Source organism: Streptomyces sp. NPDC096012, assembly GCF_040426375.1.
Classification (GTDB): domain Bacteria; phylum Actinomycetota; class Actinomycetes; order Streptomycetales; family Streptomycetaceae; genus Streptomyces.
Genome location: NZ_JBEOTD010000001.1, coordinates 320,625 through 501,163, shown reverse-complemented (window position 1 = coordinate 501,163; position 180,539 = coordinate 320,625). Strand labels below are relative to the sequence as shown.

Sequence of the window (180,539 nt, the reverse complement as noted above, 5' to 3'; positions counted from 1 at the left end):
CGGCGGTCAGGCGGTCAGGCGGTCAGGCGGTCAGGCGGTCAGGCGGTCAGGCGGTCAGGCGGTCAGGCGGTCAGGCGGTCAGGCGGTCAGGCGGTCATCGTGACTCCCCCACACGCGCGTGGGGGACACGATCCGCTCTCTCCTAGCCGAATCCACCCAGTCTCGGCCGGACCTGCTTACTCTCGCGCGGGTGCCCCCACTCCCGGCCGGGTGCGATCCCTCCCGGCCGGGCCCGCTCACTCCCGGCCGGTGTTCGTCACAGCAGCCCGTCCCACCGGCCGGGTCCGCTCACTCCCGGCCGATGTTCGTCACAGCAGCCCGTCCCACCGGCCGGGCCCGCTCACTCCCGGCCGATGTTCGTCACAGCAGCCCGTCCCACATCTGCTCCAGCAGCACCGACCACCAGCTCTCCGGAGAGCCGAGCGCAGCCGGGTCCAGGGAGGCCAGCTGCGCCTGGAAGTCGACCGTCCAGCGGCCCGCCTGCTCCTGGTTCAGGCCGTGCCGCAGACGCCACATCCGGCCCAGCAGGGCCAGGCACCGCGCGAACTCCGGCAGCCCGCTGTTCACGAACTGCGGGGGCACCGGGGCACCGCCCGGCCCCGCCTCCACCGGCACGGCCACGATGTTCGCCGTGCCGTACTGCACACAGATCGCCTTGCCGAAGTCGCTGCCCATGACGAGGTACGACCCGGCGTCCGACGCCGGCTGCACCCCGCGCTCGGCCGCCAGCTCCGCCAGCGTCGGCACCGGACGTCCCGGCTGTGCCTGCGCCCAGAAGAACGGGCCCATGTCCAGCGGCAACCCGGCCACGACGAGCATGTGCGCCACGACCGGCGGCACACCCTGGCGTGACACCGCCTGCTGCTCGAACCGGAAGACACCCGGCCCGAACGCCGCCGCCAGCTCCTGCGCGATCGCCTCCGGCGGGTTCGCCGGTGCGGCCTGCACCGGCGGCAGCGGCGCCCGCACCGGCGCCGGCCGCGCGGGACCGTCCGCCACCTGGTGCAACTCACCCTGGTGCGCCAGCAACTGATGCATGCCCTGCTGCCGGCTCGCGTGGTCCGTGCCGTACGGCGCGATGCTCGTGATCCGCGCCTGCGGCCACTGCTCCCGGATCATCCGGGCGCAGTAGGCACCCGGCAGCTCGCACGACTCCAGCTCGGTGTGCAGCTCCAGCACCTGCTCCGGCGGCACGTTCATCCCGCGCAGTTCGTGGAAGATCTGCCACTCCGGGTGCGGCATGCCCGGGGCCGAACGCCGGATCAGCTGCTGCTCCGAACCGTCCTGCGCGCGATAGCGCAGCACCGCCTGGTAGCCGGGGCCGACCGTCGGCTGCCCCTGCTGCGGATACCCGTACGCGGGAGGCGGTCCGGGCACCTGCGCACCCGGGGGCGGCATGGCACCCGGCGGCGGCATGGCACCCGGCGGCATGGGCTGCGGGGCACCCGGGGGCATCGGGTGCGCGGCACCCGGAGCACCCGGCGGCATGCCAGGGGCGCCCGGCATCCCGAGTGCGCCGGGAGCGGGCGGCGGCGGAGCCCCCGGGCCGGCCACGGGGGGCGCGGCCAGCACGGTCTCGGCATGATGCACCGCACCATGCGCACCACCGTGAGGCCCCGGGACACCGGGAGCGCCGGGGGACTGTGGCGCGGCAGGCGCGAACGGGGCGTTCGGGGTTCCAGGAGGACCGGGCGGGTTGGGCACACCCGGGGCGTTCGGAGTTCCGGGGGGACCGGGCGGGTTCGGCGCAGCCGGGGCCCCCGGGCCGCCCTGTGCGCCCGGTACTCCCGCGGCACCCGGGGGCTGCGGCGCGCCACCGCCCAACTGGCCGGGGGTCGCGAGCACCGTGGCCGCGTGGTGCACATGGCCCGCAGGGGGGCCACCCGGAGCACCCGGAGCACCCGGAGCACCCGGAGCACCCGGAGCACCCGGAGGAGCAACGGGCGGAGAGGGGGCGCCCGGCGGGTTCGGCACGCCCGGTCCCGGTGTACCGTCCGCGCCGGCCGGGCCGGCGGGCGCTCCCGCCCCGAGCAGCCCCTCGGGTCCCTCGGGTTCGAGCGCCGACACAAGCTGCGTCGGCACGTACCCACCCGCGGGTGCACCCGGTGCGGGCGGGGTCGCCGCACTGCCCGGGCGTGCGCCCGGCGTACCCGGGGCGCCCGGCGGGGGAGGCGGCGCGCCCGCGCCACCGCGCGCCTTCTTCGGCGGCGGCGCCGCCTTGCTCGTCGCCGCATCCGCTATGTCACCGGCGTTCGGCGCGAGATGCCGCTGCGCCGTACCCGGCCCCGCCGGGGGCTGCGGCACGTTCGGCGTACCGCCCGGCCCGCCCGGCATCTGCGGGTAGCCGTACCCAGGAGCGCCCTGCGGCGCGCCGGAACCCTGGGGATACCCGTACGGCGGCGCGCCCGGGAACGGCGGCGGCGTGCTTCCTTGCGGCGTGCCAGGCGTGCCGGGCGTGCCGGGCGCAGCGTGGGGCGCGTACGGCATGCCCTGCGCGGAAGGCTGGTGGGGCGGGCCCGGCGGGGGCGTACCCGGGACCGCCGGTCCCTGCGGGTAGCCGTACGGCGGCGCACCCGGCCCAGGCGGAGGCGTGCCGCCCTGTGTGACGCCCGGCGGAGGCGTGCCGCCGTGCGTGGCGCTCGGTGCGCCGGGGGCACCGAGGGCGCCGGGTGCGGCGGGCACGCCGGGCTGGTGTGCGGCGCCGGGCGCGCCCGGCGCACCGCCGAAGGCGGGCGAACCGCTCTGGGAGCCGGGCGCCGAGTAGTCCTGCGCTCCCGGCACGTTCGACGCGTCGAGCGCCGGTGCGACCGCGGTCGGCGGCAGTTGGCTGCCCCCCGGGATCAGCGCGGTCTTCGCGTCCGGCGCGGCCGCCGGCGGCCGAGGGCCCTGGTCGTCCGGGTAGCTCAACGGCGGCGCGAACACCGTCGCCGGCAACGGCACGGAACGGTCCTCCTCGCCGGCGCCCGCATTCGTGTCCGTACCCGCCCAAGGCGTGGCACCGGCAGGCACATCCACCGGAGCAGACGGCCCCGGCACCTGCGGACCGCCGGGCTCTCCGTACGCCCCCGCCGCGCCCGGACCGGCCGGCACACCGGGACCGGCGGGCGCACCGGAACCGGCGGACGCACCCGAACCGGCGGACGCACCGGAACCGGCAGAGGCACCGGAACCGGCGGACGCACCCGAACCGGCAGAGGCACCGGAACCGGCGGACGCACCCGAACCGGCAGAGGCACCGGAACCGGCGGACGCACCCGGCCGGCGGTCCTCCAGGCCCAGCTTGTCCGCCGCCTCCTGCAGCCACTCCGGAGGAGACAGCAGGAACGACGTCTGGTTCAGGTCGACACGGGAGGCGGCGGCCGCCGGCACCGCGTCCTCGGGCTCGCCGGCACGCCCGTACTGCTCCTCGTACCGCCGGATCACCTCACCCACCGGCAGCGCCGGCCACAGCGTGGCCTCCCCGCTGTCCCGGGCGATGACCAGCCGCTGGCCGCCCGCGTCCGAGCGCGGGCCCTCCGCACGGTCCTCGCCCCACACCACGAATCCCAGGTCGAACTCCCGCACCCGCACCTCACGGTGCTGGTAGCCGGGGACGTCGCCGTTGATCCACTCCTCGGCGCGCTCCTGCGCCTGCGCGTAGGTCACCATCGCCTGCAGCTCACTCCCCTACCGGGCCGGAAGACGCCGAGCCGGAAGACACCGGGACGACACGGGCGAAACCGCCGTCCACCATCAGATTCGCCACCGTCTCCAACTCCGGTGGACTACCGGCCAGCCGCGACAGGAACACGTCGAAGTCGTCACCGCACGGCAGCAGCAGACGTTCCACCCGCTCCGCGGGCGACCAGGACGGATCCACGTCGCGCACGTCGTCGTACGCGCAGAACCACACCGAACCGATCCGCTCGCCCTTCACCTTCACCGCGAGCAGACCACCCTGTACGAAGGTGACGCCCAGGTAGTCCTTCGTCAGGTGGTCGCGCAGGCACTTGTTGACGTACACCAGGTCGTTGACCGCGGCCTCGTCGCGCACCGTGAAGAACGGCTGGTCCAGCAACAGGCCCAGTTCGGCGGCGAGTGCCGTGCCCACCGGCGCGCAGCCGCCCGCCGCCTTCAGGAACGAGCGGTAGGCGCCGGGGAGCCGGTAGCCGAGGTCCTCCTCGACGCCCTGCACCTGCGCCTCGGTCACCGCCACACCCGACTTCGGCAGCACGAAATGCGCCGGACGGGTCTCCTGCAGCGGGCGCGTCCCCCGCTTGGCGTGGTCCACCGGCGCCGTCGCCACGCCACCGTGGTGCCGCAGCAACGCCTTCACCTCGACCGGGACCAACTCCAGCCGCCGCGTGCCCGCCACGTGGTGCCACGTCCAGCCGTGCGGCGTCGCCACGTTCGCCACCGTGTCCCACAGCTCGTGCCCCGACGCCGCCGACGCGGCGTTCGCCGAGACGAAGTCCGTCAGCCGCAGCTCGTCGACGCCGAAGCCCTCCGGCGGTTCGGCGATCTCCGCCGCCACGCGCGCGTACGGCGAGAAATCCGGGTATCCGTGCTCGTCGACCCGTACCCCTCTCGGGTGACGTGCCGCCCGGACCGGATCGGGAAAGTGCACGACCTGCCCGGCGTAGGCCGCGTTCGGCGGCGCGGCATGTCCCCCGGCCTGGCCGCTGGGCGGTGCCCCCAGCCCGAGCCGACCTGTCGTCATGGCGGTTGCCCCCTGAGGCGTTCTCTCGGGCCTGAACGGCGGTGTCGATCGCGGATGGCGACAGCCTATGCGGTACACGAACCCCGGTCACCGGCCCACCGCGTCCCTCCGTGCACCGCCCGTCCGCTTCTGTGACCAGCCGTCACCCCATCGTCACGACACGCCCAGCCCCGGGCGTGTCGCGCCGCCCCAGCTTCCCCACCAGGCAGGGCATTTGGCACCCTGTGTTCCTTCGGGGGACACCCGGGGAGGGAGGAGCGATCATGAACGCCTTGCAGACCGGAGGTACGCAGGCGCGGGCCGGCGACCCTCGCATCGACTGGAGCGGCACCGAGACACCCGCCGCCCCCACCCTGCGTCACCGCCGCGACGGCATCCTGCCCACCGTCGCCGCGGCCCTCTCCGTCCGCGGCGCCACCCTCACCGGCACCGCCGCCCGCGGCGAGGAACCCCCTTCCCTGCACCCCCTCGTCCAGGACTTCCTCGACACCCTCGGCAGCGCCCAGCGCGACCGCTTCACCGGCCGGTGCGCCGAGACGATCCTGATCTCCCGCCAGGTCGCCGCCGCCGACGCCACCCGCAGCAAGCGCGCCGCCCGCAAGCCCATGACCAACGGCGAGGCCCGCAGGGCCCTCAAGCACGCCAAACTCACCACCCGCCGCATACGCGAAGCCGGCGACCCCCGCCATGGCAGCTTCGCCAGCCCCTGCCGGGCCTGCACCGCCCTCAGCGCCCACTTCGGCGTCCGCATCGTCGACCCCACGGCAACCGACGGCTGAGCGCACCCGTCGATCCCGACAAACCCCGCACCACCCACGCCGGTACGACGAACGAAGGGCCGATGCACCCCGACCGCACCTCCACCACGCGCTTCTCCGTACCCGTCGACGCCGCTCTGCGCGCCGCCGGGTGGCAACCCGGGCGCTGGGACATAAAGCAGGCCGAGATCTGGGCGGACACCCTGCGCGAGCACACCTCACCCGCCGGGCACCGGCACACCGTCTTCCCCGCGGCCGTCGAGGCCTGGGCGGAGTTCGGCGGCCTCGCGATCGCCCCCACGGGCCCCGGGCGCCAGGTCGCTCCCGCCACCCTCCACCTGGACCCGCTGCACGGACTGCACCACGCCCGCACCCTCGGCGACCTCGGGCGCGCCCTCGGCACCGACCTCAGCCCCCTGGGCGAGGAGACCGACACCACGGCGCTCCTCGCCGTCGACGCCGAGGGCCGCGTCTACGCGCTCGACCACACCGGCGACTGGTACGTCGGCCCCGACATCGACCACGCCCTGTCCACCCTCATCACCGGCATAGAGCCCGTACGCCTGACGGCAGGCTGACCCCGGGCGCGTCACGGCAGGCGGATCCCGGGGGGCCTCACAACAGGCCGATCCCTGGCGCGTCACAGCAGGCCGATCCCGGGGGCCCGACAACAGGCCGATGCCGGGCGCGTCACGGCAGGCGAATCCCGGGGGCCTCACAACGGGCCGATCCCGGGGCCTCGCGGCAGGGCCGGTCCCGGCCGTCCGAAACGGACGCCCACCCGGCCGACCCGCCGCACGCGCGAGCCCGCACGCCACGGCCACCCCGTGCACCTCAGGGCGAGCCGGTCCCGGCCGTCCGAGAGGCCGTTCACACCGGGCACGCCTCCGCGGCGACGGGTCGCGGAACCGCCCCGCCCGCTCCCCGCGCCCCGCTACCGCGCCGGGATCACCGCCGAGACCCGGAAGCCGCCCGAGTCCGTCGGTCCCGACACGAACACCCCGCCCAGCGCCAGGACCCGCTCGCGCATGCCCACCAGGCCGTTCCCGCCCGAGGGCAGCCGCGCCGCCGCGGCCGAGGCGGGCTCCGGCGGCGGCTCGTTCTCCACCTGCATCGCGATCTCCGACACCCGGTGCGCCAGCCGCACATGCGTCTTCGCGCCCGCCGCGTGCTTGTGGACGTTCGTCAACGCCTCCTGCACCACCCGGTACGCCGTCTGCTCGATCCCCGCCGCATACGTCCGCACCTCCCCGTCCACCGAGAGATCCACGGCCATCCCCGCCGCCGCCGACTGCCCGATCAGCTCGTCCAGCTCCGACAGGCACGGCCCCTCCGCGGCACCGTCCTCACCGGCCGCCCGGGAGGCCGCGGCCGCGGCCGCCTCGCCCACCGCCGCCAGCGGCAGCGCGGCGGCGCGCCGGCCCGCGTCCTCCCCCGCCCGCAGCACCCCGAGCATCTCCCGCAACTCGGTCAGCGCCTGCCGGCCCATGTCCCCCACGAGCGCGGCGTTCTTCACCGCCTTCTCCGGATCCTTGCGCGCCACCGCCTGCAGGGCCGCCGCGTGCACCACCATCAGGCTCACCCGGTGCGCGACGACGTCGTGCATCTCCCGCGCGATCCGGGTCCGCTCCTCGTTGCGCGCCCACTCGGCGCGCTCCTCCGCCCGCTCCGCGAGCAGCTGGAGCTCGCGCTCCAGGGAGTCCGCCCGCTCCCGCAGACTCTCCATCAACCGCCGCCGCGCGCCCACGTACAGGCCCAGCAGCACCGGTGGGGCCGTCAGCCCCAGCGACGTCGTGACCGCCGCGAACGGCACGAACCAGTCGCCGAGCGTCAGATCGCCCCGCGCCATGTCCTGCCGCACCCGTACGAACGTCACGATCATCGTGCCCAGCAACGACATCCCGGCCAGCGCGCCGATGATCCGCCGTGGCAGTTCGCACGCCGCGAGCGTGTAGAGGCCGACGACGCCCATCAGGAAACCCATCTGGGCCGGCGTGATCGCGATCGCCACCAGCACGACGGCGATGGGCCACTTGCGCCGCACCAGCAGCATCGAGCCGGCGATCAGACCGAACACGATCCCCACCGGCACCGGGACGCCCGCGTCCCGGGCGAACGGAATCCCCTCCGCGCCGCACTCGGCGGCCGACACCAGCGCCAGGCCGCCGTCGAGCACCGCGCTGCGCCACCTCCCCCACCACCAGGGGCCGGTCAGGCCCCTGGTGTGGTGGTTTTCCCCCGTCGTGGTCATGTGTCCAGCCTACGGGCGAGGCGTGCGGCTTTTCCGGTGACTTTCCCCTACCTCCACACACGGCACGGCGCGCGGGAACGGCCTCGAACGCGGCCTCGCCACCGGCCGCGTGGTGATCAAAGTCCCGCAAGGGCGCCCACTCGTACCGTCGCATCGAGGGCTGGTGGTACGGCATAGTAGGTGCCGCGACCTCAGCGGAGTGGACAAATGTCCGCTTGGGAAGCCTATATGGTCCCCTGTGGTGTAATCGGCAACACGGGTCACTTTGGATGATTTGTTCCAGGTTCGAGTCCTGGCAGGGGAGCCACCCACCCACCGGGTCCTGACATCACGGTCAGGGCCCGCACTCGTTCCCCCTCCCGCCCCCTCCGCTCCACCCCGGTATCCTGCGGCTGTCACCCCCACCCATCCAGAGCCGAAGGGCAACCCCGTGAGCGCCATCCGCCCGGCAGCCGTCGTCGTTCTCGCAGCGGGTGAGGGCACCCGTATGAAGTCGGCCACACCCAAGGTCCTGCATCAGATCTGCGGCCGTTCCCTGGTCGGCCATGTGCTGGCCGCCGCGCGCGAGTTGGACCCCGCGCAGCTGGTCGTCGTCGTGGGCCACGCCCGTGAGCAGGTCACCGCGCACCTGACCGAGATCGACCCGGACGTGCGCACGGCCGTGCAGGCGAAGCAGAACGGGACCGGGCACGCCGTGCGCATGGGTCTCGAGGAGCTGGGCGGCCCGGTGGACGGCACCGTCGTGGTCGTCTGCGGGGACACCCCCCTCCTCACCGCCGACACGCTCGAGCGGCTCGCCCGCACGCACCACGCGGACGGCAACGCCGTGACCGTGCTCACCGCCGAGGTGCCGGACGCCACCGGTTACGGCCGCATCGTGCGGGACGACGCGACCGGCGCCGTGACCGCGATCGTCGAGCACAAGGACGCCACCGACGCCCAGCGGTCGATCCGCGAGATCAACAGCGGGGTGTTCGCCTTCGACGGGCAGTTGCTGTCGGACGCCCTGAAGAAGGTGCGGACGGACAACAGCCAGGGCGAGGAGTACCTCACGGACGTGCTCGGCATCCTGCGGGAGGCCGGGCACCGGGTGGGGGCGTCCGTCGCCGCCGACCACCGGGAGATCGCCGGGATCAACAACCGGGTGCAGCTCGCCGAGGCGCGCCGCACGCTCAACGACCGGCTGCTGACCCGGGCCATGCTGGACGGGGTCACCGTGGTCGACCCGGCCACCACCTGGGTCGACGTGACGGTCACCTTCGAGCGGGACGCGCTCGTGCACCCGGGCACGCAGCTGACCGGGACCACGCATCTCGGTGAGGGCGCGGAGGTCGGCCCCAACAGCCGGCTGAAGGACACCCACGTGGGCGCGGGGGCGCGGGTGGACACCACCGTGTCCGAGGGGGCCTTCGTGGGGCCCGGGGCGACCGTGGGGCCGTACGCCTACCTGCGGCCGGGGACGCGGCTGGGCGCCAAGGGCAAGATCGGCACGTACGTCGAGACGAAGAACGCGCGGATCGGCGAGGGGACGAAGGTTCCGCACCTGTCCTACGTCGGCGACGCGACGATCGGCGAGTACACGAACATCGGCGCGGCGAGCGTGTTCGTGAACTACGACGGTGAGAACAAGCACCACACCACCATCGGGTCGCACTGCAAGACGGGCTCGGACAACATGTTTGTGGCTCCTGTCACGGTCGGGGACGGCGCGTACACCGCCGCCGGGTCCGTGATCACGAAGGACGTGCCGCCCGGTTCCCTGGCCGTGGCCCGTGGCCAGCAGCGGAATATCGAGGGCTGGGTGGCACGCAAGCGCCCCGGCAGCGCGTCGGCGAAGGCGGCCGAGGCGGTGTCCCGGCGGGGCGAGGACGAGGACTGACCGGAAACGGGTCCGCCAAACACGGCGTACCGTGATAAGTGCACATCCGCACGAGTGCACCCCCGCATCCTTACCAGCTGATACGGCCTCTCACGCCCAGCCGAGAGGTCCGAGCGGCCGGCTGGCTGACACAACCTCTGAGGAGACAGTGCTGTGACCGGGATCAAGACGACCGGCGAGAAGAAGATGATGTTCTTCTCCGGCCGCGCCCACCCCGAGCTTGCCGAGGAGGTCGCCCAGCAGCTGGGTGTCGGGGTCGTCCCGACGAAGGCCTTCGACTTCGCGAACGGTGAGATCTACGTTCGCTACCAGGAGTCGGCACGCGGTGCGGACTGCTTCCTGATCCAGAGCCACACGGCTCCGATCAACAAGTGGATCATGGAGCAGCTCATCATGATCGACGCGCTGAAGCGCGCGTCGGCTCGTTCCATCACGGTGATCGTGCCGTTCTACGGTTACGCGCGACAGGACAAGAAGCACCGGGGGCGTGAACCGATCTCGGCGCGCCTGATCGCGGACATGATGAAGACGGCGGGTGCGAACCGCATCCTGACGGTGGATCTGCACACGGACCAGATCCAGGGCTTCTTCGACGGTCCGGTGGACCACCTGTTCGCGCTGCCGCTGCTGGCGGACTACGTGGGCCGCAAGGTGGACCGGAACAAGCTGACGGTCGTGTCGCCGGACGCGGGCCGGGTGCGGGTGGCGGACCGCTGGTGCGACCGGCTCGGTGCGCCGCTGGCGATCGTGCACAAGCGGCGCGACAAGGACGTGGCCAACCAGGTGACCGTCCACGAGGTCGTCGGTGAGGTCAAGGGCCGGGTGTGCGTCCTGGTCGACGACATGATCGACACCGGTGGGACCATCTGCGCCGCCGCCGACGCGCTGTTCGCGCACGGCGCCGAGGACGTCATCGTGACGGCCACGCACGGCGTGCTGTCGGGTCCGGCCGCGGACCGCCTGAAGAACTCCCGGGTGAGCGAGTTCGTGCTCACGAACACGCTGCCGACGCCGGCGGAGCTGGGCCGGGACCTGGACAAGATCACGGTGCTGTCGATCGCTCCGACGATCGCGAGCGCGGTGCGCGAGGTCTTCGAAGACGGCTCGGTGACCAGCCTCTTCGACGAGCAGTGAGGTTTCTGCACGTCCTTCGGCCCGCCCGTCCGGCGGGCTAACTGAAGATCCTTTTGGGAACGGCCTCCCTTGCCGAGTAGACTGCTGCAGTTGCTCGGCGAGGGAGGCCGTACTCCGTCGGAAGACGGGATGCGGCGGTCCGTTATCGACGCGCTCTTCGTAGCAGGCCGTTCGTGGCCGGGTGACCAGGTCCGTACGAATTCCTACGAGGAGTGATCAACATGTCCGAGGTCAAGCTCAGCGCCGAGAGCCGCACCGAGTTCGGCAAGGGTGCCGCCCGCCGCATCCGCCGTGCCAGCAAGGTCCCGGGTGTCCTCTACGGTCACGGCTCCGAGCCGCTGCACCTGACCCTGCCGGGCCACGAGCTGCTGCTCGCCCTGCGTACGCCGAACGTCCTCATCGCCCTGGACATCGACGGCAAGACCAACGAGCTGGCGATCCCGAAGTCCGTGCAGCGCGACCCGATCAAGGGCTTCCTGGAGCACGTCGACCTGCTGCTGGTCAAGCGCGGCGAGAAGGTCACGGTCGAGATCCCCGTGCACACCGAGGGCGAGCTGGCCGCGGGTGGCAACCTGCTCGAGCACGTGCTGAACGCGCTGCCCGTCGAGGCCGAGGCCACGCACATCCCCGAGGCCGTCACCGTCTCCGTCGAGGGCCTGGAGGCCGGTGCCTCCATCCACGCCAAGGACATCACCCTGCCGAGCGGCGTCTCCCTGGCCGTCGAGGAGGACGCCGTCGTCCTGCAGGTCCTGGCCGCGCAGGCCGAGGAGACCGAGGGCGAAGAGGCCGTCGAGAGCGAAGAGCCCGCCGAGGCCTGAGCCCGGCCGGCGGTTCGGCCGTAGCGGCGGGTCCCTGTGCACAGGGCGCCCGGCACCGCCGCGGCCGTGCCCGCCCCGTCCCCGCGCTCGGCTCCGCCCGCGCCGGGGGTGCCCCATCGCCGTCGCGGACCGAATGGCCGCGGCGGTAGCCGTATCGCTCCAGCCGCTGCTTCCCTTGGGGGAGCAGCGGCTGTTGCACGTGAGGAGACATGGACGTGACCACCCCCGCCAGTGGCCCCTGGCTCGTCGTCGGGCTCGGTAATCCCGGGCCGGAGTACGCCATGAACCGGCACAACGTCGGTTTCATGGTGGCCGATCTGCTCGCGGCGCGGATCGGGGGGAAGTTCAAGCGGGCGGGCAAGGCGCAGGCACAGGTGCTGGAGGGGCGGATCGGTCCCGCCGGCCCGGCCAGCCGCCGGGTGATCCTCGCCAAGCCGATGTCGTACATGAACCTGTCCGGCGGCCCGGTGAACGCGCTGAAGGACTTCTACAAGGTGCCCTTGGCGAACGTGGTCGCGATCCACGACGAGCTGGACATCGACTACGGCACGCTGCGGCTGAAGCTGGGCGGCGGCGACAACGGGCACAACGGCCTGAAGTCGATGACGAAGGCGATGGGGCCGGACTATCACCGGGTGCGGTTCGGGATCGGGCGGCCGCCGGGGCGGATGCAGGTGGCCGACTTCGTGCTGAAGGACTTCGCGTCGGCCGAGCGCAAGGAGCTGGACTACTTCGTGGACCGTGCGGCCGACGCGGTGGAGTGTCTGGTGACGGAGGGCCTGGAGCGGGCGCAGAGCACGTACAACTCGTGACTTGTACGGCTATGCCGCGCGGGTGAGTTGACCGCCCGTCCGGGTATGGCCAATGATCCCGGCCATGCCTGCCACAGCCAGCTCCGCCCGTCCGGCGTCCGTGTCCGCGTTGCGGTTCGGGCGCGTCGCGGCGATGGGTACGGTCACCGTGCTGATCCTGTTCGCCGGGGTGTGGGGTTCCTGGGGGACCGCGCAGCACGTGATGCTGACCAAGGGGCGGGAGACCGGCACGGTCGAGGTCACGCACTGCGCCGGGCGGACGTGCACCGGGCCGTTCACTCCGACGTCCGCCGGATCACCGCCACGCGCGCGTGTCGAACTCGTGAAGTCCCTCGCGGTGCGCTCGGGTCGGACGTACGACGTCGTCCTGAAGCCCGGCAGCGCGGACGCGGTGCGTTCGGGGCCGGCGGGGATCCTGTACGCCTGGCTGCCGCTGGGCGGGGCGCTGCTGCTGGCCTCCGTGGTGGTCGCGGGCGGGATGCGGCTGGCCCGGCCGGGCTGGGTGCTCGGCCTGGCGGGACTGGGCCTGCTGACGGCGGCCTTCGTGGCCCTGCAGTGACCGCGACCGCTTGCGCTGCGGTGACCGGGCCCCGAGGCGACCGCGTCCCGAGGTGACCGGTTTCCGAGGCGACCGGTTTCCGAGGTGACCGGTTCCGAAGTGACCGCGTCCCGAAGTGATCACTTCCCGGTATAAGGGTGCCCCCGGGGTCTCGTACGACCCCGGGGGCACCCTGGTGTGTGCGGGGGGCGTCAGCCGGTGTTGCGCAGGCCGGCGGCGACGCCGTTGACGGTGAGGAGCAGGGCCCGCGCGAGCAGCGGGTCGGGGTCCTCGCCCGCGGCGGCCTCCTCACGCTGGCGCTTGAGCAGGGCCACCTGGAGGTAGGAGATCGGATCCAGGTAGGCGTCGCGGATGGCGAAGGTCTGCCTGAGGACCGGCTGGGCGTCGAGGAGTTCACTCTCGCCGGTGACGCGCAGGACCTCGCGGACGGTCAGCTCGTGCTCGGCCTTGATGGTGTCGAAGACGTGCTTGAGTTCGTCGGGGACGAGGGTGTCGACGTAGTGCTGGGCGATGCGCAGGTCGGTCTTCGCGAGGGTCATCTCGACGTTGGAGATGAAGTTGCGGAAGAAGTGCCACTGCTCGTGCATCTCGTCGAGCACGGTGTCGAGGCCGGCCTCGCGCAGGGCCTTGAGGCCGGAGCCGACGCCGAACCAGCCGGGGACGATCTGCCGGGACTGGGTCCAGCCGAACACCCATGGGATGGCGCGCAGGCCGTCGAGCGAGACGCCCGAGCCGGGGCGGCGGGAGGGCCGCGAGCCCAGGTGCAGGTCGGCGAGCTGGTCGACCGGGGTGGAGGCGAGGAAGTACGTCGGCAGGTCCGGGTCCTCGACCAGGCGCCGGTAGGCGTCGTGGGCGGCGTCGGAGACGACGTCCATGGCGGCGTCCCAGCGGGCCAGCGCCTCGTCGGACTGGCGCGGGGCGGTGTGCAGGGCGGAGGCCTGCAGGGTGGCCGCGACGGTCAGTTCCAGGTTCTCCCGGGCGAGGGAGGGGATGAGGTACTTGTCGGAGATGACCTCGCCCTGCTCGGTCACCTTGATCTCGCCCTCCAGGGTGCCCCAGGGCTGGGCGAGGATGGCGTCGTGCGAGGGGCCGCCGCCACGGCCGACGGTGCCGCCGCGGCCGTGGAAGAGGCGCAGGCGGACGCCGTAGCGGTGGGCGACGTCGCGCAGCCGGCGCTGGGCCCGGTGGATCTCCCACTGGCTGGTGGTGATGCCGCCGAACTTGGAGGAGTCGGAGTAGCCCAGCATGACCTCCTGGACGTCGCCGCGCAGCGCGACCAGGCGCCGGTAGGACGGGTCGGAGAGCATGTCCTCCAGGATCGTGTCGGCGGCGCGCAGCTCGTCGGTGGTCTCCAGGAGCGGCACGATGCCGATCTTCGCCCAGCCGGCGTGCAGGTCGACGAGGCCGGCCTCGCGGGCGAGGACGGCGGCGGCGAAGACGTCGTCGGCGCCCTGGCACATGGAGATGATGTAGGACTCGATGACCTCGGGGCCGAAGACAGCCAGGGCCTTCTTCACGGTCTCGAAGACGCCGAGGGTCTTGGCGCCGGCCGCGTCGACGGGGGCCGGGCTGGAGGCGAGCGGACGGCGCGAGCGCAGCTCCTTGGCGAGGAGCTTGGCCCGGTACTCGCGGGGCATGTCGGCGTAGCGCCAGGACTCCTCGCCCAGCCGGTCGAAGAGCTGGCCGAGCGCGTGGTGGTGGGCGTCGGCGTGCTCGCGGACATCCATGGTGGCGAGCTGGAGGCCGAAGGCGGCCAGGGTGCGGATGGTGCGGGCGAGGCGGCCGTCGGCGAAGAGCCCGCCGCGGTGCTCGCGCAGGGAGGTCTGGATGATTCTCAGGTCCGCCAGCAGCTCGCCGGTGCCCAGGTAGTCGCGGCCCTCTTCGTGCGCGGTGCCCTTGGCGAGGCGCTGCTTGGTGTTCTCCAGCTTCTGCCGGATGCAGGTGGCCTTGAGCCGGTAGGGCTCCTCGGCGTTGAGGCGCTTGTAGCGGGGGCTGATCTCGGGCAGCCGGTCGAGGTCGTCCTGGAGGGACCGCAGGAGTTCCTCGGTGGCGCCGGCGTAGCGGATGGAGTTGGAGAGCAGGCCGCGCAGCTCGTCGATCGTCTGCAGGGCGTCGTTGATGCCGTGCTCGTGCTGGAGGATCAGGACGTCCCAGGTCACCTGGGGGGTGACGTTGGGGTTGCCGTCGCGGTCGCCGCCGATCCAGGTGCCGAAGGTGAGGGGGCGGGTGTCGTCGGGGAGCTTGACGCCGACGCGCTCCAGTTCCGCCGTCAGGTCCTCGAGGACGTCGCCGACGGCGTCGGCGTGCAACTCGTCGAGGTAGTAGATGGCGTTGCGGGCCTCGTCGGCGGGCTCGGGGCGGACGACGCGCAGCTCGTCGGTCTGCCAGACGAGGTCGATGTTCTCGGCGAGGCGGACGTCGTGGCGGCGGCGGTCGGAGTCGAGCACCGGGGTGTCCAGGAGCGCGGCGATGCGCCGGAGCTTGTTCAGGACCGACCGGCGCGCGGCCTCGGTGGGGTGCGCGGTGAACACCGGGCGGACGTTCAGATGGCGCACCGTCTGCTTCAGGTGCTCGGGATCGGCGTCCTTCAGCCGGTCGGCGGTACGGGCGAGCAGCCCGCCCTCGGCCGCGCGCCGGGCGCGCAGCTCGCGACCGCGGTGCACCTGCTCGGTGATGTTGGCCAGGTGGAAGTAGGTGGAGAAGGCGCGGACCAGCTTGGCCGCGGTCTCCAGTTCGGTGCCGCGCAGCAACTCGGCGGCGGCCTCGCCGTCCTCGCGGGTGAGGCGGCGGACCTTCTCGACCAGGTCGAGGAGCTCGGGGCCCTCCTGCCGGACAAGGGTCTCTCCCAGGAGATCACCCAGGCGGCGGATGTCGGCGCGCAGCTCGCTGCCGGTCGTGGTGGTCTGGTCGTCGGCACTGCTCACAGGTGCGGCTCCTTGCAGTGTGGAGGCTCGTCTGGGAGGGGTACCCGTCCGTCTGGCACACGGCGGGCGCCGCATACGGGCCGGAGCGTCCGGGAAGAAACATCAGCGGACCGCGCTGTCCGACCGGTTCCAAGGATAGGTGCCCATGTGGACGCGCTGGCTCTGGGGCTCTTGCCGCCGCACGACACGCTGCCATACTTACGACTCCGTAGGTTACGGGACCGTAGGGAAGTACGGTCGAGTCCCGCCCGGTCCCGCGACACACACCCGTCTCGACCCTCGACCCCACAGGGGACGCGCATGACCTCAAGTTCCGACGTGATCGAAGAAGCCCGTAAGGCCGACGACACCTCCCCCTCCGCCACGCTGGGCGGCGAGCAGAAGCGTTCGATCGAGCAACTCACTCTGCTCCTGTTCATCATCGTGCCGTTCGTGGCACTCGTGGCGGCCGTGCCGCTGGCCTGGGGCTGGGGGGTGAGCTGGCTCGACATGGGCCTGCTGGTCTTCTTCTACTACCTCGGATGCCACGGCATCACCATCGGCTTCCACCGGTACTTCACCCACGGTTCGTTCAAGGCCAGGCGGCCGCTGCGGATCGCGCTCGCGATCATGGGGTCCATGGCGGTCGAGGGCCCCCTGGTGCGCTGGGTGGCCGACCACCGCAAGCACCACAAGTTCTCCGACGCCGAGGGCGACCCCCACTCGCCGTGGCGGTTCGGGGAGACGCTCCCGGCGCTGATGAAGGGCCTGTGGTGGGCTCACATCGGCTGGATGTTCGACGAGGAGCAGACCTCGCAGGAGAAGTACGCGCCGGACCTGATCAAGGACAGGGCGATGCGGGCGATCTCCCGCCAGTTCGTGCTGTGGACGGCCCTGTCGCTGGCGCTGCCCGCGGTGATCGGCGGTCTGGTGACGATGTCCTGGTGGGGCGCGTTCACCGGGTTCTTCTGGGGTTCCCTCGTCCGGGTGGCGCTGCTGCATCACGTCACGTGGTCGATCAACTCCATCTGCCACGCGGTCGGCAAGCGGCCGTTCAAGTCGCGGGACCGCTCGGGCAACGTGTGGTGGCTGGCGGTGCTGTCCTGCGGCGAGTCCTGGCACAACCTGCACCACGCCGACCCGACGTCGGCCCGGCACGGGGTGATGCGCGGCCAGATCGACTCCTCCGCGCGTCTCATCCGCTGGTTCGAGATGCTCGGCTGGGCGTACGACGTGCGCTGGCCGTCACGCTCGCGTATCGATTCCCGCCGCAACCCCGACCAGGGCGGCTCCCGGCGCCGGAAGGAGACGGCCGAGGCGGCATGATGGAGGCCGTGGCGACCGATTCCAGCAGCAATCCCGGCAACGACAAGCAGCGGCGGGCCCGCCGGACCCGTATGACCGGCGCCGAACGCCGCCAGCAACTGCTGGAGATCGGTCGCACCCTCTTCGCGGCGAAGGGGTTCGAGGGCACCTCGGTTGAGGAGATCGCGGCGAAGGCCGGGGTGTCCAAGCCGGTGGTGTACGAGCACTTCGGCGGCAAGGAGGGGCTGTACGCGGTGGTGGTCGACCGCGAGATGCGGCGCCTGCTGGACATGGTGACCGGCTCGCTGACGGCCGGCCACCCGCGTGAGCTGTGCGAGCAGGCCGCCTTCGCGCTGCTGGACTACATCGAGGAGTACACGGACGGCTTCCGCATCCTGGTCCGTGACTCGCCCATCCCCCAGTCCACCGGCTCCTTCGCCTCGCTGATCTCCGACATCGCCACGCAGGTGGAGGACATCCTGGGCCGGGAGTTCAGGTCGCGCGGCTTCGACTCCAAGCTGGCCCCGCTCTACGCCCAGGCACTGGTCGGCATGGTCGCGCTGACCGGCCAGTGGTGGCTGGACGTACGCCGCCCGAAGAAGGCGGAGGTGGCCGCCCACCTGGTGAACCTGGCCTGGCACGGCCTGGACGGACTGGAGCAGAAACCGCGGCTGATAGGGCACCGGAAGGCGTAGGCGCGGGGCGGGTGCCGCCGGCGTCGTCACCGGGGCTGGAGGAACTCCAGCCGGTTGCCGACGGGGTCCCGCGAGAAGAAGCGCAGGTGGCCGGGGAGGGCGTCGTCCCAGGTGACGGGTGCTCCACCGGCGGCGATCCGGGCCGCGAAGCCCTCGATGTCCCGTACCCGCAGGCCCGGGTGGGCCTTCCGCGCGGGGCGGAAGCCCTCCTCCACGCCGAGATGGAGCTGGACGGAGCCCGCCTGGAACCAGCAGCCGCCGCGCGCCGCGAGCAGCGGCGGCTTGGGGATCTCGGACATACCGAGGATCCCTACGTAGTAGGCCCGCAGCCGCTCCTCCGCGCCGGGCGGGGCGGCCAGCTGGACGTGGTCGACGGCGACCAGCACGCTCAGCCCTCCTTCACGGCCACGGCGAACAGCCGGCGGAACGGCAGGACGGTGCCGTAGGGAGCGCTGGGGTACGCCTCCCGCAGGAGGTCGCGGTACTCGGTGACGAAGGCCTCGCGGGCCTCGGGGTCGTCGGCCAGGGCCGTCAGGGCGGGCCGCAGCCCCGTGCCCTTCACCCAGTCCAGGACCGGGTCCGGGCCGGACAGGACGTGCAGGTACGTCGTCTGCCACACGTCGGTCGCGCAGCCGAGCCGGGCCATGCGGTCCAGGTAGGCGGCGGGGGTGTGCACGGAGTCCGTGCGGCGCAGCACGCCGGCGAGGCGGCCCTTCCAGCGGGGGGTGCCGGCCAGCTCGCGCATCAGGGCGTGCAGCGGGGCGTCGACGTTGTCCGGGACCTGGAAGGCGAGGGCGCCGCCGGGTTCCAGGGCGGCGATCCAGTCGGCGAAGCGGTCGGCGTGGCCCGGCACCCACTGGAGGGTGGCGTTGGAGACGATCAGGCCGTACGACTCCGTGGGCGTCCAGGTCCGCACGTCCGCGTGGGTGAAGTCGAGGCGTCCCCCGCCGGCCGTCGGCCCCGCGTGGTCGGCGTCGGCCTTGTCGAGCATCTCGGGTGAGTTGTCGTAGCCGGTGACGTGGGCCGTGGGCCAGCGCTCGGTGAGCATCGCGGTGGCGTTGCCCGGGCCGCAGCCGAGGTCGGCGATGCGGGGCCGGTCGCCGGGCGGCTCGGGGACGCGCGCGAGGAGGTCGGCGAAGGGACGGGCCCGGTGACCGGCGTGGCGGAGGTACTGGGCGGGGTCCCAGGTGGGCTCGGTGGTCATGCCGTCCACTCTCCTCCCCCATTTCTCTCGATGTCAAGAGACTCGACATCAAGAGACTTCATGTCGACACAACCACTACACTGATCTCCATGGAGGACGAGGTCGATCGGCTGGTCGCAGCGTGGCGCCGGGAGCGCCCGGACCTCGACGTGGAACCACTGGAAGTACTCAGCCGGGTGAGCCGACTCGCCCGGCACCTGGACCGCGCGCGCCGGCTCGCGTTCGCCGAGCATCAGCTGGAGCCCTGGGAGTTCGACGTGCTGACCGCGCTGCGGCGCGCGGGCACGCCGTACCAGCTCTCACCCGGCCAGCTGCTGACGCAGACCCTGGTCACCTCGGGCACCATGACCAACCGGATCGACCGGCTCGCCAAGAAGGGCCTGGTCGAGCGGCTGCCCGACCCGAGCGACCGGCGGGGGGTGCTGGTCCGGCTGACCGGGACCGGCCGGGACCGCGCGGACCAGGCGCTGGCCGGCCTGCTGGAGCAGGAGCGGGCGATCCTCGCCGAGCTGTCCCGCGCCCAGCGCGCCGAGCTGGCCGGTCTGCTACGCCAGTTGACCGCCCCGTTCGACAACATCCCCGGCTAGGTCGGCGGGCCCGATCCCGGCCCGCCGGGCGAGCGCCACGGCGGCCAGGGTGGAGTGGACGCCCAGCTTGCCGAGGACGTTCTGCATATGGGTGCGCACGGTGTGCGGGGAGAGGAACAGCCGCTCGGCGACCGCCTTGCGGCCGAGTCCGGCGACCATGCAGCGCAGCACCTCGCGTTCGCGCGGGGTGAGGGACTCCACCAGCCGTTCGCTCTCGGTGCGGTGCCGGCGGGCCGCCGTCAGCTCCCTGAGGACCCCGGTGAGCAGGGCGGGCGGCAGGTGGGTCTCCTCGCGCAGCACTCCCCGTATCACCGTCAGCAGCCGCGACAGCGAGCAGTCCTTGGCGACCCAGCCGGAGGCGCCGGCCTGCAGGGCGAGGGCCGCCCGGCGCGGGTCGTCCTTCTCGGCGATGACGACGATCCGCACGGCCGGCTGGGCGGCCCGCACCCCGGCGACGAGCGAGATCCCGTCGACCAGGCCCTCCTCGTCGACGGCCTGCACGGGCACGGCCGGGCGGGCACCGGGCAGCCGGCCGCCCAGGTCGGCGTCGACCAGCAGGACGTCGTAGCGGCGGCCCTCGGCGGCCGCGCGCTCCATACAGCGCAGCGCGGCCGGGCCGCTGCCGGCGGCGGAGACGTCGACGTCGGGCTCGGCGGCCAGGGCGGCGGCGAGCGACTCGGCGAAGATGCGGTGGTCGTCGACGACCAGGACTCGGATACGAACCACGAAACCCCCTTCCCCAGGCTCCGCGTGGAGCAGGGGATACCCAAGGTCCGGAGAGATCCGGCGATCGCCGGTCCGGAGAAAGCCCGGCAAAGGTCCGGAGAACGACGACCTGCGCGGGTACGACACCCTCAGCGGAAAGGACGCCCGCCGCACGGCCGCCGCCGTCGCCGGACTGCTTACCCCCACCGCGGGCGCCGTACCCGCCTGCCTCGCCCCCTGATCAGCACCGGCCCCCACCGGCGCTGTTTCTCAGAGTACGGATGGGGGCGGACAGTGGAAGGCGATTTACAGAACTGACCGTCCGACGCGTTTATGGTGTGCCGCATGTTTCGTATTGAGGCGGAAGTCGACGAAGACCGACGTGATCTGCTCCGCTCGCGGCTGCGCGACGCCAACACGGCGGCGTCCCCGGTACTGGCGGCTCTGCGCGGCACGCCCGGCGAACGCGACACACCCCTGCACGTCTGGGCACTGGACACCGCCGGCAACCTGGCGGGCGGTCTGGTCGGCCACACCTGGACGACCTGGCTGCACGTCACCTACCTGTGGGTGGACGCCGTCCACCGCGGCACCGGCCTCGGCTCACGCCTGCTCGCCGAGGCGGAGCGCACCGCCACGACCGACCGCGGCTGCACCGCCGCCCGCCTGGAGACGTGGGACTTCCAGGCACCGGACTTCTACCGCAAACAGGGCTACGAGATCGTGGCCACGATCCCCGACTACCCGCCGGGCGTCACGGAGTACGTGCTGACGAAGCGACTGCCCTGACGAACGGTCACCGCCCCGGACACGCAGGACCGGTCGCGCGCCGACCCGCCGGCGCCGTCCCGGCACTCGGCTTGCCGGGGCGGGCCGGACGGTGCCGGCCCCGTACGCGGGTGTACGGGGCCGGTGCGGGCGGGGGGTCAGAGTGCCCGGTGTGCTCCCGGGGACGGGACCGCCTCGAAGACCCGGGGGGTCGTGAAGCCGGCCGCGGCGAAGGCTTTTTCGGTCGCCTTGGTGAGGGTGTCGACCTCCGCCGACTCGGTCAGGACGATCGCCGAGCCGCCGAAGCCGCCGCCGGTCATGCGGGCGCCGAGGGCGCCGGCGGCCAGGGCCGTGTCGACGACCAGGTCCAGCTCCGGGCAGGAGATGCGGAAGTCGTCGCGCAGCGAGGTGTGGCCCTCGGTGAGGACCGGCCCGATGGCCCGGGTCTCGCCGCGGTGCAGCAGGTCGACGACGCGCTCCACCCGGTGGTCCTCCGTCACCACGTGGCGGACCAGGCGGACGATCTCCTCCTCGTCGCCGAGACGGGCGAGGGCCGCGTCCAGTTCGGCGTAGGGGATGTCGCGCAGGGCGTCGACGCCGAGCAGGGCCGCGCCCTTCTCGCAGCCGGCCCGGCGCTTGCCGTACTCGCCGCCGCTGTGCGCGTGTTTGACCTGGGTGTCCACCACCAGCAGCCGCAGGCCCTCGGCCGCCAGGTCGAAGGGGATCTGCCGCTGGGAGAGGTCGCGGGTGTCCAGGAAGAGCGCCTGGCCCTGCTCGCAGCAGGACGACGCCGTCTGGTCCATGATGCCGGTCGGCGCGCCGACGTAGACGTTCTCGGCGCGCTGGCACAGCCGGGCCAGCCGCCAGCGCTGCAGGCCGAGGTCGTACAGGTCGTTCAGCGCGAGCGCGATCACGACCTCCAGGGCCGCGGACGAGGACAGGCCCGCGCCCGTCGGCACCGTGGAGGAGAGGTGGACGTCGGCGCCGGTGACCGCGTGGCCCGCCTCACGCAGCGCCCAGGCCACGCCCGCCGGATACGCCGCCCAGGTCCGGTCGGACTGCGGGGCGAGGCCGTCCAGCCGCAGCTCCACCACGCCGCCCGCGACGTCCGCCGAGTGCAGGCGCAGGATGCCGTCGTCGCGGCGGGAGACGGCCGCGACCGTCCGGTGCGGCAGCGCGAACGGCATGACGAAGCCGTCGTTGTAGTCGGTGTGCTCGCCGATCAGGTTGACCCGGCCCGGCGCCGCCCACACCCCCTCCGGCTGCGTCCCGTACAGCTCGGTGAAGCGGTCCGCGACCTGCTGTGCCCCCACTAGTGCTCCTTTGCGATGCTCTGCGCGAAGTCCCACGCGTCGGCGACGATCCCCGCCAGGTCCGCGCGGGACGGGTTCCAGCCCAGTTTCTCGCGGGCGGTGTCCGCCGAGGCGACCAGGACCGCGGGGTCGCCGCCCCGGCGCGGTGCGGTGACCTCGGGGATCGGGTGGCCGGTGACCTCGCGGACGGTCTCGACGACCTCGCGGACGGAGAACCCGCTGCCGTTGCCGAGGTTGCAGATCAGGTGCTCGCCCGGCCGGGCCGACGTCAGGGCCAGCAGGTGGGCCTCGGCGAGGTCGGCGACGTGGATGTAGTCGCGGACGCAGGTGCCGTCCGGGGTCGGGTAGTCGTCGCCGTAGACGGAGATCGCCTCCCGGCGGCCCTGGGCGACCTGGAGGACGAGCGGGATGAGGTGCGACTCGGGGTCGTGGCGCTCGCCGCAGGCGCCGTAGGCCCCGGCCACGTTGAAGTAGCGCAGGCTGACGGCGGCCAGGCCGTGGGCGTTCGCCTCGCCGGTGATCATGTGGTCGACGGCGAGCTTGGACGCGCCGTAGGGGCTGGTCGGCCGGGTCGGCGCGGTCTCCACGATCGGGACCTGCTCGGGCTCGCCGTAGGTGGCCGCCGTGGAGGAGAAGACCAGCTTGCGGACGCCCGCCTCGCGCATCGCGCCGAGCAGGGCCATGCTGCCGCCGACGTTGTTGTCCCAGTACTTCTCCGGCTTGACCACCGACTCGCCGACCTGGGAGAAGGCGGCGAAGTGCAGCACACCCTCGTAGGAGGCGTCGAGCCACTTGGCGGCGTCCCGGATGTCGCCCTCGATGAACGTCGCACCGGCCGGGACGCCCTCGCGGAAGCCGGTGGAGAGGTTGTCGAGGACGGTGACCTCGTGGCCCGCCTCCAGCAGGTGCTGGGCCACGACACTGCCGACGTAACCCGCGCCACCTGTCACCAGGTACTTCATGAACTCGCTACCTCTCGCAGTCGCTCGGCCGCGCGCTCCGGCGGCACGTCGTTGATGAACACGCTCATGCCGGACTCGGAACCCGCGAGGAACTTCAGCTTGCCGGAAGTGCGGCGGATGGTGAAAAGCTCGAGGTGGAGCGCGAAGTCGTCCCGCGTCACGCCGTCGAACTCCGCCAGCGCGCCGAACGGCGCCTGGTGCCAGGCCGCGATGTAGGGCGTCGGAGGCTCGTCCACGGGGTCCCCCCCTCCGTCCCGCGTGTCGAAGATCCGGTCGAAGCGCCTCAAGAGTTCCAGATAGACCTGGGGGAATTCTGTGCGGGCCGCCTCGTCGAGCGCGAGCAGATCGGGCACGCGGCGCTTGGGGTACAGGTGGACCTCGTACGGCCAGTGGGCGGCGTACGGCACGAAGGCCGCCCAGTGTTCACCCTCAAGGACGACCCGCTCTCCGGCCAGTTCCCGTTCCAGCACCGCGTCGAACAGGTTCTGGCCGCCGGTGGCCGCCTTGTGGGCGGCGAGCGAGCGCAGCATCAGCGCGGTGCGCGGGGTGGTGAAGGGGTAGGCGTAGATCTGGCCGTGCGGGTGGCCCAGGGTCACGCCGATCTCGGGCCCGCGGTTCTCGAAGCAGAACACCTGCTCCACGGACGGCAGATGCGACAGCTCGGCCGTGCGGTCCGTCCAGGCGTCCAGCACCAGCCGGGCCTGCTCCTCGGTGAGGCCGGCGAAGGAGGCGTCGTGCTCGGGGGTGAAGCAGACGACCTCGCAGCGGCCGGAGTCGCCGGCGAGGGAGGGGAAGCGGTTCTCGAAGACGACGACGTCGTAGGAGGAGTCCGGGATCTCGCTGAGGCGGTCGCCGTGCGTCGGGCACAGGGGGCACTCGTCGGCCGGCGGATGGTAGGTGCGGCCCTGGCGGTGCGAGGCGACGGCGACCGAGTCGCCGAGCAGCGGGTCGCGGCGGATCTCGGACGAGGTGACCGTGCGGTCCAGCGGGCGGCGGTCGACGGCGTCGCGGACCGTGTCGTCCCGGAGGTCGTAGTAGATCAGCTCACGACCGTCGGCCAGCCGGGTCGAGGTCTTCTTCACGCAAGGCTCCTCTGCGTCCCGCACCAATCACTCAACACAAACAAACATAACAAACCACAACTCGACAACCTCCCGGTCGATCACAATCGAACAAAGAACACCAGTCAAAGTGTTCAAAAACTGAACACGGCGGCGTAGGTTCCGCATGGATCAGTTCGCGCAACGAAGCGAGTTCTCATGCAGAGCCCTACAGAAGTGCCCACCTATCTGGCGGCGGAGCTACGGCTCCCCACCAACTGGCTGGACTACACGATCCTGGCGATCTACTTCGTCGTCGTCCTCGGCATCGGCTTCGCGGCCCGCCGCTCGGTGCGGACCAGCCTCGACTTCTTCCTGTCCGGGCGCTCGCTGCCCGCCTGGATCACCGGCCTCGCCTTCATCTCGGCGAACCTGGCGGCCACCGAGATCCTCGGTATGGCGGCGAACAGCGCCCAGTACGGCGCCTACACGGTGCACTGGTACTGGATCGGCGCCATCCCCGCCATGGTCTTCCTGGGCCTGGTGATGATGCCGTTCTACTACGGCAGCAAGGTCCGCTCGGTCCCCGAGTTCCTGCTGCTGCGCTTCGACCGGGCGGCTCACCTGCTCAGTTCGATCCTGTTCGCGTTCGCCGCCATCCTGATCGCCGGTGTCAACCTGTACGCCCTCGCGATCGTCGTCGAGGCCCTGCTCGGCTGGCCGCAGTGGGTGGCCATCGTCGTCGCCGGCGCCTTCGTGCTCGCGTACATCACGCTCGGCGGTCTGTCCTCGGCGATCTACAACGAGGTGCTGCAGTTCTTCGTGATCCTCGCCGCCCTCATCCCGATCACCGTGCTCGGCCTGAAGAAGGTCGGCGGCTGGGGCGGCCTGACCGACAAGCTGACCGCCACGCACGGCCAGAACTTCACCAGCGCCTGGGGCGGCACCGGCATCGGCAGCGTCAACCCGCTCGGCGCCAACTGGCTGACCATCGTCCTCGGCCTCGGCTTCGTGCTGTCCTTCGGCTACTGGACCACCAACTTCGCCGAGGTGCAGCGCGCCCTGTCCGCGAAGAACCTCTCCGCCGGGCAGCGCACCCCGCTGATCGCCGCCTACCCGAAGATCTTCATCGTCTTCCTGGTGATGATCCCGGGCCTGGTCGCCGCCGCGCTGGTCCCGAAGATCGGCACCTCCGGCTCCGGCCTGCAGTACAACGACGCCATCCCGTACCTGATGCAGGAACTGCTGCCCAACGGCGTGCTCGGCATCGCGGTCACCGGTCTGCTGGCGGCGTTCATGGCGGGCATGGCGGCGAACGTGTCGTCGTTCAACACGGTGTTCACCAACGACATCTGGGCCAAGTACGTGGTGCGCGGCCGCGAGGACGCCTACTACGTGCGCTTCGGCCGCCTGATCACCGTGGTCGGCGTCTGCGCCTCCGTCGGCACCGCGTTCCTGGCGTCCTCGTTCTCGAACATCATGAGCTATCTGCAGACGCTGTTCTCCTTCTTCAACGTGCCGATGTTCGTGGTCTTCATCGTCGGCATGTTCTGGAAGCGCGCGTCCGCCAAGTCCGGGTTCTGGGGCCTGCTCGCCGGTACGACGGCGGCGATGGTCAACTACTTCGTGTTCTACAAGAAGGGGATCATCTCCATCCCCTCCGACCAGGGCGCGAACTTCGTCTCGGCCATCGCCGGCTTCGTCGCCGGCGCGGTCGTCATGGTCGCCGTGTCCCTGTTCACCAAGCCGAAGCCGGCGCAGGAACTGCAGGGCCTGGTCTACGGCACCCGCTCCCCCGGCATGTCCGAACCGCCCGCCGAGGGCGACGACGCCTGGTACCGCAAGCCCGCCCTGCTGGGCTGGGGCGCGGTCGTCCTTGCCGCCGCCTGTTACATCCCGTTCTCGTTCTGATCGCGGGAGGATGAGGAAACCATGACCGAGCACTCCGACCGCCATCCCTACACCGAAGACGACGTCCAGCGGGAAGTCACCGAGCTGGAGGGCAGGTCCGCGACCGCGGCCCGGATCTTCGACCTGCGCCGCATCATCGGCGGCCTGTTCGTGGTCTACGGCGTCATCGTCACGATCGCCGGCATCACCGACTCCCGGTCGGCCATCGACAAGGCCCAGGGAGTCAACATCAATCTGTGGACCGGGATCGGGATGCTGCTGCTGGGCGTCTTCTTCCTGGCCTGGCTGAAACTGCGGCCGACTCCGCCGCCGCTTCCTCCGGAGGGGCCGGGGGAGGCCGAGAAGTAACCGCCGCCCGACATCGCCGGACGGGGCGCGGGGGCGGATCGCGGTTCCCCGCGCCCCTTGAGGGGCCGGGCGCCGGGGCGGGGTCGTCAGGGCGTCGGGTCCGGGGGTGGTGTGTCTCGCAGGGGGCCCGCGCGGTCCAGGAGGCCCGTTCGGGCCGCCAGGGCCGCCGCTTCCAGCCGGGAACCCACGCCCAGCTTCATCAGCACCCGCTGCACGTGCGTCCGCGCGGTGCTCGGCGCGATGCCCATGCCCGCCGCGATCAGCCGCGTGTCCTCCCCGTCGGCCACCCGCACCAGCACCTCCACCTCGCGCGGTGTGAGCATCTCCAGCAGTCGCTGGGCCTCGTCGTCGGGCTGCGCGGCCGGATTGAGCAGTTCGCCGAACGCCCCCTGCAGCAGCTGCGGGGCCACCGCCGCCTCCCCGGCGCGGGCCTTGATGATGGCCCGCTCGACCCCCTCGATCCGCTCGTCGTGCCGCACGTATCCCGACGCACCCGCGGCGAAGGCCGCCGCGATCCCCCGCGGCGAGGGCACGGGGCCCAGGACGAGCATCGCGACCTGCGGCCGCTCCCGCTTGATCTTCACCACCGGGTCGAAGACGCCCGGCTCGGCCGGTGCCGCCGTACCCAGCAGGCACACCTCCGGCGCCCGTGCGATCACCAGGTCCGCCGCACCCGCGGCCGGTGCCGCCGCGGCCAGCACCCGGTGCCCACGGAGCTTGAGAGCCGACGCCAACGCCTCCGCGAGCAGGCGATGGTCGTCGACGACCATGAGCCGCACTCCCATAGAGCAACCCCCCAGTCCCCCCCATGGATGCCCCACTATGGACGCCCACGGGTCCGCAAGGACAGAGGGCCCCCCGGCACCCCGCCCCTCAACCCCCCGGAAGCTACACGCTTGTTCGACGTCTCGCTGCCTCTACGCGGAGAAGTGCCCCGGATCGATGAAATCGGGGCACTTCTCGGTAAGTCACCCATTCGGGCGAGAGCGGCGGGGCCGCCCCTGCCCGGCCGGTCAGCCGTCCGTGCCGAACGCCAGGACCAGGTACTCGTTCAGGCTCGACTTCCTCGTCGCGGTGTACACCTGGGACATGTACAGCCGTCCGTGCCCGAAGAGGATCTCGGCGTACTCGGGGCTCATGCTGCCCTCCGCCTGCCGCATGCTCAGGGGGTTCTCCAGCAGCTTGGTCGCCTTGAAGCTGCCGCCGTCGATGCTGACGATCTGACCGCCCTTGTCGTACGGCGGACGCTTGTAGGCGAGCAGGTTTCCGCCGTCCATGCGCAGCGGCGAGAGCGTGGAGTTGTCCCCCGCCTCGATGCGCTGACCGGTCTGCTTGCCGGTGTTCAGGTCGAAGGCGACGATCGCGTTGGTCCGGCTGAGCTCGGAGGACCCGTCGAGTTCCTCGGTCGGCATATACAGCCTGCCGTTGCCGGCGACGATCTGGCGGCAGTCCTCGACGTGGCTGATCCCGTCGCACCGGCCGCCGTAGGTCTTGCCGGGTGCGGAGATACGGGCGAGCAGCCTGCCGGTCCGGTAGTCGATGGAGAAGTAGTCCGAGATGCCGCTGCCGTCACCGGCGCTGTCACCGACGTCGGCGGCCACCACCAGCGGGTCGGTGGAGACGACGGCCGCGTACTCGATCCCCGCGTCCATCTTGTACTCGGAGATCACCTTCCCCGATTTCGGGTCGATGTTCTGGATGTGCAGCTGCCGGTTGCCGTAGTCGCCGCACTTGCGCACCGCGACCAGCCTGGCGCCGCCGCCGTACCCCGCGTCGTAGCAGGAGTCGCCCGGCTTCGGCTGCCACAGCACCTTGCCGGAGTCCAGGTCGAACGCCGCCCCGCCGTCGGTGCTGCCGAGGGCCACGGTGTGCTGAGCGACGGTCAGGTTGCTGAAGCTGACCGGGACGTCACCGGTCTTGGCCGACTTCGTCCACAGCTTCTTGCCCGTGCCGAGGTCGATGCCGGCGACCAGGGTGCAGCCGGGGTAGCTGCCCTGGGTGGGCGGCTTCGGCCGGTAGGCGATCGCCGTACGGCCGTCCGGGTTGACGTGGTCGGTGGTCGCGCAGACCGGGCCGGGCAGCTTGATCGTCCAGGACTTGGTGCCGTCGACGGGGTCGTATCCGACGATCTCGGAGACGCCGGTCTTGGCGTACACCTTGTCGGTGAGCCAGGAACCGGTGGTGCTGACACTGTCCTTGGTGACCGGCAGCGGGACGTTGAAGAGGACCTTGGCCGCGGGGTCGGCCGGCACCTTCTCCTTGCTGCCGGTGGAACCGCCCGTGGAGCCGTCGTCGCCGTTCTTGCCCCCGGAGGAGGCGGTGTCGTGCTTCTTGCCGTCACCCCCGGCGGACTTGGCGTACCAGATGCCGCCGCAGATGATCAGCGCGATGGCGGCGACCGCCGCGACGACGATGAACAGGGTGGTGTTGTTCCGCCCGCCGCCGCCCGGCGCCGGCTGGGGCTGCATCGGCACGGTCGGCGGCTGGCCCGGGTAGCCGTACCCGGGCTGCATGGGCTGGGTCGGCTGTGCGTAGGGGTTCGGCGGCTGGACGCCGTAGCCGGGCGCCTGCTGACCGTAGGCCGGGGGCTGCTGGGCGTACGGGTTCTGCTGCGCGGCGGGGTAGCCGTAACCGGGCTGCGGCGCCGGAGGCTGCGGCGCCGGAGCGGCCTGCGGGTAGCCGTAGCCGGGCTGGGGCGCCGGAGCGGCCTGCGGGTAGCCGTAGCCGGGCTGCGGTGGCTGCGCGGGCGGGCCGGCCGGGGGCTGGGCCGGTGCGGCCGGGGGCTGGGCCGGTGCGGCCGGGGGCGTCGGCGGCCGGCCCTGAGGCGCGTCCTGCGGGGCCGGCGGGGTCTGCGGGTTCGGGTGGCCGTAACCGCCCTGCGCCGGAGGCTGGTTCGGCGGCGGAGGAGGGGGCTGGGTCATGGGAGCGGGTACCTCGGTGAAGCTCGGAAGGCCGTACGGCGGACGGGACGGGGGACTCTGGGCGAGACGCGTGCGCCGGGCTCAGTTGCCGAAGGCCATCATCAGCTTCTCCTTGGAGTCGTCGTTGCCGGACAGCCGGCCGGAGGAGATGTAGAAGCGCCCGTCGGCCCAGTCCACGACACCGTCGTAGAAGGTGTTCTCGATGTCGGCGGCGGCCTTGGGGTTCTGCAGGAGCCGGGTGGCCCGGTGGGAGGAACCGGTGACCGGGATGGACACCACCTGGCCGCCCGCGTCGTACGACGGCTCCACGTACGCGACGAGCTTGCCGCCCTCGACCTTCATCGGGGCCATCGGCTCGTCGGCGGGCGACTTGACGCGCCACTTCTCCTTGCCGTCGGCGAGGCTGATCGCGACGATCTCGTTGGCGCTGCTGAGGGAACTGGTCGGCAGGTAGAGCGTGTCGGCGTCGACCGCGACACCCTGGCAGCCCTGCAGGTCGCGCTCGAGGATCGCCCAGCCGCAGCGGGGGGCGAACTTCTCGTTCACCTTGACCTCGGAACGGAACCTGCCGTCCTTGGTGAAGGTCGAGATGTTCCAGGTCTTCTTCTCCTGGTTGGTCAGGTACACCACGAGCGGGTCGACGGAGTACGTCCGGGAGACCTGCCAGCCCTTCTTGACCGGCTGGGTCCACTTCACCTTGCCGGTCGCCGGGTCGAGTTCCTGGATCTCGTCGTGCGCGTTGCCGGTGCCGGCCCCGCAGGAGGCGACCTGGACCAGCCGGTTCGTGCCGCCCGCGAAGGCGGTCGGGAAGCAGGCGGCTCCGTACCTCTTCTTGTCGTACAGCTTCTTGCCGCTGCCGATGTCGTACGCCGTGCCCGACTGGGAACGGCCCACCATGAGGGTCCTGCCGCTCACGGTGAGTTCGACGCTGAGACTGCTGTCGAACAGCGCGCCGTCGGCGACCTCGGCGTGCCAGCCCTTCGCGCCCGTCTCCAGGTCGATCTGCTGGAGCTGGTTGCACTTGGCGTGGCTGCCCGAGCCGCTCATGTACGCGACGACGATTCTGCCGTCGGCCGACTGCCGCTTGGTGACCGCGCAGATCTTCTGCGGGAGGTCGATCGGGCCCCAGGCGTCCTTGCCGTCGGCCGCGCCGAAGGCGAAGACCTGCTTGTACGCCGCCTTCACCGCGGTCTTGCCGGTGATCCACATACCGGGCGCGTCGGCGCCGGAACCGGGTGCGTCCGGGGCCGACTTGTACCAGAGCACCTTGGCCTCACCGGCCTGCCGGCCCTCGTTGAGGTTCTCCGGGTCGTCGCCGCCGGCACCGCCGCCGGACGCGGTCGGCGAGGCGGAGGCGGCGGAGGACTGCTTGCCGTCGTCGCTCTGCTGCGCGACGGGCTTCTTCTTGCCGTCGTCGCCGGTGACGGCGAGCACGGTGCCGCCGATGACGAGCAGCGCGGCCACCGCGGCACCGATGATCAGCGCCGGCTTCGCCTTGGAGGGCTTGCCCCCGGGGGGAGCGCCGGGCGCGCCCGGGTACGGCGGCTGCTGGGCGTATCCGTAACCGGGTTGCGGCGCCGCGCCGTAGGGGCCCGGCTGCTGCTGCGGGTAGCCGTACGGCCCCGGTTGCTGGGGCTGCTGCGGGTAGCCGTAGGGGCCGGGGGTGCCGGGCGCGCCGTAGGGGCCGGGCTGCTGCGGGTAGCCGTAGCCGGGCTGGGGCTGCGGCGGGCCCGCGGGCGGCTGGGCCGGAGGCGGAGGCGTGGCGGGTGCGCCGCCCTGCGCCGGTGGCGTCTGCGGAGGACCGAATCCACCGCCCTGCGGCGGCTGGTCCGGCGGCGGTCCGAAGCCTTCCTGCGGCGGCTGGTTGGGCGGCTGAGTCATCAGCGCTCTTCCCCCTCGTTCACTGATTTTTAGCCACGCCCTGAGGTTCGTGAATCACCCAAGGTCGTACTCAGACAGTTCTCAGACCGCTCTTTCTATCACCCGGTACCGCCAGCGCACGGTCCCCCGGCCGCCGCTGTTCCCAAGGGAGAACCCGCCTGTGATGCCCTCGTTACGCGCCTTCACGCCCCCTTCACGCCCCGCGCGTCAAGGCCGGTTGCGGGCGCGCAGGGTGGGCGCACGCGCCGGGCCGAAAGTGTGCGCACCCGCCGCCGCGAGCGCCCCTCGCTCTCCCGGGTCACGCGTCCTCGGCCAGTTCCAGCCAGCGCATCTCCAGTTCCTCGCGCTCACCGGCGAGTTCCCGCAGCTGGGCGTCGAGTTCGGCGACCTTCGCGAAGTCGGTGGCGTTCTCGGCGATCCGGGCGTGCAGCTTGGACTCCTTCTCGGAGACCTTGTCCAACTGCCGCTCGATCTTCTGGAGTTCCTTCTTGGCGGCACGCTGGTCGGCGGCGCTCTTCTCCGAGGTGGCCGGCTTGGGCGCCGCGGCGGCGGCCTGCGTGGCGACCGCCTCCTCCATGCCCCGGCGCCGCTCCAGGTACTCGTCGATGCCGCGCGGGAGCATCCGCAGGGCGCCGTCGCCGAGGAGGGCGAAGACCCGGTCGGTGGTGCGCTCGACGAAGAACCGGTCGTGGGAGATGACGATCATCGACCCGGGCCAGCCGTCGAGGACGTCCTCGAGCTGGGTGAGCGTCTCGATGTCGAGGTCGTTGGTGGGCTCGTCCAGGAAGAGGACGTTGGGCTCGTCCATGAGCAGGCGCAGCAGCTGGAGCCGGCGCCGCTCACCACCGGAGAGGTCCCCCACCGGCGTCCACTGCTTCTCCTTGTTGAAGCCGAACGTCTCGCACAGCTGCCCGGCCGTCATCTCGCGCCCCTTGCCGAGGTCGACGCGCTCGCGGACCTGCTGCACGGCTTCCAGGACCCGCAGGGCGGGGTCGAGCTCGGCGACCTCCTGGGAGAGGTAGGCGAGCTTGACGGTGCGCCCGGCGGCGATACGGCCGCCCACCGGCTGCTCGTCGCCCTCCGTGCGGGCCGCCGCCGCCATGGCGCGCAGCAGGGAGGTCTTGCCGGCGCCGTTGACGCCGACGAGGCCGATGCGGTCGCCGGGCCCGAGCTGCCAGGTCACGTGCTTGAGCAGCACCTTCGGACCGGCCTGCACGGTGACGTCCTCCAGGTCGAAGACCGTCTTGCCGAGCCGCGAGGAGGCGAACTTCATCAGCTCGCTGCTGTCCCGCGGCGCCGGCACGTCCGCGATCAGCTCGTTGGCGGCCTCCACCCGGAAGCGCGGCTTGGACGTACGGGCGGGGGCGCCGCGCCGCAGCCAGGCCAGCTCCTTGCGGATGAGGTTCTGCCGCTTGACCTCCTCGGTGGCCGCGATCCGCTCGCGCTCCGCGCGCGCGAAGACGTAGTCCGAGTAGCCGCCCTCGTACTCGTACACCTCACCGCGCTGCACGTCCCACATGCGCGTGCACACCTGGTCCAGGAACCACCGGTCGTGGGTCACGCACACCAGGGCCGACCGCCGGTTCTGCAGGTGCCGGGCGAGCCAGGAGATGCCCTCGACGTCCAGGTGGTTGGTGGGCTCGTCGAGGACGAGCATGTCCTGCTCGTCGATGAGCAGCTTGGCGAGCGCGATCCGGCGCCGCTCGCCGCCGGACAGCGGTCCGATGACGGTGTCGAGGCCCTTCGGGAAGCCGGGCAGGTCCAGCCCGCCGAACAGCCCGGTCAGTACGTCCCTGACCTTGGAGTTTCCGGCCCATTCGTGGTCGGCCATGTCGCCGATGACCTCGTGCCGGACGGTGGCGGCGGGGTCGAGGGAGTCGTGCTGGGTCAGCACGCCGAGGCGCAGTCCGCCGGAGTGGGTGACGCGCCCGGTGTCGGCCTCCTCCAGCTTGGCGAGCATCCGGATGAGGGTGGTCTTGCCGTCGCCGTTGCGTCCGACGACCCCGATCCGGTCCCCTTCCGACACACCGAGCGAGACGCCGTCCAGCAGGGCACGGGTGCCGTACACCTTGCTGACGTTCTCGACATTGACCAGGTTGACGGCCATTTCACTCCTGTGCACGGGGCTGGATCGACATGCGGCTCCGCCGCGTGGCTCAGCCTTCTAGCGTAGGGCCTCAGGGGGTGGCGACGGAGCGCGAGGGGTGGTCACCCTTCGCGACGGCCGCGCTCGGAGCGGCTGCCGCCCGGCCTCAGCGTTCCTGGAGGACCGTCGCCCCCGGCACCGGCCCCGCCGCGATCCGTACCGTCCGGCAGGTGCCCGAGGTGCGCAGCGCCTGCGCCACCTTCTCCGCCGTCCCGGCGTCGCGCGTGAGGAACGCGGTGGTCGGGCCGGAGCCGGAGACCAGGGCGGTGAGCGCGCCCGCCGCCCGCCCGGCGTCGAGGGTGCCGGCCAGCTCGGGGAACAGGGACAGGGCCGCGGGCTGGAGGTCGTTGGAGACGGCCGCCGCCAGGGCGTCCGGGTCGCCCTCGGCGAGCGCCTCCAGCAGCGCCGGGGAGGCCACCGGCTCCGGGATGTCCCGGCCCGCGGCCAGCCGGTCGAACTCGCGGAAGACCGCCGGCGTGGACAGCCCGCGCTCCGCCATCGCGAACACCCAGTGGAAGGTCCCGCCGGCCTCCAGGGGCGTCAGCCGCTCCCCGCGCCCGACTCCCAGGGCCGCCCCGCCCACCAGGCTGAACGGGACGTCGCTGCCCAGCTCGGCGCAGATGTCGAGGAGCTCGGCGCGCGAGGCGCCGGTGCCCCACAGCGCGTCGCAGGCGAGCAGCGCGCCCGCGCCGTCCGCGCTGCCGCCCGCCATGCCGCCGGCGACCGGGATGTCCTTGGCGATGTGGAGGTGGACGGCCGGTTCGAGACCCCGGCGCGCGGCGAGCGCGATCGCCGCGCGCGCGGCGAGATTGCCGCGGTCCAGGGGGACCTGGGCGGCGTCGGGTCCCTCGCAGGTGACGCGCAGTTCGTCGGCGGGCGTGACGGTGACCTCGTCGTACAGGCCGACGGCGAGGAAGACGTTGGCGAGGTCGTGGAAGCCGTCGGGGCGGGCGGCGCCGACCGCGAGCCGGACGTTGACCTTGGCGGGGACGCGGACCGTGACGCTCACTGCTGACGGGCTCCTTGGTGTGCGGGCGTTGTCGACGTTGCTCGGCGGCGGAGGTGCTGTGCCGTGCCGCCCGGCGCTATCCGGCGTCCTGGGCGTTCTCGGCGATGCGGGCGAACTCCTCGACCGTCAGGGACTCCCCGCGTGCCTGCGGCGAGACGCCGGCCGCCGTCAGGGCGGCCTCGGCCGCGGCGGCGGACCCGGCCCAGCCGGCGAGCGCCGCCCGCAGCGTCTTGCGGCGCTGCGCGAACGCCGCGTCGACCACCGCGAAGACCTGCTTCCTGGTGGCCGTGGTCCTGATCGGCTCGGTCCGCCGGACGAGGGAGACCAGGCCGCTGTCGACGTTCGGTGCGGGCCAGAAGACGTTCCGGCCGATGGCGCCGGCCCGCTTCACCTCGGCGTACCAGTTCGCCTTGACCGAGGGCACGCCGTACACCCGGGACCCCGGCGCGGCGGCGAGCCGGTCGGCGACCTCGGACTGCACCATCACCAGCGTCCGCTCGATGCCGGGGAAGGTCTCGAGCATGTGCAGCAGCACCGGCACGGCGACGTTGTACGGCAGGTTCGCCACCAGGGCGGTCGGCGCGGGGCCGGGCAGCTCGGTGACCCGCATGGCGTCGGAGTGGACCAGCGCGAACCGGTCGGCGCGCCCCGGCATGCGCGCCGTGATGGTCGCGGGCAGCGCGGCGGCCAGCACGTCGTCGATCTCGACGGCGGTGACCCGGTCGGCGGCCTCCAGCAGCGCGAGGGTGAGGGAGCCGAGCCCCGGGCCGACCTCCACGACCACGTCGTCGGAGCGGACCCCGGCGGTCCGGACGATACGGCGGACCGTGTTGGCGTCGATCACGAAGTTCTGGCCGCGCTGCTTGGTGGGACGGACACCGAGCGCTGCCGCGAGTTCACGGATGTCGGCCGGGCCGAGGAGGGCGTCAGGGGTGGGGCTGCTCACGGGACAAGGGTACGGGGGCGAAATCGGCCGGATGGCCAGGTCCCCGGCGCCAGGGCCGACGGCGGGCCCCCGCGGGCGGCGCAGCCGGGGCCCCTTCGACCCGCCCGGGCCTCGCCCGGCGCCGACGGACCCGCGCCCGGAGCCTTCAGCTGTGCAGCCGGGCTCCGCAGTGGGGCCAGGGCGCCGCACCCCGGCTCGTGTACAGCTTCTTCGCGCGCAGGGTCTGCTCCTGTGCCGACGCGTCCTGCGGGCGGCCGTGGCCGCCGAGGCTGTGCCAGGTGTGGGTGTCGAACTGGTAGAGCCCGCCGTAGGTCCCCGAAGGATCGACCGCGTGCGGGCGGCCGCCGGACTCGCACGCGGCCAGCGCCTGCCAGTTCAGGTGGTCGGCGCCGTGCACGGAGGGCGGCAGCGGCTTGGTGCCCACCTTCACCACCTGCTTGCGCGGGAGGCGCACCACCTCGGACCTCTCCCGGCGCGGCTTCTGCCGGACCCCGTTGACGGTGCGCACGAGGTAGCTGATCCGCCGCAGTCCGGGCTGCCCGGGTTGCGCCACGACCTCGGTGCCCTTGAAGAGGGAGGGGTCCTCGGTCCGCACCGTCTCGTACGGGATCCGCTCCTCGCGGACCTCCCGGCTGCCGCTCACCCGCAGCACGGTCACCGTCTGCCCGTCGCGCGGGAAGCTGTCGGGCGGGACGGAGGTGGTGTCCTGCCCGTGCAGCGTGATCCCGGCTTGCTCGACGGCCTCCCGGACGGTGGCCGCGTTGGTGCGGACGGCACGGGTCCGGCCGTCGGCCATGATCGTCAAGGCGCGCTCGGTGCGCACGTCCAGCGCCAGCCCGGCGCGTCCGATGCTCTGGGAGCGCGAGGCGGACAGGTACGCGCCGTCCGCGCGCACGCCGATCTCGTCCAGCGCCCCTTCCACCGTGCGCGCGGTCGTCCAGAGCTCCTGCCGCCGGCCGTCCAGCGTCAGCCGCACGGGGCGCCCGTAGCGCACGGCGACCTCGTCGCCGCTGGCCAGCGCCGCACCGGGGGCGGGCGCGATCATGTCGTGCTCCCCCACGCGTACGCCTTCCTCGGCGAGCAGCTCGCTCACGTCGTCGGCGAAGGTGTGCAGCGTGCGCTCCCTGCCGTCGACGCTCAGCTCGATCGCCTTGTCCTCGGCGACGAACGCGGTGGTGCCGCCGGCCAGGAAGGCGACGACCAGGGCCTGCGGCAGCAGACGGCGTACGGCGGACTCGGGGCGCTCGCCGTAGCGCGCCCTGCGCCGGCGCGCGGCGCGCCCGCTCCCCACGGCCCGCGTGCCGGGTCCGGGCGACGGTACGGCGACGTCGTACGCCTCCGGCCCCGACGCCCCACCGGCACGTGTCCCGTCGGCGTGCGATCCGTCCGCATGCTCCCCGTCGTGCGTGCCCGCGTGCGCCCCACCGTCGTGCCCCGCACTCCCGTGCGAGGCACCACCGTGCGGGCCACCCGCATGCGCCCCACCGCCGTGGGCGTCCGACGCGCGCGTCTCCTCGCCCGGCGCGCTTCCGCCCTGGCGCGGAAACACCGGTTCGTCCCCGTGCGGGTGCGGCGGCGCCACGGACGACGCCGGAACCCCCGCCTCGTACGCGGGCCGGTAGGTGTCCTCGTACCCCACCGCGTACGACAGCGTCTGCGCGTCGTGCAGGCCGGGCCACGCACCGCCGCCGTACGGGCCGGGCGGTCCCGGCGGCGCGATGTACGGGCCGTACGCCTGATAGGTCTCGAACTGCGAGTTGCTCACGCCGACGCGCTCCAGAGGGCCAGAGGGGTCCGGATCGGGCCTCCGCAACCTAGCGGAGCGTCCGTCACTCTCCAAAGCGGCACGACTACGCACCGTGCCGCTCGAACCCGGACCCGGGCCGCGTGAGCGTTATCGCATGGTTATGGATGTTGTACGTTCAGTAATCGAAGGCGCGGGCGGTGTTCGCGCCCAGCGCCGTCGCCAGCGCGTCTTCGTCGATGCCGCGCACCGCGGCCATCGCCCGCACCGTGACCGGAACGAGATACGGGGCGTTGGGCCGTCCGCGGTAGGGGGCGGGGGTCAGGAAGGGCGCGTCGGTCTCCACGAGGACCAGTTCCAGCGGGGCGACGGCGAGCGCGTCCCGCAGGTTCTGGGCGTTCTTGAAGGTGACGTTGCCGGCGAAGGACATGAAGTAGCCCTCGCGGGCGCAGACCTCGGCCATCTCGGCGTCGCCGGAGTAGCAGTGGAAGACGGTGCGCTCGGGGGCGCCCTCCTCCTTCAGGACGCGCAGGACGTCGGCGTGGGCGTCGCGGTCGTGGATGACGAGCGCCTTGCCGTGGCGCTTGGCGATCTCGATGTGGGCGCGGAAGGAGCGCTCCTGTGCCGACTTGCCTTCGGGACCGGTGCGGAAGTGGTCGAGACCGGTCTCGCCGACGCCCTTGACCTGCGGCAGTCCGGCCAGCCGGTCGATCTCGGCGAGTGCCTCGTCCAGCGCGGCCTCGCCGCCGGGCTCGCGGGCGCCCTGCCGGGACCAGCCGTCGGGGTCGCCGTGGACGATCCGCGGGGCCTCGTTGGGGTGCAGGGCGACGGCCGCGTGCACGTTCGGGTGGTCCGCCGCGGTCCGCGCCGCCCACCGCGAGCCGTTGACGTCGCAGCCGACCTGCACGACCGTCGTCACGCCCACCGACGCGGCCTTGGCGAGACCCTCCTCGACCGTGCCCGACTGCATGTCGAGGTGGGTGTGGGAGTCGGCGACGGGCACCCCCAGGGGTGCCGGGAGCGGCGGAGCCGCGCTCTTGTCGTCCTTGGGGCTGTGGCGGGCGTTCGAAGGCATGCCCCGATCCTACGAAAGGGGCATGCTCACGACGGCGGCGATCAGCCCCGGCCGCCATGCGCCGGGGTCAGCCCGCCTTGCGCTGGAACGCGTGCAGGAGATCGGACAGGTGCCAGTGGTGCGACTCCCTGCGCTGCGCCGGCGCCTCCGGTATCTCCACCGGAGCCGCCTGGGGTACGGGGTGGTGCTGCGCAGCGCTGCGCACCGACGAGACCTGCCCCGCGCGCATGATCCGCACGACGTGGCCGTCGCAGTTCTGGCAGCTCGGCCGGCTCAGCGGCGAGGGTACGACGCGGCCGTCGGTCACGTACCGCACGAACTCCTGCCCGTCGCCGTCCGTGTGGTGCTCTATCGCGTACGACTGCTCCCAGCCGTGCCCGCAGCGCATGCAGGCGAAGGAATACGACTCGTGGACGACGGCTGTGGCCGAACCGCGGAGACCGGTCTGCCCTGCGATGTCACTCATGCCAGCTCCTCTTGTCCGCTGGACAAGCGCCCCGGTGCCCGGATCTCCCGGGGACTCTGGGGCGAGGGACGGGTGCGTCCCTGCGACCAGTGGACAGTTCCGGTGACCGGAACGCATCAGACCTGTCGACTGTTGGATGCGATTTGGACGTTCCTTGCCGAAAAGGGCCTCTCGGACCCTTCTCCGCTTTGCCATCGGTGACAGGCTTTTGCCGTCCCATGGGGCATACGCTCACCCGAGACCAGCGCTGCTCAGAGGGCGGGTTTGCGCAGGTCAGGGGGCGCACGCGCAGGCGCCACACGACGCTCGCGAGCGGCCCTCGCGCGGGGCGCACGCGCGGCGCGGGGCGGCTGGGCGCGGGCTCAGGACACGGGCCCAGGACACGGGCCCAGGACACGGGGAATCGAGACTCGGGACCCAGGACACGGGGAATCGGGACTCGGGACCCAGGACACGGGGAATCGGGACTCGGGACCCAGGCGACGCGGCTCAGGCCACGGGGCTCACGACACGGGGCTCACGGCAGCGGGCGGGCGGCGCGGACCCAGGGCGCGCAGTGCTGCCCCGCCGCCCGCCACCGCGGAAGGGCGGCCCGATCGCCGTTCGCGCCGGCCCGCTCAGTCACCCGCACGCTTGGCCGCGACCACGGCGTCGAAGACCACCCGCTTGGGCAGCCCCGCCTCCACCGCCACCGCCGCGATGGCCTCCTTGCGACGCTCGCCGGCCTCCTCGCGCACCCGCACCCGGCGAACCAGCTCCTCGGCGTCGAGCTCCTCGGGTCCGGTCTCGGGGGCGCCCTCGACCACGACGGTGATCTCGCCGCGCACCCCCTCCGCCGCCCACCGCGCCAGCTCGGCCAGCGGACCGCGCCGTACCTCCTCGTACGTCTTGGTCAGCTCGCGGCAGACGGCGGCCCGCCGCTCGGCCCCGAAGGCCTCGGCCATGGCGGCGAGGGTGTCGTCGAGCCGGTGCGGTGCCTCGAAGTAGACGAGGGTCCGCCGCTCGTCCGCGACCTCCCGCAGCCGGGACAGCCGCTCACCCGCCTTGCGCGGCAGGAAGCCCTCGAAGCAGAACCGGTCGACCGGCAGCCCGGACAGGGCGAGCGCGGTGAGCACGGCGGACGGCCCGGGCACGGCGGTGACCTTGATGTCCTTCTCCACGGCGGCCGCGACCAGCCGGTACCCGGGGTCGGAGACCGACGGCATCCCGGCGTCGGTCACGAGCAGCACGCGCGCGCCGCCGAGCAGTGCCTCGACCAGCTCCGGGGTGCGGGCGGACTCGTTGCCCTCGAAGTACGACACCACCCGGCCCCCCGGTGTCACGCCCAGCCCCTGGGTGAGCCGGCGCAGCCGCCGGGTGTCCTCGGCGGCCACCACGTCGGCGCCGGCCAGCTCCTCGGCCAGCCGGGGCGGCGCGTCCGCGATGTCGCCGATGGGGGTACCTGCGAGGACAAGGGTTCCGGTCACACCCCCATACTCCCAGGCAGGCCGCCCACCGGGAGCACGAGTTCCCCCGCCCGGCGACGCGGCCCGCGCCGACCTGTACGGCACATGCACGGGACTCGCACAGAACGGTTCCCTACGATGGCGCGGTGACCAGTACCGCGTCCTCCATGGACCTCCGGCAGGGCCAGGCGCCGCACGACCCGCGGCCGTCGTGGCGGCAGCGGCTGCGCCGATTCGGGTACACCCCCGCGACGGACGCGCCCGAGGGCGACGTACGCGCCCGGCTGGTGCCCCCCTACACCGAACCGAGCCCCCGGCTGTGGCGGGCGCTCGGCGTGCCGCCCGTCCTCGCCGAGCGGCTCTCCCGCTGGTCGGGCTGGGGCGGCCCGCTGCTGGTGACGCTGATGGCGGGCGTGATGCGGTTCTGGAACCTGGGCAGCCCGCGCGCGGTGATATTCGACGAGACCTACTACGCCAAGGACGCCTGGGCGCTCGTCCACCACGGCTTCGAGGTCAGCTGGGACAAGTACGGAAAGAACGCCAACGACCTGGTCCTGCAGACGCACGGGCACCTGCGGGTGCCGACGGACCCGGCGTACGTCGTGCACCCTCCGGTCGGCAAGTACGTCATCGGCCTCGGTGAGATGGTCTTCGGGTTCGACCCGTTCGGCTGGCGGTTCATGACGGCGGTGCTGGGGACGCTGAGCGTGCTGCTGCTGTGCCGGATCGGGCGCCGCGTCTTCCGCTCGACGTTCCTCGGCTGTCTGGCGGGCGCGCTGATGGCGATGGACGGCCTGCACTTCGTGATGAGCCGGACCTCGCTGCTCGACGGCGTGCTGATGTTCTTCGTGGTGGCCACGTTCGGCTGCCTGGTCGTCGACCGGGACCGGTCACGGGAGAGACTGGCCGCCGCGCTGCCGGCCGGCCCCGACGGGCGGGTGCGCCCGGACGCGGGCGTAGCGGATACGTTCCGCTTCGGCCTGCGCCCCTGGCGCTGGGCGGCCGGGGTGATGCTGGGCCTGGCCATCGGCACGAAGTGGAACGGGCTGTACGTCATGGTCGCGTTCTGCGTCATGACGGTGCTGTGGGACGTCGGCGCCCGGAAGGTGGCGGGCGCCCGTCACCCGTACGCGGCGGCTCTCAAGTACGACACCGGCCTGGCCTTCCTGGCCACGGTCCCGGTGGCGCTCGTCGTCTACCTGGCCTCCTGGACCGGCTGGATCCTCTCCCCGGCCGACGGCACCGGCGGCTACTACCGCAACTGGGCGGCCAACGACGGCAAGGGCGGCAGCTGGACCTTCCTGCCGGACTGGCTGCGCAGCCTGTGGCACTACGAGCACGAGGTCTACAACTTCCACGTGCACCTGTCGCAGCCGCACACGTACCAGTCCAACCCGTGGAGCTGGATCGTGCTGGGCCGCCCGGTGTCGTACTTCTACGAGTCCCCCTCCCCCGGCAGCGACGGCTGTCCCGCGGACGCCGGCCAGAAGTGCGCGCGGGAGGTACTGGCGATCGGTACACCGCTGCTGTGGTGGGCGGCGTGCTTCGCCATCCTGTACGTCCTGTGGCGCTGGGCGTTCCGCCGCGACTGGCGGGCCGGCGCCATCGCCTGTGGCATCGCCGCCGGTTATCTGCCCTGGTTCCTGTACCAGGAGCGGACGATCTTCCTCTTCTACGCGGTCGTCTTCCTGCCGTTCCTGTGCCTCGCGGTGGCGATGATGATCGGAGCGATCATCGGCCCACCGGGCTCCACCGACACCCGCCGGGTGATCGGCGCAACGGCGGCGGGCGTACTGGTCCTGCTGATCGCCTGGAACTTCATCTACTTCTGGCCCCTGTACACGGGCACGGCGATCCCCATAGACCAGTGGCGGTCGCGGATGTGGCTGGACACCTGGGTCTAGCCGGGCGGAAACGGCACGAGGGCGCGGCAGCCGGCCGCGCCCTCGTGGTCGTTGTCGGTCGTCAGCGGTTGTCGTGGGCCACCTTCGGACGGTCCGAGGACGGCCCGGCTCTGAAAGCGGGCTGATGTGCAGTCCGATCACGTTCGGCTCCTCGTCGGGCGAGAGCATCCGGCCCCCGAGTTCCTCACTCGGTCATGCCGACCCGAGGTTCACCCTCCGCGCCTGTGCGCACCTCATGCCGAGCAGTGAGGGACGCCCCGGGAAGGCGGTGACGAGCTGTATCCGTAGGTGATCCGAGTGGCGGCGGGAGCAGGCCGCCGCCACTGATCACTGGGAGTTGTATGCCTTGACGCTCACGGCCGGACCGCCGGAGTACCTGCCCACGGCAGTGGCGGCGGCACCGGTGACCTTGACGTCCGCGCTGCCGCCAGCCGGGACGTGGACCAGCCCTCCGATGGGAGTGACGGACACCGCCTGCTGCGTCTCGCCCTCCGCCGGCTGGTCGTAGACGAGGTAGGCCACACGTGCCGTCACCGGATAAGGGTCGATGTTCGTCACGCGCACGGTGGTGAAGCGTGTGAACTTGCTCACCGCGCGTCCGGTGCTGTCCAGCTCCTCAACGGTCACCGGGTGCACGTTGGCCCGCCTCTTGGCGGCGACGAGACGCTCGACGGTGACGCGAACGTCGTAGACCTGGTGTTCACCGGCCCCCGAGAAGCGCAGGATGTCGAGAAACGTCCCGTACGGAACGACCAGACGGCCGCTGTCGCTGCCGAAGACGGTTCGGACATGCACCCTTGGCAGGGGGTCGCCGTTCCGGTCGAGCGCGGTGAACGCCAGTACGGGGACGACCGACTCCGTGTTCGCGTTCTTGATGGTCAATGTCTGGCTGATGCGGTTGTCGCCCCCCTCGCGCTGATAGGCGAACGACAGCGCGCTCTTGGCCGGGTCGGACGACCAGTCGGTCACACCCACCAGGATCGCGGCCAGCGACACCGCAACCACCCAGCCCGCGACACGAGTCCGTCTTCGTTCCACGTTCGCCTCTCCCCAGCATGCAACCGAGCCCCCGCCCCTGGAAGCGCCGTCGGATCCTAGCCCGACCAACTGCGCAACGAGCATGCCGATGAGAGGCGCGGTGAACGTGCACCACGTCCACCCGCACGTGCCCCTGGACGCGCCCTCTCACCCGGCCCCCGCCCGTGGTGACGGCCCACATACGGCCCAGAGTGGAGGTCGCGCGCCCAGTCGGCGTGAAGTGCCTGCTCAGGTGCCCCGCCGGCCGCACCGTGCTCACTTCGTCCACTCCTGTGCCCTGCACACCGGCACCGCGTTCACGCATGCGGCTGGACGCCCGGATCCCGTCACGTTTTCGACAACTCCGGTCACACCGGCTCCGCAACCGCTTACAGTGCATCCGGATCTGTCTTTTGAACGCGTTCAGGTAATGGTGGACGCGGCAGGGACGGCAGGCGTGGCACAGGCCGGCGGGGACGGGGAGGAGTGCGGGGGATGCGCAGCGGGGTCAAGGGCGTGGTCATAGGCGGGGTGTGCGCGGCGGTGCTGGGAGGCGCCGGTTACGGCGCCTACAACATCCTGTCCGCGCTGAGCGGCGACGGCGCGACGGGCGGCGGGAGCGCGTCCGTGAAGTCCGGTCCACCCGGCGGGGACGAGGTGAAGGACACGACGGCGAAGTTCTTCGCCGCCTGGGAGAAGGGCGACGCTCACACCGCGGCGTCGTACACGAACTACCCCGTTTCCGCCGAGCAGTTGCTGACGGCCTACGGCGACGACGCGCACATCACCGGGGTGCACATCACCCCCGGCGCGGCCACCGGCACGAGCGTGCCGTTCACGGTCAGGGCGACGGTGTCGTACGGCGGCGCGTCCAAACCGCTCGCCTACGAGAGCAGGCTGACCGTCGTACGCGGCCGGACCACGCACCGCCCGCTGGTCGACTGGAAGCCGTCCGTCCTGCACCCACGGCTGCGCACCGGGGACACGCTCGTCACGGACGCGTCGGCGGCCGCGCCGATCCAGGCGGTGGGCCGTGACGGCACCGTGCTGACGAAGCAGAAGTACCCCTCTCTCGGCCCGGTCCTGGACGAGTTGCGCAAGCGGTACGGCGACAAGGCGGGCGGCCGGGCCGGCGTGGAGCTGGCCGTACGGCACACCGGTCCGGACGGCGCCGGCCCGGCCGACACCCCGCTCCTCACCCTCGTCGCGGGCAGGACCGGCAAGCTCCGTACGACGCTGAGCGCGAGCGCGCAGGCGGCGGCCGAGACGGCGGTGATGAAGTACCCGAACGCCTCCGTCGTGGCCGTCAAGCCGAGCACCGGCGAGATCCTGGCCGTCGCCAACAACCGTACCGACGGCTTCGACGCGGCCCTGCTCGGTGAGCGCCCGCCCGGCTCCACCATGAAGATCATCAGTGCGGCGACCCTCATCGACCACGGCAAGACCACCGCGAACGGACCGGCGCCCTGCCCGTCGTCCGCCGTCTCGCTGAGCCAGACCTTCCACAACCTCCGGGGCCTTCAGCCGGACGAGCACGCCACCCTCTCGGACAGCTTCGCCCGCTCCTGCAACACGGCGTTCGTGAAGTTCGCCGACGAACTGGAGCCGGGCTCCCTCGCCGCGGAGGCGCAGGACCGGTTCGGGCTCGGGCGGAACAACTGGCAGATCGGCGTACCGACCTTCGACGGCCGGGTGCCCGCCGCCGGCGGCCCGGACAAGGCGGCCGGCCTCATCGGCCAGGGCCAGGTCCAGATGAGCCCCCTGAACATGGCCTCGGTGACCGCGACCGCGATGACCGGCGCCTTCCGGCAGCCGGTGCTCGTGCCGCTCTCGCTGGACCACCGCGAACCGGCACACGCGCGTGGGCTGCCGTCGGGCACGGTCGCACAGCTGCGCGCGATGATGAAACGCACCGCGACCAGCGGCACCGCGGCACCGATCATGTCCGGACTGGGCCCGGACTTCGGCGCGAAGACCGGCTCTGCGGAGTCCGACGGGCAGGCGAGGTCTGACAGTTGGTTCACCGGGTACCGCAACGACGTGGCGGCCGCCGCGATGGTCCAGGACGGCGGTCACGGCATCGACGCGGCCGGTCCGATTGTCGCAAGCGTGCTACGGAACGCCGGCTGATATCACCCGCCACGGCGGGGACTTTAAGGTGAAGCACGTCGTTGAGGGGTGTGAGGGCTGCGGGGACCCAGGGGAAGGCGCGGAGGAACTGAGGCTGTGGGCAAGAGAAGGCGCGTCGCCGTGCGACGGAACACCAGACCCGCCGTGCTCGGCGGGATGATCGCCGTGGTCGTCGGCGGCGCCGGGTTCGGCGTCTACGCGCTGTACGGCGGGGGCGCCTCGGCCGACGAGCGGGCGTCCGACGCGGCCCACAAGGCCGTCAGGACCGGGCCGCCGACCGCCGCGGAGGTCCGCGCGGCCTCGACGCGTTTCCTCACCGCCTGGCAGCGGGGCTCGGTCGCCGAGGCGGCCGCCGCCACCGACGACCCGGCCGCCGCCGGAGCGCTCCTCACCGGCTACACCAAGGACGCCCGGCTGACGCACGTGACCCTCACCGCCGGGACGGCGAAGGGCGCCGAGGTGCCCTTCGCCGTCAAGGCGACGGTCGCCTACAAGCAGCTCGGCAGGCCGCTCTCCTACGGCAGTTCGCTCACCGTCGTCCGACGGGCGAGCGACGGCAGGCCGCTGGTCGACTGGCACTCCTCCGTCGTCCACCCGGACCTCAGGGACGGCGACACGCTCGTCACCGGCGAGTCCGGGACCCCGCCCGTCACCGCGCTGGACCGCGACGGCGGCAAGCTGACCGCCGCCCGCTTTCCCTCGCTGGGCACGGTGCTGGACGGCCTGCGGGAGAAGTACGGCAAGACGGCGGGCGGGCGGGCGGGCATCGAACTGCGCGTGGTGCGCGGCAAGGCGTCCAGGACGGCCAAGCTGTCCGACAAGACGCTCGTGGAGCTGAGCAAGGGCACGCCGGGCACGGTGCGGACGACGCTGAGCCCCGCCCTGCAGGCGGCCGCCGAACGGCAGGTCGGCAAGCGGGACGGCGCCTCCGTGGTCGTCGTGCGCCCCTCGACCGGCGAGATCCTCGCCGCCGCCAACAGCGGGCACGGCTTCAACACCGCCTTCCAGGGCTCCCTCGCACCCGGCTCCACGATGAAGGTCATCACCTCGTCGCTGCTGATCGACAAGGGCCTGGCGGAGGCGGACAAGAAGCACCCCTGCCCCAAGACGTTCACCTACGGCGGCTGGAAGTTCCACAACGACGACGACTTCGAGATCAAGGGCGGCACGCTCAAGGCGAGCTTCGCCCGCTCCTGCAACACGGCCTTCATCAGCCAGGCGAAGAAGCTGAAGAACGACGACCTGACCAAGCAGGCGCAGCAGGTCTTCGGCCTGTCCATGAACAACTGGGCGATCGGTGTGCCCAGCTTCGACGGCTCGGTGCCGGTCCAGTCGGCGGCCCAGATGGCGGCCTCGCTGATCGGGCAGGGCGGGGTGCGCATGAACCCGCTGAACATGGCCTCCGTGGCGGCCACGGTGCGGACGGGCACCTTCCACCAGCCGTACCTGGTGTCCCCGTCCGTCGACCACCGCACCCTGGCCACCGCCTCACGCACCATGTCCGCCAAGACGCTGGCCCAGCTGCGCGAGATGATGCAGTACACGGCCGCGTACGGCACCGCCGCCCAGGCGATGTCCGGACTGGGCCCGGACTACGGCGCGAAGACCGGCTCCGCCGAGGTCGACGGGCAGAAGAAGCCCAACGGCTGGTTCACCGCCTACCGGGGCGACCTCGCCGCGGCGGGCGTGGTCCAGGCGGGCGGCCACGGCGGCGACACGGCGGGCCCGATCGTGGCGACGTTGCTGAAGACGGCGAGCTGACCGCTGCCGGAAACGGCGAGCCGACCGCCGCCGAAGACGGCGGGCCGATCGCGGCTGGAGAGGGCGAGCCCACCGCCGCCGGAGGCGGAAAGCCGACCGTCGTCCCTGCCGACGCGGCGGTCGCCGTACCGGCCCGCTCGGTCAGGTCCGTAGCGGCGGCTCGGCGGGCGGCCGTACCGGACCCGCCGCGTCAGGTCCGTACCGGCTCGACGGTGTAGGTCCGGCGCAGGAATCTGACCAGGGTCTTGGACTCGAACTGCACCACGGCAACGCCGCAGTCCGTGTGGAACTCCACGACGGCCTGGACACGTCCGCACGGCCACACCCGCACGTCACCGCTCTCGGCCGGTGCCCGCAGCCCCTTTTCCAGCAGGGCGCGGGAGAAGGTCCACTCGTACGCGCCGGGCAGGCCGACCCGTACCGACCGTGGATCGCTGTCCGGGTCGTACCGCAGCACGACGGGGACGGCCCCCGGGTCCTCTTCGTCCGTGACGATATGGGCGCGCGCGTACTGTTCGACTACAGACATCGGAACGCCCTTTCACGCAGTGTGACCTATGCGAAAGCCGTGCATCCGCTTTCCCTCCAATGTCGCACATTTCGCCGTCCGCGCTCCTCGAGCCGGCAGATCCCGCGGAACCGCCGCCCGTTTCGGCCGGACGACCGACTGGTTCTTGCACATCAGTTGCAAGAAGGTTCTAAAATCGTACGGTGCATGTACCTGACGGATTCATCGACGCCCCCACCTCCGCCGTCACCGGAGTGGTCGCCGCCGGCGCCCTCGCGGTGAGCCTGCGCGGCGCCCGCCGCGAACTCGACGAGCGCACCGCCCCGCTGGCCGGTCTGGTGGCGGCGTTCATCTTCGCCGTACAGATGCTCAACTTCCCCGTCGCGGCCGGAACAAGCGGCCACCTTCTGGGGGGCGCGCTGGCGGCGATCCTCGTCGGCCCCTTCACGGGGGTGCTGTGCGTGTCGGTGGTCCTGCTCATGCAGGGTGTGCTGTTCGCCGACGGCGGGCTGACCGCTCTCGGCGTCAACATCACCGACATGGCGATCGTCACGACGGTCGTGTCCTATGCCGTCTTCCGCGGTCTGCTCGCCGTGCTGCCCCGCAGGCGGCGCTCGGTGACCCTCGCCTCCTTCGTCGCCGCGCTGCTCTCCGTGCCGGCCGCCGCCGTCGCCTTCACCGTGATCTACGCGATCGGCGGCACCACCGACATCTCGCTCGGCAAGGTCGCGACCGCGATGATCGGCGTCCACGTGCTGATCGGCATCGGCGAGGCCGTCATCACCGCGCTCACCGTCGGCGCCGTCGTCGCCGTACGCCCGGACCTCGTGCACGGCGCGCACGGCCTGCGGCAGCGGCTCCAGCTGCGGGTGAACGGCACACTGGTCGACGCCCCCGCGGCCGAGGCGCCCACGGCTCCCGTGGCGGCGCGCACCTCCCGGCGCACACTGTGGGTGACCGGCCTCGTCACCTCCCTCGTCCTGGCCGGCTTCGTCAGCTTCTACGCCTCCGCCAACCCCGACGGCCTGGAGAAGGTCGCGCACGACAAGGGGATCGACAAGAAGGCGGAGGCGCACGCGGCCGCCGACTCCCCGCTCTCCGGCTACGGCGTCAAGGACGTCTCCGACGCCCGTCTGTCCGGCGGCCTCGCGGGCGTGATCGGCGTCGGCGTCACCGTCGTGGCGGGCAGCGCGGTGTTCTGGGCGGTGCGCCGGCGCCGCGGCGCGGACGTGTCCCCCGCCTCCACCGCGGGCCCGGGCGTCTGACATGGGAGCGGGACACGCGCACCGCCTCTACCGGCACGGCCACTCGCCCGTGCACGCCCTGCCGCCGCACACCAAGCTGGCCGCCGTCTTCCTGTTCGTGGTGATCGTGGTGTCGACCCCCCGGGAGGCGATGTGGGCGTTCGCGGTGTACGCCGTCCTGCTCGCGTTCATCGCGCACCACGCGCGCGTGCCCGCCGGCTTCCTGCTCAAGCGGCTGCTGATCGAGGTCCCGTTCGTCGCGTTCGCGGTGCTCATGCCGTTCGTGGCGGAGGGCGAGCGGGTACACGTCCTCGGGCTGTCGCTCAGTGAGAGCGGCCTGTGGGGCGCCTGGAACGTGCTGGCCAAGGGCACCCTCGGCGTCGCCGCCTCCGTGCTGCTCGCCGCCACCACCGAACTGCGCGAGCTGCTGCTCGGGCTCCAGCGGCTGAAGCTGCCGCCGCTGCTCGTGCAGATCGCCTCCTTCATGATCCGCTACGGCGACGTCATCACCGACGAGATGCGCCGGATGCGGATCGCCCGGGAGTCGCGCGGCTTCGAGGCGAAGGGCGTGCGCCACTGGGGTGTGCTCGCCAAGTCCGCCGGCGCGCTGTTCATCCGTTCCTACGAACGCGGGGAGCGCGTGCACCTGGCCATGGTCAGCCGGGGGTACGCCGGCTCGATGCCGGTCATCGACGAGGTGACCGCGTCCCGGGCGCAGTGGTCGTACGCCCTCGCGCTCCCCTGCGCCGCCCTCACCGTCTGTCTGCTGGGATGGGTCCTGTGACTACACCTGCCTCCCTGGAGGTCTCCGGCCTCGCCTTCGCCTACCCGGACGGCCACCAGGCCCTGTTCGGCGTCGACTTCCGCCTCGCCCGCGGTGAGCGGGTCGCGCTGCTCGGACCGAACGGCGCCGGCAAGACGACCCTGGTCCTGCACCTGAACGGCATCCTGGGCGGTGGCACCGGCACGGTGACCGTGGCCGGGCTGCCGGTCGGCCGGACACACATGGCCGCTGTCCGGCAGAAGGTCGGCATCGTCTTCCAGGACCCCGACGACCAGTTGTTCATGCCGACCGTGCGCGAGGACGTGGCGTTCGGCCCGGCCGCCGCCGGGCTGCGCGGCGCCGCGCTGGAGGAACGGGTGCGGCACGCCCTGGAACGGGTCGGCATGCGGGACTTCGCCGACCGTCCGCCGCATCACCTCTCCTTCGGCCAGCGCCGGCGCGTCGCCGTGGCCACCGTGCTCGCCATGGAGCCGGAGATCCTCGTCCTGGACGAGCCCTCCTCCAACCTCGACCCGGCCTCCCGCCGCGAACTCGCCGACATCCTGCGCTCGCTGGACGTGACCGTCCTCATGGTCACCCACGATCTGCCGTACGCCCTGGAGCTGTGCCCACGCGCCATGATCCTCAGCGACGGCGTGATCGCGGCGGACGGCCCGACCGGCGAACTGCTCTCCGACGACGGGCTGATGCGCGCGCACCGCCTGGAGCTGCCCTTCGGCTTCGATCCGCGCACGGTGGCCCCCGCACCGGGCCGCGCGTGACACAGCGCCCCGCACTCACCGGGGCACCGCCGGGCGGCGCTGAGAGACACCTCACGTCCGGCCGCCGTCCGGCGAGGAATCGCAGGCGCGGGGCCGCTGTTGCACGCACTGTCGCAGGTGATCGGAAGGGACGGCGGGCGTGGACGTGAACGGCACTGTGGCCGAGGGCTTCGAGCCGGTCAGGGAGGCGTTCGCGGCGAACTTCGCCCTGCTCGGCGAACGCGGTGCGGCCGTCGCCGCGTACCGCGACGGACACCGGGTCGTGAACCTGTGGGCGGGCACCAGGGACGTGGACGGCGACGCCCCCTGGGAGCCCGGCACCGCGCAGATCGTGCGCTCCGCGACCAAGGGCGTCGCGGCCGCCGCGCTGCTGCTCCTGCACCAGCGCGGCGAACTGGACCTGGACGCCCCGGTCGGCACGTACTGGCCGGAGTACAAGGCGGCCGGCAAGGAGCACACGCGCGTACGGCATCTGCTCGCGCACCGCGCCGGCGTGCCGGTGCTCGACCGCCCGCTGACCCCGCGGGAGGCCGCCGACCCCGACCTCGGTGCGGCGGCCGTGGCCCGGCAGGCGCCGGCCTGGGAGCCGGGCACCGACCACGGCTACCACGCCCAGACCTTCAGCTGGCTCACCGGCGAACTGGTCCGGCGCGTCACCGGCCGCCCGGTGGGCGAGTGGATCGCTGAGGAGATCGCCGGGCCCGTCGGCGCCGACCTGTGGCTGGGTCTGCCCGCGTCGCACACCGCGCGCGTGGGACGCGTCGGCCCCGTCGAGGCGCCCGAGGCCGCGGGCGGCCTGCGGACCCGCCCCAAGCGGGCCGTCGCCGAGGCCTACGCCGACCCGGACTCCCTGACGCGCCGCGCGTTCGCCGCGATCACACCGCTGCCGGACGAGAACGACCCCGCCTACCGCGCCGCCGCCCTGCCCGCCTCCAACGGCATCGCCACCGCCGACGGCCTGGCCCGCTTCTACGCCTCGCTGATCGGCGAGGTGGACGGCGGAACGCGCCTGTTCGCCCCGGCGACGACGGAGCTGGCCCGCACCGAGCAGTCCGCCGGGGCCGACCGGGTCCTCGTGGTCGGCACCCGCTTCGGCCTCGGTCACATGCTGCACGGCAGCGCCTCCCCGCTGCTCTCCCCCACCTCCTTCGGCCACCCCGGCCGCGGCGGCGCGCTCGCCTTCGCCGACCCGGAGACGGGCGTCTCCTTCGGCTACGTCACCAACGGCTTCCGCAAGGGCGTGACGGCGGACCCGAGGGCCCAGGCACTGGTACGAGCGCTGCGCACGGCACTCGCCTAGGAACGGGCGCGGTCCCGCCTGGGCGCGGTCAAGCGCGGCGCGGTTAGGCACGGCGCGGTCGAGCGCGGCCCGGTTAGACACGGGGCGCGGTCAAGCGCGGGCGCGGTCCCGCCTGGCCGCGGTCCCGCCTGGGCGCGGGCGCGGTCGAGCGCGGCCCGGTTGGGCACGGGCGCGGTCAAGCGCGGGCACGGTCCCGCCTGGGCGCGGGCACGGTCAAGCGCGGGCACGGGCACGGTCCCGCCTGGGCGCGGGCACGGTCAAGCGCGGGCACGGGCGCGGTCGAGCGCGTGGGCGGTGTGGCCGCGCCGTTCGCGGGGCGCGCCGTCCCGGAGGCCGGCGCGGCCCCGCCTCTCGCGTCACGCGTGGATGGGGTGCGAGGTCCGGCCGGAATCCGCGTCGATCTCCTCGTGCGCCTTGGTCAGCAGTTGCATGGCCAGTTCGTTGAGCGCGCGGGCGCCGGCGATCTCCTCGCCGACCCGGGGCTGGTTGGAGTCGACGCGGTGCCGGCTGGCGCGGCCGTGCGCCCGTACCTCGGAGCCGTCGGGCAGACGGACCATCGCCACCGCGCGCGTGTGCTGATCGTCGTCCTCCGTGAACTCCAGCTCGACGTGCCATCCCACAACGGTGTGCATCATGTCGACCACCTCCGGAAAACCACTGCTTCCAGGGTGCGCCGGTCGGCCCCGCCCGTCATGTCGGTGCCCGGAACCTGCGTGCCGGTACCCGGGCAACCGCCGCGTGAGGTGAGCGGCCGGTCCTCACCCGACGCCCGAGGTGGCGGCCCGTCCGCACCCGACGCCCGAGGTGAACGGCCCCACCCCAACCGCCGCGAGAGGCGGGCGGCCCGCTCCTCAGCCGTCGAAGCTGGCGAAGTACGCCGCGGCCATGTCCTCGTCCGCGTGGCCCTGGGCGGCGGCACGGGCGAGCCGCTCGGCGGTCGCCCTGGCGACGTCCAGCCGTAGGCCCTGCCGTTCGCCGGCCTGGACGATGAGCTGGGCGTCCTTCTCCGCGGTGGCCACCGCGAACGACGCCGGGGAGAACTTGTTCTCCAGGATCACCGCGGCCTTGGCACGCAGGTAGCCCATGTCGAGCGGGCCGCCTTCGATCAGGTCGAAGAACTGCTGCGGGTCGACGTCCAGGCCCTTCGCCAGGGCCAGTACCTCACCGGTCGCGGCGGTGACCGCCAGGACCCAGCTGTTGGCGACCAGCTTGAGCCGGCTGGCACTGCCCGCGCCCCCGTCGTCCCCGGTCCACACGGTCTTGGCCCCGATCGCGTCGAAGACGGGTTCGACGGTGGCCCGGCCCTCCTGCGGCCCTGCGGCCAGCACGGTCAGCCGGCCGGCCTCGGCGGGCTCGCGCGTGCCGAGGACGGGGGCGTCGTAGAAGACGAGCCCGTGCTCGCGGGCGAACGCGGCCAGCTCCGTGATCAGGTCCACCCCGACGGTGGTGCACTGCGTCCAGGCCGCGCCGGAACGCAGGCCCGGGGCCGCCTCGCGCATGACGTCCAGGACGGTGTTGCCGTCGTACAGCATGGTCAGGACCACGTCGGAGCCCTCGACGGCCTCGGCGGGCGTGTCGGTGATCCGGGCTCCTTCGGCGGCCAGCGGCTCGGCCTTCTCGCGGGTGCGGTTCCAGGCGCGGACGTCGAGCCCGGCGCGGCAGAGGTTGCGGGCCATCGCGGCCCCCATGATGCCCGTGCCCAGGACGCTGACGGTCGGCTTCTCGGTCATTGACGGCTCCCTGTCGTGCGGTTCCTGCCTCGTGCCCCGAGGTCATCTTCGTACGGATGCGCCCGGGGAACGGCTTCACCGCGCTCCTTTCCGCCGCCCGCGCGCACAATCCGCCGAGCCGGGCCCTGGACGGGGCACCCGCCGAGCCGGAACCGGGACACGTCGCTCCGCCGACCCGGAACCGGGACGCCGCCCCGCCCCGCTTCCCGCGGCACCCGGCGCGGCCCCCACGTCCCAGGGCGGCCACCGATAAGCGGCGGCGGGAACGGCCCCGCACGCAGATCACCGGGGTGTGGCCGCGGTGGGACCAGGTGCGGGTGGTCGGCGGCGTCATCGAGAATCCGGCCTCGTCGTCGAAGACGAGCGGATCGTGTCCATCAGGCGAGGCGCGGCCAGACCAGAACCCCCGCTCGATCCCGATGATCGACAGTTCGGGGCCCCGCCACCGCCAGGCAGCAGGGCCCCGGACCCATGCGTGGGAGTCACGCGGTCAGGCCGAATTCAAACCGGCTCCGGGCGTCTCCTCTTGTGCCGCTGGGCCCCGACCGATGGTCATCGACCAACGCACGACTGACGGTGCCTCGACGGATACGACCCCGCTGCGTTCCACTCCCGTCACTGCCACCTGGTTGTACGTGGTATTCACCTCGTTGGCGACGCACTCCAACGGGAAGGAGACATGGACGGACTGCACCGCAACCTTGATCTTCCCCGTGCCCTGACAACGCACCGCGACGATGAGCGCGTCGCTCTTCTTGCCCTTGCTGAACGCGATATGGGCATTCCCGTTGGTCACATTCTGGCGGCCGGCGAGCGTTTCGCCGTCATCCAGCTCCGGCAGTTTCTTCACGGGGGGCTGCGTGGCGCTGGGGGTAGCGGGGATCGTCGCCGAGCCCGACGCGGAGGAGCGCGCGGACTGCGTAGGCTGCTTGGCGTAGGAGTGATCCGACGAGCAGGCAGAGACCGGAAGGAGCACAGCGACGCACGCGATGCTCAGCCCTGCAAGGGTTCGGCGAGACATGTCATGACTCCCAGATGGCCCAGCCGACGCGATGCGGCGTGTAGATCGTCACGTTCTTCTTGCCGCCCTTGCCGCAGTTCACGTACGTGTACTGGCTGTACCCGTAGCTCTTCAACCGGTAGACACCGTAGCTGGCGTACGTGGTCTTGTGCGGTGGAGTGTCCGCGCTGATGGAGTTGCCGTCGTGGCGCAGAGCGGCCAATGATTGGTCCGCAACTGACGAGATCATGTCAGCGCGTTCGGGCGGACTCCCAGCTTCCGGCACGTTTCCTGAGCAAGAACTGAGGTAGGCGACGTGGACGACGGCCGAGGTCAGCAGGTGCGGCCACGCGGGCCCGGCCGGGAACGCCGTGAACGGCAGCGCCGCGAGCCCGATGAGCACCCCGCCGCCGGAGATCAGCGTGAAGCCGGTCAGCTTGGCGGTGATCCGGTGGGCGATGGCGTTCCAGCCGGCGTGGGTGACGGCGGCCGGCAGGACCGCCGAGGCGACGAGCGGGGTCACGCGGTCCGCTCGCGCACGTCCACCAGTGCGGCGCCCGCGTGGGCGACGAGTTCGCGCGGCGCGATCGGGAAGACGGTGTACGGCGTGCCGGCCGCCGCCCACACCACGTCGTGCGCGAGCAGCGAGCGGTCGGCGAGGTCGACGGGCGCTCACCCGTCGACCGCGGCGAACAGGGCCTGAAACGCTCCGGTATGACGGATGGTTACGGGATCCCGCCCCGCCCGAACCGCCGCTCATGAGCGCGCACCTGTCTGCGCAGCTCCTTGCGCTGCCGCCAAGCACGCTTCGGCCCGAGGAGGACCGCCGCTCTGGGAATGCGTTTTTCGGGGTGGGCGAGTCAGTGCCGTCTCCCGGGATCTCAGCGCCGCTCACCAGGGCACGGGCGTTCCGTCCCAGGAGAAGAAGCCACCGGTGGGGCCGTCGTCCGGCAGCAGGGCCAGGCGGGCGGCTCCCCGGGCGGCCTCGGCCGGGTCGTCGCCGGCAGCGGCGGCCAGGGGGTTGAGGTCGGTGGCCCGCAGGCCGGGGGCGAGCGCGTTGACCTTGAATCCGTCCTCGGCCAGCGTCTGGGCGTAAAGGACGGTGAGGGCGTTGAGGGCGGCCTTGGACGACCGGTAGGCGGCGGCGCCACCGCTTCCCGGGGTGAACTGGGGGTTGGGGTTCGTGCTCCAGGTCAGCGATGCGGTGCCGCTGGAGATGTTGACGATGCGCGGATGCGGGGACCGGCGCAGGGCGGGCAGGAAGGCATTGGTCACCGCCACCACCCCGAAGACGTTGGTCTCGTATGTGCGCCGGAACTCCTCGACGCTCGTGTCGGCCGGCGGGGCGAGTGACGGTGAGATCCCGGCGTTGTTGACCAGCACGTCCAGACGGTCCACCTGGGTCGCGGCCCGTGCGATGCCGTCAAGATCCGTCACGTCGAGGACCAGCGGACGGGCGCCTGCGCCGATCTCCTCGACGGCTCGCTGTCCGAGCCCGCGGTCGCGAGAGCCCACGTACACGGTGAGGCCCTCGGCGGCGAGGAGCCGGGCGATGTGCTTGCCGATGCCCTTGTTGGCACCGGTGACAAGAGCTGTGCGATCGTTCATGGCAGCTACCGTTCCCTGGCTGTGGGCGCCCTGCCAGGGACAACCTGTACCAGGCAGTGGGAGGAAGCGGCATGGCACGGCAGGAGCTGGCCCGCTTCCTGCGGGACCGCCGGGCGGCCCTGCGTCCGCACGAGATCGGCCTGACGGCGACGGGCACCGATCGCCGGACACCGGGCCTGCGCCGCGAAGAGGTGGCGGAGCTCGCCCACATGTCGGTCGACTACTACACGCGGCTGGAGCAGGCCCGGGGCCCGCGGCCGTCCACCCGGATCCTGGACGCGTTGTGCCAGGCACTACGGCTCACGCCGGCCGAGCGCAGCCACCTGTTCCGCCTGGCGGGATCGAGCGCGCCGCCCGGCATCACCGCCGTGCGGTGGGTACGCCCGCACGTGGCACGGATGCTGGAGCGGTTGCCGGAGACCGGTGCCGTCGTCACTGACGCGGCGTACGGCGTCGTCGCCTGGAACCCCCTGGCCCAGGCACTGCTCGGCGGCGATCTCGGAGGCGGGGGGACGAACCTGGCCCGGCGCCGCTTCCTCGGCCAGGGGCGGATGTACGAGAGCTCCAGCGCCGAGGAGTTCGGGCACATCGTGGTGGCGCGGCTGCGACGGGCCGCCGACCGCTACCCGCATGACCCGCAGCTGACCGCTCTGCTGGCCGAACTGCACACCGGCAGCGAGGAGTTCCGACAGATATGGCAGACGCGCCCGGTCCACGCCCCCGGGCACCGCACCAAGATCCTCGATCACCCGACCGGCACGCTGCGGTTGAACTGTGACGTCCTGCTCGTGCCCGAGGATGACCAGGAAGTCGTCCTGATCACGGCCGACCCCGGATCACCTGCCGCGCGGACCCTGCACAGGCTGGCCAGGCAGGCGACCTGACACACGGGACTGGCACAGGTCTCGCCAGTGGTTGCAGAGCGTCGCACCTACATGATCACTGGGGCCTGCGCCCCCCTGCTTACCACGCCGCCTGTCTGCGCAGGCTCTTACGGGACACGGCCGGGCCGGGTGCGGCGACCCATGCGAACCGCTCACCGGCCCGCCGACGGGGGTGCCGAACGACCGGGGTCCGGACGACCGCGGTACCGGGGTACCGGACGACCGGGGTACCGGACGACCGGGGTACGACGACGGGGCCTTGCCGCTCCGCCCGTTGGCGTGGCACGAGAGGAGCCGGTGAGGGTGCGGCCCCGTCCCCACGGGCACCCTCACCGGCCGTTCGGTCGCCGGAGGCGGTACGTCAGGCGCGTACCAGCTCCCGCTCCCCGTCGGGGTCGGCGTCCCTGCGTTCCTCCGCCGTGCGCAGGCCCTCGCCCTCGACGTCGACGTTGGGCAGCGCGCGGTCCAGCCACTTCGGCAGCCACCAGGCCCGCTTGCCGAGCAGGGCGAGCACGGCCGGCACGATGGCCATGCGGACGAGGAACGCGTCGAAGAAGACGGCGACGGCGAGGCCGAAGCCGATCATCTTGACCATCGACTCGCTGGAGCCGATGAAGCCGGAGAAGACGGCGATCATGATGACGGCGGCGGCCGTCACGACCCGGGCGCCGTGCCTGAAGCCCGTCACCACCGCCTGCTGGGGCTTCTCACCGTGGACGTACGCCTCCCGCATCCGGGTCACGAGGAACACCTCGTAGTCCATCGCGAGACCGAAGACGACGCCCACCATGAAGATCGGCATCATGGACATGACCGGGCCGGTCTGCTCGACGTTCATCAGGCCGGACAGCCAGCCCCACTGGAAGACCGCGACCACGGCGCCGAGGGCCGCCAGCACGCTGAGCAGGAAGCCGAGGGCCGCCTTCAGCGGGACGAGGATCGAGCGGAAGACCACGATGAGCAGCAGGAAGGCGAGGCCGACGACCAGGGCCAGGTAGGGCAGCAGGGCGTCGTTCAGCTTCTGCGAGACGTCGATGTTCATCGCCGTCGAACCGGTGACCAGGACCGTGGAGTCGGTCTCCCGTGCGATGTCCGTGCCCTTGTCGCGGATGGCGTGCACCAGGTTCTCGGTCGTCGCCGAGGACGGCTTGGACCCCGGGACGACGGTGATCGTCGCGGTGTCGCCGGCCTTGTTGGATGCGGCCGGGGTGACCGTGACGACGTCCTTCAGGCCCTTGATCTCGTCGCCGACCCTGGCGAAGGCCGCCTTCGCGTCGTCGCTGCCCTTGGCGTCGACGACGACCATGAGCGGACCGTTGAAGCCGGGTCCGAAGCCCTCGGAGAGGAGGTCGTAGGCGCGGCGCTGGGTGGTCGAGGCCGGCTGGGAGCCGTCGTCGGGAAGGCCGAGTTCGAGGGAGGCGGCCGGGATCGCCGCCGCGCCGAGGCCGATCACGCCGAGCAGGAGTACGGCGACGGGGCGCCGGACGACGAAGCCGGCCCAGCGGGTGCCCATGTTGGGCCGGCCCGGCTTCCCGGCCGTACGGCCGCCGCCGAGCAGCTTGCTCTTCTCACCGGCCGGCTTGATCCTGCGGCCCGCGTAGCCGAGCAGCGCCGGGATCAGGGTGAGGGCGATGAGGACCGCGATGGCGACGGTGCCCGCGGCGGCGACCCCCATCTTCGTGAGCATCGGGATGTTGACGACGGACAGGCCGACCAGCGCGATGACGACGGTCAGGCCCGCGAAGACGACCGCCGAGCCCGCCGTACCGACGGCACGTCCGGCCGCCTCCTCGCGTTCGCGGCCCTCGGCGAGTTCCGCGCGGTAGCGGGAGACGATGAACAGGGCGTAGTCGATGCCGACCGCGAGGCCGATCATCGAGGCCAGGGTGGAGGTGGTGGTGCCCAGGTCCAGGGCGGCGGCGAGCGCGGTGATGGTGGAGACGCCGATGCCGACGCCGATGATCGCGGTCAGCAGCGGGAGTCCGGCCGCGAGCAGCGAACCGAAGGTGATGACGAGGACGACCGCGGCGATCGCGATGCCGATGACCTCGCTGGAGCCGGTCTCGGGGGTCGTGGTGAGCGCGTCACCGCCGATCTCGACGGTGAGTCCCGCGTCCCGCGCCTGTCGCGCGGCCGCCTTCAGCGCGTCGCGCGAGGAGTCCTCCAGCTCCATGCCGGAGACCTTGTACTTCACCGAGGCGTAGGCGATCGAGCCGTTCTTGCTGACGGCGTGCCCCTCGTAGGGGTCGGCGACGGAGGTGACCTGGGAGTCGCCCTTCAGCTTGGCGACGGTCTTCTGCACGGTCGCCTTGTTGACGGCGTCCGTCATCTTCTCGCCGCTCGGGGCCTTGAAGACGACCCGGGCGGTCGCGCCGTCGGCGCTCATCCCGGGAAAGCGCTGTTCCAGCAGGTCGAAGGCCTTCTGGGCCTCGGTGCCCGGTATGGAGAAGGACGTGTTGCCGGCGGCGGGCGCGGAGGCCGCGCCCACCCCGGCGAGGGTCAGGAGCGCGACCCATAGGAGGGCGGCGAAGTGGCGGCGCCGGAAGGCGAGCCGGCCGAGTCTGTAGAGGAACGTGGCCACGGAGGCGTACTCCCGGTCAGGTCGTGGGTTCGGCTGGGCAGGGGCGATCAGCCCGACGACGTGAGCGGTGACGTCAGTGGTGGGCTTGCTGGGGAGGGGGATCGGTGCCTGTTCCGGTGGGGCCGGTCCTGGGTGGCCGGCCCGGCGGACAGGTGGATCAGTCGGTGGGGACGCCGAGGGCGGGGAGGACGACGGCGTCGATGTACGAAAGGAGGAAGGCCTGCGTCGGCGGCTGCTCGTCGAGCATCGTGCGGGCGGCGAACCCACCGATCATCATGTGCATCACGAACTCGACGGCGGGGTTGTCCGCACGGACCTCGCCCCGGTCGACGGCTCGTTGCAGCACGCGGCGGAACTCCGCCATCTCCGGCTCGATGAGGTGCTCCCGGAACGCCCGCAGGAGGTCCGGGCTGGAGTGGGTCGCCATGGCCAGGCTCCGCATCAGCGCGGAGTTCTGCTCCATCTCGCAGTCGTCCGCACGCAGCGTGAGCGCGTGCAGATCGCCTCTGAGCGACCCGGTGTCGACCTCGTCGGCGCGGGTGCCCGGCTTGCTGTGCCGCACCGCCTTCGCCACCAGCTCGGCCTTGCCGCCCCACTGGCGGTAGAGCGTGGCCTTGCTGGAACGGGTGCGGGCGGCAACGGCGTCCATGGTGAGGGCGTCGTAGCCGACTTCCCGGAGCAGTTCGAGCACGGCCGCGTACAACTCGGCCTCACGCTCGGGCGTGATCCGACTGCGACGCGCCGTTGCGACGACTTCGGTCATGCCAGTCACCTTCCCGCTCCGGAGCCTTCCGCTTCCTCCACTGCAGAAGATACTCCGCGAGACAGCGAAACGAAACTGTTTCGTACGTGTGGTGGGTCACGCCTGTCGGGTTTCCGTAAGGGAGCGGGCCGTGTGCCGGTTTCGTGCGGCGCGAGGGCGGCGAAGTCCCGGTTCTCCACAAGTTGCTGGGGCCCTTCGCCCGGAAAAGCATGGGGAGGTGAGCTATCTGCGCCTTCCCCACCTCATTGACGACCTGCTGTGCTTCGTCTCCGAGGACGACCTCTGGCTGGCCCCCCTCGACGCCCCCGGCCGCGCCTGGCGGCTCACGGCGGACCGCACGAAGACCGGGCACCCCCGCTTCTCACCCGACGGCCGCCGGATCGCGTACACCACCTGGCGCAGCCTCGTTCCCGAGATCCACCTCGTCGGCGTCGACGGCGGCCTCTCGCGGCAGCTGACGTACTGGGGCAGCGCCGACACCCAGGTCTGCGGCTGGACCCCGGAGGGCGACATCCTGGCCGTCGCCTCCCACGGAGAGCCCTTCTCGTACTTCACCTGGGCCTACAAGGTCCCCACCGACGGTGACCCGGGCGGGCGGCTGCCCTGGGGCCCGGTCGCCGACCTGCAGGTCGCCGACCTCGACGGCGAGCGCAGGACCCTGCTCCTCACCGGCACCCCGCCGCACGAACCGGCCTCCTGGAAGCGCTACCGCGGCGGTGCCATGGGCCGCCTCTGGCTGCACGGCCGGCGCCTCCTGCCGGACATCGGCGGCCACCTGGCCTGCCCCATGTTCGTCGCCGGCCGGATCGCCTTCCTCTCCGACCACGAAGGCGTCGGCAACCTGTACTCCTGCGCCCAGGACGGTACCGATCTGCGCCGGCACACCGACCACGACGCCTTCTACGCCCGGAACGCCTCCACCGACGGCAGCCGCGTGGTCTACCAGTGCGCGGGCGACCTGTGGCTGGTGGACGACTTCTCCCCGACCGGTGCACCGCGCCGGCTCGACGTCCGGCTCGCCGGCCCCGCCACCGGCCGCCGCAGGTACCAGGTGCCCGCCGCGCAGAACGTGGACGGCATCTCCGTGGACGAGACGGGCCGGGCCAGCGCCGTCGTCGTACGCGGCAGCCTGTACTGGCTCACCCACCGCGACGGGCCGGCCCGCACGATCACCGACACGCCCGGTGTCCGGGTGCGGCTGCCGGAGATGCTGGGCTCGACCGGGCAGGTCGCCTACGTGACGGACGCCGAGGGCGAGGACGCCGTGGAGATCGCCCAGCTCCCGCGCGCGACCGGCGACCGCGCGCCGCGCCGGATGGCCTCGGGCCGGCTGGGACGGGTCCTGGAGATGGTGTCCGACCCGCTCGGCGAACGGCTGGCCATCGCCTCGCACGACGGCCGCCTGCTGCTGCTCGACGTGACGGACCCCTCGGACGACGAGGTCCTGGCCGTCACCGAGGACGCCGCGGATGCCGGTTCGGAGGGGCCCGTGGAGGGGGACGGGGACGACGACGGAGAGACCGGGAGCAGCGGCGAGGCCGGGAGCACGGGGGCCGCCGGGGACACGGGGAGGGGCGAGCCCGGGAGCACGGGGGCCACCGGGGACACGGGGAGCGGCGAGGCCAGGAGCACGGGGGCCACCGGGGACACGGGGAGCGGCGAGGCCAGGAGCACAGGGGCCGCCGGGGACACGGGGAGCGGCGAGGCCGCCGAAGAGGCGGCCGACTCGGCGGCCGGATCGGCACCGGGCGACCCGGCGGCGAACGGACCGGCGGCGAGCGGCGGCTCAGGGCATGGCGACGGCAACGGCAACACCGGCACCGGCACCGGCACCGGCAACGGCAACGGCAACGGCAACGGCAACGGCAACGGCGACCGCGTGACCGAGTTGATCCACTCCGTCAACGGCCCCGTCCGCGACCTCGCCTTCTCCCCCGACGGCTCATGGCTCACCTGGTCGCACCCGGGCATCGGCCGCTCGCTGCGCCAGATCAAGCTGGCGCGCACCAAGGACCGGCTGATCGTGGACGTCACGAACGGCCGTTTCGAGGACGAGAACCCCGTCTTCACCCGCGACGGCCGCTACCTCGCCTTCCTCTCCTGGCGCGGCTTCGACCCGGTGTACGACGTCCACACCGGCGACCTGTCCTTCCCGCTCGGCTGCCGCCCCTACCTCGTCCCGCTGTCCTCGGCCACCCCCTCCCCCTTCGCCCTGAACCCGGAGGGGCGCCCCGCGGCCGGCGGTCTCGATCCGGTCGAGGACGAGGAGCGGGGCGAGGGCGGCATGGTGATCGTCGAGGTGGAGGGCCTGGAGAGCCGGGTCACGCCGTTCCCGGTCATCGCCTCCAAGTACTCCGCGCTGCACCCGGTCGCGGGCGGCGGCCTGGTCTGGCTGCGCTGGCCGATCTCCGGCGCGCTCGGCGAGACCTTCGCCAGCCCGGACGACACCACCGGGCGTCCCACTCTCGAACACTTCAACATCAGCAAGGCCAAGAAGTCCGAACTCGTCGGCCACCTGGACTGGTTCGCGGTCAGCGGCGACGGCACCCGGCTGGTCGTGGTCGACGAGGGCGAGCTGCGGGCCGTGCCCTCGACCGAGATCGGTGACGGCGACACCACCGTCTGGATCGACCTGCGCCGCATCCTGCACCAGGTCGACCCGCCCGCCGAATGGCGCCAGTCCTACGAGGAGGCCGGGCGTCTCGTCCCCGCCTACTTCTGGGACCCGGGCATGTGCGGCATCGACTGGGACGGGGTGCTCCGCCAGTACCGGCCCCTGGTGGAACGGGTGGCCTCCCCGGACGAGTTCGCCGACCTGCTGCGCGAGGTCCTGGGCGAGCTGGGCACCTCCCACGCCTACGTCGCCGCCGCCCGCCGCAACGAGGGGCCGGCCCACTACCAGCGCTGGCAGGGCCTCCTCGGCGCCAACCTCGTCCGCCGCGACGGCCACTGGATGGTCAAGCGCATCCTGCCCGGCGACTCCTCCGACTCCAAGGCCCGTTCGCCGCTGGCCGGCACGGGCATCCGCGAGGGCGCCGTGCTCACCCACGTGGACGGCCGCCCGGTCGACCCGGTCACCGGCCCCTACCCGCTGCTCGCCGGCGCGGGCGGTACGACCGTGGAGCTGACGTTCACCCCCCCGGAGGGCGAGGCGGGGCGCCCCCGGCGCGTCGCCGTCGTCCCGCTCATCGACGAGCGCCCCCTGCGCTACCAGGACTGGGTGGCCAAACGCCGTGAGGTCGTCCGGGAGTTGAGCGGCGGCAAGTGCGGCTATCTGCACATCCCCGACATGGGCGGCTCCGGCTGGGCCCAGTTCAACCGCGACCTGCGCATGGAGGTGTCCCGGCCCGCGCTGATCGTGGACGTGCGCGGCAACGCGGGCGGCCACATCAGCGAACTCGTCATCGAGAAGCTGACCCGCAAGATCATCGGCTGGGACCTGACCCGGAACGCGCAACCGGTGTCGTACACCTCCAACGCCCCCCGTGGCCCGGTGGTCGGCCTCGCCGACGAGGCGACCTCGTCGGACGGCGACATGATCACCGCGGCCTTCAAGCTGCTGAAGCTCGGCCCGGTCGTCGGCCAGCGCACCTGGGGCGGCGTGGTCGGCATGACCGGCCGCCATCGCCTGGGCGACGGCACGGTCATCACGGTGCCCATGAACGCGGCCTGGTTCGAGGCCTACGGCTGGTCCGTGGAGAACCACGGTGTCGAGCCCGACCTGGAGGTGCTGCGCACCCCCCTCGACTGGGCCGAGGGCCGCCACGCCCAGCTCGACGACGCGGTCAAGCTCGCCCTGGACCTCCTGGAGACCCACCCGGCGGCGGTTCCGCCCGACTACACGGACGTCCCCGACCGCTCGCGCCCCAAGCTGCCGCCGCGGCGGCGCTGAGCTCGGTGACGGTGGGCCCGGCCACGCCCGCGAACGCGGCGAGGGCGGGCGCGAAGTCCGGTACGGACGACGGCGGTCGGGAGGGAAGACGCCGACCGCGCACGGAGGCGGAGCGGGGAGGGACGGGGAGGTACGGAGCGGGTCGCCGGGGACCGGGCCGGCCCCGGACACGCACGCAGGGCGCCCTCCCTGAGGAAGGGCGCCCACGTGATCCGGCCAAGGCCGAGCAGCGTGACTAGGCGTCGTAGTCCCGGTCGAAGTGCTCGCCCATCTCGCGCTCCGGGTCCTCGATGTCGCGCATGTTCTGGCGGCCGTGCTCGGTCTGCGGCTGCTGGCCACCACGCTGCGGCTGCTGGCCACCGCGCTGCGGCTGCTGCGGCTGCTGCTTGCCACGCTGGCCGGCACGCTCACGCGCCTGACCGACCTTGTCCTTGGCCCGGTCCTGCATCTCGCCGGCCTTGTCCTGGAACTGGTCCTTCATACCCATGTGGGTTCACTCCTGTGGTGAGTGAGGGTGGGGAGTCGGCCCCTTGGTGGGGCCTCGACCAGATTCACACGGAGGAACACGGAGCGCATGTGGATCAGTTACGGTGCGTAGCACGCGCCGCCTCGTCGGCCTCCCCACCTGCGCCGACGAGTCCGGAGCGCATCCCCTGCAGGCGGGGCGCGAACCGCTTCATCTCGCGCTGGCCGACCGTGCCGATGAGCGCCGGGAGGTATCCGCGCACGCCCTGCATGCCGCGCAGCCACCACTGCCCGTAGACATGCGCCGAGCGCCGCTCGATCCCGGCGACGAGCCGGTCCACCGCGGGCCCCAGCGGGTAGGTCTTGTTCGACGGCCAGGGCAGCCGTTGGCGCAGTTCCCGCATGACGTCGTCCTGGTCGGCGCCGCGCACCATGTCGGTGTCGGTCCAGGACAGGTACGCGACACCGACGCGCACGCCCTGGTAGCCGACCTCGGCGCGCAGGCTGTGCGCGTACGCCTCCACACCCGACTTGGACGCGCAGTACGCCGACATCATCGGCGCCGGTGTGATGGCGGCGAGCGAGGCTATCTGCAGCAGGTAGCCGCGGCTCTCGACGAGCACCGGCAGGAACGCGCGCGCGGTCACCGCGGAACCGATCAGGTTCACCTCGATCACGCGCCGCCACGCCTGCGGGTCGGAGTCGGCGAACGGACCGCCGGTCGCCACACCGGCGTTGGCGACCACGATGTCGACCTTCCCGAACCGCGCCTTCACCTCCTCGGCCACCCGGGCCATCGCCTCGTGGTCGGTGACGTCGGCGTACCAGTGCGCGCTCTCGCTGTGCAGCCGCCCGGAGACCTCCTTGAGCGCTTCCTCCTCCAGCCCGACCAGCGCCACCTTCGCGCCGCGCGCGGAGAGTTTGCGGGCCAGCAGTTCGCCGACTCCGCGGGCCGCTCCGGTGACGACCGCGACCTGTCCTTCGAGGCTGACCGTGCTCATGCGCCCTCCTTGATCTGCGCCGGGGTGGAACCCTGCTCGGGGCCGGCCCCCGTGACGTATGCGGTGACGAGCTCCCGGATCCGGCGGGTCACCGGCTCGGGGGCCTCGATCGGGGTCATGTGCCCGACGCCGGGCAGCTCGGTGAGGCCGACGCACCGGGGCAGGGCGGCGACGAGCGCGTGGGCGTGCACAGGAGGCGTGAGCCGGTCGGACGTGCCGTGCACCACCGCGGTCGGCACGGTCAACTCCCGTACGCCGTGGTCGAGATCGAGCGCCTCGAGGACGGCCGCCCAGGAGTGGCGCACGGCGCGCGGGCAGGCGTGCACGATGCGGGCGCACGCCTCCACCATGTGCGGAGCCGAACCGGCGCCCATCGTCGCGTACTTGAGGATGCTCTTCGCGACCGGCGTGACCGGCCCGAGCGGGGCACGCGAGCCGAGAATGCGCCCGGTGATCCAGGTGCGTACGCGTCCGGCGCGGAGCGGCAGCACGCGCGACTGCGCCACCAGCCGCGAGCTTCCCGTGCTGCACAGCAGGACGGCCGCGGCGTGTTCCCGCACACGCGGGCGGCCTGCGGCCGCCATGACGGTCATGCCGCCCATGGAGTGGCCGACGATCAGGGCCTTCTCCCCGCGTCCGAGCGTCTCGGCGAGCACCGCTTCGAGATCGTCCGCCAGCGCGTCGGTGGTGCACGCCGGGCTCGCGGGACTGCGCCCGTGTCCCCTCTGGTCGTAGGTGATCACCCGGTGGTCGGCCGCCAGGTCCCGTATCTGCGCCGCCCAGAAGGCGGTCGAGCACGTCCAGCCGTGGGAGAGGACGACGGCGGGCGCGTCGTCGGGCCCGTGCACCTCGACGTGCAGCCGGGCGCCGTCGGCGGAGACGACGGTGAGCCGGCGGGAGGGGACGGGCGGGGCGTACGGGCCGGAGGCCACGGAGGCGGACCGGCTCATGCGGCGCTCCCGCTCTGCGCGGCGCCGCCGGTGCGGACGGGCGCGCCCGCGTCCTTCACGCCGGGCTTGCGGACGACCTCGTACTCCGCCAGGTCCACCCGCCGGGTCGCACGCCGGAACTCGGTCGTCGTACCGGGCCAGATGGTGGTGTTGCGGCCGCTCGCGTCCAGGTACCAGCTGGTGCAGCCGCCGGTGTTCCACACGGTCCGCTTCATGCGTTCCTGCACCTTGTGGTTCCAGGCCGCGACGGCGGCGGGCCGGGCGTCGAGCGCGGTGCGGCCGCCGAGGACGTCGAGCTGGCGCAGGTAGTCGGCCATGTAGTTCAGCTGGGACTCGATCATGAGGATCATGGAGGAGTTCCCGAGGCCGGTGTTGGGCCCGATGATCGTCATCCAGTTCGGGAAGCCGGGCGCGCTGGCGCCGCGCAGCGCCTGCATGCCGCCCTTCCAGGTCTCCGCGAGCGTGACGCCCTCCGCGCCGACCACGCGCTCGGCGATGGGCATGTCCGTGACGTGGAAGCCCGTGCCGAAGATGATCACGTCGGCCTCGGTCCGCGTGCCGTCGGCCGCGACGAGCGTGGACCCGCGGATCTCGCTGAGCCCGCTGGCGACGACGTCCACGTTGGGCCGCGCGAGCGCCGGGTAGTACTCGCTGGACAGCAGGATCCGCTTGCAGCCGATGCGGTAGTCCGGGGTGAGCTTGGCGCGCAGGGCCGGGTCCTTGACGGCGCGGGTCATGTTGCGCTTGGCGAGCCGCTCCACCAGGCCCAGTTCCTCGGGACGCTTGGTGAAGGCCTGCACCTGCAGTTCCCGGATGGCCCACAGCACTCCGCGGCGCAGCTGGGTGGTGGCGGGCACGGAGCGGTGCAGCCGGCGCTCGGCGCCGCTGATGGCGCGGTCGATGCGGGGCATCACCCACGGCGGGGTGCGCTGGAAGAGGGTGAGACGGCCGGCCAGCGGCTGTACGGCGGGCACGATCTGGATCGCGGACGCGCCGGTGCCGATCATGGCGACCCGCTTGCCGCGCAGGTCGTAGTCGTGGTCCCAGCGTGCGGAGTGGAACACCTTGCCGGGGAAGGACTCGAGCCCCGGGATGTCGGGGACCTTCGGGTCGGACAGCGGCCCGGTGGCGGAGACGACGACGTCCGCGGTCAGCGACCCGCTCGCGGTCTCGATGTGCCAGCGCAGGTTCTCGGCGTCCCAGGTCATGAGCTTGACCTCGGAGTCGAAGCGGATGTGCGGGCGCAGGCCGAAGAGGTCGGTGACGTGCTCCAGGTAGGCGCGGATGTGCCGCTGCCCGGAGAAGGTGCGCGGCCACTCCGGGTTGGGTGCGAAGGAGAAGGAGTACAGGTGGGAGGGGACGTCACAGGCACACCCGGGATAACTGTTGTCCCGCCAGGTGCCGCCGACGCCGCCGGCCCGCTCCAGGACGACGAAGTCGGTGATCCCCTCGCGGCGCAGCCGCACGGCGGCCCCCAGCCCGCCGAAGCCGGACCCGATCACCGCCACCCGTACATGTTCGTGCTCGGCCATCCCGGAGCCTCCACGCATCGCCTCGGACTCTGCCAGTGAACACTGGCGCAATGAGACTGTAGAGCAGCTCCGTACCGAGCGGTAGGGGGCGCGGGAAGGAAAGTTACCGGCGGTACAACATAGGCTGCGGTCGTGGCAGAGGACGCAGAACACCCGGGTGCCCGGCGCGAGTACCGCATGGAGGAACTGGCGCGGCTGGCCGGCATCACCGTGCGCACCCTGCGCTTCTACCGCGAGCGCAAGCTGCTCCCGCCGCCTCGCCGGGAGGGCCGTATCGCCTGGTACGACGAGCACCACCTGGCCCGCCTGCGCACCATCGGCGCCCTGCTGGAGCGCGGCCACACACTGAACGGCATCGCGGAACTGGCCGAGGCCCTCGACCACGGCCGCGACGTCGCCGACCTCCTGGGCGTCGGCACCCCCACCGAGGAGGAGCCGGTCCGCCTGACCCCGGAGGAACTGGCCGCCCGCTTCGAGGGCGAGGTCACCCCCGAGAATCTCGCCGCTGCCATGAACCTGGGCTATCTCGGCACCGACGGCGACGAGATAGTCCATATCAGCCGCCGGCTGCTGGACGTCTCCTCGGCGCTGGTCCGCGAGGGCATCCCGCTCGCCGAGGTCCTGGCGGCCGGGGCCCGCGTCCGCGAGCACGCCGACGCCCTGGCCGCGCTCTTCTCCGACCTGATCCTGCGGCACGCCCCCGAGGAGGACCTGCACCGCCTGCGCCCGCTGGCGCGCAGCGTGGTCGAGGCGGAGCTCTCCCTGGCCCTGGACCGCCGGATCGGCAAGGACGAGCCCGGCTGACAGCGCCATCACCCTCGGGCAGCACATGGGCGCCGGTCCCCTACGGGTGGCAGGCGAGCGGCGGTCCCGCCACGCGTCGCGGACGAGCGGCGGCCTCCTACAGGCCCAAGACGAGCGCCGGTCCCCTTCAGGCCGAAGACGAGCGCCGGTTCCCTACAGGTCGTAGACGACGGTCACCGGCGCGTGGTCCGACCAGCGCTCAGCGTGCGTGGCCGCGCGCTCGACGAAGCCCTTGACCGCCCGGGCCGCCAGGCCGGGGGTGGCGACGTGGTAGTCGATGCGCCACCCGGAGTCGTTGTCGAAGGCGCGCCCCCGGTAGGACCACCAGGTGTAGGGGCCCTCGGTCCCGGGGTGCAGGGCGCGGACGACGTCGACGTAGCCGCCCTCCCCGACCGTGAGCACGCGCCCGAGCCATTCCCGCTCCTCGGGCAGGAAGCCGGAGTTCTTCGTGTTGCCGCGCCAGTTCTTCAGGTCGGCCTGCTGGTGGGCGATGTTCCAGTCGCCGCACACGACCACCTCGCGCCCGTCGGCGGCGGCCCGCTCGCGCAGCTCCTTGAGGTGGACCAGGAACTCGCCCATGAAGCGGACCTTCTCGTCCTGGCGCTCGGTACCGACCTCGCCGGAGGGCAGGTAGAGGGAGGCGACCGTGACGCCGGGCAGGTCCGCCTCGACGTACCGCCCACCGCCGTCGAACTCGGCCGAGCCGAAGCCGACCCGGACCCGGTCCGGCTCGCGGCGCGTGTAGAGGGAGACGCCCGCGCGGCCCTTGGCGGCGGCCGGGGCGTGCAGGACGTACCAGCCGTCGGGCTGCCGGACCTCCTCGGGCAGCTGGTGCGGCTCGGCGCGTACCTCCTGGAGGCAGACGACGTCCGCCGAGGTACCGGCGAGCCACTCCACGAAGCCCTTCTTGGCGGCGGCCCGCAGTCCGTTCACGTTCACCGAGGTCACAGTCAGCACCCGGGCACGATACCGGCACACTGGTCGAAGCCCGCAAAGCCCCGGGACCCAGTCCCCTGCATAGAAGTACGATACTCAGCATGCATATTCGTCGCGTTCGCTTCGACCACCCCGACGCCGTCAAGCTCAACGACGAGGTCCAGGCCGAGTACCACCTGCGCTACGGCGACGGCGGCGACGCCACCGTCCTCGACCCCGCGGACTTCGACCCGCCCCGGGGTGTGTACCTGATCGCGTACGACGCGGACGACCGCCCCGTCGCCACGGGCGGCTGGCGCAGCCAGGACAGCAACGACGAGGGCAACGAGGACGGCGACGCCGAAGTCAAGCGCATGTACGTCGTCGAGGGGATGCGCGGCCGGGGCCTCGCCCGTCGCATGCTCGCCGCCCTGGAGGAGGACGCCCGCATGGCCGGCCGCGTCCGCATGGTCCTGGAGACGGGCACCAAGCAGCCGGAGGCCATCGCCCTGTACACGTCCAGTGGTTTCGAGCCGTGCGCCAAGTTCGGCTACTACCGCCACTTCGAGGAGAGCCGCTGCTTCGCGAAGAAGCTCCGCAAGGCCTGAAGAGACCCTGGAAGACTCCGGGGCGCTTCTGTACGTGTAACTGGGATCACACCAGGCCCGCTTGAGCCTCCCGGGCTTCCCGGCGGGCCGGACCGACCGCGGACCGGCGCCACTTCGGGAAAGGACGAAGTCCCTGTCGGCTACTGCCGACAGGGACTTCATGGTGCGTGGACCTGTGGGGATTTGAACCCCAGACCCCCTCGATGCGAACGAGGTGCGCTACCGGACTGCGCCACAGGCCCTTGCAACGAGTGAAACTCTAGCATCCCGATCCGGCTGCTTGGAAATCCGCTCCCTGACTGGTCAGGGAGCGGGTCCCCGGAGCGGGCGGGGCGGCGCGCGCGGCCCGCGGGACGGGCCGGGCGGCCGCACCCGGGGTCACTCGTTGGCCGCGCGGGGCCGGTCGCCGTCGTCGTACTGGTCGAAGAGGGGCGTACGGCCCCGCTCGCGGGCCCGCCGCGCGGAGGCAGCGCGGCGCGCGTCGCTGCGGCCGTCCGCCGGCTTGTCCCCGGACACGGGCGCCTCCTCCTCGGCCTCCGCCACCGGTGCGTGGCCGGTCTCGTGCTCGGGCGCGATGGCGCTGGACCGCGCCGAACTCCAGGTGTCGGGCGCCCCGAGATCCACGTCGGAGGTGGCGCGCGGCGCGACCGGAGCGGTCACGTACGTCGGCAGCGGCACCGGCACCGGGTCCCAGCTGTCTCCGTGCCCGGGCCGCCGCTGCCGCTCACGCTGCTGGTCGACCCACTCGGCGTGGTCGGTCTGCTCGACGAGGGCCCGCCGGTCCGCGGCGAGGGCCGAAAGACCGGTCTCCGTGTCGCTCGCGGGTCCCTCCTCCGGTTCGTCGGCGCCGGTCCCCGCTTCGAGGGGGGCGCGCCGGTGCGGCAGGCGCTCCCGCTCGCGCAGCCGCTGGGCCGCGACCTCGGCGCGGCGGCGGTCCATCTGGTAGGCGAAGCGGCGACGCTCCTGCGAGCGCAGATAGGCGATGTAGGTGCTCAGCAGCACCGCCGGCACGGCCGGCACCCACAGGAAGGCGAGTCCTCCGACGGCCGCGACGATCGCGCCCAGGGAGAAGGCGAAGAACAGCATCACGGTGGTGCGCCGACGGCGCGCGAGCACCTTCGAGCGCTGGGCGCGTGCCGCGGCCGCCTGCGCCGACGGCGCGGACCGTGCGGCGGGCACGCGCTTCTGCGCGGGCACCGACCCGGTCGCACGCTCGGGTGCGCCGGAGGAGTTGCGCCCGGGCAAGAGGACGGACTTGGGCGCCGGGACGACGGCCGGGTCCTGCGCCGGCTCCGCGCCCGGGGAAGCCTCGGGCCCGGTGTCCGCACGGACCTGACGGCGCGTCGGAGGCACGGCGAAGGCCCGGACGTCCACCGAGTCGGTGACGGCGTCCGGTTCGTCGGCGTCCGGCTCCCCCTCCTCGGCGGAGCGCGCCCGCAGGTCCTTGGCGTATCGGCGCTCCATACCCGCCCGTCCGGACAGCAGCCGGATGGCGGTACTGAAGCGTTCCGTCGGACGGGCCTCGTTCAGCTCGTCCTGCCTACGGAGCCACATCGGCACCAAGTAGGCGGCCCAGGCCCCGACAATGACTGCGTAGATGAGGCCGCTGCTGCTCACGTCTCACACCGTAGAGGGGTTTGCGTGAGGCCATCCGCCAATTGGGCCGGTGTGTCGCACGATCCGGCTGATATTTCCAGCTTTTTTTGCGACCGATGCGATCAGACGACCGACCAGCCCATGAATTCAACGGACTGAGATGGTCAGCAGACGATCAATTTCGAACATATATTCAATTTCCCGGGGCTAGGTGGGATTCCTCGGAGTGTTCTGCCGATTCCACGGCGCTCCCGAGGCCCCCGAAGTCCCCGAGGCGTCCTGGGCGTCGGCCGCGCCGGCGCCCTCGGCCGGCGCCCCGGTGCGCCGCGCCTCGTGGGAACGCGCCCGACGCCAGCGCCCGAGCACCCCGTCGGGCACCTCTTCCGCGGTGAGTGCGAAGACCAGATGGTCGCGCCAGGCCCCGTCGATGTGCAGATAACGCGGCCGCAGCCCTTCCTCGCGGAATCCGAGTTTCTCCACCACCCGGCGGCTCGGCCGGTTCTCGGGACGAATGCAGACCTCGATGCGGTGCAGACCGACGGTGCGGAAACAGTGGTCCACCGCGAGCGCGACGGCCGTGGGCATCACCCCGCGGCCGGCCACCGCCTGGTCCACCCAGTAGCCGATGTGCCCCGAGCACATCGACCCCCAGGTGATCCCGGCAACCGTCAACTGCCCGACCAGGCGGCCCTGGTACTCGATGACGAACGGCAGCATCCGGCCCGCGCCCGCCTCGGAACGCAGGTGCCGGACCATCTGCCGGTAGGTCGGCCGATGCGTGATCGGTCCACTCGGTGTGGGCGGCGGAATGGTCGCCTCCCAGGGGCGCAGCCAGTCCCGGTTGCGCCGGTTCACCTCGCGCCAGGCCCGCTGGTCGCGCAGCTTTATCGGCCGGAGGACGACGTCGCCGTCCGCCAGCACGACAGGCCAGGAAGGGCTGTTCAGCTCGCACCCCCACTACCGGGTCCGGGGTGGTCGCCGCCGCGGAGCTGGTCGACGGCGTGGACCAGCAGCGGCTCCAGGACGGCCAGACCGTCCTTCACGCCGCCCGTGGAGCCGGGCAGATTGACGATCAGCGTCCGCCCCGCCACGCCTGCCAGGCCCCGGGACAGCGCGGCGGTCGGCACCTTCTCCCGCCCGTAGGCGCGGACGGCCTCCGCGATGCCGGGCACCTCGTGCTCGATCACCGCGCGGGTCGCCTCGGGCGTCCGGTCGGTGGGCGAGATGCCGGTGCCCCCGGTGGTGACGATGGTGTCGTAACCGGCCGCCACACCGGCGCGCAGCGCCGCCTCCACCGGTTCTCCGTCGGGGACGACACGCGGCCCGTCGACGGCGAACCCGAGGCGCCTCAGGCCGTCGGCGATCAGCGGGCCGCCCTTGTCCTCGTAGACCCCCGCGGCGGCCCTGTTCGACGCGGTGACCACCAGCGCGCGGTAGGTCATGCCCGGCTCCAGTCGCCCGACTTGCCGCCCGTCTTCTCCTCGACCCGTACGTCCGTGATGACCGCTCCCTTGTCGACCGCCTTGACCATGTCGATCACGGTGAGCGCGGCGACCGTCACCGCGGTGAGGGCCTCCATCTCGACGCCCGTGCGGTCCGTCGTCTTCACGGTGGCCTGGATCTCGACGGCGTCGTCCGCGACCGACAGGTCCAGTTTCACACCGCTCACCGACAACGGGTGGCACAGCGGGATCAGGTCGGGGGTCCGCTTGGCGCCCATGATGCCCGCGATACGCGCCGTGGCGAGGGCGTCACCCTTGGGCACCCCCTCGCCGCGCAGCAGCTCGACCACGCGGGGCGAGACGAGGACCCGGCCCGTGGCGCGGGCGGTGCGCGCGGTCACGTCCTTGCCGGATACGTCGACCATGCGGGCCGCGCCCGCGTCGTCGAGGTGCGTCAGTCGGTCGTGCGTGCTCATGATCTGTGGCGCTCCCGGTCCGGGCCCGTCGCGGTGCGGAGCACGGGCCTGTCGTGCGCGACACGGTACCGCCAAGCCGGCGCGCGCACCGGACCAGGATCGCCCCGTGGACGGGCAGGCGCGCGTCAGCCGAGCGGCAGGACCTCCACCTCGCTGCCGGGCTCGACGGATTCCGTGTCCTCGGGGACGACGATCAGCGCGTCCGCGTGCGCCAGCGCGGCGATCAGGTGGGAGCCCGCGCCGCCGACGGGGGTCACCTCGCCGTCGGCGTACGCGCCGCGCAGGAACTGGCGCCGTCCCTTGGGCGAGCGAAGGGCCTCGTCCGCCCGCAACGTGGCCCGCACGGGCGTCCGGTGGACGTCCGGCAGGCCCATCAGGGCCCGGATGGCGGGGCGGACGAACAGCTCGAAGGAGACGTACGACGACACGGGGTTGCCGGGCAGCGCCAGCAGGGGTGTGTGGTCCGGGCCGATGGAACCGAAGCCCTGGGGCTTGCCGGGCTGCATGGCCAGCCTGCGGAACTCGACGCCCGCGCCCGCCTCGTCCTCGTCGCCGACGGACGACAGCGCCTCCTTGACGACGTCGTAGGCACCGACGCTGACCCCGCCCGTGGTCACCAGCAGGTCGGCGCGGATGAGCTGGTCCTCGATGGCGGAGCGGAGCGTCCCGGCGTCGTCGGCGACGGCACCGACCCGGTAGGCGATGGCGCCGGCGTCGCGCGCGGCGGCGGTCAGGGCGAAGCTGTTGGAGTCGAAGATCTGGCCGGTGGCCAGTTCCTCGCCGGGCTGGACCAGCTCGCTGCCGGTGGACATGACGACCACGCGCGGGCGGGGGCGCACGCGCACCGTGCCCCGGCCGATCGCCGCGAGCAGCGCGATCTGCGGCGGGCCGAGGATCGTCCCGGCCTCCAGCGCGAGGTCGCCGGCCCGCACGTCGCTGCCCTTGGCGCGCACATGCGCGCGTGCCTCGGCGGGACGGTGCACGCGCACCTGCCCCTGCGCGCCCTCGGGGGCCAGGCTGCGCGCCCGCATGCCGCTCACCGGGCCCTCGCCGAGCCCCCCGTCGGTCCACTCGACCGGCACGACGGCCTCGGCGCCCGGCGGCAGCGGGGCGCCGGTCATGATGCGGGCGGCCTGGCCGGGCCCCACCCGCACCGGCTCCGCCGCGCCCGCCGCGACGTCCCCGACGACCTCGAGAGCGGCCGGGAACTCCTCGCTGGCACCCGCCACGTCCGCGACCCGGACCGCGTAACCGTCCATGGAGCTGTTGTCGAACGGCGGCAGCGACACCGGCACCATGACGTCCTCGACCAGGACGCAGCCCTGGGCGTCGAGGAGTTGCAGCTCGATCGGCTCCAACGGCCGGACGGTGGAGAGGATGTCCTCCAGGTGCTCCTCCACCGACCACAGGTGGTCCTGATCGGCGGTGTGGGTCGCGGCGCTGCTCAAGACTGCTGCATCTCCTCGGCTACGTACCTGCGAAGCCAGGCCCGGAAGTCCGGTCCCAGGTCTTCACGTTCGCATGCGAGTCTGACAATGGCACGCAGGTAGTCGCCACGGTCCCCGGTGTCATAGCGGCGCCCCTTGAAGACGACGCCGTGCACCGGGCCGCCGACCTTCTCGTCCTGGGCGAGCTGCTGGAGCGCGTCGGTGAGCTGGATCTCGCCGCCCCGGCCGGGCTCGGTCTTGCGCAGTATGTCGAAGATGTGCGGGTCGAGGACGTAGCGGCCGATGACCGCGTAGTTCGACGGGGCGTCCTCCGGGTCCGGCTTCTCGACCAGGCCGGTCACCTTCACGACGTCGCCGTCGGTGGTGGTCTCCACCGCCGCGGAGCCGTAGAGGTGGATCTGTTCGGGCGCCACCTCCATGAGCGCGATCACGCTGCCGCCGTGCTGCTCCTGGACCTCGATCATGCGCTGGAGCAGCGGGTCGCGCGGGTCGATCAGGTCGTCGCCGAGGAGGACGGCGAAGGGCTCGTGGCCGACGTGCGGGGCAGCGCACAGCACGGCGTGACCGAGGCCCCGGGGGTCGCCCTGGCGGACGTAGTGCATGGTGGCCAGATCGCTGGACTCCTGCACCTTCGCGAGCCGGCCCGCGTCGCCCTTCTTCTGGAGCGCCGACTCCAGCTCGTAGTTGCGGTCGAAGTGGTCCTCGAGGGGACGCTTGTTGCGTCCGGTGATCATGAGCACGTCGTCGAGCCCCGCCGACACGGCCTCCTCGACCACGTACTGGATCGCGGGCTTGTCGACGACCGGCAGCATCTCCTTGGGAGTGGCTTTGGTGGCCGGCAGGAACCGGGTGCCGAGGCCTGCTGCGGGGATGACAGCCTTGCTGATCCTGGGGTGCGACTGAATCATGCCCGCAACCTTATCCGGTGCCTTGAACGCGAATCTGTGGCTCCGGTTGGTTGAGCCTCATACGACTGCATTCGTGAAGAAGGGTGCGAGAACGACCAGTGGAACACGTCGGACGTACTGGCAAGCCTGACAAGCGCACGTTGCGGCAGGATCTCCTCGCGGTGAGGAACAGGTTGACGGGCGATGACGTCCGGGAGGCCGGCCACGCGCTGGCCGAGCGCGCCCTGCGGCTGCCCGAACTGGCGCGTGCCCGCACGGTGGCGGCGTACGTCTCGGTGGGGACGGAGCCCGGCACGCTCGCCCTGCTGGACGTCCTGCGCGCGCGGGGCGTACGCGTCCTGCTCCCCGCGCTCCTGCCCGACAACGACCTGGACTGGGGCGAGTACACCGGCCCGCACTCCCTCGCCCCGGTCCGGCACGGCGGGCGGATGGCACTGTACGAGCCCTCCGGCGAGCGCCTCGGTCCGGACGCCGTGGCGGAAGCGGACGTCGTCCTGCTGCCGGGGCTCGCGGTGGACTCCCGCGGGATGCGCCTGGGGCGCGGCGGAGGCTCGTACGACCGCGTACTGGCCCGCCTGGAGCGCGCGGGCCGGCACCCCCGGCTGGTGGTGCTGCTGTACGACGCGGAGGTCGTCGCTCACGTCCCCGTGGAGGCGCACGACAAGCCGGTGCACGCGGTGGTGACACCGTCCGGCGCCCACCGGTTCCCGGGCGCCTGAGCGGGGGCGGCCGCCGGTTCACGGGCGCCTGAGCGGGCGGCCGCCGGTTCACGGGCGCGCTTGATCGGGCTCACCGGTCCACGAGTGCCTGGCCGGGTGCCCCCGGTTCACGAGCGTCTGGCCGAGTGCACCCCGGTTCACGAGCGTCCGGCCGGGTGCCGCCCGCACCGCCTCACCCTGCGCGGGCGGCCCCGCATTCGCGCCCGCACCGACGCGGAACGGCCCCCCACGCGCGCGTGGGGGGCCGTTCCGGCGGTTCGGGTCAGCGGCTCACGGCTTGAGGACGAGGGTGTCGCTCGTGCTCTGGTCGACCGCCTTGCCCGAGAACGACCAGGGCAGCAGCTCGCCCTTGGCCCACTTGCCCGTCTGGTCCGTGTAGTGCGCGCTGAACGCGTGCCCGGAGGCGCCGGTCAGGTTGATCCACTTGGACTTGTCGAGGTCGGCGAGGTTGACGACCATCCGCATGGACGGCACCCAGACGACGTTGTAGCCGCCGGCCGCGTTCCAGCCGGTCGCGTTGACGCTGGCCTCGCCGCCGCTGAGCTTCCAGGGTCCGCGGTTGAGCACGTACTGCAGCACCTTGGGACCGTCGGTGCCGATCGTCTGGTTCTTCAGGAACAGGCGGTGCAACCGGCCCCAGCTCCAGGAGTCGATGTCCTTGCCGAGCTTGGCGGTCAGCTCCCAGCGGGCGTCGATCATGGCGCGGGCGAAGAGCTGGTCGCGGTTCTCCGCGGCCGGCCGGGTCCCCGACTTGGGCGTCTTCCACCAGTCGCTGTCCGGCTTGTCCAGCAGCGTGCGCACGACCTCGAACCAGCGGTCGCCGCCGTCCGGCTGCGCCTGGTCGGCGTCGCGCTGGCCGCACTCGCGCACCTTGGTGTCGTCGTCCACCGGGCCGGTGCTGTCGATCTTGTCGACCCACAGGCACTGGCCCTTGACGCGCAGCTCCTTGGGCAGCTTGTTGCCGAAGGCGAGCTTGAGGACGTTGCGCCAGACGGCGTTGAAGTAGGCGGCCGCCGCGGAGTCGGCGTCCTGGGTGTAGTCCCAGCCCTCCAGCAGCTTCTGCGCGTCCCGGACGTTCCTGTCGGCCAGGTTGATCTTCAGCAGCCTGGGCACCAGGAGCTTGGCGATCTCGCTGCTGTTGTCCAGCTGCATCTGCCGCATGTCGTCGGTGGAGATCTTGCCGCCGTCCTTGATCTTGGACTCGATCAGGTCGGTGATGCGCTGGCTGCGGGCGCCGTAGCCCCAGTCGGTGGTGAGCGTGTACGGGTACTTGTCCGCGTCGACCACGGCCTGGTTGGCGGTGACGATGTAGCCGCGCCCGGGGTTGTACTCGTGGGGCAGCTCGTCCTGCTTGATGAAGCCGGTCCACCGGTACTTCGCGTCCCAGCCGGGCGCCGGGATCGAGCCGTCGTCCACGGAGGAGCGCGTCGGGATCCTTCCGGGCAGGGTGTAGCCGATGTTCCGGGTGTCGGCGTAGACGAGGTTCTGCGACGGCACGTCGAACAGGGCGGCAGCCGCGCGGAAGTCGTCCCAGTTCGCCGCCTTGTCGAGGGCGAACACGGCGTCCATGGAGGTGCCCGGGTCGAGCGCGGTCCACCTCAGGGCGATGCCGTAGCCGTCGCCGCGGTCGGGTGCGGCGGTGTTGACGGTGGCCTTCCTGCCGACCTGGACGAGTTCGTCGTCGCGGTCGGACAGCAGCGGCATCCCGTCCCGGGTCTGCCGGACCACGATGGACTTGGACGTGCCGCCGGCGACCCTGATGGTCTCCTGGCGGGTCGTGAACGGCCGGACCTTGCCGTCGTACAGGTATCCGTTGGCGGTGACCTTCTCCAGGTACAGGTCGGTGACGTCGACCCCGGAGTTGGTCATCCCCCAGCCGATCTGCGCGTTGTGTCCGATGATCACACCGGGCATGCCCGCGAAGGTGTAGCCGCTGACGTCGTACTGGCACTTGCTGGAGACGGCCCGGCAGTGCAGGCCCATCTGGTACCACACGGACGGCAGCGACGCCGACAGGTGCGGATCGTTGGCGAGCAGCGGCTTGCCGGTGATGGTGTACCGCCCGGACACGACCCAGGAATTGGAGCCGATGCCCTGGCCGTTCACTCCGACGGCCGTCGGTACGTCGTCGAGGACCTTGTACAGGCCCGCCAGCTGGCTCGTGAGGGCCGTTCCGCCCGCGCCCGAGGCGGAGGAGCCGGTCGAGCCCGTCGTGCCCTGAGAGGCGCCCGTGCCGCCGTTCTGCCGGAAGGTCTTGGCCAGCTCGTCGTACCGGCCTTCCTGCACGATCGGCTTGTTGCGGCCGTAGGGGTACTTCGGGTAGAGGTCCTGGATCTGCTGCGGGCCGAGGCGGCTGGTCATCAGCGCGCGGTCGATCTCGTCCTGCATGTTGCCGCGCAGGTCCCAGGCCATCGCCTTCAGCCAGGCGACGGAGTCGACCGGGGTCCAGGACTGCGGCTTGTAGTCGTTGGTGAAGCCCAGGGCCGCGTACTCCAGGGAGATGTCCTTGCCGTCCTTGCCCCGGAGGTAGGCGTTGACCCCCTTGGCGTACGCCTGGAGGTACTTCTTCGTGGAGGCCGACAGCTTGGTGTCGTACTCCTCCTTGGCGACCCGGTCCCAGCCGAGGGTCCGCAGGAACTCGTCGTTCTTCACCTGGCTCTTGCCGAACATCTCCGACAGGCGCCCGGAGGTCATGTGCCGGCGCACGTCCATCTCGTAGAACCGGTCCTGCGCCTGGACGAAGCCCTGCGCCATGAACAGGTCCTCGTCGGAGGAGGCGTAGATCTGCGGGATGCCGTAGCCGTCCCGCTTCACGTCGACCGGCCCGGACAGGCCCTGGAGCGTGATCGAACCCTTGGTCTGCGGGAAGGAGGCGCGGACGGTGCTGATCGACCAGTAGCCGCCGTAGGCCACGCCTCCGATGACGGCGAGCACCAGCACGAGCACGAGCAGTCGGGCTTTGCGCCCCTTCTTCCTGCCGGACTTGACGGACGTGGCACCAGTGGTGGCGGTGTCACCCGTTGTGGCGGTGGTGTTGGGGGGCATCGCTGTCCTTGCTGTCCTAACGCGAGCGGCAGGTCGGGCTGTGACTTTGAATGAGCGCTGGAGCAACCATAGGCGCAGGGCCCTGCCCCGCTTGACGCGGAGTCGGCAACAAGCGCGCACGAGCGTTCGATCTTGCCTCGCCGAGCGTCAAGAAATCGTCAAGAGTTAGGTAAGGTAACGAAGTACTTGGATGCGGTGCGCCGCAGCCTCGCGGACATGTGCACGTGCGCCCGCGCGCCCCGCGCGCGGGCCAAGGAAGGGAACCGCCGCTGACTGTCCAGCACCTCAACCAGCTCCTGCTCGTCTGCTCCGTCGTCCTGCTCGTCGCCGTCGCGGCCGTCCGGATCTCCTCCCGCAGCGGGCTCCCCAGCCTGCTCGTCTACCTGGGCATCGGCGTCCTCATGGGCCAGGACGGCATCGGCGGCATCCACTTCAACAGCGCCGAGGTGACCCAGGTCATGGGCTACGCGGCGCTCGTCGTGATCCTCGCCGAGGGCGGCCTGGGCACGAAGTGGGATGAGATCCGCCCGGTCCTGGCGTCCGCATCCGTGCTGGCGACGGCGGGCGTCGCGGTCAGCGTGGGCGTCACCGCGGCGGGCGCGCACTACCTGGTCGGGCTGGAGTGGCGGCAGGCGCTCATCATCGGCGCGGTGGTGTCGTCCACGGACGCTGCGGCGGTGTTCTCGGTGCTCCGCAGAATCCCCCTCCCCACGCGCGTGACGGCCACGCTGGAGGCGGAGTCCGGCTTCAACGACGCCCCCGTGGTCATCCTGGTCGTCGCCTTCTCGACGGCCGGCCCGGTGGAGCACTGGTATCTCCTGCTGGGCGAGATAGCCCTCGAACTGGCCATCGGGGCGGCCGTGGGGCTGGCGGTGGGCTGGCTCGGGTCCTGGGGGCTCAGGCACGTGGCCCTGCCCGCCTCGGGCCTCTATCCGATCGCCGTCATGGCCATCGCCGTCACCGCGTACGCCGCCGGTGCGCTGGCCCACGGCAGCGGCTTCCTGGCCGTCTACCTGGCCGCGATGACGCTCGGCAACGCCAGGCTCCCGCACTGGCCGGCCACGCGCGGCTTCGCCGAGGGGCTCGGCTGGATCGCCCAGATCGGCATGTTCGTCGTCCTCGGCCTGCTGGTCACCCCGCACGAGCTGGGTGACGACATCCTGCCCGCCCTGCTCATCGGGCTGGTCCTGACCATGGTGGCCCGGCCGCTCAGCGTGGTCCTCAGCCTGGCGCCGTTCCGCGTGCCGTGGCCGGAACAGACCCTGATGTCGTGGGCGGGCCTGCGCGGCGCCGTGCCCATCATCCTGGCGACCATCCCGATGGTGAACGGCGTCGCCGGCAGCCGCCGCATCTTCAACATCGTCTTCGTGCTGGTCGTCGTGTACACCCTGGTCCAGGGCCCGACCCTGCCCTGGCTCGCGCGCAAACTGCGGCTCGGCGAGCAGGGCGAGGCGTCCGACCTGGGCATCGAGTCGGCGCCCCTGGAGCGGCTGCGCGGACACCTGCTGTCCGTCTCGATCCCCGAGGGCTCCCTGATGCACGGCGTCGAGGTCAGCGAGCTGCGCATGCCGCCGGGCGCCGCCGTCACTCTCGTCGTGCGAGAAGGGGAATCGTTCGTTCCGATGCCCACGACGGTGCTGCGGCGGGGGGACGAACTGCTGGTCGTCGCCACCGACCCGGTCCGCGGTGCCGCGGAGCGGCGCCTGCGCGCGGTGGCCCACGGCGGCAAGCTGGCCGGCTGGCTGGGCACCGGTGGATCGGGGGCGGATCGGTGAGCGGGCCGCGCGCGGCGGGCGCCCGCCGGCGGCGCGTCCCGGGCGCCGCCCGACCCGGCTCCCAGCGACGCCGGCTCCCTGCGACACGACTGGGGCGGGGGCCGCGCACCTGAGCCGGCCATCCGCGCCATACCGGCCTGTTCCGGACGATTCACACCCGCGTCGATCGCAGGTGAAAGGGTCCCGCGGTGCTCATTTTCACAGGAGCGCAAGGTCTTGATCCTGTAGTGTGAAGGCACCCAGATCGAACCAACTCTGCCTGATGCAGAGCTGGCGCGACCGTATGGCGGCCGGCACACCCTCCGCAGAGGCACCGGTATCTACCGCAGCTCCGCGCAAGAGGACAGCTCTCGGCGCCCCCGCACGGGCGCGCTACCAGGCCGAAGAAAGGCACGGGCCGTGGCATCCACGGTCACCACCGAGCCGGCGGAGAACTCGCCGGTGTCGTCCCGCCCCGGATACGGACGGCTGCTGCGCACCCGCGGCGCCTGGACGTTCCTGCTCCCCGGTTTCGCCGCGCGCCAGCCGTTCGCCATGCTCACGATCTCGATCGTGCTGCTCGTGCAGCACACCACCGGCTCGTACGGCGCCGCGGGCGCCGCCGCCGCTGCCACCGGTGTCTCCATGGCGCTGTTCGCGCCGTACAGCGGCCGCCTCGCCGACCGGTACGGCCAGCGGGCCGTGCTGATCCCCGGCGTGCTGGCGCACACCCTGGCGAGCCTGGCCCTGACGGCGCTCGCGCTGGCGCACGCGCCCCTGTGGGTGCTCCTGCTGGCGGCCGTCCCGACGGGTGCCTCGGTGCCCCAGGTCGGCCCGATGGTGCGGGCCCGCTGGGGTGTGAAGCTGCAGGGCTCGCCGCTGATGACCACGGCGGCGGCGTTCGAGTCGGTCACGGACGAGCTGACCTTCGTGTTCGGCCCGCTGCTCGCGACCGCGCTGTGCACCGCCGTGACCCCGTCGGCGGGCCTCGTCACCGAGGCCGGGCTGACCCTCGTCGGCGGCCTGCTGTTCGCCGCGCAGAAGAGCACGCAGCCGCCGGTCGGCGCCGAGACCGGGCACGCGCGCGTGAAGCACGCCTCCGCCCTGAGCGTCCCGGGCGTGCGCGTGCTGGCCGTGACGTTCCTCGGTATCGGCTCGGTCTTCGGCGGCATGCAGGTGGCGCTGGCGGCGTTCACCGAGTCGATCGGCGAGCCCGGCCTGAACGGCGTCCTGTACGGCGTCTTCGCCGCCGGCAACATGCTGTCCGGTGTCGTGTGCGGCGCGATCGCCTGGAAGGCCGCTCCCCAGCGGCGCCTGGTCATCGGGTACACGGCGCTCGCGGTGACCGCGTCCGCCCTGTGGACCGCCCACTCCGTGCTGCTGCTCGCCGGGCTCGGCCTGCTGGTCGGCATGTGCATCGCACCGGCCCTGATCACCGGTTACACGCTGGTCGAGGGCCTGGTCCCGGCCGGCGCGCGCACCGAGGCGTTCACCTGGCTGACCGGCGCCGTCGCGCTCGGCCAGGCGGCCGCCGTCACCGTCGCCGGGCAGCTGGAGGACCGGCTGTGGGACGGCGCCGGTTTCCTGGTGCCCATGGCGGGCACGGTGCTGGCGCTGGCCACCCTGGTGGCGCTGCGCTCGGCGCTGGTCGCCCGGCAGCGCAACCGCACCGTCGCACGTGGCGTCGGTCACCGCGTGCCGGTCACGGTGGACTGATCCCCGGGAATACGTCACTATGGACTGTCGTTAGCACTCATCGAGTGAGAGTGCCAGGAGGAAGACAGTGCCGACCTATCAGTACCAGTGCACCGAATGCGGCGAAGGCCTCGAGGCGGTGCAGAAGTTCACCGACGACGCCCTGACCGAGTGCCCGCGCTGCGAGGGCCGCCTGAAGAAGGTGTTCTCCGCCGTCGGCATTGTCTTCAAGGGCTCGGGCTTCTACCGCAACGATTCCCGCGGCTCCTCGTCGAGCAGCAGCCCCGCCTCGAAGCCGAGCTCGTCGTCCGACTCGAAGTCGTCGCCGGCGTCCTCGTCGGCCTCGTCCGAGTCGAAGTCCTCCTCGACGACGTCGTCGTCCAGCTCCGCCAGCAGCTCCGCCGCCTGAGACCTCTCGTCCGGGACCCTGCCGTCGCACGACGGCAGGGTCCTTGGCATGTCCCGCACCGCCTCCCGCCGTGCTCCGGCGGCCCGCTAGTGTGCTGGCCATGGCGAACGCAGAGATCGGCGTAATCGGCGGCTCGGGCTTCTACTCGTTCCTCGACGACGTGACCGAGGTCGAGGTGGACACCCCCTACGGGCCTCCCAGCGACTCCCTCTTCATCGGTGAGATCGCCGGCCGGCAGGTCGCCTTCCTGCCCCGGCACGGCCGCGGCCACCATCTGCCGCCCCACCGCATCAACTACCGCGCCAACCTGTGGGCCCTGCGCTCGGTGGGGGTGCGCCAGGTCCTCGGACCGTGCGCCGTGGGCGGGCTGCGCCGCGAGTACGGGCCCGGCACGCTGCTGGTGCCCGACCAGTTCGTCGACCGTACGAAGTCCAGGGCGCAGACCTACTTCGACGGGATGCCGCTGCCCGACGGCACCGTGCCGAACGTGGTGCACGTGTCCGTGGCCGACCCGTACTGCCCCGCCGGGCGGTCCGCGGCACTGAAAGCGGCGCGCGGACGCGACTGGGAGGCGGTGGACGGCGGCACGCTGGTCGTCGTGGAGGGGCCGCGTTTCTCGACCCGCGCCGAATCCCTGTGGCACCAGGCGCAGGGCTGGTCGGTCGTGGGCATGACCGGTCACCCCGAGGCGGCGCTCGCCCGGGAACTGGAGCTGTGCTACACGTCGCTGACCCTGGTCACCGACCTGGACGCGGGCGCCGAGACCGGCGAGGGCGTCTCCCACGAGGAGGTGCTGCGGGTGTTCGCGGCCAACGTGGACCGGATGCGCGGTGTGCTGTTCGACGCCGTGGCGGCGCTGCCGGAGACCGGGGCCCGGGACTGTCCGTGCGTGAACGCGCTCGGCGGGATGGACCCGGGGTTCTCCCTGCCGTAGTCCGCCGGCCGGGCAGCCTGGGGACAACCGGGCGGAATTCCCCGTTCGGGTGGGCGGGTTGTCCACCGTCCGCCCGCGGTCCACAGGCCGCGGCGGGATCCGGGGCGAGGCCTCATCGTGGCATCGCAAGCCGAATTCCTCCTCGCGGTGGTGATGTCCGTGCCCTTCCCCTCGTCGTCCCCGGCCCCCTCCTCCCCGTCTCTCCCTCCCGTCCGTTCCCCCTTCCCGCCTCCGCTGCGTCTGCCGCGCCCGCTGGGCACGGACGCCCCCGCGACGTGCGAGGTGCCGCAGTTCGCCCCGGTGCGGGTGCGCGGCGGCCGGTATCGGCTGCAACGGCTCGTAGGGCACCGCGGGCGGGCCGTCGCGGCCGGCCTCGCGGTGACGGCCGCCGCACTGGTGGCGGCGGCGCCGCGCACGGCGCCGGAACCGCACCGCGCGGAGCGGATCCGCGGGCACCCGCTCGCGGAACCGGTCCGCCGGCCCGCGACCGCGGACCTGGTGACGGCGCCGGTGCGGATCGCGGACGCGGCCACGGTCCGCCTCCTGCGGGCCGGCGACCGCGTCGACGTCATCGCCGCGCAGGACCCCTCGGCCGGGGGCGGTGCGCAGGTCGTGGCGCGGGGCGTGCGGGTGACGAAGGTGCCGGAGCCGGTGGCGGGCGCCGGTGAGAGCGGGGCGCTGGTGGTGCTGTCGGTGCCGCGCGCCACGGCGGCACGCCTGGTCGGCGCGAGCGCCACGGCCCGGCTGGCGGTGACGCTGTGCTGAAGCGACTCGTGTGCGTGATGGACGTCGACGAGGTGAACCGCCATCCGGTCGGGAGGATCACCGCGATCGGCATCCGCGGCGACTTCGGCGAAGGCCCCGGCCTGCTCATGGCCGATATGCCGTCAAGTCCCCCGGAGAAGTCGAGGGATTGGACAGGGTGGGCCCACCGTGGCATAGGTTGCGGAGCGTTTGATTCCGATACCTGTGCATGCGAGGAGCGTTTCCCAGGTGACCCAGAAGGAGAAGAGGGGGCCGAGCGTCTGGCAGGGCTTCAAGGCCTTCCTGATGCGCGGCAACGTCGTCGATCTGGCAGTCGCGGTGGTCATCGGCGCCGCCTTCACGAACATCGTCAACGCGCTGGTGAAGGGGATCATCAACCCGCTGGTGGGAGCGATCGGCACCCAGAACCTCGACAACTACAGCTCGTGCCTGGAGGCCCCCTGCAAGGTGGGCGCGGACGGCTCGGTGAAGAGCGGGGTGCCGATCCTGTGGGGGTCCGTCCTCGGTGCCACGCTGACCTTCCTGATCACCGCGGCGGTGGTGTACTTCCTGATGGTCCTGCCCATGTCGAAGTACCTCGCCCGGCAGGCCGCCCGCAAGGCGGCACGGGAGGGCACGAAGGAGGTCCTGGAGGTGAGCGAGCTGGAGGTGCTCAAGGAGATCCGCGACGCGCTGGTCGCCCAGCGTGGATCCGGGCACGACGGGCGCTAGCGGAGCTCCCGCGGGCGGCTCAGAGGTGGTGGGGCGGCTTCTCGTCGAGGAAACGCTTCAGGTCGGCGGCGCTGTCGCCGCTCGGGCGCTCACCCCAGCCGCGATCCGTGTCGTCCGTGGACTGCTGGTCCAGCGGGTCGTCGAAGACCAGCGCGGGCTTGGGGTCGCGCGGCTCGGATTCCGGGGCGGTGCTCATGCCACCAGGGTACGGCTCTCCCGCGGCAGGCCCGGTCCGGCGTCCGTCGCGGACGCCGGGCGGCCGCCGGCCGGAGCCGTCCGGAAGCGGTCCGCCGGACGGCTCCGCGGACGCCGACCGGGCCACGCCGGCACCCGCTCACGGACGCCCACCGTGCCAGGCGGGCACCCGCCCGGAAGGGTCCACTCGTGAAGCGATTCACAAAGCGTGCAGGCTTTCGATGCGGTTTTCTGCTGTCCTGGGGGACATGACGTCCAGTTCCGCTCCGGGGCCCGGCACCCCGGGCGCACCGCAGTCATCCCGTCTCCTGCGGCGGCTCACCGCACGCGGACGCGACGAGGCGCACCGGGTCTCCTCCCCGCTGGAGCTCCTCTTCGACCTGTGCTTCGTCGTGGCGATCGCGCAGGCGGGCGTACAACTGGTGCATGCCGTGGCAGAGGGCCACGCGGGCCACGGGATCCTCAACTACGCGATGGTGTTCTTCGCCATCTGGTGGGCGTGGATGAACTTCTCCTGGTTCGCCTCGGCGTACGACAACGACGACGTGCTCTACCGCCTCGTCACCCTGGCGCAGATCGCCGGTGTCCTGGTCCTGGCCGCCGGCGTCTCCCGGGCCTTCCAGCACCAGGACTACGTGATGGTCTGGCTCGGCTACCTGATCATGCGGCTGGCGATGGCCACGCAGTGGCTGAGAGCCGCGCGAGCGGCCACCGGCGCGGAGAGACGCATGGCGCTCCGGTACGCCTTCGGCGTGCTGCTGTGCATGATCGGCTGGTTCGGGCTCGTGGCGCTGCCCCAACCCGCCCGGCCCTGGGTCTTCCTGGTGATGGCCGTCGCGGAACTGTGCGTACCGCTCTTCGCCGAGAGGCATCACAGGACGTCCTGGCATCCGCATCACATCGCCGAGCGGTTCGGCCTGTTCACCATCATCGTGCTCGGCGAGACGATCGCCGCGTCCACGGTCGCCGTGAAGTCGGCCGTGGACGAGCACGACGCGCTCGGCGAGCTGCTGCCCATCGCGGCGGGCGGGCTGCTGATCGTCTTCTTCGCGTGGTGGATCTACTTCGTGGTGCCCATCCACGGCCACCTGCGCTCCAGCCGGCAGGCGTTCCTCTGGGGATACGGCCACTACCTGATCTTCGCCTCGGCCGCGGCCATCGGCGCGGGCCTCGAGGTGGCCGTGGAACAGGCCGTCGGCAAGACGCACATCTCCACGCTCTCCGCCTCGGCGGCCGTGACGCTGCCGACGGCCCTGTACCTGCTGGCCGTCTGGGCGCTGCACTCGCGGCACTTCAAGGTGGGCATCGCCCAGCAGCTGGTGCTGCCCGGCACGGCCCTGCTGGTGATCTGCTGCACCTTCCTGGGCCACTGGGCCGTGCTCGCCGCGGGCCTCGTCTGCACGGCGGCGGTGGCCACCGGAGCGGTACTGGCCGCCCGCACGGACCGCCGGGACCGCGGGGCGGACGTCGCGGCACCGGCCGGCTGAACCCCGGCACGCGTCCCCGCCTGGGACAGACTGGCGCCCATGACAGTTGACGCATTGACGGACGTCGCCGGTCTGCGGGTGGGGCACGCCACCCGCCGCGGGGACGGCCGGCTCACGGGCACCACGGTCGTCCTGGCCCCCGAGGATGGTGCCGTCGCCGCCGTGGACGTGCGCGGCGGCGGACCCGGCACCAAGGAGACCGACGCGCTCGACCCACGCAACGTGGTGCAGAAGGTCGACGCCGTGGTGCTGACCGGTGGCAGCGCGTACGGGCTCGACGCCGCCTCCGGTGTGATGGCCTGGCTGGAGGAGCGGGGACGCGGGGTGCCGGTGGGGACGGACCCGGCGCATGTCGTGCCGGTCGTGCCCGCCGCGTGCGTCTTCGACCTGGGACGCGGGGGCGACTTCCGCGCGCGGCCGGACGCCGCGACCGGGCGCGCGGCGGTCGAGGCCGCGGCGGCGACCGCACCGGGCGCTCCGGTGCCCGAAGGGAACGTGGGCGCGGGCACGGGCGCCGTCGCGGGAGGACTCAAGGGCGGGGTGGGCACCGCGAGTGCCGTACTCGGCTCGGGGATCACCGTGGCCGCGCTGGTGGTCGCCAACGCGGCGGGGTCGGTGGTGGATCCCGAAACCGGTGCGCTGTACGGGGAGTTGTTCCAGGGCCGGGTGGAGTATCCGCAGGAGCGCGTGCACGAGGCCGCGCGTCGCCGGCTCGCCGAGACCGCCGCCGGCAACGCGCCCCCGCCGCTCAACACGACGCTGGCGGTGGTGGCCACGGACGCGGACCTGTCGAAGGCGCAGGCGCAGAAGCTGGCGGGCACGGCGCACGACGGGATCGCCCGCGCCGTGCGGCCCGTGCACCTCCTGCACGACGGGGACACGGTGTTCGCGCTGGCGACCGGCGCGCACCCGCTGGACGCGCACCCGCTGGCGTTCAACGACGTCCTCGCCGCCGGTGCGGATCTGGTGACGCGCGCGATCGTACGGGCCGTGCGCGCCGCCGAGTCGGTGGCAGGACCGGGTGGATCGTGGCCGTCGTACGGGGAGTTGTACGGCAGGGGCTAGGAGGTCCGCGGTCCCTGTCGGGTATGGATTGTCGCGGTTCTGTCACGTGATGGCGTTCACGGGCTACGGAGGGAACCCCGCCGGGCGCCGGTGCCCTCTTTCTCCACGCACTGGAACGGATCACTCACATCACACGAACTGGAGCAGCCCGTGACAACGCCGGACATTGCAGCGCGGCGCACAATGGTGGCCTGTGCCGCCCTGGTGGTCGGCGCCCTCACCCTGACCGCCTGCGGCGGCAGCGCCAGCGCCGACAGCAAGAACGGCAAGGACTCCGCCAAGACGTCGACGGCGAAGATCGCGATCTCGGCCGAGGACGGTTCGACGGACGCGTCCATCAACGCGACCGGGGTGAAGGTCAGCGGCGGAAAGCTGACCGGCGTGAAGATGACCGTGGCGGGGTCGGGGCAGGCCGTGCCGGGGGCGATATCGGCGGACGGCGGCAGCTGGAAGCCGAAGCAGCAGCTCGAACGCGGCACCAAGTACGAGATAGCCGCGACCGCCAAGGACGCCGACGGACGTACGGCGGCGGCCAACTCCATCTTCTCCACCGTCACCACGGCCAACAGCTTCATCGGCACCTACACGCCGGACAACGGCGCGACGGTCGGGGCGGGCATGCCGGTGTCGTTCACCTTCGACAAGTCCATCACCGACAAGAAGGCCGTGCAGTCGCACATCACGGTCGACTCCAGCAGCGGCCAGCAGGTGGTCGGGCACTGGTTCGGGGACCAGCGGCTGGACTTCCGGCCCCAGGAGTACTGGAAGGCCGGCTCCAAGGTCACCATGCGGATCGACCTGGACGGGGTCCAGGGCGCGAAGGGCGTCTACGGGGTGCAGAAGAAGACCGTCTCCTTCACCGTCGGGCGGTCACAGGTCTCCACGGTCGACGTCAACACGCAGACGATGACGGTCGTACGGGACGGCAGGACGATCAAGTCGGTGCCGATCTCCGCGGGAAGCCCGGACCACACCACGTACAACGGGCAGATGGTGATCTCCGAGAAGTTCACGCAGACCCGGATGAACGGCTCGACGGTCGGCTACGGCGGGGAGTACGACATCCCGGACGTGCCGCACGCGATGCGGCTGACGCAGTCGGGGACGTTCATCCACGGCAACTACTGGTACAACAAGGGCAACCCGCCCTTCGGGCGCCAGGGCACCAGCCACGGCTGCGTCGGCCTCGCGGACGTGCAGGGGGCGCAGGGCGCCACGTCGGCCAAGTGGTTCTTCGACAACACGCTCGTCGGGGACGTCGTGATCGTGAAGAACTCCCCCGACAAGACGGTGGCGCCGGACAACGGCCTCAACGGCTGGAACATGGCCTGGAGCGCCTGGACCGCGGGAAGTGCGGTCTGAGCGGCGTCTTTTGACCGAACGGCGGGCCGCGCGGGAACATTTCGCGCGGCCCGCCCGTTTTCCCGGCGTACGTTTTCCCGGTTCCCGGACATGATGTCCGACCGAGGGGCTACGGTATGCACCCACAAGGTGACATGCAGCAACGCCGGGAGATGTCTTGAGCGTTCCGTACGAGACCGCAGCGTGCGAACCAGCCGAGTCGCCCGAGTCTCCGGAGGAGCACCTCGCGCGACTCCTCGGCCGTGCCCTGAACTCCTTCGAGCTTCCGGACGAGGTGATACGGCAGCTCGACTGCGCCCTGGCGTACGACGGTTCGCTGCACTCCGCGCACCACAGTGCGGGGCTGCACCGCGAGACCTACCGGCACACCTGGCTGCTCGCCGACGGTTCGGCGGTCACCCTGTGGGAGCTCGTGCACAATCCCACCCCCGGTGGCGTCCAGGAGCACGAGGTGTACGTCGACGAGGAGGAACTGCAGGCCGCCACGTCACGGCTCGGACTGCCTCCGGACACGCCCGTCTTCGAGCTGCCCGCGCTGATGCGGCTGTGGGCGATTCCCGAGCCCCGGCACGTGTTCGCCTCGGGTGACTCGGCGGACCACGCGCGCCGGCTCCTGCGCCGCGCGGAGAACCCCGACCGCCCCGGCGCCCGGACGGCGGCGCTGCTGGCGACGGCGACCGCGCACGGGATCACGCAGGCCTTCGGCCGGCCGGGGCGGACCGGACGAGCGGGACTGAGCTACGCGCTGTACGAGCACGCGTTCCTGCTGCCGGACGGCAGTGAGACCTGCCTGTGGGAGGTCGAGCACACGGCGACCCCCGACGGGCGGCACATGTGCGAGGTGTACATGTCCGAGCAGGCGGCCCGGGACGCCATGGAACGGCGCGCGGCCCGCCGGGGATGAGCAGCGGGGCGCCTTCCGCCCTCAGCTGTCGGCCAGTTGACGCATGAGGCCGGCGAACGCGTCCTGCTCCGCCGGAGTCAGTTCGACGGATTCCAGCGCGGGGCCGGCCTGGCGCTGGCGCGGCAGGGCCGGCAGGGGCTCGGCGGGGCGCCGGCCGGTGGCCCGGGGCCCGGGGCGGCGCAGCAGCCGCCACAGGACGACGGCCCAGGTCACGCTCGCCGCAGCGAGGACGGCCACGCCGATCAGCTCCGGAGTCGGGACGTGCTCAGCCATGCGGCCCAGTACACACCACGGTCCGGGACTTTGGCCCCGGACCGTGACGTATATCGCATGACGGAGTGAACAACTCACAGCGAACTAATAGGACAAGACCGCGGGAGCGGGGGGCGTGGCGGTCAGGCGGCCACCGGCTGCTGCTTCGCCTCCTTCGACGTGACGGCCGCGTCGGCCGGGCCGGCGGCGGCCGCGTCCGGGGCCTGCTTGCGCATGCCCTTCAGGAGGACCACCAGGGCCGTGCTGACGCAGACGCCGGCCGCGATGGCGGCGAGGTAGAGGAACGGGTTGCCGATCAGCGGGACCACGAAGACACCGCCGTGCGGGGCGCGCAGGGTGGCGCCGAAGGTCATCGACAGGGCTCCGGTGAGCGCGCCGCCCACCATCGAGGACGGGATGACCCGCAGGGGGTCCGCCGCGGCGAAGGGGATCGCGCCCTCGGTGATGAAGGAGGCGCCCAGGACCCAGGCGGCCTTTCCGTTCTCGCGCTCGGTGGGGGTGAACAGCCTGGCGCGGACCGTGGTGGCCAGGGCCATCGCCAGCGGCGGGACCATGCCGGCCGCCATCACGGCGGCCATGATCTTCATGGCCGAGCCGCTGGGGTCGGAGACGGCGATGCCGGCGGTGGCGAAGGTGTAGGCGACCTTGTTGACCGGGCCGCCGAGGTCGAAGCACATCATCAGGCCGAGCAGGGCACCGAGCAGGACGGCGTTGGTGCCGGTGAGGCCGCTCAGCCAGTCCGTCAGAGCCTTCTGGGCGGTGGCGATGGGTTTGCCGATCACGACGAACATCAGGAAACCGACGATCGCCGTGGAGATCAGCGGGATCACCACCACGGGCATGATGCCGCGGAACGCCGTCGGGATCCGCACCCGCTGGACGCCCAGCACCACGCCGCCGGCGATGAGACCGGCCGCCAGGCCGCCGAGGAAGCCCGCGTTGATGTTCAGCGCGATCGCACCGCCGACGAAGCCGGGGACGAGACCGGGCCGGTCGGCCATGCCGTAGGCGATGAAGCCGGCCAGTACCGGGACGAGGAACTTGAAGGCCACCTGGCCGATCTGGAAGAGCAGGGCGCCCCAGCTTCCGGACTGCGTCCACAGGAAGTGGTCCATGACCGAGGGTGCCTTGTCGACCTGCCAGCCGCCGATCGCGAAGCCGAGGGCGATGAGCAGGCCGCCCGCGGCGACGAACGGGACCATGTAGCTGACGCCGGACATCAGCCACTTGCGGAGCTTGGTGCCGTAGCCCTCCGTGGAGTCGCCCGTGCGCGTGACCGGTGTGCCGCCCGAGGCGGCCGCCGGGGCGCTCCTCTCGCCGCGCGCCGCCTTCTCGCGGACCTCCGCGATGAGGTCGCCGGGGCGGTTGATGCCCGCCTTCACCCCGACGTCGACGGTCGGCTTGCCCGCGAAGCGGTCCTTGTCGCGTACCGGGACGTCGTGCGCGAAGATCACTCCGTCGGCCGCCGCGATCAACGCCGGGTCCAGCCGGGTGAAGCCGGCCGAGCCCTGGGTCTCGGCGATCAGCTCGACACCCGCCTCGCGTGCCGCGTTCTGCAGGGACTCGGCCGCCATGTAGGTGTGGGCGATGCCGGTCGGGCAGGAGGTGACGGCGACGACGCGGAAGGGGCGCTCACCGGACTCCACGTCCGGGCCGGCCCCACCGGAAGCCGCCTGCGCCGACGCGGCTGCGCCCGCCGCGGGCGCCGCATCCCCCGCCGCACTGTCGGCCGCCCCGCCCGCCGCACTGCCCGCCGTGTCCCCCGCCCTGCCGGCCGCCGCCCCGGCCGCGTCACCGCCCGCGGTACTGCCCGCCGCGGCGCCGGCGGAGGCCGCCACCGGCGCCGCGGCGGTGTCTTGGGAGGCGGACGTGGCGTCCGCGACGGCGCCCTCGGCGGGGGCCGAAGCGCTCTGCGCACCACCGGCGTGCACGCTGCCGGCGTCGGCGCCACCGGCGTCCGCGCTGCCGCCGGTGCCCGCCGCGGCACCCCGCGCGTCCGGCGCACCGTGGCCCGGTTCCGCCGCCGTCCGCGCCTCGTCACCCCGGATGAGCGCCGCGGCCGTCTCCGGGCCCTCCGCCGCACGCAGCGCGGAGGTGAACTCGGCGTTCATCAACTGGCGGGCCAGTGAGGAGAGGATCGTCAGGTGGGCGTCGTCGGCGCCGGCCGGGGCGGCGATCAGGAAGATCAGGTCGGCCGGGCCGTCCGCGGCGCCGAAGTCGACACCGGCGGTGCTGCGGCCGAAGGCGAGGGTCGGCTCGGTGACGTGGGCGCTACGGCAGTGCGGGATGCCGATGCCGCCGTCGAGACCGGTCGGCATCTGGGCCTCGCGGGCCGCCACGTCGGCGAGGAAGCCCGCCAGGTCGGTCACCCGGCCCTGGGCCAGCATGCGCTCGGCGAGGGCACGCGCCGCCGCTTCCTTGGTGTCGGCGGACAGGTCGAGGTCGACCAGGTCCGCGGTGATCAGCTCGCTCATCGCGGGCTCCTCTGCACGCATATCGCCCGGGGGGAGGGGTGGGCGGAAAGGGGGACGGGGGTGCGGTGGGGGGTGGGGGTGCGGTGCACGCTGGGGATGCGGTGTCCGCTGGGGGTGCGGTGCACGCCCTGGATGCCGTGCACGCAGGGGGTGTGGTGCACGCCGGGGATGCCGTGCACGCCGGGGATGCCGTGCACGCCGGGGATGCGGTGCACGCTGGGGATGCGGTGTCCGCTGGGGGTGCGGTACACGCCGGGGATGCCGTGCACGCTGGGGGTGCGGTACACGCCGGGGATGCCGTGCACGCTGGGGATCCGGTGGAGGCACGTGGTCGTACGGGGGGACCTGGTCGTGCGGGGGAGCGTGGCCGTACGGAGGGACCTGGTCGTACGGGGCAACGTGGCCGTACGGGGCGACCTGGTCGTACGGGGACACCTGTCCGTACGGGGCGACCTGGTCGTACGGGGACACCTGTCCGTACGGGAAGCGCGGCGGCCGGGAGAACCCGGCGTCCCGCGCTCGGCGCGGTGGCTTCGGTGCTCGGCGCGGTCGCTTCGGTACTCGGGCCGCCTGGAGGGGGTGAGCGGGCGGCCGGTGGGGGGTGGGGGCGGGGTCATGGGGTCGGCTCCGTCAGCTCGCGTTCCAGGGGGAGGTCGGCGGTGACGGTCACCGTCGCCGGATCCAGGTCGGCGGGGGCCGGCATCACGCTGCCCGGCAGCTGGACGGCGGCGGCGCCGTGGGCGACGGCGGAGGCGAGGGCCTCGGGGCCGCTGCCGCCTGCGATGAGGAAGCCGGCCAGGGAGGCGTCGCCGGCGCCCACGTTGCTGCGGACGCCGCCCACGCGGGCGCTGCCGAACCAGGCGCCGGTGTCCTCCACGAGGAGCTGGCCGTCGGCGCCCAGGCTCGCGAGCACGGCGCGTGCTCCCAGCCCGCGCAGTTCCTCGGCCGCCTTCACCGCGTCACCCACGGTCGCCAGCGGGCGGCCGACGGCTTGCGCGAGCTCCTGGGCGTTGGGCTTCACCACGTCGGGCCGGGCGCGCAGCGCCTCGAGGAGCGCCCGCCCCGAGGTGTCCAGGGCGATGCGCGCTCCCCCGGCGTGCGCTCGCGTGACGACCTCGGCGTACCAGGAGGGCGCGAGCCCCCGGGGCAGGCTGCCGCAGCACGCGATCCAGTCCGCGTCGCGCGACTGCTCGCGCACCGTGTCCAGCAGCAGTTCCTGTTCGCCCGCCGACAGCTCCGGTCCGGGCGCGTTGATCTTCGTGAGCACCCCGTCGGACTCCGCCAGCGCGATGTTGGAACGGGTGGCTCCGGCGATCGCGACCGGCGCGACCTCGATGCCCTGCACGTCGAGCAGATCGGCGACGAGCGCACCCGCCGCACCCCCCAGGGGGAGGACCGCGACCGTGCGCCGTCCGGCGGCCGCGACGGCGCGCGAGACGTTCACGCCCTTGCCGCCGGGGTCGGTGCGCTCGGTGTCGGCGCGGATGACCTCGCCGCGCGTCAGGGCGACGACCTCGTAGGTGCGGTCCAGGGACGGGTTGGGGGTGACCGTGAGGATCATGCGCGTACCACTTCCGTGCCGCCGCGCTCGATGACGGCGGCGTCCTCGGGGCTCAGCCCGCTGTCGGTGATCAGCAGGTCCACGTCGTTCAGGTCGCCGAAGCGGGCGAAGTGCTCCTGGCCGTGCTTGGTGGAGTCGGCGAGCAGGACGACGCGGCGGGCGGCGGCGACGGCCGCGCGCTTGACCGCGGCCTCGGCGAGGTCGGGGGTGGTCAGACCGTGCTCGGCGGAGAAGCCGTTCGCGGCCACGAACAGCACGTCGGCGCGGATCTCGGCGTACGCGCGGAGCGCCCAGGCGTCCACGGCGGCGCGCGTACGGTGCCGTACGCGCCCACCGACCAGGTGGAGCTGGATGCCCGGATGGTCGGCCAGGCGGGCGGCGATGGGCAGGCTGTGCGTGACGACGGTGAGGGAGGACTCCAGCGGGAGCGCCGCGGCGACCCGGGCCAGCGTCGTACCGGCGTCGAGGATCATCGTGCCCTCGGCCGGCACCTCGGTGAGGGCCGCCTTGGCGATGCGGTCCTTCTCGTCGGCGGCGGTGGACTCGCGCTCGGTGAGGTCCGGTTCGAAGTCGAGGCGGCCGACGGGGATGGCACCGCCGTGCACCCGGCGGACGAGGCCGGCCCGGTCGAGTGCCTTCAGATCGCGGCGGATCGTCTCCGCCGTGACCTGGAACTCCTCGGCCAGCGACAGCACGTCCACCCGGCCGCCGTCACGGGCGAGCCGGAGGATCTCCTGCTGCCGTTCCGGTGCGTACATGTCGTCGGCCTCCGAGGTGAGGGGCCGATCACCGGCCCGTCGCTTCCGGTGCCCGGGCGCCCGATCGCTTCTCAAGCAATGCCCGAACGTGTGGTTTAACCGGCACGCTACGCCAGCACTTCCGGAAAGTAAACAGATTCGGACCACATTCGGGCATGAATGGGCTTCCGAGTGTGTCCGAAGCACTGGGGACCGCTACGGGCCTGGGTCTACCGCTGTCAGGCGTCAGGCTCGGCGGGCGCGGGCTGCGAGGCGGTCGGCGAGCGCGATGACGAGGGTGCGCAGTTCATGAGGGCGTTCGATGACGAACGGCCGGTCAAGTGAGGCGAGTACCGGCGGCAGCCAGTCGAGCCTTTCCGCCCTCAGTTCGACTCGCAGCCAACGCTCGGTCGCCGGATCCGCGCCCGGCGCGGGAGCGGGGTCCTCCAGGCTCGCGACGCCGGCCGGAAGGCGGGCGCGGATCTGATCGACCGTCCCATGGATCCGCAGGACCACCTCGTACCGGTACTCGGCCGTGGCGAACCCCGACAGCACGCGCTGTGCCGGATCAGGTCCGGCGGGCGCCTCGAACGAGCCGGGCAGGGTCCTCGCGGCCGCGATGCGATCGAGCCGGAAGGTCCGGTCCTCGCCGATCCCGGGGTCCGCGCCCGTGACGTACCACCGGCCCGAATGGGCGACGATCCCGTACGCGTGCAGTGAGCGTTCGCTGCGTCGGCCGTCGCGGTCGGTGTATCTGATCGAGAGCGGCCGCCGGTGGCGCACCGCATCGGCGACGGTGAGCAGGACCTCGGAGTCCGGGGTGGCGAACCGGCCGGGCGGGGCCGTGAACGCGAGGGATTCCAGGACCCTGTCGAGCCGGCGGGCCAAGCGCTTGGGCAGCACCCTGCGGATCTTGGCCGCTGCCGTCTCGCTCGCCGTGTCCGCCGCCGTCGTCAGCCCCTCCCGGCGACCGGCGACCAGGCCGAGCAGTACGGCGAGCGCTTCGTCGTCGCTGAGCATGAGTGGAGGCAAGCGGTACCCGGAGGCGAGCCGGTACCCGCCGTAGCGGCCCCGCACCGCCTCCACCGGCACGTCGAGGTCGATCAGCTGGTCCACATACCGCCGCACGGTCCGGCCGTCGACGCCGAGCCGGTCCGCGAGTTCAGCCGCCGTCCGGATGCCGCCCGACTGCAGCAGCTCCAGGAGAGTCAGCACGCGCCCGGTAGGTCGAGACATGCGGGGAAGCCTAATGCGAATACCGGACCGGTTCTGTCCGCTATCCGTCCTAGCCTGCGAAGCCCAACGGCTCCGTCAACGCGGGAGAACACCATGGACTTCGTCTCGATCCGGATCATCACCAGCGACGTGGCGCGCCTCGTCGAGTTCTACGGGAAGGCGACGGGGTTGCCGGCGACCTGGGCCACCGAGGACTTCGCCGAACTCGGAACCCCCTGCGCCACCCTCGCGATCGCCGGCACCCGCACCGTCCCGCTGTTCGCTCCGGGTTCCGCTCGCCCGGCGGACAACAGCAGCGTGATCATCGAGTTCCTCGTCGACGACGTGGACCGGGTGTACGCCAACCTGACCGGTTTCGTCGGCGACTTCGTCAACGAGCCCACCACGATGCCGTGGGGCAACCGGTCGCTGCTCTTCCGCGACCCCGACGGCAACCTCGTCAATTTCTTCACGCCGGTCACTCCGGCCGCCGCCGAGAAGTTCGCTCGCTGACGCCGCACACGGTCACCCGCGCGGGAGCCAGCCGGTCCCGGCACCGGCAAGGTCGGCTGCGGCTTCCTGCACACCGCGGTCGACGAGCACTCCCGGCTCGCCCCGGAGGCTCAGCGGGCCGGCAGGGCCTGCGACACGCCGGCGCCGCCAGCGGAATGCCGGCGCTGGGCCCGGTGGCGCGGTACCCGGCAGAGGCGGAGGCATGGCCGGAGCGTGGGTGAGCGACAGCAGCACCATGAGGTCAGTCCATGACCTGCATGTACGGCATCCTCGTAGCCATGGCGGACACCCCGGCCCGGCTCCTGCACCTGCTCTCCCTCCTCCAGACCCCGCGCGAGTGGCCCGGTGGCGAGCTGGCCGACCGGCTCGGGGTGTCGCGCCGTACGGTGCGCCGGGACATCGACCGCCTGCGCGAACTCGGCTACCCGGTGCAGGCCACGAGGGGCGCGGACGGCGGCTACCGGCTCGTCGCGGGCAAGGCCATGCCGCCGCTGGTGCTGGACGACGAGGAGGCCGTCGCGATCGCGGTCGGACTGCGCGCCGGCGCCGGGCACGCCCTGGCGGGTGTGGACGAGGCGTCGGTACGGGCGCTGGCCAAGCTGGAGCAGGTGCTGCCGGCCGGGCTGCGGCACCGGGTGGCCACGCTGCAGGCCGCCACGACGCCGCTGACCAGCGGGGACGGTGCGAACATCGCGCCGGAGACGCTGACCGTGATGGCCTCCACGGTGGCAGGGCGGGAACGGCTGCGGTTCGCCTACCGCGACAAGGACGGCGGCGACTCACGCCGGCTGACCGAACCGCACCGGCTGGTGTCGACCGGGCGCCGGTGGTACCTGGTCGCCTACGACGTCGATCGGGCGGACTGGCGCACGTTCCGGGTGGACCGGGTCAGCGCGCCGTTCGCGACCGGTGTCCGGTTCGCGCCACGGGAGTTGCCCACCGGCAGCGCGGCCGAATACCTGCGGCACTCCATCAGCCGGCGGCAGGACACGTACGCGTTCGAGGTCCGGTTCGCCGCACCGGCGGAGCGCATCGCCACACGGCTGCCCACGCGGGTGGGGACACCCGAGGACGACGGAGAGGGCGGGTGCGTCCTGCGCGGCACCACCGGCGATCCCGTGGAGTGGCTCGCGGTACGGCTGGCGATGGCGGGCTGCGAGTTCACCGTAAGAGAGCCGGCGGCCTTGGTGCGGAGCGCGAGAGAACTGGGCGGGAGGCTGAGCCGGGCGGCAGGCGGAGGCTGAGCCGGACGGCAAACGCCGGGGCTGAGCCGAGCGGCAGGCGGAGGCTGAGCCGGACGGCAAGCGCGGAGGCCGAGCCGGACGGCAAGCGCGGAGGCCGAGCCGAGCGGCAGGCGGAGGCTGAGCCGGATGGCAGGCGGAGGCTGAGCCGGATGGCAGGCGGAGGCTGAGCCGGACGGCAAACGCGGAGGCCGAGCCGAGCGGCAGGCGGAGGCCGAGCCGAGCGGCCGAGCGGAGCCTGGCGGCGGGCCGGAGCCGTGAAAAGCGGCCGGGCCTGGCGAGCGGCCGAGCCGAGCGGCAAGCCGAGCCTGGCGGCGGGCCGAGCCGTGAGAAGCGGCCAAGCCTGGCGAGCGGCCGAGCCTGGCGAGCGCATGTCCGATACGACCCTCACGCTCGGGCGGCTGCGGTCTCAGCGACGTGGACGCCCACGCTCGCCCGGAATCTGGTCTTCCGCGTCTTCCCGGCTTCCCGTGTCCTCCGCGTCCTCGGCGTCCCAGCCGAAGTCCCGCAGCGCGCGCAGGTTCCGCAGCGCGAGTGCCGCCGGGCCCTGGGGACCGGTGGGCGGAGACGCCGTGGCGGCCCAGGACTCCACGGCCACGCGGACGGCGGCCCCGGCGACGGCCGCGCCGAAGCGGAGGGCGGGGGTGACGTGCACCGAGGCGGAGGGGGCCGGTACCGAAGAGGGGACGGAGGGGGCCGACGCGGAAGCGGCCGGTGCCGAGGCCGACGGGGTCGGGGCCGGTGCCGAGGCGGAGGGAGTCGGCACGGAAGCGGCCGGTGCCGAGGCCGACGGGGTCGGTGCCGAGGCGGAGGGGGCCGGTGCGGAAGCGGCCGGTGGTGGGGCGCAGGTGGCCGGTGCCGGTGGCGCGGCAACGTTGTCGGCGTCCCTGCCCGCGGACCGGCGTGCCGCGAGGATCTCGCCAAGGGTCCCTTCCGCCGCCTGGCACACCTCCGCCCAGACCTTGCGCAGAGCCGGGCTGGTGTCGGCCAGGCGGACCAGGGTGCGGACCCATTCCCAGGTGGCGGCGGACACGGCGGACCCGGGGGTGAGGGTGTGGCGGACGGCGTGTTCCAGTGCCTCCGGGACAGTGAGGTCGGCCGGGGCCGCGCGTACCGCTTCCGCCCAGCGCTGGGCGCCCGCCGCGTACAGCGGAGCCACCGCTTCCTCTTTTGTGGCGAAGTAGCGGTAGAACGTCCGCGGTGCGACGCCCGCGGCCAGGGCGATGTCCTCGGCTCGGGTGGCGCGCAGGCCCTGGTGGACGAACAGGCCGGCCGCCGCCCGAGCGATCTCCATACGGGTTTCGGCCTTCCGGCGTTCGGTGAGGGAGACCGGCGCGGAGGCGGAAAACCGCTGGTGGGCGGGGTTGGGGGTGGTGCTCATCTCGGCAGGCTATGCCCATGTGACAGAATCTGCCATCCGGCGGTCCACCCCGGGGTTCAGGTACGGGGTGGGCCGCCGTTCCCATGCGCCGCCCTCAACCCCCAGGGGGTGCCGGGAATCCCCGGCACCGCAAAAGGAGCCGGGCTCCGGCGCCTGGGGGGGGTAGGCGCCGAAGCCCGGCTCTGGGAGGTCCCGGCGCCGGGGGGGGGATTGCGTCGGGACGTGGCTCACGTGGGTCGGCCGATGGTGTGAGGCCGCGTGGGGGACGGCGGTCCGCCACGGCCGATGGTGCGGGCGATGTCGTGACCCGGTCGAAGGTGGGGCGACCGAGCCGATGGTGCGAGTCCGGTGTCGTGACCCGGTCGAAGGCGGGGCGACCAGGCCGATCCTGCGGTGTCGGTGTGGTGACCCGGTCGGAGATGGACCGACCCGGCCGTTCGTGCGATGTGCTGCCCGATGTGCTGCTGACCCGATGCTGCGGTCCTGCGGTGGGGTGGCGGTGCGTACCGCGGTGGTGGGTACCGCCGTGGTGAGCGTACTGCCGTGGCTGCCGTGGTGCGTACTGCGGTGTGGTGGGGAGTGCGGTCCTGGAGCCCCGCTCCTGGGCCCGGAAGGGTTGTTCCCGCCGGCCTGGGACTTGAAGCGACGGGACCACGTCATGTTTGCGCCGTCTTTCGCCACCGGGCGTACGCCGCACCGCGGGGACCCGTTCGCCCGCCCGGCACGCTCCCGCGCCGAACAGAACCGCCCTGGGCACCCCGCACCGAACGGAACCACTCTAGGCGCCACCGCACCGAACGGAGCCGTCCGACGCGCCCCGCACGGCACGGAACCGCGCGCCGCGCCCCCGCCCCCCGGCTCCGTTACGCCGCAGCGTCGAAGCCGGTGTCGCGGGCGAGCTTCTTCAGCTCGAGGAGCGCGTGCTTCTCGATCTGGCGGATGCGCTCACGGGTCAGGCCGTGCTCCTTGCCGACCTCGGTCAGGGTGCGCTCGCGGCCGTCGTCGATGCCGTAGCGCATCTTGATGATGGAGGCCGTGCGCTGGTCCAGGCGGCCGATCAGGTCGTCCAGTTCCTCACTGCGCAGCAGCGTCATCACGGACTGCTCGGGGGAGACCGCCGAGGTGTCCTCCAGCAGGTCGCCGAACTGGGTCTCGCCCTCGTCGTCCACCGCCATGTTCAGCGAGACCGGGTCGCGGGCCCAGTCGAGGACGTCGATGACGCGCTCCGGCGTCGAACCCAGCTCCGCCGCGATCTCGGCGGGCTCCGGCTCGCGGCCGTTCTCGCGGTTGAACTCGCGCTGCACTCGGCGGATGCGGCCCAGCTCCTCCACGAGGTGGACGGGCAGCCGGATGGTGCGGGACTGGTCGGCGATGGAGCGGGTGATGGCCTGGCGGATCCACCAGGTGGCGTACGTCGAGAACTTGAAGCCCTTGCGGTAGTCGAACTTCTCGACGGCGCGCACCAGGCCGGCGTTGCCCTCCTGGATCAGGTCGAGCAGCGGCAGGCCACTGCGCGGGTAGCGCCGGGCGACCGCGACGACCAGGCGGAGGTTGGAGCGGATGAAGACGTCCTTTGCCCGCTCACCCGCAGCGACCAGCGCCTCCAGCTCCTCGCGGGTGGCGTCGGCCTTGCTCTCCTCGCACCCGTCGAGGACCTGCCGCGCGAACACACCCGCCTCGATGGTCTGTGACAGCTCGACCTCTTTTGCGGCGTCGAGCAGCGGCGTGCGCGCGATCTCGTCGAGGTACATACCGACCAGGTCGCGGTCGGCGATCTCCCCACGGGCGCGAACACTGCTTGCCGAGTCGGCCGTCTCGCCGATGGCGGACTGACGACGGGCGACGGCACGGGTTGCCATGCGTGCTCCCTTGCGATGGTGGGTTGGCGGGTGGTCGTGAACGCTCGGCGCTTCGGGGACTGTCTTCGGAGTCTCTCCGAGTGCCCTGCATCCGTGGGAAACAACGACTGGAATCCGGACAGAATTCCCAACCCGCCCCCCGATTTTTCTGATCATGCAGTACCCTGTCGGCCACGCGGGGAGGCAGGATGCCGTCGGTACACGCAGAGGTGCAGGTCAGGCCGGGAGTCGAGAGCGACCTGGAGGCCCTCACGGATCTCTACAACCACTACGTGCGCGAGACGGCCATCACATTCGACACGGCCATCTCACTGCGGAAGAGCGCCGCCCTTGGCTGCTCTCCCACCCGGAAGACGGCCCGCACCGCCTGATGGTTGCGAGTGACGCGCTCTCACAGCGGATTCTGGGGTACGCCACATCCAGCCCTCACCGGCCGAAGCCCGCGTACGGCACCTCGGTGGAGACCACGGTGTACGTCGCACCGGACGCCGGCCGGCGCGGGATCGGCAGCCTGCTGTACGACGCCCTCTTCGAGGCGCTGGCCGAGCAGGACGTACACCGCGCCTACGCCGGGATCACCCAGCCGAACGAGGCCTCCCGGCGGCTGCACGCCCGTTTCGGCTTCCGGTACATCGGCACCTACCACGAGATCGGCCGCAAGTTCGGCCGCTACTGGGACGTGGCCTGGTACGAGAAGGAGCTGTGAGGCCGGTCAGCCGAACTGGACCGACCGCTTCGCCATCCCCATCCAGAACCCGTCGATGACCGATCGCTGCGCGTCGAGTTCCCCGGCCGCCTCCGCCGCGCCCATGGTCACGAAGAGCGGGGCGAAGTGCTCGGTGCGCGGGTGGGCGTAGCGGCCGGCCGGGGCCTTGTTCAGGAAGTCGAGCAGCGCGTCCCAGTCGCGGGACTCCAGGGCACGCCGGCCCCAGTCGTCGAATTCGGAGGACCAGCCCGGGACGCCGCCGGTGTGCCGCAGGGCGGCGAGGTTGTGGGTGAAGAACCCGGAGCCGACGATCAGCACGCCCTCGTCGCGCAGCGGGGCGAGCTTGCGGCCGATGTCCATCAGGCGGACCGGGTCGAGGGTGGGCATGGAGATCTGCAGGACGGGGATGTCGGCGGCCGGGAACATCTCGACGAGCGGGACGTAGGCGCCGTGGTCGAGGCCGCGGTCGGGGATGTCCTGGACGGGAGTGCCGGGGGCCCGCAGCAGCTTGCGGACGGATTCGGCCAGCCCGGGGGCGCCGGGGGCGTCGTACCGGACCCGGTAGTAATGCTCGGGGAAGCCCCAGAAGTCGTAGACCAGCGGGACGGGCTCCACCGCGCCCAGGGCGAGCGGGGCCTCCTCCCAGTGGGCGGAGATCATGAGGACGGCCCTGGGGCGGGGCAGGCCGGCGGCCCAGGCGGCGAGCTGGCCGGGCCAGACGGGGTCGTCGGCGAGCGGCGGGGCGCCGTGACTGAGGTACAGGGCGGGCAGGCGCTCCGGCGTGGCGCCCTGAGCGACGTCCTGGGCGGTGGCGGACATGGTCGCGGCTCCCGATCTCCAGATGCTTTAACTCTCAAGCTCTCATCACGAGAATACGCCTGACTTGTTCAAGTTTCAAGGAGGCGCCTCGTAGAGTTGACGCATGACTACGGCACCGGACTCCGCCGCGGGCCACCGCTGGCTCACCGACGAGGAACAGCGCGTCTGGCGCGCCTACCTGCACGCCACCACCCTGCTGGAGGACCACCTCGACCGGCAGCTCCAGCGCGACGCGGGCATGCCGCACATCTACTACGGCCTCCTCGTCGGCCTCGCCGAGGCACCGCGCCGCCGGCTGCGGATGACCGAGCTGGCGAGGAACGCGAAGATCACCCGCTCCCGGCTGTCCCACGCGATCGCCCGGCTGGAGAAGAGCGGCTGGGTGCGCCGCGAGGACTGCCCCTCCGACAAGCGCGGCCAGTTCGCCGTGCTCACCGAGGAGGGCGTGGAGGTGCTGCGGCGTACCGCGCCCGGCCATGTGACCGCCGTGCGTCAGGCGCTGTTCGACCGGCTGAGCCCGGAACAGCAGAAGGCCCTCGGCGAGATCATGGAGATCGTCGCCGAGGGCCTCCAGCCCGACGAAGCGGGTGCGGACCTGCCCTGGCTCCGCTGAGCCGCCGTACGGGCGGTCGTCGAGGCGCCGCCGTACAGGCCACCCCCGAGTCACCGCGCAGACCACGGTCAAGTCGTCGCGCAGACCGCCCTCAAGGCGCCGTACGGGCCGCCGTGCGGGCGGTCAGTGGGCGACCACCGGCCGCCGTGGGGGCGGTCAGTGGGCGACCACCGGCCGCCGTGGGGGCGGTCCGTGGGCGACCACCGGCCGCCGTGGGGGCGGTCAGTGGGCGACCACCGGCCGCCGTGGGGGCGGTCAGTGGGCGACCACCGGCACCTTGAACTCGTCCTCGGCGCCCTCGCCGGAGGCCACCGGGGTGCCGCTGCCCGGCCGGCCGGCGTTGACGAAGGTGAAGGCGATCAGCGAGGCGAGCGCGAGGATGCCGACGGCGAACCAGATCGCCGTGCTGTAGCCGTGCACCATGCCCTGCAGCCTGACCAGCTCCTGCTGCGGCTTGGCGGCCGCACCGGCGATGTGGTCCTTGACGTACGACGCGGTCGCCGAGGCGGCGATGGTGTTCAGCAGGGCGGTCCCGATCGCGCCGCCCACCTGCTGCGAGGTGTTGACCATCGCGGAGGCGACACCGGCGTCCCGGGGCTCGACGCCCTGGGTGGCCAGGGACATGGCGGGCATGAACGCCGTACCCATGCCGAGGCCGAGCAGCACCATGGCCGGCAGCAGCAGCGTGGTGTACGAGGAGTCGATCTCCAGCTGGGTCAGCAGCAGCATGCCGAGACCGGCGACCAGGAAGCCGGGGCCCATCAGCAGGCGGGCCGGCACCCGGGTCATCAGGCGGGTACCGATCTGGGTCGAGCCGGTGATCATGCCCGCCACCATCGGCAGGAAGGCGAAGCCGGACTTGACCGGCGAGTAGCCCTTCACGACCTGCAGGTAGTAGGTCAGGAAGAGGAACAGGCCGAACATGCCGATGATCGCGAGACCGAGGGAGAGGTAGATGCCGCCGCGGTTGCGGTCGGTCACCACGCGCAGCGGCAGCAGCGGGGCCTTGACCCGGGACTCGACGATCACGAACGCGAGCAGCAGCACCACGGAGCCCACGAACATCGAGACGGTCACCGCGTCGCCCCAGCCGTCGGACTCGGCGCGGGTGAAGCCGTAGACGAGCGCGACCAGGCCGAGGGTGGACAGGATCACGCCGGGGATGTCGAGCGGGGAGCGGTTGCGGCCGCCCTCCGGCTCCCGGATGACGAAGTAGGCGCCCGCCGCGGCGACGACGGCGAACGGGACGTTCACGAAGAAGGTCCAGCGCCAGTCCAGGTACTCGGTGAGGAAGCCGCCGAGGATGAGGCCGACGGCACCGCCGCCACCGGCGATCGCGCCGTAGATGCCGAACGCCTTGGCGCGTTCCTTGGCGTCGGTGAACATCACGGCCAGCAGCGACAGCGCGGCCGGCGCGAGCAGGGCGCCAAAAACACCCTGGAGGGCGCGGGCGCCGAACATCATCGTGCCGGTGGTGGCGGCACCGCCGAGCGCGGAGGCGGCGGCGAACCCGCCGAGGCCCAGCACGAAGGCGCGCTTGCGTCCCCACAGGTCGGCGATGCGGCCACCGAAGAGCAGCAGGCCGCCGAAGGCGAGGGCGTAGGCCGTGACGACCCACTGCCGGTTGCCGTCGGATATGCCGAGGTCCTGCTGGGCGGAGGGAAGGGCGATGTTCACGATGGTGGCGTCGAGGACGACCATCAGCTGGGCGAGCGCGATGAAGACGAGCGCCTTCCAGCGGTTGGCGTCACCTCTCGGTGCGGCGACGCCGGGAGCCTTGAGGGCTGTGTCGGACATGGATGTACCCACTTCGGGACCTCGTGACGGAAATGACGGAGATGACAGTGATGAGGGAGATGAAGGAAAAACGGTGAGAAAGCGGAGCTGAAGGGAACGTGCCGGCGCAGCGCGGCGCGTGGGCGCCGGTACTGGGTGCCAGGAGTGGTCTAGGTGTGGGCTCGGCGCGCACGTGGCCGGTGCCGGGTCGATGGTCGGATCGGGCGCCGGTCGGTCACCGGATCCGGCGTCGGTGGATCACCGGCTCCGGCCGGTCACCGGTTCCGCGCCGGCCGCTCATCGGCTCGGTCTGCCCGGTCGGCGCGGCTGGTGCGTTCGGCACGGCCCCGTTGCCGCCTCGATCGCTGTTGCCGTTTCGGTCGCGCTTCGGTTTCGGTCGTTGCTGCTGTTTCGCTCGCTGTTGCCGTTTCGGTCACTGTTGCCGTTACGGTCACCGGTGGTCGCTGATCGGTCGCTGGTCGGTCGCTGATCGGTCGCTGGTCTTTCAGGACGGGCGCAGCTCCTTGATCGTGACGGCCGTACCCGGCAGGGCGGAGTGGGCGGGTGCCCGCAGGCCGTCGAGGAGCAGCTGGAGGTGGCGGTGGACGAAGCGGTCGCCGTGGAGGCAGTCCGTACCGGCCGGGGGCCGGCTGAGCTGGGCCACGGCGATCAGCAGGTCGCCGACGCCGACGTCGGGCCGGAGCTGTCGGGCCGCCTTGGCCCGGCCCATGACCTCTTCCACGAGCTGCTCGACTCGCTCCCGGGAGGCTTCCAGGTCGGGGTGGTGCCGGTCGAAGCTGTCGGAGATCATCGGGCACAGCGCGCTGATCCGCTCGTCGGCGGCGGCGTGCACGAAGCGCTCCAGGGCCGCGAAGGCGTCCCCGGTCTCGGCGAGGGCCACTTCGGCCGCCTCGGCCGTCCGGTCCATGACGGAACAGACGACCTCGCGGACGAGGGCCTCGCGGTCGGGGAAGTTGCGGTACACCGTGGCGTTGCCCACGCTGGCCCGGCGGGCGATCTCGTCCAGCGGCACGTCCGGACCGTGCTCGACGAACATTTCGCGGGCGGCGGTGACGATCCGCTCCCGGTTGCGCACGGCGTCGGCACGGGGCCGGGGCACCTTGTGCGGCGCGGGGGAGGTCGCGGTCGGCACGGCGTACTCCTTCGAGGCGTTGAGGGCGATGAGGTGAGGCGCTGGGGCGATGGAGCCTTGGGGGCGATCCGGGGAGGCAATCCCCGTTTCGCTCGGACACAGGGCTAAACGGGGAACCAGTCCCCGGTTATTTCCCACCGCCGCAAAGAATCACTGTGACCTGAGCCACATTCAACATCCGCCGGACTTCACCCTCTTGCCGGCCGCGCTTCCCACGTTCGGTCTCCCCCAGCGCGCGCCCACCACCCTGCCGACACAGGGTGATCGAAAGGGTGCAGCCGGAGACCGGGGGCTGCCGTGGAGCGAGAGGTCCATGCATGCAGCCGCACTCACCCCGCCGCCGCATACACGCGCACCGCATACGCCCGGATCACATAAACCGGGCCTGCATAGGCCAGGACCGCACAGGACCGGATCGCACAAACCCAGACCGCCCAGGCCCGGACCGCACGGGCCGGGATCGTACAAGCCCGGACCGCCCAGGCCCGGACCGCACGGGCCGGGATCGCACAAGCCCAGACCGCCCAGGCCCGGATCGCACAGGCCAGGACCGCACAAGCCCGGACCGCCCAGGCCCACGCCGGATACAACCGCGCCGGGTGGCCGCCCTCGCCGCGGTGACCGTGCTGACCCTCACGGTCAGCACCTCGGCCGGGACCGGACATCTGACGGCGCCCACCACCGCCGGGCCCATCGGCCTGGCCCGCTCCACCGCCCTGTCCCCCTGCATGATCCACAGCGGTGTGGAGGTGCAGATGACCGAGGGGGTCCCCACCCCGCGCGGCTACTCCCGCTCCCTGGGGACGGTCCACGCCCTGACCCTGATGATCGATTTCTCGGACGCGCCCGGCAGGGGCAGTGCCATGGACCGCTTCCGCGAGTTCTTCCCGCAGACCCAGGAGTGGTTCCACAACGCGTCCTACGGCCGCCTCGACTACCGGCCCGAGACCCCCATCACCAGCTGGCTGCGGATGCCGAAGAGCTTCAAGGAGTACGGCATAGAGCGCGGCGCCCCCTTCGATCCCGGCTACCGGCAGCTGGTGCAGGACATCGTGGCCGCGGCCGACCCGAAGGTGGACTTCCGCTCGTACGACCTGCTGAACGTGCTGGTCACCCCGAACGCCGGCCCCTCCGCACTGGACACGGTGCTGTCCGTCAGCTTCGCCGGGAACGGGGAGGCCCCGACGGCCGACGGCGTGCCCGTCGCCAACGCCTCCTTCGTCTACTCCCGCCAGGACGACGGCTCCGGCTCCTACACCCGCACCGGCTACCGGGTGCTTCCGCACGAGAACGGCCACACGTTCGGCCTGCCCGACCTGTACACGCAGGAGGGCGGGGGCGCGGTCGGGCACTGGGACATCATGAGCGAGGACTGGGGCGCCAACAACGACGTGCTGGGCTGGCACAAGTGGAAGCTGGGCTGGCTGGACGGCAACCAGGTCGGCTGCGCGGCGGCACGGGGCAGCGCCGACTACGTCCTGACGCCGCTGTACAAGCCGGGCGGCGGCAAACTGGTCCTCATACCCGTCGACGCACGGACGGCCTATGCGCTGGAGCTGCGCACACAGGGCGGCAACGACGAGACGGTGTGCCGGCCGGGCATCCTGATCTACAAGGTGGACGCCACGGTCGACACCGGACGCGGTCCGGTCACGGTCTACGACAGCCACCCGGGCAGCGGCGGCTGCACCCGCAGCCCCAACGTCCACGCCGAACTCTCCGACGCCCCCTTCGCCCCCGGAGAAACCTTCAAGGACCCCCGCCACGCCATCACGGTGCAGGTGCTGAAGGCGGACGAGAACGACAACTACCGGGTGCGGGTCACGCGGGGGTAGGGGGCGGGGGCGCCGCCGGGGGCGGCAGAGGTGCGGAGCACACGGGGCGGCGGGGTCTACCGTAGGCGTGTCCGTACGCCGTACCGGAGAGACGATGCCCGCGAAGACCTCCCAGGATGCCGGTGACCGCGCCGAGGACGGGCCGCCGACCGGGACGGCAGGTGCCACGAGTGCGGCCGGGGCAGCCGGGGCTCCTGCGGAGGTGGTCGGCCCATTGGTGCGCGGGATCGGGGTGCTACGGCAACTGACCGAGGCGGGCGGCTCGCTGAGCCCGAGTGCGCTGGAACGGGCCACCGGGCTCGCCAGGTCCACGGTCGACCGGATCACCGCGACCCTGGCCCGCATGGGCCACGTCCGCATCGACGGCCGGGACGTCGTCCTCACCCCGCGCGTGATGGAGCTGGGCAACGCCTACCTGGCCGCCCTGCGCCTGCCCGCGCTGCTCGGCGCGCACGCCGACGCCCTGGCCGACGAACTGGACGAGTCGGTCTCCCTCGCGGTCGCCGACCTCGACGGCGTCCGCTTCATCCACCAGGCCACCCGCCGCCGGGCGATGTCCGTGAGCTTCCGCATCGGCGACCTGCTCCCGGCCGAACGCACCGCGCCGGGAGCCCTGTTCGCGACCGCATGGACGGAAGCGGACTGGGAGCGGTGGCGTACGAGGCGACGTCGGGACCCCACGGACGGCTCCTTCCCGGCGGTACCACCACGCACCGCACTCGCACCCGAGCCGACTGCCGAGGCCACGCCCGTACCCCAGCCGGCGCCGCCCCTCACACCGGATCCCAGGCCCGAACTCACTCCCCCCACGCCCGAACTCGCGCCGACCACGCCCGAACTCGCGCCGCCCACCTCAGAGTCGGCGCCCGAGCCCCGGCCCACGGCCGACGACTCCGCGAAGCCGACGGCCGACGACTTCGCGGGGCGAGTGGCGGACGAATTCGCGGGGCGGGTGGCCGACGACTTCGCGGAGCGCGTGGCCTACGACTTCACGGAGCGGGTGGCCGACGACTTCGCGGAGCGCGTGGCCTACGACTTCACGGAGCGGGTGGCCGACGACTTCGCGGAGCGGGTGGCGGAGGCGCGGCGGGTCGGCTGGGCGCTGGACGACCAGCTGATCGAACCGGGCCTGATCGCGGTGTCCGTGCCGGTGCGCGAGCCAGGCACCGGCCGCATCGCGTGCGTGGCGAGCGTGGTCAGTCACACCAGCCGGCACTCGACGGCGGACCTGCGCAGCACCCTGCTCCCCCGGTTGCGTACGGCGGTGGCGGCGATGGAGGCGGAGCTGCGGACGGCACCCCCGCCCGGGCCCGGACCCGCGCTCTCGGGCCTGGCCGCGTGGACCGGTGCCTCCAAGCAGGAACTGGGCAGGGGCTTCGTGGAGTCACTGGCCCGGGGTCTGACCGTACTGACCGCGTTCGGCGAGGGCCGCCCGGCGCTGCCCCTGACCGAGGTGGCACGTGCGACCGGCCTGTCCCGGGCCACCGCCCGCCGGGCGCTGATCACCTACGAGCACCTGGGCCTGGTGGCCGCGCACCCCGACCGCACCTTCACCCTCACCCCGCGTGTGCTGGACCTGGGCTTCCCACCACTGTCGCGCAGCACGCTGCCCCGGCTGGCCGAGCCCCGTCTGCGGGCGCTGACGGACCGGTTGCACGAGGCGACGGCGCTGGCGGTGCTGACGGCTGACGGCACCCAGATCCAGTACACGGCGGGGGCGGGGGCGAGCCGGGTCCTGACCGTGCACATCACCGTGGGCACCCGGCTGCCGGCCGAGGAGACCTCGCTCGGCCGCGTCCTGCTGGCCGACACCGCCGAACCACCGCCCCCGGCACTTGCCGGGATCCGCGAGCGGGGCTACGCGCTCGTCGACGAGGAGCTGGAGTCCGGGCTCCGGTCGATCGCCGTGCCGGTACGGGACCGGGAGGGCCGGACGGTCGCCGCGGTGAACGTCGCGACCCACGCGGCCCGGCGCACGGTCGAGGACTGCGTACGGGACCTGCTCCCCGAACTGCGCGCGACCGCCGACCGCATCCAGGACGACCTGCGCACCGCCTCCGCCTTCACCCCGGTCCCGCTGCTGTGACGTCCCCGCCTCCGACAGGCGACGACGACGGCGAACCCCATCCCCGCGCCCCGCACCGTTTCCCCACGGTGCCCACGCTCGCCCCACCGGTGGACCGATTGCAGCGCCGTCGTGCCTTCCCGGGGCTCGTACCGTACGCCTGGTCCGACACGCCGAACGCCCCGTGCAGGCGCCCGGTGTTGAGGCCCGGCGGGCCGACCGTATGCGAGGTCCTCACGTCCCGGCCCGCGTCCGTCCAGACCTGCCCGCTACGGGCCACCGCCTGGTCGGAGGACTCCTTCAGGACGCTCCTCCGGCGCGAAAACCCGATGCCTCCCTGTGGAACGGACGTCTCATCTCCCACGGACTCAAAGCCGAGCACCTCCTGACCCTGGGGGTTCGTCCACGTCCGGAACCCGGCCGGCCGCGCACTGCACGAGGGAGGTCGTGCCGAGCCACCCAGCCCGGGACTCCCCCTCCCACCCTGCTCTCACCACCAGCGGCCGCCCGAGCCCCGATCCGGTACTCTGTGGATCGAGCGCTCTGGCGGGCGTTGCGCCGTACCACGCGGGCTCCGCGTGACCCTACGACGTTGCAGCGCCAGGTCGCCCAGGGCTTGATCAAGAGACCCGGCCACGACTCGTCCGTCGAGTTCCGTGCAAGGTTTCGCACAAGCCCGGCCTTCGTAGCTCAGGGGATAGAGCACCGCTCTCCTAAAGCGGGTGTCGCAGGTTCGAATCCTGCCGGGGGCACAGCAAAACGCCAGGTCAGAGGCCCTTCCGTCCATCGGACGGGAGGGCCTTCGTACTCGCAGCACACATATGGCACACATGCGGCTGCGGGCGGAGGTGGGGAGCTGTGCGAGATGCCCGCAAAGGACGAGCTGGCCCGGCGCCGGTACGAGAGGCTGGTCGCCCGGCTTGAGTCGCTGATGCGGGCCGCGCTGAAGCCGGCGTACAAGGGGTACTACGGGCAGCTGATCCTTGGCGCTGACGATCTTGCGGAGATGGGCGAGCTCAAGGACGTCCGGCGTGCCGCCAGGGAAGCGGGACGGCGTCTCGGCTGGAAGACGACCACCCACCTCGTCGGTGGGAGGCTCTTCGTCCTCGACGAGCGCGAGGTGCCCGAGAGCATCGAGCGGTTGGCTGGGGATGCGGCCGCTGCTGCGATGGACCGGTTCTGGGAGGAAAGCCGTCGGCCGCGACTGACCTGATCCGAGGAAGACGCAAGGGGGCACCCCACCGCATCAGCGCGGTGGGGTGCCCCTTCGGTTACGGCGCTCCGGCACGGGTTAGGCACACATCACGCGGCGCCTTCCTCCAGGGCGGCCACGGTCTCGGCCGCCTCACGGGCCTTCCGCTCCGCTTTCTCCAGCTTGGCCTTCGCCTTGGCCATTTGCTTGGAGCGGCGCTTGTGCATCTTCTTCGAGACCTCGTCCAGTCGGTCCGGGAAGAGGTGGCCATACGTGTCCAACGTCAGGGTCGCGGACTTGTGGCCCAGCATCGTCTGTACGACGTTGACGTCCGCGCCACTGGCGATGGCGAGCGAGGCCGCCGTGTGCCGCAGTTTGTGCGGGGTGACCCTGAGGTGGCCCAGCCCGGCCTTCACGACCGCCGGTGCGAAGAACCGCTGACGGAAATTACGGGCCCTCAGCGGTCCGCCCTGCGGGGCAGTGAAGAGCAACTCCTCATCTCCCCGCTCCTGAACGTGCGGCTTCAACTCCTCTACGAGGAACCGCGGGATCGGTACGGACCGCCGCTCATGGTTCTTGGGGGTGTCGAGGTAGAGCTTGCCGTTGTCCTCGGCGTACGCCTCGACGATGTGGGCCCGGCAGGAGGCCAGGTCCACGCGGCCCACCTTCAGCGCCGACGCCTCACCCCAGCGCAGACCGGTATAGGCCAGCAGCAGGATGAACACCCGGTAGGCGCCCGACGCGTTGGCCAGTGCGTCGACCTGCATGTCGTCGAGGTACACGTGGTCGGCAGGCGCCGCCTTCGGCAGGGGCACGCCGACAGCCGGGTTGACCGCCAGACGACGGGCCTTGACCGCGTAGCCGAGAACGCGGCTGAGGACGACGTAAGCCTTGCGGACCGACCGGGGGCTGAGCTTCCTGCCGCCGGTCGCCTCGCCGGACAGCAGGTCCGCAAGCCACTTGGCGATGTCCTCGAAGTGGATGCGGTCCAGCGGGGTGGTGCCCCATCTGGGGATCACGTGGACGTCGAGAACGCCGCGATAGCGGCCCCGGGTTGAACGCTTGAGATGGATCTGCGCAGACAGCCAGGACTCGGCTACCTCTGCGAACTTCACTCGTGCGGCGGCCGGATCACGGTAGGAGCCGTCATTGAGACGGGACTCCATCCTCGTCCGCTCCGCCTCGGCGTCGACCTTGCGGGTGAAGGTCTTCATCTTCGGCTTGCCGTCAGGGTCGTACCAGCGGACTCGGTAGCGACCGGGTGGCGTACGGCCCGCCCGCTTGGCATCAGCTGCGGCACGCGCGTACGCCGCGTGCCCTATGCGGTCCTCGATCCAGACTCGCGCCAACTAGCACCCCTCTCGGTCGCCGCTGGTCACCGACGGTAGCGGCAGGAGTAGCGTGGCGGCGGGGATGCCCAGCGCGGTGGCGATCACGACGAGGTCGTCGATGTCGCAGCGACGGCGCGCGCGTTCGGTTCGGCTGAGGGCGGTGTTGGTCATCGGTCGGCCCAGCGCAGTGCAGCGAGCGGCGAGCTGGTGCTGGGTCAGGCCGCGCACGAGGCGTAGGTGCTCGATGGCGCGGGCGGTGTGGAGGCCGGCGGGGCCTATCTCGACAGGTCGGGTTGCCATAACAGGTAGCTGTAACTTGCGGCCGGGCGCTATGGCAAAAGTTGGTTCTTAAACTCTACAGAAGTCACCCGAGGACCGCGTGGCGTTCCTCTCATCGAATTCTGGCACATCACGAGCCGTCCCTTCGGGAATGCCGTGCTACCTTCCCATCGCGCACTGAGTATGGGCGATTAGAGCAGGTATCAGCCGAACAGTGCACCAGGTTCATCGGATGACACCCGCGCACTCCGCAACACCGCCGACCTGCGGAGGTATCGGATTCCGACACCTCTACCGATAACTTCGCCGTAAAAAATTTCGGGTTCCGTGGAAGCGATTTTGGCAACCGCTCATCCACCCTTACTGTTTTCGCCTCCCCAGCCACGCTGAGAGAAGTAGTACAGAGTTTCAGAACCAACTCTGGACTTCTCTCCGTGAGGTGTGGCTGTGTTGTCCAGGCCGTTGTCCAAGACCGAAAAGGAGCCCCGTGCCGACCTCTTCTCCCCGTAGCACCAATGCCCCTGCAACCGCTGCAGCTGCCCGTGGCCCGCTGGCCACCCCTGCTGAGGTCGCCGCCTTTCTCGGGGTGCCGGTGAAGACCCTCTACCAGTGGAAGTACCGGGGCATCGGCCCCAACGTGCACAAGGTCGGTCGCCACCTGCGCTACCGCTGGCCCGAGGTGGACGACTGGGTGAACGCCCAGTCCGCGTACGACCTCACGGCCTGAAGCCGCCCTACCGGGACAACGAAACGGCTCTCGGCGAGCCACCGCCGAGAGCCGCAGAGTCCCTGCCGTCATCGCCCTTGAACGATCGAATCGGTGGGCCGGACCTTGCCCGTCCGGCCCACCGGGAAGGAACGCCTATGGACGAAACTACGTCCCCCACCACCCCCGCCGCATCCTCGATACCCGCCTGGCCGCCCGTCGCCGTCCCCAGCCAGGATCCTGCCTTGGGTGCCTCCGCAGCGGACGACGAGCGAGGGCAGGCCAGCGAAGGCGCGCAGCTGCTGGACGAGCTGCGGGAAGCCATCGCGCGGTACGTGATCCTGCCCAGCAGCGACGCGCTGACCGCCGTCACGCTGTGGGTGGCGACCACGCACATCCAGCCAGCGCTCCAGCACGCGCCCCGTCTGGCGGTGGTCGGACCGGCGAAACGGTGCGGGAAGTCCCGCCTGCTGGATGTGATCACGGAGACCGTGCGCGAGCCGTTGATCACCGTGAACACGAGCCCGGCGGTCGTCTTCCGCGCCATCGGTGACGACCCGCCCACCCTGCTGGTGGACGAGGCCGACACCATCTTCGGCAGCATCAAGGCCGCCGAGAAGAACGAGGAGCTGCGCGGCCTGCTCAACGCCGGCCACCAGCGCAACCGGCCCGCCCTGCGCATCTCCGGGCCCGAGCACAAGCCGCAGGCGTTCCCCACCTTCGCCATGGCCGCGCTCGCCGGTATCGGAGACCTGCCGGACACGGTCATGGACCGGGCTGTGGTGATCCGTATGCAGCGGCGCAAGCCAGGTGAGCGGGTGGAGCAGTTCCGCTCCCGCCGCGACATCCCCGCCCTGCACGCCCTACGTGACCGGCTGACCGCCTGGCTGCGCCCGCTGATGGACACCGCAGCCGACCTCGTGCCGCCGATGCCGGTGCAGGACCGAGCGGCGGACACCTGGGAGCCGCTGGTGGTCGTCGCCGAACTGGCAGGCGGCCCCTGGCCGAAGAGGGCACAGGAAGCGTGTGCAGCGATGTGCGCGGCCGAGGTCGGCCAGGACGACGAGGCCAACATCAAGACGCGCCTGCTGAAGGACATCCGCCGCGTCTTCGCGTGCTACAGCGATCCCGACACCGTGCGCACACGGGACCTGCTGGAAGAACTCCTCAAGGACCAGGAGGCTCCTTGGGCGGAGTACCGCAACACCGGACTGACCCCGCGCTACCTGGGGATCTTGTTGAAGGACTTCGGTATCCAGGCGGCCGTCCTCCGCTTCGAGGGCGGACGGCAGGCCCGGGGATTCACCCGCGCGCAGTTCACCGACGCCTGGGCCCGCTACTGCCCCGAGGAGCAGCCACCCGGCAGCAGCGGTGAGACCACAGGTCACGGGTCGCCCGTCCACCCGTAAACACCCGTCGCACACGTCGCACCGCAGGTCAGCCCCGTGACGGGTCCGGCGACTGTGACGGGTCCTCCCGTATCACCCCAGGCTCCCGTACCTGCCCTGACCAGGCATGCGACGGGTGCGACGAGTCCGCCGCCCTCCCCGCCTCCTGCCTCTTGCACCCGTCTTCCCCCTGGAGTGCACGCTTGCCCTCACGCATCGCCCAAGCCTCCGTGCCGGTACTGACAGTAGCGATCCGCCTCGGGGTCGCCCTCGTCGGCACGATCGGCTTCGCCCTCTCCTACGACGCCCTGCGGCAGATGGCCGTCGCCATCCACGTGCGCGGAGTCCTCACTTACGCCTTCCCCCTCGTGATCGACGGGTTCATCGCCATCGGCGTCGCCGCCCTGCTCATCCTGCGCACCGCACCCTGGCGATCGCGTCTGTACGTCTGGGCACTGGTCGGCCTCGCCACCGTCACCAGCATCTGGGCGAACGCTCTGCACGCCGTCCGCCTCAACCAGCAGGCGCACACCGCCGGCCTCCACCTGGACGACGTGACCGTCGGCGCCCTGTCCGCCATCGCCCCACTCGCACTGGCCGGCGCCGTACACCTCGACCTGGTCATCCGCCGCCATCCCACGCCTCGCGCCCAGGAGGTCGCCGCCACAACGAGCCACACCTCCAGCCACAGCCACAACGGCACGCACAGCGGCAAGCCGCCTGCCCATTCGCAAGACGACGGCTTCCTCCCGAAGCCGGCACCGAGCGCGCCCGACGTGCCCCAGCCCCCAGACGTGGCGGAAGCAGCCGTCAACGTGCCGGAGGCCCCGAAACCTCTCGCCAAAGAAGAAGGACACGAGCGGGACGCCACGTTCGACGAACTCCTCGCCATCGCCCGCACCGCACCGCTGGGACGCGGAGACCGTGCCTCACGCCGCAACATCGAGGCAGCCATCCGAGCCGCCAGACACCGCATCGGCAAGGACCGCCTGACCCAGATCAAGGACCAGGTACAGGCCGAACTCGACCAAGCCGCGCCTCAGCAGCAGACCGAGTCCGACATGGAACCCGCCGGCGCCCACTGAGCCCGCCGCCGACCATCGCCCTTCGCGCTCGATTCCTTGCGCTCGACCCTCGCACGGGGACGAGCAGCCCACGTTGGAATCAACGCGACCTCTTCCCCAACACCGCATGGAGAACTACTCAATGCACGACCGGCATCACCAACTGCCCACCGATCAGGCGCAGATGACTACTACCGCCACCGGCGCAGCAAGGTATGGCGTTGGACCGTCCAAGGGCCGATCCAACGCGAACATCTCCGCCCCGGGGGTGGCGGAGGACCTCGGGCACCGGGGGGTGCCCGAGGAGGAAACGCCCGCCAGCGCGGCCGAGCAGTCCCCCACCGCGCCCGCCAACGAAGTCACCCTGCGTCGTATCGCTCGACGCCGTGCCCGCGAGATTGTCCAGCGCAAGCAGCGTGTCGACGTCCGCTACAGCGTCGACGAGAAAGTCCGGATCCTCACCCGCGCCCGCAAGATGGGCATCGCCGGCGCCCACCTCGTCGGCGCCGTGATCATGGCCTACCTCGACGGCGATCTCACCGTGGGCTTGCCCGGGCAGCGCACCCAACTCGATGACTGCCTCGACAAGCTCGACGCTCTGCGGGCCAAGGTCGCCCGCATCGGCAGCAACGTCAACCAGATCGCCCACCGCCTCAACGCCGGCGGCGATCCACACCCTGTGGACACCGCTATCCTCGCCCAGACCGAACGCACCCTGGACGCCGTCCGCGCCGCCATCGGCGACATCGCGCAGACCATGAACCACGCCGTCTCCGCGAAGGCGGCCCGGTGATCGCCAAGATCAGCAGCGGCAAGAGCACCGCCGGCCTGATCCGCTACCTGTTCGACACGAAGAAGGCCAAGGACCACACCGACCCGCACCTGGTCGCCTCCTGGGACGGCTTCGCGCCCGACCCCGGCCGCGCCGACGACGTCGATGCCGCGAAGAAGCGCCTCGTGGCCGACCTCGACCTGCGAGTCAAGCAAGCCCGCCGACTGGGCCGCGCACCCGAGCGGCATGTGTGGCACTGCTCCATTCGTGCCGCCCCCGGCGACCGGCACCTCACCGACCCCGAGTGGGCGCACATCGCACACCGCATTGTGGCGGCCACCGGCATCGCACCCGAAGGCGACCCCGACGGGTGCCGGTGGGTCGCCGTCCGCCACGCCGATGACCACATCCACATCGCCGCCACCAAGGTCCGAGGCGACCTGCGCACCGCCCGCCACTGGAACGACTACCTGAAGGCCGACAAAGAACTCGCCGCCGTCGAGAAGGAATACGGCCTGAATCAGGTCGTGCGCGGCGACCGTACCGCCGCCAAGCGCCCCACCCGCGCCGAGACGGAAAAGGCCCGCCGCACCGGCACGACTCTGACCTCTCGCGAGCGCCTGCGCACCACCGTCCGCCAGCTGGTGTCCGTCGCCACCAGCCCGGAGGAGTTCCTCCATCTACTCGACGGCGTCGAGGGCGTCCTCATCGACGTCCGACACTTCCCCTCCGGTGACGTGCGCGGGTACAAGGTCGCCGTGGAAGGCGACACCAACGCCGCTGGCGAGCCGATCTGGTTCTCCGGCGCCAAACTCGCCCCCGACCTGTCCTTCCCCAAGATCGCGGAGCGCCTGACCGCCATCGAGGCCCCGCCCGCAGCTGAGCCGGGCAGCCTGCGCCAGCCCAACCCGTGGCACCAGGCCACCGCCGCGGCCGAGCGCATCCCCTACCACCTCGACCACAGCGACGACGCAGCCGCCCAGGCCCACATCGCGGCCCTCGGCGAAGCCATCGACATCCTGCCGCTGCTTGCCCCCAGCCACCTGCGGCCACAACTGCAGCAGGCCGCCACCGCGTTCGAACGCGCCACCCGCTCCCGCATCCGCGCCCAGCAAGCCCAGGCCCGCGCCCTGCGGGGTGCCGTCCGCGCCCTGCGCACCTCACCGGTCGCCGGCGACGGGTCCGGGCTGGCGATGTTCCTCGACATCGCCGTCCTCGTCGTCATCACCGCAGCCCGCTGGCACCAGGCCCGCCGGCACGACCAGCAGGTCGCCGCCGCCCACCAGGCCCTGGTCCATCTCCAGGCCGCCTACCAACAGGCTACTGCCGGGCCGCTGGCCGCCCTGGCCCGGCGCAAGCCACCGGCCCACACCACGGAACGGCACGCCCAGCGCATCCTCATGATCCTGCCCGACCACGCCCAGCAAGTCCTCGACGATCCCGCGTGGCCTGCACTGGCTGCCGCCCTAACCGAAGCCGAGACCACCGGCCACGATCCCGAACAGCTCCTCCAGCACGCGGCACGGCAGCGCACCCTGGACGACGCCCGCTCCACCGCCAAGACCCTCACCTGGCGTATCCAACGCCTCGCCGCCCGGCAGGTCCGCAGCGACCGAGCACGAGCTACCCAAGCCCGCACCAGCGGTGCAGCCCTACCGGCACAGCCTGGCCAGACTCCATCCAGCCCGTCGCAGCCCGGCCTGGCGGCACCTACTCGACACCGGTAATGCCGGCGCTGACGGCCTCGCGGGCAGCGAGGCCGTCAGCGGGCGCGAAGGTACCTGTCGCATCCACTTTCAGGTTTCCCACACCGAAGGAACAGCGTCACCGCACCGTGCTGACCAGAGGCTCCAGCAGCTCCAGTGCTTCCTCCCAGCGGAAGCGTTCCGCCGCGCCGCCGGCCCTCGGCCGGTGCGGTTCGCAGGAACCGATCAGGACACCCATCCCCCGCAGCCGGTCCAGGCTCTGCTGGTAGGCGGGGTGGGCGGCCTGGGCGGAGTTCAGGTAGGGCAGGGCCACGGTCGGAATGCCCATGCCGTACGCCTCGCACAGGATCCCCAGGGCGAGGGTGTCGGAAATGCCGGCGGCCCATTTGTTGATCGTGTTGAAGGTGGCGGGAGCCACGGCGATCGCGTCCGCCGGGGGCAGGGGGCGCGGGTCTCCCGGTGAACGCCAGGCGGAGCGGATCGGGTAGCCGGTCTGTGCCTCGATCGCCTTGGTGTCGACGAAGCCGAATCCCTGCGGTGTGGCGATGACGCCGACGTCCCAGTTCGCCTCCTGGGCGGCGGTGATGAGCTTGCCGACGTCACGGGCCACGCCTGCCGCGCACACGACGACGTACAGGAAGGGCTTCTTGTCCGGGGCGGTCGGTTCGGTCACGCGGGGACTCCCAGTTGGCGGCTGAAGTGGTGCAGTTCCGGCAGGGTACGACGGCGGTCACGGGCGGCCATGTCGGCGACCAGGTTGCGGACGTCGGGGCGGCGAATGTCCTGGGCGGCGCAGGTCTCGGCGATGCGCAGGGCCTGGTAGCCGTCGGCGAGGCGGCCCTGCTGGCTGTAGGCGCGGGCCGCCTCGACCCATAGTGCCGCCCGGCGTTCGGGGACCGGAATGTGCCGGCGCATGAGGGGCCGGGCCGCCTGGAGGGCAAGGCCAGCGTCCCCAAAGGCCACCAGGGCGCTCAGCTCGTGCAGGGCGACATTGGTCGGACTGAAGGTGGCCCAGGCGTCGGGCCGGTCCAGGGTCACGTACTGGGAGACTTCCTTGGCCTCGGTGAGGAATTCCTTCGTGGCCGCGCGGTCACCGCGACTGCTGGCCGCGGTCACACCGCGCAGGAGCAGCAGTCCTACAGCGGCGAGGTACTTCGGCGAACGGCGGTCGTAGGAGCCGGTGAGCTGGTCGGCAGTGTGCCGGACGAGAGTGACGGCCTCGGTGGCGTGCCTCTCTCGGACCATGACGTGGGCCTGGACGCGGACGCTGGAGGCCAGGACCACTGGATCCCCTGAGCGTTCGGCCTCGGCCATCGCCCGGCCGACGGCCAGCCACGCGTTGCCCTGGTCGTGCTGCTTGAGCAGCAGGCTCGTCGCCGTCTGGTACGCCGTGGCCAGGAGCCGGGACACCGTATCCCTGTCCGTCGCCTCAGCGGCCGCCAATCGCAGGTCGGCGATCAGGCTCGGGAGGGTGCGCTCCAACTCTGTGTAGTGGCAGGTGTGGAAAAGCCTGAGTGCTGATCCAACGCGTTCGTACAGGACGGCCGTGTCCTGCGGGCCACCGGTACCCGCAGGGCCGGGACTGGGCAGGAGGGCCTGGACGAGGGCGGTGTGCGAGGCCGTAGAGCCGGCCGGGGCCGCGAGCGCTGCGATGCTCGCGGCGAGGAAGGTGCGGCGGTGCATGTCGTCAGTTTCTTGATCGGCGGCGGAGACGTCCTGAGTCAAGACGAGGCCCAACTCATGTGCCGGGATGTTCAGTTCCTGCGCGACGGCGCGTAGTACGCGAATGTCCTCTGTGCCACGACCGCTCTCCAGACGGCTCACCTTGGACTGGTGATACCCGAGCGCTGCGGCCACGTCGTGCTGCGAACGCCGCTGTAACACCCGTGCCCGACGGATCCGTTCTCCGATCCGTCTCGCTTCCTCATGCGCGTCGGCCATCTGCCACGGCTCCTTCCGCCGTCGCTGATCCTGCCTGCTCAATCGAGCATAGGTCAGCCGTAGTTGGCGGTGATGCAGCTCCTGCATAAGTCATGCAGCGCCCGCGCACGAGCTAACCACTCACGGCGACGGGCTGGTTGCTTGGTGTGGCCCACCTACACCGGGAGGCCGCCCATGGAAGCGCACCAGCTCACTCTTACCCTGCCCCCGACGCCTGTCGCAGCGACCGCGGCCCGGCACCAGGCCGTGAGCGCGATAGTGGGCTGGGACAAGGAGCTGAGCACCGAGATGGTGCGCACGGCTGAGCTGCTGGTCAGTGAGCTCATCACCAACGCTGTCCAGTATGCCGGCACCGGGTCGGTCTCACTCGCGGTCTGTCTCGACGAGGCCGTCCTGCGGATCGAGGTCTGCGACACAAGCCCGGTACTGCCCCAACCGGCTCTGCCCGATGCGGACAGCGAGGGCGGCCGGGGCCTCTTTCTCGTCGCTGCTCTCGCCGACCGGTACCACGCCGAACCGACCGAGACCGGCAAGCGCTGCTGGGCCGAAATCGACCTGACCAGCAAACCCAGCCAGGAAGTCGCCTGTTTCCTTCCCTTCCAGAGGAGTTGATGATGACGACCACCCACGCCCCCAGCGTGGCCGCCGAGGTCATCGCCGTACGTCCAGGGCCGCCGCTCGCCGGCACCGTGAGCGTCGACGGCTCCAAGAACGCCGCTCTGCCGCTCCTGGCCGCCGCGGCGGCCCTCGGCCGCCCGGTCCGGCTGAACAACGTCCCGGACAGCACCGACGTCCAGATCATGCTCACTCTTCTGCAACAGGCGGGCTGGCACGTCGCACAGCCCGTCGGCGAACCGACCACTTACGTGATCCTGCCAACGGAGGCATCGCGGGAACTGCCCGACCTTGCGCAGGCAGCCCACATCCGCGCCTCGTACTACCTCGTCCCCGCCCTGCTCGCGCGTTACGGCCACGCGCGGCTGCCCTGGCCGGGCGGCTGCCGGATCGGTGCGCGCGGGATGGAGCTGCACTTCAAGGTGTACGAGGCATTCGGCGACCGCAGCCGGCAGAACAGCTCCGGGTACAGCATCGAGGCCCTCACCTCTCACACAGGCACCGTCTCCATCGCACCGCCCTTCCGCTCTCGCGGTGCGACCGTGGCCGCAACACTGCGCGCCCTCACGACCGGCCGCCCCTTACGGCTGGGCCAACCCAACCTCTCGCCCGAAGTCCTGAGCGTGCTCGACGCCCTGAGTTCGGTGGGCTGGGAGACGCACGCCGGCGAGCATGTACTCACTCTCTCACCGCCCTCCTCGCCGCCGACTGCCCCCGCTGCCTGGACAGTGCCCGGAGACAAGATCGAGGCAGCCACGCTGGCCTGCGCGATCGCCGCGACGCGCGGTACTGCCCGTATCGACGGCGTGCAGGGCAAGGACATAGGCTCGTTCGTGGCTGCCCTTCATCAGCTCGGCATCCCCGCAGACGCGCAGCCTGACGGCCTTACTGTCCGCGCCCAGGAGACAGCCCCCACTGGCCGTCCCCTGCGGGCCATCGCCTCCCTGAGCCCGGCCGGCCTGGACGCCGACTTCGAACCACCGCTCATGGCACTCGCCCTCGGACTGCCCGGCACGCACCTGTTCGCCGACGCCATCAATCCCGGCCGCCACGGCAACCTGCTGCCGCAGCTGTCCCGCCTGGGCGCCGAGATCGAGGAGATCTCCCCCACCGAATGCCGCCTGACCGGGCCCCAGCAGCTGACGGGCGCGGGCGTCGAAGCCACCGACATCCGCACCGGGTCCGCCCTCATGATCGCGGGCCTCACCGCCCGAGGCATCACAACCATCGGCGGCCTCGACCAGCTGCGCCGCGGCCACGCCGACCTGTCCGGCAAGCTGCGCGCCCTGGGCGCCGACATCTGCGAGGTCACCCCATGACCACCGACAGCCGCAACCTCCGCCAGATCGTTGCCACGACCGACGTCCACTCCTCCTTCCACAACGCCGCGTCATTCCTGACCCACCTCCACGCGCTGCGCCCGACCTCGCTCATCGTGGACTGCGGCGACTTCTTCGAAGGCAGCGGCTACTACCGCCTCGCCCGCGGCACCATCGAGCGGGAGATCCTGCTCAAGCTGTACGACGTGCTGGCCCCCGGCAACCACGGCTGGCCCCACCACTTCGAACCCGACCTTCACCGGCGCACTGTCTGCGCCAACGCCGTCGACGCCAACACCGGCGACGCACTCTTCCGCCGCCTTTACATCGCGGACATCGCTGGACGTCGCGTCGGCGTAACCGCTGTGATCAGCCGGCAAGCCTTCCACTCGATCCCGGCCGCCCAGCGAACCGGCCACTGCGTCACCGATCCGGTGCAGGCCCTGCGCGACCTGATGCTCGTTCACCACCACGAGCTGGACAGCTGGGTCCTGCTCAGCCACTCCGGCTTCGACGAGGACCGGAAACTCGCGGCAGCCTGTCCCTTCCTCGACCTGGTCTTCGCCGGGCACTGCCACAGCGATCAGTACGGGCCCGTCCGGGTCGGCGACACACTGGTCGTCAAGGGCCGGGAACTCGCCGACGGCTATGCCATCGCCACACCCGTGGGCACAGGATGGGGTGCGGGCCCCACGTCCTTCCCGGATCGGGCCCCGAGCGTCCTTCCCACGGAGCTAGCGGGCCTGTGCTCACGCATCGAGGACGTCAAACAGCAGCTGGCCGGCGTCCTCGGCCCGATCAGACCGGCCTACCGCCACCAGACCCTCGACCGGCGCAGCCTGCTCCTGGACCTCACCGCCCGCCTGCGTACGGCACTCGGGGCAGACGCGGTCATCCTCAACGAGACGGCACTACGCGCCGTACCACTCGGCGACACCCTCGCCCAGGGGGACCTGCTCTGCATCGAGCCGTTCGCCAACCAACTGGTGCACGCCCCCGTACCTGAGCCTGCACGCAGCGACCTCCCCAGCTGGCTGTCACATCTGACCACCCAGACCGGGCCGCTCGTCACCGCCCCCGACCCCTTGCCGGACGCCATCACCACCGTGCTGACCACCGACTACCTCGCCGACACCTACCTCGGCGAGCGCACACACGAGGCTGGCCTGCGCCTGGACCAGGCCGTCCAGCACGTCCTCACCGCTCCCGACACCGCGGAAGGCGACAGGTAATGATCCTCACCGGCCCGGAGATCACCGCTGCCGCTCACGACGGCCGCCTCCGCATCACCCCGTTCGCCGCCGACCAGGTCAACCCCAACAGCTACAACGTGCGTCTGGGCCCCACCCTGATCACGTACACGAGCACGGTCCTGGACGCCCACCGGCCCAACCCCACCCGCGCAACCACCATCGGCCCGGACGGGCACGTCCTCCAGCCAGGCGAGCTCTACCTCGGCCACACCCTCGAAGAGGTCGGATCCGACACGTTCGTGCCGCTGCTGTTCGGCCGCTCCTCCGTCGGACGTCTCGGCCTGTTCGTCGAGATCACCGCCCCCATCGGCGACATCGCCTTCCACGGCCAGTGGACGCTCATGCTCACCCCGATCCGACCTCTGCGCGTGTATGCCGGCATGAAGATCGGGCAGATCATGTTCTTCCTCTCCACCGGTGCCGTGAACCCCTACCGCGGCAAGTACCAGGCCGCCACAGGACCGCAGCCCTCCGCCTACTGGCGAGACCTCGCCCGACTCCGGGCGGTGGCATCGTGATCCTCACCGGCCCCGCCATCGCCGCCGCCGTCCAGGCCGGCGAGATCACCATCGACCCGTACGAGCCCAGCCGCCTCTCCCCCAACGCCTACGACTGGCGCCTCGGCGACACGATCCGCGTCTGCGACGGCGACCTCGACGCCGCGACCCCCACCGCCTTCACCGAGCAACCCATCCCTGACACTGGCCTGGTTCTGCGCCCTGACCTGCTCTACCTCGGCATCACGCTGGAGCGGACCGGTTCGGAGACGTACGCGCAGCTGCTGAACGGCGACCGCACCACCGGCTCCCTGGGCATCTGGGTCCACGTGTCGGCTCCGCTCGGACACCAGGGCCATGCGATCCGCTGGACGCTGGAGATCCGCGCCACGCGACCGGTGCGCGTGTATCCGGGCATGACCTTCGGCAAGCTCGTCTTCCTCACCACCTTCGGCGCCCCGGCCAGCTACCAGCAGCAGCCCGCCAAATACGCGTCGACAGACGGCATCGACATCTCCCGCCTTTACGAGGAGATCGACGGAGGAGCGCGGTGAACGCTCGCTCGGCCACGGGCCCGATGGCCGCCACCTTCCTGGATCTCCCCGCCGGAAGCCCCGGCGGCAGCGTCGAACTCTTCCTCGACCTCTACACCGGCCAGCAACCCCTCATCCCGGCCCGCGCCTTCATGCTCACACCACCTGGTCACGCTCCCCGTCCACCCGCCGGACTCAACCTGCTGCCCGTGGCAGGCAAATGCCTGGAAGGGACGGCCTTCAGCCGCTACGTCGCCACCCTGCGCAGAGCGCTTACAGCCGCGGTCGATCCCACACAGATCGACGTCCTCCACTTGCAGCACCTCGTATTCGGCGCCACACCGGCCCTCATCCGCGCTCTGCCCGCCCATCCCCGGATCGCCCTCGTCCACGGCACGGACCTCCTCTTCGCCGAGACCCACCGAGACCAGCTCCAAGTGCTGCGCGAGACAGCCAGGGCCGCCGACGCCATCGTGGTCCCCACCAACGCAATGGCCGACCGCCTCCTCAAACTCGCCCCGCAGATCGAACGCCGCAAGATCACCCACATCCCCTGGGGTATCCCCGACCACCTGCTCACCGCCCCGCCCGCCCGGCCGGCACGCACGTCCACCAGCCACCTGCGGCTCCTGTACGCAGGACGCCTGACCGCCGAAAAGGGCGCCGAGACCCTGATCAAGAGCCTGGCTCCCGTGCCCGGCATCGAACTGAGCGTCGCCGCGCCCAGAGCCCAGTTCCACGCACTCGCCCCACTGCTCCAACGAGCAGGCGTACGAGCGCGCTACCTCGGCTGGCTCCGCCGCCCACAGCTGTGGAAAGCCTTCACCGAACACGACGTATTGGTCATGCCGTCCACCACCCTGGAAGCCATGGGACTGGTCGCGCTGGAAGCCCAAGCGTGCGGACTGCCCGTCCTCTACCAACCCGTACCCGGCCTCAGCGAAGCGCTTGCCGCTTCCGGCATGGCCACCGACTTCAACCACTCCGCCGCGCTCGCGCGCGACCTCGACCGGCTGAGAAAGACACCCGGACTGCTGACCACCCTGCGACAGGCGGGCTACTCCAACGCGGCACGCCATCCCCTCTCGGCGACCGCACGGTCCCTGACCGACCTCGGCCGACAGCTCACCTGAAGCGACCGCCGGACGACCCGACACGGTCACTACCCGAACCGCCCCGCGAACGTAACTACGCTGACCGACGGGATACCCCGGCGAAGAGGGAGACCATGACGTACGACCGCGACCGCATCGAAGCCCTGCTCGACGAGGGAGTCCGCGACAAGGTGTATCCCGGTGCCGTGTGGGCCGTCGGCGACGCCACCGGCACCCTCGCCCAGGGCACCACCGGCGTCCTCGACCCCGACGAGCCGGACGTGCCAATGCGCACCGACACTGTCTTCGACGCGGCCAGCCTCACCAAGATCCTGGCCGTCTGGTCCTCCATCGGCGCCCTGTGGGAGGACGGCACCCTCGACCTCGACCAGCCGCTCGGCAGCTTCTGGCAGGAGGTCACCGGGCACCCACTCGGAGCCGTCACCGCCCGGCAGTTGCTGACGCACACCGCCGGCGTCCCACTGCGAGCCCAGCTGAAGAACCTCTACGGCGCCGACCCGGACGACATCCGCCGCGGCGTACTGCACGAGCCACTCCACCGGTCACCCGGCGAAGCCGTCGAGTACACCGACCGCGCCGCCCTCATCCTCGGCTACCTCGCCGAATACCTCTCCGGCCACCCGTTGGACCAACTGGCCACCGCCCGCACCTGGCGCCCACTGGGCATGACCTCCACCCGCTTCGGCCCCCTGCCCGCCGAAATCGCCGACCGCTGCGCACCGACCGAACTCGACCAGGACACCGACACCCACCTGAAGGGAACGGCCCACGACTTCTCCGCACGCCTCCTGGGCGGTGCCTGCGGTATCGCAGGCGTCTTCACCGTCCTGGACGACCTCGCCGCCTTCCTCCGCTACATGCTTGACGGCTCCACGTCCCGCACCAGCGCAGGCTTCACGACCGCGTGGACCGCATGCTCCCTGACCATTCAGACCGGCGGGCTCCAGCCGGCCCGTGGACTGTTCTGGCACCCCGCCCCTGGTACGTCCGTGGAAGAGGATGTGTGGGTCCACTACGGCTTCACCGGCACAGGGATGTGGATTTCGCCTGCTCGGGGCCGGTGGGCAGCACTCCTGACCAACAAGCTCTACTACACCCGCGACCGCGCGCCACTGACCGATGTCCGCAACGCATTCCGCGCACTCGCCTTCGTGTAGGGAACTGGACCGAGGGGCCGGGTTCTAGCCCAGACACCGATCCGAGAAGCCCCTCCAGCTGCGGGCGCCGCCAGCACGGTCGTACCCGCTGACGGACGCCTCGCAAGCAACTACTATTCCGGCATTCGGGCTACGCCTGGGGGGCAGAGTGAGTCTGTGGGATGCTCGCGTCGCTGAAGCGCGATTCAATCGTCGCCGAGAAGCTCGCGAGAGGAGGTGAATCATGAGCTTCCCCGTAGACCTCACAGCGGCGCTCAGCGGCGCCTCGGTCGCACAGTTGCACAGCTGGCGACGTACCCACTTGCTGGAGCCGGAAGTGCAGGACAACCCGGTCCGCTACTCATTCCGCGACGTGGTGGCACTCCGCACGTTCGTATATCTACGCAGCAAACTGCCCCTGCAGCGTATCCGAAAGGCTATGGATCAGCTGCGCAAGTGGGACCTGACCGAGCATCCGGCTGCCTACAAGCTCGTCACTGAAGGAGATTCAGTCTTCCTCGTACAGGAGGAACGAGCCATCGACCTTGTCCGTCGGCCCGGTCAAGAGGTGATCTACAGCTTGGCCAACGTCTTCGCGCCCTTCGAAAACATGCAAGGACGTTCGGTCGCAGACTTCCGCCGTCCTCGGCCACACCTGGAGGTCAAGGAGAACAGGCTCGGAGGATGGCCGACCATCCAAGGGACACGCGTACCGTACGACGCTGTCGCCAAATTGGTCGCCGGAGGCGTCGCACCTGCCGAAGTACATCGTTTCTACCCGACCGTCGAAGTGTCCGGAGCGGCAGACGCAGCGGACTTCCACCAGGAGGTCGTGCAGATCGGCGGTCGCGCTGCATGAGGTTCTTCTTGGACGAGAACGAGACGCCGGCCATCCTGCCCCCTCTGAGCACAGTCTTCTTCCATCACGAGTTCCGCACCGCCCATGACGAGGGGCTGTCGGGGGTGACGGACACAGAACTCATACGCGCAGTCAGTGACCGCGGCTTCGACGCAATCATGACGCAGGACCGCAACCAGTTGTCGAACCGGGACGAGCGCGACGCACTCATAGAGACCGGCCTCCACTGGATCGGCCATCGTCAACCCGACGCGGACGGCCTGCTGTACATCGTGAACTCCACGGCCGCCTACCTCGCGGCCATGCCGCACATCCTGGACGAGATAAGCAACCTCACGGGCGCCCATGCCTTCCACGTGCGCAACCTTCCCCTGCTGAAGGGCCAGCGCGTCACAGTCAGCCGCCTCAAGACATGATCCTTCGGACGCCCTGTCGTCGGGGGCGTGCTGAGCCGTCCGGACGGGTTCAGCGGTTGATCCACCGCTGCATGAGTTCGGGGTAGCGATCCCCGTTGACATCGATCCGGTCGGCCGTCTCGGTGATCTCCTTCAAGTCCGCCGGGGCGAGCACGATGTCGACCGCGCCGGCGTTCTCCTGCATACGGGCCTTCTTCGTCGTGCCGGGAATCGGCACGATCCAGGGGTGCTGGGCTGCAACCAGACCAGCGCGATCTGCACGGTGGTCGTTCTCTTGCATGCGGCGATGGCCGACAGCCCGGCCAGGGCCTGGCTGGCTGCGCGGGCCTGCTCGGTGAACCGCGGGAGGGTGCCCCGCAGGTCGGTGTCGCTGAACGACGTGGTGCTGGTGATGGCACCGGTCAAGAAGCCCTTACGAGCGGGCGGAAGGGAACGACCACGCCCAACCGGCGCAGGGAGTCCTCGACTGTCGCCCGGATGTGCTCGGGACGGCTGTCCAGGCCGGTGGCTTGGGAGCTGTCGAAGGAAGCCGAACTTGATGGCGATGACGACCTCGTCGCGTACGGGGGTCAGTGCCTTGCCGACGAGTTCCTCGTTGGTGAACGGGGCGTAGATCGATGCCGTCGGTGTTCCGCAACGCCTTCCGAAAGCTGGCTTTCACTTAGGAACCGGTCCCCCTGGCGTGGGACGTTTCGCTCGGATTGGTTCGGAGACCCGGTGGACGGAGGTCGCGTCGCGTGCGGGTTCGGAAGTGAGCTGGCATTCAATTCGTCCACCCGCACTGCCGTCCGTCTTTGATCACGGGCGGCAGCGCTGTGCTTTGCACAGGGGGCCTGCGCGGCGGCCAGTGCTGTCCGCAACCGGCGCGCATCCGGTGGCACCTGTCGCGACAGGGCAGGGCGGGGTGGCGCCCATGCCCTTACCCCGTCGGCCCTCGGCTGTGAGGTGCGCGTCCTTCGACGCAGCCGCTTCCGGTTGCGGCCGACGTACGGTTGAAGTACCGAGGGCATCACGCACTCCGGCCCCACGCCGGGTCGTCCTCGGCGAGAGACGAGTGAATCCGGGCCGCCCCCGTGGTCGGCGCGGAGACGGGTCGGCACCATGTCCGCCGCGGTCGAAGCAACTCAGCGCAAGCTCATCACGGCAGGAACCGCGCCGAGCGCCCGCGCAGGTCCGCAATCCCGCCGAGGAGAGACGTGATGGCCCTTTCCCGGCTGGACATCCATCGGCGGAACCGAGGAGAACGAACGCTCGTCACGCTTGCCGGCGACATCGGGCCAGCCACGACGCCACTGCTGCGCGCCGCGGTGGAGCAGTGTCTGTTGGACGGCGTCACCGAGATCGACATCGACCTGGCCACGGTCGGCTCCTGCGACACGAGGGGCTTGGACGTCCTCCTGTCGGCAGCACAGCGCGCCGGCCGGGTCCACGCTCGCCTGCGGCTGCACCATCCGTGCGCGCGGATGGCACGGCTCCTGGATGTCACCGGATCGACTTCGCTGCTCATTACGGACCCGGCGAGTCCCGTGCCGCCCACCGCGTCCGGCGACCTCATGAGTACCGCGACGCGGGCGCCCGAGGACCCCGTTCGTCGGCCGGACCAGCCGGTCCTCAGGGACGGGATCCGCCTTCGCAGGCTGACCCGCCGGCAGGCAGAGGACATGCGCGAGGACATCGCTGACCTGGCTGCGGAGTCCGTCGCGGGCACCGGCGGCGAGGCGTACCTCGATCGCGGGGACTTCCTGCACCGCTTGGCGGTCACCGCTCACCGCCCCGGCTTCGCCCTGCTGGTCGCCGAGACGACGGTGCTCGTCGGTTGCGCCTTCGGTTTTCCGATGGGCCCCGACGGCAGCGGCCGCCGGCAGGGCGGCGGAACGCTCCAGGAGATCATCCAGCGGCTCACCTCCTGCGCGCGGTTCGTCGTCCTGACCCAGGTCGTGGCCCATCCGCACGTTCAACACCGCGACATCGCCCACCGCCTGCAACAGCGTCTCCTCACAGACCTACACTCCTCCCTCGGCATCACCCTGCTGCATCCTGCCGACCAGACAGGACAAGCCGCCTTCTCGTCCTGGGGCTGGCAGAACATGGGTGAGGTCGTGGGGCTGCACGGCGCCGTCGCCCCCTGCGTGCTGACCTTGTCCGCCGAAGGAACAGCTCTTGCACGCCGGTGATGCGGCAGTGCGATGGCTGCGTGCCACGCCGTCTGCCACAGCCGGGAGTAATCTGAGGCATACCGAGAACTTCCGGGCGCACGATGACGGCGGCGCCGTTCCCGGCGAGTGACACGAGACGGGCAGCCGGAAACCGCACGGCCCGGAACGGGATCGCACGATGAACGCCATCACACAGCCCGCCGAAGGTACGGCGCCAGGTGACGGACACTCCTACCGCATGCCCTTGCCCCGGCTGCGCCTCACCCCGGACGTCAGCCATGGCCCTCTGGACGGCGCATGGTGGCCGCGCTGCGACGCACTGGAACTGGAGCTGCCCGTACTGGTCGGCTCCTTGGATCCGAGCATCGGCACCATCACCCGCGTGACCGTGGGGACGGCCGCCTGGCCCGATGCCCCGCAGGAGGTGATGGCACCCGGCCACGTGATCGAGGTGGTGCTGACCGATTCCGCCGCCGAGGCGCATGCCATCACCGTGGACTGCGGCACCGTGGGGCGCTGGGAACTGCTGGTGATCCCCCCGGACGAGCCGGGCCGAGTGGCCACCCAGCTGCTGACCGCTGCTGCCGACCCCGCGAACCCACTGTCGGCTCCGCGCCTGCTGGCACTCGCCGAGAGCGGCCTCGACGGACAGGACACTTGGGAGTCGGAAGGCGGAGCCGGACCCAGGTAAGCAGCCCAACCGGCTCCACCCGACCGGCGGGCCGGGCATCCACGACCGCATGATGGAGCCATGGCACCGACAGATCCGTTGTCATCCCGGCTCACCCCCCGAAACGTGACCGCGGAAGGCGAGGGGATGACAGCAGGACGGCGCCCGGACCGGTCCGAGAGCTTCGGGGAAGCGCTCCTCGGAAAGATCCTCGACAGCGCGCACGAACTCCCACCCCATCGCATCGGGTCCCTGGTCGCCGACGTGGTGGACCGGCTCGGTGGCCACCGTCCGCAGGTGCTGTTGCAGGACTACGGCCAGTTGGTGCTCGTACCGCTGCCCGGTGAGGGCCTCACCGGCGGGGAACCGCAGGTGATCGACGACTCCGAGGCGGGCCGCTGCTTTCTCGACGCCGTCCCCGTGGAGGTGCGCGAAAAGGACGGCGTCCGGGTCCATCTGCCCCTGCTGGACGGCGGTGACCAGGTGGGGGTCATGGCGGTGACGCTGGACAGCGTCGATGACGACGACCGTCGCCTGCTACTCAGAATCTCCGGCCTGGTGGCCGACCTTCTGGTGACCAAGCACGGCTACTCCGACCTGTTCTTCGGCGTCCGACGCGATGAGGCCATGAGCGTCGCCGCGGAGATCCAGTGGTCCCTGCTGCCACCGCTGGCCATGATCATGCCCAGGGTCGCCGTGGCCGGAATCCTGGAACCCGCCTACCACGTGGCCGGCGACAGCTTCGACTACGCGCTCAACGACGACGTCCTCCACGTGGTCATGATCGACGCGATGGGGCACGGACTGGACGCGGCCACGATGGCCACCGTGGCCATCGGCGCCTCCCGCCACGCCCGCCGCGCCGGCATCGGACTGTCGGAGATCTACGAGTTCATGGACCGCGCCGTGGCCGAGCAGTTCGGTCCCGAGCACTTCGTCACCGCGCAGATGCTGCAGCTGGACACGACGACGGGACGGGTGCAGTGGGTCAACGCCGGGCACCCGCCGCCGATCCTCGTCCGCGACCACCGCGTCGCACAGCGTCTGGTCGTCCCGACGACCCTTCCCGTCGGCCTGGGCGGTGCAGAGCCTTGGGTGAGCGAACTGGGGCTGGTGCCCGGGGACCGAGTCCTTTGCTTCACCGACGGAGTGGTCGAGGAGCACAAGAGCGGCGGGGAGGAGTTCGGCGAGGACCAGCTGATCGACTGCGTGAACCAGCTGGAGAGGACCGGCCGCGGCGTCCGGGCGGTGACGCGCTCCCTGTCCCACACGCTCAAGCAGGCGCGCGGCGGACAGACCAGCGACGACGCGACGCTGCTCATGGTGGAGTGGCGCGGCTGACCTCTCGTCCCCGCCGTCCGTCACCGTTGCACGGCCGCAGGTACCGCACATCCGTGCGATCACTACGCCTCGCCGCCAGTCAACGCGGAGTAGTGTGGGCAGTACCGAGGGCATCTCGCACACCGGCTTCCACGCCGGGTCGTCCCCGGCGAAGGATGACACCCGGGCCGCCGCATAGGTGGCCCGGAGACAGGTCCGCACCATGTCGGCGACCTTGTACCCCACCCTGCCGCACCGCGAGCCCGTCGCAGCCCCGGCCGCGCGCCTCGCGCTGAAGACCGACGGCGCCTCCCGCGGGCTGTTGGACGGAGCCTGGTGGCCACGGTCCCGGGACCTGCTCAGCGAACTGCCGGCGCTCACGAACGTGTTGGACCCCCTCTGGGGCCGCATCACCCGTATTGCCGTCAACCCGGAGCACTGGCCGGTCATCCCCCGCAAGATCCCCGTGGACGGGCACATCATCAAGGTCGGCTGGTTCACGTCGGAGATCGACCCCCACAAGCTGCTGCTGCTCTCCTACGGCACCGGCCGTTGGGATCTCCTCGTCGTTCCGCCCGAGACCGGGGCGGAGTCGGCGGCCCGGCTGATGGCAGCCGCATCCGACCACGACGGCCCACCCCTGACCGCCGGCGCGCTGATCGCCGCGGACGCGGCCCGGCACGCCGTCTCCCGCACCGACCAGGCACTGGACCCGGACGAGGCATGGGAGTACGAGGGCGGCGCCCCGGCGGTGTCCGTGGCCGCCAATGGACAGACCGGTCCGCCAGGGCCGGCCAGCCGGCTGATCATCGGTATGTGAGGTGGCCGCCATGAACGCCTTCCTGACGGCCATCGCTTTCCTGGTCCTCGTCGCAGTGGCGGCGTACGTGATCCACCGGCTCGGGCTCCAGCACGCCGACAGGATCGCGGCGTACCGGTACAGCACTCCCCGGCCCGGTCGCCGTGGCCGGGGCGCGCCCCAGCCGCACCCCGCACCATGGGTCGGCATCCGGGCGTCCGACCGGCCGCCGAGCCCCACCGCCCACCCGGCCCGCGGCGACGCGAGCCCGGGGCGTGGACGCAGGCTCTGGAGCACCCGAGGGTCCGAGCATCCGAACCGAGGCGTCATGACTCTTCCGCGGCTGAACATCTACCGGCACGACCGTGGCGCGCGGGCCCTGGTCACCCTGGCCGGTGTGATCGACCCCGTCACCGCGCCCCGGGTGCGCGCCGCTCTGGAGCAGTGTCTGCGGGACGGGATCACCCTCATCGACGTCGATCTGACCACCGTCGACCGCTGTGACGACAGCGGCCTGCGCGTCTTCCTCGACGTGTCGGAGCATGCCGCCGAGGCTCAGGCGTTCCTGCTGCTGCACCACCCCTCCCCGCAGACCGAACGACTGCTCATGGACACGGGCTCCGACGGTCTGCTCTACCCGATGAGGCCGGGAGGGGCGCGCCCTCAGCGGGCCTGACGTCGGCAGAAGCGCCCCAGGGAACGGGCCGCCTGACGGAGAGCGCTGGTGCGCCGGTCAAGCCGTACGCCGGTCGCGCCCCGCGCCGCCCCGTCAGCCCACAGGACCACGCCCACTCCCGGTGTCGATGAGGATCTGTTCCGCGTCGCTGACGTTGTCCACCCAGACCGCCTGGGCCATCGCGGCACGGGCGGCATCCGGTGCCGCGTCGGGCGGGACGACCAGCAGCGAGAAGATGTCCCGGTCGCCCCGGGTGATCAGGACCGTGTCGTCACCGACCGGGAAGGAGTCGATGTGCACCACGTGGTCGTCCACGACGATACGCGTCGGGAGACCCTCCCAGACGGCGGCATCCAGCCCCACACGGGACACGGGGCCGAGGTGGGCGACGAGGGCACTCAACAGGGCGGGCAGCTCGGCGCCGATGTCGCGCGAGCGCGGCCACCACGCGCCGTCAAGGACGCCTTTGCGTGATTCGGTCGTCTCCAGCCGGAGAAGCGCACACCCCGGCCGCACGGTCTCGTGGACGCCACTGGGCAGGCGCCAGGGAACAGGTGGTGTATCCGAGCTGGTCATGATGACCACCCGTCCGTAGGACCGGTGCGACGACGGGACTCCGCCCCGCAGCTCCACGCTACTCCTGGCGCCACGCACATCGACGTCCGCAAGATCGCCCGACCTCTCCCCCCGCCTCGACGGAACGGATCCAGCACACATGAGGTCGGAAAGCCCCGTGAACACTTGAGAACTTTGGAGTGGTGTTTTCCCAAGCCAGAGGCACTCCGACCGACGTTTCCGCAGGTCACAGCCCCGCCCAGGGAAAACTCCTAAAGCGGGTGTCGCAGGTTCGAATCCTGCCGGGGGCACAGACAGAAGGGCCAGCTCAGGAGGAGTTTCCTCCCAGGCTGGTCCTTCGGCGTTTCAGGGGTCGTGCCACACGCGTGCCACTACGGGCCCGCAGGGTCCTTCTCGGCGGCCCCGCAGGCCACTCCCCCGCCGCCCCGGATCATGGCCCCGAGCCGATCAGCGATGGTCCGGTCACGGTCGCTGGTCATGTGCTGATAGATCAGCGCGGCACGGGAGCGACTGTGACCCATGCGGGTCATCCAACGGTTCTCCCCGGCAGGCCAGGGTGGCGCGGCCAACTGTATGTAAGCGAGCAGTCACCGCGGCCGCATCGATCACAGATCTGACACGAAGTCATTAAGCGCCCCGCAGCACCCATTCTTGCCCTCACACTGACTGCGCCATAAAACGAACTTGGGGGACGGTCATGGCCTACAACCCGAGCCCGCACACCGCCCTGTGCGACAGCGAGAAGATTTGGATCGGTAAGTAGCTAAGCGAGGACACACCGTGCGGCTGCGCTGGCGTATTCCCCTTCCCGGCCCGTTCTCCATAGGCGGCAGCATCCCCCTGACTGGCGGACGGCGGCGTCGCAGCGGCGGCGGGGCCGGCTGTATCACGGCGCCGTTGTTGCTGCTGTGGTGGTGCTTCGTCTTCGAGGCGTGGGTCTGCTGGTGGATCTTCAAGCCGTTCTACATCATCGGCGTACTGATCCACCGGAGAGCCACTGGGCAACGCACGCCTATCTGGCGCAGTAGGGGCGGCTGGTGGTGACCGAGGAGCGGCGAAGAGGGTACAAAGCTAGGACCAGATGGCTTTTGGCTCCACATCTGACGGCCAAGCTCCCCATGCCGCGTCGCTGGTTCGAATCTCGCCGGGAAAAAGAAGGGCCAGCTCAGGAGGGCTCTCCCCCAGGCTGACCCTTCACCGTTCGAGCGCAATGCGGTCCGTGCCGCTACGTGTCTGCAGGGGCCTCGTCGGCGAAGTCCAAGGCAACTCCCCCGCCATCTCGGATCATGGCCCCGAGCCGATCGGCGATGGTCCGGTCACGGTCGCTGGTCATGTGCTGGTAGATCAGCGCAGCCCGGGAGCTGCTATGCCCCATCCGCATCATCAGCTCCCGCGTACTGGCCCCGGCCGTCGAGGCCAGCGTGTTGCCCGTGTGCCGCAGATCATGGAAGTGCAGCTCGGCCGTGACGCACGCAGCTCGACCGCCGGTGTCGCAGGAGACGCCGGGGGCTCCGGTGCGGGATCGGGCCCGTCCTCCTGGTCCTCGATGCCCTCCGGCACCTCCTGCCGCACGGCGTCACCGGTTTCGTCGGGCGCGGTCGGCGACGAGTGGACGAGGAGGGTTCCACCGAGGAAGGCGACCGCGGGCCAGCCCGCGACGAGGATGCGGAGCCAGGCCGGCACGTGGTCCAGGTCGAGCAGCCCGGCGGTGGCGACGTTCGCCCCCAGGGACGCGGCGAGTGCGATCAGGAACCAGCACCACCCACCTGCTTTGGCCTCACCGGACCGCAGTCGACGCCAGGCGGCGACGAGCAACAGGTCGACCGAGACGGGATAGGCCCACGCCTTCCACCCGTCCTGTCCGGCCGCCGAGGCGACGTCGTGCAGGTGGGCGAAGGACAGCGCGGCGGCGATGACCGCTTGGACGAGCACCGCGTCGACGCGGGCCAGGTGGGCGCGCATGCTGCGGCTCCTTCCGGGTTCGGGCATGGGAGGGGTAGGGACATGGCGTGAGGCGGTCACGCCGACCGGGGGCAAGGACGGGTGCGGGTCAGTCGGTCACCGGTCGGGGACGCACGACCGGGCACGGTGTCTCGACGGGTCGCACGGGAACATCAGGCCGGAAGCGGTTGAGCACCGGCAGCTCGGGGACCAGGTGCGCCGATTCGCGGCAGGTCTCGGCCGCGTCGCCGAGGGAAAGGTACGGCGTGCGACTGCGGGACCAGCCCCCGGAGGTGTCACCGGCCACGGCGAGACCGGGACGCTCAGGGGCGATGGCGCAAGCCGCGGAGACCGCCTCGGGGGCGATGTCGCCCAGGGCCATCTTGGCGGAAGCTTGATTTTGTCGCAGGCCTGGACAGCAGGCCCGTGCTGGTGAAGCTGACGCCCACCGAGTTCGAGCACCTGATTCGCCAACTGTTCGAGGCGATCGGCATGGAGGCCTGGAACACCCAGGCGTCCAAGGACGAAGGCGTTGACGCAGTGGCCGTCAGCAAGGACCCCGTCTTCAACGGTGAATGCATCATTCAGGCAAAGCGCTACAGCAAGCTCGTGGGTGTTGAGTCCGTCCAGGCGCTCGCCGGAGTGGTCGAGCACAAGCGTGCCGCCAAGGGGGTCCTGATCACCACGTCGTGGTTCGGTAGGGCCAGCCACGACTTTGCCCGCCAACATGGCCGGCTCCAGCTCATCGAAGGGCCGGAACTCAAGTATCTGATCAAGGAACACCTTGGCAAGGATGTGATCCCGGGCCCGGTCCCTCCCAGGAGGCGCCCCTCGCGCTGAGGCCTACGGACCGCCCACTCACGCCGAGGAGCTGGGCCGTCTCTGGCCCGTCCGAGGCCGCTCGGCAGTGGCCAATGAAGACCAACGACGACCACCAGGCCTACGTGCCCACCGCCTCTGAGCAGCGAAAACGCAGGTTGCCAAGACCCCCGGCAAGAAGAAGTAAGCGGGCACGAATATGTCCCTACCTGAATACGTGGCGTCGCTCAGCACCAGCACCTCGCCGGGAGTCGGCACGCCAGGACATAGGCATCGGCCGTCCTCACGATGTCTTGGCCGTTCAGCCGCTGCGCTCCTCTGCGACGGCGATCGTCCGGCGGAGCAGTTCTCGGGCCGCCGCCAGGCTGGCGGCGCGACGGTCCAAGTCGTTCAGTTGGGCACGCAGTTGGTCGAGGACACCAGGGCACGGGCGCAAGGTGGTGTCGTCGGCAGTGCAGGGGAGGACCCGGCGAATGATGCGTGTGGGAAGGCCGGCGGCGAGCAGGGCGCGGATCTGGCGCACGGTTTCGACGGTTTCCTCGGCGTAGTCGCGATAGCCGTTCGCGCGTCGTTCCGACCGGATCAACTCGACGTGCTCGTAGTAACGCAGGAGGCGTTCGCTGACTCCCGTGCGGCGTGAGAGCTCCCCGATCAGCATGTCTGCTCTTCCACTTGACCTTCCAACGGTGTCAGGGTGCAACGCTGCTCGGGCCGGTCGCATTCCGGGCCGGCCACCTCGCACAGGGAGACAATGATGATCATTGACGCGCACAGTCATGTCCACGACCCGGTTGAGGATCACATCGCGCTGCTGGACGACGCCGGAGTGGATCGCGCAGTCCTCTTCAGTACACGGCCGCACCCGGAACGGGCCACGAACCTGAAGATGTTGCGTCGCGAGATGGCTGTGCTGGATAAGGCGATCGGGGGCCGGGCGAACGGGGTCGAGGGGTACCGGACCGCGTGGCGAGAGCTGGATACGGTATTGGCCGCCTACCCTGACCGTTTCATCGGCTTCAGGAGTGTGCCGCTGGACCTGCCGGCAGATCGGATCGCCGAGATAATCGACCGGGAGGTGGTCGGGCACGGCCTGCGAGGAATCGGGGAATTGACACCACCTCCCGGACGGGCAGACCTCATCGAGCCGGTGTTGCGATCAGCGGCGGACCACGGCGACCTGCCCGTGGTCGTTCACGGATTCGCACCGACCACGGCGGACGACCTGCGGACTCTGGCTCGTCTGGCGGCCGGGTATCCGACCGTGCCCCTGGTCATCAGCCAACTAGGGGGGCTGAACTGGATGGACGCGATCGAGTTGGTCCGGGATACCCCCAGCATGTTCCTGGAACTGTCGACGGCCCACCTGATCTTTGCCGTCCGGCTGGCCATCAAGGAGCTCCCGGACCGGACCCTCTTCGGCTCAGACGCTCCCTACGGAGACCCGGTCCTCACGCGCGCGACCGTCGAGCGCGTCACCACACCAGGTGAGGTACGGGACATGGTGCTGGGAGGAACGGCCGCCCGGCTCCTCAATCTCACCTGAGGACTGTTCCGCACGAGGCAGCGCCACGTCGTCCAGAGCGCCGTCAGCCGTATCCCTCGGCACGGCGGTGGGTTGCTGTACAGCAGCGAAGTACAGCAACCACCGTGACCGCAGCCGACCGTCAGAAGCCGTCGATGGTCGGCTGACCAGCCCACCAGACCTCAATGACCACCCAGCCGAGAGTTCGGGACGAAGACGTCGCGTGCCACAGTCGTGCCAGATGCAGGGGTCAGCAGCGGTCAACAAGGGCGTCTCGCGGTGCATCCGCGCCCTCCAACTCGGTCGGCGAAGCAGCAGGTCACCGGCAAGGCGCCCCAGCCTCTCTCCGGTGAGCCTCCTTGGCCGTGGCCGCGGTTGCCTCCTGCTCCAGGCGCACGAGGAACCGGCGCACGTCGGCGACGCCCAGCGATTCGAGCCGCTTCGCGCCGAGGAGCGGCACCAGGTAGAGCCGGACGTGCGCCTCGTACTTGTCGTACGTGCTGAGCTTCCGCCGGGGCTTGATGACGTTGTCCGGCCGGTACGGCAGCCACTCGGAGAGCTTGGCCGACCGGGTCGGCACGGGTACGCCCTGGTCGACCTTGTCGAGGAGTTCCCGGCGCTTGGCGTCGCACTCGGCCCAGGTCTTGCCGTAGGCGAACTTGCGGGCGCGGGTGCCGTCCGGCTGGAGCACGTAGACCGCGCACTGGAAGCGGCCGTCCTTGCGCTTGGTGATGGTGCCGGCGCCGTTCGGCAAGGTGTGGCAGGACGGCGTGGCGATGTACTACATCAGCCGCATCACCGGCTTCCAGATGTCGGCGACGTATACGCACCTGATGAGCAACGCCTTCCTCACCACCGCCACCAGCTACTTCACGATCTTCATCGAGCTGGCGTTGCCCTTCGCGATCCTGTCCACCCGTTCCTGGATCCGAAAGGCCAACACCCTGGCCCTGGAGGGCATGCACCTGGGCATCATGGCGTGCATGGGTCTGGTGTGCTTCGGGCTGTTGATGATCGGCGCGGACTGCACGTGCCTGCGCGACGAGGACTACAGGTCGATCGCGCGGCGCTATCGGTCCGTCAAGGACCGCCTCGTGCAGCGCAGTAGGCCCCTGCTGCCGGCGCGCGGCATGACATCCGTGGCGATGGCGGCGGACAGGGACGGTGCGGCCGGTGCCTGAGAAAGCCGGAATACCGGCGGAACCCCGCCGCACGGGACAGCCGGCGGCCGACCTGCTGTTCAGGTTCCTCACCGCCGAGCGCGCACAGCGGGAGGTGCTCGCCCCGCGGGTCGTTGCCGCCGTGGGAGGTGAGCGGCTCGACCAGATCCTGGACGGCACCCGCGAACGCGTCGGCGAGATCACCGGGGTACGGGACCATCCCGACGGGCTGGTCGTCGAAGGCACCAGGGGGCGTGCACTTGCCTTCGCCACCACACGCGACGGTCAGGTGCTCGACGGGCTGCTGATCGCCCCGGGCCCGTACCGCGTGCCGCGGCCGCGCGTCCCGCACGGGGCGCGAGCCGCCCTGGTGTGGACCGTGTGGGTACTGCTGCTCGCCGCACGCATCGACGCGTGCTGGCAGGCCCCTTCCCGCATCGCCTGGTGCGGCCGTCTGCTCATCGTCGCGGCCGGCTACCTGCTCATGGAGGGCTGGCAGAGCCCGGCTCGGCTGCCGTGGTGGATACGCCGGTCCGTGGAGGCCGGCGCGCTGGTGGCCCTTGCCTCCGCGTGCCGGCTGCCCAGGCTGCCCACGTCGGGCGGCGGTGAGGCCGAACTGGTGGTGGGCGTGGCCCTGCTCGCCGGCTTCGGATGGTTCCTGCTCCGGGCGCGCCGCCATCGCTGGGGAACCGCCGTGTCCCGGCCTCTCACCTTCCCCCTGCGGAACGGGAAGTGGTACATCGCGCAGGGTGGCGGGGCCCGCCTGAACCATCACGCGTCCTTTCCCGAGCAGCGCGGCGCCCTGGACGTGATCCAGATCGGTCGGGGCGGTGCGCGCGCACGCGGCACCGGCCTGCGCGGGGAAAACGAGAGCTATCTCGTGTACGGGCAGAGCCTTTACGCCCCGTGTGACGGCACGGTCGTCTCCGCCGCCGATCACCTCGACGACCAGGAACCCGGCACGATCCGATACCAGCCCCCCTACGGCAACCACGTGTTCATCGACACCGGCGCCGAGATCGTCAAGCTCGCTCACCTGCGCCGCGGCACCGTGGCGGTGAAGACGGGCGATCCTGTGCGCGCCGGGCAACTGCTCGGCGAGGTGGGCAACTCCGGCAACAGCACGGAGCCCCACCTGCACATCCACGCCGAACGCGACGGCCTGGGGCTCGATCTTCAGTTCACGGGCGTCACCGGCCCGCTGTGCCGGGGCCGGACTGTGCGCACGTAGCGGATCATCTGTTCAGGTGTGTGCGACATGACGGACCTGGTCGCCGCCCCCTCGAAGATCACGGCCCCGACGTCGTGCTTTACCGGGCAGGTTCACAGACTGCCCGACGCGCCGGAAGCTTACGGGGCCATGATCACTCGCCCCATGGCAGCTCCAGCCCGAAGTCTCGGAGCCAACCTCTCGCCGTTGTCAGCCCTCAGCAGGAGAGATGCTGGGGAGAGCACCCTCGTCGTGTGACCGTTCGGGGCATCCTTGCGCGTCCGTCGGCGGTCCCGTTGGACCATTGCCTGTGGTCGCCCGCGAGAGGAGAATCCCCGCTGATCAAAGGGAGATCTGATGCTCGGCTTCATGGACTGGTCCGTATTGGCGCTGGGGTGTGCGCTGGTCCTCACGAGTCTCGGCGGCTGGTGGTGGGAGCGGACCAAGGTCCAAAAGGGAGCAAGTCCCGATCGGAGCAGGCGCTTCTTCGCGGCCTGGCTCCCCCTGCTCATGGGCGTGGAGTTGATCGGCGCCAAGGTGCCGCACCTGCTGCACGCGCCGTACTCCGTCGCCATGATCGTGGACGCTCTCAACTTTGTGCTGATATTCACCGTGGCGGTCTTGGCCTTCTGGATGCTTCGAGAGCGTGATCTCCGCACCAACGGCTGACGGCAACGGTCTCCGGGCCGTGCCGCTCTCGTGCCAGAACGGGCAGTGCGGCGCCGTCGTCGTTGTGCGCCCCGGCGGCGACCGCGCCCGGCGCCGGCGCCGGCGTGGTCTCGAAGAGCCGCGGCCGGCCGACGGCTCACGGCGTCGGCCGCGCGGGCAGAGGTCGGCCCCATCATTGGGCGGCTCCTATGGGACGCACACAGCACCGCAGTGACGCCGGCGCAGCAGGGCGTGCCCCCGGCCCCCACGCCGTCGCCGGCCCCCACGCCGTCGCTCGCCGCGGCGGCGGCTCGGTACCCGGTCGCCCTTGCGGTGTGCGCGGCGGCTCTGGTCGTCCAGCCGGGCCAACCGGGTCAGCCAGGCCAACCGGGTCAGCCAGGCCAGCCGGGCTAGAGGGCGCCCTCGTAGTCGGGGGCGGGTTCGGGCCAGTCCACCTTCACCACGATCTTGCCCCGGGTCCGCCCCTCCTGGTTCAGCCGCTGCGCTTCCGCCGCCCGCTCCAGCGGAAACGTCTGCGACACGTGCACGGACACCACGCCCTCCTCGGCCAGCTCGGACAGCCGTGTCAGGTCGCCGGGGTCGGGGCGGACGAAGTAGTACAGGCCGCCGTAGCTGACCACCTCCGGGTCGGCGATGGAGACCAGGCGGCCCTCCGGCGTCAGCAGGTCCGCCGAGGTCTTCGCCGTCTCGCCGCCGATCGTGTCCAACGCCGCGTCCACGCCCGCGGGCGCGAGCGCCCGCACCCGTTCGGCCAGCCCCTCGCCGTACGTCACCGGTTCGGCGCCGAGCGAGCGCACGTAGTCGTGGTTGTACTCGCTCGCCGTACCGATGACCCGGGCGCCCAGGTGGGCGGCGAGCTGGACGGCGATCGAGCCGACCCCGCCCGCCGCGGCGTGCACGAGCACGGTCTCGCCCGCCTTGACCTCCATCACCTTGTTCAGTGCCTGGAAGGCGGTGAGCCCGGCCAGCGGCAGCCCGGCCGCCTCCTCGAAGGAGAGGTTGCGCGGCTTGCGGGCCAGCGTGCGCACGGGGGCGCCCACGTACTCGGCGAAGGTGCCCCGGGAGAGGAAGTCCTCGCGCACGTAGCCGATGACCTCGTCGCCGACGGCGAACTCGGGGACCGAGGCGCCCGGCTGCACCACCACCCCGGAGACGTCCCAGCCCGTGATCACCGGGAAGACGGCGTCGAGGATGCTGTCCAGATGGCCCTCGCGGCACTTCCAGTCGACGGGGTTCACCGCCGCGGCCCGCACCTTCACCAACACCGTGTCGGGTCCGACCTTGGGATCGCGGACTTCGCCGTACTCCAGCACCTCGGGGCCGCCGTACCGGCTGTAGCTGATCGCCTTCATGGCTTCGACCCTCCAGGTATGCGAACGCCACGCAGGCCGGATGACCCGCTATGAGCTGCGTGCGTGGCAGCCTTTCACCAGTCAACACCTCGTACCCCTGAAGACGAGCACCATGACCCCGCTTCACCGGGAACACGCCTCCCGTGACGTGGCCGTGTGGCGGTGCGGGGCGTCTCGGATCACCTTTCGAGTCGCCGCCGCGGATGCGGGGCGCACACACGATCGTCTTTGCCATGGAGGCAGCGGTTTCGTCCCTGGGCGGCAGGGAGCGGACGACGGGGCGAGCAGGAGCAGGCCGGGTCACGGGGGGAGACCGGGCCTGCTCCTGCGGCGCCCGCATGTCTCCCCCCGGAGGCTGGGCGCCGTGACCCCGCCCGGGGGTCACTTCCATCAGCGCCCGGCACGACAGGAGTGTCACGGGTTGACGGTGATGGTCGCCAGGCCCGCACGTCCGTGAAGACGCACACCTGACATCGCCGCGTACCGGTCACGGAAAGCGCACACAGCAGGGCTGGGCGCCTGCCGGCCGGGACCTTCAGGTCGTGCCACCAGGCAGGGGCCCGACACGGTCGTCCCGGCCGCGGGAAGATCATTCACAACGCTCGCCCGACCGCCTCGACCGGGATCCGAAGAGATGCCGTCGAGGCTGTCCACCGAGTGGTCGTGCCTGTGGCGGGGTTGAGGGGGTATGCGCTGTACGTCGGCGGGGTCGGTGTGAGGCGGCTGGATGGGCGAGGCGGCGGAAGACGACGGCGGAGAGTCGCTGGTCGACAGGCCGGTGTCGGTGGCTGCGGCGTTCGAGGGCAGTGCGGAGATCCCCGAGGCCCGAGACCTGGCCCGGTCCTTCCTCGTCAACCTGCGGGCCGTACATGGGCTGCCGGTTTCCGGGCGGGCGATGGGCACGGTGCAGCTGGTGGTGAGCGAACTGGTGACCAACGCCCGCAAGTACGCGCCCGGCCCCTGCCTTCTGACGTTGGAGATCGAGAAGGGAACCGTCGAGGTCAGTGTGTGGGACAGCAGCACGATGCTGCCGTCGGTGCTGGCAGGGGACCCCGAGCGGATCGGTCGGCACGGCTTGGAGATCGTCACGGCGGTGTGCCGGAGCTTCGCCGTCCACCGCGAACCGGTGGGCAAGCGGATCACGGCGGCTGTCGTCCTCGCCGATGATCCCGGCGGAGCCGCTGGCGGCCACCGGGCGCAGTGAGCCAGGGCCGCCGGTTCCAGGGCAGTGGAACGGCGAAGCCCCGGCACACGGCCGTCACGATCTCCCGCACCGTCCCGGTCAGGGCGGCCCGGTCGTTCCGTCCAGGCGAACGACGACCATCGCGATGTCGTCGTCTGCGCCGCTGGTGAGGTCCAGGCGGGCGAGGAGGGTGTCGGCGAGGTGTTCCGGGCCGAACCCGGTGCAGGTGGCCAGCATGTCGGTCAGCCGGGTCAGGCCGGTGTCGATGTCCTCGCCGCGGCGTTCGATCAGGCCGTCGGTGTAGAGGAGGAGAATGTCGCCCCGGGTGTAGGTCGTGTTGGCCTGGGGGCGGGGGACGTGTTCGGGGCGGGCGCCCAGTGGTGGGTCGGTGGCCTGGTCGAGCAGGTCGCAGGTGCCGTCCGGGTGCAGCAGGACGGGCGGGGGGTGGCCGGCGCTGCTGTAGATGAGCAGATGGCTGTGGCAGTCGATGAGGACCTGGACGGCGGTGGCGGCCAGTGCTCCCTCGACCGAGCGCGCGTACAGTCCCAGGACCTCCAGTGCCTGGGCGGGGCCGTGAACCGTGCGGGTGGCGGCGCTGAGCGCGCTGCGCAGTCGGCCCATGACGGTCGCGGCCGTCAGGCCGTGGCCGACCACGTCGCCGACCGCGACGGTGAAGCGGTCCCCGGGCAGGTCGACCGTGTCGTACCAGTCGCCGCACACGTTCAGTGCTCCGACCGCGGGCAGGTAGCGCACGGCGATGTTCGGGTGCCGGCCGAGGTCCGGAGTGTGGAGCATGGTTTCCTGCAGGGCCACGGCGATGCGCCGTTCCCGGGCGTGCGCCCGTTGCAGTTCCTCGTTGAGCTTCTGCAGCTGCCGTGCCCTGGCGTACAGCTCGGCTTCCATGGCCGCCTCCCGGCCGGGGCTGACCGACGCCTCGAGCGCGGTGCGGCGGGCGCGGACGACGTCGGTCATGTCCTCGGACCGGTGGAGGATCCAGACGACCTTGCCGTCCGGGCCGAGGACAGGCACGTTGATCGCGGTCCACCAGCGCTCCTTGAACACCTCGGGGTTGCCGGGGACCGGGATGTCGTACCTCTGCAGCGCCATGTGATCGGTCTGGCCGGAGGACAGCACCCGGTGCAGGGAGGCTTTCAGCGTCTCCATCCCGTCGGCCTCCGGGTCGGCGGCGTTGTCCGGGAAGACGTCGAAGAGGTACTGCCCGACCAGCTCGGCCCGGCTACGTCCGGTCACCTCGCAGAAGGCCGGGTTGGCAGCGGCGATCACCAGGTCCGTGCCCACCATCAGGCACGGGCTCGGAAGGACGGCGAACACCGCCGTGTAGTCGATCTCCGGTGCCGTCACACGTATGTCCCTGCGAGTCGCTCCCTCCCAAATCTACGAAAAGGCCAGCTGCCGCGCCCGCCGAGCCCCCCATGGGCAGGGGGGTGGGGCTGCGTACTCCCCCGCTGCCGCGCCCGCCGAGCCCCCCATGAGCAGCGGAGGTGGCGGCTGCGTACTCCCCCGCTGCCGCGCCCGCCGAACCCCCGTTGGGCAGCGGAGGTGGCGGCTGCGTACCTCCCCGCTGCCGCGCCCGCCGAGCCCCCCATGAGCAGCGGAGGTGGCGGCTGCGTACTCCCATCCGGCGGTAGCTCTGGCCGGGGCCCTCTCGCGGTGTGGTGTCCCCGGTTCGGCGGTCCCTTCCGGGCCTGGCGGCTGCGCAGCGCACCGGGGAGGCCCACCGCGAGCGGCCCCGCCTGGGGTCCGGGAGTGCGGGCAGCAGAGGGAGCGCAGGCCGCCGTCCGTGGACCCGGCCGCGCGTTGTCACCGGGTCGGCCGTAGCCTTCCGCCATGACTGAGACCCTGACACCGACTCCCGATGATGCCTTCGAGATGCTGCTGGCAGGCAACCACCGGTTCGTCACCGGCTCGCCCGAGCACCCCAACCAGGACTCCGCACGCCGCGCCGAGATCGCCCCGGCCCAGAACCCCTTCGCGGTGCTGTTCGGCTGCGCCGACTCCCGGCTGGCCGCCGAGATCATCTTCGACCAGGGGCTCGGGGATCTGTTCGTGGTGCGTAACGCCGGGCACGTCGTCGGCGCGGAGGCGCTGGGAAGCATCGAGTACGGCGTGAGCGTGCTGGACTGCCCGCTGGTCGTGGTGCTGGGGCATGACTCGTGCGGGGCCATCGCGGCCGCCCGGGCCGCCGCCGACGGCGGCCAGGTGCCCGCCGGCTTCGTCCGTGACGTCGTCGAGCGGGTGACCCCGAGTGTGCTGGCGGCCCGTGCCGCCGGACGCGAGCAGCCCGAGGAGATCCTGGCCGAGCACATCAGGCTCACCGTCGATCTGCTGCTGGAACGCTCCCGCGTGCTGGCCGAGCGCGTGGCCGCCGGCCGGCTTGCCGTGGTGGGCCTGTCCTACCGCCTGGCCGACGGCAGTGCACAACTGGTCGCCTCTTACGGCCTGAGCGGAGATGCCGCCCCGACGCGGTGAGACCCGCTGCCGGCCACCCCGGTGTTCAGTGCTGCCGGAGGCCGGTGACCGAGGAGGGCCGGGGCCCGGCAGCGCGGCGGAGCCGGTTGGCGATCGCCAGTCCCAGCCCTTCCTCCGCCGGCAGGGACGCGACGATGAGGTCGCAACCCCGCCGGTCGAGTTCGCGCAGGAACCCGTACAGGCCGCGCGCGTAGGCGGCCGTCGAAGCGGGGACCGTCACCACGGCGTGCGCCTTCACCGGGACGTGGGTGACGGCGAGGGGAAGAAGAACGCCCACCTGGTGCCCCTGCTCCTGGGCGAGCTCCGCTTCGGCGACGACCTTCTCGGGCTCGACGAGGACGACCCGCGCACGCGGCGCGTAGTGCGAGGGATGCTGGCCCGGCACCCGGACACGGCTCGTCGAGGGGACCGCGAGCGGGTGCCCGAGCGCCCCCTCGAGATCCTCGCGTGTCACTCCGCCGGGCCGAAGGATGCTGGGAACCTCGCCCGTGACGTCGACGATGGTCGACTCGACGCCGACCTCGCAGGGGCCGCCGTCCAGCACGAAGTCGACCGCCTCGCCGAGCTCCGCACGGACGTGGTCGGCGGTGGTGGGGCTGACCGCCCCGAAGCGGTTGGCGGACGGGGCCGTGACACCGCCTCCGAAGGCCGACAGCAGCGCGAGGGCGACGGGGTGGTCGGGCACGCGCACGGCCACCGTCTCCAAGCCACCCGTCGCTTCGAGGGGCACCCGGCGGCCGCGCCGCAACACCAGCGTGAGCGGCCCCGGCCAGAAGCGCTCGGCCAGCAGCCGCGCCGCCGCGGGCACGCCCTGGACCCAGTCGTCCAGCTGCTCCGCGCCGCCGATGTGGACGATCAGCGGGTGGGAGGGCGGACGCCCCTTCACCTGGAAGATGCGCGCGACAGCGGCGGGGTCCTCGGCGTTGGCGCCCAGACCGTAGACGGTCTCGGTCGGGAGTGCGACCAGGCCGCCGGCGCGAAGCACTTCGGCCGCCTTCTCGATGTCACTGGTTCTTGCCGTCACACCGGCAATGGTCCCACTGTTCCGCTCCCCCCATTTCCGGGGAGACAGTTCCACGCTCACGGAGCGACGACCCAGCGGGCGGCATCACGGGCAACGCGAACGGCGGCGTACTCCGTTCCGGCGACGAAACGCATCATGGGGCCGAACATCGGGGCGGCCAGCGAACCGGCGACGTACAGACCAGGCACGGATGTTTCGAACGTCCTGGTCAGCCGAGGGGCCTCGGAGCCGGGCACGCGGACGACGCGCCGCCGTAGCGCAGGGGCGAGAAACGCGAGCGCGTCGATGTCGAGGCGGTAACCGGTGGCGGCCAGCACGTGGTCAACAGCCAGACCCTCCGAACCACTCGGCCCGGTGATCCCCAGCCGGGCCGTGGAACCCGACGCCTCGGCGCCCGTGACGCGGGACGAGGTGCGCACCGGCACGACGTCCTCGACCCGATCGCGCAGCCACCAGCCGCCCGAGGGCCCCAGCGCCCGGCGGAACAACAGCAGCCGGGCGGCGGCGGGGAGCCGCCGCACCCCGCCTGGTGCCCGGCAGACCGCGGCGAGTGTCCAGCCCGTGCCCAGGGGTGAGGCGGGCCGCGCGAGCCGCTGCGGCCAAGGCCGGCCCGGCTGCGGAACCGACCCCCACAGAACGCGCCGCTCCCGCACCAGCACCTGCACGTGGGCTCCGGCCTCGTGCAGCAGCGCGGCGCTCTCCAGCGCGGACTGGCCTCCCCCGACGACCGCGATCCGCTGTCCGGCGTACCGCGACAGGTCGCTGTGGTGGCTGGTGTGCGACACCAGGGCCCCGGCTCCCGGCCCGTCCGGCGCGAGGCACAGCAACTCCTTCGGTATGTAAGCCAGTCCGTTCAGTCCGGTCGCCACCACGACGGCCGCCGCCCTCAGCTGCCGGCCGTCGCCGAGTCCTACGACGAACCCGGAAGAGCTCGGGCCGCGGTCGACGCAGGCGACCCTGGCCGGTTCCACGTCACCGACGTACCGCTTCTGGAACCACTGCCCGTAGCGCACGAACACCTCGCACGGGATCGGCGTCAGCTCCGTCAGCTCCGACTCACCGTGCACCCTGCGGAAGTCCGCCAGCCGTCCGCCCGGCTCGGGTGCGGACAGGTCGGTGGCGTCCGGGGTCGACTTCAGGAACATCCCCGTGGCCATGGCATGCCGCCAACTGCCCATCACCTCCCCGAAGATCCGCACGGGAACCCCGGCGGCCCGCAGATGAGCGGCCACCGACAACCCGTACGGGCCGGCGCCGACCACCACCACCGGAAGCCCTCCGCGCCCGCCGACCGCCCGCTCGTGAGCAGGGCCCTGCCCCGGAAGCGACTGCGTCACACATCCCCCCACCGATCAGCCCACCGCCCTCCCCAGGGCAGCGCGACACCTCGGAACGCCCCGGCGGCCGACAGGCCACCGCACGCGCTCCCGCGATCGAGTGTGGCCCCTCGACCGCAGGCCGCCCAGGATTTTCGGCACACCTTGACCAAACCTAGTCAAAGCACCCGGCATCCCGGGCAACACCTTGATCGCGTTCCGTGCCGCCGGAGCGTCCGCCCGGTGCGTTCCCTGCCGCCGGAGCGTCGGCCCGGTGCGTTCCCTGCCGCCGGAGCGTCGGCCCGGTGCGTTCCCTGCCGCCGGAGCGTCCGCCCGGTGCGTTCCCTGCCGCCGGAGCGTCGGCCCGGTGGACACAGGCACCTGTTCCCTCGGGTCGAGGGAGAACCACGCGAGGGCGATCGCGGCGGTGGCCGCGGCGAGGAGGGCGAGGAGCACGGCCGACACGTGCCTGAACGCATCCTGACCGCCGCCGTGGATCACCCGCCCCGCCCGTTCCGTACGGGCACCATGGCTCCATGCACACGCGCGCACAGGGCCTCCGCATAGCGGCCTTCCGTCCCGCCCCCGCCCCCGCGACGGAAGAAGACCGCCATGCACGCACCCGCTCCCCCCGCCACCCGGGCGCCCACTGACCGCGCGACCGCCTGGCTGCGGCGCCGCCTGGGCCGGGCCGTCGTCCTGTCCTACGCCGCCGCCCTGCTCGTGCCGGGCCCCGGCCTGTGGCTGCGCCACTCCCACGCACTGCCGCTCGGACCGCTGATCCGGCTGCCGGTGTCCACCGCACCGTGCCTGCTGTGGCTGGTGCTGTTCTCCTCCGGACTCCAGGTGCCCGTCCGTGAGCTGGGCCGAGTCCTGCGGCGCCCGAGTGCACTGCTCGCCGGGCTTGCGCTGCACCTGGCGATCCCATTGCTGGTCATCCCGTTCGTCGCGATGCTGCTGCACGCCTCCCCGGACTCCGACGGCGGCAGCGGCCTGGTCACCGCGATGATCCTGATCGTGGCGATGCCCGTGGCGGCCGGCGCCACGGTGTGGACCGGCAAGGGCGACGGCGACCAGCCGACCATGGTCGGCCTGGTCCTCGCCTCCACCCTCATCAGCCCGCTCACCACACCGCTGGTGATCGGGCTGCTGTCCCCGCTGCTCAGTGGCGGCTACGCCGGCTCGCTCGCCGCGAGTGTCCACACCGCGGGCGGTGGCTTCACCCTCGTCGGCGTGGTGCTGCCCTGCGCGGCGGGCATCCTGGTCCGGCTCGCACTGCCCGCGTCGCTGCTCGGCCCGGCGCTGGGCGCCGTCGTGCCGGTGGCCCTGACCGGCTCGCTGGTCCTGACGTACGTCAACGCCAGCGGCGCCCTCGGCTCCTTCGTCGCTCGGCCACGCCCGCTGCTGCTGGGCGCCGCGCTGGTCGTGGCGGCGCTGGTCTGCCAGCTGTCGTTCGTGCTCGGCCGCTGCGCGGCACGGCTGCTGCGGCTGGACCCGCCCGCCGCCTCCTCGCTCACCCTCGCCTGCGGCATGAACAACAGCAGCGCCGGCGCCGTACTGATCAGCGCCGTACTCCCGGACAAACCGCATCTGCTGCTCCCGGTCCTCGCCTACGGCCTGCTCCAGAAGACGGCCGCCAACCGAGTCGTACGGGTCGGGCCGTCCGGGGTGGTGCGCTCTGTCGCCTGAGGCATCGCGGTTCCCCGGCCCGAGGCGGGGGGACCGCGGGACACCGGTGCGCGCCAGCTGTCGCGGCAGGCCCCCGGGACGCGACACGCGTCGACGGCTGCGACCGTACGGTTCGACGCCGGCCGGCCCGCACGGGAGGCGGTCGGCAGCGGCCTGCTCCCCCCGTCAGGCGGCTGACCAGCGCAGATGGAGAACCGGGGCCGGAGTCTCTAGGGTCGGCACGTGGCTTTCATCCTGGTGTGCGAAGACGACGCGGCGGTCCGCGACGTCCTCAAGCGCGCCCTGGAGCACGACGGCCACACCGTCTCCGTCGCCGCCACGGCCGGCAGCCTGCTGCGGCAGCTCGCACCGGCGCCCCATCTGGTCGTCCTGGATCTCGGGCTCCCGGACGCCGACGGCCGCGACGTCTGCCTCGCCCTGCGGGCTCGCGGCGTCGACGCGCCGGTGTTGATGCTCACCGCCCTGGACGGCCTGCATCACAAGGTGGGCGGCTTCGAGGCCGGCGCCGACGACTACCTGACCAAACCCTTCGACATCCCGGAGCTGCTGGTCCGCGTCCGGGCGCTGCTGCGCCGGGCCACCGTGGCGCCCGCACCGCGCGGGGTCGTCCTCGATCCGGCGAAGCACGTGGTCACCTACGATTCGGTGAGCATGAGCCTGACCCCGACCGAGTTCCGGCTGCTGGGCCGCCTGATCTCCTCGCAGGGCGACGCCGTACGCCGCCACGCCCTCATCGCCGCCGGCTGGCCGCACGGAGCGCGGGTCAACGACAACACCCTCGACTCCTATGTGCGCCGGCTGCGGGCCAAGCTCGGTCCGCTGGGTGTGGCCGAGCGTCTGGCGACCGTCCGCGGTGTGGGCTACCGATGGCAGTGACGGGATTCCGTAAGCGGGTCGTCGCACTGACCGTGCTGATCGCCACCGCCGTGGTGGCGATCCTGGTCGTGGTCTCGCACGTGCTGCTGAGCCGGGTGACGGACGCCGACGCGCACGATCTGGCACGTACGCGCGCCGAGGCGGTCGCCGCGAACGTCACCGCCGAAGGCGGCCGTGTCGTAGTGACGGAGAACGGCAGCGAGGCGCTGGACGAGGTCGCCTGGGTGTACGCCGACGGCCGCCTGATCGACGGGAACGTGCCGCCGAGCGTGGTCGGTCGCGTCGAGGAACTGGCGGACTCCGGGCGACCGCAGACCGCGACGGTCGGCGACTACCTCCTGTACGCGCGGAAGGTCCCGGTCCACGGCCACCACGTCATGGTGATCGTCCGGGTGGACCTCAGGCCCTACGAGACATCCGAGCAGCGCAGCCTGACCTTGTCGCTGATACTGGGCGGCCTCACCATCCTCCTCGCCGGCGGTGTCGCACACCTCGTGGTGCGCCGCGCGCTGCGGGTCGTGCACGAGATGGCCGCCCTCGCCGACGACTGGGGCCATCACGAACCCGGGCGCCGCTTCAACCTCGGGGTCCCCCGCGACGAGTTCGGGGAACTGGGGCGGACCCTGGACCATCTCCTGGAGCGCGTCGACAGCGCGCTGGCGGACGAGCGCCGGCTCACCGACGAGATCGCCCACGAGCTGCGGACACCACTCACGGTCCTGCGGGCCGAGGCGCAGCTGGCGCAGCTGTCCGGCGAGCCGGTGCCGCCGGAGGCGGTGCTGAGCGAGGTCGACCGCCTCGATGCGGCGATCACGACGCTTCTGCGCGCCGCGCGCGCACGGACGGACACGGGGACCCGGTGCGATCTGGGCTCCGCCGCGCGGCGGGCGATCGCTGGCCGCGCGGTCGAGGTCGCCTTTCCCGCGAAGGTCGAGGTCGCCGTGGCGGCCGACGTCGCCGTGTCGCTGCTGTCGCCCCTCCTGGAGAACGGCCTGCGGCACGCGCGGTCGCGTGTGTGGATCACCGCGCGCGACCAGGGCGAGGCCGTCGTGGTCGACGTCCTGGACGACGGCCCCGGATTCGATCCCGCGGACGTCGACCGGGTCTTCGAGGCGGGTGTGACCGGCGGCGACGGGTACGGGCTGGGGCTGCCGGTGGTCCGGCGCATCGCCGCCTCGGCCGGTGCGGAGGTCCGCGCGATCGCGGACGGCCGCGGTCACGTCGAGGTGACACTGCCGGCGGCGGCCGCGGCCACGTAGTCAGGTTATGTGCAGGTTCCTCGCGTAAGCCTCGCTGCATGACAACGACAACGGAAGCACGCCCACGCAGCGAGCGTCTCATGCTCAACAAGGTGCCCGAGGTCACCGTCTGGTTCTGGGTGATCAAGGTCCTGTGCACCACCGTCGGTGAGAGCTTCGCCGACTGGATCAACATGAAGCTGGGCGTCGGCCTGGTCAACACCGCCTGGATCTTCACCGCGGTCTTCGTCGTGGTCCTGGTCGTCCAGCTGCGGCTGAAGCGGTACGTTCCGTTCCCCTACTGGCTGACCGTGGTCGTTGTCAGCGTCACGGGCACCCTGTACACGGACATCCTGACCGACCAGCTGAACGTGCCGCTGTGGATCAGTTCCGCGGTCTTCTCGGTGCTGCTCGCGGTGGTCTTCGGTGTCTGGTGGCTGCGTGAGCGGACGCTGTCGATCCACTCGGTCACCACGCTGCCGCGGGAGTCGTTCTACTGGCTCGCCGTTCTCGTCACCTTCGCGCTCGGCACCGCGACCGGCGACTGGACCCTGGAACTGACCGGCTGGAGCCCGGGCGTCTCCGTGCTGCTGCCGCTCGGCCTCATCGCGGCGATCACGGCGCTGTGGAAGTTCGGCGCGAACCCGGTGCTGTCCTTCTGGCTCGCCTACATCCTGACCCGCCCGCTGGGCGCGAACATCGGCGACTGGCTCGCCTCCCCCAAGGTCGCCGAGACCCCGGGCGACCCGACCGGTCTGGCGCTGGGCACGTTCACCACCAGCCTGATCTTCCTCGGTCTGATCCTGGCGACGGTGGTCTACCTGACGGTGACGCGCTCGGACGTGACCGAGACCCACGAGGCGACCCACCAGGCACCGGCCACCGGCGACCCGCGCAAGGAGCGCACCGCGCTCGCCGGCTTCGGACTGCTGGCCGTCGCCACCGTGGGCCTGCTGGTCTGGGCACACGGCCGGCCGCACGTCGGCCCGGCGCCGGAGACCGACAACACCTCCGCGGTCCAGATGGCTCCCGGCCAGGCGGTGAAGAAGTTCCCGGCCGCCAAGGTCGACGCACTGAAGAAGCTCGCATCGACCTCGCTCAAGGACGCACGCTCGGGGGACAAGGCCGGCGCCCATGCGGCGGCCCAGTCGCTGCGTGACCTGTGGGATGCCGACCAGGCATCGCTGCAGCCGCTGGACGGAACCGGCTGGACCTCCATCGACGCCCAGATGGACAAGGTGCTCAAGACGTTCGGCATCGATCACTCGAACCCGCCGATGTCGCCCGCGCAGCAGGAGAAGGAACTGAACGCCCTCCTGACCGACATGGGCTGACAGACCGCACACCGAGCCCGCCCCGCCCACCCGGCCGGGCTCGGTGTGCCGCGGAATCCCCGGGGACCGGCGCTGACCAGGGCCTGAGTTCCCGGGTGCGCGGGCGGCGACGGCCTCAGCGATGACGTGGGCGGCCGCGCTGGTACTGCTTCGGCCACGGGACGTCGTCACCGAGCACCTGGGCCGCGCGGAGCGGCCAGGTCGGGTTGCGCAGCAGTTCGCGCGCGAGCATGATCGCGTCGGCCGAGCGGTCCACGAGGATCTGGTCGGCCTGCTCGGGTGCGGTGATCAGGCCGACCGCGGAGACGGGCAGGGCCGCGCCCTCGCGGACGGCTCGGGCGAAGGGCACCTGGTAGCCGGGCTCCACTTCGATACGGGCGTTGTGGACGAGCCCGCCGCTGGTGACGTCCACCAGATCGACGCCGTGGGCCACCAGGTGCCGCGACAGCTCGACCGTCTCCTCCGGGGTCCAGCCGCCGTCGGCCCAGTCCGTGGCCGAGAAGCGTACGAACAGCGGGCGGTCCTCCGGCCACTGCGCCCGTACGGCGTCGGTGACCTGGACGAGGAAACGGCTGCGCCCGTCGAGATCGCCTCCGTACTCGTCGGTGCGGTGGTTGGACAGCGGTGACAGGAACTGGTGCAGCAGGTATCCGTGCGCGGCGTGGATCTCCAGGACCTCGAAGCCGGCGGACAGCGCCCGCGCGGCGGCGTCGCCGAAGGCCCGGACCAGAGCGCGGATGTCGTCCACGCCGAGCTCCCGTGGGGCCGGCCAGTCGCCGAACGGCAGCGGAGACGGTGCCACCGTCTGCCATCCGCCGGCCTCCGGCTCGACGTACGCGTCACCCTCCCAGGGCGGTGCCGTCGACGCCTTGCGGCCGGCATGGGAGATCTGGATGCCGGCAACGGCTCCCCGCGCGTGGACGAAGTCGGTGATCCGCTTGTACGCGGCGGCCTGGCCGTCATCCCAGATGCCGGCGTCGGAAGGGGTGATCCGGCCGTCGGGTTCCACTGCCGTGGCCTCCTGCATGACCAGGCCGGACCCGCCGCGTGCCAGGGAGCCGAGGTGGACCAGATGCCAGTCCTGCGGATAACCGTCGACCGAGCTGTACTGGCACATGGGGGCCACCCAGGCCCGGTTCCGGAAGGTCGTGCCACGGAGGGTGAACGGCGAGAAGAGACGGCTCATAGGAGGCCTCGCGGGAGGGATGTGGGACGACGGGTGCCCCGCAGCCGTCGGGCCGCAACGGCCTGGGCTCCTGCGGGCGCACCCCTCACGGTGGGTGCACCCGAGTACCCGGCCCCTCTCGTGGCACACACCCACCGGCCAGGCGTGCCCACCCGCGCGGATGCCCGGGCACGCGGCGGTCCCGGGCCGTGGTCCGGGTGAGGCGGAGCACGGTCGGTGCCGGGGCCGTGGTCCGGGTGAGGCGGAGCACGGTCGGTGCCGGGGCCGTGGTCCGGGTGAGGCGGAGCACGGTCGGTGCCGCCAGAAGCCTCGGCAACGAGACCCTCGACCGGGGCGGCTCGGTGAAGGCTCTCCAGCGGCGTCGCCGAGCGAGCGCGCCGTCGGCGCGGGGGCGACGACGAACGCGGCGAGGAAGGCCGGGCGAGCGCCGACCGCCCGTCCCATGCCGCCCCCGCAGGACGTGGGTGCTCAGCCGCCCGTGCGACCGGGCACCCACGGGGTCACGAACGTCCGGCTCAGACGGCCTGGTCGGCGGCCAGCCGGACGAGCCCGGCCCACGCGTCGGGGGCGACCGTCAGAACCGGTCCGGACCGGACCTTGGAGTCCCGGATGTGTACGGTTCCGGGCGCCTCGGCGACCTCGACGCACTCGCCACCGTTGCCCGTGCTGTAACTGCTCTTGAACCAAGCGGCTTCCGGCACAGCCGCTCTGCTGCGCTGCACGTTCATGCCTCTCCCATCAGTTGCTCGATGAGCGCCGACGACTCGCTCGGGGTCAGCGCCTGTGATCGGAGGATGCCATAGCGAGCTTCGAGCGTACGTACGTACGAGGTATCGGTGTAGAGACGACTGTCGTCCTGGACCTCCGCGTACGCGATGCGGTGCCCCTTGTCGGTGTCGATCAGGGTGAAGGGGCCGCCGAGCGCGGCGTGGTCCTCGCGTCCGATCGGCATGACTTGTACTTCTACGTTCCTCGATTGCCCGGTGAGCAGGATCTGTTCCAGGGTCTCGCGCATGGTTTTCCGGCCGCCGAGCTGCCTGCGCAGCACTGCTTCCTCGATGACGAAACTCATCAGAGGGGCCGGGCGGCGGGTGAAGATGCTCTGCCGCACCATCCGAGCTTCCAAGCGTTGCTCGATTACGTCGTCCTCCAGCAGCGGGCGCTGCATCTGGAAGACGGCCCGTGCGTAGTCCTCCGCCTGCAACAGCCCGGGGACGGCATACACGGCATACACGTTCAGCGCCGTCGCCCGCGCCTCCAAGCGCGCCGAGTCCCGGAAGAACGCCGGATACTGTGCCCGCCCCACCTCCTCCTTCAGCGCCTTGAGGACGCCCCCGGCGTCCAGCACCTCGTCCGCGCGGTCGATGAACCCGGGCGAGGGAATCCGCCGGCCCTGCTCGAAGGAGGCGATCGACTGGGCCGCGTAACCCGTGAGCCTGCCGAACTCCGGCCGTTCCAGGCCCGCCCGTACCCGCAGCAGCTTCAACTGCCGTCCGAACGCCGTCACCACGCCCGAGCCCGGCTCGTCCTCCGGCCTCGGCCCGGCGTCCTCCCGCACACCCCCGGCCTCGCCCCGCTCCACCGACCCCATCGGCTCCACCGCCTCCCCGGCCCAGCTCCCCGGCCCAACGCACCCGCCCCGAGCCGGTCACGCGGCGCGCCTCGTACACCTCCCGCGCCGGCACGTACAACCCGCACGCGACGGCGCGTCACCACTGGTCACGCTACGCCACTGCCGGAAGCGTTACGGGCATGAACCACGAGATCGCCGCTCCTTCCCGCACCGGTCAACCCATCGGCCCCACAGGTCACTTCGCGATGCGGTTCAGCTCCACCCCGCGCGGCGCGCGGCTCGCCCGGCGACTCGCCGGGCACCGCCTCGACGCGTGGGGCATCCCCTACGACTGCGACGCGCACCACGCGCTGACGCTGATCGTCGGCGAGCTCGCCGCCAACGCCGTGCGGCACGGCCGGGTCCCCGGCCGCGACTTCCACCTCTCGTTGGCCCGCGACGCCACGACCGTACGGATCGAGGTCACCGACACCCGCACCGAGGGCGTACCGGTCGTGGCGACGCCCACGGACCTCGGCGACACCGGCCGCGGCCTGCTCCTGGTGGAGCGCCTCGCCGACCGCTGGGACTGGCACCCGCGCCGGGACAACCCCGGCAAGACGGTCTGGGCGGAGTACGTCCTGCCGGCGCCAGGCCGAGCCGCCGCCGCACCCCGGCCCGCTTCATGAAGACGCGGGGCCGGGGCGCCCTCGGTCACAGGCCGCAGGAGCCGCGGTCGAGGTGGAAGTAGCGGGCGTTGGCCCAGCGGCACAGCCGGATACCGACGATGACGCCGACGATGGTGACCAGGGCAGGCAGGTATCCGCTGGCGACCTGGATGATCGGGATGGCCGGGCACCCACCCGAGATCGCCCAGCCCGTACCGAACAGCACCGCGCCCGGGACCACACCCGCGTGGATGCGCCCCGGGGTGCGGGGGACCCGCAGCAGAGCGAACGCGCACACGATGATCACGACGGCGCCGGCGAAGGAGAGGAACATGCGCAGGTCCTGGAAGGTGAACATGCGGTTCAACTCGGCGTAGTCGCCGAAGCCGATGTTGGTGACGGTATAACCGAGGGCCAGTCCGGTGATGATGGTGGCCAGCAGAATCGCGCCCCGGGTACGCATCAGATCACCTTCCACAGGAGGAACGACACCACGACGGCGGTGCCGAAGAACACGGCTGTAGCGACGATGCTGACCGGTCGTAGACGGCCGCATCCGTTGAGTCCGTGGCCGGAGCTGCACCCACCGGCCAGCCGAGTGCCGAAGCCGACCAGCACGCCTCCCACGAACAGCAGGGCGACCATGGTGGCCGGATTGGCGGTGACCACGTTCCGGAATCCCGGGCCCATGTCGTAACGGAGGTGGAACCGCCCGGAGGTGACCGCGGCGATCAGTCCGCCGAGGAAGATCGATATCAGCAGGGCGGCCTGGGTGACCAGCGGGGCCGGGCGCAGGCTCGTGGCCGCAGGGCTCTCGCTCGCCGCCGGTTCGGTATCCGCTTCGAGTGGCGGTGACATCCCGTACGGAGCCTGCGGCGGGGTGGACGCGACGGTGCCGAAGTGCTCCGCTGTAGCCGCGGCGAGCGCCTCGGCGAGAGCTTGGTCGTCGGTGAACTCCTCGTCCATCTCCTCGAGCTGGCGTTCGCGGCGCCAGTGCAGCACGCGATCCCATGCGGACGACACCCCGAAGGACCGATCCGTGGTGAGGGTGTGGTTGATGGTGACGAGAGCGAGCCCGATGGCGCCCGCCCACCAGGGCCAGTAGTCACTCATGCGGGGCCTCCCATCCATTCGGTGAATCGAGCCCACCAGCCGCGCTTCGCGCTGGGCGCTTGCCGCGCGTGTCGAGAGGGGTGGGGATGAGGCTGGGGAAACTGTTGGGGTGGTGACGGTTGGTAAGGCGTGACCGGTATCGGCGGAGATGCCGCCCCCCACTGACCTACGCTCTCCGGAGCCGCGATCCCGGGCCCGGACGGCTCAGGTGGCCGGCCCGGCGCTTGCTGCGGCCAGGACGCGCTCCCCGGTGACCTCGGATCGTGCTGCGGCGGCGGGGCCTGCCGGGCTGCCTGCCCCGGATGGACGGCGCCGGACCGGCCCGTGTCGACGGCGTCTTCGAGGTGTCGGGCGCGAGCCCCGTTGGGCAGCAGGCTGATCGGCACGCGCTCGCCGGTGAGTGACATCTGGTAGCGCGCACAGCCGACCCACTGGTCCTCGCTGTCGCAGTAGTAGTCGCGCCAACCTTGCAGGCTCGCCCTAAGCAGCGGGAACAGGGGGCATCCTGCGGCGTGCGAGCAACTCACGTTGCTCCCTTCTGACCGGAGCACACCACCCGTTCGGAGAGGGTGGTTGCCGTTCTCGATTTCATGTCCTCGCCGCGCCCGGTCGACCATCTCAGAGCGGCGCGGTGACGGCCTCTCACACTAAGGAGCTGTGCCTCCATTCCTTCGACCGGGCGTGATGGAACCACCGTTTCGGTGTCCCAGGCAACCTCAAGGCGCATTCCGACCGTGACCGCTTGACATCACCGAGTGATATGTGGCACGCGGCACTTATGCGCCTTTGTCTCTCATGTCTGCATATTTACGGTCGATCGTGAGGCCACTTGGAGCGTGGTTGGATTTCAGGACCGGCCCTCGTGCCGACGGTAAGTCAGTTGTTCGTGGAGATGGTGCACATGCGGGCGTTGGATGTGGCGAAATTGTGAATTCAGCTGTGACGAAACTGTTGATTTTCCAGGTGGTAAAAGAAGACGCTAATGGAGGGGAATCATGTGCCAACGTGCTGTCTGTCGGTCCTGTCGCAAGGTGACCTATGAGGGATGCGGGAGGCACGTGGAGCAAGTGCTCGCCGACGTGCCCACGCCCCAGCGGTGCACGTGTGAGTCGGCGGAGCACAAGCGTGCCCGTACGGGCGAGGGGATGACTCGGTCGGGACCGGTCCGACCTGGTGGGCCGGCGCGACACACACCCGCTCCTCCACGCCCGGACGGTTCACGGGGTCGATCGAGCGGTGGCTGGTGGGCCCGGCTCGTCGCTTGGGTCAAAAGCCCGGCATGAACCGGCACCACCCGCACGGCACCGACCCTCATGATCAAGCCCCCTACCGGCGAGGAGCCGCGGGTAGGGGGCTTGTCGCCGCAGGCGCCGATCGGCGGTCGGGCTGCCGGTATCGGCGGTCCCGCGATCGGGAAGTCCCGCGATCTGACGATCAGTAGGAGACGGTGACGCCGACCTGGTGGTACTGGCCGACGGTGTCCAGGGCGCCGCCCGGGACCGCGCCGACCTGAGCCACGAGGTCAGAGGTGCTGATCGCCGTGGGGCCGGCGGCGATGCCGGCCTCCGGGCTCAGGCCGCCCGAGACGGTGTCGAGCTCGGCGTCGGAGATTTCGAGGGTCTGAACCTGGGGAGCGGAGTTCATGAGGAAACTGCCCTTCGTATGGATGTTCCACAGGGGGGAGCGGCCAGGCTGGGGATAGCCGGTGAGCCGCGACCGCAGGCGCGCGCCGTCCGTTTCCGGACACCTTGGCGCGAACCCGGCGGCGCGAAGGATCAAATCACGGAGCGTGCCCGGCATCCAGTCGGTCGACGCTCCCAGCAAGGCAGTTGAAACAGTCGTCTACTCATCCGTGCACGCATGCACACGAATCAAGGGCAGCTTCTCTACATGTAACCCGGCATAGGAAACCGACAGCTATTGCCACGTCAGCTCCGACCAGGACAAGTCCCCACCAACAGAACGCACCGTGCCGCTGTTGGGCAGTCGCTGTGCAGATTCCGTCACGTACGCATCCGCGGCCGCTTCAGTACCTTGTCCACCGCGATCCGCGACCCGTCCACCGCCCGCCCGTCAGGTTCAGCTCCTCCGTCGGCACGGCCCGGACGGCGGCACGGCCCCGGACGGCGGCACGGTTGTCGCAGGGCCCGTTACGGATGCGTGGTCAGCGGATCGAGGAACGTCAGTACGGAGGCGTCCTCCTCGATCAGCGGGGCGAGGGCGGCGTTGAACGGGGCACCGTACGGGGCGTCCAGGTGCGCCCTGAAGGCGTCCTCGTCCCGGTAGACCTCGAAGATCCAGTATCCGCGCGGGTCTGCCGCCCTGGTGTAGACGTCGAAGGCCAGGTTGCCTTCCTCCTCCCGCACCTTCATGGCGTAGTCCCGGATCAGCTGGGCGACCTCGTCCTCCGCTCCCTCTCGGGCGGTGAACTCGGCGAGCAGGGTCTTCTTCACGGTTTCGTGTCCTTTCGGTGAGCGGAGTCGAGGTGGCAGGCGACGGCCTTGCCCGGATTCACCGGGCCGGTCCCCCGCACGGACCGACGGGCCATCAGGCGTCGCCGACGGTCGCGAACCGCGCCGACCGGCTCGGCCACGGCGGGTGGGGGCCGGCAACCGAGCAGGTCAGGGCCGCGGCCCGAGGCGGGCCGGGGTGCCCGGCCCGGCCAGGGCCGACGCCGTGTCCGCGGGTCCGCCGCCGGGCGGCACCCGCAGGGCGAACTCGTCCGGGACGGTCGCGGGTTCGGTGAAGGCGTCCGCGACGCACTCCCCCAGGGCGGTGATCTGGCGCGGGCTCATGGGCTGTTCTTCTCTCGGAGTGCGCGCGGACGGAAACAGGCATGTCCCGGGCAACCGGTGAACGGCTTCGGGCGGACCACGGCGGCGGATGTTGCCGATCCGTGACGGGCTCAGGGCATTGACGTTGCCGGGGAAGGGAGTCCATCATCCTCGCCAAGCAGTGTCAACGATGACATAAGTCAACGATGACACCGAGGGACGGCATGCACCGATGCCGGCCGTTCGCCCGCGATCCCGCAGGAGTCGTTCATGTCACGCACCTCTCGTCTGCCCTCCTCTCTGCTCAGAGCCGCTGCCTGCACGGGTGTCGCAGCCCTCGCCCTGACAGCCTGTGGATCCGGATCGGGATCGGGCGCCGCGAGCACCGGATCGGGCGGCGTGAAGGTCGGTCTGATCACCAAGACCGACACCAACCCGTTCTTCGTGAAGATGAAGGAGGGCGCGGAGAAGGCCGCCAAGGAGAGCGGCGCCCAGCTGTCCACCGCTGCGGGCAAGTTCGACGGGGACAACGCCGGTCAGGTCACGGCCATCGAGAACATGGTCGCCGCCGGCGTGAAGGGCATCCTGATCACCCCGAGCGACTCCAAGGCGATCGTGCCCGCCATCCAGAAGGCCCGCGCCAAGGGTGTCCTGGTCATCGCCCTGGACACCCCGACCGAGCCGCAGAGCGCGGTCGACGCCCTCTTCGCCACCGACAACCTCGAGGCCGGGAAGCTGATCGGCGAGTACGCCAAGGCCGCCATGAAGGGCAGGACGGCGAAGATAGCCGCCCTCGACCTCGCGCCGGGTGTCTCGGTCGGCGTCCAGCGGCACAACGGATTCCTGAAGGGCTTCGGCGCCACCGACAAGGACGTCGTGTGCGCCCAGGACACGGGTGGCGACCAGGCCAAGGGCCAGACCGCGATGGAGAACTGCCTGCAGAAGGCGCCCGGCATCAACGTCGTCTACACCATCAACGAACCGGCGGCCCTGGGTGCGTACACCGCGCTGAAGGCCAAGGGCCGGGAGAAGGACGTCCTGATCGTCTCGGTCGACGGCGGCTGCACCGGCACCCAGGCCGTCAAGGACGGCAAGATCGCCGCGACGTCGCAGCAGTACCCGCTGAAGATGGCCGCCGAGGGCGTCAAGGCCGTCGTGACGTACGCCAAGGACGGCAAGAAGGCGTCCGGTTACACCGACACCGGCGTCACCCTGATCACCGACAAGGCGCGGGCCGGGGTCACGTCGAAGGACACCGCCTACGGCCTGGACAACTGCTGGGGCTGAGCCGATCACCGGCCCTGACCGCTCTTTCCACGACCCCCCAGCGGGGCGGCCGGCCCCACCTCCCCGAAGGGGGACGGCCGCCCTCTCGTCCTCCCACCGGGACTTCTGTCTTCCGACAAGGACTTCGCATGACAGCCACGACCACGCCGTACGCCGAGCTCAAAGCGCCGACCACGGCCCGCAGACTGCTCACCGCACCGACCACCGGCCCGCTGGTCGCCCTCGTTCTCGCCTGCGCCTTCTTCGCCCTCTCGACCGACCAGTTCCTCACCGGCGGCAACTTCTCGCTGATCGTGCAGCAGGTGATGGTCGTCGGCACCCTCGCCATCGGACAGACCCTGATCATCCTCACCGCGGGCATCGACCTGTCCTGCGGAGCCGTGATGGCGTTCGGCAGCATCGTGATCGCCAAGATGGCCGCCGACGGCTCCCTGCCGCCGCTCGTCGCCATCGCGCTGGGCATAGCGGTCTGTGCGGGCTTCGGGCTGCTCAACGGGCTACTGGTGCAGAAGATCCCGCTGCCGCCGTTCATCGTCACCCTCGGCATGCTCAACGTGGCGTTCGCGCTGACCCACATCTACTCCGAGGAGCAGACGGTCACCAACCTGCCCGGCCCGCTGACGGCCCTCGGGCAGACCTTCCCGCTCGGCCACACCGACATCACCTACGGCTCCCTGGTCACCATCGCCCTGTTCCTCCTGCTCGCCTACGCGCTGAGCAGCACCGGCTGGGGCCGGCACGTCTACGCCCTGGGCAACAGCCAGGAGGCGGCGCGGCTGAACGGTATCCGCACCTCCCGGCTGACGATCGGCATCTACACCGTGGCGGGTCTGCTGTACGGGATCGCCGCCCTGCTGCTCATCTCCCGCACCGGAGTCGGCGACCCCCAGGCGGGCCAGACCGACAACCTCGACAGCATCACCGCCGTGGTCCTCGGCGGCACCAGCCTCTTCGGCGGACGCGGCTCGGTCCTGGGCACCTTCATCGGCGTTCTCATCGTCGGCGTCTTCCGCAACGGCCTCCAGCTGATGGGGGTCGCCTCCATCTACCAGACCCTGATCACCGGTGTTCTGGTGATCCTCGCGGTGACCGTCGACCAGATCTCCCGGAAGAAGGCCCGATGACCGCCACCACTTCCCCCACGCCCGTTCTGCAGGCCCGTGGTCTGGTCAAGCGCTACGGCCACGTCACCGCCATCGACGGCGCCGACTTCGACCTGCTCCCCGGTGAGGTCCTCGCCGTCATCGGTGACAACGGCGCCGGCAAGACCAGCCTGATCAAGGCCCTCACCGGCGCGGTGGTCCCCGACGCCGGCGAGATACGCCTCAACGGGGAGCCCATCACCTTCTCCGGCCCGCAAAGTGCCCGCGCGCACGGCATCGAGACCGTCTACCAGGACCTCGCCGTGGCGGCCTCCATGGACATCGCCTCGAACATGTTCCTCGGGCGTGAGCTGCGTCGTCCCGGCGTGCTCGGCAGTGTCTTCCGCATGCTGGACAAGAAGCGGATGCGGCAGGAGGCCGCCGAGCACATGGCCGACCTGAAGATCGGCCTGCGCTCGCTGACGCAGTCGGTGGAGACGCTCTCCGGCGGACAGCGGCAGGCCGTCGCGGTCGCCCGCTCCGTCGCCTGGGCGAGCAGTGTGGTCGTCATGGACGAGCCCACCGCGGCCCTCGGCGTCAAGGAGTCCGGTCAGGTCCTGGACCTCATCCGCCGCGTTCGCGACAAGGGCATGCCGGTCGTCCTGATCAGCCACAACATGCCCCACGTCTTCGAGATCGCCGACCGGATCCACGTCCACCGGCTGGGCCGGCGCGCTGCCGTGATCAAGCCGTCCGACCACTCCATGGCCGAGGTCGTCGCCATCATGACCGGCGCGCTCAGCATCGACGAGGCCGGAGATACTGTCGTAGCGGATTCCAGGGCCGCGAAGGCCGCCGGAGTCCAGGCCACCTGACGGCACAACCCAGCTCTCGCAGTTTCCGGCCGAGGCCGCGGCCGGAACCGAGAGCCCTCAGGAGACGGTTTCTCCATGGCAGCGAACCGCCGCCCCACCCTGGCCGACGTCGCCCGTGAAGTGGGCGTCAGCGCCAAGACGGTCTCCCGGGTCCTCAACGAGGACGGACCCGCCTCCGCGCAGACCAGGGAACAGGTACTGGCCGCAGTGGCCAAGCTCGGGTTCCAGCCGAACCTGATGGCCCGCAACATCCGCGTCGGGGGCCCGGACACCACCATCGGCCTGGTCATCCCCGATCTCGCCAACCCCTTCTTCGGAGCCGTGGCCCGCGCCATCGAGGACACCGTCCGCGACCGCGGACTGACCCTGCTCATGGGCTCCTCCGCGGACGACCCCGATCGCGAACGCGCCCTGACGGACAAGTTCCTCGCCCGACGGGTCAGCATCCTGATCGTCGTTCCGTCCGTCGGCGCCGACCACTCCCACCTCAGGCCCCACCGCACGGCGGGACTGCCCGTCGTCTTCCTCGACCGCCCCGGGGCCGGCCTCGCCACGGACAGCATCGTCAGCTCCAACCGCGCCGGGGCGCACGACGGCGTCGCCCACCTCATCGCCCACGGCCACCGGCGCATCAGCTTCGTCGGCGACCTGCCCCCGGAGCTGTACACCCGCCGTGAACGTCTGGCCGGCTACCGCTCCGCGCTGCGGGAGGCCGGCATCCCCTACGACCGCTCACTCGTCACCAACGCCCACGACCAGCAGGGCGCCGAGGCCGCGACCGCCCGACTCCTCGGCCTGGCCGATCCCCCCACGGCCCTGTTCGCCGGCAACAACATCATGGCGCTGGGCATCGTCGCCGAACTGGCCCGCAGCAAGCGCAAGGACGTCGCCGTCGTCGCCTTCGACGACGTTTCGCTGGCCGAGGCACTCGAACCGGCCCTGACCGTCGTCGCCCAGAACGCGGAGGAGCTCGGCAGAACAGCGGCGACCGTGGCGCTGGCCCGCCTCGACGGCGACCGCTCCCGCGCCCGCACCATCACGGTTCCCACACGGCTGATCGTCCGAGGCTCGGGGGAGCAGCCCGTGCCTCAGCCGTAGGCGGCCCACCCCGCCGGCCGCGATGCTTCGTCGCCGCTCGGACGGCCGGCCGCAAGCCGCGGATCGCGCTGCTGGACGCGACGCGGCTCTCCCCCGGCTCACCACTTCCGGTTGGCCAGGACCGCTACCGAGGCGCGGGCCGCATCGGCTTCGGGGAGGTTCAGGTCGGCGAGCAGGACGCCGGGGCGGCCGTCGAGTTGGTGCAGGAGCTGACCGAGGGGGCCGACGACGGCGCTGGCGCCGATCCCGGTGGGCAGGGTGCCGGGCGGAAGGCCCACCGTGGTCGGGTCGCCCTGGCCGCACGCCGCGACGAACGAGGTCGAGTCCAGCGCCCGGGCGCGGATCAGCAGGTCCCACTGCTCGCGCTTGCGCGGGCCGGAGCCCCATGACGCGGCCGTGACGATGAGCGTCGCGCCGTGTTCGGCCAGGGCCTGGAAGAGGCCTGGGAAGCGGATGTCGTAACAGGTCGTCAAGCCGACCGTGAAACCGTCGACTTCGAACATCACCGGTTCCCGCCCGGCTTCGACCGACTCGGACTCGGCGAAGCCGAAGGCGTCGTACAGGTGGATCTTGTCGTACGCCGCCTCGACCCCGTTCCCGGTGGCGAGCAGGGTGTTGCGCACCCGCCCGTCGTCCGCCGGGGTGAACATCCCCGCGACCACCGTGACACCCGCGTCCGCGGCGATCCTCCGCACCGCACCGGCCCACCGCCCGTCCAGCGGCTCGGCCGCCGCGGCGAGGTCGGAGCCGAAGCAGCACATCGTCGCCTCGGGGAAGACCACGAGCCGGGCACCGGCCGCGGCCGCCTCCGCCGCCCGCTCCTCGACGAGCCGGAGGTTGTGCCACGGGTCGGGTGTGGAGACGATCTGGGCGAGTGCGATGTGCATGGTGCCTCCTGTCGGCGGGCCGGTCGGTGGTGGGCGTGCGCAGCGGCCCCGGGGCGGGATCGAGCCCGGGGCCGCCGTCGCGGGGTGCGGAGCGCCGGCTACGTCCGCAGCGGCATCGCCATCGGGCGCACCGGAGCGCCGGAAGCGCCCCGCAGCCGGATCGGCGCGGCGAGGAAGCACAGCTCGTGGACCCCGTCGCGGGACAGCTCCTCCAGGTTGACCAGCTCGATCATCGGCACCCCGGCCTCGGCGAGGAAGTGGCAGTGTCCCGGCAGCCAGTTGTCCTCGTGCTGGGACGGCCCGACCTCCACGCACTCCTGGTCCGCGGCGACGGCGATGATCCCCTGCCCGGTGAGCCACCGGGCGGCCTCCAGGCTGAGGCCGGGCGGGTCACCGAGCACCTTGGAGCCGTCGGGCCAGTAGGCCATCCGGCCGGTCCGCACCAGCGCCACGTCGCCGCTGCGCAGTTCGAGGCCCGCCCGCTCGAGGGCGCCTCGGCAGTCGTCCACCGTGATCGCGTACGACGAGTCGAGGCAGGGCACGCCGTGCAGCGCGGCCACGTCGATGAGCACGCCGCGGGCGACGATCGGCGGGATCTGCTCCGCGCCGCCCTTGGTCCAGTGGCGGCTGCCCAGGTTCTCCTCGGCGCTGAAGTTGTTGTAGATCCGGCCGTCCACGCCGAAGTGGTTGAGGGCGTCGATGTGGGTGCCGGTGTGGGTGTACATGAACACCACGTCGCCCGAGTAGCAGACGCGCCGGTTGACGTCGGCGCCCGCGCCGTTGAGGTTGTCGACCTCGGTGCCGGCCGGGGTGTGGCTCATGAAGATCTGGTACGACGGGTCGCCCGCGGCCTGGAAGCTCGGCATGCCGACGAAGTAGTCGACGCTCAGGTCGTACACCGTCGAGGCGTCGGCACGGGACATGACGGCCGCCTGCGACCGGGGCGTCATGAGGTTGAGCGCCCCGAGCTGGTCGTCGGGTCCGTAGGGGCTGGTGGCGACCTTGATGTCGGCGGTCGGGGCCATCAGGCGTCCACCTCGAAGTCGACGACGGCCCGGCCGCGGACCATGGGCAGCAGCTTCTCGACCACCTCCATGTGGAACGGGGCGGTCGAGTAGCGCTCCAGGTCCTCCCAGGAGCGGAAGTCGCTGATCAGGGCGCCGTCCCAGGGGTCGCCGTTCTCGTTCGGTTCGCCCACGTGGGCGCCGAGGCTCCAGGAGTCGATGACGTCGAGTTCGGTGGAGAGCTGGTTGAGCAGGTCCACGATGGCGTCGTTGTCGTGGCCGTCTGCGGCCTGCCAGAGGAAGACGTGGCGGATCATGGCGTGACTGTCCTTTCGGGGGTGGCGGTGTGCCGGGGCGGAGCGGCCGTCAGATGTCGACCACGAGGCGCCGCCCGGCGGCGCGGGAGACGCAGGGGAAGATGAGGCTGCCGCGCTCGGGGTCGTCCGGGTCGAGCACCGAGTCGAGGTGCAGCGCCTCTCCGTCGAGCAGTTCCAGCTCGCAGGTGCCGCAGGTGCCCTGCCGGCAGTCGTGGTTCACGTCGATCCCGGCGCGGAGCATCGCGTCGAGCATCGTCTCGTCGGCGCGCACGGTGAGCAGGCGTTCCGAGGCGACGCAGGCGACGTCGAACTCGGTGGCGGGGGCCGTCGAGAGGTCCACCCGGGGCGCGAAGCGCTCGATGTGCACGGTGCTGCCGTCCAGCGTCGCGCCCTGCTTGCGGACGGCCGCGAGCAGCGGCTCCGGGCCGCAGGCGTAGATCCTGGTGCCGGGCCCGACGTCCATCGCGGCCGCCAGGTCCGGGTGCCCGTACACGTCCTGCGGGCACAACCGGACCCGGTCGCCGTACGGTTCCAGCTCGTCGACGAAGGCCATCGCGGAGAGCCGGCGGCCGCCGTAGACCAGCCGCCACGGCAGCCCGTCCCGGTGCACCTGACGGATCATCGCAAGCAGCGGCGTGATCCCGACGCCTCCGGCGACGAACACGTACCGCTCGCCCTTGACCAGCGGGAACTGATTGCGGGGCGGCCCGACGGGCAGCCGGTCCCCGACGCGGAGTCTGGTGTGCGCATACGCCGAGCCGCCGCGCCCGGACGGCTCGCGCAGCACCCCGAGGCGGTAGGTGTGCCGGTCGGCGGGGTCCCCGCACAGCGAGTAGTGGCGAACGTACTCCCCCAGGGTGACCTCGACATGGGCGCCGGGCTTCCACGGCGGCAGTTCGGCGCCGCCGGGGTCGGCCAGGGTGACGGCGAGGACCTCGTCGGCGACCCGTTCGAGTCGGCTGACCTGGAGCGTCAGTCCGGTGTCGCTCACGTGCTCCTCCTTTCGCATGACTCGTGGGTGGGGTGCCGCCCGGCGCCCTGCCGGGCGGCGGGCGGCCGGCTCGGTCAGCCGGTGACGAATCCACCGTCGACCGGCACGGCGGAGCCGGTGACGAACGAGGCCGCGTCGGAACACAGGAAGGCGATGGCCCGCCCGATCTCGTCCGGGTCGCCGACCCGGCCCATCGGCACGCTCGCCTCCACCTCGGCCCGCATCGCCGCGCCGCGCTCCCCCGCCCCGTCGGCGATGCCGCGCAGCAGGGGGGTGTCGACCGGACCGGGGCACACGGCGTTGATCCGGATCCCGTCGCGGGCGCAGTCCAGCGCCGCCGCCTTGGTCAGGCCGACCACGCCGTGCTTGCTGGCGCAGTAGGCGGGGATCCGCGCCTTTCCCACCAGGCCGAAGTTGGAGGCGAGGTTGACGATGGAGCCGCCACCGGCGCGCAGCATCGCCTCGATCTCGACCTGCATGGCGAGGAAGGTGCCGGTGAGGTTGACCGCGAGGGTGCGCTGCCAGTTCTCCGGCGAGCACTCCCCGATCGGGGCCACATCGCCCTGGATGCCGGCGCTGTTCACCGCGGCGGTGAGCGGACCGAGTTCGCGGACGGTGTCGGAGACCGCCCCGGCGAGCGCGGCCCGGTCGGTGACGTCCACGACGACGGCCCGCGCCGTGCCGCCCCTGCCCTGGATCTCGGTGGCCGCGGCCTCGGCGGCGACGGCGTTCGCGTCGGCCACGGTGACGGCGAAGCCGTCGGCGGCCAGGGCGAGCGCGGCCGCGCGGCCGATGCCCGACCCGCCGCCGGTGACGAACGCCGAGCGGCGCCGGTCAGCCATGGCTCTTCAGCACCGAGACGAACAGGCGCAGGTCGGCGCCGTCGGGGATCTCGCCGTCGTCGTAGATCTCGACGGCGTTGGCGATCTCGACGTAGGCGAGGGCCAGGTCCAGGAGGTTGCGGTCGGCCTGGTCCGCGTCCCCGGTGTTCCTGCCGAGCAGGTAGGGCAGGAACCGGGGGACGGCGGCGAGCATGGTCTCGTAGAACGCCTTGGACTCGGCGTAGGGGCGGCTCAGGCGCGCCTCGATCCGGGCGGCCTCGTCGGGCAGCACCCAGGCGCCGAAGGCTTCGAGGTCGCCGAACCCCGCGGGCAGGGTGGTGGTGCTGGTGGTGGGGGTGGATGCGGTGGTCATCAGGCACCTCGCTGCATGACGTCGTCGAGGGTCTTGTGGAAGGCGCGGATCTGGACTTCCTGCTCACCGAGGACGAACGCGTCCCGGGCCTGGGACTTGAGCCCGACGTGCAGGGCCTGGTGTCCGGCCTGGTCCTCGCAGAGCAGGTCACGGAAGCGGCACTTCGCCTGCTCGATCAGGACACGCTCACCGAGGTTGGCCGGCTCCGGGTAGTGCAGCCGGATCTCCCAGGTCGTCCGGTCGACCGCGGCGGGCCAGAAGTTGTACGTGAACATGGAGTTGTTGAAGAACGCGATCACCAGGTTCGGGAACACCACGTGGAACGCGAAGGGCGTCTCCAGCGGCAGCATCAGCTCGCCGAACCGCGGGTGCGCGGCCGCGTGGGCGACGCCGCTCGCGGTGTCCTGGAAGTCGGAGTCGGACGCCGAGGTGTAGACCGAGTGCAGGCCGAGCCGCTGGAAGTCGGCGATCCGCGTGTAGCCGTCCTCGTTGGTGTGGAAGGCGCCGCCGGAGAGGAACCGGTGCAGCGGCGCGAGCATCGGCACGTGGTAGATCTCGTTCTGCGCGTCGATGGCGATCTTCCAGTTGTTCTTCTCCGGCACGTCGTAGCGGTACTGCAACGAGAGCCGTTCGAACGGGAAGTCGTCGAGCCGGTCGGCCAGCGGCCCGAGGTGGTCGCGCAGCGTCACCGGCGGCTCGTCCATCATGTGGATGAAGATGAAGCCGTTCCAGGTGTCGGTGGTGACGGGCGTCAGCCCGAGCCCGCCCCGGTCCGGGAAGTAGAACTGGTCCTCGTCGGGCACGAAGTCCAGCGCGCCGTCCTTCGAACCGTAGGCCCAGCCGTGGAAGCGGCAGGTGAACATGCGGGGGCAGGCGCCCTCCCGCTCCCAGATCAGTTTGTTACCGCGGTGCGCACAGACGTTGTGGTACGCCTGGATCCTCCCGTCCTGGTCCCGGACGACCAGCAGCGAGACGTCGAGGACGTCGACGTCCCGCACGAAGAACGCCGCGTCGGCCTGGAAGTCCTGGACCGAGCCGACGTTGATCCAGGTCCTGCGGAAGACCTGCTCCCGCTCCCGCTCGTGGAACTCGGGGGAGATGAAGCGGTCGGTGGAGATCGGCCCCGTCCCCAGCTCGGGGAAGCGCTGCGCCCAGCGGCGGGTGGCGTGGTCGACGTCGGGTTCGGGAGCGGGGACGCTCGGGCGGTCGTCCAAGTCGGTCATGGTGGTGTCTCCTTCGACACTGGTGAGTCGTCGAATCGGTGGAACGTGTCTGTGGCTGCGGGCCCTGACGAGGCGTCAGCGGATGTCAGCCGGGCGGGCGTCCGCGGTCCCGGAGTACGCGGGCTCCTCGGCGAGCAGGAGCACCACGCCGTCCTCGACCGAGACCGGGTAGGTGGCGACGGGTTTCTTCGCCGGGCGCCGGGTGGCCTTGCCGGTGGTGACGTCGAAGCGGCCCTGGTGCAGCTCGCACTCGATCTCGCAGCCCAGCATCCGGCCGTCGGAGAGGGCCGAGGCGCCGTGGCTGCACAGGTTGGACACGACGTGGATCTCCTCCCCCACCCGGCACACCAGCAGGTTCAGGCCGCCGGTGGCGACCGGGAGCAGCCCCGAGTCGGGGATCTCGCCGACGCGGCAGAGCGGGATCATCGGGCGGCCTCCGGTGCGGTCACGGCCTCCGCGCGGGCGGCCTTGTAGAACGAGGGGCTGGCGGTGGCGCATCCGGCGCAGATCGCCTGGCCGCCCGCGGTGGGGTCCCGGTCCATCTCCACCGCCGTGTAGGAGCGGTCGCAGGCGTGGCACCGGATGCGCGCCGCCCAGGCATCGGCGACCTCCTCGCGCGGGTCATCGCCCCGGTGCAGCAGCGCCTCGAACCGGGACACCAGCGTGTAGCCGCCGGCGCTGAGCACGAAGGTGATCGGCGCGGACCAGGTGGCCCCGAAGGCGCCGCCCCACTCCACGAGCAGGATGCCGACGACCGAGACGGCCACCCACACCGCGGCGGCGGGTGTCACCCGGCGCAGCCGGCCCGGCCGGAACTCGGGCAGGGTTCCCTCGGTGCGCCGGTGCAGCAGGATGTGGGTGAGGGCGATCGCCACCCAGGCGACCACGAAGACGCCCTGCCAGTTGAGCGCCCGCAGCAGGTACGACAGCACGTCGGTGAGCATCAGTGCGTACACGAGACACCCGGCGACGACGGCCCACACGATCCGGGGCAGCCTGACCCGCAGCACCCGGGAGGCGAGTGCTTCGAGATTGGTCGAGGCGAGGTAGAGGTTGGCGCTGTTGATCCGGGTCTGGCTCACCACGAGCAGCAGCAGACCGGCCAGGCCCAGCGTCTGGATGACGGCCTCGACGATGCCGGTCTCGGTGATGCCGCCCGCCCCGAGGACTCCGGGGACGGTGGCGGCCAGGAAGATGCCGACCAGACCGGTGCCCAGGTAGGTGAGCAGGTAGAAGACCGGGCCGAAGGTGACCACGCCGTGGAAGGTCTCGTCCTTCGCCTTGCCGAAGCGGGCGAAGTCGACGGTGTACATCATCAGGATGTAGACGCCCATGTACACGCTGAAGGCCCACAGCCAGCCAGGTCCGGCGAGGTCGGTGTGCGCGCCCGGCAGGCTGACCGAGGCGGGGTGGCGGCCGCTCGCCACGGCGACCAGCGCGATCAGGCCCACCACGTAGAACGGCAGCAGCAGGCCGTTCAGCTTGTCCAGCCAGGTCCGGACCCCACCGAGGATCAGCGGCACGCTGTAGACGACGACCAGCAGGTACCACAGCCGGATGTCGCCGCCGCCGACGAATTTCTGCAGGGCCACCGCGACGATGGACCCCTCGAACACGCCGTAGTAGAGCGCGGTCGCCGCGAAGATCAGCGGGGCGAGGGCGGCGCCCGCGTAGCCGAAGATCCGGCGCGACAGCAGCGCCACCGTCAGACCGGACCGGCTGGCGTAGCGGGCCAGGAAGAAGTTCATCGCTCCCTTGGTGAGGCAGGTCAGCACGATGCCGATGACCGCGTTCACCGTTCCGGCGACGGCGGCGACGGTCGCCGCGACGTACAGCCAGAACATCGCCGAGAACATGGAGCCGAACGCCATCAGCAGGGACATCCGGCCGCTGCGCCAGGTCCTGGGCATGACGTGCATCGAGTAGTCCTCGGTCGCCGCCTCCTTCTGCACCCGCGGGTCGTCGGTGTAACCGACGTCCAGCGGAGCGGCGGCCGGCGCGGGGGCCGATCTGCCGGCCGCTGCTTCGCCTGCGAGTTCGGTCATGGTCTCTCCTCGGCGGTCTGGGTGGGTTCCTTCGATAGGGATGCGTTCTCGCGGTCGAGATCCGGGGGGCGACGAGGCTTCGGCCGTCGTCGTCCGTCGATGAGGACCGAGTCTGCTCAGGGCCGGGGCGCCGGACATCGTCGAGCCGCACCGACAGCAGAAGGAGACCGTCCTCCTCCGATCGCAGGAGATGCGCGGCCAGAACACCGGATGCGCAGGTCCGGGCCAGGATCGCGCTGGACAGCGGCGGCCCCCGGCCGCAGAGTGGAACGCGGTCCCCGCCGGTGCGGGCCCCTGGTCGGGCGCGGTGGGGCCACGCCGCGCAGGAGGCGCTGCGCGAGAGGAGGAACCGTGCGGAAGAGTCACCCACCGTCGCCGTCCGCGCCGGGCATCGGGCAGGCCGCCCCCTCGGGCCGCACCGCGGACCGCGCCGCCGCACCGCCCACCCCCGCCGCCCCGTCGGACGGCTCCGTCCTCTTCGAGCATCTGCCGGCCGCGATGGCGCGCATCGACGCCGGTCCGGCCGGCGAACTGGTGATCCGCGACGCCAACCGCGCGCTGCGCACCCTGGTCGGCCGCGGGCGTGAGGACCTGCTCGGCGCGCCGCTCGACGTTCTGGTGCCCGACCAGGGCCCGCTGGACGCGGTCCGGGCAGCGGCCGCCCGCTACGCCGACGAGCCGGACTCCGTCTCCGCGCGCTGCCTCGTCGCGGGCCGGGAGCCGGTCGCGGTCACGCTCGCCGTGACCGTCGTGCCCGACGCCGCCGGGAGCGGCGCGACCACCGCGCCGGGCAGCCCCGCCCTCCCCTCCGGCTCGTCCTGGCGGACCGCCCTGCTCGCCGTGCACGCGCACGGCGAGGCCCACGCGGACGTCGCCGAACGGGCCCTGCGGGAGAGCGAGAAGCGGCTCCAGGACATGGCCGACAACGTCACGGCGCTGATGTACCTCAAACGCCTCGACGGGCGGTACGTGTTCATCAACCGGCACTACGAGCGGGTGCTGGGCATCAAGCGCGAGCTGGCGATGGGCAAGACCGACTTCGACCTGTGGCCCCCGCCCATCGCGTCGATCTACCGATCCGACGACCGGGTGATCCAGGACGCCCGCACCCCGATGGAGTTCGAGGAACCGATCCCGAGCGCCCACGACGGCTGGGGCATGTGGCTCTCCCTGAAGTTCCCCATCTTCGACGCGGACGGATCGCTGTACGGCATCGGAGGCATCTCCACCGACATCAGCGAGCGCAACCGGGCCGACGCCGCCGTCCGCGAGGCCCGCGACGAGGCCGAACGCGCCAACCGCGCGAAGAGCGAGTTCCTCTCCCGGATGAGCCACGAGCTGCGGACCCCGCTGAACTCGATCCTGGGCTTCGGCCAGCTCCTCCAGCTCGAACCCCTCGCCCCGGCAGCCACCGACTCCGTCAACCGGATCATGAACGCCGGCCGCCACCTCCTCGCGGTGATCAACGAGATCCTGGAGATCTCCCGCATCGAAGCGGGCAAGCAGCGCTTCTCCATCGAGACCGTCCGCGTCTGCGACCCGGTCACCGAGGCGATGGAGCTGGTCCGTCCGCTGGCCGGCGACCGCCAGGTGGAGCTCGCCCGCGACTTCCACGGCGGCCTGTTCACCTGCGTCCTCGCCGACTACCAGCGGCTCAAGCAGGTGCTGCTCAACCTGCTGATGAACGCGGTCAAGTACAACCGCCCCGGCGGCCTGGTCACCGTGTCGATCGCCACCTCCGCGGACCGGGCCAGGATCCGCATCATGGACACCGGCCTCGGGATGGACCCGGCCGACATCGAGCGGATCTTCCTCCCCTTCGAGCGCCTGGCCCCCAACCCCGACCAGCCCGAGGAGGGCACCGGACTCGGCCTGGCCCTCGCCCGCAGCATGATCGGCCTGATGGGCGGCACCCTCGGCGTCGAGCGGACGGTGAAGGGCCGCGGCAGCGTCTTCTACGTCGAGCTGCCCACCACTCGGGAGCCCTCCCCCGCCGGCGCCGGCGCCGCCTCCGCCCCGTCACCCGCCGCCCCCGCCGACCCGGTCCCCGACCTGAGCGGCGCCCGCATCCTCTACATCGAGGACAACCAGGCCAACCTGGAACTCATCCGCAGGATCCTGGAGCGGGCCGGGAGCCCCCGCCTGATCTGCACCATGCAGGGCGAACCCGGCGTCGAGCTGGCCACCGCGCACCAGCCGGACCTGGTCCTCCTCGACCTGCACCTCCCCGACATCGACGGCGAGGAAGTGCTCGCGCGGCTGCGCCAGGACCCGCGCACCCGTGACACCCCGGTGGTGATCCTCTCCGCCGACGCCATCCCCACCCAGCAACAGCGGCTGCTGCGCGCCGGAGCCACCGGCTACGTCACCAAGCCTTTCGACATCCCGGCCTTCCTCCGTACTATCGGCTCCATCCTGCGAGGTGAGGCGAAGTGAACGGCGACCGGACCGGTGAAGTGCCCTTGGCCGAGCGCGTGACGGTCGTCGTCGCCGACGACCACCCCGTCTACCGGGAGGGCCTGGCGCGGGCGATCGACGCCGTCGGCACCCTGCACGTGGTCGGGCAGGCCGCCGACGGTGCCACCGCGCTCGCGGCGGTGCGCTCACTGCGCCCGGCCGTCGCCGTGGTCGACTTCAAACTGCCCGACATGGACGGCATCGAGGTGCTGAGCGCCGCGGCGCGAGAGGCGGCGTCCACCGCCTTCGTCATCGTCTCCGCGTTCGACGACAGGGCCACCGTCTACCGCGCGATCGAAGCGGGGGCGCGGGCCTACCTCCCGAAGGTCTCCCCCGCCTCCGAGCTGTGCGACGCGATTCTCAGCGTCGCCCGCGGGCACACCGTCATCCCGCCCAGCATGCAGACCGGCCTCGCCCTGGAGATCCGTCGCCGCCAGCAGGCGAGCGAGCCGGTACTCACCCCCCGCGAACGGGAGATCCTCGCCCTCACCGCCGAGGGACTCTCCGCCCCCGAGATCGCCGAACGCCTCTTCGTAGGCGTCACCACCGTCAAATCGCACCTCCAGCACGTCTACACCAAGCTCCACGTCTCCGACCGCGCCGCGGCGGTCTCCCAGGCGCACCGTCTGGGGCTGCTGAGCTGAGAAGCCGCGGACCGCTGGTCCGTGACGTTCTGTGACTGGTACCGGTCGGTCGACCGGGTGCCGCAGGTCGCGGCCGGAGCCGGAATCGGCCGCGTCGGCTCGGGTGCCCCGCTCGGGACGGCTCCAGGGCACTCGCCTTGTCCCGGCCATCGCGGCAGGGAACACGCACGGAAGCTTCCCCGGGCCTGTGGGGCAGGGGCCCGGCGAAGTGGTGAGCCCTTCCCCGCGGAGCGTGTGCGATCGCGCACGGGCGACTCGCGCGGGGTGCGTACCCACCGCAGGCTCGTGCTCCCGGGCCCGAATCCGCAACCGCGTGCGGACCGACCAGAGGCACCGCGCACCGACCGTGCGCTTGGCGGTCATGGCCGACCGGACGGGCACGAGGCGGACCTGAGCCAGCTGCCGACCGCGGGCACCCGTGCACCGCCGCGAGCAGGACCGCGTGCGCCGGGGAGCGCGAAGCTGGGGGTCGAGGGGGCCGGTTCACGGCTCGGACGGCCGGGTTCGGATTCTTTACGGTTCCCTGACGCCCCGGCCGCATCCGTTCGTCCCCGTCCGGGTGTCCTCTCCGATGTCCTCAACGGACGGAAGCCGTGTCGGAGATGGGAGGTGCCATGGAAGGCACCGTCGTCGCAGTGGTGGTCGTGGTCCTGCTTCTGCTGCTCGTGCTCAAGGGCGGGATGCGGGTCGTCAACCAGGTGGAGCGCGGGGTGGTGTTCCGGTGGGGCAAGGCTCTGCCGAGCCACCGGCAGCCGGGCATCACCTTCCTCATCCCGTTCGCCGACCGGATGCGCAAGGTGAACGTGCAGGTCGCCACCATGCCGGTGCCGACGCAGGAGGGCATCACCCGGGACAACGTGTCCGTGAAGGTCGACGCCGTCGTCTACTTCCGCGTCACCGACCCCGTGCGCGCGGCGATCGAGGTGCAGGACTACGTCTTCGCGGTCGGACAGGTCGCCCAGTCCTCCCTGCGGTCCATCATCGGCAAGAGCGACCTGGACGACCTGCTCAGCGACCGGGAACGGCTGCACGAAGGACTCGCCCTGATGATCGACAGTCCGGCTGCCGGCTGGGGCATCCACATCGACCGGGTCGAGATCAAGGACGTCCAGCTGCCGGAGTCGCTGAAGCGGTCCATGTCCCGGCAGGCCGAGGCCGAGCGGGAACGGCGGGCCCGGGTCATCACCGCGGACGGCGAGTTCCAGGCCGCGCAGCAGCTCGCCAACGCCTCACGGATCATGTCCGACACCCCCGAGGCCATGCAGCTGCGTCTGCTGCAGACCGTCGTGGAGGTGGCCGCCGAGAAGAACTCCACGCTCGTGATGCCGTTCCCCGTCGAGCTGCTGCGGTACTTCGACCGCGCCACCAAGAAGATCGACGCCGAGATCGGGGCACAGGCCGGACCGGCCGAGCCCGCTCCGGCGCCGGCCCGGGAGAAGGCCTCCGAAGCGGAGAAGACCGCCGGCGCGGGGGCCGGCGGACCGGAGGCCGTCGCAGCCGGGGCCGACCGACCGGAGGCCGTCGGGGCGGAGACCGCCGGACCGGAATCCGTCGCGGCCGAGGGGCTCGGGGGTGGGGGTGTCATCCGGCGGGGCTAGCATCCGGGGCATGACGACTACCGACCAGAACGCCTCCGTGCTGGACACCGAGATCGGGGCCCTCCAGGGCGGCTCCGCGAACCTGCCGCAGTACGCCGGCAAGGCCGTGCTCATCGTGAACGTGGCCTCCAAGTGCGGTCTGACCCCGCAGTACACGGGCCTGGAGAAGCTCCAGGAGCGGTACGCCGAGCAGGGCTTCACCGTGCTCGGCGTGCCCTGCAACCAGTTCCTCGGACAGGAGCCCGGCACCGCCGAGGAGATCGCCGAGTTCTGCTCGGCGACGTACGGCGTGACCTTCCCGTTGACCGAGAAGGTCGAGGTGAACGGCGAGGGCCGGCACCCGCTGTACGAGCGCCTCGTGGGCTTCGCCGACGGCGAGGGGCACACCGGTGACATCCGCTGGAACTTCGAGAAGTTCCTGATCGGCCGGGACGGCACGGTCGCCGCCCGCTTCTCGCCGCAGACCGAGCCCGAGTCGGCCGAGGTCGTCGCGGCCATCGAGAACCAGCTCGGCTGAGGTCGTCGCCGCCACGGGGAGCCGGCTCGGCCGATGCCTCGGTGACTGGGACGCGGCCGGGCCCGGTGACCCCGTGTGCGATACGGCGTTTCCGGTCCGGCCGGCAGGCCCCGGAACCGCCGCCCCAGGGCGCCCTGCGGCCTCGTAGGGGGCACGGGAGAGGGCGGGAGTCCTCTGGGAGGGGCGCCGTACGGCTCGGTGGGCGGGGCCGGGAGGCGGGGAGTCCTCCGGTGGGCGCCCGACGGCCCGCGCGCCGGGTCCTGGGAAAAGGTGGAGCCCCCTCGGCAAGGACGGCGACTGGTCGAGGGGGCTCTCCTGCTGGT

161 protein-coding genes, 3 tRNA genes and 10 pseudogenes are annotated in these 180,539 nt (G+C 71.6%); 86 read left to right on the top strand and 88 right to left on the bottom strand.

The window, feature by feature from the left end:
- Positions 1–360 precede the first annotated feature (360 nt).
- Positions 361–3,648: an SUKH-4 family immunity protein gene (locus ABVB68_RS02365; RefSeq protein ID WP_353599123.1), complete on the bottom strand. Its 3,288-nt coding sequence runs from the start codon at positions 3,646–3,648 to the stop codon at positions 361–363.
- 10 nt (positions 3,649–3,658) lie between these two features.
- Complete coding sequence (locus ABVB68_RS02360; protein ID WP_353599122.1) at positions 3,659–4,699, bottom strand: SMI1/KNR4 family protein; 1,041 nt, start codon at positions 4,697–4,699, stop codon at positions 3,659–3,661.
- 263 nt (positions 4,700–4,962) lie between these two features.
- Between ABVB68_RS02360 and ABVB68_RS02355 the strand changes: the two genes are divergently transcribed.
- Positions 4,963–5,478: a YwqJ-related putative deaminase gene (locus ABVB68_RS02355; RefSeq protein ID WP_353599121.1), complete on the top strand. Its 516-nt coding sequence runs from the start codon at positions 4,963–4,965 to the stop codon at positions 5,476–5,478.
- A gap of 62 nt (positions 5,479–5,540) precedes the next feature.
- The gene (locus ABVB68_RS02350; RefSeq protein ID WP_353599120.1) at positions 5,541–6,035 is read left to right on the top strand and encodes an SUKH-3 domain-containing protein; all 495 of its coding nucleotides are present in this window, start codon (positions 5,541–5,543) and stop codon (positions 6,033–6,035) included.
- Between the two features lie 356 nt (positions 6,036–6,391).
- On the opposite strand, the gene ABVB68_RS02345 is transcribed toward ABVB68_RS02350, so the two are convergent.
- Positions 6,392–7,708, bottom strand: coding sequence for a sensor histidine kinase (locus ABVB68_RS02345; RefSeq protein WP_353599119.1), 1,317 nt, complete (start codon positions 7,706–7,708; stop codon positions 6,392–6,394).
- A 232-nt stretch (positions 7,709–7,940) separates the two neighbouring features.
- On the opposite strand from ABVB68_RS02345, the gene ABVB68_RS02340 reads away from it, so the two are divergent.
- The 6 genes from ABVB68_RS02340 (at position 7,941) to ABVB68_RS02315 (ending at position 12,910) form a co-directional block, all read left to right on the top strand.
- Positions 7,941–8,015: transfer RNA gene (locus ABVB68_RS02340), tRNA-Gln, on the top strand.
- A 123-nt stretch (positions 8,016–8,138) separates the two neighbouring features.
- On the top strand, positions 8,139–9,587 hold the full coding sequence (gene glmU / locus ABVB68_RS02335; RefSeq protein WP_353599118.1) for a bifunctional UDP-N-acetylglucosamine diphosphorylase/glucosamine-1-phosphate N-acetyltransferase GlmU: 1,449 nt from the start codon (positions 8,139–8,141) through the stop codon (positions 9,585–9,587).
- 153 nt (positions 9,588–9,740) lie between these two features.
- A complete protein-coding gene (locus ABVB68_RS02330) occupies positions 9,741–10,721 on the top strand; it encodes a ribose-phosphate diphosphokinase (RefSeq protein WP_353599117.1) in 981 nt (326 codons plus the stop codon).
- A 221-nt stretch (positions 10,722–10,942) separates the two neighbouring features.
- Complete coding sequence (locus ABVB68_RS02325; RefSeq protein ID WP_353599116.1) at positions 10,943–11,539, top strand: 50S ribosomal protein L25/general stress protein Ctc; 597 nt, start codon at positions 10,943–10,945, stop codon at positions 11,537–11,539.
- 209 nt (positions 11,540–11,748) lie between these two features.
- Positions 11,749–12,351, top strand: coding sequence for an aminoacyl-tRNA hydrolase (gene pth / locus ABVB68_RS02320; protein ID WP_353599115.1), 603 nt, complete (start codon positions 11,749–11,751; stop codon positions 12,349–12,351).
- 52 nt (positions 12,352–12,403) lie between these two features.
- Complete coding sequence (locus tag ABVB68_RS02315; RefSeq protein WP_353599114.1) at positions 12,404–12,910, top strand: hypothetical protein; 507 nt, start codon at positions 12,404–12,406, stop codon at positions 12,908–12,910.
- Positions 12,911–13,101: 191 nt separating this feature from the next.
- Here the strand turns inward: ABVB68_RS02315 and ppc are convergent, their stop codons facing one another.
- On the bottom strand, positions 13,102–15,834 hold the full coding sequence (gene ppc / locus ABVB68_RS02310; RefSeq protein WP_353599113.1) for a phosphoenolpyruvate carboxylase: 2,733 nt from the start codon (positions 15,832–15,834) through the stop codon (positions 13,102–13,104).
- A 300-nt stretch (positions 15,835–16,134) separates the two neighbouring features.
- Between ppc and ABVB68_RS02305 the strand changes: the two genes are divergently transcribed.
- A complete protein-coding gene (locus tag ABVB68_RS02305; RefSeq protein WP_353599112.1) occupies positions 16,135–17,139 on the top strand; it encodes an acyl-CoA desaturase in 1,005 nt (334 codons plus the stop codon).
- Complete coding sequence (locus ABVB68_RS02300) at positions 17,136–17,813, top strand: TetR family transcriptional regulator (protein ID WP_353599111.1); 678 nt, start codon at positions 17,136–17,138, stop codon at positions 17,811–17,813. The genes ABVB68_RS02305 and ABVB68_RS02300 overlap by 4 nt, the downstream gene beginning before the upstream one ends.
- A gap of 26 nt (positions 17,814–17,839) precedes the next feature.
- On the opposite strand, the gene ABVB68_RS02295 is transcribed toward ABVB68_RS02300, so the two are convergent.
- Together ABVB68_RS02295 and ABVB68_RS02290 are read right to left on the bottom strand one after the other, a co-directional pair.
- Positions 17,840–18,199: a VOC family protein gene (locus tag ABVB68_RS02295; RefSeq protein WP_353599110.1), complete on the bottom strand. Its 360-nt coding sequence runs from the start codon at positions 18,197–18,199 to the stop codon at positions 17,840–17,842.
- A 2-nt stretch (positions 18,200–18,201) separates the two neighbouring features.
- Complete coding sequence (locus ABVB68_RS02290; RefSeq protein WP_353599109.1) at positions 18,202–19,017, bottom strand: trans-aconitate 2-methyltransferase; 816 nt, start codon at positions 19,015–19,017, stop codon at positions 18,202–18,204.
- A gap of 89 nt (positions 19,018–19,106) precedes the next feature.
- Here ABVB68_RS02290 and tamR point away from each other — a divergent pair, with 89 nt between their 5' ends.
- Positions 19,107–19,604 carry a MarR family transcriptional regulator TamR gene (gene tamR / locus ABVB68_RS02285; protein ID WP_353599108.1) on the top strand — a complete coding sequence of 166 codons (498 nt, stop codon included), beginning with the start codon at positions 19,107–19,109 and terminating at the stop codon, positions 19,602–19,604.
- Here tamR and ABVB68_RS02280 read toward each other — a convergent pair.
- A complete protein-coding gene (locus tag ABVB68_RS02280; protein WP_353599107.1) occupies positions 19,563–20,330 on the bottom strand; it encodes a LuxR C-terminal-related transcriptional regulator in 768 nt (255 codons plus the stop codon). The two genes, tamR and ABVB68_RS02280, sit on opposite strands and share 42 nt — an antisense overlap.
- Positions 20,331–20,642: 312 nt before the next feature.
- On the opposite strand from ABVB68_RS02280, the gene ABVB68_RS02275 reads away from it, so the two are divergent.
- Positions 20,643–21,098, top strand: coding sequence for a GNAT family N-acetyltransferase (locus ABVB68_RS02275; RefSeq protein WP_353599106.1), 456 nt, complete (start codon positions 20,643–20,645; stop codon positions 21,096–21,098).
- 137 nt (positions 21,099–21,235) lie between these two features.
- Here ABVB68_RS02275 and galK read toward each other — a convergent pair whose 3' ends face one another.
- The 3 genes from galK to galT are packed head-to-tail and all read right to left on the bottom strand — an operon-like array spanning position 21,236 to position 24,434.
- Entirely contained in the window at positions 21,236–22,390 is a 1,155-nt protein-coding gene (galK, locus tag ABVB68_RS02270) for a galactokinase (RefSeq protein ID WP_353599105.1), read from the bottom strand.
- Complete coding sequence (gene galE / locus ABVB68_RS02265) at positions 22,390–23,352, bottom strand: UDP-glucose 4-epimerase GalE (RefSeq protein WP_353599104.1); 963 nt, start codon at positions 23,350–23,352, stop codon at positions 22,390–22,392. Before galE ends, galK begins: the two co-directional genes overlap by 1 nt.
- Positions 23,349–24,434, bottom strand: coding sequence for a galactose-1-phosphate uridylyltransferase (gene galT, locus ABVB68_RS02260; RefSeq protein WP_353599103.1), 1,086 nt, complete (start codon positions 24,432–24,434; stop codon positions 23,349–23,351). The genes galE and galT overlap by 4 nt, the downstream gene beginning before the upstream one ends.
- A gap of 177 nt (positions 24,435–24,611) precedes the next feature.
- Here galT and ABVB68_RS02255 point away from each other — a divergent pair, with 177 nt between their 5' ends.
- Together ABVB68_RS02255 and ABVB68_RS02250 are read left to right on the top strand one after the other, a co-directional pair.
- Positions 24,612–26,303 (top strand): sodium:solute symporter family protein, encoded by a 1,692-nt coding sequence (locus ABVB68_RS02255; RefSeq protein WP_353599102.1) that lies wholly within the window; start codon positions 24,612–24,614, stop codon positions 26,301–26,303.
- 21 nt (positions 26,304–26,324) lie between these two features.
- The gene (locus ABVB68_RS02250) at positions 26,325–26,651 is read left to right on the top strand and encodes a hypothetical protein (RefSeq protein WP_353599101.1); all 327 of its coding nucleotides are present in this window, start codon (positions 26,325–26,327) and stop codon (positions 26,649–26,651) included.
- A gap of 86 nt (positions 26,652–26,737) precedes the next feature.
- On the opposite strand, the gene ABVB68_RS02245 is transcribed toward ABVB68_RS02250, so the two are convergent.
- The 10 genes from ABVB68_RS02245 to rsmI form a co-directional block, all read right to left on the bottom strand.
- Positions 26,738–27,436, bottom strand: coding sequence for a helix-turn-helix transcriptional regulator (locus ABVB68_RS02245; RefSeq protein WP_353599100.1), 699 nt, complete (start codon positions 27,434–27,436; stop codon positions 26,738–26,740).
- Between the two features lie 228 nt (positions 27,437–27,664).
- Positions 27,665–29,572: an outer membrane protein assembly factor BamB family protein gene (locus ABVB68_RS02240; RefSeq protein ID WP_353599099.1), complete on the bottom strand. Its 1,908-nt coding sequence runs from the start codon at positions 29,570–29,572 to the stop codon at positions 27,665–27,667.
- Positions 29,573–29,653: 81 nt separating this feature from the next.
- Positions 29,654–31,453 carry an outer membrane protein assembly factor BamB family protein gene (locus tag ABVB68_RS02235; protein ID WP_353599098.1) on the bottom strand — a complete coding sequence of 600 codons (1,800 nt, stop codon included), beginning with the start codon at positions 31,451–31,453 and terminating at the stop codon, positions 29,654–29,656.
- A gap of 298 nt (positions 31,454–31,751) precedes the next feature.
- The gene (locus tag ABVB68_RS02230) at positions 31,752–33,560 is read right to left on the bottom strand and encodes an ABC-F family ATP-binding cassette domain-containing protein (RefSeq protein WP_353599097.1); all 1,809 of its coding nucleotides are present in this window, start codon (positions 33,558–33,560) and stop codon (positions 31,752–31,754) included.
- A gap of 145 nt (positions 33,561–33,705) precedes the next feature.
- Complete coding sequence (locus ABVB68_RS02225; protein ID WP_353599096.1) at positions 33,706–34,608, bottom strand: 4-(cytidine 5'-diphospho)-2-C-methyl-D-erythritol kinase; 903 nt, start codon at positions 34,606–34,608, stop codon at positions 33,706–33,708.
- 76 nt (positions 34,609–34,684) lie between these two features.
- Positions 34,685–35,554 carry a 16S rRNA (adenine(1518)-N(6)/adenine(1519)-N(6))-dimethyltransferase RsmA gene (gene rsmA, locus ABVB68_RS02220; protein ID WP_353599095.1) on the bottom strand — a complete coding sequence of 290 codons (870 nt, stop codon included), beginning with the start codon at positions 35,552–35,554 and terminating at the stop codon, positions 34,685–34,687.
- A gap of 145 nt (positions 35,555–35,699) precedes the next feature.
- Positions 35,700–37,319, bottom strand: a complete 1,620-nt coding sequence (locus ABVB68_RS02215; protein WP_353599094.1) for a resuscitation-promoting factor — start codon at positions 37,317–37,319, stop codon at positions 35,700–35,702.
- A gap of 157 nt (positions 37,320–37,476) precedes the next feature.
- Positions 37,477–38,373, bottom strand: coding sequence for a TatD family hydrolase (locus ABVB68_RS02210; protein ID WP_353599093.1), 897 nt, complete (start codon positions 38,371–38,373; stop codon positions 37,477–37,479).
- Between the two features lie 67 nt (positions 38,374–38,440).
- Positions 38,441–38,839 carry a hypothetical protein gene (locus ABVB68_RS02205; RefSeq protein ID WP_353599092.1) on the bottom strand — a complete coding sequence of 133 codons (399 nt, stop codon included), beginning with the start codon at positions 38,837–38,839 and terminating at the stop codon, positions 38,441–38,443.
- A 617-nt stretch (positions 38,840–39,456) separates the two neighbouring features.
- Complete coding sequence (gene rsmI, locus ABVB68_RS02200; protein ID WP_353599091.1) at positions 39,457–40,305, bottom strand: 16S rRNA (cytidine(1402)-2'-O)-methyltransferase; 849 nt, start codon at positions 40,303–40,305, stop codon at positions 39,457–39,459.
- Between the two features lie 125 nt (positions 40,306–40,430).
- Between rsmI and ABVB68_RS02195 the strand changes: the two genes are divergently transcribed.
- Positions 40,431–42,188, top strand: a complete 1,758-nt coding sequence (locus tag ABVB68_RS02195) for a dolichyl-phosphate-mannose--protein mannosyltransferase (protein WP_353599090.1) — start codon at positions 40,431–40,433, stop codon at positions 42,186–42,188.
- 327 nt (positions 42,189–42,515) lie between these two features.
- On the opposite strand, the gene ABVB68_RS02190 is transcribed toward ABVB68_RS02195, so the two are convergent.
- The gene (locus ABVB68_RS02190) at positions 42,516–43,226 is read right to left on the bottom strand and encodes a hypothetical protein (RefSeq protein ID WP_353599089.1); all 711 of its coding nucleotides are present in this window, start codon (positions 43,224–43,226) and stop codon (positions 42,516–42,518) included.
- Between the two features lie 474 nt (positions 43,227–43,700).
- On the opposite strand from ABVB68_RS02190, the gene ABVB68_RS02185 reads away from it, so the two are divergent.
- Entirely contained in the window at positions 43,701–45,335 is a 1,635-nt protein-coding gene (locus ABVB68_RS02185) for a penicillin-binding transpeptidase domain-containing protein (protein ID WP_353599088.1), read from the top strand.
- A gap of 96 nt (positions 45,336–45,431) precedes the next feature.
- Entirely contained in the window at positions 45,432–47,096 is a 1,665-nt protein-coding gene (locus ABVB68_RS02180; protein ID WP_353599087.1) for a penicillin-binding transpeptidase domain-containing protein, read from the top strand.
- A gap of 190 nt (positions 47,097–47,286) precedes the next feature.
- Here ABVB68_RS02180 and ABVB68_RS02175 read toward each other — a convergent pair whose 3' ends face one another.
- Positions 47,287–47,625, bottom strand: a complete 339-nt coding sequence (locus ABVB68_RS02175; RefSeq protein WP_353599086.1) for an SsgA family sporulation/cell division regulator — start codon at positions 47,623–47,625, stop codon at positions 47,287–47,289.
- A gap of 182 nt (positions 47,626–47,807) precedes the next feature.
- Between ABVB68_RS02175 and ABVB68_RS02170 the strand changes: the two genes are divergently transcribed.
- From ABVB68_RS02170 to ABVB68_RS02155, 4 genes are all read left to right on the top strand, one after another.
- On the top strand, positions 47,808–48,869 hold the full coding sequence (locus ABVB68_RS02170; protein WP_353599085.1) for an energy-coupling factor ABC transporter permease: 1,062 nt from the start codon (positions 47,808–47,810) through the stop codon (positions 48,867–48,869).
- Position 48,870: 1 nt separating this feature from the next.
- Positions 48,871–49,632 (top strand): cobalt ECF transporter T component CbiQ, encoded by a 762-nt coding sequence (cbiQ, locus tag ABVB68_RS02165; RefSeq protein ID WP_353599084.1) that lies wholly within the window; start codon positions 48,871–48,873, stop codon positions 49,630–49,632.
- On the top strand, positions 49,620–50,393 hold the full coding sequence (locus tag ABVB68_RS02160; protein ID WP_353599083.1) for an energy-coupling factor ABC transporter ATP-binding protein: 774 nt from the start codon (positions 49,620–49,622) through the stop codon (positions 50,391–50,393). Before cbiQ ends, ABVB68_RS02160 begins: the two co-directional genes overlap by 13 nt.
- A 139-nt stretch (positions 50,394–50,532) precedes the next feature.
- Complete coding sequence (locus ABVB68_RS02155) at positions 50,533–51,693, top strand: serine hydrolase domain-containing protein (RefSeq protein WP_353599082.1); 1,161 nt, start codon at positions 50,533–50,535, stop codon at positions 51,691–51,693.
- A gap of 356 nt (positions 51,694–52,049) precedes the next feature.
- Here the strand turns inward: ABVB68_RS02155 and ABVB68_RS02150 are convergent, their stop codons facing one another.
- From ABVB68_RS02150 to ABVB68_RS02125, 5 genes and pseudogenes are all read right to left on the bottom strand, one after another.
- Positions 52,050–52,328 carry a DUF1876 domain-containing protein gene (locus tag ABVB68_RS02150; protein WP_353599081.1) on the bottom strand — a complete coding sequence of 93 codons (279 nt, stop codon included), beginning with the start codon at positions 52,326–52,328 and terminating at the stop codon, positions 52,050–52,052.
- Between the two features lie 216 nt (positions 52,329–52,544).
- The gene (locus ABVB68_RS02145; protein WP_353599080.1) at positions 52,545–53,423 is read right to left on the bottom strand and encodes an NAD(P)-dependent oxidoreductase; all 879 of its coding nucleotides are present in this window, start codon (positions 53,421–53,423) and stop codon (positions 52,545–52,547) included.
- A 490-nt stretch (positions 53,424–53,913) separates the two neighbouring features.
- On the bottom strand, positions 53,914–54,273 hold the full coding sequence (locus ABVB68_RS02135; RefSeq protein WP_353599079.1) for a hypothetical protein: 360 nt from the start codon (positions 54,271–54,273) through the stop codon (positions 53,914–53,916).
- 457 nt (positions 54,274–54,730) lie between these two features.
- Positions 54,731–54,946: pseudogene (locus ABVB68_RS02130) on the bottom strand (EamA family transporter); the annotation flags it as partial.
- Positions 54,943–55,083: pseudogene (locus tag ABVB68_RS02125) on the bottom strand (YbaK/EbsC family protein); the annotation flags it as partial. The pseudogenes ABVB68_RS02125 and ABVB68_RS02130, both read right to left, overlap by 4 nt.
- Here ABVB68_RS02125 and ABVB68_RS02120 point away from each other — a divergent pair.
- Positions 55,078–55,161 (top strand): annotated as a pseudogene (locus ABVB68_RS02120) (IS5/IS1182 family transposase); the annotation flags it as partial. The pseudogenes ABVB68_RS02125 and ABVB68_RS02120 overlap by 6 nt on opposite strands.
- A gap of 153 nt (positions 55,162–55,314) precedes the next feature.
- Here the strand turns inward: ABVB68_RS02120 and ABVB68_RS02115 are convergent.
- Complete coding sequence (locus tag ABVB68_RS02115) at positions 55,315–56,031, bottom strand: SDR family oxidoreductase (protein WP_353599078.1); 717 nt, start codon at positions 56,029–56,031, stop codon at positions 55,315–55,317.
- Between the two features lie 71 nt (positions 56,032–56,102).
- Between ABVB68_RS02115 and ABVB68_RS02110 the strand changes: the two genes are divergently transcribed.
- On the top strand, positions 56,103–56,915 hold the full coding sequence (locus ABVB68_RS02110; RefSeq protein ID WP_353599077.1) for a helix-turn-helix transcriptional regulator: 813 nt from the start codon (positions 56,103–56,105) through the stop codon (positions 56,913–56,915).
- Between the two features lie 361 nt (positions 56,916–57,276).
- Here ABVB68_RS02110 and ABVB68_RS02105 read toward each other — a convergent pair whose 3' ends face one another.
- Positions 57,277–59,496 (bottom strand): MMPL family transporter, encoded by a 2,220-nt coding sequence (locus tag ABVB68_RS02105; RefSeq protein ID WP_353599076.1) that lies wholly within the window; start codon positions 59,494–59,496, stop codon positions 57,277–57,279.
- Between the two features lie 157 nt (positions 59,497–59,653).
- On the bottom strand, positions 59,654–60,259 hold the full coding sequence (locus ABVB68_RS02100; protein WP_353599075.1) for a TetR/AcrR family transcriptional regulator: 606 nt from the start codon (positions 60,257–60,259) through the stop codon (positions 59,654–59,656).
- Between the two features lie 217 nt (positions 60,260–60,476).
- On the opposite strand from ABVB68_RS02100, the gene ABVB68_RS02095 reads away from it, so the two are divergent.
- Positions 60,477–64,151, top strand: coding sequence for a S41 family peptidase (locus ABVB68_RS02095; protein WP_353599074.1), 3,675 nt, complete (start codon positions 60,477–60,479; stop codon positions 64,149–64,151).
- Between the two features lie 235 nt (positions 64,152–64,386).
- Here the strand turns inward: ABVB68_RS02095 and ABVB68_RS02090 are convergent, their stop codons facing one another.
- From ABVB68_RS02090 to ABVB68_RS02075, 4 genes are all read right to left on the bottom strand, one after another.
- On the bottom strand, positions 64,387–64,638 hold the full coding sequence (locus ABVB68_RS02090) for a hypothetical protein (RefSeq protein WP_353599073.1): 252 nt from the start codon (positions 64,636–64,638) through the stop codon (positions 64,387–64,389).
- 94 nt (positions 64,639–64,732) lie between these two features.
- Positions 64,733–65,617 (bottom strand): SDR family oxidoreductase, encoded by an 885-nt coding sequence (locus ABVB68_RS02085; protein WP_353599072.1) that lies wholly within the window; start codon positions 65,615–65,617, stop codon positions 64,733–64,735.
- Entirely contained in the window at positions 65,614–66,567 is a 954-nt protein-coding gene (locus ABVB68_RS02080) for an alpha/beta fold hydrolase (protein WP_353599071.1), read from the bottom strand. Before ABVB68_RS02080 ends, ABVB68_RS02085 begins: the two co-directional genes overlap by 4 nt.
- Entirely contained in the window at positions 66,564–68,099 is a 1,536-nt protein-coding gene (locus ABVB68_RS02075; RefSeq protein ID WP_353599070.1) for a flavin-containing monooxygenase, read from the bottom strand. The genes ABVB68_RS02080 and ABVB68_RS02075 overlap by 4 nt, the downstream gene beginning before the upstream one ends.
- A gap of 177 nt (positions 68,100–68,276) precedes the next feature.
- Between ABVB68_RS02075 and ABVB68_RS02070 the strand changes: the two genes are divergently transcribed.
- A complete protein-coding gene (locus tag ABVB68_RS02070; protein WP_353599153.1) occupies positions 68,277–68,903 on the top strand; it encodes a MerR family transcriptional regulator in 627 nt (208 codons plus the stop codon).
- Positions 68,904–69,056: 153 nt separating this feature from the next.
- Here the strand turns inward: ABVB68_RS02070 and ABVB68_RS02065 are convergent, their stop codons facing one another.
- Positions 69,057–69,860, bottom strand: coding sequence for an exodeoxyribonuclease III (locus tag ABVB68_RS02065; protein WP_353599069.1), 804 nt, complete (start codon positions 69,858–69,860; stop codon positions 69,057–69,059).
- Positions 69,861–69,940: 80 nt separating this feature from the next.
- Here ABVB68_RS02065 and ABVB68_RS02060 point away from each other — a divergent pair, with 80 nt between their 5' ends.
- Positions 69,941–70,426 carry a GNAT family N-acetyltransferase gene (locus tag ABVB68_RS02060; protein WP_353599068.1) on the top strand — a complete coding sequence of 162 codons (486 nt, stop codon included), beginning with the start codon at positions 69,941–69,943 and terminating at the stop codon, positions 70,424–70,426.
- A 168-nt stretch (positions 70,427–70,594) separates the two neighbouring features.
- Here the strand turns inward: ABVB68_RS02060 and ABVB68_RS02055 are convergent.
- From ABVB68_RS02055 to galU, 7 genes are all read right to left on the bottom strand, one after another.
- Positions 70,595–70,668: transfer RNA gene (locus ABVB68_RS02055), tRNA-Ala, on the bottom strand.
- Between the two features lie 136 nt (positions 70,669–70,804).
- Positions 70,805–72,043, bottom strand: coding sequence for a divisome protein SepX/GlpR (gene sepX / locus ABVB68_RS02050; RefSeq protein WP_353599067.1), 1,239 nt, complete (start codon positions 72,041–72,043; stop codon positions 70,805–70,807).
- A gap of 186 nt (positions 72,044–72,229) precedes the next feature.
- Entirely contained in the window at positions 72,230–72,943 is a 714-nt protein-coding gene (locus tag ABVB68_RS02045; protein ID WP_353599066.1) for a GNAT family N-acetyltransferase, read from the bottom strand.
- 20 nt (positions 72,944–72,963) lie between these two features.
- Positions 72,964–73,464 carry a MogA/MoaB family molybdenum cofactor biosynthesis protein gene (locus tag ABVB68_RS02040; protein ID WP_353599065.1) on the bottom strand — a complete coding sequence of 167 codons (501 nt, stop codon included), beginning with the start codon at positions 73,462–73,464 and terminating at the stop codon, positions 72,964–72,966.
- Positions 73,461–73,940: a cyclic pyranopterin monophosphate synthase MoaC gene (gene moaC / locus ABVB68_RS02035; RefSeq protein ID WP_353599064.1), complete on the bottom strand. Its 480-nt coding sequence runs from the start codon at positions 73,938–73,940 to the stop codon at positions 73,461–73,463. The genes ABVB68_RS02040 and moaC overlap by 4 nt, the downstream gene beginning before the upstream one ends.
- A 125-nt stretch (positions 73,941–74,065) precedes the next feature.
- Positions 74,066–75,388: a molybdotransferase-like divisome protein Glp gene (gene glp / locus ABVB68_RS02030; RefSeq protein ID WP_353599062.1), complete on the bottom strand. Its 1,323-nt coding sequence runs from the start codon at positions 75,386–75,388 to the stop codon at positions 74,066–74,068.
- Positions 75,385–76,296, bottom strand: a complete 912-nt coding sequence (gene galU / locus ABVB68_RS02025) for a UTP--glucose-1-phosphate uridylyltransferase GalU (protein ID WP_353599061.1) — start codon at positions 76,294–76,296, stop codon at positions 75,385–75,387. The genes glp and galU overlap by 4 nt, the downstream gene beginning before the upstream one ends.
- 98 nt (positions 76,297–76,394) lie before the next feature.
- Between galU and ABVB68_RS02020 the strand changes: the two genes are divergently transcribed.
- A complete protein-coding gene (locus ABVB68_RS02020; RefSeq protein WP_353599060.1) occupies positions 76,395–77,015 on the top strand; it encodes a 5-formyltetrahydrofolate cyclo-ligase in 621 nt (206 codons plus the stop codon).
- Positions 77,016–77,285: 270 nt separating this feature from the next.
- Here ABVB68_RS02020 and ABVB68_RS02015 read toward each other — a convergent pair whose 3' ends face one another.
- A complete protein-coding gene (locus ABVB68_RS02015) occupies positions 77,286–80,060 on the bottom strand; it encodes a penicillin acylase family protein (protein WP_353599059.1) in 2,775 nt (924 codons plus the stop codon).
- 224 nt (positions 80,061–80,284) lie between these two features.
- Here ABVB68_RS02015 and ABVB68_RS02010 point away from each other — a divergent pair, with 224 nt between their 5' ends.
- The 6 genes from ABVB68_RS02010 (at position 80,285) to ABVB68_RS01985 (ending at position 86,328) form a co-directional block, all read left to right on the top strand.
- Positions 80,285–81,835 carry a potassium/proton antiporter gene (locus ABVB68_RS02010; RefSeq protein WP_353599058.1) on the top strand — a complete coding sequence of 517 codons (1,551 nt, stop codon included), beginning with the start codon at positions 80,285–80,287 and terminating at the stop codon, positions 81,833–81,835.
- A 399-nt stretch (positions 81,836–82,234) separates the two neighbouring features.
- Positions 82,235–83,530: an MFS transporter gene (locus ABVB68_RS02005; RefSeq protein WP_353599057.1), complete on the top strand. Its 1,296-nt coding sequence runs from the start codon at positions 82,235–82,237 to the stop codon at positions 83,528–83,530.
- A gap of 67 nt (positions 83,531–83,597) precedes the next feature.
- Complete coding sequence (locus ABVB68_RS02000) at positions 83,598–83,918, top strand: FmdB family zinc ribbon protein (RefSeq protein ID WP_353599056.1); 321 nt, start codon at positions 83,598–83,600, stop codon at positions 83,916–83,918.
- Positions 83,919–84,018: 100 nt separating this feature from the next.
- The gene (locus tag ABVB68_RS01995; protein WP_353599055.1) at positions 84,019–84,852 is read left to right on the top strand and encodes an S-methyl-5'-thioadenosine phosphorylase; all 834 of its coding nucleotides are present in this window, start codon (positions 84,019–84,021) and stop codon (positions 84,850–84,852) included.
- Between the two features lie 153 nt (positions 84,853–85,005).
- Positions 85,006–85,617 (top strand): CpaB family protein, encoded by a 612-nt coding sequence (locus ABVB68_RS01990; protein ID WP_353599151.1) that lies wholly within the window; start codon positions 85,006–85,008, stop codon positions 85,615–85,617.
- A 285-nt stretch (positions 85,618–85,902) separates the two neighbouring features.
- Complete coding sequence (locus ABVB68_RS01985; RefSeq protein ID WP_503006004.1) at positions 85,903–86,328, top strand: large conductance mechanosensitive channel protein MscL; 426 nt, start codon at positions 85,903–85,905, stop codon at positions 86,326–86,328.
- Between the two features lie 19 nt (positions 86,329–86,347).
- Here ABVB68_RS01985 and ABVB68_RS01980 read toward each other — a convergent pair whose 3' ends face one another.
- A complete protein-coding gene (locus ABVB68_RS01980) occupies positions 86,348–86,524 on the bottom strand; it encodes a hypothetical protein (protein WP_353599053.1) in 177 nt (58 codons plus the stop codon).
- A gap of 247 nt (positions 86,525–86,771) precedes the next feature.
- Here ABVB68_RS01980 and ABVB68_RS01975 point away from each other — a divergent pair, with 247 nt between their 5' ends.
- The 4 genes from ABVB68_RS01975 (at position 86,772) to ABVB68_RS01960 (ending at position 91,341) form a co-directional block, all read left to right on the top strand.
- Positions 86,772–88,010 (top strand): low temperature requirement protein A, encoded by a 1,239-nt coding sequence (locus tag ABVB68_RS01975; protein ID WP_353599052.1) that lies wholly within the window; start codon positions 86,772–86,774, stop codon positions 88,008–88,010.
- A gap of 39 nt (positions 88,011–88,049) precedes the next feature.
- Positions 88,050–89,075, top strand: coding sequence for a P1 family peptidase (locus ABVB68_RS01970; protein WP_353599051.1), 1,026 nt, complete (start codon positions 88,050–88,052; stop codon positions 89,073–89,075).
- Positions 89,076–89,225: 150 nt separating this feature from the next.
- Positions 89,226–90,437 (top strand): L,D-transpeptidase, encoded by a 1,212-nt coding sequence (locus ABVB68_RS01965; RefSeq protein WP_353599050.1) that lies wholly within the window; start codon positions 89,226–89,228, stop codon positions 90,435–90,437.
- A gap of 157 nt (positions 90,438–90,594) precedes the next feature.
- On the top strand, positions 90,595–91,341 hold the full coding sequence (locus ABVB68_RS01960) for a DUF6227 family protein (protein ID WP_353599049.1): 747 nt from the start codon (positions 90,595–90,597) through the stop codon (positions 91,339–91,341).
- 21 nt (positions 91,342–91,362) lie between these two features.
- Here the strand turns inward: ABVB68_RS01960 and ABVB68_RS01955 are convergent, their stop codons facing one another.
- From ABVB68_RS01955 to ABVB68_RS01930, 6 genes are all read right to left on the bottom strand, one after another.
- Complete coding sequence (locus tag ABVB68_RS01955; protein ID WP_353599048.1) at positions 91,363–91,614, bottom strand: hypothetical protein; 252 nt, start codon at positions 91,612–91,614, stop codon at positions 91,363–91,365.
- 122 nt (positions 91,615–91,736) lie between these two features.
- Positions 91,737–94,088 carry a PTS fructose transporter subunit IIABC gene (locus ABVB68_RS01950; RefSeq protein ID WP_353599046.1) on the bottom strand — a complete coding sequence of 784 codons (2,352 nt, stop codon included), beginning with the start codon at positions 94,086–94,088 and terminating at the stop codon, positions 91,737–91,739.
- Entirely contained in the window at positions 94,085–94,393 is a 309-nt protein-coding gene (locus ABVB68_RS01945) for a hypothetical protein (protein ID WP_353599045.1), read from the bottom strand. The genes ABVB68_RS01950 and ABVB68_RS01945 overlap by 4 nt, the downstream gene beginning before the upstream one ends.
- Before the next feature lie 308 nt (positions 94,394–94,701).
- Positions 94,702–95,649, bottom strand: a complete 948-nt coding sequence (gene pfkB / locus ABVB68_RS01940) for a 1-phosphofructokinase (protein ID WP_353599044.1) — start codon at positions 95,647–95,649, stop codon at positions 94,702–94,704.
- The gene (locus ABVB68_RS01935; protein WP_353599043.1) at positions 95,646–96,407 is read right to left on the bottom strand and encodes a DeoR/GlpR family DNA-binding transcription regulator; all 762 of its coding nucleotides are present in this window, start codon (positions 96,405–96,407) and stop codon (positions 95,646–95,648) included. Before ABVB68_RS01935 ends, pfkB begins: the two co-directional genes overlap by 4 nt.
- A gap of 225 nt (positions 96,408–96,632) precedes the next feature.
- On the bottom strand, positions 96,633–97,622 hold the full coding sequence (locus tag ABVB68_RS01930) for a helix-turn-helix transcriptional regulator (RefSeq protein WP_353599042.1): 990 nt from the start codon (positions 97,620–97,622) through the stop codon (positions 96,633–96,635).
- 93 nt (positions 97,623–97,715) lie between these two features.
- On the opposite strand from ABVB68_RS01930, the gene ABVB68_RS01925 reads away from it, so the two are divergent.
- Together ABVB68_RS01925 and ABVB68_RS01920 are read left to right on the top strand one after the other, a co-directional pair.
- Positions 97,716–98,114, top strand: coding sequence for a VOC family protein (locus ABVB68_RS01925; protein ID WP_353599041.1), 399 nt, complete (start codon positions 97,716–97,718; stop codon positions 98,112–98,114).
- Between the two features lie 257 nt (positions 98,115–98,371).
- Positions 98,372–99,358, top strand: coding sequence for a helix-turn-helix transcriptional regulator (locus tag ABVB68_RS01920; protein WP_503006003.1), 987 nt, complete (start codon positions 98,372–98,374; stop codon positions 99,356–99,358).
- 853 nt (positions 99,359–100,211) lie between these two features.
- Here the strand turns inward: ABVB68_RS01920 and ABVB68_RS36845 are convergent.
- A pseudogene (locus tag ABVB68_RS36845) lies at positions 100,212–100,649 on the bottom strand (TetR/AcrR family transcriptional regulator); the annotation flags it as partial.
- Between the two features lie 950 nt (positions 100,650–101,599).
- Positions 101,600–102,595, bottom strand: coding sequence for a sigma-70 family RNA polymerase sigma factor (locus ABVB68_RS01910; RefSeq protein WP_353599039.1), 996 nt, complete (start codon positions 102,593–102,595; stop codon positions 101,600–101,602).
- A 188-nt stretch (positions 102,596–102,783) separates the two neighbouring features.
- Between ABVB68_RS01910 and ABVB68_RS01905 the strand changes: the two are divergent.
- A pseudogene (locus ABVB68_RS01905) lies at positions 102,784–103,301 on the top strand (GNAT family N-acetyltransferase).
- A 6-nt stretch (positions 103,302–103,307) separates the two neighbouring features.
- Here ABVB68_RS01905 and ABVB68_RS01900 read toward each other — a convergent pair.
- A complete protein-coding gene (locus ABVB68_RS01900) occupies positions 103,308–104,120 on the bottom strand; it encodes a dioxygenase family protein (protein ID WP_353599038.1) in 813 nt (270 codons plus the stop codon).
- 103 nt (positions 104,121–104,223) lie between these two features.
- Between ABVB68_RS01900 and ABVB68_RS01895 the strand changes: the two genes are divergently transcribed.
- Positions 104,224–104,733 (top strand): MarR family winged helix-turn-helix transcriptional regulator, encoded by a 510-nt coding sequence (locus ABVB68_RS01895; RefSeq protein WP_353599037.1) that lies wholly within the window; start codon positions 104,224–104,226, stop codon positions 104,731–104,733.
- Positions 104,734–104,988: 255 nt separating this feature from the next.
- Here the strand turns inward: ABVB68_RS01895 and ABVB68_RS01890 are convergent, their stop codons facing one another.
- Together ABVB68_RS01890 and ABVB68_RS01885 are read right to left on the bottom strand one after the other, a co-directional pair.
- Complete coding sequence (locus ABVB68_RS01890) at positions 104,989–106,530, bottom strand: MFS transporter (protein WP_353599036.1); 1,542 nt, start codon at positions 106,528–106,530, stop codon at positions 104,989–104,991.
- A gap of 484 nt (positions 106,531–107,014) precedes the next feature.
- Positions 107,015–107,662 (bottom strand): TetR/AcrR family transcriptional regulator, encoded by a 648-nt coding sequence (locus ABVB68_RS01885; RefSeq protein ID WP_353599035.1) that lies wholly within the window; start codon positions 107,660–107,662, stop codon positions 107,015–107,017.
- 599 nt (positions 107,663–108,261) lie between these two features.
- Between ABVB68_RS01885 and ABVB68_RS01880 the strand changes: the two genes are divergently transcribed.
- The 4 genes from ABVB68_RS01880 to ABVB68_RS01865 all read left to right on the top strand — a co-directional run bounded on the left by ABVB68_RS01880 (position 108,262) and on the right by ABVB68_RS01865 (position 112,775).
- The gene (locus ABVB68_RS01880) at positions 108,262–109,497 is read left to right on the top strand and encodes a M6 family metalloprotease domain-containing protein (protein WP_353599034.1); all 1,236 of its coding nucleotides are present in this window, start codon (positions 108,262–108,264) and stop codon (positions 109,495–109,497) included.
- Between the two features lie 94 nt (positions 109,498–109,591).
- Complete coding sequence (locus ABVB68_RS01875; RefSeq protein WP_353599033.1) at positions 109,592–111,583, top strand: IclR family transcriptional regulator domain-containing protein; 1,992 nt, start codon at positions 109,592–109,594, stop codon at positions 111,581–111,583.
- Positions 111,584–112,241: 658 nt separating this feature from the next.
- Positions 112,242–112,314 (top strand) — tRNA-Arg (locus ABVB68_RS01870).
- A 113-nt stretch (positions 112,315–112,427) separates the two neighbouring features.
- A complete protein-coding gene (locus ABVB68_RS01865; RefSeq protein ID WP_353599032.1) occupies positions 112,428–112,775 on the top strand; it encodes a hypothetical protein in 348 nt (115 codons plus the stop codon).
- Between the two features lie 89 nt (positions 112,776–112,864).
- Here ABVB68_RS01865 and ABVB68_RS01860 read toward each other — a convergent pair whose 3' ends face one another.
- Positions 112,865–114,103, bottom strand: coding sequence for a tyrosine-type recombinase/integrase (locus ABVB68_RS01860; protein ID WP_353599031.1), 1,239 nt, complete (start codon positions 114,101–114,103; stop codon positions 112,865–112,867).
- Positions 114,104–114,385, bottom strand: a complete 282-nt coding sequence (locus ABVB68_RS01855; protein ID WP_353599030.1) for a helix-turn-helix domain-containing protein — start codon at positions 114,383–114,385, stop codon at positions 114,104–114,106.
- A 466-nt stretch (positions 114,386–114,851) separates the two neighbouring features.
- Here ABVB68_RS01855 and ABVB68_RS01850 point away from each other — a divergent pair, with 466 nt between their 5' ends.
- The 5 genes from ABVB68_RS01850 (at position 114,852) to ABVB68_RS01830 (ending at position 120,021) form a co-directional block, all read left to right on the top strand.
- Positions 114,852–115,091: a helix-turn-helix transcriptional regulator gene (locus ABVB68_RS01850; protein WP_353599029.1), complete on the top strand. Its 240-nt coding sequence runs from the start codon at positions 114,852–114,854 to the stop codon at positions 115,089–115,091.
- A gap of 137 nt (positions 115,092–115,228) precedes the next feature.
- A complete protein-coding gene (locus ABVB68_RS01845; RefSeq protein ID WP_353599028.1) occupies positions 115,229–116,479 on the top strand; it encodes a DUF3631 domain-containing protein in 1,251 nt (416 codons plus the stop codon).
- 182 nt (positions 116,480–116,661) lie between these two features.
- A complete protein-coding gene (locus ABVB68_RS01840) occupies positions 116,662–117,543 on the top strand; it encodes a DUF2637 domain-containing protein (protein ID WP_503005991.1) in 882 nt (293 codons plus the stop codon).
- 121 nt (positions 117,544–117,664) lie between these two features.
- Positions 117,665–118,315 carry a plasmid mobilization relaxosome protein MobC gene (gene mobC, locus ABVB68_RS01835; RefSeq protein WP_353599148.1) on the top strand — a complete coding sequence of 217 codons (651 nt, stop codon included), beginning with the start codon at positions 117,665–117,667 and terminating at the stop codon, positions 118,313–118,315.
- Positions 118,312–120,021 carry a relaxase/mobilization nuclease domain-containing protein gene (locus tag ABVB68_RS01830; RefSeq protein WP_353599027.1) on the top strand — a complete coding sequence of 570 codons (1,710 nt, stop codon included), beginning with the start codon at positions 118,312–118,314 and terminating at the stop codon, positions 120,019–120,021. Before mobC ends, ABVB68_RS01830 begins: the two co-directional genes overlap by 4 nt.
- Positions 120,022–120,118: 97 nt before the next feature.
- Here the strand turns inward: ABVB68_RS01830 and ABVB68_RS01825 are convergent, their stop codons facing one another.
- Entirely contained in the window at positions 120,119–120,673 is a 555-nt protein-coding gene (locus ABVB68_RS01825) for a flavoprotein (protein ID WP_353599026.1), read from the bottom strand.
- Positions 120,670–121,941, bottom strand: a complete 1,272-nt coding sequence (locus ABVB68_RS01820; protein WP_353599025.1) for a helix-turn-helix domain-containing protein — start codon at positions 121,939–121,941, stop codon at positions 120,670–120,672. Before ABVB68_RS01820 ends, ABVB68_RS01825 begins: the two co-directional genes overlap by 4 nt.
- Before the next feature lie 174 nt (positions 121,942–122,115).
- Between ABVB68_RS01820 and ABVB68_RS01815 the strand changes: the two genes are divergently transcribed.
- From ABVB68_RS01815 to ABVB68_RS01775, 9 genes are all read left to right on the top strand, one after another.
- Complete coding sequence (locus ABVB68_RS01815; protein ID WP_353599024.1) at positions 122,116–122,553, top strand: ATP-binding protein; 438 nt, start codon at positions 122,116–122,118, stop codon at positions 122,551–122,553.
- Between the two features lie 2 nt (positions 122,554–122,555).
- Positions 122,556–123,875 carry a carboxyvinyltransferase gene (locus ABVB68_RS01810; RefSeq protein WP_353599147.1) on the top strand — a complete coding sequence of 440 codons (1,320 nt, stop codon included), beginning with the start codon at positions 122,556–122,558 and terminating at the stop codon, positions 123,873–123,875.
- Positions 123,872–125,107, top strand: a complete 1,236-nt coding sequence (locus tag ABVB68_RS01805) for a metallophosphoesterase (protein ID WP_353599023.1) — start codon at positions 123,872–123,874, stop codon at positions 125,105–125,107. The genes ABVB68_RS01810 and ABVB68_RS01805 overlap by 4 nt, the downstream gene beginning before the upstream one ends.
- Positions 125,107–125,646, top strand: coding sequence for a dCTP deaminase (dcd, locus tag ABVB68_RS01800; RefSeq protein WP_353599022.1), 540 nt, complete (start codon positions 125,107–125,109; stop codon positions 125,644–125,646). Before ABVB68_RS01805 ends, dcd begins: the two co-directional genes overlap by 1 nt.
- On the top strand, positions 125,643–126,179 hold the full coding sequence (locus ABVB68_RS01795) for a dCTP deaminase (protein ID WP_353599021.1): 537 nt from the start codon (positions 125,643–125,645) through the stop codon (positions 126,177–126,179). Before dcd ends, ABVB68_RS01795 begins: the two co-directional genes overlap by 4 nt.
- Positions 126,180–126,202: 23 nt before the next feature.
- Positions 126,203–127,291 (top strand): glycosyltransferase family 4 protein, encoded by a 1,089-nt coding sequence (locus ABVB68_RS01790; protein ID WP_353599146.1) that lies wholly within the window; start codon positions 126,203–126,205, stop codon positions 127,289–127,291.
- Between the two features lie 95 nt (positions 127,292–127,386).
- Entirely contained in the window at positions 127,387–128,430 is a 1,044-nt protein-coding gene (locus ABVB68_RS01785) for a serine hydrolase domain-containing protein (RefSeq protein WP_353599020.1), read from the top strand.
- A 223-nt stretch (positions 128,431–128,653) separates the two neighbouring features.
- Positions 128,654–129,268: a DUF433 domain-containing protein gene (locus tag ABVB68_RS01780; RefSeq protein ID WP_353599019.1), complete on the top strand. Its 615-nt coding sequence runs from the start codon at positions 128,654–128,656 to the stop codon at positions 129,266–129,268.
- Positions 129,269–129,276: 8 nt separating this feature from the next.
- Entirely contained in the window at positions 129,277–129,684 is a 408-nt protein-coding gene (locus ABVB68_RS01775) for a PIN-like domain-containing protein (RefSeq protein WP_353599018.1), read from the top strand.
- Between the two features lie 49 nt (positions 129,685–129,733).
- On the opposite strand, the gene ABVB68_RS01770 is transcribed toward ABVB68_RS01775, so the two are convergent.
- Positions 129,734–129,964, bottom strand: coding sequence for a hypothetical protein (locus tag ABVB68_RS01770; RefSeq protein ID WP_353599017.1), 231 nt, complete (start codon positions 129,962–129,964; stop codon positions 129,734–129,736).
- A gap of 793 nt (positions 129,965–130,757) precedes the next feature.
- On the opposite strand from ABVB68_RS01770, the gene ABVB68_RS01765 reads away from it, so the two are divergent.
- The 5 genes from ABVB68_RS01765 to ABVB68_RS01745 all read left to right on the top strand — a co-directional run bounded on the left by ABVB68_RS01765 (position 130,758) and on the right by ABVB68_RS01745 (position 135,305).
- The gene (locus tag ABVB68_RS01765; protein ID WP_353599016.1) at positions 130,758–131,858 is read left to right on the top strand and encodes an STAS domain-containing protein; all 1,101 of its coding nucleotides are present in this window, start codon (positions 130,758–130,760) and stop codon (positions 131,856–131,858) included.
- A 160-nt stretch (positions 131,859–132,018) separates the two neighbouring features.
- On the top strand, positions 132,019–132,531 hold the full coding sequence (locus tag ABVB68_RS01760; RefSeq protein ID WP_353599015.1) for a DUF5994 family protein: 513 nt from the start codon (positions 132,019–132,021) through the stop codon (positions 132,529–132,531).
- A gap of 126 nt (positions 132,532–132,657) precedes the next feature.
- Entirely contained in the window at positions 132,658–133,851 is a 1,194-nt protein-coding gene (locus tag ABVB68_RS01755; RefSeq protein WP_353599014.1) for a PP2C family protein-serine/threonine phosphatase, read from the top strand.
- Positions 133,852–134,053: 202 nt separating this feature from the next.
- Positions 134,054–134,650 (top strand): DUF5994 family protein, encoded by a 597-nt coding sequence (locus ABVB68_RS01750; protein WP_353599013.1) that lies wholly within the window; start codon positions 134,054–134,056, stop codon positions 134,648–134,650.
- Positions 134,651–134,660: 10 nt separating this feature from the next.
- Positions 134,661–135,305: an STAS domain-containing protein gene (locus tag ABVB68_RS01745; RefSeq protein WP_353599012.1), complete on the top strand. Its 645-nt coding sequence runs from the start codon at positions 134,661–134,663 to the stop codon at positions 135,303–135,305.
- Positions 135,306–135,398: 93 nt separating this feature from the next.
- On the opposite strand, the gene ABVB68_RS01740 is transcribed toward ABVB68_RS01745, so the two are convergent.
- Both ABVB68_RS01740 and ABVB68_RS01735 read right to left on the bottom strand, forming a co-directional pair.
- Complete coding sequence (locus ABVB68_RS01740; RefSeq protein WP_353599011.1) at positions 135,399–135,881, bottom strand: DUF5994 family protein; 483 nt, start codon at positions 135,879–135,881, stop codon at positions 135,399–135,401.
- A 371-nt stretch (positions 135,882–136,252) separates the two neighbouring features.
- Positions 136,253–136,414: pseudogene (locus ABVB68_RS01735) on the bottom strand (site-specific integrase); the annotation flags it as partial.
- Positions 136,415–136,661: 247 nt separating this feature from the next.
- On the opposite strand from ABVB68_RS01735, the gene ABVB68_RS01730 reads away from it, so the two are divergent.
- Positions 136,662–136,925, top strand: a complete 264-nt coding sequence (locus tag ABVB68_RS01730) for a hypothetical protein (RefSeq protein ID WP_353599009.1) — start codon at positions 136,662–136,664, stop codon at positions 136,923–136,925.
- 181 nt (positions 136,926–137,106) lie between these two features.
- Here ABVB68_RS01730 and ABVB68_RS01725 read toward each other — a convergent pair.
- The 3 genes and pseudogenes from ABVB68_RS01725 to ABVB68_RS01715 all read right to left on the bottom strand — a co-directional run.
- A pseudogene (locus ABVB68_RS01725) lies at positions 137,107–137,361 on the bottom strand (tyrosine-type recombinase/integrase); the annotation flags it as partial.
- Positions 137,265–137,843: a DUF2637 domain-containing protein gene (locus ABVB68_RS01720; protein ID WP_353599008.1), complete on the bottom strand. Its 579-nt coding sequence runs from the start codon at positions 137,841–137,843 to the stop codon at positions 137,265–137,267. The gene ABVB68_RS01720 and the pseudogene ABVB68_RS01725, both read right to left, overlap by 97 nt.
- 88 nt (positions 137,844–137,931) lie before the next feature.
- Positions 137,932–138,222: pseudogene (locus ABVB68_RS01715) on the bottom strand (FtsK/SpoIIIE domain-containing protein); the annotation flags it as partial.
- Positions 138,223–138,248: 26 nt separating this feature from the next.
- Between ABVB68_RS01715 and ABVB68_RS01710 the strand changes: the two are divergent.
- Positions 138,249–138,662 carry a restriction endonuclease gene (locus ABVB68_RS01710; protein WP_353599007.1) on the top strand — a complete coding sequence of 138 codons (414 nt, stop codon included), beginning with the start codon at positions 138,249–138,251 and terminating at the stop codon, positions 138,660–138,662.
- A gap of 280 nt (positions 138,663–138,942) precedes the next feature.
- Here the strand turns inward: ABVB68_RS01710 and ABVB68_RS01705 are convergent, their stop codons facing one another.
- Positions 138,943–139,299 (bottom strand): MerR family transcriptional regulator, encoded by a 357-nt coding sequence (locus ABVB68_RS01705; protein WP_353599006.1) that lies wholly within the window; start codon positions 139,297–139,299, stop codon positions 138,943–138,945.
- A gap of 93 nt (positions 139,300–139,392) precedes the next feature.
- Between ABVB68_RS01705 and ABVB68_RS01700 the strand changes: the two genes are divergently transcribed.
- On the top strand, positions 139,393–140,184 hold the full coding sequence (locus ABVB68_RS01700) for an amidohydrolase family protein (protein WP_353599005.1): 792 nt from the start codon (positions 139,393–139,395) through the stop codon (positions 140,182–140,184).
- 325 nt (positions 140,185–140,509) lie between these two features.
- On the opposite strand, the pseudogene ABVB68_RS01695 reads toward ABVB68_RS01700, so the two are convergent.
- A pseudogene (locus ABVB68_RS01695) lies at positions 140,510–140,917 on the bottom strand (site-specific integrase); the annotation flags it as partial.
- Between the two features lie 16 nt (positions 140,918–140,933).
- Here ABVB68_RS01695 and ABVB68_RS01690 point away from each other — a divergent pair.
- The 3 genes from ABVB68_RS01690 (at position 140,934) to ABVB68_RS01680 (ending at position 143,202) form a co-directional block, all read left to right on the top strand.
- Positions 140,934–141,344, top strand: a complete 411-nt coding sequence (locus ABVB68_RS01690; protein ID WP_353599004.1) for an HTTM domain-containing protein — start codon at positions 140,934–140,936, stop codon at positions 141,342–141,344.
- Complete coding sequence (locus tag ABVB68_RS01685; RefSeq protein WP_353599003.1) at positions 141,337–142,554, top strand: M23 family metallopeptidase; 1,218 nt, start codon at positions 141,337–141,339, stop codon at positions 142,552–142,554. Before ABVB68_RS01690 ends, ABVB68_RS01685 begins: the two co-directional genes overlap by 8 nt.
- Before the next feature lie 348 nt (positions 142,555–142,902).
- Positions 142,903–143,202 carry a hypothetical protein gene (locus ABVB68_RS01680; RefSeq protein WP_353599002.1) on the top strand — a complete coding sequence of 100 codons (300 nt, stop codon included), beginning with the start codon at positions 142,903–142,905 and terminating at the stop codon, positions 143,200–143,202.
- Between the two features lie 389 nt (positions 143,203–143,591).
- Here the strand turns inward: ABVB68_RS01680 and ABVB68_RS01675 are convergent, their stop codons facing one another.
- Positions 143,592–144,554: an NADP-dependent oxidoreductase gene (locus ABVB68_RS01675; RefSeq protein WP_353599001.1), complete on the bottom strand. Its 963-nt coding sequence runs from the start codon at positions 144,552–144,554 to the stop codon at positions 143,592–143,594.
- 727 nt (positions 144,555–145,281) lie between these two features.
- Between ABVB68_RS01675 and ABVB68_RS01670 the strand changes: the two genes are divergently transcribed.
- Complete coding sequence (locus tag ABVB68_RS01670) at positions 145,282–145,758, top strand: ATP-binding protein (protein WP_353599000.1); 477 nt, start codon at positions 145,282–145,284, stop codon at positions 145,756–145,758.
- Between the two features lie 78 nt (positions 145,759–145,836).
- Here ABVB68_RS01670 and ABVB68_RS01665 read toward each other — a convergent pair whose 3' ends face one another.
- On the bottom strand, positions 145,837–147,039 hold the full coding sequence (locus ABVB68_RS01665; RefSeq protein ID WP_503006002.1) for a PP2C family protein-serine/threonine phosphatase: 1,203 nt from the start codon (positions 147,037–147,039) through the stop codon (positions 145,837–145,839).
- Between the two features lie 546 nt (positions 147,040–147,585).
- Between ABVB68_RS01665 and ABVB68_RS01660 the strand changes: the two genes are divergently transcribed.
- The gene (locus tag ABVB68_RS01660; protein WP_353598998.1) at positions 147,586–148,227 is read left to right on the top strand and encodes a carbonic anhydrase; all 642 of its coding nucleotides are present in this window, start codon (positions 147,586–147,588) and stop codon (positions 148,225–148,227) included.
- A 25-nt stretch (positions 148,228–148,252) separates the two neighbouring features.
- Here the strand turns inward: ABVB68_RS01660 and ABVB68_RS01655 are convergent, their stop codons facing one another.
- Both ABVB68_RS01655 and ABVB68_RS01650 read right to left on the bottom strand, forming a co-directional pair.
- Complete coding sequence (locus tag ABVB68_RS01655; RefSeq protein WP_353598997.1) at positions 148,253–149,251, bottom strand: L-threonylcarbamoyladenylate synthase; 999 nt, start codon at positions 149,249–149,251, stop codon at positions 148,253–148,255.
- Positions 149,252–149,307: 56 nt separating this feature from the next.
- Positions 149,308–150,519, bottom strand: a complete 1,212-nt coding sequence (locus tag ABVB68_RS01650) for an FAD-dependent oxidoreductase (protein WP_353598996.1) — start codon at positions 150,517–150,519, stop codon at positions 149,308–149,310.
- Between the two features lie 660 nt (positions 150,520–151,179).
- On the opposite strand from ABVB68_RS01650, the gene ABVB68_RS01645 reads away from it, so the two are divergent.
- From ABVB68_RS01645 to ABVB68_RS01630, 4 genes are all read left to right on the top strand, one after another.
- Positions 151,180–152,256, top strand: a complete 1,077-nt coding sequence (locus tag ABVB68_RS01645) for a bile acid:sodium symporter family protein (RefSeq protein ID WP_353598995.1) — start codon at positions 151,180–151,182, stop codon at positions 152,254–152,256.
- A 222-nt stretch (positions 152,257–152,478) separates the two neighbouring features.
- The gene (locus ABVB68_RS01640; RefSeq protein WP_353598994.1) at positions 152,479–153,132 is read left to right on the top strand and encodes a response regulator transcription factor; all 654 of its coding nucleotides are present in this window, start codon (positions 152,479–152,481) and stop codon (positions 153,130–153,132) included.
- Entirely contained in the window at positions 153,123–154,391 is a 1,269-nt protein-coding gene (locus tag ABVB68_RS01635) for a sensor histidine kinase (RefSeq protein ID WP_353598993.1), read from the top strand. Before ABVB68_RS01640 ends, ABVB68_RS01635 begins: the two co-directional genes overlap by 10 nt.
- Positions 154,392–154,429: 38 nt before the next feature.
- Positions 154,430–155,704: a COG4705 family protein gene (locus ABVB68_RS01630; RefSeq protein ID WP_353598992.1), complete on the top strand. Its 1,275-nt coding sequence runs from the start codon at positions 154,430–154,432 to the stop codon at positions 155,702–155,704.
- A gap of 115 nt (positions 155,705–155,819) precedes the next feature.
- Here ABVB68_RS01630 and ABVB68_RS01625 read toward each other — a convergent pair whose 3' ends face one another.
- The 3 genes from ABVB68_RS01625 to ABVB68_RS01615 form a co-directional block, all read right to left on the bottom strand.
- Positions 155,820–156,890 carry an NADH:flavin oxidoreductase/NADH oxidase gene (locus tag ABVB68_RS01625; RefSeq protein ID WP_353598991.1) on the bottom strand — a complete coding sequence of 357 codons (1,071 nt, stop codon included), beginning with the start codon at positions 156,888–156,890 and terminating at the stop codon, positions 155,820–155,822.
- A gap of 515 nt (positions 156,891–157,405) precedes the next feature.
- Positions 157,406–157,618 (bottom strand): DUF397 domain-containing protein, encoded by a 213-nt coding sequence (locus ABVB68_RS01620; protein ID WP_353598990.1) that lies wholly within the window; start codon positions 157,616–157,618, stop codon positions 157,406–157,408.
- The gene (locus ABVB68_RS01615; RefSeq protein ID WP_353599145.1) at positions 157,615–158,481 is read right to left on the bottom strand and encodes a helix-turn-helix domain-containing protein; all 867 of its coding nucleotides are present in this window, start codon (positions 158,479–158,481) and stop codon (positions 157,615–157,617) included. Before ABVB68_RS01615 ends, ABVB68_RS01620 begins: the two co-directional genes overlap by 4 nt.
- A 161-nt stretch (positions 158,482–158,642) precedes the next feature.
- On the opposite strand from ABVB68_RS01615, the gene ABVB68_RS01610 reads away from it, so the two are divergent.
- Positions 158,643–159,131: an ATP-binding protein gene (locus ABVB68_RS01610; RefSeq protein ID WP_353598989.1), complete on the top strand. Its 489-nt coding sequence runs from the start codon at positions 158,643–158,645 to the stop codon at positions 159,129–159,131.
- A 25-nt stretch (positions 159,132–159,156) separates the two neighbouring features.
- Here ABVB68_RS01610 and ABVB68_RS01605 read toward each other — a convergent pair whose 3' ends face one another.
- Positions 159,157–159,573, bottom strand: coding sequence for a YeeE/YedE thiosulfate transporter family protein (locus ABVB68_RS01605; RefSeq protein ID WP_353598988.1), 417 nt, complete (start codon positions 159,571–159,573; stop codon positions 159,157–159,159).
- A complete protein-coding gene (locus ABVB68_RS01600) occupies positions 159,573–160,223 on the bottom strand; it encodes a YeeE/YedE family protein (RefSeq protein ID WP_353598987.1) in 651 nt (216 codons plus the stop codon). Before ABVB68_RS01600 ends, ABVB68_RS01605 begins: the two co-directional genes overlap by 1 nt.
- A gap of 995 nt (positions 160,224–161,218) precedes the next feature.
- Here ABVB68_RS01600 and ABVB68_RS36840 point away from each other — a divergent pair.
- Positions 161,219–161,506: a DUF8730 family Cys-rich protein gene (locus tag ABVB68_RS36840; protein ID WP_503005986.1), complete on the top strand. Its 288-nt coding sequence runs from the start codon at positions 161,219–161,221 to the stop codon at positions 161,504–161,506.
- A 151-nt stretch (positions 161,507–161,657) separates the two neighbouring features.
- Here ABVB68_RS36840 and ABVB68_RS01595 read toward each other — a convergent pair whose 3' ends face one another.
- From ABVB68_RS01595 to ABVB68_RS01585, 3 genes and pseudogenes are all read right to left on the bottom strand, one after another.
- Positions 161,658–161,867 (bottom strand): hypothetical protein, encoded by a 210-nt coding sequence (locus tag ABVB68_RS01595; RefSeq protein ID WP_353598986.1) that lies wholly within the window; start codon positions 161,865–161,867, stop codon positions 161,658–161,660.
- A gap of 506 nt (positions 161,868–162,373) precedes the next feature.
- The gene (locus ABVB68_RS01590; protein ID WP_353598985.1) at positions 162,374–162,676 is read right to left on the bottom strand and encodes a putative quinol monooxygenase; all 303 of its coding nucleotides are present in this window, start codon (positions 162,674–162,676) and stop codon (positions 162,374–162,376) included.
- 186 nt (positions 162,677–162,862) lie between these two features.
- Positions 162,863–163,018, bottom strand: a pseudogene (locus ABVB68_RS01585) (carbohydrate kinase family protein); the annotation flags it as partial.
- 249 nt (positions 163,019–163,267) lie between these two features.
- Here ABVB68_RS01585 and ABVB68_RS01580 point away from each other — a divergent pair.
- From ABVB68_RS01580 to ABVB68_RS01565, 4 genes are all read left to right on the top strand, one after another.
- Positions 163,268–164,284, top strand: a complete 1,017-nt coding sequence (locus ABVB68_RS01580) for a sugar ABC transporter substrate-binding protein (RefSeq protein WP_353598984.1) — start codon at positions 163,268–163,270, stop codon at positions 164,282–164,284.
- Between the two features lie 128 nt (positions 164,285–164,412).
- Positions 164,413–165,408: an ABC transporter permease gene (locus ABVB68_RS01575; protein WP_353598983.1), complete on the top strand. Its 996-nt coding sequence runs from the start codon at positions 164,413–164,415 to the stop codon at positions 165,406–165,408.
- A complete protein-coding gene (locus tag ABVB68_RS01570) occupies positions 165,405–166,241 on the top strand; it encodes an ATP-binding cassette domain-containing protein (RefSeq protein ID WP_353598982.1) in 837 nt (278 codons plus the stop codon). The genes ABVB68_RS01575 and ABVB68_RS01570 overlap by 4 nt, the downstream gene beginning before the upstream one ends.
- Before the next feature lie 75 nt (positions 166,242–166,316).
- Positions 166,317–167,339, top strand: coding sequence for a LacI family DNA-binding transcriptional regulator (locus ABVB68_RS01565; protein WP_353598981.1), 1,023 nt, complete (start codon positions 166,317–166,319; stop codon positions 167,337–167,339).
- 98 nt (positions 167,340–167,437) lie between these two features.
- Here ABVB68_RS01565 and ABVB68_RS01560 read toward each other — a convergent pair whose 3' ends face one another.
- The 9 genes from ABVB68_RS01560 to ABVB68_RS01520 form a co-directional block, all read right to left on the bottom strand.
- Entirely contained in the window at positions 167,438–168,226 is a 789-nt protein-coding gene (locus ABVB68_RS01560) for a carbon-nitrogen hydrolase family protein (protein ID WP_353598980.1), read from the bottom strand.
- Between the two features lie 98 nt (positions 168,227–168,324).
- A complete protein-coding gene (locus tag ABVB68_RS01555) occupies positions 168,325–169,251 on the bottom strand; it encodes a cyclase family protein (RefSeq protein ID WP_353598979.1) in 927 nt (308 codons plus the stop codon).
- Positions 169,251–169,547: a Dabb family protein gene (locus ABVB68_RS01550; protein ID WP_353598978.1), complete on the bottom strand. Its 297-nt coding sequence runs from the start codon at positions 169,545–169,547 to the stop codon at positions 169,251–169,253. The genes ABVB68_RS01555 and ABVB68_RS01550 overlap by 1 nt, the downstream gene beginning before the upstream one ends.
- Positions 169,548–169,596: 49 nt before the next feature.
- Positions 169,597–170,538 (bottom strand): PDR/VanB family oxidoreductase, encoded by a 942-nt coding sequence (locus tag ABVB68_RS01545; RefSeq protein WP_353598977.1) that lies wholly within the window; start codon positions 170,536–170,538, stop codon positions 169,597–169,599.
- Positions 170,539–170,612: 74 nt separating this feature from the next.
- The gene (locus tag ABVB68_RS01540) at positions 170,613–171,380 is read right to left on the bottom strand and encodes an SDR family NAD(P)-dependent oxidoreductase (RefSeq protein ID WP_353598976.1); all 768 of its coding nucleotides are present in this window, start codon (positions 171,378–171,380) and stop codon (positions 170,613–170,615) included.
- Positions 171,373–171,732 (bottom strand): hypothetical protein, encoded by a 360-nt coding sequence (locus ABVB68_RS01535; RefSeq protein ID WP_353598975.1) that lies wholly within the window; start codon positions 171,730–171,732, stop codon positions 171,373–171,375. The genes ABVB68_RS01540 and ABVB68_RS01535 overlap by 8 nt, the downstream gene beginning before the upstream one ends.
- Complete coding sequence (locus ABVB68_RS01530; protein ID WP_353598974.1) at positions 171,732–172,955, bottom strand: aromatic ring-hydroxylating oxygenase subunit alpha; 1,224 nt, start codon at positions 172,953–172,955, stop codon at positions 171,732–171,734. Before ABVB68_RS01530 ends, ABVB68_RS01535 begins: the two co-directional genes overlap by 1 nt.
- A gap of 75 nt (positions 172,956–173,030) precedes the next feature.
- On the bottom strand, positions 173,031–173,381 hold the full coding sequence (locus ABVB68_RS01525; RefSeq protein WP_353598973.1) for a non-heme iron oxygenase ferredoxin subunit: 351 nt from the start codon (positions 173,379–173,381) through the stop codon (positions 173,031–173,033).
- Complete coding sequence (locus tag ABVB68_RS01520; protein ID WP_353598972.1) at positions 173,378–175,000, bottom strand: purine-cytosine permease family protein; 1,623 nt, start codon at positions 174,998–175,000, stop codon at positions 173,378–173,380. The genes ABVB68_RS01525 and ABVB68_RS01520 overlap by 4 nt, the downstream gene beginning before the upstream one ends.
- A 351-nt stretch (positions 175,001–175,351) precedes the next feature.
- Here ABVB68_RS01520 and ABVB68_RS01515 point away from each other — a divergent pair, with 351 nt between their 5' ends.
- The 4 genes from ABVB68_RS01515 (at position 175,352) to ABVB68_RS01500 (ending at position 180,216) form a co-directional block, all read left to right on the top strand.
- Positions 175,352–177,436 (top strand): PAS domain-containing hybrid sensor histidine kinase/response regulator, encoded by a 2,085-nt coding sequence (locus ABVB68_RS01515; RefSeq protein ID WP_353598970.1) that lies wholly within the window; start codon positions 175,352–175,354, stop codon positions 177,434–177,436.
- Positions 177,433–178,101 carry a response regulator gene (locus ABVB68_RS01510; RefSeq protein ID WP_353598969.1) on the top strand — a complete coding sequence of 223 codons (669 nt, stop codon included), beginning with the start codon at positions 177,433–177,435 and terminating at the stop codon, positions 178,099–178,101. Before ABVB68_RS01515 ends, ABVB68_RS01510 begins: the two co-directional genes overlap by 4 nt.
- A gap of 614 nt (positions 178,102–178,715) precedes the next feature.
- On the top strand, positions 178,716–179,699 hold the full coding sequence (locus ABVB68_RS01505) for a slipin family protein (protein ID WP_353598968.1): 984 nt from the start codon (positions 178,716–178,718) through the stop codon (positions 179,697–179,699).
- 10 nt (positions 179,700–179,709) lie between these two features.
- Positions 179,710–180,216 carry a glutathione peroxidase gene (locus tag ABVB68_RS01500; protein ID WP_353598967.1) on the top strand — a complete coding sequence of 169 codons (507 nt, stop codon included), beginning with the start codon at positions 179,710–179,712 and terminating at the stop codon, positions 180,214–180,216.
- Positions 180,217–180,539 lie beyond the last annotated feature (323 nt).

Bases quoted from the DNA above. Each gene is read 5' to 3' on its own strand.
- ABVB68_RS01920 (WP_503006003.1), top strand. From the start codon at position 98,372: ATGTACGGCATCCTCGTAGCCATGGCGGACACCCCGGCCCGGCTCCTG.
- ABVB68_RS02185 (WP_353599088.1), top strand. From the start codon at position 43,701: ATGCGCAGCGGGGTCAAGGGCGTGGTCATAGGCGGGGTGTGCGCGGCG.
- ABVB68_RS02175 (WP_353599086.1), bottom strand. From the start codon at position 47,625: ATGTCTGTAGTCGAACAGTACGCGCGCGCCCATATCGTCACGGACGAA.
- ABVB68_RS01955 (WP_353599048.1), bottom strand. From the start codon at position 91,614: ATGGCTGAGCACGTCCCGACTCCGGAGCTGATCGGCGTGGCCGTCCTC.
- ABVB68_RS01875 (WP_353599033.1), top strand. From the start codon at position 109,592: ATGCCCGCGAAGACCTCCCAGGATGCCGGTGACCGCGCCGAGGACGGG.
- ABVB68_RS01815 (WP_353599024.1), top strand. From the start codon at position 122,116: ATGGAAGCGCACCAGCTCACTCTTACCCTGCCCCCGACGCCTGTCGCA.
- ABVB68_RS01780 (WP_353599019.1), top strand. From the start codon at position 128,654: ATGAGCTTCCCCGTAGACCTCACAGCGGCGCTCAGCGGCGCCTCGGTC.
- ABVB68_RS01630 (WP_353598992.1), top strand. From the start codon at position 154,430: ATGACAACGACAACGGAAGCACGCCCACGCAGCGAGCGTCTCATGCTC.
- ABVB68_RS01975 (WP_353599052.1), top strand. From the start codon at position 86,772: ATGACGTCCAGTTCCGCTCCGGGGCCCGGCACCCCGGGCGCACCGCAG.
- ABVB68_RS02015 (WP_353599059.1), bottom strand. From the start codon at position 80,060: ATGCCCCCCAACACCACCGCCACAACGGGTGACACCGCCACCACTGGT.
- ABVB68_RS02060 (WP_353599068.1), top strand. From the start codon at position 69,941: ATGCATATTCGTCGCGTTCGCTTCGACCACCCCGACGCCGTCAAGCTC.
- ABVB68_RS02070 (WP_353599153.1), top strand. From the start codon at position 68,277: ATGGAGGAACTGGCGCGGCTGGCCGGCATCACCGTGCGCACCCTGCGC.
- dcd (WP_353599022.1), top strand. From the start codon at position 125,107: ATGATCCTCACCGGCCCGGAGATCACCGCTGCCGCTCACGACGGCCGC.
- ABVB68_RS01720 (WP_353599008.1), bottom strand. From the start codon at position 137,843: ATGCGCGCCCACCTGGCCCGCGTCGACGCGGTGCTCGTCCAAGCGGTC.
- ABVB68_RS36840 (WP_503005986.1), top strand. From the start codon at position 161,219: ATGTGCCAACGTGCTGTCTGTCGGTCCTGTCGCAAGGTGACCTATGAG.
- ABVB68_RS01645 (WP_353598995.1), top strand. From the start codon at position 151,180: ATGCACGCACCCGCTCCCCCCGCCACCCGGGCGCCCACTGACCGCGCG.
- pfkB (WP_353599044.1), bottom strand. From the start codon at position 95,649: ATGATCCTCACGGTCACCCCCAACCCGTCCCTGGACCGCACCTACGAG.
- ABVB68_RS02360 (WP_353599122.1), bottom strand. From the start codon at position 4,699: ATGACGACAGGTCGGCTCGGGCTGGGGGCACCGCCCAGCGGCCAGGCC.
- ABVB68_RS01985 (WP_503006004.1), top strand. From the start codon at position 85,903: ATGCGCGGCAACGTCGTCGATCTGGCAGTCGCGGTGGTCATCGGCGCC.
- ABVB68_RS01755 (WP_353599014.1), top strand. From the start codon at position 132,658: ATGACAGCAGGACGGCGCCCGGACCGGTCCGAGAGCTTCGGGGAAGCG.
- ABVB68_RS01760 (WP_353599015.1), top strand. From the start codon at position 132,019: ATGAACGCCATCACACAGCCCGCCGAAGGTACGGCGCCAGGTGACGGA.
- ABVB68_RS01570 (WP_353598982.1), top strand. From the start codon at position 165,405: ATGACCGCCACCACTTCCCCCACGCCCGTTCTGCAGGCCCGTGGTCTG.
- ABVB68_RS02235 (WP_353599098.1), bottom strand. From the start codon at position 31,453: ATGACTCAGCCGCCCAACCAGCCGCCGCAGGAAGGCTTCGGACCGCCG.
- ABVB68_RS01950 (WP_353599046.1), bottom strand. From the start codon at position 94,088: ATGAGCGAGCTGATCACCGCGGACCTGGTCGACCTCGACCTGTCCGCC.
- ABVB68_RS02245 (WP_353599100.1), bottom strand. From the start codon at position 27,436: ATGGGAGTGCGGCTCATGGTCGTCGACGACCATCGCCTGCTCGCGGAG.
- moaC (WP_353599064.1), bottom strand. From the start codon at position 73,940: ATGAGCACGCACGACCGACTGACGCACCTCGACGACGCGGGCGCGGCC.
- ABVB68_RS01550 (WP_353598978.1), bottom strand. From the start codon at position 169,547: ATGATCCGCCACGTCTTCCTCTGGCAGGCCGCAGACGGCCACGACAAC.
- ABVB68_RS01785 (WP_353599020.1), top strand. From the start codon at position 127,387: ATGACGTACGACCGCGACCGCATCGAAGCCCTGCTCGACGAGGGAGTC.
- ABVB68_RS02080 (WP_353599071.1), bottom strand. From the start codon at position 66,567: ATGAGCCGGTCCGCCTCCGTGGCCTCCGGCCCGTACGCCCCGCCCGTC.
- ABVB68_RS02205 (WP_353599092.1), bottom strand. From the start codon at position 38,839: ATGAGTGACATCGCAGGGCAGACCGGTCTCCGCGGTTCGGCCACAGCC.
- ABVB68_RS01740 (WP_353599011.1), bottom strand. From the start codon at position 135,881: ATGACCAGCTCGGATACACCACCTGTTCCCTGGCGCCTGCCCAGTGGC.
- ABVB68_RS01990 (WP_353599151.1), top strand. From the start codon at position 85,006: ATGTCCGTGCCCTTCCCCTCGTCGTCCCCGGCCCCCTCCTCCCCGTCT.
- ABVB68_RS01620 (WP_353598990.1), bottom strand. From the start codon at position 157,618: ATGAACGTGCAGCGCAGCAGAGCGGCTGTGCCGGAAGCCGCTTGGTTC.
- ABVB68_RS01895 (WP_353599037.1), top strand. From the start codon at position 104,224: ATGACTACGGCACCGGACTCCGCCGCGGGCCACCGCTGGCTCACCGAC.
- ABVB68_RS01845 (WP_353599028.1), top strand. From the start codon at position 115,229: ATGGACGAAACTACGTCCCCCACCACCCCCGCCGCATCCTCGATACCC.
- ABVB68_RS01560 (WP_353598980.1), bottom strand. From the start codon at position 168,226: ATGCACATCGCACTCGCCCAGATCGTCTCCACACCCGACCCGTGGCAC.
- ABVB68_RS01930 (WP_353599042.1), bottom strand. From the start codon at position 97,622: ATGTCTCGACCTACCGGGCGCGTGCTGACTCTCCTGGAGCTGCTGCAG.
- ABVB68_RS01995 (WP_353599055.1), top strand. From the start codon at position 84,019: ATGGCGAACGCAGAGATCGGCGTAATCGGCGGCTCGGGCTTCTACTCG.
- ABVB68_RS01555 (WP_353598979.1), bottom strand. From the start codon at position 169,251: ATGGCCCCGACCGCCGACATCAAGGTCGCCACCAGCCCCTACGGACCC.
- ABVB68_RS01900 (WP_353599038.1), bottom strand. From the start codon at position 104,120: ATGTCCGCCACCGCCCAGGACGTCGCTCAGGGCGCCACGCCGGAGCGC.
- ABVB68_RS01520 (WP_353598972.1), bottom strand. From the start codon at position 175,000: ATGACCGAACTCGCAGGCGAAGCAGCGGCCGGCAGATCGGCCCCCGCG.
- ABVB68_RS02315 (WP_353599114.1), top strand. From the start codon at position 12,404: ATGATCCCGGCCATGCCTGCCACAGCCAGCTCCGCCCGTCCGGCGTCC.
- ABVB68_RS01925 (WP_353599041.1), top strand. From the start codon at position 97,716: ATGGACTTCGTCTCGATCCGGATCATCACCAGCGACGTGGCGCGCCTC.
- ABVB68_RS02040 (WP_353599065.1), bottom strand. From the start codon at position 73,464: ATGACCTACCGCGCGCTGGTGGTCACCGCGTCGAACAGGGCCGCCGCG.
- ABVB68_RS01675 (WP_353599001.1), bottom strand. From the start codon at position 144,554: ATGAAGGCGATCAGCTACAGCCGGTACGGCGGCCCCGAGGTGCTGGAG.
- ABVB68_RS02365 (WP_353599123.1), bottom strand. From the start codon at position 3,648: ATGGTGACCTACGCGCAGGCGCAGGAGCGCGCCGAGGAGTGGATCAAC.
- ABVB68_RS01890 (WP_353599036.1), bottom strand. From the start codon at position 106,530: ATGTCCGACACAGCCCTCAAGGCTCCCGGCGTCGCCGCACCGAGAGGT.
- ABVB68_RS02255 (WP_353599102.1), top strand. From the start codon at position 24,612: ATGCAGAGCCCTACAGAAGTGCCCACCTATCTGGCGGCGGAGCTACGG.
- ABVB68_RS01610 (WP_353598989.1), top strand. From the start codon at position 158,643: ATGAACCACGAGATCGCCGCTCCTTCCCGCACCGGTCAACCCATCGGC.
- ABVB68_RS01595 (WP_353598986.1), bottom strand. From the start codon at position 161,867: ATGAACTCCGCTCCCCAGGTTCAGACCCTCGAAATCTCCGACGCCGAG.
- ABVB68_RS01540 (WP_353598976.1), bottom strand. From the start codon at position 171,380: ATGGCTGACCGGCGCCGCTCGGCGTTCGTCACCGGCGGCGGGTCGGGC.
- ABVB68_RS01705 (WP_353599006.1), bottom strand. From the start codon at position 139,299: ATGCTGATCGGGGAGCTCTCACGCCGCACGGGAGTCAGCGAACGCCTC.
- ABVB68_RS01810 (WP_353599147.1), top strand. From the start codon at position 122,556: ATGACGACCACCCACGCCCCCAGCGTGGCCGCCGAGGTCATCGCCGTA.
- ABVB68_RS01615 (WP_353599145.1), bottom strand. From the start codon at position 158,481: ATGGGGTCGGTGGAGCGGGGCGAGGCCGGGGGTGTGCGGGAGGACGCC.
- ABVB68_RS02115 (WP_353599078.1), bottom strand. From the start codon at position 56,031: ATGAACGATCGCACAGCTCTTGTCACCGGTGCCAACAAGGGCATCGGC.
- ABVB68_RS01625 (WP_353598991.1), bottom strand. From the start codon at position 156,890: ATGAGCCGTCTCTTCTCGCCGTTCACCCTCCGTGGCACGACCTTCCGG.
- ABVB68_RS02100 (WP_353599075.1), bottom strand. From the start codon at position 60,259: ATGACCGAAGTCGTCGCAACGGCGCGTCGCAGTCGGATCACGCCCGAG.
- ABVB68_RS02210 (WP_353599093.1), bottom strand. From the start codon at position 38,373: ATGCCTTCGAACGCCCGCCACAGCCCCAAGGACGACAAGAGCGCGGCT.
- ABVB68_RS01565 (WP_353598981.1), top strand. From the start codon at position 166,317: ATGGCAGCGAACCGCCGCCCCACCCTGGCCGACGTCGCCCGTGAAGTG.
- ABVB68_RS01605 (WP_353598988.1), bottom strand. From the start codon at position 159,573: ATGCGTACCCGGGGCGCGATTCTGCTGGCCACCATCATCACCGGACTG.
- ABVB68_RS01635 (WP_353598993.1), top strand. From the start codon at position 153,123: ATGGCAGTGACGGGATTCCGTAAGCGGGTCGTCGCACTGACCGTGCTG.
- ABVB68_RS02090 (WP_353599073.1), bottom strand. From the start codon at position 64,638: ATGGGTATGAAGGACCAGTTCCAGGACAAGGCCGGCGAGATGCAGGAC.
- ABVB68_RS01660 (WP_353598998.1), top strand. From the start codon at position 147,586: ATGACTGAGACCCTGACACCGACTCCCGATGATGCCTTCGAGATGCTG.
- ABVB68_RS02240 (WP_353599099.1), bottom strand. From the start codon at position 29,572: ATGACCCAGCCCCCTCCTCCGCCGCCGAACCAGCCTCCGGCGCAGGGC.
- ABVB68_RS01600 (WP_353598987.1), bottom strand. From the start codon at position 160,223: ATGAGTGACTACTGGCCCTGGTGGGCGGGCGCCATCGGGCTCGCTCTC.
- ABVB68_RS01530 (WP_353598974.1), bottom strand. From the start codon at position 172,955: ATGACCGACTTGGACGACCGCCCGAGCGTCCCCGCTCCCGAACCCGAC.
- ABVB68_RS01855 (WP_353599030.1), bottom strand. From the start codon at position 114,385: ATGGCAACCCGACCTGTCGAGATAGGCCCCGCCGGCCTCCACACCGCC.
- ABVB68_RS02230 (WP_353599097.1), bottom strand. From the start codon at position 33,560: ATGGCCGTCAACCTGGTCAATGTCGAGAACGTCAGCAAGGTGTACGGC.
- ABVB68_RS02350 (WP_353599120.1), top strand. From the start codon at position 5,541: ATGCACCCCGACCGCACCTCCACCACGCGCTTCTCCGTACCCGTCGAC.
- ABVB68_RS02300 (WP_353599111.1), top strand. From the start codon at position 17,136: ATGATGGAGGCCGTGGCGACCGATTCCAGCAGCAATCCCGGCAACGAC.
- ABVB68_RS02345 (WP_353599119.1), bottom strand. From the start codon at position 7,708: ATGACCACGACGGGGGAAAACCACCACACCAGGGGCCTGACCGGCCCC.
- galE (WP_353599104.1), bottom strand. From the start codon at position 23,352: ATGAAGTACCTGGTGACAGGTGGCGCGGGTTACGTCGGCAGTGTCGTG.
- tamR (WP_353599108.1), top strand. From the start codon at position 19,107: ATGGAGGACGAGGTCGATCGGCTGGTCGCAGCGTGGCGCCGGGAGCGC.
- cbiQ (WP_353599084.1), top strand. From the start codon at position 48,871: ATGGGAGCGGGACACGCGCACCGCCTCTACCGGCACGGCCACTCGCCC.
- ABVB68_RS01745 (WP_353599012.1), top strand. From the start codon at position 134,661: ATGAACGCCTTCCTGACGGCCATCGCTTTCCTGGTCCTCGTCGCAGTG.
- ABVB68_RS01805 (WP_353599023.1), top strand. From the start codon at position 123,872: ATGACCACCGACAGCCGCAACCTCCGCCAGATCGTTGCCACGACCGAC.
- ABVB68_RS01910 (WP_353599039.1), bottom strand. From the start codon at position 102,595: ATGGCAACCCGTGCCGTCGCCCGTCGTCAGTCCGCCATCGGCGAGACG.
- ABVB68_RS01935 (WP_353599043.1), bottom strand. From the start codon at position 96,407: ATGTACGCACCGGAACGGCAGCAGGAGATCCTCCGGCTCGCCCGTGAC.
- ABVB68_RS01680 (WP_353599002.1), top strand. From the start codon at position 142,903: ATGGACTGGTCCGTATTGGCGCTGGGGTGTGCGCTGGTCCTCACGAGT.
- ABVB68_RS02110 (WP_353599077.1), top strand. From the start codon at position 56,103: ATGGCACGGCAGGAGCTGGCCCGCTTCCTGCGGGACCGCCGGGCGGCC.
- ABVB68_RS02250 (WP_353599101.1), top strand. From the start codon at position 26,325: ATGACCGAGCACTCCGACCGCCATCCCTACACCGAAGACGACGTCCAG.
- ABVB68_RS01790 (WP_353599146.1), top strand. From the start codon at position 126,203: ATGGCCGCCACCTTCCTGGATCTCCCCGCCGGAAGCCCCGGCGGCAGC.
- ABVB68_RS02275 (WP_353599106.1), top strand. From the start codon at position 20,643: ATGGTGTGCCGCATGTTTCGTATTGAGGCGGAAGTCGACGAAGACCGA.
- ABVB68_RS01580 (WP_353598984.1), top strand. From the start codon at position 163,268: ATGTCACGCACCTCTCGTCTGCCCTCCTCTCTGCTCAGAGCCGCTGCC.
- ABVB68_RS02290 (WP_353599109.1), bottom strand. From the start codon at position 19,017: ATGACCACCGAGCCCACCTGGGACCCCGCCCAGTACCTCCGCCACGCC.
- ABVB68_RS01970 (WP_353599051.1), top strand. From the start codon at position 88,050: ATGACAGTTGACGCATTGACGGACGTCGCCGGTCTGCGGGTGGGGCAC.
- ABVB68_RS01750 (WP_353599013.1), top strand. From the start codon at position 134,054: ATGTCGGCGACCTTGTACCCCACCCTGCCGCACCGCGAGCCCGTCGCA.
- ABVB68_RS01820 (WP_353599025.1), bottom strand. From the start codon at position 121,941: ATGGCCGACGCGCATGAGGAAGCGAGACGGATCGGAGAACGGATCCGT.
- pth (WP_353599115.1), top strand. From the start codon at position 11,749: ATGGACGTGACCACCCCCGCCAGTGGCCCCTGGCTCGTCGTCGGGCTC.
- ABVB68_RS01505 (WP_353598968.1), top strand. From the start codon at position 178,716: ATGGAAGGCACCGTCGTCGCAGTGGTGGTCGTGGTCCTGCTTCTGCTG.
- ABVB68_RS01665 (WP_503006002.1), bottom strand. From the start codon at position 147,039: ATGGTGGGCACGGACCTGGTGATCGCCGCTGCCAACCCGGCCTTCTGC.
- ABVB68_RS02355 (WP_353599121.1), top strand. From the start codon at position 4,963: ATGAACGCCTTGCAGACCGGAGGTACGCAGGCGCGGGCCGGCGACCCT.
- ABVB68_RS02085 (WP_353599072.1), bottom strand. From the start codon at position 65,617: ATGAGCACGGTCAGCCTCGAAGGACAGGTCGCGGTCGTCACCGGAGCG.
- ABVB68_RS02325 (WP_353599116.1), top strand. From the start codon at position 10,943: ATGTCCGAGGTCAAGCTCAGCGCCGAGAGCCGCACCGAGTTCGGCAAG.
- ABVB68_RS01770 (WP_353599017.1), bottom strand. From the start codon at position 129,964: ATGCAAGAGAACGACCACCGTGCAGATCGCGCTGGTCTGGTTGCAGCC.
- ABVB68_RS01575 (WP_353598983.1), top strand. From the start codon at position 164,413: ATGACAGCCACGACCACGCCGTACGCCGAGCTCAAAGCGCCGACCACG.
- ABVB68_RS02075 (WP_353599070.1), bottom strand. From the start codon at position 68,099: ATGGCCGAGCACGAACATGTACGGGTGGCGGTGATCGGGTCCGGCTTC.
- ABVB68_RS01525 (WP_353598973.1), bottom strand. From the start codon at position 173,381: ATGATCCCGCTCTGCCGCGTCGGCGAGATCCCCGACTCGGGGCTGCTC.
- ABVB68_RS02160 (WP_353599083.1), top strand. From the start codon at position 49,620: ATGGGTCCTGTGACTACACCTGCCTCCCTGGAGGTCTCCGGCCTCGCC.
- galU (WP_353599061.1), bottom strand. From the start codon at position 76,296: ATGATTCAGTCGCACCCCAGGATCAGCAAGGCTGTCATCCCCGCAGCA.
- ABVB68_RS01865 (WP_353599032.1), top strand. From the start codon at position 112,428: ATGCCCGCAAAGGACGAGCTGGCCCGGCGCCGGTACGAGAGGCTGGTC.
- ABVB68_RS02150 (WP_353599081.1), bottom strand. From the start codon at position 52,328: ATGATGCACACCGTTGTGGGATGGCACGTCGAGCTGGAGTTCACGGAG.
- ABVB68_RS01700 (WP_353599005.1), top strand. From the start codon at position 139,393: ATGATGATCATTGACGCGCACAGTCATGTCCACGACCCGGTTGAGGAT.
- ABVB68_RS01670 (WP_353599000.1), top strand. From the start codon at position 145,282: ATGGGCGAGGCGGCGGAAGACGACGGCGGAGAGTCGCTGGTCGACAGG.
- mobC (WP_353599148.1), top strand. From the start codon at position 117,665: ATGCACGACCGGCATCACCAACTGCCCACCGATCAGGCGCAGATGACT.
- ABVB68_RS01500 (WP_353598967.1), top strand. From the start codon at position 179,710: ATGACGACTACCGACCAGAACGCCTCCGTGCTGGACACCGAGATCGGG.
- ABVB68_RS01535 (WP_353598975.1), bottom strand. From the start codon at position 171,732: ATGACCACCGCATCCACCCCCACCACCAGCACCACCACCCTGCCCGCG.
- ABVB68_RS02145 (WP_353599080.1), bottom strand. From the start codon at position 53,423: ATGACCGAGAAGCCGACCGTCAGCGTCCTGGGCACGGGCATCATGGGG.
- ABVB68_RS01980 (WP_353599053.1), bottom strand. From the start codon at position 86,524: ATGAGCACCGCCCCGGAATCCGAGCCGCGCGACCCCAAGCCCGCGCTG.
- ABVB68_RS02305 (WP_353599112.1), top strand. From the start codon at position 16,135: ATGACCTCAAGTTCCGACGTGATCGAAGAAGCCCGTAAGGCCGACGAC.